This window comes from Streptomyces sp. G5(2025), assembly GCF_049542075.1.
Lineage (GTDB): Bacteria > Actinomycetota > Actinomycetes > Streptomycetales > Streptomycetaceae > Streptomyces.
This window is the reverse complement of sequence record NZ_JBMUZT010000006.1, coordinates 1193852-1424537: the sequence shown is the minus strand read 5'-3', so window position 1 is coordinate 1424537 and position 230686 is coordinate 1193852. Positions and strand designations below refer to the sequence as shown.

Sequence of the window (230686 nt, the reverse complement as noted above, 5' to 3'; positions counted from 1 at the left end):
AGCTGTGGTCGAATCGTGGTCGAGTCCGTGGTCGAGTCCGACGTCGAAGGAGACCGGTCGTGGAGACCCTGCGGGACAAGGGAGTTGTCGTCACCGGCGCCGGGGGCGGGATCGGGGCCGCGCTCGCCCGCCGCTTCGCCGCCGAGGGGGCGCGCGTCGTCGTCAACGACCTGGACGGGGCCAAGGCGCGGGCCGTCGCCGACGAGGTGGGCGGCATCGCCGTCCCCGGCGACGCCTCGCTGATCGTGCCGCAGGCCGCCGAGGCGCTCGGCGGCACGGTCGACGTGTACTGCGCCAACGCCGGGCTCGGCTCCGGCGGCAGCGAGGCCGCGCCCGAGGCGGTCTGGGCCGCGGCCTGGGACGTCAACGTCATGGCGCACGTACGGGCGGCGCACGCGCTGCTGCCCGGCTGGCTGGAGCGCGGCAGCGGACGCTTCGTCTCCACCGTCTCCGCGGCCGGCCTGCTCACCATGATCGGCGCCGCGCCCTACAGCGTGACCAAGCACGGCGCGTACGCCTTCGCCGAATGGCTCTCGCTCACCTACCGCCACCGCGGCCTCAAGGTCCACGCCATCTGCCCGCAGGGCGTGCGCACCGACATGCTCGCCGCCACCGGCAGCGCGGGCGACCTCGTCCTCACGCCCACCGCGATCGAACCGGAGGACGTCGCCGACGCGCTCTTCGCGGGCATGGCCGAGGACCGCTTCCTGATCCTGCCGCACCCGGAGGTCGCCGCGTACTACGAGGCGCGCGCCGCCACCCCCGACAAGTGGCTGACCGGAATGAACCACATCCAGCAGAAGTGGGAGGCGACGCAGCGATGACCGAATCATCCGAGGCCCCCCGGGTCTCTGAGGCTTCCCGGACCCCCGAGGCCCCGAACGGCTCCATCTACGCCGCCAAGCCCTGGCTCGCCCGCCTCAACGACGCCCAGCGCACCGCCGTCACCCCCGCCGCCTCCGTGGTGCACGCCTTCCGCGCCGCCGTCGCCAGAGCCCCGGAACACACCGCCCTCGCCTACTTCGACGGCTGCCTCAGCTACCGCGAGACGGACGCCCTCAGCGACTCCGTCGCAGGCCACCTGGCCGCGCGCGGCGTCGCGCGGGGCGACCGCGTCGCGATCCTCCTCCAGAACACCCCGCACTTCGTGCTCGCCCTCCTCGGCGCCTGGAAGGCGGGCGCGACGGTCGTGCCCGTCAACCCCATGTACAAGTCGGCGGAGGTCGCCCACGTCCTCGCCGACGCCGGCGTGACCGCGCTGATCTGCGCGGACCGCGCCTGGGAGACGTATCTGCGCGACACGGCGGCGGGCTCGTCGGTGCGCGTCGTGCTCACCGCCTGCCAGCTCGGCCTCCAGAGCCGGAACGACACCCGCGTCCTGGACTTCGAGCGCCTGCCGGTCCCGGCCGACGCCGACGACCTGGTGACGGTCGCGCGCCAGGGGCTCCCGCCCCCGCCGACCGCGAACTCGGCCCGTCCGACGTGGCCCTCATCAGCTACACATCCGGCACGAGCGGCACCCCGAAGGGCGCCACGAACACCCACGGCAACATCACCTACAACGCCGAACGCCAGCGCACCGGCTCCGGCATCCCCGAAGGCGCCTGCTACTTCGCGCTGGCGCCGCTCTTCCACATCACCGGCATGGTCGCGCAGCTCGCGGGCTGTATCGCCAACGCGGGGACCCTCGCCCTCACCTACCGCTTCGAGGCCGGGGTCGTCCTCGACGCCTTCGCCGAGCACCGCCCCGCGTACACCGTCGGCCCGTCCACGGCCTTCATGGCGCTCGCCGCCCACCCCTCGGCGACGCGCGCCCACTTCGACTCCTTCGTGCTGATCTCCTCGGGCGGCGCGCCGCTGCCCCCGGCCCTGGTGGAGAAGTTCCGCGCCGCCTTCGGCCCCTACCTCCACAACGGCTACGGCCTCACCGAGTGCACCGCGCCCTGCGCCTCCGTGCCCCCGGGCCAGGAGGCGCCCGTCGACCCGTTCTCCGGCACCCTCGCCGTCGGCGTCCCGGGCCCCGAGACGGTCGTCCGCATCCTGGACGAGGCGGGCCAGGAGGTCCCCTTCGGCGAGCACGGTGAGATCGTCGTACGAGGACCCCAGGTCGTCCCCGGTTACTGGCGCCGCCCCGACGCCACCGCCGAGGCCTTTCCCGGCGGCGAACTGCGCACCGGAGACATCGGATTCATGGACCCGGCCGGCTGGCTCTACGTCGTCGACCGCAAGAAGGACATGATCAACGCGTCCGGCTTCAAGGTCTGGCCCCGCGAGGTCGAGGACGTCCTCTACTCCCACCCGGCCGTGCGCGAGGCGGCCGTCGTCGGCGTGCCCGACAGCTACCGAGGGGAGAGCGTCAAGGCGTACGTCAGCCTCAGCCCGGGCAGCGACACCGGCCCCGAGGAGCTGACGGCGTACTGCAAGGAGCGGCTGGCCGCGTACAAATACCCGCGCGAGGTCGAGATCCTGACGGAACTGCCGAAGACGACAAGTGGGAAGATCCTCCGGCGGGAACTGCGTTCCCTCCCGATGGACAGCCCGATGGACAGTCAGTGACACGAAAGGCAGGTGGCGGCAGTGGCCAGGACGACGGACGGTGACGGCACGCCCGTCCCGCAGCGGCTACTGGCCGCCGCCACCCGGCTCTTCGCCGACCAGGGCTACGACCGCACCTCGGTGCAGGAGATCGTGGAGGCGGCCGGCGTCACCAAGGGCGCGCTCTACCACTACTTCGGCTCCAAGGACGACCTGCTGCACGAGGTCTACGCCCGCATGCTCCGCGTCCAGCAGGAGCGGCTGGACGCCATCGCGGACGCGGACGCCCCCGTCGAGCGGCGGGTCCGCGACGCCGCCGCGGACGTCGTGGTCACCACCATCGACAACCTCGACGACGCCTCGATCTTCTTCCGCTCCATGCACCACCTCGGCCCCGAGAAGAACAAGCAGGTGCGCGCCGAGCGGCGCCGCTACCACGAGCGCTTCCGGGCCCTGATCGAGGAGGGCCAGGAGTCGGGCGTCTTCTCCGCGGCGACCCCGGCGGACCTGGTGGTGGACTACCACTTCGGCTCCGTCCACCACCTGTCCACCTGGTACCGCCCCGAGGGCCCCCTGACGCCGCAACAGGTGGCGGACCACTTGGCGGACCTGCTCCTGCGCGCGCTGCGCCCGTGATGGGCGCCCCGTAGGGGCGCGGGGAACTGCGCGAGCAACCACGACGCGCCCGCAGACGGAACACGCCCCGCACCTCCTACACGTACCGCTTGAGCTCCCGCCGCGCCAGCGACCGCTGATGCACCTCGTCAGGCCCATCGGCCAGTCTCAGCGTCCTCGCCGCGGCCCACAGCTCCGCCAGCGGGAAGTCCTGGCTCACCCCGCCCGCGCCGTGCACCTGCACGGCCCGGTCGAGGATGTCGACCACCGTCCGCGGCGTGGCGATCTTGATGGCCTGGATCTCCGTGTGGGCACCGCGGTTGCCGACCGTGTCCATCAGCCAGGCCGTCTTCAGGACGAGCAGCCGCAGCTGCTCCACGGCGACCCGTGCGTCCGCGATCCACTCCTGTACGACGCCCTGCTGGGCCAGCGGCTTGCCGAACGCGGTACGCGCGACCGCCCGCCGGCACATCAGCTCGATGGCCCGCTCGGCCATGCCGATGAGCCGCATGCAGTGGTGGATGCGGCCGGGCCCGAGCCGCGCCTGCGCGATGGCGAAGCCGCCGCCCTCCTCGCCGATGAGGTTCGCCGCGGGCACCCGGACGCCGTCGAAGACGACTTCCGCGTGGCCCCCGTGGTAGTGGTCCTCGTACCCGTACACCCGCATGGCGCGCCGCACTTCGAGGCCGGGGGTGTCGCGCGGGACCAGCACCATGGACTGCTGGCGGCGTATGTCGGCGCCGTCCGGGTCGGTCTTGCCCATCACGATGAAGATCTCGCAGTCCGGGTTCATCGCCCCGGAGATGTACCACTTGCGGCCCGAGACGACGTACTCGGAGCCGTCCGCCGACCGCTCGATGAGGGTCGTGATGTTCGTGGCGTCCGACGACGCCACCTCCGGCTCGGTCATCGCGAACGCCGAGCGGATCTCCCCGGCGAGCAGCGGCTCCAGCCACCGCTTCTTCTGCTCGGCGGTGCCGAACTGCGCGAGCACCTCCATGTTGCCGGTGTCCGGCGCCGCGCAGTTCAGCGCGGTGGGTGCCAGCTGCGGGGAGCGGCCGGTGATCTCGGCGAGCGGTGCGTACTGGAGGTTGGTGAGCCCCGCGCCGTGTTCCGCGTCGGGAAGGAAGAGATTCCACAGGCCCTGCCTGCGGGCCTCGGCCTTCAGCTCCTCGACCACGGCCGGGGTCTGCCACGGGGAGGCGAGGGCGGCGCGCTGCTCGTCGGCGACGGCCTCGGCCGGGTACACGTGCTCGTCCATGAAGGCGAGCAGCTTCGCGCGCAGCTCTTCGGTGCGGGCGTCGTATGCGAAGTCCATGGCGCTGTCTCAGCCTTCCTGTCCCTGGAGCGTGCGGTGGCCGTGCTCGATGAAGACCGGCACCAGCTCGCCGATCCGGTCGAAGCCCGCGCCGACCGTCTGGCCGAGCGTGTAGCGGTAGTGGATGCCCTCCAGGATCACGGCGAGCTTGAACCACGCGAAGGCGGTGTACCAGGAGACCGCGGAGACGTCGCGCCCCGAGCGCGCGGCGTACCGTTCGATCAGCTCGGCAGGGTCGGGGTGGCCGGGCGCGCCCGCCGTGGTGCTGACGGGGGAGTCGGGCACCTCCAGCCTCGCGCTGTACATCACCAGCAGGCCGAGGTCGGTGAGCGGATCGCCGAGCGTGGACATCTCCCAGTCGAGGATGGCCTTGATCCGGTCGTCCTCGCCGATCAGGACGTTGTCCAGGCGGTAGTCGCCGTGGATGACGGTAGGCGCGGGCGAGGCGGGCAGGGAGCGCCCGAGCGCCGCGTGCAGCTCGTCGACGCCGGGGAGGTCGCGGTTGCGGGACGCGTCCAGCTGCTTGCCCCAGCGGCGCAGCTGACGGTCGAGGAAGCCGTCGGGCCGTCCGAAGTCGCCGAGGCCGACGGCCGCCGGGTCCACGGCGTGCAGGTCGACGAGGGTGTCGACGAGGCCGAGCACCGCGGCGCGGGTGCGCTCGGGGCCGAGGGGCGCGAGCTCCTCGGCGGTGCGGTACGGCGTGCCGTCCACGAACTCCATCACGTAGAAGGGCGCCCCTATGACGGTGTCGTCGTCACAGAGCAGCACGGGGGCGGGCACCGGCACGTTCGTGGGGTGCAGCGCCTCGATCACCCGGTGCTCGCGCCTCATGTCGTGCGCGGTGGCCAGCACGTGGCCGAGCGGGGGCCGCCGCACGACCCAGCGCGAGACGCCGTCGGTCACGGCGTACGTGAGGTTGGACCGGCCGCCCTCGATGAGCCGGGCGGTGAGCGGCCCGCCCACCAGACCCGGCCGCTCGCGGTCGAGGTGGCCGCGCAACTGGTTGAGGTCGAGGCCCGGCGGATGGTCTGCGCTCATCTTCGCTCCTGATCGGCGTGGTGGTGGCGTGCCACCCCATGATGCCGACCAGTCGGTATGCCGTCCAGAGCGAGGGCGCCCCCTCAGGGGCGCGGGGCACCGCGCGACCGGGCGTGGCCGCGCCCGCGGCCGGTCGGCGCGCCGGTGAACCGCTCAGTGATCGTCCCAGTGCCCCTCGTGGGCGGCGTGCCGATGTCCGTCGTGCACATAGTCGACGTGGTCGCCGTGCAGGACGGAGTCGTGGCCGCAGCCGTCGCCGTGCTGATGGTCGTGGCCATGGTGCGCGACGTGGCCGGCCGGCTCGCACTCGTCGTAGTGGTCGCTGTGGCGGCGGTGCAGGTGGCCGTCGTGCGCGTAGTCGACGTGGTCGCCGTGCGGCACCTCGGGGTGGCCGCAGGCCGGGCCGTGGATGTGGTCGTGCACCGGGTGTTCGTGATGGAGCGTGGTCATGACGCGCACCTTCTGTGACTTCCGGGGAGGCTGACCCTCTCAGGCTAGCCCTCGATGCCCCCTTTTATTCCTTTATGTCAGTCTGGCGATGTTTCCCCGACCTCCGCGCAGGTGACCCATGCGGGTGTCCCGTGAAAGCGACCCCACGAAGGTGGCCCCCCATGAAGGCGATCAGCTACAGCGGCTACGGCGGACCCGACGTCCTGGAATACGGCGAGGTGCGCGACCCCAAGGTCGGCCCCGACTCCGTCCTCGTGAAGGTGCGTGCCGCGGCCGTGAATCCCGTCGACTGGAAGTGCCGCGAGGGCTACCTCGACGGCCTCCTCGACCCCGTCTTCCCGGTGATCCCGGGCTGGGACGTCGCCGGAGTGGTGGTCCATCCGGGCGCCTCGGCCCCGGAGTTCGCCGTCGGTGACGAGGTCATCGGATATGTGCGCGAGGACCTCCTCTCCCGCGGCACCTTCGCGGAGTACGTCGCCGCGCCCGTGCGCACCCTCGCCCCCAAGCCGCGCAACCTCAGCTTCGAGGAGGCCGCGGGGCTGCCGCTCGCCGGACTCACCGCGTACCAGGTGATGGTCAAGGCGCTCCAGGTCAAGGACGGCGACACCGTCCTCGTGCACGCGGCGGCCGGCGGCGTCGGCTCCCTCGCGGTGCAGCTCGGGCGGCACGCCGGCGCCCGCGTGATCGGGACGGCCAGTGAACGCAACCACGACTTCCTGCGGGAGCTGGGCGCGGAGCCGGTGACGTACGGGGACGGCCTGGTCGAACGGGTCCGCGCCCTCGCGCCCGACGGTGTCGACGCGGCCTTCGACACGATCGGCGGCGACACCCTCAAGGCGTCCGCCGAACTCCTCGCGAGCGGCGGCCGGCTGGCGTCCATCGCGGACGGCGGGGTGCTGGGTCTCGGCGGCCACTACTGCTTCGTCCGCCCCGACGCGGCGGACCTGCTGCGGCTGACGGAGCTCGCGGAACAGGGCGTGGTGACGGTCCACGTCGACAAGACGTTCCCACTGGAGCGGGCCGCAGACGCCCACCGCCTGAGCGAGGAGGGCCGCACGCGCGGCAAGATCGTCGTGACGGTGGAGCACCAGGACTGACCCGCGGTTCGGGCCGCCCGGGTACCGGTCGCCCTCACACCACCATCGCCGCCGCGCACCCCGCCAGCGCCAAGGTGCACAGCGCCGCCGTCCACGCGCCCCGCACGGTCAGCGTCCGCGGGCGGCGGGCGGTCAGCGCGACCATTCTGTGGTGGGCGACCGTGAGGAAGCCGAGCCAGAGCAGCAGGCACAGGGCGCAGGCCAGGACACCGGTGGCGGTGGGACCGTGGTGCAGCACCGTGCGGGCGGCGAGGACCGCCGCCACCGTGCAGGACAGCGTCGTACGCCGCCACGCGAGCCGCGTCCGCTCCGGCTGGAGCCCGGGGTCGCGCGCCGGCTCGGGGCCGGGCCCGCTCACCCCTCCCACCCGAAGAGCACGACCACCACCATGGCGAGCGCCACCACCGCGACGACCAGGCCCAGCACCGTCGGGAAGCGGCCCGCGGGCAGGTCCTCGCCGCGCCGCATGGCCCGCTCGCACCGCACCCAGTGGTTGACCGCCCGCAGCGAGCACAGGACGCCCGCGGCGAGCAGCGCGAGCGCGAGCCCGATCCGCCAGCCCCAGCGCAGGTCCGGCAGGAACTGGTCCACGGCGAAGCCGCCGCCGATCAGCGCGAGCGCGGTGCGCAGCCAGGCCAGGAAGGTGCGTTCGTTGGCGAGCGAGAAGCGGTAGTCGGGGGTGTCGCCCTCCTCACGGATGCGTTCGGGCGCGAACCACAGCCTCAGACTCCGTACGAAATTGCTCACCGCCGCACCATAAGCCGTGCGGCCCCCAGGGCCGTGGCGATCAGCTCGCGCGGAAGGCCCTCAGGCGGTGGTACGCGTCGAGCCCGTCCGGCACCCACTCCCACTCCTCCAGCCGCCGCTCCAGCTCGTCCTCGGGGAGGAAGGCGTGCCAGGCGACCTCCTCGGCCTGCGGGTTCACCGGCGTCTCGCAGCGCACCTGGTAGAGGTACGCCCACCAGGACTTCCCGGCGCCGTCGTCGAAGAGGAACGTGAAGAGCGGGGTGGGGCGCGGCAGGTCCTGGACCCCCAGTTCCTCTCGCGCCTCGCGCAGGGCCGCGTCGTCGCAGGACTCCCCGGCCCCGACCACGCCGCCCACGAACATGTCGTACAGGGAGGGGAAGACCAGCTTCGTCGCGGTGCGGCGGTGCACGAAGACGCGGCCCTCGGCATCGCGCGCCTGGATGAACACACAGCGGTGGCGCAGCCCTCGCGCGTACACCTCACCGCGCGGGGCCTCGCCGATGACCTCGTCGTTCTCGTCGACGACGGTCAGGATCTCTTCACGGGGGTCGGGCGGCGGCCCGCTCTGTGTCGCCATGCCGGCCATCCAACCTCACTGGCCCATGACGTACTTGACCGTGGGACCGGCCGTCCAGCCGCCGTCGACGGCGAGCTCCGCGCCCGTCACGTACGACGCGGCGTCCGAGAGCAGGAAGACCATGGCGGCCGCGATCTCATGCGGCTCGCCGACCCGGCCCATGGGGGTGTTGGGGTACCTGCCCTCACCCTTCTCGATGCCGACCTCGGCGGTCATCGGGGTGTACGTCATACCGGGGTGGACGGAGTTGACCCGGATCCGGGCGGTGCCGAGCTCCACCGCGCCGATCTTGGTGAGGCCGCGCACGCCCCACTTGGAGGCGCCGTAACCGGCGGTGAGCGCGAGGCCCATCAGGCCGGCCGCGGAGGAGATGTTGACGATCGAGCCGCCGCCCGCCTTCTTCATGGCCGGGACCACGGTCTTCATGCCGATGAAGACGCCGGTGAGGTTGATGTCGAGGACCTTGCGGAAGTGCTCGACGGACTCCGACTCCAGGAACTGGCCGGCCGATATCCCGGCGTTGTTCACCAGGCCGTGCAGGCCGCCGAACTCGGCGACCGCGAGGTCCGCGACGCGCCGCCAGTCCTCCTCGGACGTCACGTCGTGGTGCGCGAAGCGGGCGCGCTCGCCCAGCTCGGCGGCGGTGGCCGCGCCCTCCTCGTCGAGCACGTCGGTCAGGACGACGTTCGCACCCGCGGCGACCGCCTGCCGGGCGGCCTCGGCGCCGAGGCCGCGGGCGGCGCCGGTGATGAGGACGGTCTTGCCGGCGAGGTCGTGGGCCGGGGCGGGGGCAGGCGTGGCGGTCGTGCCGGTCATGAGGTCTCCAAGGGTGGGAGCGGGGCCCGCAGCAGGGCCGCGGTGGTCTCGACGAGGTCCGCGAGGAAGACGTCCTCGCCGGTCAGCGGTGTGGTGCCCGTCAAGTACTGCCGGGCGCGGTCGCCGAGGGCGGCGCCGATCATCGTGAGCGCCAGGTCGAGCCGCTCCAGGCGGACCGGTTCCGGCACCTCGGCGGCGAGGCACTCCTCCAGCCGCCCGATCAGCTGCCAGTAGACGGTGCCGGCGAGGGTGGGATGCGGGGTGCGGGTGCGCACGCCGCTCTCGTGGCTGAGCTGCGCGGAGATCCGCAGGCAGCGCCGCCCGCGCTCGGTGCGCAGCTCGGTGGCCTCCGCGGTGACCAGGGCGGTCAGCAGGCCGTGCAGGCGGCGCGGTCCGGTATCGGCGCCGGTGTCGGCCCCCGTGCGCGCCAGCTCGGCGGCGAGCACCCGCTCGGTGCGCTCCTGGCGGGCGGCCATCACGGCGTCGAGGAGCCCGCCGCGGGAGCCGAAGTGGTACTGGACGGCGGAGGGGTTGCTCTGCCCCGCGAGGCGGACGATGTCCCGCAGTTGGGCGCCGTCGACGCCCTGGGCGGCGAAGACCTCCTCGCCGGCGCGGAGGAGTTTCTCCCGGGTCTCGGGGCCCGATGTCCTGGCCATGCCGTCACTCTAATGCTGGCCATTATTAAAAGCCACCGCCGGCAGCGGGCCCGTCCGGCGCGCCCCGCCGATCAACTTCCCCGGCCCCACCTGTTGACGTGCGCCGGCGTGCTGCCCAGGATCGGACCCAGGGCCTGACCCACCGGTAACTTCGCGGGCCCCTGTCGAGGAGGACGACCCCTATGGCGTACGACGCAGACGTGATCGTGATCGGGGCGGGGCTCGCCGGACTCGCGGCCACCGCGGAGCTCGTCGACGCGGGCCGCCGGGTCGTGCTCGTCGACCAGGAGCCCGAGCAGTCCCTCGGCGGCCAGGCCCACTGGTCCTTCGGCGGGCTGTTCTTCGTGGACTCGCCCGAGCAGCGGCGCCTGCGCATCAAGGACTCCCACGCGCTCGCCCTCCAGGACTGGATGGGCACCGCCGCGTTCGACCGCCCGGAGGACCACTGGCCGCGCAAGTGGGCCGAGGCGTACGTCGACTTCGCGGCCGGCGAGAAGCGGTCGTGGCTGCACGGGCAGGGCGTTCGGTTCTTCCCCGTCGTCGGCTGGGCCGAGCGCGGCGGGTACGACGCGCAGGGGCACGGCAACTCCGTGCCCCGCTTCCACATCACCTGGGGGACCGGCCCGGGGCTGCTCGCGCCGTTCGTACGACGCGTGCGCGCGGGAGTGGCGCGCGGCCTCGTCGAGCTGAGGTTCCGCCACCGCGTCACCGGGCTCGGGCGCAGCGCGGGCACCGTCGACACCGTCACCGGCGAGATCCTCGAACCGTCCGACGTCGAGCGCGGCAAGGCCAGCGGCCGCGAGGTGACGGGCACCTTCGAACTGCGGGCCCAGGCGGTCATCGTGACCTCGGGCGGCATCGGCGGCAACCACGACCTGGTGCGCGCCAACTGGCCGGAGCGGCTCGGCGCCCCGCCCGAGAAGATGATCTCCGGCGTGCCCGCGCACGTGGACGGCAAGATGCTCGGCATCACCGAGGCCGCCGGGGCCCACCTCATCAACCGCGACCGCATGTGGCACTACACCGAGGGCATCGAGAACTGGAACCCCATCTGGGAGCGGCACGGCATCCGCATCCTGCCTGGCCCCTCGTCGCTGTGGCTGGACGCGCGCGGCGACCGCCTGCCCGTGCCCCTCTTCCCCGGCTTCGACACCCTCGGCACGCTGCACCACATCATGGACACCGGCTACGACTACACGTGGTTCGTGCTCAACCAGCGCGTCATCGGCAAGGAGTTCACGCTCAGCGGCTCCGAGCAGAACCCCGACCTGACCGGCAAGTCGGTGCGCGGCGTCATCGGCCGCGCGCGGGCCGACGTGCCCGGCCCCGTCAAGGCGTTCATGGACCACGGCGTCGACTTCGTCGTCGAGAAGGACCTCGGCGCGCTGGTGCGCGGCATGAACGCGCTCACCGAAGAAGCACTCATCGACGAGGCCGCCCTGCGCCGCACCCTCGCCGCACGTGACCGCGAGATCGCCAACCCCTTCACCAAGGACCTCCAGGTCACCGCCATCCGTGGCGCCCGCAAGTTCCTCGGCGACCGCCTCATCCGCGCCGTGCCCCCGCACCGCCTCCTGGATCCCAAGGCCGGCCCGCTCATCGCCGTACGCCTCAACATCCTCACCCGCAAGACACTCGGCGGCCTGGAGACCGACCTCTCCTCGCGCGTCCTGACCGAGGGCGGCGAACCGCTCGCGGGTGTGTACGCGGCCGGGGAGGCCGCCGGTTTCGGCGGCGGGGGAGTGCACGGCTACCGCTCGCTCGAAGGCACCTTCCTCGGCGGCTGCCTCTTCTCGGGCCGCGCGGCGGGCCGCGCCGCCGCCCGCGACGTGAGTTGAGCAGCTCTTTGCCAACGACGAGTAATCGCAGGTGAGAGGCGAAGTGCGCCGATTATGAAACGAGTTGGTGAAGGAGGAAAGGGTAGCCTGGCCTTGACGTGAACTGGTGCCTACCGGTTTGCTGTGCGTGATCATCCGTACGCGAGCCGCGCCGGGGAGGAAGTCCCGCGGTGTCACCACCCCCACCCCCACTGGGCCGTTCCCGCAAGAAGAGGGCCGCGGCACACGCCTTCGACGCCGCACTCGGCGACGCCGAACTCGTGGGCGCCCGGGCCGCGTTGGCCCAGGGACGCTGGATCGAGGCGCGCGCGCTGCTCGCCGCCACCGGCGACGACTGGGACCGCAGGGGCCACCGCTTCGACGTCCTCGCACAGGAACCCACCACCGCCGCCTGGGCCCGCGACTGGCGGCTCGTGGAACCGGAGAGCTACGACGCCGAGGTGCTGCTGGCCTTCGCCGCCGTCCACAAAGCGCTGCGCGGCAAGGAGCGTTCGGACACGGCGCGCGCCCTGTGCCGTGACGCGGCAGGCCGCGTCCCCGTCGACCCGACGCCCTGGCTCGCGCTGCTCCTGCTGGAACGCTCGCTGGGCCGCGAGGAGGACGTCGTACGCCTCTTCGACGAGGTCCGTCACCGCCACCCCGAGCACCACCACGCCCACCACCTGATGGTCGCCCGGCTCGCCGAGCGGCGCCCCGCGGCGGGCCAGGACCCACTGCACGAGGTCTACGACTTCGCCTCCTGGGCGGCCGAACAGGCGTCCCTGGACTCGCCGTTGGCGGTCCTGCCCGTCGTCGCGCACGCCGAGCGCTACCGCGTCCTCGCCACCGCGGGCATGGAACCGGCCGACCCCCTGGCGGGCACGCACTGGGCGGGGCGGCGCGCCCGCGGCGTCATGAAAGCCGCCTTCGACTGGTGGCTGGAGTGGGAGACGCCCGACGCGCCGGCCCACCCGCGCTGCCACATCGACCTCAACTTCCTCGCCCACGCGAAGTCCTGCGAGGGCAGGGCCGCCGAGGCCGCCGCGCTCTTCCACCGCATCGGACGGCACGCGACCCCGGCTCCCTGGTCCTACCCGGACCGCGACCCGCACGAAGCGTTCTCCGTCGCGCGCGCCACCGCGCTCGGCTCCGCCTGAGAGCCGGAACGCACGTCCGACGCAGGGCACACGCCTGAACGCCAGGACACATGCCTGAATATCCGTACCCCCTGAAAGGACGACCGCGCCATGGCGACGGGCAGTTCGAGCACGAGAGGCACCAGATCCCTCAGCGAACCGACGGGTGACAGCGGGATCAGCACGTACAAGGGGCAGGAACGCGCACTGCGCGCGGGTCGCCTCGGCACAGCGGGCCTCCTGCTCTCCGTGCTCGCCGCGACCGGCCCCCTGATGGTCGTCGCCGGCGTCATGCCCACCACCTACGGCGTGATGGGCATCGTCGGGCAGCCCCTGCTCTTCCTCATCCTCGGCGTCGTCCTCGCGCTGTTCAGCTTCGGCTACGCCGAGATGAGCCGCCACGTGCACAACGCCGGCGCCTTCTACGCGTACATATCCCGCGGCCTCGGCGGCACCGCGGGCGCCGGCGCCGCGCTGGTCGCGCTCGTCGCCTACAGCGCGCTCCAGGCCGGCCTGTACGGCATGCTCGGCTTCGAGGTGGCCGGGCTGCTCCAGACGTACTTCGAGGTCGAGGTCGCCTGGTGGCTCCCGGCGCTGGTCGCCGTCGCCGCCGTCGCCGTGCTGGCCTGGCTGAAGATCGACCTGAACGCGCGCGTGCTCGGCGTGCTGCTGCTCATCGAGGTGGCACTCGTCGTCATCTTCGACATCGCGGCCGTCGCGGACCCGGCCAAGGAAGGGCTCTCGCTGGAGGCGTTCCACCTGGACACGCTCTCCGGCGCGGGCGTCGCCACCTCCCTGTGCTTCTGCATCGCCGCCTTCACCGGCTTCGAACAGGCCCCCGTGTACGCCGAGGAGACCAGCCGCCCGCAGGTCGTCGTCGCCCGCGTGATGTTCTTCGCCGTCGGCTTCGTCGCCGTCTTCTTCGCCCTCAGCTCCTGGGCGCTCACGGTCGCCGCGGGGCCCTCGGGGATCGTCCCTGCCGCGCGGGAGCAGAGCGCGGGACTGCTGTTCAACCTCACCGAGTCCCGGCTCGGCGGCACCTTCACCGACGTACTCCACGTGCTCTTCGTGACCGGCATGTTCGCGGCGGTCCTCAGCTTCCACAACGTGGTCGCGCGGTACGCCTTCGCGATGGGCCGCGAGGGGCTGCTGCCCGCCGCGTTCGGCCGTACCAACACCGCGACCGGCGCCCCCGGCACCGGCTCGCTGCTCCAGACCGTCGTCTCCGTCGTGGTCGTCGTGGGCTTCGCCGTCGCCGACGACGGCAAGGCGGGCGACCCGACCGCGCCCGTGCTGCAACTGTTCACGTGGGGCGGCAACATCGGCGCGCTCGGCGTGATCCTGCTGATGGCGACCGCGTCCGTCGCCGTCATCGTCTTCTTCGCCCGCAGGGGCGCAGCCCGCGCCCAGGCCTGGCGGATCGCCGCCTCCGCGCTCGCCGCGGCCGCCCTGCTCGTCATCGCGGCGTACACCGTCAAGGACTTCGACGTTCTCGTGGGCGCGGGCCCGGACTCGGCGCTCAGCTGGGCGCTGCCCGGCATCATCTTCCTGGCGGCGGTCGTCGGCGTGACGTACGGGGCGATCCTGCGCTCGCGGAACCCGGCGGCACACGCGCGGATCGGCCTCGGCAACGAGGCGTTCCAGCTGGAGAAGGCGTCTTCCTCGCCGGGGGCGTGACGGGGGTGCTTGGCTCGGCCCGTCCCCGGCTTAGCCGAGTTCGTCCTCAATCGCCGGACAGGCTCAATGGTTCGTGGCCGCGCTGAGGACTTCAGCGCGGCCATGAGGTTTTCCGCGGGTTTCCCGGGACGGTTACCGGCGGGTTTCCCGGGACGGTTCTGGCGGGTTCCCCGGGACGCTTCTGGCAGGTTCCCCGGGACGGTTCGCCGGCCTGCGGGGCGTTCAGAGGGCTGGGGACAACGCAGCGAGCTCCGGAAATCCAGCCCCTCCGGCGTTTGAGGAGCGGGGTCCGGGGCGGAGCCCCGAGGCGGTACGGGGTTCGCGCCGCTAGATGATCAGGGACAGCAGCAGGACCAGGCCTCCCGCGACCACCGAGATGATCGTCTCCATCACCGACCACGTCTTGATCGTCTGGCCGACGTCAAGGCCGAAGTACTCCTTGACCAGCCAGAACCCGGCATCGTTGACGTGCGAGAAGAACAGCGAACCCGCGCCGATGGCCAGGACCAGCAGCGCCGTGTGCGAGGTCGACATGTCGGCGGCGAGCGGCGCGACGAGACCCGCCGCCGAGATCGTCGCGACCGTCGCCGAGCCTGTCGCGAGCCGGATCGCCACCGCGATCAGCCAGGCGAGCAGCAGCGCGGGGATCGACCAGTCCTCGGAGAAGTCCAGGATCATCTGGCCCACGCCGACGTCGATGAGCGTCTGCTTGAAGCCGCCGCCCGCGCCCACGATCATCAGGACGCCCGCGATCGGGGCGAGCGACTTCTCGACGGTTGTCGACAGGCGCTCCTTGGTGAAGCCCGCCGCGCGGCCCAGCGTGAACATACCGACGATCACCGCGGCGAGCAGCGCGATCAGCGGCGAGCCTATGACGTCGAAGACCCGCTGCACGGTGGTCCCGGGGTCGTCGACCACGATGTCCACCAGCGCCTTGGCCAGCATCAGCACGACCGGCAGCAGCACGGTGGCCACCGTGACGCCGAAGCCCGGACGCTTCTCCAGGTCCTCCGACGGGCGCTGCGGAATCATCTTCTCGGGGGCGGATACGTCGACCCAGCGCGCCGCGTACTTCGAGAACAGCGGCCCCGCGATGATCACCGTAGGGATCGCGACGAGGACGCCGAGCGCCAGCGTGACACCGAGGTTGGCCTCGACCGCGTCGATGGCGACGAGCGGGCCGGGGTGCGGCGGGATGAGCCCGTGCATCACGGAGAGACCGGCCAGCGCCGGGATGCCGATCCGCATCAGCGAATAGTTGCCGCGCTTGGCGACCATCAGGACGACCGGGATCAGCAGCACGATGCCGACCTCGAAGAAGAGCGGCAGACCGATGACGGAGGCGATGAGCACCATCGCCCACGGCATCGCGCGCCCGCCCGCCCTGGCGAGGATCGTGTCGACGATCTGGTCCGCGCCCCCGGAGTCGGCGAGCAGCTTGCCGAGGATCGCACCGAGCGCGATGAGCACCCCGACACCCGCGACCGTGGACCCGAGTCCGGCGGTGAAGCTGGCGATGGCCTTGTCGAGCGGGGCGCCCGCGAAGGCGCCGAGCGCGAGCGACCCGACGGTCAGCGCGAGGAACGCGTGCAGCTTGAACTTGGTGATGAGCAGGACGATGACGGCGATGCCCGCGAGGACGGCGATCCCCAGCTGGGCATGGCCCGCCGAGGTGATCGGCTCGACGGGGTCCGCTGCCAGCATCTCGACGCTGAGACTGGTCACGGTGCTTTCCTTGTACGGGGGTAGGGAAAGCGCCCCCGTAGGGGCGCGGGGAACTGCGCGGCCGGCCGCGGCCGGCCCGCAGGCGAAGACTCTTCCGGCCGAACGCTCAGCCGAGCCGGCTCAGGGCCTCGACGGCCCGTTCGGCGATCTCCTCCGGAGACCCGGCGACATCCACGGCAACCCCCGCCTCATCCGCCCCGAGCGGCTGCAACGTGGCGAACTGCGAGTCCAGCAGCGCCGTAGGCATGAAGTGCCCCCTGCGCTGCCTCATCCGGTCCTCGATGAGCTTCCGGTCACCGGTGAGGTGGACGAAGACGGCCCCCGGCGCGGCGGCCCGCAGCCGGTCCCGGTAACTCCGCTTCAGCGCCGAGCTGCTGACCACACCGCCGCGCCCCTCCCGCCCGTGGGCCCAGGCGCCGATGGCGTCCAGCCAGGGCCACCGGTCGTCATCGGTGAGCGGGGTGCCGGAGGACATCTTCTCGACGTTCTGAGGCGGGTGGAAGTCGTCGCCCTCGGCGTACGGGACGCCGAGCCGGTCCGCGAGCAGGGGGCCGATCGTCGTCTTGCCGGTCCCTGCCACGCCCATGATCACGACGACGTGGGGGGTGTGCTGCTGCCGCATCGTGCTCTCGCTGTCTTCATCGACATCGGTCGGTTCGGTCGGTTCGGTCGGTTCACTCGGTTCGTTCACGTCACTGAAACCCATTAGGTATGACGAATTCAAGAGGCTGTGACATAAAAGTCTGACTTATTGTTCACGGGTCCCTCCTCGTAGGCTTTCGTCATGACCGCACAGGCCCGAGGGCTGCACTCCCGCGTACTGGAAAGCCTCGGGCCCGCCATCACCGCGGGCGAGTACCCGCCGGGCAGCGTTCTGCGCACGGACGAGCTGGCCCAGCGCTTCGAGGTGTCCCGCTCCGTGATGCGGGAGGCGGTCCGGGTCCTGGAGTCCATGCACCTCGTCGCGTCCCGGCGGCGCGTGGGGGTGACCGTACTGCCCGCCGAGGAGTGGAACGTCTACGACCCGCAGGTCATCCGGTGGCGTCTCGCCGGCGCCGACCGGCCGCGGCAGCTGCGCTCCCTCACCGTGCTGCGCTCCGCGATCGAACCCGTCGCCGCCGGACTCGCCGCCCGGCACGCCACGGCCGCGCAGTGCGCGGAGCTGACCGAGTGCGCGCTCGGCATGGTCGCCCACTCCCGCGGCCACCAGCTGGAGGGCTACCTCCAGCACGACGTCGCCTTCCACCGCGTCATCCTCAACGCCTCCGGCAACGAGATGTTCGCCCGCCTCGGCGACGTCGTCGCCGAGGTGCTGACGGGACGCACCGCCCACCAGGTGATGTTCGAGGACCCCGACCCGCCCGCCGTATCCCTGCACGTCCAGGTCGCGGAGGCGGTCAGGGAGGGCGACGCGGCCCGCGCGGAGGCCCTGACGCGCGAGATCGCCCTGGGCGCGCTCGAAGAACTGGACATCCTGGCGCCCTGAGGCCCTGAGGCCCTGGCGCCGGGTGCGCCGACTGGTCGGCGACAATGGACGCCATGTCCCGACGCGCCGCACGCCCCACGTCCTGCCCCTGCGGGCGCCCCCAGCCGTACGAGAAGTGCTGCGGCCGCCTGCACCAGGGCGAGGCCGCCGCCACGCCCGAAGAGCTGATGCGCTCCCGCTACAGTGCCTTCGCGGTGCGGGACGAGGCCTACCTCCTGCGCACCTGGCACCCGGCGACCCGGCCGCCCCGCGTCGAGTTCGACCCGGCGCTGCGCTGGGTGGGCCTGGACATCGAGGAGACCACGGAGGGCACCGCCTTCCACACCACGGGCACGGTCACCTTCCGGGCCCGCTACACCGACGGGGGCCGTCCGGAGGTCCTGCACGAACACAGCCGCTTCGAGCGCCTCGACGGTGCCTGGGTGTACGTGGACGGCAGCTTCATCGCCTAGGGGACGTGGCCGGCCGGGCCGAACCTGCGCCGGTAGTCCGACGGACTCAGCCCCGTCCCGCGGCGCAGCTTGGCCCGCAGATTCGCGGCGGTGCCAAGGCCGCTGCGCCGCGCGACCACGTCCAGACGTTCCTCGCCGCGCTCGATCAGCCGGCAGGCCAGGGCCACGCGTTCCCCGGTGAGCCAGGCCAGCGGGGTGGTGCCGAGCTGGGCACGGAACCGGCGGTGCAGGGTCGCGGGGCTGAGCCCGGCGCGGGCCGCGAGACCGGCCACCGTGAGGGGCTCGTCCAGCCGCTCCTGCGCCCACGCCAGCAAAGGGGCGAGGGACTCGTCCCGTATCTCGGGGACCGGCCGCTCCACGAACTGCCGCTGCCCGCCGTCCCGGTGGGCCGCGAAGACGAGACGCCTGCTCACGGAGTTGGCGACCTCGGCGCCGAAGTCCTTCCGCACGACGTGCAGCGCCAGGTCGAGCGCGGCCGCGCTGCCCGCCGCGGTGAGGATGTCGCCGTCGTCGACGAAGAGCACGTCCGGTTCGAGCCGCACGGCCGGGAACCGCTGTCGGAAGGAGGGCGCCCACTGCCAGTGCGTGGTGGCCGGGCGCCCGTCGAGGATGCCCGACTCGGCGAGCGCGAAGGCGCCGGTGCAGAAGCTCATGATCCGGGCGCCGCGCGCATGGGCCCGCCGGATGGCGTCGAGTACGTCCGGTGCGCGCGGCACGGTGCTGTCCGGCCGCCCCGGCATGATCAGCGTGTCCGCGCTCTCCACGGCGTCGAGTCCGGGCACCCCGGTGAGCGTGAAGAACCCGTGGTTCATCCGGATGCCCGGCGCCGGCGTACACAGAACGATCTCGTACAGGGCGCCGGACAGGCCGAGTTCGGGCCGTGGCAGGCCGAAGACCTCCGTGGCGGCGCCGACTTCGAAGGGGTTGGTCCCCTCGTCGACGACGACCACGACCCGGTGAGGTGACCGCCGCGCGGCCGGTTGCGAGGATCCTTGCGCCATATGCGGTTTCTAGCACTCGTGGTGGCGGCCCGTCACGTCGCAAGATCACTTCATGAACAGCGAAAGCATCGACAACACCCCCGTGAACGGTGACCCCATCGCCCTCGACCAGGCCCTCGCCTCCTTCGACGCCCTGTGGAGCCCCCGCATCGTCACCACCGTCAACGACTACGACGTACGCGTGGCCAAGGTCCAGGGCGAGCACCTCTGGCACGTCCACGACGACACCGACGAGTTTTTCCTCGTGGTCGGCGGCGAACTCCACATCGACCTGCGCGAGCCAGCCGGGGAGCGCAGGGTGACGCTCCCACAGGGCTCCGTCTTCACGGTCCCGCGCGGCACCGAACACAAGCCGTACGCCCCGCAGGGCGCCCACATCCTGCTCTTCGAACCCACCGGCACCTCGACCGTCGGGGACCGCCACGAGGAGATCCCCGACCACGTGGACGCCACGACGGGGCACGCGCTGTCCGGGTGACCCCCGGCGCCCTTGCCCGCCATTCCTACGCGGAAGGCTCCCGACCCCGTCAAGAGCGCCGTCGAGAGCGCCGTCAAGAGCGCGTGAAGACCGGGCCGTCGCGCGCGAAGATCGCGCAAGGGAAGCGCTTCACCGACTGGATCCGGACAGAACCTGAGCGGACCTGTCCGGGCTCCAGAAGGAGTACGCATGTCCGTCCTGACCACCGAGCCGGCGAAGCCCGCCCCCGACGTCGCGGAGCCGCCGGACACCGGCGAACGCCACCGGCTGACGGCGGTCACCGGCCTCGCCGCGCTGTCCCTCGACGCGATGGCCTCCGTCGCCTACGGCCCCGAGGCGATCGTCCTGGTCCTGGCCGCCGCCGGCGGTCACGGCCTCGGCTTCACCCTTCCGGTGACGCTCGCCATCGCCGGTCTGCTCGCCGTCCTCGTCGCCTCCTACCGCCAGGTCATCGCCGCCTTCCCCGACGGCGGCGGCTCCTACGCCGCCGCGAGGACCCACCTGGGCCGCCGGGCCGCCCTGGTGGCCGCCGCCTCCCTGGTCCTCGACTACGTCCTGAACGTCGCCGTCGCCGTCACCGCCGGAGTCGCCGCCCTCACCTCGGCCTTCCCCGGGCTGTACGGCGAGAGGCTGTGGATCTGCCTGGCCGTCCTCGCGCTGATCACCGCGGTCAACCTGCGCGGCATCGCCGACTCCGCCAAGGCCTTCCTCGCGCCGACCGCCGTGTTCGTCCTCGCGATACTCACGCTCATCGCCGTCGGCCTCTTCCGCTCAGCCCCCGTCAGCACCGAGGCCGCACAGGGCCACGCCTCGGTCGTCGCCGACAACGCCACCACCGTCGGCGCCCTGCTCCTGCTGAAGGCCTTCGCCGCCGGCTGCTCCGCGCTCACCGGCGTCGAGGCCATCGCCAACGCCGTGCCGTCCTTCCGCGCCCCTCGCGCCCGGCGGGCCCAGCACGCGGAGATCGCCCTCGGCGCCGTCCTCGGCGTGATGCTGATCGGCCTCGCCGTGCTGATCTCCCGCTTCCACCTCCAGCCCGTCGACGGCGTCACCGTCCTCGCCCAGCTCGCGGACGCCTCACTCGGCCACAACTGGGCTTTCTACGTCGTCCAGTTCGCGACGACGACCCTGCTCGCCCTCTCCGCCAACACGTCCTTCGGCGGTCTCCCCGTCCTCCTGAAACTCCTCGCCCGCGACAACCACCTGCCACACGTCTTCGCCCTCAAGGCCGACCGTCAGGTCCACCGGCACGGCGTCCTCACCCTCGCCGCGGTCTCCGCCGCGCTCCTCGTCCTCTCCGGCGGCGACACCAACACCCTCGTCCCGCTCTTCGCGATCGGCGTCTTCGTCGGTTTCACCCTCGCCCAGACCGGCATGGTCGTCCACTGGCGCCGGGAGCGCGGCCCGCGGTGGCGCGGCAAGGCGGTGCTCAACGGCTTCGGCGCGCTCCTCACCGGCGTCAGCGCGATCGTCGTTGCGGCGACCAAGTTCCACGACGGCGCCTGGCTGATCGTCGTCGCCCTGCCGCTGCTCGTCGCCGCCTTCGAGACGGTCCACCGCGCCTACACCGCGATCGGCGAGCGGATCGGCCTCGGCCGCGTCCCCGACTGCCCGCGCCGCCACCGCTCCCTGGTCGTCGTCCCTGTCTCCTCGCTGTCCCGCCTCACCAGCGAGGCGCTGACCGCCGCCGTGTCACTGGGCGACGAGGTACGCGCGGTGACCGTCTGCCACGCGGACCCCGAGGACCGTGCCGCCGCCGAGGCCCTGGAGCGGGACTGGGCGCTGTGGGACCCCGGCGTGCCCCTGGTCCGCCTGCCCTCCGACCGCCGCACGCTGGGCCGCCCTGTCGCCGCGTACGTACGACAGATCCAGGCCGCCCGCCCCGGCACCCGCGTCACCGTCCTGATCCCCGAGGTCGAACCGGCCCGCGCCTGGCAGCGGCTCCTGCAGAACCAGCGCGGCGCGGTCGTCGCCCACGCGGTCCGCAAGGACACCGACGCCGCCGTCTGCCGCCTGCGCCTGCGGCTCTCGTAAGAGACCCGTCAAGACGACCGGCGACGCCGTATGGAGGGCGTCAACGGTGGCCGAAAACGCCCTGAACAGCGATTACCTCTAACCCGTCGGACCGACTAGTTCACCCATCCACTTCCTTCAGGAGCTCACGATGGCCGATCTGGCCTTCGTCGTCACCACGATCGCGGTCTTCGCGCTGGTGGCCCTCGTCGCCAAGGGGGTGACGAAGCTGTGACCGCCGAGAACGTCGTCGGCCTGATCGTGGCCGTCGCCCTCCTGGGCTATCTCGTCCTCGCCCTCGTCTTTCCGGAGAGGTTCTGAGTACGGATATGAGCCCCGTCCTTGCCGGCGTGCTCCAACTGCTCGCCCTCATAGCGGCACTCGCCCTGGCGTACCGCCCCCTCGGCGACCACATGGCCCGCGTCTACGGCTCGACGAAGCATCTGCGCGTCGAGAAGTGGATGTACAAGGCCATCGGCGCCGACCCCGACGCCGAGATGCGCTGGTCCGCGTACCTGCGCGGCGTCCTCGCCTTCTCCGCGGCCGGTGTCCTCTTCCTCTACCTCCTCCAGCGGCTCCAAGGCTCGCTGCCCGGCTCGCTCGGGTTCCGGTCCATCGACCCGGACCAGGCGTTCAACACCGCCGCCTCCTTCGTGGCGAACACCAACTGGCAGTCGTACAGCGGCGAACAGGCCATGGGCCACGTCGTGCAGACCGCCGGCCTCGCCGTGCAGAACTTCGTCTCGGCGGCGGTGGGGATCGCCGTGGCGGTGGCCCTGGTCCGCGGCTTCGCCCGGTCCCGCACCGGTGAACTCGGCAACTTCTGGGCCGACCTGGTGCGCGGCGTCGTCCGCGTCCTGCTGCCGATCTCCGTGCTCGGCGCGCTCGTCCTGGTCGCCTGCGGCGCCCTCCAGAACTTCTCCGGCATCCACGAGGTCGGCCAGTTCCTCGGTGGTACCCAGCAGTGGAACGGCGGCGCGGTCGCCTCGCAGGAGGTCATCAAGGAGCTGGGCACGAACGGCGGCGGCTACTTCAACGCCAACTCCGCCCACCCCTTCGAGAACCCGGGCCCCTTCTCGAACCTCTTCGAGGTCTTCCTGATCCTCGTCATCCCCTTCTCGCTGACCCGCACCTTCGGCAAGATGGTCGGTTCCGTCCGGCAGGGATACGCGATCCTCGCCACGATGGCGACGATCTGGATCGGCTTCACCGCGCTGATGATGTGGACGGAGTTCCACCACGGCGGCCCGGCGTTCGACCTGGCGGGCGGCGCGATGGAGGGCAAGGAGACCCGCTTCGGGATCGGCGGCTCGTCGATCTTCGCGGTGACCACGACCCTCACCTCCACGGGCGCGGTGAACTCCTTCCACTCCTCCTACACCGGCTTCGGCGGCGGCATCGAACTGCTCGGCATGCAGCTCGGCGAGATCGCGCCCGGCGGAGTGGGCTCCGGCCTCTACGGCATGCTCGTCATGGCGGTCATCGCCGTCTTCATCGCGGGCCTGATGGTCGGTCGTACGCCGGAGTACCTCGGCAAGAAGATCGGCACCCGCGAGATCAAGTTCGCGGCCTGCTACATCCTCATCACCCCGGCGCTCGTCCTCGGCTTCACCGCCGTGTCGATGGCGCTGCCCACGCCCAAGGACTCGATGCTCAACTCCGGTGCGCACGGCTTCTCCGAGGTCCTGTACGCCTTCACGTCCGGCGCCAACAACAACGGCTCGGCCTTCGCGGGCCTCGGCGCGGACACGACCTGGTTCAACACCACGATCGGCCTCGCCATGCTGCTCGGCCGCTTCCTTCCCATGGTGTTCGTCCTCGCGCTCGCGGGTTCGCTGGCCGGGCAGACACCGGTCCCGAAGACGGCGGGCACCCTGCGTACCGAAAAGCCGCTCTTCACCGGGCTGTTGGCCGGCGCCATCATGATCATCACCGGTCTGACCTACTTCCCCGCCCTCGCGCTGGGACCGCTTGCCGAGGGGCTGGCGTCATGAGCACACACACGAAGAAGTACAAGACGCACGAGACGCACGAGCGCGACGCCGGGCCTCTCGCCACCCCCGCCCCGCACCACGACGTGCCCACGGGACACCGCACCGCCGACGAGGGCAAGGTCGGCGCGGGCCTCTTCGACCCCGCCCAACTGCTGAGGTCCCTGCCGGACGCCTTCCGCAAGCTGGACCCGCGGGTCATGGTCAAGTCGCCGGTCATGTTCGTGGTCCTGATCGGCTCGGTGGTCACCACCGTGCTCGCGGTGAAGGACCCGGGGGACTGGTTCGGCTGGGCGATCACCGTCTGGCTCTGGCTGACCACGCTCTTCGCCAACCTCGCGGAGGCGGTGGCCGAGGGCCGCGGCAAGGCGCAGGCGGACACGCTGCGCAAGGCCAAGACGGACACGGTCGCGCGCCGCCTCGCGGGCGACACCGAGGAGAACGTCCCCGGCACCGACCTGCGCGTCGGCGACCTGGTGGTCTGCGAGGCGGGCGACATCATCCCCGGCGACGGTGACGTCGTCGAGGGCGTCGCCTCCGTCGACGAATCCGCGATCACCGGCGAATCGGCCCCCGTCATCCGGGAATCCGGCGGCGACCGCTCCGCCGTCACGGGCGGTACGAAGGTCCTCTCCGACCGCATCGTCATCAAGATCACGACGAAGCCCGGCGAGACGTTCATCGACCGCATGATCAACCTGGTCGAGGGCGCGGCCCGCCAGAAGACACCCAACGAGATCGCCCTCAACATCCTCCTCGCGTCCCTCACCATCGTCTTCCTGCTCGCGGTGGTCACCCTGAAGCCCTTCGCGATCTACGCGGGGGCTGACGACCAGACTTCCCTGATCGTCCTGACAGCGCTGCTCGTCTGCCTCATCCCGACCACCATCGGCGCCCTGCTCTCCGCGATCGGCATCGCCGGCATGGACCGCCTGGTGCAGCGCAACGTCCTCGCCATGTCGGGCCGGGCCGTCGAGGCCGCGGGTGATGTCTCCACCCTGCTCCTCGACAAGACCGGCACCATCACGCTCGGCAACCGCCGGGCCGCGGAGTTCGTCCCGGTACGCGGCACCACCGAGGCCGAGCTGGCGGATGCCGCCCAGCTCTCCTCACTGGCCGACGAGACGCCCGAGGGCCGCTCCGTCGTCGTACTCGCCAAGGAGAAGTACGGCCTGCGCGAGCGGCACCAGGGCGAGCTGACCGGCGCCGAGTGGGTGGCGTTCACGGCGCAGACCCGTATGTCGGGCGTGGACGTGGACGGCCGCAAGGTCCGCAAGGGCGCGACCGGTTCGGTCATCGCCTGGGTCGAGGAGCGCGGGGGAGAGGTCGCCGAGGATGCGCGGGAGCTCAACGACCGGATTTCACAGGCTGGTGGCACGCCGCTGCTGGTGGCTGTGGAAGACGCTGACGGCGCCCGGGTCCTCGGGGTGATCCACCTCAAGGACGTCGTGAAGGAGGGCATGCGCGAACGCTTCGACGAACTGCGCCGCATGGGCATCAAGACCGTCATGATCACCGGCGACAACCCGCTGACCGCCAAGGCGATCGCGGACGAGGCGGGCGTGGACGACTTTCTCGCCGAGGCCACGCCCGAGGACAAGATGGCGCTGATCAAACGCGAGCAGGCCGGCGGCAAGCTGGTGGCGATGACGGGCGACGGCACCAACGACGCCCCCGCGCTCGCCCAGGCGGACGTGGGCGTGGCGATGAACACGGGAACGTCGGCCGCCAAGGAGGCCGGCAACATGGTCGACCTCGACTCGAACCCCACGAAGCTCATCGAGATCGTGGAGATCGGCAAGCAACTCCTCATCACCCGGGGCGCCCTGACGACCTTCTCCATCGCCAACGACGTCGCGAAGTACTTCGCGATCATCCCCGCGATGTTCGCCGTGGCCTACCCGTCGCTGGACAAGCTCAACATCATGAACCTGTCCTCGCCCGAGTCCGCGATCCTCTCCGCGGTGGTCTTCAACGCCCTGATCATCGTGGCACTCGTACCGCTGGCCCTGAAGGGCGTGCGGTACCGCCCGATGAGCGCGGACCGGATGCTGCGGCGCAACCTCGGCGTCTACGGCCTCGGCGGCCTCGTCGCCCCGTTCATCGGCATCAAGATCATCGACGTACTCCTCTCCCTCATCCCCGGAATCGGCTGATCGGCTATGAACAACTCCGTAGGCAACACCACCCGCCTGCTCGGCGCGGGCCTGCGCGCCCTGCTCGTCCTGACCGTGGTCTGCGGCGTCCTCTACCCGCTCGCGGTGACCGGCGTCGCCCAGGCCCTCTTCCACGACAAGGCCAACGGCTCCGAGATCGAGGCGAACGGCAGAGTCGTCGGCTCCGACCTCATCGGCCAGCGCTACGACCTCCCCCTCAAGCAGGGCCGGCAGACCCCCGAGCCCGACCTGAGGTGGTTCCAGCCGCGCCCCTCCAACGGCCTGGGCGAGAACAGCGTCAACACCCGGTACAAACTGCTCCTGTCCGGCGCGACGAACCTGTCGGGCGACAGCAAGGACCTGATCGCACAGGTCAAGAAGGCCAAGGCGGCGATCATCAAGGACAACTCCACCACGACCCACGAGGTCCGCCCCGCCGACGTCCCCGCGGACGCGGTCACCTCCTCGGCCTCGGGCCTGGACCCGCACATCTCCCCGGCCCACGCCGCCCTCCAGGTCCACCGCGTGGCGCAGAAGAACCACGTGAGCGTGGCCAGGGTCCAGACCCTGGTCGACGAGAACACCGAGGGACGAACCCTCGGCTTCATGGGGGAGCCGCGCGTGAACGTCCTGCGCCTGAACATCGCCCTGAAGGAACTGACGGCGCGGGGCAGCGGCTCCTGACCCGCACACGTAAGGCCCCAGTTCGGTGAACTGGGGCCTTCACGAGGTTCGATGGGGGCCGCACCGGCTTGGTCACGCACCGCTCAGAAAAGCAAAAAACCCCAGATCAACTGGGGTCTTGCTGGTGTCCGAGGGGGGACTTGAACCCCCACGCCCGATAAAGGGCACTAGCACCTCAAGCTAGCGCGTCTGCCATTCCGCCACCCGGACCAGGTGTCTGTCTTCGCGGGGTGTTTCCCGCGGCGACACAGAGAACATTACCAGGCTTCCGGGGGCGCTCGATCACCCCTCCACCCACCGTGAACTGCAGATGACGCACCCGCCCGCCCTTGGGCGCGGAGCCGTGGAGAGGGAGGATGAGGGGGACCACCAGCAGCGAATGCGGGAGGAGCCAGCGTGAGCGGGTCCAGCACGGGCAAGGCCGTCACCGGTGAGGACGAGGTCGTCGACCTCTGTCGCGAACTGATCCAGATCGATACGAGCAATTACGGCGACCACTCGGGCCCGGGGGAGCGCAAGGCCGCCGAGTACGTCGCCGAGAAGCTCGCCGAGGTCGGCCTCGAACCGAAGATCTTCGAGTCCCACCCCGGCAGGGCCTCCACGGTGGCGAGGATCGAGGGCGAGGACCCGTCGCGGCCCGCGCTGCTCATCCACGGCCACACCGACGTCGTACCGGCCAACGCGATGGACTGGACGCACCACCCCTTCTCCGGGGAGATCGCGGACGGCTGCGTGTGGGGGCGGGGCGCCGTCGACATGAAGGACATGGACGCGATGACCCTCGCGGTCGTCCGGGAGCGGATGCGCAGCGGCCGCAAGCCCCCGCGCGACATCGTCCTCGCCTTTCTCGCGGACGAGGAGGCGGGCGGCACGTACGGCGCGCGCCACCTCGTCGACAACCACCCCGACCTCTTCGAGGGGTGCACGGAGGCGATCAGCGAGGTCGGCGGTTTCTCGTTCACCGTCAACGAGAACCTGCGGCTCTACCTCGTCGAGACGGCCCAGAAGGGCATGCACTGGATGAAGCTGACCGTGGACGGCACCGCCGGCCACGGCTCGATGATCCACAAGGACAACGCGATCACCGAGCTGTCCGAGGCCGTCGGGCGCCTCGGGCGGCACAAGTTCCCCGTACGGGTCACCAAGACCCTGCGTCACTTCCTCGACGAGCTGGGCGACGCCCTCGGCACCGAGCTCGACCCGGAGAACATGGACGAGACGCTCGCCAAGCTCGGCGGCATCGCCAAGCTCATCGGCGCCTCCCTCCAGAACACCGCCAACCCGACGCAGCTAGGCGCCGGTTACAAGGTGAACGTGATCCCCGGCCAGGCCACCGCGCACGTCGACGGCCGCTACCTGCCGGGGTACGAGGAGGAGTTCCTCGCCGACCTGGACCGGATCCTCGGCCCGAACGTCCGGCGCGAGGACGTGCACGCGGACAAGGCTCTGGAGACGACGTTCGACGGCGCGCTCGTCGACGCCATGCAGACGGCCCTGCGGGCCGAGGACCCGATCGCGCGCGCGGTGCCGTACATGCTCTCCGCCGGCACGGACGCCAAATCCTTCGACGACCTCGGTATCCGGGGCTTCGGCTTCGCGCCGCTGAAGCTGCCGCCGGAGCTGGACTTCGCGGGCATGTTCCACGGTGTCGACGAGCGGGTGCCGGTCGACGGCCTCAAGTTCGGTGTCCGGGTGCTCGACCGGTTCATCGACGCGTCCTGACGGGAACCGGCCGGGAGGGGCTGGAGATCATGTGCTTTTCATGGTGAAACGACACTCCAATAATCGCCAGCGCGTGCGTACTTGACTGAAAAGAGTGAAAGCACTCTTCAGCTCGTAGCCCGCCAACTCCCTCCTCGTTACAGGTGATGCAGTCCGCGGCTGGGACTGCATTGCCAACAAGGAGGAACAATGATCAAGAAGATCGTCGCCGCTGCGGCTGCCACTGGTGGTCTCGTGCTCGCCGGCGCGGGTGTCGCCGCTGCCGACGCCGGTGCCCAGGGTGCCGCCGTCAAGTCTCCCGGTGTTGTCTCGGGCAACGTCATCCAGGCCCCGATCCACATCCCGGTGAACGCCTGCGGCAACACGGTCAACGTGATCGGGCTGCTGAACCCCGCCTTCGGCAACACCTGCATCAACAAGTGACGTTGTTGTGCCTCACCCCTTGAGGGGTGAGTCCGTCGGCCCCGGAGCGCGTGCCATGCGCTCCGGGGCCGACGGGCATTCCAGGTCCGGGCGAGGCCCGGATGTCTTCCGGAAGGTAAAAGGCAGGGAACAGCTATGCGACAGGGCACCCGCAAAGGTCTGATCACCGTGGCGGCCGCGACCGGCGTACTCGCCATGTCCGGTGGCTACGCGCACGCGGACTCGACCGCCAAGGGGGGCGCTTCCGGCTCCCCCGGCGTGCTGTCGGGCAACACCGTCCAGGCGCCCGTTGACGCCCCGGTCAACGTGTGCGGCAACACCGTGAACGTCGTCGGGGTCCTGAACCCCGCGATGGGCAACAAATGCGCCAACACCTCCAAGGGGGGCGGCTCGCACAAGCCCTCCGGCGGGTCCAAGGCCGAGGGACGCAGCAGCGACTCACCGGGCGTCGGTTCCGGCAACACCGTGCAGGTGCCGGTGAACGCGCCGGTGAACGTCTGCGGCAACAGTGTCACCATCGGCGGTCTCGGCAACGCGACCCATGGGAACAACTGCGCCAACAACGGCGGCCCGGGGACCCCGCCGGGCGCCGAGAAGCCCCCGACGGACCCCGAGCACCCGGGACAGCCGGAGGAGCCGGGACAGCCGGAGGAGCCGGGCAAGCCGGGCGATCCGGGCAAGCCGGAGGAGCCGGGGAAGCCGGGCGATCCGGGCAAGCCCGAGCAGCCCGGTAAGCCGGGCGATCCGGGCAAGCCGGGTGAGCCGGGTAAGCCCGAGCAGCCCGGTAAGCCGGGCGATCCGGGCAAGCCGGGTGAGCCGGGTAAGCCCGGCAACCCGGGCAACCCGGGCGAGCCGAACCACCCGGGCACGCAGACCGTCACCCCGCCCGCGGGCACCTCGCAGCTCGCGGAGACCGGCAACTCACTGCCGGTCGGCCTCGCGCTGCCGGTGGGCGCGGGCGTGCTGCTCGCGGGCACCGTGCTGTACCGCAGGGCGCGGGCGTCGGCCTGAGTCAACCCGTGCCCGAGCGGTCACCTGCCGCCCGGGCGCGGACGGAACGGAGCGGGCCCCGCCGTCGCGGGGCCCGCTCCGTTCCGTCCGCGCCGCCTCAGCCGGGCTGGCGCCCGCTCACCAGGTGGCCCGCACCTGGCGGATGATCCGTCGTTTCAGCCGAACCCTGCGGCTTCCGTCGGTGTGCAGACTCAGGCGGTCCAACTCCCAGTGTCCGTACTCTGCGTGGTCCGTCAGCAGACGTGTGGCTTCTTTGCGGGTGACCCCGCGCGGTACATACACGTCGACAAATTCGTATTCCGGCATCGCATCTATTGTGCGGGCACGGGCCCGGTACGGATAGCGTCTGCACTATGTCTGATGCTGCGCAGCCCACCGCTGCCGAGGTACGTGCCGCCGCCGAGGCGGTCAAGACCGCGCTCGACCGCCACCTGGCCGCGGTCGAACGCAGGTCGGGCGAGGACGATCCGGCCGTGTACGAAGCGTTCAACGAACTCGCCGCCGCGGCGGAGGAGTACGACGAACTCCTCTACGACCGCTACGACGAGGTCACGCCCTTCGAGATCCCCGGCACCGACGACGCGTTGCCGCCCTATCAGGGCCCGGAGGAGGCGAACGCGCTGAGCGTGCTGATCCGCCGCGACTACGCCGTGGCGGAACCGCAGCGGCTCCTCGCCCAGGCCCAGCGGGTCGCCGACCTCGACGCGGGCAGGCCGTCGGGGAACGGCCCGGCCGACACGGTGCACGGCGCGCTCGGCGTCCTCTTCGGCGAGTTCGAGCCGGACGAGATCGCCTCCCGGCACAAGGAGTTCGGCCTGGAGGAGGGCGACTCCACGCTGTGGGTCACCGCGGCGGACACCTCTGCCGAGCCGGGGGAGTGGCTCGACGCCCCCTTCGACCAGGCCGACCCGCGCCACGTGGTCTGCCGTTTCGACGTCAGCTCGGTCTTCGACGACGAACTGGACCACGACGGAATCGATGGTCTCGACGGGCTCGACGGGCTCGACGCGGACCCCGACATCGACCCGGACGTGGCCGTGCCCCTCGACGAGATCGAAGAGGTCGACGATGCCGAAGGCGCGGGCGGCCGCGAGGCCGATGAGGCGGACGGCACCGGTGGGACGGGGCCCGGCGCCCGGGGAGCCGGTCGCTGACGCCCTTCGGTGACGTCCCTCGCGTAAACGGTGACGTGACGTGCCTCGCGCGATCCGGTGAGCCGCCGCCCCTCCTGGCCTGGGTCGGCGGGCTCACTCATGGAGCCGGGGCCGGTCGGTGCCGTGCCGACCCGGGCTCAGCGGCTCAGGACGCCGCCGAGGGGACCTGGGGGCGCAGCAGCGTCCGCAGGCGCGTCGTACGGCCCTTCCAGAGGCGCTCCGCCACCGCGCGCGGCAGGGCCTGCTCGACGCCCTGCACGACCGACAGATGCCGCTCGCCCCGGCTGAACGCGGTGTAGACCCACGGCCGGGTCAGCGTCTGCGCCGCGTCGCCGGGCAGCACCACGACCACGGCGGGCCAGCGCAGCCCGGCCGCCTGGTGTGCCGTGAGCGCCCAGGCGTGCCGCACCTCACGGTCCACCCGCTCCCTGCGTACGAGCACGGGGGCACCGTCGCACTCCAGGTGCAGCCCCTCGGCGTCGGCCCGCACCACACGGCCGAGCGTCGTGCGGCCCGGCTCCGGGACGTGGGCGACCCGGTCGCCGGGGTCGAAGCCGCCGAACCGGCCGGGGCCGGGGTTCAGCCGCTCCTTCAGCGCGGCGTTGAGCACGCGGGTGCCGGCGGCGCCGCCGTGGCCCGGGGTGATGACCTGCGTCTGTTCGGCGGGCACACCGATCGCCCTGGGCACCGAGTCCGCGACGAGCTGCACCGTGCGGTGGATCGCCTCGGCGGCGTCGCGCACCGGGACGAGCACGACCTCCTTGCCGGGCGCCTCGACCTGGTTCAGCTCGCCGATGCCGATGCCGGACGTCAGCTCTCCGAGCGGGCCGGGGTCCGGGGTGCGCGAGACGACCTGCGGGCAGCAGCGGGCGGCGACGAGGTCGGCGAAGACCCGTCCGGGGCCCGCCGACCACAGCCCTGCCGGGTCGCCGCTGAGCACCAGGCGGACGCCGTCCGGCAGGGACTCCACGAGCATCGCCGCGGACTCCACGTCCAACTGTGGGGCGTCCAGGACGACCAGGAGGTCGAGGGCGAGGGCGCCGTCGGCGTCACGCCCGGGGCCCTGCGTCCCGGCGAGCAGCCCCGCCACGGTCACGGCCGTCTCTGCCGCCTCGCCTGTCTTGTCGGGGCTCGTCGCCTGCGCGAGGCGGCGCCGTCCGTCGGTGCTGTGGGCGGCGGCGCACACCCGAAGGCCGAGCGCGGCGGCCACGGCCACCAGCGCGGCGGGCTCGGCGCGCGCCGCCTCGCCACCGGAGTGCAGCACGAGACCGTGGCCGCCCACGGCACGGATCAGCTCGGCCGTGGACCCGGGCGCCTGGGCCGCGGCGGCCTCCCAGTCGGCGTCCCGGGGGCCCGGGCCGTCCTCCTTGGGCAGGGAGTTGACGATCCGGGCGAGTCCGTCGGCGAGGCTCTCCTCCGCCAGCGCGTACCGCTCAAGTCCGATCAGGACGCGGACGGGACGCTCCTGTTCTTCATGGCCGCCTTCCGCCTCTTGCTCGTCCTCGTCGTCCGAGCGCTGGACCGGTACCGCCTCGGCCCCTTCGAGGGCGTCCTGGAAGACCAGGGCGTCGCCCTCCGCCAGGGCGCTCTGCACCGCGGCGTCCGGGTCCGGCACAGAGCGCTGCGCCAGGGCCGCGGTCAGCGCGGCGGCGTCCAGCGCCGTGTGTCCCGCGACGGCCGCCTGCTCCAGGAGCCACACGGTGATCGCGCGGCCCCTGCGCTCGTCGTCGGGCCCGCACGCGGGGCCGAGCAGCGCCCGCGCGAACCCGTCGGCCTGCTCGGGGCGCACGCCGCCGACCCGCAGCAACTGCCAGGGGTCCGCGCGCAGCTGGTCGTCCGCGCCCTCGCCGAGCGCGGCCGCCGTCGGCGCGGCGAGGGTCTCCGGCGCGCCTCCTTCGGCGAGCACGGCACGGACCGCGGCGACACTCTCCTCGGCGGGCGCCGCCTGTGCCGAGGGGCGGGGGCGCACGGGCTCCTGCACGGGCACCGGGCCGGCCTGCGCCGTGCGGGCTCCGGCTCCCGGAAGGCGCTGGCGACGGGCTTCTCACCGCTCTCCACGGCGCGCACGGCGGCGAGCAGGTCCGCGGCGGTCCCGCTCAGTTTCGTCCCGGCCGCGATGGGCCCTTCCTTGGACGCCTTGCGCTGCTCGATCCGCTCCCGCAACTCCCGCTGCGCGGCGATCTCCGCCTCGGCCTCGGACAGCTGAGCGGCTTCATCGCTCCCGGCGGTGGCGTCGGCGGCTTCGCTCTCCGCCTTCTCCGCCCCTTCGGAGCCCGCGGGGCCCTCGTCCGGGCCATTGTCTGCCGCCGGTGCGGCAGGCTCTGTCGGAGCTTTGGGGGGCTGGTCGGGCTCGGTCTCGGCCTCGGACGGCTGAGCGGGCTCACCGCTTCCGGCGGTGGCGTCGGCGGTCTCGCTCTCCGCCTTCTCCGCCCCTTCGGAGCCCGCGGGGCCCTCGTCCGGGCCATTGTCTGCCGCCGGTGCGGCAGGCTCTGTCGGAGCTTTGGGGGGCTGGTCGGGCTCGGTCTCGGCCTCGGACGGCTGAGCGGGCTCACCGCTTCCGGCGGTGGCGTCGGCGGTCTCGCTCTCCGCCTTCTCCACCCCCTCAGAGCTTTCCTCCGCGCCCTCCCGGTCCGCCGGCGCGGCAGGCCGCACCGGAGCCTCGGCGTCGGAGGGCGGCGGCGGGGTGGTGTCCTCCGCGCCGGGGGACTCCACTCGCTCCGCGGCAGCGGTCCCGGGGTCCTCCGCGGCAGCGGGTTCCGTACTCACAGCGTGCTCCAGTCGTGATCGGGATAGCGGTGCACGGGCGCCGACACATCGTCGAGCGCCTGGCAGATCTCGTCAGGAAGACTAAGGGTCTCCACTGACAACGCGGCCGTGAGCTGCTGTGCGTTGCGCGCGCCGACGATGGGGGCCGTCACTCCGGGGCGGTCCCGCACCCAGGCCAGCGCGACCTGGAGCGGCGTCGCCGCGAGCCCGTCGGCGGCCGTCGCGACCGCGTCGACGATGTGCCCCGCCGCGTCGTCCAAGTACGGCGCGACGAAGGGCGCCATGTGGTCGGAGCCGCCGCGCGAGTCGGCGGGCGTCGCGTGGCGGTACTTCCCGGTGAGCACCCCCCGGCCGAGCGGCGAGGAGGGCAGGAGCCCCACGCCCAGGTCGATGGCGGCGGGCAGCACCTCGCGCTCGACGCCGCGCTGGAGCAGGGAGTACTCCATCTGCGTACTGGCGATACGGGTGCGTGTGCCCGGCATCGAGAGCTGCCAGGTCGCGGCCTTGGCGAGCTGCCAGCCGCAGAAATTGGACACTCCCGCGTAGCGCGCGCGGCCGCTGCTGACCGCGATGTCGAGGGCCTGCAGGGTCTCGTCCAGGGGAGTGCGGGGGTCGAAGGCGTGCACCTGCCACAGGTCCACGTAATCCGTGCCGAGGCGGGCGAGCGAGGCGTCGAGCGCGGAGAGCAGATGGCCCCGCGAGCCGTCGAAGCGCCGCTCGGGGTCGGGCACGCTGCCCGCCTTGGTGGCGATGACCAGGTCACGCCGGGAGACGAGCCGCTCGATCAGGCGACCGAGCAGATACTCGGACCCGCCGTCGCCGTACACGTCCGCCGTGTCGACGAGGGTGCCGCCCGCCTCCCAGAACACCTTCAACAGCTCGGCGGCGTCGCTCTCCTCGGTATGGCCCCACGTGAGGGTGCCGAGTCCGATGCGGGACACGCGCAGGCCGGTCCGGCCGAGATGCCTCTGCTCCATGGGCGCTGAGATTACTGGCCACGCCCCGGCGGCGGGCGAGCCTGTGGACAAACCCGCGACTGTGGAGAACTCGGCCACCCCTGAGGGGAACCGACCGACCCGACCAGCCCCTGACGGATTCCGCGCCCGCGCGCTACAGTCCCCGGCACAGGAACGTTACTCGTGAGTACAGCGGTTAGGGGATCGGCCATGCAGCTCGGGATCAACCTCGGCTACTGGGGCGCCGGGATGGACGCGGACAATCTCGCGGTCGCCAAGGAGGCCGACCGGCTCGGCTACGCGGTCTGCTGGGCGGCGGAGGCGTACGGCTCGGACGCCGCGACGGTGCTCAGCTGGGTGGCCGCGCAGACCGAACGCATCGACATCGGTTCCGCGATCTTCCAGATCCCGGCCCGGCAGCCCGCGATGACCGCGATGACGGCCGCCACCCTCGACTCGCTCTCCGGCGGCCGGTTCCGCCTCGGCCTCGGTGTCTCGGGCCCGCAGGTCTCCGAGGGCTGGTACGGCGTCAAGTTCGACAAGCCGCTGGCCCGCACGCGTGAGTACGTCGAGATCGTCCGCAAGGCCATGACCCGCGAGCGTCTCTCCTACGAGGGCGAGCACTGGACGCTGCCGCTGCCCGGCGGCCCCGGCAAGCCCATCAAGCTGACGGTCCACCCCCAGCGGGAGCACATCCCGCTCTACATCGCAGCGATCGGCCCGAAGAACCTGGAGCAGACCGGCGAGATCGCCGACGGCGCCCTGCTGATCTTCCCGGCCGCCGAGCACCTGGAGGAGACCGCGCTGCGCCCCCTGCGCGCCGGGCGCGAGAAGGCCGGCAAGACCATGGACGGCTTCGACGTCGTCCCGACGCTGCCGATCGCGGTCGGCGGGGACGACCAGGTGGACACCCTGGCGGACATGTTCCGGCCCTACACCGCGCTGTACGTCGGCGGCATGGGCAGCCGCAAGCAGAACTTCTACAACCAGCTCGCGCGGCGCATGGGGTACGAGAAGGAGGCCGCCGAGATCCAGGACAAGTACCTGGCGGGCGACAAGGACGGCGCGGCCGCGGCCATCCCGCGGCAGCTGATCGACTCGACGACGCTGCTCGGCTCAGTGGACCGGATCGCCGACCGGATGCAGGCCTACGCGGCGGCGGGTGTCACCACGCTCACGCTGTCGCCCGCGGGCTTCACGCTGGAGGACCGGATCGCCGCGCTGCGGGCGGGCACCGAGGCACTGGAACGCGCCGGACTGGCGTAACCGGGGAGAGAGGGATTTCTGCGGCCGTGGTGGGGGCTCGGGGGGTCTTCCCCGCCACGGCCGTCACGGGGAACAACGCGGCACGGGCCCCCTCGGTTACGGCCTCGGACCCGCCACCGGCGTCCCTCGTCCGGCCGAGACGGCCCGCACCCCTGTTGCCCGGCGGCGGACCTCGCACTTGACTGCTTCTTCGCGGAGGTCCGCGTACAGGGGGCCGCGTACGAGGGCCCGCGTACAGGGGCATGGAGGTGCCAGTGATGCTTTCGGCCAGGAGTGTCTTCGAGGAGATCCTCGGCAACGACGAGTCCTTCCGGCTCTTCTGCTCCATCGCCGCCAGCGGCGAGGCACAGGGCGGCTGGGAGAACGGCCGCATCGCCGCGCTCGTCCCCGCGACCGAGCGCGCACTCGCACCCAAGATCACCCGGCACGGCGCCGACGAGGACAAGCACGGCCGGATCTTCCGCGCCCTCCTGAAGAAGCGCGGCCTGCGGCCCGTCGACGTACCGCACGAGACGGACTACACGTTGCTCCTGGAGAAGCACGGCATCGGCCTCGCCCACGAGCAGCTGAAGGCCGACCGGGAACTGACCGTCCGGGACATCCTTGTCTACCTCGCGCACAGCCGCGTCACCGAGCAGCGCGCCTCGGAGCAGCTGCGGCTGCTGCTCAGGTACTTCGCCGACCACCCGGAGATCGGCCGCGCGGTCCGGATGATCTCGAACGACGAGGACAACCACCTCGCGTACTGCCACGAGGAGCTCCTGCGCCTCGCGTCCGCCGGGCACGGCCACACCATCCAGCGCCTCCTGCGCGAGTGCGCGCTCGCCGAGATCCGTCCACCGCGATGTGAGCCTCGCCGTGCTGGACCACATGGGGCGCATCCTGCGCTGGCCGCCCACGAAGCGGAAGGTGCTCGCCACGGGCATCCACGGCGTGTACGCGTACGAGCGGCTCGGCGGCTGGCGACGCATGGTCTCGCTGAAGCGGCCCGAGCGGCGCGACGCCCTGGGCGGGCCCGCGGCCCCCGCCCCCGAGTTCGCCTGAGAGGGCCTGGGGCACCTCTCCGAAGACCTGGGCCACCTCTCGGAAGAGCCGGCCTACAGCCAGCCGCGGTGCTTGAACATGCGGTACAGGAGCACTTCGAGGACGACCATCACGACGATCACGGCGGGGTACGTCCATGTCCAGTGCAGCTCCGGCATGTGGTCGAAGTTCATGCCGTAGATACCCGCGATCATCGTGGGGACCGCGGCCATGGCCGCCCATGCCGAGATCTTCCGCATGTCGTCGTTCTGCCGCACGCTCATCTGCGCCAGATGCGCGGACAGGATGTCCGAGACCAGCCGGTCAAGACCCTCCACGGATTCGTTCACGCGGGTCAGGTGGTCGTTGACGTCCCGGAAGAAGGGCTGCGCCGTCTCGTCGACGAAAGGCACCGGAGGCCCGAAGGGGCCCGCTCCGGAGAGGCGCGCCAGCGGCAGGGACAGCGGCCCGGTCGCCCGGCGGAATTCGAGGATCTGCCGCTTGAAGTTGTAGATCCTGGACGCCGTGTGGCGCGAACCGCCGCCGTCCGGCGAGAAGACCTCCGTCTCCAGAACCTCCAGGTCCTCCTGGAGCTCGTCCGCGACCTCCAGATAGTGGTCCACGGAGGCGTCGGCGATCGAGTACAGGACGGCAGTGGGTCCGTGCCGCAGGACGTCCGGGTCGGCCTCCAGGCGGTCGCGCACGGCCCCGAGGGGGGCGCCCTCGCCGTGCCGGACGGTCACCACGAACGAGTCACCCATGAAAATCATGACCTCGCCGGAGGAGACGTTGTCGGTGTGCGGCTCGTACACGACCGGCTTGAGGACCATGAACAGGGAGTCGTCGTACACCTCCAGCTTGGGCCGCTGGTGGGCCTTCAGGGCGTCCTCCACGGCCAGCGGATGGAGCCCGAACTCCTCGCTGACCTTGTCGAACTCGCTCTCGGTCGGCTCATGCAGGCCGATCCAGACGAACGCCTCACTCGCGGCTCGCGCCTCGTCCAGGGCGTCGGAGAAGTCCTGCGGGCCCTCGCTGCGGCGACCCTCGCGGTAAATGGCACAGTCGACAATCACACTGCACAGGGTTCCCAGTCACCCCGGGGGTATCACTTCCCGGCGCTTAGGCTGGTCCGCATGCCCACGCTGATCCTCGTCCGGCACGGACGTTCCACAGCCAACACCGCGGGTCTGCTCGCCGGGTGGACCCCCGGCGTGGCCCTCGACGAGCGCGGCGCCGAGCAGGCCGCCGCGCTCCCCGCCCGGCTGGCGGGCGTCCCCCTCGCCGAAGTCGTCACGAGCCCCTTGCAGCGCTGCCGGGAGACCGTCGCACCGCTGCTCGCCGCCCGCCCCGGGCTCCCGGCGCACACCGAGGACCGCATCGGCGAGTGCGACTACGGCGACTGGTCGGGCCGCAAGCTCGCCGAGCTGGCCGACGAGCCGCTGATGGAGGTCGTCCAGCGGCACCCGTCCGCGGCCGCCTTCCCCGGCGGCGAGTCCATGCGGGCCATGCAGACACGCGCCGCCGAGGCGGTACGCGAGTGGAACGCGCGCGTGGAGCGCGAGCACGGCGAGGACGCCGTCTACCTGATGTGCTCGCACGGGGACATCATCAAGTCCCTTGTCGCCGAGGCCCTCGGGCTCCACCTCGACCTGTTCCAGCGCATCTCCGTGGAGCCCTGCTCCGTCACCGTCATCCGCTACACCCGGCTGCGCCCCTTCCTCGTACGCCTCGGGGACACCGGCGACTTCGCCTCGCTCGTGCCGAGGGAGGAGCCGCCGGGCGACGACGCGACGGTGGGGGGCGGTGCGGGCGCACCGTGATCGTCGCCCGCAGTAGGGTGAAGCGGTTGAAGCAGCCCCCTTGCAGTCGATCCAATGGAGACAGGACGTGTCCCGTCAGGTGTTCCTCTACGACCCTCCGGAGCGTTTCGTCGCGGGAACGGTCGGGCTGCCAGGACGGCGTACCTTCTTCCTCCAGGCCTCGGCGGGCGTCAGGGTGACCAGCGTCGCCCTGGAGAAGACCCAGGTGGCCGCGCTCGCCGAACGCATGGAGGAACTCCTCGACGAGGTGGTGCGCCGCAGCGGGGGCAACGCCGCCGTGCCGGCCGTCGCGCCCGCCGAGATCACCGACAGCGCGCCGCTCGACTCCCCCGTGGAGGAGGAGTTCCGCGTCGGCACGATGGCGCTCGCCTGGGACGGCGAGGAGGAGCGAATGATCGTCGAGGCACAGGCTCTCGTCGAACTGGACGCCGACTCCGACGACGACCTCGCCGAAGCCGAGGAGAAGCTCCTCCAGGACGAGGAGAACGGCCCGCCGATGCTCCGCGTGCGGCTCACCGGCGCCCAGGCCCGCGCGTTCGCCAAGCGGGCCCTCGATGTCGTGAACGCGGGCCGACCGCCGTGCCCGCTGTGCAGCCTCCCGCTCGACCCGGAAGGACACGTATGCCCGCGTCAGAACGGATACCGGCGGGGAGTGTGACCACCGACCCCGTCACGCTCCTCACGCACGGGGAGCTCACCGTGCGCGGGCAGATCCGCGAGGCCTCCAACGCGGTGCTCTACTGCACGGTCGCGTACGAGGGCGAGGAAGCGGCCTGCGTCTACAAACCGGTCGCCGGGGAGCGCCCCCTGTGGGACTTCCCCGACGGCACGCTCGCCCAGCGCGAGGTCGCCGCCTACGAGGTGTCGCGGGCCACCGGCTGGGGCCTCGTGCCGCCGACCGTGCTGCGGGACGGGCCCTACGGCCAGGGCATGTGCCAGCTGTGGATCGAGCCGTCGGGCGACGAGGCGCTGCTCGCCCTGGTCGACGCCGACGAGCCGGAAGAGGGCTGGAAGGCGGTCGGGCGCGCCCAGGTCGACGAGGACCGCACCGCGCTGCTCGTGCACGCGGACGACGCCCGGCTGCGGCGGCTCGCGGTGCTCGACGCCGTGATCAACAACGGCGACCGCAAGGGCGGCCACCTGCTGGCCGCCGACGGGCGTCTCTACGGCATCGACCACGGCGTCACCTTCAACGCCGAGGACAAGCTGCGCACCCTCCTGTGGGGCTGGGCGGGGGAGCCGCTGACCGAGGAGGCCGTCGAGGTCCTCCAGGCCCTGCGGGACGCCCTCAAGGAGGGAGCCGCCCTCGCCGAGCGGCTCGCCGGGCTCATCACGGCGGCGGAGACCGACGCACTGCGCGCGCGGGTGGACTCCCTGCTGGAATCGGGCCGCCATCCCGAGCCGTCGGGCGAGTGGCCGGCGATCCCCTGGCCGCCGGTCTAGAGCCCCGCACCGGCCCCCGCACACGGCACCGCACAGGCCGGTCGTGACCGCAAGAGGGTCCGTCCGGCCACCGATCGATGATCCCCACTCGTATACGGACGCCCCGTCCGGTTAGGCTCAGGTCATGCATGCCTGGCCCGCTTCTGAGGTCCCCGCCCTTCCCGGCAAGGGCCGCGACCTCCGGATCCACGACACCGCGACCGGTGAGCTCGTCACCCTCGACCCCGGTCCCGTCGCCCGTATCTACGTCTGCGGCATCACTCCGTACGACGCGACCCACATGGGTCACGCGGCGACCTACAACGCGTTCGACCTCGTGCAGCGCGTGTGGCTCGACACCAAGCGGCAGGTTCACTACGTCCAGAACGTGACCGACGTGGACGACCCGCTCCTGGAACGCGCCACCCGCGACGGCAAGGACTGGGTCGAGCTCGCCGAGGGCGAGACCGCTCTGTTCCGCGAGGACATGACCGCGCTGCGGCTCCTGCCGCCGCAGCACTACATCGGGGCCGTCGAGGCGATACCCGGCATCGTGCCGCTCGTCGAACGCCTCCGCGACATGGGCGCCGCCTATGAACTGGAGGGCGACACCTACTTCTCCGTCGAGTCCGACGCCCACTTCGGGGAGGTCTCCGGGCTCGACGCCGCCGCCATGAAGCTGCTCTCCGCCGAGCGCGGCGGCGACCCCGAGCGCCCCGGCAAGAAGAACCCCCTCGACCCGATGCTCTGGATGGCGGCCCGCGAGGGCGAGCCGAGCTGGGACGGCGGCTCTCTGGGCCGCGGCCGGCCCGGCTGGCACATCGAGTGCGTGGCCATCGCCCTGGACCACCTGGGCATGGGCTTCGACGTGCAGGGCGGCGGCTCCGACCTCGCCTTCCCGCACCACGAGATGGGCGCCTCGCATGCCCAGGCACTGACCGGCGAGTACCCCTTCGCCAAGGCGTACGTCCACGCCGGCATGGTCGCCCTGGACGGCGCGAAGATGTCGAAGTCCAAGGGCAACCTCGTCTTCGTGTCGAAGCTGCGGCGCGACGGCGTCGACCCGGCGGCGATTCGCCTCGCCCTCCTCGCGCACCACTACCGCGCGGACTGGGAGTGGACCGACGCCGTCCTCACGGAGGCGATCGAGCGGCTCGGCCGCTGGCGCGCCGCCGTCTCCCGCCCTGACGGACCCTCCGCCGAGGCGCTCGTCGAGGAGATCCGCGAGGCCCTCGCCAACGACCTGGACGCGCCGTCCGCGCTGGCCGCCGTCGACCGCTGGGCCGCCCGCCAGGCCGCCGAGGGCGGTACGGACGAGGGGGCGCCCGGCGTCGTATCGCGGGCGGTGGACGCGCTGCTCGGCGTGGCCCTGTGACACCCGCCTGCCCACACCTTCCCTGAATGGGCCGCTCCACAAATCCAGGAGCGGCCCAGCAAAGTCCATGGCCCCGGCGGGGGTCGACGCGCTAGACCTCCGCCATGAGATCTCCCACGCGCTTCAGATCGGCGGTCGCCGCCGCCCTGCTGGGCCTCCTCGCGGCGTTCGCGGTGCCCGGCGGCGACGCCCCGGCGCAGGCCGCCGACGACGGCGCCACCACCGTCGGGGACGTCACCGGCTTCGACCACGCGGGCGGCGTCTACCGCCTGAGCGCGGGCAAGGCCGTGGCCCGCGTCACCTTCGTCTCCACGGAGACCTTCCGCCTCGAACTCGCCCCCGACGGCACGTTCACCGACCCGGCGGGCAAGGACATCGTCCTGCCGCAGGGCCGGGCCCCGTACACCAAGTGGCGCGAGAAGAGCGACCGTTACGAGTTCAGCACCTCCAAGGTGACGCTGCGCGCCTATAAGTCGCCGCTGCGCTTCGCCCTGCACCGCGCCGACGGCACGCGCCTGTGGGCCGAGACCAAGGGGCTGTCCTGGACGAAGGACACCACCACGCAGAGCCTCGCGCGCGGCACCGACGAGCAGTTCTACGGCGCCGGCATGCAGAACGGCCGCGGCAACACCTCGCACCGCGGCCAGAAGGTCGAGGTCGCCGTCGACTACAACTGGAACGACGGCGGCCACCCCAACTCCGTGCCCTTCTACCTCTCCTCGGCCGGCTACGGAGTCTTCCGCAATACCTACGCCCCCAACACGTACGACTTCGCCGAGCCGGTGACCGCCACCGCGAAGGAACAGCGTTTTGACGCCTACTACTTCGCCGGGCGCGGCACCGACGCGGCCAAGGACGTCATCGGGCAGTACACGAAGCTCACCGGTAAACCCTTCCTGCCGCCCGTCTACGGCATGGAGATAGGCGATGCCGACTGCTACCTCCACAACGCCAACCGCGGCGAGCGGCACACCCTGGACGCCCTGAAGGTCGCCGACGGCTACGTGGAGCACGACATGCCGAACGGCTGGATGCTCGTCAACGACGGCTACGGCTGCGGCTACGAGGACCTCGCCGAGACCTCCAAGGGCCTCGCCGAGCGCAAGATGAAGATGGGCCTGTGGACCGAGGACGGCCTCGAAAAGATCGCCGAGCAGGTCAGGGCGGGCCAGCGCGTCGCCAAGCTGGACGTCGCCTGGGTCGGCGACGGCTACAAGAAGGCGCTGGACGGCTGCAAGGACGCGTACCAGGGCATCGAGGACAACAGCGACGCCCGCGGCTTCACCTGGGCCCCCGAGAGCTGGTCGGGCGCGCAGCGCTGCGGGGTCCAGTGGTCCGGCGACCAGAGCGGCAGCTGGGAGTACATCCGCTGGCAGATCCCGACGTACGCCGGGTCCACCATGTCCGGCCTCGCCTACACGACCGGTGACGTCGACGGCATCTTCGGCGGCAGCCCCAAGACGTACGTACGCGACCTCCAGTGGAAGATGTTCCTGCCGGTCACAATGACGATGGACGGCTGGGCAGCCAGGGACAAGCAGCCCTTCCGGTACGGCAAGCCGTACACCTCCATCAACCGCACGTACCTGAAGTTGCACGAGTCCCTGCTGCCCTACCTCTACTCGTACGCGCACGAGGCGACGGAGACCGGTGTCGGCGCCGTGCGGCCGCTGGCCCTGGAGTACCCCGACGACCCGAAGACGGCCACCGACGCCGCCAAGTACGAGTTCCTGACCGGCGAGGACTTCCTCGTCGCACCCGTCTACAAGGACACCGCCACCCGCGACGGCATCTACCTCCCCAAGGGCACCTGGATCGACTACTGGAGCGGCCGCACCTACCAGGGCCCGACCACGGTCGACAACTACAGCGCGCCCCTCGACACCCTGCCCCTGTTCGTCAGGGGCGGCGCGAGCGTACCGATGTGGCCGGGCGGCATCCGCTCCTACGAGGACCGCACGGCTGACTCACCGCTCGCCTGGGACATCTACCCGCAGGGGAATTCCTCCTTCGAGCTGTACGAGGACGACGGCGTGACCCGGCGGCACCGCGACGGCGAGTACGCCACCCAGCGCGCCGACGTCCGGGCGCCGCGCTCCGGAGCGGGCGACGTGAGCGTGCGGATCGGCGCGAGCAAGGGACGCTTCGACGGGAAGCAGAGCACCCGGCCCTACGCGTTCACACTGCACACCGGGGACGCGCCGAGCCGTGTCGAGCTGGACGGGAGCGGGCTGCCGCGGCTCACGTCGAAGGCCGCGTACGAGAAGGCGGCGCGGGGCTGGTTCTACGACCGGGACGACCGGGGCGGTGTGGTGAACGTCAAGACGACTTCCCTGCGCACCGACCGCGCCTTCGAGCTGACCCTCGACGACACGAGCGCCGTCGGCGGCGCCGTACCCGGGGCTGCCGCCACCGTCGGCGTGCCCGCGGGCCAGGAGCTGGGCGCGGGCACGCCGGGCAAGGTCACCGTCGACGTCACGGCGGGCACGAGGGACACCACCGACGTCGAGGTCACCCTCGACGCGCCCGAGGGCTGGACCGCCGGCACCGCGAAAGCCGACAAGATTGCGGCGGGCACCACGCGCCGCGTCGAGGTGCCCCTCACCCCGGCGAAGGACGCGAAGCCGGGCGAGCAGACGTTGACCGCGCGTGTCCGCCACCGCTCGGCGGGTCAGGAGCGCACCGCCGTCCAGCGGTTCGCGCTCGGCGTGATGCCCGAGGCGCCGGACAAGCACGTCACGTGGGCGAGCGACATGGTGTGGCTGAAGTCCACCAACGGCTACGGGCCGGCCGAACGCGACCGCAGCAACGGCGAGTCGGGCGCCGCCGACGGCCGGACGCTGACCCTCGCGGGCAAGATCTACGAGAAGGGGATCGGGGCGCACGCGGACTCCGTCATCGAGGTCTACCCGGGCGGGCGCTGCACGAAGTTCACCGCCGACGTGGGCATCGACGACGAGATCAACGGCTACGGAGAGGTGGCCTTCTCCGTCGAGGCCGACGGCAAGGTGCTGTGGACCTCGCCGAAGGTGACGGGGGCCTCGGCGACCGTGCCGGTGGACGTCGACGTGCGCGGCGCCCGGCACGTGGAGCTCACGGTGAAGGACACCAACGGCTCCAAGAGCGGGGACCACGGAGACTGGGCGGCGGCCAAGTTCAGTTGCGCGTAGGAAGTGGGTGACAGGGGCGGAGGGAGCAACCCTTCCGCCCCGTGCCGACCGGCGGGAATCTCTCAGTCGTCCGAGGAATCCGAGGAATCCGACGGGCTCTCGCCGCCGCCCTCGCTCTCACCCTCCGCCACTGGTCCCTCCGCCACCGGCCCCTCCGTGTCCTGTCCGGGCCGCTGGGTGGGCTTGGGCTTCGGGGGGCGGGTGCGGTCGCTCGGCGGGGTGTCGCGGGAGAAGGGCCCGCCGCCGTCACCACCGCCGCCACCGTCACGGCGCCGCAGATAGCGCTCGAACTCCCGGGCGATGGCCTCGCCCGAGGCCTCCGGGAGCTCGGCGGTGTCCCGCGCCTCCTCCAGCGACTGGACGTACTCGGCGACCTCGCTGTCCTCGGCGGCCAGCTGGTCCACGCCGAGCTGCCAGGCGCGCGCGTCCTCGGCCAGCTCGCCCAGCGGGATGCGCAGGCCGATCAGGTCTTCCAGACGGTTGAGGAGCGCGAGCGTCGCCTTCGGGTTCGGCGGCTGCGAGACGTAGTGCGGGACGGCCGCCCAGAGGCTGACCGCCGGGACGCCCGCGTGCGTGCACGCCTCCTGGAGGATGCCGACGATGCCCGTCGGGCCCTCGTACTTCGTCTCCTCCAGATCCATGGTGCGCGCCAGGTCCGGGTCGGACGTCACGCCGCTGACCGGGACCGGCCGGGTGTGCGGGGTGTCGCCGAGCAGCGCACCCATGATCACCACCAGCTCGACGCCCAGTTCGTGCGCGAAGCCGAGGATCTCGTTGCAGAACGACCGCCAGCGCATGGACGGTTCGATCCCGCGGACCAGGACGAGGTCACGGGGCTTGTCGCCGCCGACGCGGACCACCGAGAGCCGGGTCGTCGGCCACGTGATCTTGCGTACCCCGTCGTCGAGCCAGACGGTCGGGCGGTTGACCTGGAAGTCGTAGTAGTCCTCGGCGTCCAGCGCCGCGAACACCTCGCCCTTCCACTCCTTGTCGAGGTGCGCGACCGCGGCGGAGGCGGCGTCGCCGGCGTCGTTCCAGCCCTCGAACGCGGCCACCATGACCGGGTCGACCAGCTCGGGAACTCCCTCGAGCTCGATCACCCAGGCCTCCTTCCGATGTTCCCTTGCGTACGCCCCAACCTTACGGCGTCGGAAGGGGCCCTCAGCAGCCCCCTCGCTATGGGGAATGCGTGATCACTGCCCACCTCCGGCGGCGGGAAACAGCGGGGAACGGGGGCGTTCCATGGGCCCGGAGCGCCGTCACAGCGTGGAGCGCAGCCACTGCTCCACGCTCGCGATGTGCACCGTCGCCCACGACCTGGCCGCCTCCGCGTCGCGGTCGCGCAGCGCCGTGAGGATCGCGCGGTGCTCGTGCAGCGTGCGGCTGACGGCGTCCTCCTGGGTCAGGCCGCGCCAGACGCGGGCGCGGGTGGTGGGCCCGGACAGGCCGTCCAGCAGGGAGCACAGGACGGAGTTGCCCGAGGACCGCACGATGCCGCGGTGGAACTCCAGGTCGCAGGCGACCAGCTCCTCCACGGACGGGGCGCCCCCCAGCTCGTCCAACTGCCGCGCCAGCGCGTCCAGTTCCGCCTCGCCGATGTGGGCGCAGGCCATGGCGGTGGCCGCCGGTTCCAGGATGCGGCGTACGGCGAGGAACTCCAGGACCGTGTCGTCGCGGTGGAAGTCGACGACGAAGCTCAGCGCCTCCAGGAGGAGTTGGGGGTCCAGGCTCGTCACGTACGTGCCGTCGCCCTGGCGCACGTCGAGGATGCGGATCAGCGAGAGCGCGCGGACCGCCTCGCGCAGGGAGTTGCGGGACAGGCCGAGGCCGGCGGCGAGTTCGCTCTCCTTGGGCAGCCGGTCGCCGGGGCCCAGCGCGCCGGAGACGATCATTCCCTTGATCTTCTCGATGGCCTCGTCGGTGACAGCCATGGGACCTCGCCTCAGGATTCAAAGAACCAACAGACATCCGATGTGTGTGCTGATTATGTCCCCTGCGCTGCGCGGCTTCAGCCGAAGCGTTCGATCCTGATCCGGTCCACCGGCTGGCCGCCCTCCACCAGCAGCCGCGAGGCATGCTCCGCGAACCCGTTGGAGCCGCAGACGTACGCCTCCCAGCCGCCCTCGGGCCACCCTGACCAGCCGCCCTCGGGCCGCCCCGCCCCGCCGAGGAAGGGCGCCAGGTGGGCCGCGTTCAGCCGGCCTTCGGCGCGGGTCAGCACGACGCTGGTCTCGTCCGCGTACTCGTCGGCGTAGATCAGGTCCTCGGGCGTGCGCGCCGAGACGATGAGCCGCAGCGGCACGGTGAGACCCGCGAGGCGGTGGTGGCGGATCATCGACATCAGCGGCACCACGCCCGACCCGGCCCCGAGCAGCAGCGCGGGACGGTCGCCGGGCCACGCGAAGAAGCCGGACAGCGGCCCGCGCACCTCGACCGTGTCGCCGACCCGGGCCACGGTGTGCAGATGCCCCGACACCTCGCCGCCCGGCACATGGTCGAGGGTCAGCTCGATCTCGCCGCTCGCATCGGGCGCGGAGGCGATGGAGTAGTGCCGCTGGGCGACGTAGCCGTCCGCCGCGGTGAGCCGCAGCATGAGGTGCTGGCCCGGCAGGTGCCCCTGCCAGTCGGGGACCTTGAGCCGGAACGTCGACACGGCCGCCGTCTCCCGGCGGATGTCCGTGATCAGCGCCCGCTGCCACAGGGCGGCGGCGCGGTTGCTGACGGCGATCCGGCCGGGCACGGCGAACCGCGTCGGCGGCACGAAAGCGCCCTCGTGATACGGGGTCTCAGTCACCTGCGTAACGCTCCTCGGCCCACGGGTCGCCCCGGTGGTGGTAGCCGTTCTGCTCCCAGAAGCCCGGCTCGTCGCGGTCCAGCAGGCGCAGCCCCGCGATCCACTTGGCGCTCTTCCAGAAGTAGAGGTGGGGGACGATCAGCCGGGCCGGGCCGCCGTGCTCGGCGGGCAGCGGCTCGTCCCCGTACTCCCAGACGATCCACGCCTTGCCGCCCGTCACGTCCGCGAGCGGCAGGTTGGTGGTGTAGCCGGTGTGGGAGTACGCGACGACGTGCGTGGCCGTGGCCAGCGGCCGGGCGGCGGCCAGGAACGTGTCCAGGCTCACCCCGCCGAACCGCACGCCGAACTTGGACCAGCTGGTCACACAGTGGATGTCACCGCGGTACTCGGAAGGCGGCAGCGCGTGCGCCTCGTCCCAGGTCCAGGTGTGCTCCGCCGCCACCAGGCCGTCCACGCGGAACGTCCAGTCGGCGGCGGCCAGCTGCGGCGTCACCTCGGCGGACAGGACGGGCCAGCCGTCGCGCGCGTCGTACTGGCCGGGCGGCAGGCGCGGGTCGCGGTCGGCCGCGCGGGCGCGGCCGGTGAAGCCGCGGGTGGGCTCGGAGGGCTCCGCCTCGGCGGGCGTCGTGCGCGATGGGGAGGTCATACGGTGCTCGTCACTCCGGGGTCGGTCGCCGCGTCCCGCAGGGCACGCAGGACAGCCGGTTCATCCAGCGTACGCAGGGTGCGCCCGCGCATCAGGACCCGCCCGTCGACCACGGTGTCCCGCACGTCACCGGCCGTGGCGGCGTACGCGAGCGTCGACCAGGGGTCGTGCCGGGGCGCGAGGTGCGGCCGGTCCAGGTCGACGACGACGAGGTCGGCGCGCTTGCCCGCCTCCAGGGAGCCCAGTTGGGCGTCGAGGCCGAGCGCCCGCGCCGACTCGATCGTCGCCATCCGTACGGCCTGCTCGGCGCCGACCGCCGTGGGATCGCCGCCCGCCTTGTGCACCAGCGCGGCCACCTTCACCGCGCCCAGCACATCGAGTGTGTTGGAGCTCACGGCGCCGTCGGTACCGAGGCCCACCGTGACACCCGCTCCGAGCAGCTCGGGCACGCGCGCGATGCCGCAGCCCAGCTTGAGGTTCGACACCGGGCAGTGCGCGACGGCCGTGCCGGTACGGGCCAGCGTCGCGACCTCCGCGTCCGTGAGGTCGACGGCGTGCGCGAGCAGCGTGTCGGGGCCGAGGACGCCGAGCGAGTCGAGCAGCTCCACCGGGCGCATGCCGTGCCGCTCGGTGACCATCGCCACCTCGCCCGCGTTCTCGGAGGCGTGCAGGTGCAGTAGGGCGCCGTGCTCCCGGGCCAGCGCGGATATCTCCGTCAGCTGCGCGGGGTCCAGCGTGTACGCGGAGTGCGCGAAGACGACGGGGCGGGTGCCGGGCGCCGGCGTACGGGACTTCAGGTCGGCCGCCGCCCAGTCGGCCCGCTCCGCGTAGGGGCGGCCGTCCGGCGGGCCCGGCACGTCCATGAACGTCGGCCCGGTCAGCAGCCGCCACCCGGCCTCGCGCGCCACCGCCTCGGCCGCCTCGTGGAACCAGTACATGTCGAGGGCGGTGGTCACCCCGCCCCGCACGGACTCGGCGATCGCGGCGCCGAGGGCGGCCGTCACCGTGGCGGGGGAGAGGATCTCGGCCTCGCGCGGGATCACCCGGGCCAGGAAGCCCTGGAGCGTGACGTCGTCGGCGATGCCCCGCATGAGGTTCATCGCCAGGTGCGTGTGGGTGTTGATGAGCCCCGGCAGCACGAGGCAGCCCCGCGCGTCGATCTCCTCGGCGGCCTCGTACGCGGCGCGCAGCCGCCCGGCGGGGCCCACCTCGACGATCCGGCCGTCCCGGACGGCCACCGCGCCGTCCGCGACGACCGTGCCCGAGGCGTCGACGGTCAGCACGTCCCCGCCGTGCACCAGCAGGTCGAGGGAGCCGCCGCGGGTCTGGGCCGGCAGGTCGGTGGTGTGCATCGGTCGCGTCTCTCCCTGTTCAGTGCTCGGCCGCGGCCAGCAGACGCAGCGCGTCCAAGGCTATCCGGGCGCCCCGGTCGACCCCTTCGGCCACCACGTCGCGGTGCGGGTCGTAGCCGCTCGTCGAGAACGGCGCGTCCTCGGCGACGAGTTCGTCCGCGTTCGCGCCGTCCACGACCAGCGCGCCGCCCGCCGTCAGGCCGTGCGTGGAGGCGAAGACGTACAGCGCGGACAGCTCCATCTCGATGGCGGCGATCCCGGCGGCCGTGTACGCCTCGCCGGGCAGCGGCAGGAAGCCCGGCTGGAACGCGGCCCGCGTCCACACCACGCCCCGGTGGTAGGGGCGCCGGCCGCCCGCGCCGCGCGCTCCAGGGCGATGACCGCCTCCGGGGCGGAGAACGCCGGGTACTCGGCGGGGATCAGCTGCTGGGTCACGCCGTCGTCGCGTACCGCCGCGTCCGCGATGACCAGGTCGCCGTCGCGGATGCCGGGGCGGATGGCGCCCGCCGTGCCGAGCCGCACCATCGTGCGGACGCCCGCCTCGGCGAGCTCCTGGAAGAGCAGGATCGCCCCGGGGGCACCGACGCCGTGCGAGGAGACGACGACCTCCGTGCCCTGCCAGGAGCCGGTGAAGGTGCGGTACTCGCGGTGGTACGACACCTCCTTCGCGTCGGACAGCAGATCGGCGACGGCGGCCGCGCGCCCCGGATCGCCGACCACCACCGCCTGGGCGGGCAGTCCGGTGCGCGGGACGCGGGTGATGGGCAGGGCGTCGGTGAGCGACGTCATGAGGAGACTCCTACCAGGGGCTCGGGGGCCGGGGGCGCCGAGCCCCCGGCCTTGGGCCCCACGGACTTGAGGCGCTTACGCCGCTTGCGGCGCGCCGTGGACAGGAAGAGGGCGATCAGGGTCACCACGTAGGGGGCGGCGTCGGTCGCTTGTTGCGGCAGGCCATGGCCCTGGAGCCGGAAACCGACCGCCTCCGCGACACCGAAGAGCAGCGCGGCGAGCAGCACCCCGAGCGGCAGCGCCCGGCCCAGCATGACCGCGACCACGGCGATCCAGCCGCGCCCCGCCGTCATGTTCTCCGAGAACAACGTGACGTTGCCGAGGGCGAGTTGGGCGCCCGCGAGACCGCACAGGAGGCCGCTGGTGAGGACGGCCGCGTACTGGTACGTGGCCGGGCGCACGCCGAGCGTCGCCGCCGCGTCCGGCGCCTCGCCCACCCCGCGAAGCCGCAGGCCCCAGGGGTGCCGGGCGAGGAACACGGCCGCGACGGCCACGGCCGCCCAGGAGACGTACACGAGCGGGGAGTGGCCGGAAAGGACCGGTCCGACGAAGGGGACGGCGTCAAGGCCCGGCAGGTCGACGCCGCCGAGCCCCGCCAGCCGCGGGTCGGAGAAGGTGCCCTGCACGCCGAAGACCGTACGCAGAAGGAACCCGGTCAGGCCGACCGCCAGGAGGTTCAGCGCGACCCCGAGGACGACGGCGTCACCGCGCAGCGTGATGGTTCCCACGGCGAGGATCATCGCGTACGCCGCCGAGGAGAGGGCACCGAACAGGACACCGAGCCACGCGCTGCCGGTGAACCAGCTGCCCGCGACCGCGCTGAAGCAGCCGATCAGCATCATGCCTTCGAGGCCGATGTTGAACACGCCCGCCCGCTCGCAGACCGCGCCGCCGAGCGCGGCGAGCAGGATCGGCGTGAGGGCGAGCAGCGCCGAGTGGAAGAGTGCGGAGTCGACGGACATCACAGGTCCCCCTTGCGGCGTGTGGCCTTGGCGGCGCGCCGCCAGGTCAGTCGGAGCCGCGCGGCCAGGAAGACGATGACGACGGCCTGGAGCACCTGCGTCAGCTCACGCGGCACCTCCGTGGCCCGCTCCATGGCGAGCCCGCCGACGTCGAGCGCGGCGAAGAACAGCGCGGCGAGCGCCGTGCCGAGCGGTGCGGCCGAGGCGAGCAGCGCGGCGGTGAGCCCGGTCCAGGTGTGCCCGGCGGCCGTCAGCGAACCGTCGATGAAGCGGTACGGGAAGCTGAGCACCCCGATCGCGCCGACCAGCCCCGCGACGGCCCCGGACAGGGCCATCAGGCGCAGTGTCAGGCGCGGCCTGTCGACACCCGCGTACGCCGCGAAGCGCGGATTGAGCCCCGTCATGCGCATCTCGTAACCCGTGGCGGTGCGGGCGTCCGCGAAGGCGAACACCGCGGCGGCGAGCGCGACGAGCACGAGCCCCACGGTGACCGTCGACGAACCGAAGGCAGGCAGCGCGACACCGTCCGGCAGCGGCCTGGTCTGCGGCAGGCTGGAACCGTCCTCCTTGAGCGGGAAACGCGCGAGGTAGGAGGCGAACGACATCGCCGGATAGCCGAGCAGCAGACTGCTCACCAGCAGCGGTACGCCGAACCGGTTCTGGCAGGTGGCGGCGAGCGCGGCGTAGGCCCCGCCCGCCAGCATCCCGGCGAGCAGCGCGGCGGCCACGGCGAGCGGCGCGGGCAGCGGGACGTACAGCCCGGTGGTCGCGGCGGCGATCCCGCCGAGCACCAACTGGCCGTCACCGCCGAGGTTCAGCAGCCCCGCCCGCATCGGAATGGCGAGCGCCACGGCGAGCCCGAGGATGCTGGTGCCGGTCGTCAGGGTGGACCCGATGCCGTCGGGCCCAAGGGCCCCGCTGACGACGGAGCCGTACGCCCCCACGGGGTCGGCGCCGGTGCCGACCAGGAAGAGCGCGCCGACGAGCACGGCGGCGACGACGGAGTGCAGGGCGGAGGAGCGCAACAGCCGCGACACAGCCGCGGACCGCCCCTCGGACAGACTCTGGACGGCCATGTCAGGGGCCTTCCTTGGCGGGGGCGGGGGAAGTGGCGGGGGAGGGGTGCGGGGCCGGCCGGGGCGGTCGGAGCCGTCGGGCCGGTCCGGGCCGTTGGGGCCGCCGGGTTCGTCAGGCGGAGTCGGGGTGTCCGAGCCGCCCGTGGCCTCTGCGGGTGTGGCAGGCCGGGAGTCAGGGGTCTGGTGAGGAGTGGCTTCGGTCAGGAGCGGTGCCTCGGCGGGTGTGCCCGGGTGGGAGCCAGGAACCTGGTGCGGCACGCGCGGCGCTTCGGCGAGGGCCGGTGCCCCGTCGGTCCGGCAGGTCCGGGCGCTCCCCGGGATCTCGGCGCCCGCGCAGGACCCCGCCCCCGCCATCGCCAGCCCGAGCGTCCTCTCGTCCGCCTCCGCGCGCGCGTACTCCGCGACGACCTCGCCCTCGTACATCACGAGGACCCGGTCCGCGAGGCCCCGGATCTCGCTCAGCTCCGCCGAGACCAGCAGGAGCGCGTGGCCCGCGTCGCGGTGGGCGATCAGCTGGTCGTGGATGGTCTGTACGGCGCCGATGTCCACGCCCCGCGTGGGCTGTTCGACGATCAACAGCGGGGATTCGTGGGCCAGTTCGCGGCCGATGACGAGCTTTTGCAGGTTGCCGCCCGACAGGGACCGCGCCGCGTGCCCGGTCGACGCCGCCTTGATGCCGAAGCGGTCGACCAGCGCCCGCGCGTGCGCCCGCAGCCGGGCCGGGCGGAGCAGGCCGTGCCCCCGGTGGTGGCCCATGGCGAGGTTCTCCGCGATCGTCGCGTCCGGCGCCGTGCCGACCGCCGAGCGGTCCTCGGGGACGTACGCGAGACCGGCCGCACGCCGTTCCGCCACCGTCGCGTCCGTGATGTCCCGCCCGGCGAGCGTGACACGCCCCGCCGTCAGCGGCCGCAAGCCGGTGACGGCCTCGATCAGCTCCGACTGGCCGTTGCCCGCGACGCCCGCGACACCGACGATCTCCCCGGACCGGACCGTGAGCGAGACGCCCCGCACCCCGTCCGCCGTCAGCTCCGAGACCGACAGGACCTCGGCGCCCGGCGAGCCCGCCGGATGCGTCCGGTCCAGCTCCACCGCCCGCCCCGTCATGGCCGCCGCGATGCCGTCCGCGCTCGTGTCGGCGGTCCGCATGCGGGCCGCCACCCGACCGTCCCGCAGCACGGTCACCGCGTCACTGCCCTCCATGACCTCGCGCAGCTTGTGCGTGACCAGCAGGACGGTGCGGCCCTCGTCCGCGAGGGAGCGCAGCACGCCGAAGAGCGCGTCCGCCTCGGCGGGCGTCAGCACGGCCGTGGGCTCGTCGAGGATGAGCGTACGGGCGCCCCGGTAGAGGAGTTTGAGGATCTCCACGCGCTGGCGCACACCGACCGGCAGCTCCCCGACCCGCGCCGCCGGATCGACGGCGAGCCCGTGCTCATCGGCGAGCGCCGCGACCCGCCGCAGCGCCTCGGCGCGGTCGACCAGAGCGAACCGGCGCGGCTCGGCGGCGAAGACGACGTTCTCGGCGACCGTGAAGGAGGGAAAGAGCTTGAAGCTCTGGTGCACCATCCCGAGCCCGGCCGCGATCGCCTCGCTCGGGCTCGCGAAGGACACCTCGCGCCCGTCCAGCAGGATCTGCCCCGCGTCCGGCCGCGTCAGGCCGTACAGGACGGACATCAGCGTGGACTTGCCCGCGCCGTTCTCGCCCATCAGCGCGTGGATCTCCCCGCGCCGGACGGTCAGGTCGACCCGGTCGTTGGCGAGCGTGCCGGGGAACTCCTTGGTGATGCCCCGCAGTTCGACGGCGGGCGCGCCGCCGGTCTCCTCAGGCGGCGGGGTCATCGACGGTCAGCTTCCCGGCGACGATCGCATCACGCAGCTCCTCGACGCGCGTCAGCACGTCCTTGTTGGCGGGCTTCGCGATCAGGCACTTGGAGTCGGCCACCCCCGGCTCCAATCCGGTCAGCGACATGCCGCCCTCCTTCAGGCCGTACGACACCGTGGTGCCGCCCTTGCCGCCGAGGATCTGCGCGATGCCCTTCTCCACGGCGACATCGGTCTTCTTCAGTACGTTGTCGACGACCACGCCGGGGCTGCCCAGGCACTGGTTGGCGTCCACGCCGTACGCCTGGAACCCCTTGCCGTTCGCGCCCTTCGCCGCCTGGAAGACGCCCGTGTTGCCGCCGGCCGCGGCCGCCATCACCTGGTCGGCCCCGCCCGAACGCAGCGTCGTCGCCTGGTCCTTGGCGCGCGCCGCGTCGTTGAACGGCGACTGCCCGCCCACGAACAGCGTCCGGGCGCTCACCTTCGGGTTCGCCTTCTTCGCGCCCGCCGCGAACGGCTCGCTGTACCGCCGGAACTGCGGGGTGTCGAGCACGTCGACGGCCCCGACCTTCCGGCTCTTCGTGAGCAGCCCGGCCTCGGCTCCCGCCAGATACACCGCCTCGTGCTCGCGGAAGACGGCGCACGTGACGTTCTCGTACGTCTTCTTCGTGCACGCGTCGACGAGCAGGAACTGCTGTTCGGGGTGCGCCTCGGCCTGCTGCGCCACGATGTCCGCGAACTCGAAGCCGACCAGCGTGACGACGTCGGGCGCGGCGTCCACGGCCGAGGCGACGTTCTGCTGGCGCGAGTCGTTGTCGCCGCTCTGGAAGACCTTCTGCGAGCCGCCGTGCGCCTTCGCCGCGGCCTTCACACCGGTCACGGCGAGCTTCAGGAACTCGTTCTGGGCGACCGGGTCGGGCGTGACGAGCGTGAACGTCCTGCCGCCCCCGTCCTCGCCCGAGTCCCCGCCCTTGGCGGCGGCGTTGCAGCCGGTGGTGAGGAGCGCGGCACAGACGGCACCGGCGGTGAGCCTCAGGGACGTACGCGTACGCAAGAACATCAGGGACACAGGGCGCGCCTTCGTGAAGGTGCCCGGGAGCGGCCCGGGCGGTGGCAGGAGAGTCGTACGTGCGTGAGCGGTGTCGCTCAGCGAGAACAGCGGCGACAGCCACACATGCGGTGGCCGCGGGACACGGCGGGGCAGCGCGGCGCGGCGACTGTCGCGGTCATGGGCTGGCCTCCTCGCACCGTGGATCGGACCGATCTGTCCTGGGTGGCGGTGAGAGTAGCACCGGGTTTCGGACAGTCGCACGAACGTCTCGAAATGTGGTTCGCGCACGTCAGGTACGGTGACTGCACCCCTCAGCCCATGGCCAAAATCGCCCCATTCATTCGGAGTTGAGCCCATGAACAGCCAGGATCTGCGCGCCGTGACCTGGACGGCCGCCACGGGGGACGGCGCCCCGTCCGTGTCCCTGATCGACCAGACGGCCCTCCCGCAGACGCTGGAGCGGCTCGACGTCACGACGGTCGACGCGCTGATCGACGCGATCGTGCGCCTCGTCGTCCGCGGCGCCCCCGCGATCGGCGCGGCGGGCGCGTACGGAGTGGCGCTCGCCATGGCGCAGGGGCGGCGCGAGGGCTGGGACCGCGCCCGCCTGGACGCCGAGATCGCCCGCGTCCGCGCGACCCGGCCCACCGCCGTGAACCTCATGGTGTGCGTGGACCGCGTGGCGGCGCGCGTCGACGAGGGCATCGCCGCGGTGCTCGCGGAGGCGGACGCGGTCGTCCGCGAGGACCTGGACGCCAACCACGCGATGGGCGCGCACGGCGCGGACTGGCTCCTCAAGCGCGTCGCCCCCGAGGGGGACCGCCCCCTGCGCGTCCTCACCCACTGCAACACCGGCGCCCTCGCCACGGCGGGCTGGGGCACCGCCCTCGGCGTCATCCGCGAACTCCACGCCAGGGGCCGCGTCGAGGCGGTGTACGCCGACGAGACCCGCCCCTTGCTCCAGGGCGCGCGGCTGACCGCCTGGGAACTCGTCCAGGAGGGCATCCCGCACTACGTCCAGGCCGACGGCGCCGCGGCCGGCACGATCCTGCGGGGCGAGGTCGACGCGGCGGTCGTCGGGGCGGACCGCATCGCCGCCAACGGCGACACGGCCAACAAGGTCGGTACGGTCGCCGTCGCCCTGGCGTGCGCGCACGCGGGCATCCCGTTCATGGTGGCGGCGCCCACCACGACGGTGGACCTCGGCACGGCCTCGGGCGCCGACATCCCCATCGAACTGCGCGGCGAGGACGAGGTGTTGGAGTGGTCCGGCGTCCGCACCGCCCCGGCGGCCTCGCGCGGCCACAACCCCGCCTTCGACGTGACGCCCGGCTCGCTGGTGACGGCACTGGTGACGGAGCGGGGCGTACTGGAGGTGGCGGCGGGGGAGCTGCCGGGCACCCGTCTCAGGTAACGCCCGAACCTCCCCCGCCCGGTACTCGGTCCGCCCGGTACTCGCGGTCCGCCCGGTACTCGGTCCGCCCGGTACTCAGCCCCGCGCCAGCTCCAGCTCCAGGAGCCACTCCACGACCTCGGCCCGGTGCCGTGCCTCCCGGGGGTCCGCGCCCCACACGTAGATGCCGTGTCCGGCCACGACCACCGCCGGCATCCCCGGCCGCAGGGCGGCCTCCAGGCGGTCGCCCAGCTCGGTCATGTCCTGGCTGTTGGCGATCACCGGCAGAGTCACGGACACCTCGTGCGTCGGATGCCCGAGCCCCTTCAGCATCTCCAGGCCCTCGAAGGGGATACCGCCGGGGGAGCGCTGCCCCATGACCACCGAGGCGACCGTGTGCACATGCACCACGGCGCCCGCGCCGGTGAGCCGCACCACGCGCGCGTGCAGGGCCGCCTCCGCCGAGGGGCGGCCCGGTCCGACGGCCGCACCGCCCCCGTCCGTCACCACCACGTCGGACGGCGTCAGTTCGCCCTTGTCCCGTCCGCTCGCCGTGACCGCGAGCCGCAGCGGCTCCCGCGAGAGCACCAGGGACAGATTCCCGGACGTGCCCCGCATCCAGCCGAACGACGCGAACCGCGCGGCCTCGGCGGCCAGCACGGCGCCGGCCTCCTCCACGTCCAGGGCGGCGGCGGGGGTGGTCTCGGTCATGAACTGCTCCTCGTCATGAACTGCTCCTCGTCATGAACTGCTCCTCGTGAGGAACTGCTCCTCGTCATGAACTGCTCGCGGAAAAGGTGATGTCGGAGAAAGCCGAGGCCTCGGGGTGATCACCGAACTCCGCGGCGGCATACGGCTCCCCGGCCCGGCGCACACCGGCCGCCCGCCAGCCCGCGGCCCGCGCCGCGTCCAGCTCGCCGGGCCGGTCGGAGAGGAAGAGCAGGCGCCCGGGGGCGTCACCGGTGTCCGCGGCGATGGCCCGGTAGGAGTCCGGCTCCTGCTTGGGCCCGGCGTTCACGGTGTCGTACAGCCCGCTGACGAGCCCCAGCAGATCACCCTCGGGCGAGTGCGCGAACCACGCCCGCTGCGCCGCCACCGAGCCCGACGAGTACACGTACAGTCGCAGCCCGTCCGCGTGCCAGCGCCGCAGGACCGGAAGGACATCGGGGTAGAAGTGGGAGACCAGCTCGCCGCGCGCGAAGCCCTCCGCCCAGAGGATGCCCTGGAGCGCCTTGAGGGGCGTGGCCTTGCGGTCCTCGTCGATCCACTCGCCGAGGACGTTCTCGATCCGGCCGGCGTCGGCGTCGGCCTCGCCGATCTCGGCCCGCACCTGGGCGACGGCCCGCGCGACCTCCGGCTCCTCGCCCCGCGCGGCGAGCAGCGCGCCGAACCGCTCGCGCGCGTACGGGTACAGGACGTCCACCACGAACCCGGTGGCGCTCGTGGTGCCCTCGATGTCGAGCACCACGGCGTCCACGTCGAACCGCAGATCCGGGGCATGCGGAACGCTCACGCCGCGTACCCCGCGTGGATCTCGTCGAAGTCGGGGAAGCGGTCCGCGATCGGGCTGCCCGTGAAGTTGCCGATCCAGCCGTCCTCCTCGTGGAAGAAGCGGATCGCGGTGAAGGCGGGGGAGGTGCCCATGTCGAACCAGTGCGTGGTGCCGCGCGGCACGCCGAGCAGGTCGCCCTTCTCGCAGTAGACGGCGTGCACTTCGCCGCTCACGTGGAGGTAGAAGATGCCCGCGCCCGCGACGAAGAAGCGGACCTCGTCATCGTCGTCGTGCGTGTGCTCGGCCAGGAACTTCTGGCGGGCGGCGGCCGCCTTCGCGGGCCACTCAGGAGATCCATCGGGATGCAGCGCCACCACGTCGACCGTCTGGAAGCCCTCTTCGGCGTTGAGCTTGTCGATCTCCGTGCGGTACGCGGCGAAGACCGTGTCGCTGTCCGCGTCGGCCGGCACGTCCTCGCGCACCGGCCACTGTTCGAACCGCACGCCTATCGGTGCGAGGGCGGCGGCGATCTCGGCCGGGTCCGAGGTACGGCGGACGACGGTGTCGGGCCCGGCCTCCGGCCAGGTCGTCAGGAGAGTCATGAGTCACTCCAGGGCAGGTCGGACGGGTGTTTCCGGGATCGTAGCTCCCGGCCCGGACCCGCCACAGGGTGTCCCAGTGCGTGGACGCGTAAGGGGCGGCCTCCATGGAAGCCGCCCCTTACTACGTGACTACGTACTGCCGATGGTCCGTCAGGCCTTCTTGCCCAGCAGATCCTCGACCTTGCCCCGCACCTCGTCCGTGGCCAGGCCGCGGATCGTCAGGGTCGTACGGCGGCGCAGCACGTCGTCCGCCGTCTCGGCCCACTCGTTGTCGCGGGCGTAGACGACCTGCGCCCAGATCTCCGGGGCGTCCGGGTGGACGCGCTCGGCCAGCTCCGGGTTCTCGTTCGCCAGGCGCGCGATGTCGAAGGAGAGCGAACCGTAGTGCGTCGCCAGGTGCTTGGCGGTGTCGGCGGCCATGCGCGGGCCGGGCGCCGGACCGTCCACCAGCAGGCGGTGGGCGACGGCACGCGGGTTGGCGATGCCCGGCAGCGGCAGCTTCTTCGGCAGCTCGGAGATCGGCTCGTAGTCGTCGCCGAGCGGGTGCCCCGGCAGCGACTCCAGCTTCTTCATCACCGTACGGCCGATGTGCCGGAAGGTCGTCCACTTGCCGCCCGCGACCGACAGCATGCCGCCGCGGCCCTCGGTGACGACCGTCTCGCGCTTGGCCTTGGACGTGTCGCCGGGACCACCGGGCAGCACGCGCAGACCCGCGAAGGAGTACGTGATCAGGTCGCGCGACAGCTGCTGGTCGCGGATGGAGAACGCGGCCTCGTCCAGGATCTGCGCGGTGTCCGCCTCGGTCACCTTCACATCCGCCGGGTCGCCCTCGAACTCCTCGTCCGTGGTGCCCAGCAGCAGCATGTCCTCCCAGGGGAGGGCGAACGTGATGCGGTACTTGTCGATCGGGGTCGCCAGCGCGGCCTTCCACGGGGCGGTGCGCTTGAGGACCAGGTGCGCGCCCTTGGAGAGGCGGATGGAGGGCGCCGCGTCCGGGTTCTCCATCTTGCGCAGGTGGTCGACCCACGGGCCGGTGGCGTTCAGCACGAGCCGCGCGTTCACCCCGAACTCGTCTCCGCTCATGCGGTCCTTGAGCTCCGCGCCCGTGACCCGGCCGTTGGTGAAGCGCAGGCCGGTGACCTCGGCGTGGTTGAGGACGGCGGCACCGGCCTCGACGGCCGCGCGGACCGTCATCAGGGCCATGCGGGAGTCGTTCATCTGGTCGTCGCCGTAGACCGCGACGGCCTTGAGGTTGTCCGTGCGCAGCTCCGGCACGTCCTGTGCGGCCTTCGACGGCGACAGCAGGTGGCCGACGCCGTCACCGAACGCGGACAGCGCGCTGTACGCGAAGACGCCCGCGCCCAGCTTGGCGGCGCCGTGCGGGCCGCCCTTGTAGACCGGCAGGTAGAAGGTGAGCGGGTTCGCCAGGTGGGGGGCCACCTGACGGGAGACCGCGCGACGCTCGAAGTGGTTCTCCGCCACCAGCTTCACCGCGCCGGTCTGCAGGTAGCGCAGACCGCCGTGGAGCAGCTTGGAGGAGGCGGAGGAGGTGGCGCCGGCGAAGTCACCGGCGTCCACCAGGGCCACCCGCAGTCCCGACTGCGCGGCATGCCAGGCGGTGGAGATGCCCAGGATTCCGCCGCCGATCACCAGGAGGTCGTACGTCGCCTTGGAAAGCTGCTCCCGGGTCTCGGCGCGGCTCGGGTTGAGGCCGGCAGCCGGATGCGTCCCGAGGGCAGGGACGCTCTGCAGGGTGGTCATTGTCTTACTCCTCGCCACTCTCATCGAGCCAGCCCATCGACCGTTCCACGGCCTTGAGCCAGCTCTTGTACTCACGGTCGCGGGTGCCCGCGTCCATGTTCGGGGTCCATTCGGCGGCCCGCCGCCAGTTGGCGCGCAGCTCGTCGGTCGAGGACCAGAAGCCGACGGCGAGACCGGCGGCGTAGGCGGCACCGAGGCAGGTCGTCTCGGCCACCATCGGGCGCACCACGGGCGCGTCGAGGAAGTCCGAGAGGGTCTGCATCAGCAGGTTGTTGGAGGTCATGCCGCCGTCGACCTTCAGGGCCGCGAGTTCGACGCCGGAGTCCTTCGTCATGGCGTCGGTGATCTCCCGGGTCTGCCAGGCCGTGGCCTCCAGGACGGCGCGCGCGATGTGCGCCTTGGTGACGTACCGGGTCAGGCCGGCGATCACACCGCGGGCGTCGGAGCGCCAGTACGGGGCGAACAGACCGGAGAAGGCCGGTACGAAGTAGGCGCCGCCATTGTCCTCGACCGACGACGCGAGCGTCTCGATCTCGGCGGCGGAGTTGATCAGGCCCATCTGGTCGCGCATCCACTGCACCAGCGAACCGGTGACCGCGATGGAGCCCTCCAGGGCGTAGACCGGCTTCTGGTCGCCGATCTGGTAGCCGACGGTGGTCAGCAGCCCGGAGTAGGAGTTGATGGCCTTGTCACCGGTGTTCATCAGCATGAAGGTGCCGGTGCCGTACGTGGACTTGGCCTCGCCCTCGGCGAAGCAGGTCTGGCCGAAGAGGGCCGCCTGCTGGTCGCCGAGCGCGGAGGCGACGGGGATGCCGCCGAGCAGGTCGCCGAGCTGTCCGCCGGTGACCTCGCCGTAGACCTCGGCGGAGGAGCGGATCTCGGGCAGCATCTGCTTCGGGACGCCGATGGACTCGCAGATGCGCTCGTCCCACTCCATCTTGTGGAGGTTCATCAGCATCGTGCGGGAGGCGTTGGTGACGTCGGTGACGTGCCTGCCGCCGTCGACGCCGCCGGTGAGGTTCCAGATGACCCAGGAGTCCATGGTGCCGAAGAGGATGTCGCCCGCCTCGGCGCGCTCGCGCAGGCCCTCGACGTTGTCGAGCAGCCAGCGGGCCTTCGGCCCGGCGAAGTAGGAGGCCAGCGGCAGGCCGGTCTCGCGGCGGAAGCGGTCCTTGCCGACGTTGCGCGCCAGCTCCCGGCAGAGCGCGTCGGTGCGGGTGTCCTGCCAGACGATGGCGTTGTGCACCGGCTCGCCGGTGTTCTTGTCCCACAGCAGCGTGGTCTCACGCTGGTTGGTGATGCCGATCGCCTTGATGTCGTCGCGGGTGATCCCGGCCTTGGCGACGGCCCCGGCGACGACCTCCTGGACGTTGGTCCAGATCTCGGTGGCGTCGTGCTCGACCCAGCCCGGCTTCGGGAAGATCTGCTCGTGCTCCTTCTGGTCGACGGAGACGATCCGGCCGTCCTTGTCGAAGACGATGCAGCGGCTAGAGGTGGTGCCCTGGTCGATGGCCGCAATGAACGGCCCCGCGTGGGAAGGAGTGCCTGCGGTGTGTGCGTCGGTCACGGTGTGCTCCAGAAGTTCTTTGCTGACGGCTCTCAAGCGTCTGCGGCGGTCATCCGTCTTAAGCGGTCATCGGTCGCTGTCGCGGGTCTACTTGAACGCCCATGCCAACGCCTACTTGAAGGCGACGTTGTAGAGACCGCCGGCGATGGCGCCGCCGATCAGCGGACCGACGATCGGCACCCAGGCGTACGACCAGTCCGAGCTGCCCTTGTTCGGCAGCGGGAGCACCGAGTGGACGATGCGGGGACCGAGGTCACGGACCGGGTTGATGGCGTAGCCCGTGGGGCCGCCGAGCGAGAGGCCGATGCCGACCACGACGAGGGCGGTGATGAGGGCGCCGAGGACACCGAGGCCGTTGCCGCCGTCGTTCAGGCCCTGCGTGAGGATGGCGAGGACCAGGACGACCGTGGCGATGATCTCGGTCAGCACGTTCTGGACGTAGTTCCGGATCTCGGGACCGGTGGAGAAGACGCCGAGCACCGGACCGGCGGCGGGGGCGGCCTTCTGGTCGACCATGCCCTCTTCGGCGGGCTGCGCGGCGAGGATCTCGGGGTCGGTCAGGTGGGCCTTGAACTGGCCCAGGTACGTGACCCACACCAGGACGGCACCGATCATGGCACCGAGGAGCTGCGAGGCCAGGTAGAGCGGAACGTCGCTCCACTTGGTGCCGCCCTCGATGGCGAGGCCGAGCGTGACCGCCGGGTTGAGGTGGGCGCCGGAGACGCCGCCCGCGAGGTAGGCACCGGTCAGTACGGCGAAGCCCCACCCGAAGGTGATCGCGAGCCAGCCGGCGTCCTTGGCCTTTGAGCGCTTGAGCGTGACGGCGGCGCACACGCCGCCACCCAGCAGGATGAGCACGGCGGTACCGATGGTCTCGCCGATGAAGATGTCGGAGCTGGACACCCGCGACTCCTTTGTCCTTCGTCCAGGGGAAGGCGGACCCCGGGTCCCTCCGGTGGTCCGCGACCTCAGGTGAGGTCGTTGCCGGCCCTTGGCCTTGTCACACTCTAGCGCGTAATGCCGGTAGGTGTTCGACAATGCCGACCGATGGACGCGAGTCTCACCCCGGGGTTACTTGCTCGTCAAGAGTTCTGTTATTGAAAACACGATCGTTATTGATCGTTTCGCGTTATCGATGATTCCGCAGCTCGACGGCGGCTCGGCGGCGGCTCGGCGGGGCCGGCAGGAAGGGTTCGTAGGCGCCCTCGGGGCGGCTCAGAAGCGCCCGGCGCCCAGGTCCCGGGAGACGGCGCGCGCGCAGTCCCGTACGGCGGCGATCAGCTCGGGGCGCAGCTCCCCGTCCTTGCAGACGCGCTCCACGGCGCCGGTGACGCCGACCGCGCCGACCGGCATGCGGCGCCGGTCGTGGATGGGCGCGGCGACGGACGCGATGCCCTCCCAGGTCTCCTCGACGTCCGCGGCGTACCCACGCGCGCGCGTGAGGTCAAGGACGCCCTCGAACCCCTCGGGGTCGGTCACGGTGCGCACGGTGAAGGCCTCGCGCTCGACCTCGACGGCTTCGTTGTGCGCGACCGGGTCGTAGGCCGACAGGACCTTGCCGAGGGCCGTGGAGTGCAGTGGCTGCATGGCCCCGACCTCCAGGACCTGGCGGCTGTCGTCGGGCCGGAAGACGTGGTGGACGATGAGCACGCCCCGCTGGTGCAGCACGCCGAGGTGGACGCTCTCGCCGCTGGAGCGGGCCAGGTCGTCGGTCCACACCAGGGCGCGGGCCCGCAGCTCGTGCACGTCCAGGTAGCTGTTGCCGAGGCGCAGCAGTTCGGCGCCCAGCTGGTAGCGGCCCGACGCGGAGTCCTGCTCGACGAAGCCCTCCGCCTGGAGGGTGCGCAGGATGCCGTGGGCCGTACCCTTGGCCAGATCGAGCGCCGAGGCGATCTCCGAGAGGCCGAGCCGTCGCTCGCCGCCCGCGAGCAGCCGCAGCATCGCCGCGGCCCTTTCGAGCGACTGGATGTTGCGTGCCATCGCAGCCCCGACCTCCGTTCCCTCGCACCCTGCACGTTCGACAATGCTGAACACTATCGGTCGTTGTCGACCTCCCGCTAACGCCCGGGGAGCCTGTGTCGCTCCCCTTTCCCCTGTCAAGCACCTGTACGAGCCAGGCCCGGGGAGCACGTCGACTCCCGTCCGCCCCGTGGACGCCTTCCCCACAGGACCTTGGTCCCGGCTACGCTGGCCGAGTGCGCCCTCCAACAGAAGGCGCAAAGCCGACAGCCGTCGCACTCCAGGGAGCTCTTTCATGGCCTCGTCGCCAACCCCGTCCTCGCAGTCCACGACCGTCTCGTCCGAGAGCAGGGCGCGGACCGACGCCTTCCGTGAGGCCCTCGCCACCCGCGTGGTCGTGGCCGACGGCGCGATGGGCACGATGCTCCAGGCGCAGGACCCGACCATGGAGGACTTCCAGAACCTGGAGGGGTGCAACGAAGTCCTGAACGTCACCCGCCCCGACATCGTGCGCTCCGTCCACGAGGAGTACTTCGCGGTCGGCGTCGACTGCGTGGAGACCAACACCTTCGGCGCGAACCTCGCGGCCCTCGGCGAGTACGACATCCCCGAGCGCGTCTTCGAGCTCTCCGAGGCCGGCGCCCGCATCGCCCGCGAGGTCGCCGACGAGTACACCGACAAGACCGGGCAGCAGCGCTGGGTCCTCGGCTCCATGGGCCCCGGCACCAAGCTCCCCACCCTCGGCCACGCCCCCTACACCGCCCTGCGCGACGCCTACCAGCAGAACGCCGAAGGCATGATCGCCGGCGGCGCCGACGCGCTCCTGGTGGAGACCACCCAGGACCTCCTGCAGACCAAGGCCGCCATCCTCGGCGCCCGCCGCGCCCTGGACGCCACCGGCGCGAACCTCCCGGTGATCTGCTCGGTCACCGTCGAGACCACCGGCACCATGCTGCTCGGCTCCGAGATCGGCGCCGCCCTGACGGCCCTGGAGCCGCTCGGCATCGACATGATCGGCCTGAACTGCGCCACCGGCCCCGCCGAGATGAGCGAGCACCTGCGCTATCTGGCCCGCCACTCGCGCGTCCCGATCTCCTGCATGCCCAACGCCGGCCTGCCCGTCCTCGGCAAGAACGGCGCCCACTACCCCCTGTCGGCGCCCGAGCTCGCCGACGCCCAGGAGACCTTCGTACGCGAGTACGGCCTCTCCCTGGTCGGCGGCTGCTGCGGCACCACCCCGGAGCACCTGCGCCAGGTCGTCGAGCGCGTACGCGGCATGCAGACCCCGGCCCGCGACCCGCGGCCCGAGCCGGGCGCCGCGTCGCTGTACCAGACGGTGCCCTTCCGCCAGGACACCGCGTACATGGCGATCGGCGAGCGGACGAACGCCAACGGCTCGAAGAAGTTCCGCGAGGCCATGCTGGAGGGCCGCTGGGACGACTGCGTGGAGATGGCCCGCGACCAGATCCGCGAGGGCGCGCACATGCTCGACCTCTGCGTCGACTACGTGGGCCGCGACGGCGTCAAGGACATGGCGGAGCTGGCCGGCCGCTTCGCCACCGCCTCCACCCTGCCCATCGTCCTGGACTCCACCGAACTCCCCGTCATCCAGGCGGGCCTGGAGAAGCTCGGCGGGCGCGCCGTCATCAACTCCGTCAACTACGAGGACGGTGACGGCCCCGAGTCCCGCTTCGCGAAGGTCACCGCCCTCGCCAAGGAGCACGGCGCCGCGCTGATCGCGCTGACCATCGACGAGGAGGGCCAGGCCCGCACCGTCGAGCACAAGGTCGCCGTCGCCGAGCGCCTCATCGAGGACCTGACCGGCAACTGGGGCATCCACGAGTCGGACATCCTCATCGACACGCTGACCTTCACCATCTGCACCGGTCAGGAGGAGTCCCGCAAGGACGGCGTCCACACCATCGAGGCCATCCGCGAGCTCAAGCGGCGCCACCCCGACGTGCAGACCACGCTCGGCCTGTCCAACATCTCCTTCGGCCTCAACCCCGCCGCCCGCGTCCTGCTGAACTCCGTCTTCCTGGACGAGTGCGTCAAGGCGGGCCTGGACTCCGCGATCGTGCACGCCTCCAAGATCCTGCCGATCGCGCGCTTCGACGACGAGCAGGTCACCACCGCGCTCGACCTCATCTACGACCGCCGCGCCGAGGGCTACGACCCCCTCCAGAAGCTCATGGAGCTCTTCGAGGGCGTCAACATGAAGTCGATGAAGGCCGGCAAGGCCGAGGAACTCCTCGCCCTGCCGCTGGACGAGCGCCTCCAGCGCCGCATCATCGACGGTGAGAAGAACGGCCTGGAGGCCGACCTCGACGAGGCGCTGACGGACACGCCCGCCCTCGACATCGTCAACAACACCCTCCTGGAGGGCATGAAGGTCGTCGGCGAGCTCTTCGGCTCCGGCCAGATGCAGCTGCCCTTCGTGCTCCAGTCCGCCGAGGTCATGAAGACCGCGGTCGCCTACCTGGAGCCGTACATGGAGAAGGTCGAGGGCGAAGAGGAGGGCAAGGGCACCATCGTCCTCGCCACCGTCCGCGGCGACGTGCACGACATCGGCAAGAACCTCGTCGACATCATCCTCTCCAACAACGGCTACAACGTCGTCAACCTCGGCATCAAGCAGCCCGTCGCCGCGATCCTGGACGCCGCCGAGGAGCACAAGGCCGACGTCATCGGCATGTCCGGCCTCCTGGTCAAGTCCACCGTGATCATGAAGGAGAACCTGGAGGAGCTGAACCAGCGCGGCATGTCCGCCGACTACCCGGTCATCCTCGGCGGCGCCGCCCTCACCCGTGCCTACGTCGAGCAGGACCTGCACGAGATCTACGAGGGCGAGGTCCGCTACGCCCGCGACGCCTTCGAGGGCCTGCGCCTGATGGACGCCCTCATCGCGGTCAAGCGCGGCGTGCCCGGCGCGACCCTGCCCGAGCTCAAGCAGCGCCGCGTCCCCACCAAGGCCACCGCCGCGGTCCTGGAGGCCGACGAGGCGGAAGGCCCCGCCCGTTCGGACGTCGCCACCGACAACCCCGTGCCCACCCCGCCGTTCTGGGGCACCCGCGTCGTCAAGGGCATCCAGCTCAAGGAGTACGCCTCCTGGCTCGACGAAGGCGCTCTCTTCAAGGGCCAGTGGGGCCTGAAGCAGGCACGCACCGGCGACGGGCCCTCGTACGAGGAACTCGTCGAGACCGAGGGACGGCCGCGGCTGCGCGGCTGGCTGGACGAGCTGCACACCAAGAACCTGCTGGAGGCGGCCGTCGTGCACGGCTACTTCCCGTGCGTGTCCAAGGGCGACGACCTCATCATCCTGAACGACGACGGCTCGGAGCGCACCCGCTTCACCTTCCCGCGCCAGCGCCGCGGCCGCCGCCTGTGCCTCGCGGACTTCTTCCGCCCCGAGGAGTCCGGCGAGACCGACGTCGTCGGCCTCCAGGTCGTCACCGTCGGCTCGAAGATCGGCGAGGCCACCGCCGAGCTGTTCGCCGCCGACTCCTACCGCGACTACCTCGAACTGCACGGCCTGTCCGTGCAGTTGGCCGAGGCGCTCGCCGAGTACTGGCACGCCCGGGTCCGCGCCGAGCTCGGCTTCGGCGGCGAGGACCCCACCGACGTGACGGACATGTTCGACCTGAAGTACCGCGGCGCCCGCTTCTCGCTCGGCTACGGCGCCTGCCCCGACCTGGAGGACCGCGCCAAGATCGCCGACCTCCTCCAGCCGGAGCGGATCGGCGTCCACCTCTCCGAGGAGTTCCAGCTCCACCCGGAGCAGTCCACGGACGCGATCGTCATCCACCACCCGGAGGCGAAGTACTTCAACGCGCGCTGATCCGAGCTCAGTCGTACACTGGTCGGTCCAGTGCAGGCCGGCTGCCTCGTCGTCACAAGCGGGCAGCCGGCCTTCTCGTCCCTCATGGAAGCCTCATGGAAGGTGTGGTCGCATGACCAGTACGGTTCCGGCGCTCGGCACCCCTCTCCACTCCCTCGGCCCCGCCACCCAGGCACCGGCCCCCCGTGTCGAGGGGGCCACGCTGCAAGGCGTCCTGCTCGACATGGACGGCACGCTCGTGGACACCGAGGGCTTCTGGTGGGACGCGGAGGTCGAGGTCTTCGCACGCCTCGGCCACACCCTCGACGAGGCCTGGCGCGACATCGTCGTCGGCGGTCCGATGACGCGCAGCGCCGGCTTCCTCATCGACTCCACGGGCGCCGACATCACCGTCGACGAGCTGACGGTGCTGCTCAACGACGGCTTCGAGGAGCGCATCTCCCGCTCCCTGCCGCTGATGCCGGGCGCCGCGAGCCTGCTGGCCGAACTCGCCGCGCACGACGTCCCGATGGCCCTGGTCTCCGCCTCGCACCGGCGCATCATCGACCGCGTCCTGGACTCGATCGGCGCCCACCACTTCGAACTCACCATCGCCGGCGACGAGGTGCCCCGCACCAAGCCCCACCCGGACCCCTACCTCCTGGCGGCGGCGGGCATCGGCGCCGAACCCACCCGATGCGCCGTCATCGAGGACACCGCCACCGGGGTCGCCGCCGCGGAGGCCGCCGGCTGCCGCGTGGTCGCCGTGCCGTCGGTCGCGCCCATCCCGCAGGCCGCGGGACGCACCGTCGTCCCCTCCCTCGAACACGTCAACCTTCCTTTCCTGCAAGGGCTCATGACCCTGTGACAGCTCCGGCCGGTGCCCGATCCGGCGTGTGACGTTTCCCACTCCGGCGGGGGTCGACAGTGGGGCCGGTGTGTGCAGTGACCCCTTCCGGGGCCCCTGAGGGCGTGACGTTTGGTCCCGTTTGGTGGGAGCGTGCACGAATCCTTCCGGTGTCGGGTTATCGGTGCGTCCACGCCCGGTTTCACTGTGTGATGAGGGCTCGGCTCCCACCTCAACAACTGGTCAAGTGGTGCGGACTAATGTCGTCGCGAGAACATCGCCCCACCCCCCGTGCCCCCCGTCAACCCACACCCCGCGTTGCGGGACCCACGGGATCCAAGAGCTCTGGAGAACGTCGAGCATGAACCGCAAGACTTTGGTGCTGCCGGCTGTCATAGGTCTGCTCGCCCCCGCTCTCGCCGCTTGCGGTGGTTCGGGCAGCGGAGACGGCGACGACGCGATCACTGTCGGCACCACGGACGCGTTCGCCATCTCCGAGGAGGTCCCGGCACCCTTCGACCCGGCGTACGCCTACGACGCCGGTTCCTGGAACCTGCTGCGGCAGACCGTCCAGACGCTGATGGCGATGCCTCGCGGCGGCGGCGATCCGCAGCCGGAAGCCGCCGAGAGCTGCCGCTTCACCGACACGGGCAACGAGCGCTACGCCTGCACCCTGCGCAAGGGCCTGACGTTCTCCGACGGCAAGCCGCTCACAGCCGCCGACGTGAAGTTCTCCATCGAACGCGTACGCGACATCAAGATCAAGGACCCCAGTGGTTCCGACGCTCTGGTGGCGAACGTCGAGGAGATCGAGACGCAGGGCGACCGCGAGGTCGTCTTCCACCTCAAAACCCCCGACGCGACGTTCCCGTACAAGCTGGCCACACCCACCGCCGGCATCATCAGCAAGGACCACTACAGCAAGAACAAGCTGCGCGAGGGCTTCGAGGTCTCCGGCTCCGGGCCGTACACGGCGGAGCAGGAGGTCAAGGACGACCGCCTGGTCAAGACGGTGTTCACCAAGAACCCCAAGTACAAAGGCCAGTTCGAGCCGCACAGCGACAAGGTGGAGCTGCGCAACTTCGCGGACACCGCGGCCATGGGCAAGGCGCTCAAGGATGGCGACATCGACCTGATGACGCGCACCATGTCGCCCCAGCAGGTCAAGGAGCTCGACAACTCCTCGGACGGGAAGATCGACCTGGTCGAGATGCAGGGTCTGGAGATCCGCTACCTCGCCTTCAACACCGAGGCCCGGACGGTCAAGAACAAGGCCGTGCGCCAGGCGATGGCACAGCTCATCGACCGTGGCGCGCTGGCCTCTTCGGTGTACGGCTCGACGGCCGACCCGCTGTTCTCGCTGGTGCCCTCCACCATCACGGGCCACGCCAACTCGTTCTTCAACAAGTACGGCAACCCGAGCCCGGCCAAGGCCCGTTCGCTGCTCGACAAGGCGAACATCTCCACGCCGGTGAAGCTCACGCTGCACTACACCACCGACCACTACGGTCCGGGCACGAAGAAGGAGTTCGAGCTGCTGAAGAAGCAGCTGAACGACTCCGGCCTCTTCGACGTCTCGATCAAGGGCACGCCCTGGAGCACGTTCCGCGCGGCCGAGCGCGACGGCAAGTACGACGTGTACGGCATGGGCTGGTTCCCCGACTTCCCCGACGCCGACAACTTCCTCGCGCCCTTCCTCGACAAGGACAACTTCCTCGGCTCGCCGTATGTCAACCGCGACATCAACGACCAGCTGATCCCCACCTCGCGCCGCGAGGCCGACCGGCTGGCCGCCTCCAAGAGCATCCGCAGGATCCAGGACATCGTCGCCGAGGATGTCCCGGTGCTCCCGCTGTGGCAGGGCAAGCAGTACATCGCCGCGCGCGACGACATCACGGGCGCGCAGTGGGCCCTCAACTCCTCGTCCAACCTCCAGCTGTGGGAACTGGGCCGCGGCGTGAGCGGCTGACACCGCCCCTCAGCCTCCCCCCACAGGTTCCACCGAACGACCTCGACAACTAAGGCACGTACGTGAAAAGTCGTAACCAGTGGCTGGTCCTCCCTCTCACGGGAGGACTCGCCGCCGCCCTGCTGACCGGCTGCGGAACGGAGTCGGGCGGGGCCGGGGACACGGGCGACGCGGTCGTGATGGGGATGTCAGACGACGTCCTCGCCACCGACCCGGCGTCCGGCTACGACCCCGGGTCGTGGCTCCTGTTCAACAACGTCTTCCAGTCCCTCCTGAGCTTCCCCAAGGGCGCCACGGAGCCGGAGCCGGAGGCCGCCAAGAGCTGCGGCTTCACGGACACGGAGACGAAGGTCTTCAAGTGCGAGCTACGTGACGGCCTGAAGTTCAGCAACGGCAACGACCTCACCTCGAAGGACGTCAAGTTCTCCTTCGACCGCATGCGGAAGATCAACGACGACGCCGGCCCGGCGATCATGTTCCCGATGCTCGACAGCGTCCAGGCCCCGAACGCCAAGACCGTCGTCTTCCGGCTCAAGTACTCCGACGCGACCTTCCCCAGCAAGGTCGCCTCGGGCGCGGGTTCGATCGTGGACCACCGCGAGTACGACATGAACGGGCTGCGCAAGGACGGCAAGGCGGTCGGTTCCGGCCCCTACAAGCTCGACTCGTTCGACAAGGAGCAGGCGACCTTCTCCGTCAACTCCTCCTACAAGGGCACCGCCAAGGTCAAGAACGAGGGCGTCGCACTCAAGTTCTTCCACGGCGACCAGAAGGGCCTGAAGAAGGCGCTCCTGGACCACGACATCGACGTGGCCTACCGAGGTCTCGCCGCCGCCGACATCGCGGACATCGAGCAGGACACCTCCGAAGCCGGCCGGGCCGTCGACATCGTCGAGGGCAGCAGCGCCGAGGTGCAGCACCTGGTCTTCAACATGAAGGACCCGGTCGCGGGCAAGCTCGGCGTGCGCAAGGCCATGGCCTATCTCCTGGACCGGGACGCCCTCGTCCAGGAGGTCTACCAGAACACGGCCACGCCGCTGTACTCGATCGTCCCGGCGGGCATCGGCGGCCACAACACCGCGTTCTTCGACACGTACGGTGCCCGTCCGCAGCGCGCGAAGGCCGCCTCCGCGCTCCGCGGCTCCGGCATCGACGGCAAGGTCAAGCTGACGCTCTGGTCGACCCCCACGCGTTACGGCCCCGCCACGGACCAGGAGCTGGCGGCCATCGCCAAGCAGCTCAACGCGTCCGGCCTCTTCGACGCCGACGTGAAGTCCGTGGAGTTCGAGCAGTACGAGAAGGACATCGCCGCCGGCAAATACGGCGTCTACGTCAAGGGCTGGGTGCCGGACTACCCGGACCCGGACAACTTCACGCAGCCCTTCTTCGGCAAGGGCAACGTCCTCGGCAACCACTTCGAGAACAGCGAGATCACCGGGAAGATCATCCCCGGCACGGCGACCGAGAGCGACCGCACCAAGACCGACAAGCAGTACTCCGCGCTGCAGGACATCGTGGCCGAGCAGGTGCCGGTCCTGCCGGTCTGGCAGGCCAAGCAGTACGCGGTCGTCCGGGACAACGTCTACGGCCTGGAGTCGTGCCTGGACGCGTCCACGGTCTTCCGCTTCTGGGAGATCAGCAAGGGCTGACGGCGCCCGACCGCACTGACGACGGTGGCCGCCCCCTCGGGGACGGCCACCGTCGTCGTTCGTCGTTGAGCGGTTACTTACTGCGCGCCGGGACGCACCAGCCCGCTCTCGTACGCGTACACGGCCGCCTGGACCCGGTCGCGCAGGCCCAACTTCGTGAGCACGTGGCCGACATGGGTCTTCACGGTGGTCTCGCTGACGAAGAGGTCCGCGGCGATCTCCGCGTTCGACAGGCCGCGGGCCACCAGCTTCAGGACCTCGACCTCGCGGTCGGTGAGCGTGTGCAGGGTGTCCGGCACCGGCTCCTCGCCGGACGGCAGGTGCGCGGAGTACTTGTCGAGCAGGCGGCGCGTGATACTCGGCGCGAGCATCGCCTCACCCCCGGCGACCACGCGGATCGCCTGCACCAGTTCGTTCGCCGGGGCGTCCTTGAGGAGGAAGCCGCTGGCGCCGGCGCGCAGCGCCTCCACCACGTACTCATCAAGGTCGAAGGTGGTCAGCACCAGGACCTTGGCCGGGCCGTCACGGCCGGGCCCGGTGATCTGCCGGGTCGCCTCGACGCCGTCCATCCGCGGCATGCGGATGTCCATGAGCACCACATCGGGCTGGAGCGCCCGCACTTGATCGAGAGCCTGCAGGCCGTCTCCGGCCTCGCCGACGACCGCGATGTCCTGCTCGGCCTCCAGAATCATCCGGAACCCGGTGCGCAACAGCGGCTGGTCGTCGACCAGTAGGACGCGGATGGCCACGTAACTCTCCTTAGCTAGCCCGGGCCCATTCTGCCCTGCTCGCCCTCGGCGGACTCCGGCGCCCTGAGAGGAAGCGGATACGGCGGGGGAGTCCCTCCGAATTCAGGACAGACCGCCTGATGGTCGCACCAACCGCACAATTTGGTCGGCCGGGGCCGCCACTCGCCCGTCGCCGTGGCCAGCTCGATCGCCTCCCAGAGCGCGAGCAGCTTCCGCTCGACCCGCTCCAGGTCCGCCACGACCGGGTCGTACGTGATCACGTCACCGCTGCCCAGATACACCAGCTGGAGGCGGCGCGGGACGACGCCCTTCAGCCGCCACACCACCAGGGCGTAGAACTTCATCTGGAAGAGCGCGCCCTCCGCGTACTCCGGACGCGGGGCCTTGCCTGTCTTGTAGTCGACGATGCGGACGTCCCCCGAAGGGGCGACGTCGACGCGGTCGATGATGCCGCGCAGCTTCAGGCCCGACGCCAGCTCGGCCTGCACGAACAGCTCGCGCTCGGCCGGCTCCAGGCGCGTCGGGTCCTCCAGGGTGAACCAGCGCTCGACGAGCTTCTCCGCATCCGACAGCCAGCGCGCCATCCGCTCGCCCTGCGGATCGTCGGCGAACAGCTCGGTCAGCTCGGGCTTCGTCTCGCGCAGCCGGTCCCACTGGCCGGGGATGAGCGACTTGGCGCGCGGCGCCGTGCGCTCGCTCGCGGGGGCGTCGAAGAGCCGCTCCAGGACGGCGTGCACCAGCGTGCCTCTCGTGGCGGCCTCGCTCGGCTTCTCGGGCAGCTTGTCGATCACCCGGAACCGGTAGAGCAAGGGGCACTGCATGAAGTCGCCCGCGCGCGAGGGCGACAGGGATGCCGGGCGCACGGCCGCCGCGGCACCGTCGGTGCTGGTTTCCATGAGGACAGACCCTACGACCCGCCACTGACAATGGCCGCATACCATCGACGACAGACCCTCTCGCCCTGCATGATCGTGCGAGTAATCGCGCCATACCGGGCGAGGGACGCTTCGAACGAGGGGACATCGTGGACGAAAGCGGCGAGAGCGGCAGGCCGCAGTCCGACGGCACCGAGGGGCTGCGCCCGAGCGAGACGGCCGGCCCTTCCGGGCCGCCACGCCCGGACGCCCCTTCCGGGCCGCCACGCCCGGACGCCCCTTCCGGGCCGCCACGCCCGGACGCCCCTTCCGGGCCGCCACGCCCGGACGCCCCTCCCCACCAGACCCCGAGGCCCCCGGCAACCACCCCCGCCGACCCGCCTGCGAACCACGCCCCGGAGCCCCCCACCCCACCGACACCCCGGCCGACCACGCCTGTGACGAAGCGCTCAGAGAACACGCACGCCAGGGCCGAGCGGTCCACGTCCTCGACTGGCAGGGCCGAGCGGTCCACGTCCCCGGCAAGCAGGGCCGAGCGGCCAACGCCCCCGATCGGTACGGCCGAGCGGTCCACGCCCCCGACCGGTACGGCCGAGCGGTCCACGCCCCCGACCGGTACGGCCGAGCGGTCCACGCCCCCGACCGGCCGGGCTGAGTCAACGACGCCTGATGACCGGGCTGAGCGGCCGACGCTTGACGGCCGGGCCGAATCAGCTGCGCCTGGCGGTCGGGTCGAGCGGTCTGTGTCCGGCGGCAGGGCTGAGTCGCCCGCGCCTCGCGGCCGGGCCGAGTCGCCTAAGCCCGACGACCAGGCCGAGTCGCCCACGCCCGACAACCGGGCCCGGCCGACCGCGCCCTCGGAACTCGCCCGGCCGACCGCGCCCTCGGAACTCGCCCGGCCGACCGCGCCCTCGGAACCCGCCCAGCCGACCATGCCCTCGGAACCCGCCCCTCGGCCGGAGACCCCGCAGCAGCCTGCGCCCGCCGCCCCGGTGGTGCAGCCGTCGCAGGGTGGCGAGCAACCGTCGACGGGGGAGCAGCGACCGGTGCCCACGCTCGACGAGGCGGCGCCGGGGTCCGGTCAGCGAGCAGAGGCCAAGGCCCCCGCCGCAGACGCCCCGCAGCAGCCTCCCGCGCGGCCGGGCGTCCCCATGACGAAGCCTCCGCGCGACGGCCAGGACCAGGACACCGCATCCGACGCCCCCCAGCACACCCCTCAGTACCTCCCCAGCGACGACGCCCGACCCGCCGAGCAACTTCCCACGCCACGTCCCGGCGACCCCGGCGCCCCTCAAGCCCACCGCCCCCGGACCGCATACGCCGGCGGTGACGGTGACAGCGACGGCGACGGCAAGGGCGGGGCGGCTCGGGGCAAGGGGCGGAAGAATCCGGGCGGTGGGCTGCTCATGGGCAGGCCCTTCGGCGTGCCCGTCTACGTCGCGCCCAGCTGGTTCCTCGTCGCCGCCCTCATCACCTGGGTCTTCGGCGGCCAGCTCGACCGCGTCCTGCCCGAACTCGGCGGCGCCCGCTACCTCGTGTCGCTCTTCTTCGCCGTCGCCTTCTATGCCTCCGTACTCGTCCACGAACTGGCCCACACCGTCGCGGCCCTCCGCTTCAAACTGCCGGTACGCCGCATCCAGCTCCAGTTCTTCGGCGGTGTCTCCGAGATCGAGAAGGAGTCGGAGACCCCCGGCCGCGAGTTCGTCCTCGCCTTCGTCGGCCCGCTCCTCTCCCTCGTGCTGGCCGGTGTCTTCTACGCCGGCATGCGCGTCGTCGAGCCCGGCACCGTCCCCGGCGTCCTGCTCGCCGGCCTGATGATCTCCAACCTCATCGTCGCCGCCTTCAACCTCCTGCCGGGCCTGCCCCTGGACGGCGGCCGCATGCTGCGCGCCGTCGTCTGGAAGATCACCGGCAAGCCCATGAGCGGAACCATCGCCGCCGCCTGGGTCGGCCGCGCGCTCGCCATCTCCGTACTGATCGGCCTGCCGCTCCTCAACCAGTCCGGCGCCCTCGGCGGCGAACCCCAGGACATCGGCGGCATGAACACCGTCACCGACGCCCTGCTCGCCGCCATCCTCGCCGCGATCATCTGGACCGGCGCCGGGAACAGCCTGCGCATGGCCCGACTGCGCGAACACCTGCCCGAACTCCGCGCCCGCACCCTGACCCGCCGCGCGGTCCCGGTCGAATCCCACACCCCGCTCTCCGAGGCCCTGCGCCGGGCCAACGACGCGGGCGCCCGCGCTCTCGTGGTCGTCGACCCCGACGGCGACCCGATGGCGGTCGTCCGCGAGGCGGCCATCGTCTCCGTCCCCCAGCACCGCCGCCCCTGGGTCGCGGTCAGCGGCCTCGCCCAGGACATCACCGAAGGCATGCGGATCTCCGCCGAGCTCGCGGGGGAGGAACTGCTCGACACCCTGAGGGCCACCCCCGCCACGGAGTACCTGGTCGTCGAGGACTCCGGCGAGATCTACGGAGTACTGTCCGCCGCGGACGTGGAACGCGCCTTCGTCAAGGCGATGGCCAGGCCGTCCTGAAGCACCGCTCTCAGATCATGGAAGGGCCTCAACGGCGTACGCGGCCGTGAGGCCCTCTCGACGGTCGGTGATGCCGCGCTTACCGTGTGTCGAGTTGGATACCGGGGAGTGTGCTGGCCTCTGGGGGCGGGATGCAGCGCAGGGACGGGTTTCGGCGGGTCATCAGTGAGTTCGGTGCAGCGTGCAAGCAGGTATTGCCGCACGGACAGAAGGAAGCCGCGATCCGTCGTGCCGTGGAGACGCTTCTCGTCGACGCGGCGAACATGTTGGGGCTACAGGCTGTCCTGCATGCAGAGGTGGCGATCGCCGCGCACCGAATCCGCCCCGACCTGGCTGTGCGGATCGGGCAGTCATCCCGCGACATCGTCGGCTACGTCGAGCTGAAGAGCCCGGACAAAACCGTGATCCATCCTGGCGGGCTGAACCAACGTGATCGACGGCAGTGGGAGGGTATGGCGAAGCTACCCAACTTGATCTACACCAACGGCCAGACGTGGATCATGTATCGCTCCGGTCGACAACACGGCGACACGATCCACCTCGAAGGCGATCTGCGTACTGCCGGCTCCCGCCTGTGTCTATCGGCGGCCGGCGAAGCCGCCTTCGAATCAATGCTGACAGCGTTCTTCACTTGGCAGCCGCATCCACTGACATCGATGCGGGAAGTTGTCGCTCAGGTAGCCCCGCTGTGCACACTCCTGCGCGACGCCGTCCACGACCGGCTCGACGCCGAGGCCAGTCTCCCGCGCCACCGGCGTCCCTTCACGGACCTGGCCTCCACTCTCGAAGTCGACCTCTTTCCCACCACCGATGACCGGGACAAACGCGCGGCCTTCGCCGACCGCTACGCCCAATCCGTCACCTTCGCGCTCCTGCTCGCCGGCTCGGACACCGCCGACGGCCATGACAGCTCCCTGGCGAAGATGAGCCTGCATGAGGTCGGCCGCCGCCTGGGCGCGGAGCATTCCGTCATGGGGCGCGCCCTGCAGATCCTCACCGACCAGGTTGAGGGTGAATTTCGCGACAGCCTCGACATGCTCGTGCGCGTCATCGACGCCATCGACTGGCGGAGCGCCCTGGCCAGCGAACCCACCTTCCACATCCACCTTTACGAACACTTCCTGCAGGAGTACGACCCCGACCTCCGCAAGGACTCCGGCACCTACTACACCCCGGCGCCGCTGATGGAGGAGATGATCCGCCTTGTTGACGAAGTGCTGATCACCACGCTGGGTTGCCAAGACGGTTTCGCCGACCCCGGTGTGTCCATCATCGACCCGGCCATGGGCACCGGCACCTTCCTCACCGGCATCATCGACCTCGTCGCCCGCAAGCAGTCCGAGGGCGGCAATGAGGGTTTCCGCACCGAATCCGTCCAGGAGCTCGCAGGCCGGCTGATCGGCTTCGAAAAGCAGATGGGCGCTTTCGCCGTTGCGCAGATGCGCGTCGGGCAGATGCTGCGCCGACTCAATGCCCGGGTCCGACTGCGCGACATGCGACTGCACCTGGCCGACACGCTCGCTGACCCCTGGCGGCCCAGCGAACTCTTCGATCGATACGGTGCCTTGTGGGGCCCTTTACGGGATGACGCCGAAGCCGCGAGCACCATCCAGCGCAATGAACGCATCACCGTGGTCATCGGCAACCCTCCCCACCGCGAACAGGCAGAAGGCCAGGGCGGATGGATCGAGAAGGGTTCCCCGGGCCGCGGCGCCCCACCCCTGGACGCATTCCGGCTGCGCGGTGCGGCAGGCGTGTACGAGAACAAGCTGAAGAGCCTGTGCACCTACTTCTGGCGCTGGGCCACCCACAAGGTCTTCGACCAGCACGACGACCACCGTCATGGTGTCGTTTGCTTCGTCAGCACCGGCGGCTTCATCCGCGGCGCGGGCTTCCAGGGAATGCGCTCCTACCTGCGGCGTACCTGCACAGAGGGCTGGGTCGTCGACCTGACGCCCGAGACCAAGAGGCCGCCGGTCAACAGCCGCTTCTTCCCCGGAGTCCAGCAGGAGCTAGCCATAGCGATCTTCGTCCGCCGGCAAGGTGAGCGACAGGACCAACTGGCCCCCGTCCATTACGCGGCCGTTCATGGCACCCGTCAGGACAAGGAAGAACAACTGCACAATTTGCGCATCAACGGTCCTGGCTGGCGCACGTCACGACCCGCCGAGCCCGTGTCCTTCACACCCGCCTCCCAGAGCGGGTGGGACACCTTCCCGGCTCTCACCGACCTCATGCCCTGGCACAAACCTGGCATCAAGCCCAACCGGAACTGGGTCTTCAGCCCCTCGAAAACCCTCCTGCGACGACGCTGGAACCGCCTCACCCAAGAACGTGACCCCGCCACGAAACAAGCGCTCTTCAAGGAGACCGGCGACCGCACCCTGGATAAGGAAGCTCTCCAGATTCCGGGCCACCCCCACCCTCCGATCCTCCTACGCGACGAGCGGAACCCCTGTCCTGCTCCGATACGCATCGCCCGCAGAGCCTTCGACCGTCAGTGGCTCATACCCGACGGACGCGTCATCGACCGCTCGCGTCCAGAGCTGTGGCAAGCCACCGTCGACGATCAGCTCTTCGCCGTCGAACAGCACACACAACGTCTGAGGACCGGCCCAGCGCTGCTCTTTACCGCCCTCATCCCCGACATGCACTACTTCAACGGCAACGGCGGTCGTGTGCTGCCGTTCCTGCACGCCGACCGCACCCCCAACGTCGCCCCCGGCCTGTTGCATCACCTCGCCAACTCCTACGGTCTCCAAGAGGTCATCCCAGAAGATCTGCTGGCCTACATTGCCGCCGTCACCGCCCATCCCACTTTCACCGAGCGTTACGCAGACGACCTCAACTCACTCGGCGTACGCATCCCCTTAACCGCCGCTGGTGACCTCTGGCGCGAGGCCGTCAGGCTGGGACGCCACATTCTCTGGGCCTCCACCTTCGGCACACGGAGCATCAATCCAAGCGACGGCCGCCCCGCAGGCACATCGAATTGGTGGCGACGCCTGCATCCTGAGATCACGTACGCCCGAGAAATCGCACCTGACGCGCTCCCTTCCACGATCACTTACGACTCCGAAAACGAGCACCTGATCATTGAGGGAGGCGTCTTCACCGGCGTCACACCGCGCATGCGTGAGTACGCCGCCGGCGGGCGCAACGTACTGGACAGTTGGCTCGCGTACCGCAGCAACCGCAGCGCCGGCAAGGTGACCAGTGAACTCGACCGCGAGCGCCCAGAGCGCTGGGAGCACGAGTGGAGTCGGGAACTCGTGGAGATGCTCGCTGTACTCAGTCACCTGACGGCCCTGGAACCGCGGCAGGCAGAGTTACTCGATCGCATAGCGACCGCCCCTCTGATAGATGTGGCTGAGCTGAATCGGCGCCGCATCCTCCCGGTATCCGAACGCGCCAAGAACGCTCGTACCGACAAGGACCACGCGTTTCTGCCGGGCCTGGAAACAGTCGATGGCCAATCTCCTGGACCTGTCGAGCCTCTGACGCCCCCGAACGACTCCCCGGCTGACGCGGCACCCGGCCGGCACTCACCTGTGCGGCCCGGCCCTCATACCCGACGGCACCGCGGTCGGGCATGACCTGCGCTCTTGCCCACCACCTCACTGAGCGCTGACCGCCTGAAGGAGGAAGGGGCCGTGAGAAAGCCCTCTCGGAGATCACTCCGAGAGGGCTTTCTCACGCTCTGGGGGACAGGCGGAGAACAGGCGGGGACACGGGGCAGGCCCACCCATCGCCACCCGCTTGAAGTGGTCCTTGGCACTCACCGGGAACAGCGCGTCGGCGATCAGACTCATCTTCGCCTCGCCCCCGACCACGTACCGCGATGACGCGGTCGAGGGCCGGCGACCGCCTGGCACACCGCGGACACGACCGGCTCCCCGCTCGGCAGACCAGTGGCGGATTCCCGCAATGCCGCCTCCGCCACCCGGTACAGCTCGCCGAACAACGTGTGCCCGCTGTCAGCGAGCCTTGCGAGGCCATCGGCGGCCCGGGCCTGGATGGCACTGGCGTATGCGCCCGCCTCCACGACGACCACCCGCACCCCACCGGACCCGGCCCCCCTCCGCAGTACGTCGTTGATGGCGCCCAGCGCCGACTTGCCGGCGCGGTACCACCCCATGCCGGGCGCCGCGACCCGGCCGGCGAGCGAGGAGACGTTGACGATGCGGCCCTGCCCCGCTTGCGCATGGCCGCCCGGACGAGCCGCGCCATGCGGCCGCTCCGACCACCACCGACGGCTACCACTACGCTGCCCCGCATCCCGAAGGCACCGGCATCACTCGCGCCTTCACCGCCGCCCTGGCCGACGCGGGCCTGGACACCCACGACATCGGACACGTCAACGCCCACGGCACCGGCACCCCGATGAACGACCGCATCGAAGGAGCCGCCCCCTCCACGAAGGGGGTGGCCGTGGCCAGCAACCCCTGTGGCTTCGGCGGTCACAACACGGTGTTGATCACGCAGCGGGCATGACCGGGGCCGCCAGTCAGTCGGTCTGCTCCACGCTGCCGTTCTCGACCACCTCGTACCAGGCCCCGGGGCCGACAGGAGCCGGGCGCCGGGCGGCACGGTGAAGGCGACGCGCCAGTTCCTGACGGCTGCCTTGCGGGCCTTGAACGTGATCCGGTACGGGCAACCTCACGTGCCCTTGAACTCCTCGGGCGAGGTGATCGGGTAGAGGTCCTGCTGACGGCCGGGGCCGGGCCGTCAGAGCCCACTTCGGTCTTCACGGAGAAGGCGCCGCGATCCCGTACGCGCTGGAGAACGCCTCGTCGAGCAGAGCCGTCCCCGCCTGTGTCCGCTGAGGCCTGCCTGTGACGACGGCCGGGGCGCGGGTGCCGGCACCGATTCGGTGTGTACGACGTGGCCGACCGGTACGGCGTCGTTGACCGCAGCTGTTTTGTCGCCTCATCGGTTCCGGCTCGGGAAAGCTGGACTCCCGGACGCCGTGATCCAGGAACACGACAATGGCAACACGGTCCAACGTCACCATGGGCTCGCCCACGACATCTCAGGGTGAGCGGGAAAAGGGGGAAGTCGTGAGTGAGACGCAGCGGACCCTGCCGACCCAGCACCCGTCAGGTGTGTCCCGCGGGCTGAATACCGCGGTCGCACACAACGCGCGCGTGTGGAACCACTGGATCGGCGGGAAGGACAACTACGAGGTCGACCAGCAGGTCGGGGACCAGATCGCCACGATGTTCCCGGTGATCAGAGACGTGGCCCGCGCCGACCGCGCCTTCCTCGGCCGCGCGGTCCAGTTCCTGACCGCCGACCGCGGGGTGCGGCAGTTCCTCGACATAGGCACTGGCTTGCCGACCCTGGAGAACACCCACGAGATCGCCCAACGGATCGCACCCGAGTCCCGGATCGTCTACGTCGACAACGATCCCATGGTGCTCGTCCACGCCCGTAGCCTGCTGATCGGCACCCCACAAGGAGCCACCGATTACATCGATGCCGACGTCCACCGACCGGACAGCATCATCGAAGGCGCCTCAGCAACGCTCGACCTCGACCGGCCCGTCGCGGTCATGATGCTGGGCATCCTCAATTTCGTCCTCGACGCGGGCGAGGCACAGGACATCGTGCGCCAGATCATGGCCTCGGTCCCCTCCGGCAGCTATCTCGCCTTGACCCACCCGACCACCGACGCCGATCTCGGCGGCGAGGGCAACGTCGAAGCCATGCGGTTCTGGAACGAGAACGCCACCCCGCCGATCACAGCCCGCAGCCGTGCGGAGATCGGCACCTTCTTCGATGGCCTGGACCTCCTCACTCCTGGCCTTGTGTCGTGCTCGCAATGGCGCGCGGAGTCCGGCTCCGCTGCCGTACTCCCGCACTTCGGCGCGGTCGCCGTGAAACCGTGACCGGACGCTGTCTCGCCCGTCTGCTACCGGGCCTTCCCAGCCGCTGAACGGGGCTCCGGTCGACCCACGGCGCCTCAGGATTCCGGCAGCCCAGAAGCCCTCTTCAGGCGGCGCGTCGCGCGGTGCGGGTCTCCGGGCCACGGCTACGCGCGGTGACCATCGCGCCCCGGCCCGCCCGACCCCCGCCCGACCCGCCGCGCGGCTCCCGGGCGCCCCGAGCCGTGGTCCGAAGCCCCTCCCGCTGCCGGTAGGCTGGTCACATGTCCGAACCGACCGGTGCCGCCCGCCGTCGCGGGCCCTTCAAGGTCGGGGACCAGGTCCAGCTCACCGACCCCAAGGGACGCCACTACACGTTCACGCTCGAAGCCGGGAAGAATTTCCACACCCACAAGGGTTCCTTCCCCCACGACGAGCTGATCGGCGCTCCCGAGGGCAGTGTTGTCCGTACCACGGGAAACGTCGCCTACCTGGCGCTGCGCCCCCTGCTCCCCGACTACGTCCTGTCCATGCCCCGCGGCGCCGCCGTGGTCTACCCCAAGGACGCGGGGCAGATCCTGGCCTTCGCCGACATCTTCCCCGGCGCCCGCGTCGTCGAGGCGGGCGTGGGCTCCGGCTCGCTCAGCAGCTTCCTGCTCCGCGCCATCGGCGACCAGGGAATGCTGCACTCCTACGAGCGCCGCGAGGACTTCGCCGACATCGCCCGGCAGAACGTGGAGCGCTACTTCGGCGGCCCTCACCCCGCCTGGCAGCTCACCGTCGGCGACCTCCAGGACAACCTCAGCGACACCGAGGTCGACCGCGTCATCCTCGACATGCTCGCCCCCTGGGAGTGCCTGGAGGCCGTCTCCAAGGCGCTCGTCCCCGGCGGCATCCTCTGCTGCTACGTGGCGACCACCACCCAGCTCGCCCGGACCGTCGAGTCCATCCGCGAGATCGGCGGCTTCAATGAGCCGACCGCCTGGGAGTCGATGATCCGCAACTGGCACATCGAGGGCCTGGCCGTCCGCCCCGACCACCGCATGATCGGGCACACCGGCTTCCTGCTCACCGCCCGCCGCCTCGCGGACGGCGTCGAGCCCCCCATGCGCCGCCGCCGCCCCGCCAAGGGCGCCTACGGCGAGGACTACTCCGGACCGAACGCCGACGGCGGCACCCCGCGCTGACCCGCGCGGCGAGCCCCGTCCAATGAGCGGGCGCCGCCGCCGAGTTCCCTGACCGACCAGGGAACTCGGCGGCGGCGCCGTTTCGTTGACGGGACCAAGCCGCGTACCAAGCCGCGTACCAAAAGAGCCACGAGTACCCGCGGACCCCGGTGTTCCACCTCACTGTGACGTATGGCACGATGCTGGCCACCCCACCGGCACAGCCCTCACAGGAGACACTTCCTCGTGCAGCACCCCGCCGTCCCGGAACTGGCACACACCATCGCCCGCCCCATCCACTGGCTGGCCACCGCCGCCGCGCTGGCCACCGTCGTCGCGGCCTCCGCCTTCCTGCAGCCCGACCCCGCGACCGCCGCCCAGTCAGGGCCCCAGACGCACACCAGGGCCGCCGCGGGCGCACCCGCACCCGCACCGGCCCCCGCGCCCGACCCCGCCTCCGTGGAGTTCCCCCTCGACTGCGGCCCCGTACAGACCGCCGTGAAGAAGAAGGCCACCGGCGACCTCGACGGGGACGGCAGGGCCGAGACGGTGGCGGTCGTGCACTGCCGGGCCGGCTCGGGCACCCCGCCCGACGGGGTCTACGTGATCACCCGCCCCGAGACGGGCAAGCCACGCGTGGTGGCCACCCTCGTGGACCCGAAGGACCGCCTGAACGTGACCGGCTTCGCCGTGCGTGACGGCGTGATCACCGCGACACTCCTCGGATACTCCTCGCTCGACGTCCCCCGCTGCTGCCCCGACCGCGAGGACGCGGCCAAGTGGCAATGGAAGGGCGGCACGTTCGAGCGGACGACGCCCGCCGGGTCGCGCAGCGTCTGACGCGGCGGCGGCGGACGGCGGCGGCCGGGCGGGCGGCGGCTTACTCCGCGTCGGGTCCGTAGACCTCGACCCTGTCCGAAACGCGACGTACATGGATGCAGTCGCCCGGACACTCCTTCGCGGAGTCGGCGACATCGCGGAGCAGCGGCAGCGGCACGGGTGTTGTGGCCCCAGGGGCCTGGAGCAACTCGTCGTCGCCGCTCTTCACATAGGCCAGACCGTCGATGTCCAGCTCGAAGACCTCGGGCGCGTACTGCGCGCAGATGCCGTCCCCGGTGCAGAGGTTCTGGTCGATCCAGACCTCCAGCAGATCATGGCCCTCACTGCCGGTCTCGGCGTCGTGCCGCACGGTCATCTCTCCTGCCGGTCGCTGCGTCGAGCGGCCCGACCATCGGGTAAGTCGGGCCAGCTCTGACGGGTGTTGAACACTTCGACGATACAACCGCCCGCTTTCCGATGTTGTTGGGTGGGTAATGAGCTGGTGTGAGGGAGAGCGCAAGGGTGAAGATCGGACACACCCCCTCGTCTTTGTGATCTAGGGGTTTCAATCGACACCCACCCAGGTAGGGTCTGGAAGCGTCCAGCTCCCCTTGGAGGAGGTGAGGACCGTGGCAGCCCACGACGACGAAAACAACCGCGGCATCCGGCCGGGACGAGGGTCTGAAGACCCTGCCGGTCAGGTTGCCTATCTTGAGCAGGAAATCGCCGTCCTGCGACGCAAGCTCGCCGACTCTCCGCGTCATACGAGGATTCTCGAAGAGCGGATCGTCGAGCTGCAGACCAACCTGGCCGGCGTGTCCGCACAGAACGAGCGGCTCGCCAACACGCTCCGCGAGGCCCGCGACCAGATCGTGGCCCTCAAGGAGGAAGTCGACCGGCTCGCACAGCCGCCGGCCGGCTTCGGAGTCTTCCTCGTGGCGAACGAGGACGGCACGGCGGACATCTTCACCGGCGGCCGCAAACTCCGGGTGAACGTCAGCCCCAGCGTCGAGCTCGACGAGCTCAAGCGCGGCCAGGAAGTAATGCTCAACGAAGCGCTCAACGTGGTCGAGGCCATGGAGTACGAGAGCGTCGGCGACATCGTCACCCTCAAGGAAATCCTTGAAGGCGGCGATCGAGCCCTGGTGGTCGGACACACCGACGAAGAAAGAGTGGTACGGCTCGCCGAACCCCTCCTCGACGTCACCATCCGCGCCGGCGACGCCCTCCTGCTCGAACCCCGCTCCGGCTACGTCTACGAAGTCGTTCCCAAGAGCGAGGTCGAAGAACTCGTCCTCGAAGAAGTCCCCGACATCAGCTACGAGAAAATCGGCGGTCTCGGCGGCCAGATCGAAATGATCCGGGACGCCGTGGAACTTCCGTACCTCTATCCCGATCTCTTCAAGGAGCACGAACTGCGGCCGCCCAAGGGCGTGCTGCTGTACGGGCCCCCCGGCTGCGGCAAGACGCTGATCGCGAAAGCCGTCGCCAACTCCCTTGCCAAGAAGGTCGCCGAGGTCACCGGCCAGCCCGCGGGGAAGAGCTACTTCCTCAACATCAAGGGCCCCGAGCTCCTCAACAAGTACGTCGGCGAGACCGAGCGCCACATCCGCCTGGTCTTCCAGCGTGCCCGCGAGAAGGCGAGCGAGGGCACCCCCGTCATCGTCTTCTTCGACGAGATGGAATCCCTCTTCCGCACCCGCGGATCCGGTGTCAGCTCGGACGTGGAGAACACCATCGTCCCCCAGCTGCTCGCCGAGATCGACGGCGTGGAAGGGCTGGAGAACGTCATCGTCATCGGCGCCTCCAACCGCGAGGACATGATCGACCCCGCGATCCTGCGGCCCGGACGACTCGACGTCAAGATCAAGATCGAACGCCCGGACGCCGAGGCGGCGAAGGACATCTTCGCCAAGTACCTCACCGAGCGGCTCCCCCTGCACTCCGACGACCTGTCCGAACACGGCGCCGACCGGCACGCCACCGTGCAAGGCATGATCCAGTCCGTCGTCGAGCAGATGTACGCGGAATCCGAGGAGAACCGCTTCCTAGAGGTGACGTACGCCAACGGCGACAAGGAAGTCCTGTACTTCAAGGACTTCAACTCCGGCGCCATGATCGAGAACATCGTGGGCCGCGCCAAGAAGATGGCCATCAAGGCCTTCCTTGAGGCGAACCAGAAGGGCATCAGGGTCGCCCACCTCCTCCAGGCTTGCGTCGACGAGTTCAAGGAGAACGAGGACCTGCCCAACACCACCAACCCCGACGACTGGGCCCGGATCTCCGGAAAGAAGGGCGAGCGGATCGTGTACATCCGCACCCTCGTCACCGGAAAGCAGGGCGCGGACACCGGACGCTCCATCGACACGGTGGCCAACACCGGTCAGTACCTGTAGAACCCAGGGCGGCTGCGGGTGTCCTTCACGGGTACCCGCAGCCGTCTGCTTTTCAATGAAGGCAATGATCTCCCCACCAGCGCAAAGGCGTTCTAGGCTCTTCGGTACCGCCGAGTCGCGCAGTGCGGGGACGGGCACCGCACACGCACCGGAGAACCAGCGGTACTTGAGCGCCGTTCCCGAAGGGGAGCGCCGCCGGGCAAGGAGGGCCGCATGACCGTACGGCGAGTAATGGGCATCGAGACGGAGTACGGCATCTCCGTCCCCGGCCACCCCAACGCCAATGCCATGCTCACCTCGTCCCAGATCGTCAACGCCTACGCCGCGGCGATGCACCGGGCGCGACGCGCCCGCTGGGACTTCGAGGAGGAGAACCCGCTGCGGGACGCGCGGGGTTTCGACCTCGCCCGCGAGGCCGCCGACTCCAGCCAGCTGACCGACGAGGACATCGGCCTCGCCAACGTCATCCTGACGAACGGAGCACGCCTCTACGTAGACCACGCGCACCCCGAATACAGCTCACCGGAGATCACCAACCCCCGGGACGCCGTCCTGTGGGACAAGGCCGGCGAGCGCATCATGGCCGAGGCGGCGGACCGGGCGGCCCAGCTCCCCGGCGCCCAGCCGATCCACCTGTACAAGAACAACACCGACAACAAGGGCGCCTCGTACGGCACGCACGAGAACTACCTGATGAAGCGGGAGACCCCCTTCTCGGACATCGTGCGGCACCTGACGCCCTTCTTCGTCTCCCGCCAGGTCGTCACCGGCGCCGGACGCGTCGGCATCGGCCAGGACGGCCACGAGCACGGCTTCCAGCTCAGCCAGCGCGCGGACTACTTCGAGGTCGAGGTGGGCCTGGAGACCACCCTCAAGCGACCCATCATCAACACCCGGGACGAGCCGCACTCCGACGCCGAGAAATACCGCAGGCTGCACGTCATCATCGGCGACGCGAACCTCTCGGAGATCTCCACCTACCTCAAGCTGGGCACCACCTCGCTCGTCCTCGCCATGATCGAGGACGGCTTCATCGCGGTGGACCTCGCCGTGGACCAGCCGGTGCGCACCCTGCACCAGGTCTCCCACGACCCGACGCTCCAGCACCTCGTCACGCTCCGCAGCGGCCGCTCACTGACCGCTGTGCAGCTTCAGATGGAGTACTTCGAGCTCGCCCGCAAGTACGTCGAGGAGCGCTACGGCTCCGACGCCGACGAGCAGACCAAGGACGTCCTGGCCCGCTGGGAGGACGTGCTCAGCCGCCTGGAGAGCGATCCGATGAGCCTCTCCGGAGAACTCGACTGGGTCGCCAAGCGGGAGCTCATGGAGGGCTACCGCCGCCGCGACAGCCTCGACTGGGACGCCGCGCGGCTGCACCTCGTCGACCTCCAGTACGCCGACGTACGGGCCGAGAAGGGGCTGTACAACCGCCTGGTGGCCCGCGGCAAGATGAAACGGCTCCTGGACGAGGCGGACGTGGAGCGGGCCACCACCAAGCCGCCCGAGGACACCCGCGCGTACTTCCGCGGGCGCTGCCTGGAGCAGTACGCGGACGACGTGGCCGCGGCCTCCTGGGACTCGGTCATCTTCGACCTGCCCGGCCGTGACTCTCTGCAACGAGTACCCACCCTGGAGCCCCTGCGCGGCACCAGGAACCACGTCAAGGAGCTCCTGGACCGCTGCCGCTCGGCAGAGGAACTGGTTCGGGTGCTCTCCGGCGGCTGAAAGGTCACCGGCGGGGGAATCACAGAGGTGGGTCCCGCACGTTGAACGAATGCGGGACCTATGTCGGACCCGGCTTGTAGGGTCTGATCAAGAACGTCTAACCGAGCGAGCGGGGTGAGGTAGATGGCGACCAAGGACACCGGCGGCGGACAGCAGAAGGCGACGCGCTCCACCGAGGAGACCGAGGAGCAGGCGCAGGACGCGCAGGCCTCGGAGGACCTCAAGGAGCGCCAGGAGAAGCTGAGCGATGACGTGGACTCCGTGCTGGACGAAATCGATGATGTCTTGGAAGAGAACGCCGAGGATTTCGTGAGGTCGTTCGTTCAGAAGGGTGGACAGTAATTCAGGGTTGTGAACGCGGTGAACAAGAAGTGCTCGCGGTGTCAGCGGGTTCTGCCGGGGAGCGCGTTCGCGGGGAACAAGTCCATGCGTGACGGTCTGCAAGCGTACTGCCGGGAGTGCTCTGCCGAGTACTACCGGCAGCGCCAGGAGGCCAAGGGGAAAGCGGTGCGCGTCAAAGTGCCCGTCCCGCGCGGGCACAAGCGCTGTCCCCAGTGCTGTGAGGTGAAGCCGCATTCCGATGGGGAGCGGAACAAGTCCTCGTCCGATGGCTGGGCCAGCTACTGCAGGGAGTGCCGGGCGGAGCGCAATCGGGTCAGTTACTTCCAGCGCAAGTACGGCCTGACTCCAGCGGAGTTGGAGAAGCTGATTGCTTCTCAGCATGGTGTGTGCTGCATCTGTCTGGCTGCTCCGGCGGAGCATGTGGATCACTGCCACGAGACGGGTAAAGTCCGAGGCGTATTGTGCTTCAGCTGCAACGCGGCGCTGGGGCAGTTCAAGGATCGGCCGGATGCCATACGGCGTGCGGCCGCATATGTGGAAGGAAACGCGTGGAAGCCAACACTCGTAGCACCGGGCGTCTACCAGCTGCCTTCCTGACGCCTGGCTCGTCGTCCTTCATGGATTTCCTGTCCGAGCACCAGCCCGAGTTCCTGCCCGGCAATCGCCAACTGCCGCCCACCAAGGGCGTCATCGAGGCTCCGCACGGCACCACCATCGTGGCCGTGACGTTCCCCGGCGGTGTGGTCCTCGCCGGTGACCGGCGGGCGACGATGGGGAACGTCATCGCGCAGCGGGACATCGAGAAGGTCTTCCCCGCCGATGAGTACTCGGCGGTGGGCATCGCCGGTACGGCGGGCTTGGCCGTCGAGATGGTGAAGCTCTTCCAGCTGGAGCTGGAGCACTTCGAGAAGGTGGAGGGTGCCACGCTCTCCCTGGAGGGCAAGGCGAACCGTCTCTCCACGATGATCCGCGGCAATCTCGGCATGGCCATGCAGGGCCTCGCCGTGGTGCCGCTCTTCGCGGGCTATGACGTGGACCGCGAGAAGGGTCGCATCTTCTCGTACGACGTCACGGGCGGCCGCTCCGAGGAGCACGGGTTCGCGGCGACCGGCTCCGGGTCGGTCTTCGCGCGGGGTGCGATGAAGAAGCTGTACCACGACGGTCTGACCGAGGAGCAGGCGACGACGCTCGTCGTCCAGGCGCTGTACGACGCCGCCGACGACGACTCGGCGACGGGCGGCCCCGACATGGCGCGTCGGATCTTTCCCCTCGTCACCGTCATCTCCGACGAGGGGTTCCGGCGGCTCACGGACGAGGAGTCGTCGGTGATCGCGCGTTCGATCCTGGAGAGGCGGCTGGAGCAGCCGGACGGCCCGCGTGCCGCGCTGCTCTGATCGCTCCGTATTCGCCACTGACTGAAGTTTTTTGACAGAAAGGGACGGATCCGGTGTCGACGCCGTTCTATGTATCACCCCAGCAGCAGATGGCCGACCGGGCGGAGTACGCCCGCAAGGGCATCGCGCGCGGCCGCAGTCTGGTCGTCCTGCAGTATGCCGATGGCATCGTGTTCGTCGGTGAGAACCCGTCCCGTGCGCTGCACAAGTTCAGCGAGATCTACGACCGCATCGGTTTCGCGGCCGCCGGCAAGTACAACGAGTACGAGAACCTCCGGATCGGCGGCGTCCGTTACGCCGATCTGCGGGGTTACACCTACGACCGCGACGACGTGACGGCGCGCGGCCTGGCGAATGTGTACGCGCAGACGCTGGGCAACATCTTCTCCAGCGCGGCCGAGAAGCCGTACGAGGTGGAGCTGGTGGTCGCGGAGGTGGGTGAGACCCGTGAGGGCGACCAGATCTACCGCCTGCCGCATGACGGTTCGATCGTCGATGAGCATGGTTCGCTGGCCGTCGGTGGCAATGCGGAGCAGATCAGCCAGTACCTCGATCAGCACCACAACGACGGCATGACGCTCGCGGAGGCGCTCAAGCTGGCCGTGCGTGCGCTCTCACGTGACACGAACGGCACGGAGCGGGAGATCCCGGCCGAGCGTCTTGAGGTCGCGGTGCTGGACCGGACGCGTCCGCAGCAGCGCAAGTTCAAGCGGATTGTGGGGCGTCAGCTCTCGCGTCTCCTGGACGAGGGCGGTGCGACGGACGCGGCCGGGGACACGGACGAGGACGCCGGGCCCGCACCTCGGTCCGGCGGCGACGTCGAGTAGTCCACCCACGTATAACGCCCCGTGCCCCGACTGAAAGGTCGGGGCACGGGGCGTTCGTGTCATGCGGGCTGGTGGGCGGGGCCTGTCGAGCCGCGGACGATCAGTTCGACGGGGAGCGGGGTGGCTTCGGGGGTGCGGCCCTCGATGACGGCGACCAGGGATTCCATGCCGCGCTCGCCGAAGTGTTCGGCGGGCAGTCGTACCGTGGTCAGTTCGGGTTCGACGGCGGTGGCGAGGGTCATGTCGTCGAAGCCGGTCACCGAGATGTCCTCGGGGACGCGCAGTCCGAGGCGCCGTGCCGCCTTGCAGACGCCGGCGGCGAGGAAGTCGTCGTCGCAGATGACCGCTGTGGGGCGGCGGCCCGGAGCGGCCAGGGCGGCCTCTGCGGCGGCGCGGGCCGCCTCGACGGTCAGGGGGGCCGCCACGCGTCGTACGGCCGCGTCCGTGCCGTGCAGCGCCGTGGCGAGGGCTTCCGCGCGTACGTCGAAGGTCCAGGAGTCGACGGCCGCCGCGAGGTGCAGGAGATCGCGGTGGCCGAGGGCGAGCAGGTGCTCCGTCACCTGGCGCATGCCCTCGGCGAGGTCGAGGTTGACGGTGGCCGCGCCCAGGCTGTGCGCCGGATCGCTGTCGAGCATGACCAGGGGCAGGTCGTCGCCGCGGATGGTGGCGAGCGCGTCCGAGGCCATGGAGGAGGCGAGCACGCCGTCCAGTGAGGCCCGCGCCGATTCGAAGGGGTCACGGGCGGGGCCGGTGCCCTCAGGGGAGGGGTAGAGGAGGACGCCGAAGCCGTGCCGGGCGGCGACGCGGGCGGCTCCGGTGTAGACGTGCGCGAAGAACTCGTTGGTGAGGGCGGGGACGACGAGCAGTGCCGTCCTGGTCCTGCCCAGGCGAAGGTTCCGGGCGGCGAGGTTGGGGCGGTAGCCGAGCTGCCGGGCGGCGGCGCGCACCCGCTCGGCGGTGGGTTCGGCGACCCGGCCGTGCCATTTGTCGCCGAGCACGAGGGAGACGGTGGCCTGCGAGACACCGGCGGCGCGTGCGACGTCGCGGCTCGTGGGGGGCCTGGTGCTCCCGGTTTCCTGCGGTGGCCCGGCCACTGTCACCTCCTTGTCGTGTCCGCGGTCCGCCGGCGCGGTGGACCGGCGGACAGGGCTCATGGTACGTATGACGCTCGACGTTATACGTAAAACCCCGGCCGTGACGGCGTGGGGGAGGGGCAGGACGGCATGGCTGCGGGATACGCGGAGATCCTCCGGACGCGATACGCCACACGGCTGCTCGCCGGCACGCTGGTGGGCCGGCTGCCCAACGCCACGGCCGCGATCGCGATCGTGCTGTTCATCCGGGCCGAGGGCGGCACCTACAGCCTGGCCGGGGCCCTCGCCGCGGTGTACGGCGTGGCCAACGCGGTGGGGCAGCCGCTGCTCGGGCGCCTGGTCGACCTGCACGGCCAGCCGCGCGTGCAGCTGCCCGCGGCCCTGCTCTCCGCCCTCGGCATGACGGCCTTCGCGTTCACCGGCCCCGACCAGCTGCCCCTCGCCTACGCCGCGGTGGGCGCCGCGGGCCTGTTCACCCCGCCCCTGGAAGGCGGCCTGCGGGCCCTGTGGCCGAGCGTCCTCGGCAAGGAGGAGCAGGTCCACACGGCGTACGCCATGGACGCCATCGCCCAGGAAGTCATGTTCACCGTCGGGCCGTTGCTCGTCACGGGGTGCGTGGCCCTGTGGTCGGAGCAGGCGGCGCTGCTCGTCGTGAACGCCGTGGGTGTGCTCGGTGCCCTCTCCGTGGTGGTGTCCGAACCCTCGCGCGCGTGGCGCTCGGCGCCCCGCGAGGCGCACTGGCTCGGCGCCCTGCGCTCGCCGGGGCTCCTCGTGCTCCTCGGGTCGTTCCTCTTCATCGGGATGGCGCTCGGCTCCATCACCGTGGCCGGCGTGTCGTACGCGGACGGGCACGGCGGCGACGCGGTGTACGGCTGGATGATGGCGGCGCTCGGGCTCGGCGCGCTGGTCGGCGGCTCCGTCTACGGCGCGCGGCAGTGGGCCGGCGTGCCGGAGAGGCGCCTCAGCGTCCTGGTGGCCCTGCTCGCCGTCTGTTACCTGCCTTTGATGCTGGTGCCCGGCGCGCTCGCGATGACCGCGCTGTCCGCTCTCGCGGGGGTCTTCCTGGCGCCGTCGCTGGCCTGTGCCTTCATCATCGTCGACCGGCACGCCCCGCGCGGGACCGTCACCGAGGCGTTCTCCTGGCTCGTGACGACGTTCACCGTCGGGGCCTCGCTCGGAACTGCCGCCGCGGGGCCCGTCGTCGAGTGGGGCGGGACCGCGGGGGGATTCGCCGTGCCGGGGCTGGCGGGAGCGGCCGCCCTGCTGGTTTTGCTGGCCACCACTCGGGTACTGGTTCCGGCCCATGAATCAGGGATCGTTGCGGGTTCATCGGAAAATGATCGAAACGGTGCCGTCGAACCCGGTTTCAGTGCCGGGCATCAGGCGTAATGTTCAGTCATGGACCGCCGCATTTTCGGGCTGGAGAACGAGTACGGCGTCACGTGCACGTTCAGGGGACAGCGCCGCCTGTCGCCTGACGAGGTGGCGCGCTACCTCTTCCGCCGTGTTGTGTCATGGGGCCGCAGCAGCAACGTCTTCCTGCGGAACGGCGCCCGCCTCTATCTTGACGTGGGGTCACATCCGGAATACGCCACACCCGAATGTGACAACGTGACCGAGCTGGTCACCCACGACAAAGCAGGCGAGCGCATTCTCGAAGGCCTGCTCGTCGACGCCGAACGCCGCCTGCACGAGGAGGGAATCGCGGGCGACGTCTACCTCTTCAAGAACAACACCGACTCGGCGGGAAACTCCTACGGCTGCCACGAGAACTATCTGGTGGCCCGTCACGGAGAGTTCTCCCGGCTCGCGGACATCCTCATTCCGTTCCTGGTGACCCGGCAGCTGCTGTGCGGCGCCGGCAAGGTGCTACAGACGCCGCGTGGCGCCGTGTACTGCGTCAGCCAGCGAGCCGAGCACATCTGGGAAGGGGTCTCGTCCGCGACCACCCGCTCCCGACCGATCATCAACACCCGCGACGAACCGCACGCGGACGCCGAGCGCTACCGCAGGCTCCACGTCATCGTCGGCGACTCGAACATGTCCGAGACGACCATGCTCCTCAAGGTCGGCGCCACCGACCTGGTGCTGCGCATGATCGAGGCCGGCACGGTCATGCGCGACCTCACCTTGGAGAACCCCATCAGGGCCATCCGCGAGGTCAGCCACGACATCACGGGCCGCCGCAAGGTGCGCCTGGCCAGCGGCCGCGAGGCGTCCGCCCTCGAAGTGCAGCGCGAGTACTACGAGAAGGCGGTGGACTTCGTCGACCGCCGCGGCATCCGCACCGGCACCGTCGAGCAGGTGCTCGAATTGTGGGGCCGTACGCTGGACGCGATCGAGTCCGAGGACCTCGACCGCATCGGCACCGAGATCGACTGGGTCATGAAGTACAAGCTCATCGAGCGGTACCGCGCCAAGAACAACATGACCATGTCGCATCCGCGGGTCGCCCAGATAGACCTCGCCTACCACGACATCCACCGCCGCCGGGGCCTCTACTACCTCCTGGAGAAGAAGGGCCAAGCCGCCCGGATCTGCAACGACTTGAAGATCTTCGAGGGCAAGTCGGTGCCCCCGCAGACCACCCGGGCACGGCTGCGCGGCGACTTCATCCGGCGGGCCCAGGAGCAGCGCCGGGACTTCACGGTCGACTGGGTGCACCTCAAGCTCAATGACCAGGCACAGCGCACCGTGTTGTGCAAGGACCCCTTCCGGTCGGTGGACGACCGGGTGGAGAAGCTCATCGCCGGGATGTGAGCCGGTGGGCCGGTGAGAGCCGTGTGAGGTGAGCGGCGTTGTGGGAACGCAACGCGGGCGCCGTACGTTCCTCGTACGGCGCCCTTCTCACGCCGTAGAGTTGCGCGCACGCCAACCCACAAGATCGACCGATACGAGGCCCCCACCGTGCGCCGACGCTCACTCCTTCTCGCCGTCCCGGCCGGCCTGCTCACGCTGGCAGGCTGTGGTGACGACAAGGCCGACAAGGCCAAGTCCAAGCCCAGCGACAGCCCGACCAACTCCCCGTCGGCCGCGCCGACGGCGAAGATCGTCGCCGGGCCGCTGCCCGAGATCACCAAGGGCACGAAGTTCGGCCAGAAGCCGACCGTCGCCAAGGGCCCCGGCAAGGCGTCCTCCGACCTCGCGGTCAAGACGCTGATCGAGGGCAAGGGCAAGGAGGTCGCCAAGGGCGACTACTTGCAGGCCGACTACCTCGGCCAGATCTGGGCGACGGCGAAGGTCTTCGACAACTCCTACGACCGGGGCAAGCCCTCGGTCTTCCCGATCGGCGTCGGCCAGGTCATCCCGGGCTGGGACCAGGCCCTGGTCGGCAAGAAGCTCGGCAGCCGCGTGGAGCTCGCCATCCCCCCGAAGATGGGGTATGGCACGGAGGGCAACAAGCAGGCCGGCATCAAGGGCTCGGACACTCTCGTGTTCGTCGTCGATCTGGTGGGCACCTTCAACGGCAAGAGCTCGGTGAAGGGCAAGGAAGTCGCCCAGTCCAACAAGGACCTGCCCAAGGTCGGCACGAACACCGACGGCAAGGCCCCCTCGATCGACGTCCCGAAGACCGACGCGCCCGAGAAGCTCGTCGCGTCGTACATCCTGGAGGGCGACGGCGACGAGCTCAAGGAGACCGACGGCGTCCTGTGCCAGTACCGGGGCGTCCTGTGGGCGGACGGCAAGGAGTTCGACTCCTCGTACAAGAACGGTCAGCCCGTCCAGTTCCAGCTCGCGCAGGTCGTCAAGGGCTGGGCGCAGGGGCTGACCGGCAAGAAGGTCGGCAGCCGCGTCCTCGTCGTGGTCCCGCCGAAGCTGGGCTATGGCGAGAAGCCGCCGGAGGGCACCCCCATCAAGAAGGACTCCACGATGGTCTTCTGCGTGGACATCCTGGCGAAGGCGTGACCCCTTCGGGATGTAAGACTGTCCGCGCTGACTTTCCGTACCAAGCAGGAGCATTCCGTGAGCATTGAGAAGCCCGAGGTCGACTTCCCGGGTGGCGAGCCGCCGACCGAGTTGCAGATCAGGGACATCTGGGAGGGCGAAGGCCCGGTCGCCAAGGCGGGCGACTTCGTCAAGGTCCACTACGTGGGCGTCGCCTTCAGCACGGGCGAGGAGTTCGACGCGAGCTGGAACCGCGGCAACCCGCTGGAGTTCCAGCTGGGCGCCGGCCAGGTCATCTCCGGCTGGGACCAGGGCGTGCAGGGCATGAAGGTGGGTGGCCGGCGCGAGCTGATCATCCCCGCGAACCTCGCGTACGGCGACCGCGGCGCCGGTGGCGGCCGCATCGCCCCGGGCGAGACGCTGATCTTCGTCTGCGACCTGGTCTCCGTCTGAGGACGTCGTTGACCTGATCCTTTCGCCAGGGGTCCATGCCTGACCAGGCATGGACCCTCGGCTTTTGCCCGGACACCCCGGGGCGGTACGGTCATCGGTCGGAAGCACAATCTGAACAGCCGAGAAAGGGCGTCGATGGCCATTGCCAAGGCCGAGCGGCTGATGAACCTTGCGCTGTGCCTGCTCGGGACCCGGCGGCCGCTCAGCAAGCGAGAGCTGCGGGAGTCCATCGAGGCCTACCTGGAAGCAGGGTCGGACGACTCCTTCAACCGGATGTTCGAGCGCGACAAGGACGATCTGCGCGAGCTGGGCCTGGTCATCGAGACCGTGGAGAACCTCGACGGCGAGGTCGGCTACCTCGCCCGGCGCGACAGCAACCGCCTGCCGCCCATCACCATCGACGCCGAGGAGGCCGCCGCCCTCGGCCTCGCCGCCAAGGTCTGGCAGCAGGCGCGCCTGGCCGGAGCCGCCAGCGGCGCCCTGCAGAAGCTGCGCGCCGCCGGCCTGCCCGAGGACGCCGACCCGTACGGCGCGCACAGCGCCCTGGAACCTCGCATCCCCGCGCACGAGGCGGCCTTCGAGCCGTTGATGCTCGCCTGCCGCGACCGCCGCCCCGTCGTCTTCGACTACCGCAAGGCCACCGCCGCCCGCCCCGAGCAGCGCCACGTCGAGCCGTGGGCGCTCGAATGCTGGCGCGGCCACTGGTACCTCGCCGGCTGGGACCGGGACCGGGGCGCCGAGCGCGTCTTCCGCCTCTCACGGATCACCGGCAAGGTGCGCGCCCGCGCGGGCAAGTACACCGCCGACGTCCCGGACGTCGTCACCGTCCGCGAGACCGTCGCGAGCTGGGCCGGGGAGAGCGCCGAGCGCACGGCCCGGATCAGGCTGCGTTCGGGTGCGGGCTACCCGCTGCGCGCCAAGGCCGCGTCGGTGCGGGAACTGGGCGAGGGCTGGGACGAGTTGGAGATTCCGTACGGTCACGGTCTTGACGCCTGGCTGGTGGAGTTCGGGCCCGACGTGGTGGTCCTGGAGCCCGCCGAGCTGCGGGCCGACGTCGTGGACCGGCTGCGCGCCGTGGCCAAGGGCTGAGGGGGACGGAAGACCAATGGCCTCGAACGCCATCGACCAGACGCGGCGGATGCTGTCGCTGGTGACCTATCTGCGCGAGCGGCCCGGCGCCCACGTCGGCGACGTCGCCCGCGCCTTCGGCATCACCCCGGACGAGCTGATCTCCGACCTCGACGTGCTGCCCATGTGCGGGACCAGTTTCCGCGGCGGCGACCTGCTCGACATCGACACCGACGGTGACCGCATCTGGTGGCACAACCCCGACGACGTCGCGGCTCCGCTGCGGCTGGCCGCCGACGAGGCGACCGCGCTGCTCGTGGCCGCCCGCGCCGTGGCCACCCTGCCCGGCCTGCGCGAGAGCGACCGCCTCGCCCTGCTGCGCGCCACCGCGAAGCTGGAGACCGCGGCCGGTGAGGCGGCGGGCGCCAGCTCCCGCCTGTCGGTGACCTTCGAGTCCGAGGGCGGCGTCTTCGCCGACGTCGACCGGGCCATCTCCGAGCGCCGCAGGCTCTGGATCCGCTACTACTCGCCCGCGCGCGACGAGGTCACCGAGCGCGAGATCGACCCGATCCGCCTCGTGAGCGTCGGTCACACCTATGTAGAGGCGTGGTGCCGCCGCTCCGAGGCGCGCCGCACCTTCCGCCTGGACCGCGTCGCCGAGATCAAGATCCTCGACGAGCCGTCCGCGCCGCCCGAGGTCGAGCTGCGCGACCTCTCCGAAGGCCTCGTGCAGCCCGCCGCCGAGGACCCCGAGGTCGTCATCGAGGTCGGCCCCGGCGGCCGCTGGGTCGCCGAGTACTACCCCCACGACAGCGCGGAGGAGCTGCCCGACGGCGGCCTGCGGATCACCCTGCGCACCCCCGAACCCGCCTCCCTGCGCCGCCTCGCGCTGCGCCTCGGCAGGGACGGCCGGATCGTCTCCCCGCCCCAGCTCGCGGACAGCGCCCGCCAGGCGGCCCGCGAGGCCCTTGCGGCCTACGACCAGGCCGGCGGCCGGGTGCGGGTTGGTGGCCAAGCGCAGGTCAGCGGGCAGGCGGAGGCCGGTGGCCAGGCACAGGCCGGCGATCGAACGCAGGCCAGCGGCCAGGCGTCTCACCAGCCGCCGTACGGCCAGGCGCCCGACCGCCCCCCGTACGGCCCGGCGTCCGACCGGCCGCCGCACAAGCAGGGCCAGGCCCATGACCGGCAGGAGCAAGGGCGTTGAGTTCACCGACCATGTCCGGGCTGCCGGGAGTGCCGACGCAGCGGACCGCACCCGTTCTCTTCACGGCCGCCTGCACCGAATGCCGCGCCCGCTTCGAGCTCTCCGCGGGAGCGTTGCGCCTGGTGATGGGCGCCAGTCGCCGTACGACCTTCTACTCCTTCACCTGCCCCGAGTGCGGGGCCGCGGTGCGCAAACCCGCGGGTGAGCGCATCGTCGAACTTCTCACCGGCGGCGGGGTGCGGACTCTGCGTCTGCACTCGACCGTCTAGGCTCGGCGCATGTTCTGGGCGATGCTCGCGATCGCGGCGGGCTTCTTGGGTCTCGCCGTCCTCGGCGTCATGGCGGTCAAGGTCTTCGTGGAAGCGCAGCGCCTCGCGCGTCAAGTGACCGAGACCACACGTCAGATCAACCGGGCGGCCGAGGACCTGGAGAAGGCGGCGGCCACAGTGGCCCGTGCGGGACGAGAGGCTCTTTAGCGTTCGCGGCCTGTCGACGCGCCGAGACGTGCGGGTACGCTGCGAACGCGGCCCGGATCGAGGCGCGGGGCCGCACTCGGAGTACGCGCGGGGATTGCCGAGCGTTTACCCCGGGGGGTTACGATCGCTGACAGCGCGGAGATCGGATGTATGTCCGGTCTGCCAAGCCCCAGACTCCTGTCGCCTCGGTGAAGAAGGTAAACAGCTATGGGTAGGCTCGGCCCCACCGAGATCATCCTCATCCTCGTCGTCATCGTCCTGCTGTTCGGAGCCAAGAAGCTGCCGGACATGGCGCGCTCCCTCGGCAAGTCGGCCCGCATCCTCAAGAGCGAGGCCAAGGCGATGAAGTCCGAGAGCAAGGACGACGCCGCCGCTCCGGCCGACCCGCCGAGCGACCCGGTCGTCCAGCCGCGCACGATCCAGGCGGCCCCCGGCGACGTGACCAGCTCGCGCCCGGTCACCGAGCCGACCGACACGACGAAGCGCTGATCCAAGGCCGGCGACGGCCGGCCTGCCGCACGAGATGAGGACGTGGGTTGCTCAAGTCTGCCCGCAAGAAGGAGAAGGACCCCGAGGGACGGATGCCCCTCGCGGAGCACCTTCGCGAGCTCCGCAACCGGCTCGCCAAGGGGCTCCTCGCCATCACGGTCGTGTCGATCGTGGCGGCTTTCTACAGCCAGGACCTCATGGAGTTCCTGGCTGATCCCGTGCCCCGCTGCAAGCCCGGCATGAAGGTGACCGGCGGCCACTGCGCGAAGGTGACGTTCAACGACCTGCTGTCGCCCTTCACCACCACGGTGAAGGTCAGCCTCATGGTCGGCATCATCGTGTCCAGCCCGGTCTGGCTCTACCAGCTGTGGGCGTTCGTCGCCCCGGGCCTGCACAAGCACGAGCGGAAGTACACCTACTGGTTCGTCGCCGCCGCCGTGCCGCTCTTCTTCGGAGGCGCCTGGCTGGCGTACACGATCCTCCCGGTCAGCATGCGTGTCCTGCTCGGCATCACGCCGGACGGGGCCGAGAACCTCCTTCCGATGGACACGATCCTCGACTTCACCGTCAGGATGGTCCTCATCTTCGGCATCTCGTTCGAGCTCCCGCTGCTCCTGGTGATGCTCAACATGACGGGCATGGTCACCGGCCGCCGCATGGCGACCTGGTGGCGCGGCGTGGTCATGGGCGTCTTCATCTTCGGCGCGGTGGCGACCCCGACCACCGACCCGGTCGGCATGATCGCGCTCGCGGGACCGATCGTCGTCCTCTACTTCATGGCCGTCGGCATCTCCCTCCTGAACGACAAGCGCCGCCGTCGCAACGACCCCGACGCCGAGCTCGACGACGACGAGGCCTCCCACATCGACCTCACCCCCGAGGCCGTCGGCGGGATTGAGCCCGTCGCCTCGGCCAAGGCCCTGCCCGAGCAGGCGGGCACCGGCCGGGCCGACCACCGCGTCAACGGTTTCGACGACGTGACGTGACGTGACCTTGTAGGGTCCCCGCCGTGACAAGCGAGATCACCCTCTTCGTCAATCCCACCGCTGGCCGCGGCCGGGGCGCTCACGCGGCGCAGCCGGCCGCCTCCGCGTTACGGGACCGTGGTTTCTCCGTGCGGACGGTCATCGGTGAGGACGCCCCCGATGCGCTGCGACGGGCCCGTGAGGCCGTCGGCGGCGGTACGGGGGCGCTGATAGCCGTCGGCGGCGACGGCATGGTGAGCCTCGCGCTCCAGGCCGTCGCCGGGACGCGCACCCCGCTCGGGGTGATCGCCGTCGGCACCGGCAACGACTTCGCGCGGGCTCTCAGCCTGCCGGTGCGCGAGCCGGGCGCCGCGGGACGGCTCGTGGCCGAGGCGCTCAAGAAGACCCGCACCCGCGACATCGACCTCGGCAGGGTGGGCGGGACCTGGTTCGGGACCGTGCTCGCGTCCGGCTTCGACTCGCGGGTCAACGACCGGGGCAACCGGATGCGGTGGCCCACGGGCCGCTTCAAGTACGACCTGGCGATGGTCGCCGAACTGGCGGCCTTCACGCCCGTCCCGTACCGGATCACACTGGACGGCGGCGACGTCCACGAGACCGAGGCCACGCTGGTCGCCGTCGGCAACGGCTCCTCGTACGGCGGCGGCATGCGGATCTGCGCCGGGGCCGAGCCGGACGACGGGCTCTTCGACATCACCGTGGTGGGGGCGTGCAGCCGCACGACGCTGCTCAAGGTGTTCCCGCGGATCTACAAGGGCACGCACCTCGACCACCCCGCGGTCACCGTCCACCGGGCCACCACGGTCGAGCTGGCCGCGTCCGGGATCACGGGGTACGCGGACGGGGAGCCCCTGGGGGCGCTGCCGCTGACCGCCGAGTGCATGCCGGGGGCCGTGCGGGTCCTGGTCCCCTGAGCGCCCCTGTCCGGGCCCTTGCGCTTCCGGATAATGATCGTCCGTTGTCAGTGGTGCCCGGTAGTCTCGAAAGCACGATGACAGAGGACCTCTCACCGGCCGAGCGGTACGTGGCGGCGCGCAAGCGCGCTGTCGAGCAGGCCACCGCACTCGCGTCCTTCCGCGAAATGTACGAATTCGGCCTCGACCCCTTCCAGATCGAGGCCTGCCAGGCGCTGGAGGCCGGCAAGGGTGTGCTCGTCGCCGCCCCCACCGGTTCGGGCAAGACGATCGTCGGCGAATTCGCCGTGCACCTCGCCCTGCGCCAGGGCAAGAAGTGCTTCTACACCACCCCCATCAAGGCGCTCTCCAACCAGAAGTACACCGACCTCGCCAAGCGGTACGGCGCGGACAAGGTCGGCCTCCTCACCGGCGACAACAGCGTCAACAGCGACGCCCCGGTGGTCGTGATGACCACCGAGGTCCTGCGGAACATGCTGTATTCGGGCTCGCAGTCGCTGCTGAACCTGGGCTATGTGGTCATGGACGAGGTGCACTACCTCTCCGACCGCTTCCGCGGCGCCGTCTGGGAGGAAGTGATCATCCACCTCCAGGAGTCGGTCACGCTGGTCTCCCTCTCGGCCACGGTGTCGAACGCCGAGGAGTTCGGTGACTGGCTCGACACGGTCCGCGGGGACACCGAGGTGATCGTCTCCGAGCACCGGCCCGTGCCGCTCTTCCAGCACGTGCTCGCCGGGCGCCGGATGTACGACCTCTTCGAGGAGGGCGAGGGCCACAAGAAGGCGGTCAACCCCGACCTCACGCGCATGGCGCGCATGGAGGCCAGCCGCTCCTACAACCCACGCGAGCGCCGCAAGGGCAAGATGGTCCGCGAGGCCGACCGCGAGCGTGAGCGGCGCCAGCGGTCCCGGATCTGGACGCCGGGGCGCCCCGAGGTCATCGAGCGGCTCGACGCGGAAGGCCTGCTGCCCGCGATCACGTTCATCTTCAGCCGCGCCGGCTGTGAGGCGGCCGTACAGCAGTGTCTGTACGCGGGCCTTCGGCTGAACGACGACGAGGCCCGGGCGAGGGTCCGCGAGATCGTCGAGGAGCGCACCGGCTCGATCCCGGACGAGGACCTCCACGTCCTTGGCTACTACGAATGGCTGGAGGGCCTGGAGCGCGGCATCGCCGCGCACCACGCGGGCATGCTGCCCACCTTCAAGGAGGTCGTCGAGGAGCTGTTCGTGCACGGCCTGGTCAAGGCCGTCTTCGCCACCGAGACCCTCGCCCTCGGCATCAACATGCCCGCGCGCAGCGTGGTGTTGGAGAAGCTCGTCAAGTGGAACGGCGAGCAGCACGCCGACATCACCCCCGGTGAGTACACCCAGCTGACCGGCCGCGCGGGCCGGCGCGGCATCGACGTCGAGGGCCACGCGGTGGTGCTCTGGCAGCGCGCCATGAGCCCCGAGCACCTGGCCGGACTCGCGGGCACGCGCACGTACCCACTGCGCTCCAGCTTCAAGCCGTCGTACAACATGGCGGTGAACCTGGTCGAGCAGTTCGGGCGGCACCGCTCGCGCGAACTCCTGGAGACGTCCTTCGCGCAGTTCCAGGCCGACAAGTCGGTCGTCGGGATCTCCCGGCAGGTGCAGAGGAACGAGGAGGGCCTGGAGGGCTACAAGGCCTCCATGACCTGCCACTTGGGCGACTTCGAGGAGTATGCCCGGCTGCGGCGCCGGCTCAAGGACCGCGAGACCGAGCTCGCCAAGCAGGGCGCGGCCCAGCGCAGGGCCGCCGCCGCTGCCGCCCTGGAGAGGCTCAAGGCGGGTGATGTCATCCACGTGCCCACGGGGAAGTACGCGGGCCTGGCGCTCGTCCTCGACCCGGGACTGCCCGCCGGACGGGCCAACGGCCACCGCGGCTTCGACCACGTGGACGGCCCGCGGCCGCTCGTGCTGACCGCCGAGCGGCAGGTCAAGCGGCTCGCGTCGATGGACTTCCCGGTGCCCGTCGAGGCCCTGGAGCGGATGCGCATCCCGAAGTCCTTCAACGCCCGCTCGCCGCAGTCCCGCCGCGACCTGGCGTCCGCGCTGCGCACCAAGGCCGGGCACCTGGTGCCGGACCGGCACCGCAGGGGGCGTGCGGCGGCGGCCGACGACCAGGAGATCGCCCGGCTGCGCGCGGAGCTGCGCGCCCACCCGTGCCACGGCTGCGACGAGCGCGAGGACCACGCGCGCTGGGCCGAGCGCCATGACCGCCTCAAGCGCGACACCGCCCAGCTGGAGCGCCGCATCGAGGGGCGTACGAACACCATCGCCCGCACCTTCGACCGCATCGTCGCGCTCCTCGCCGAGTTGGATTACTTGCGGGGCGACGAGGTCACCGAGCACGGCAAGCGGCTCGCCCGGCTCTACGGCGAGCTGGACCTGCTGGCCAGCGAGTGCCTGCGCGCCGGGGTCTGGGAGGGCCTCGCCCCCGGCGAGCTGGCCGCCTGCGTCTCCGCGTTGGTGTACGAGTCGCGGGTCGGTGACGACGCGCTCGCTCCGAAGCTGCCGTCCGGCGCCGCGAAGGCGGCGCTCGGCGAGATGGTGCGGATCTGGGGCCGTCTTGACGCGCTGGAGGAGGAGTTCCGGATCAACCAGGCCGAGGGCGTCGGCCAGCGCGAGCCCGACCTCGGCTTCGCCTGGGCGGCGTACATGTGGGCGAGCGGCAGGGACCTGGACGAGGTGCTCCGCGAGGCGGAGATGCCGGCCGGTGACTTCGTGCGCTGGTGCAAGCAGGTCATCGACGTCCTCGGCCAGATCGCGGCGGCGGCCCCCCGCGAGGGCAGCACGGTCGCGAAGAACGCCCGCAGGGCGGTCGACCAGCTGTTGCGGGGCGTGGTGGCGTACAGCTCGGTGGGCTGACGCGATCCGGTCGGTGGTGTGCTGCTGAAGGGCGTCGACTCCCGAGCCCCGTAAGGGTGTTGGTGCACCATGGCCCTACTGACGTGCTAGTGCGCAGGGGGTCGCTATGACCACGCGCCGGAGACTGCTGGCCGCCGGAGCGATCGCCGTGGCGGGGGCGGAGTTCCCGCCACGGCGCACGCCGACGACTGCGACCACGCCGACGACTGCGTCCACGACTGCGACTGCGTCCACGCCCACGAATGCGACCAGCTGCTCGGCATCGCCATGGAGGGCTTCCCCTCGCCCTTCCCGGTGCGTTTCCTGCGGCTTGTGATCGAGGGCGAGACCGTGCACACGGCGTACGTGGACCTCGCGCCCCGGGGGAGGCCGTCCGGGCGGACGGTTCTGCTGCTGCACGGCAAGAACTTCGACGGCGGGGCGTGGGAGCCCACCGCACGGGCGTTCGCCGCCGCCGGGCACCGCGTCGTGGTGCCCGACCAGATCGGCTTCGGGCGGTCCTCGAAACCGGCCCTGAAGAACTACAGCTTCGAACTGCTCGCGTCGAACACGGTCGCGCTTCTCGACCGTCTTGGCGTCGAACGGGCCGATGTCGCCGGGCACTCCATGGGGGGCTTGCTCGCCGTCCGCTTCGCTCTGCGGCACCCGGCACGCGCCCCCAAACTCGTCCTCGCCAACCCGGTCGGCCTGGAGGACTACCGCGACCTGGTCCCGGCGCTGCCGACCGAGCGGCTGTTCGCCGACGAACTGGCCAACACCGACCTCGCCGCGATCCGCGCCGTCTGCCGCGCGTATGTGGTGCGTTGGCGCCCGGCGTACGAACGCAACGTCGAGATCCGCCACCGGATCACCCTCGGCGCCGAGTACCCGCGCTGGGCCATGGCCTCCGCCCTCACCTACCCAATGGCGTACCACCAGCCGGTGGTGGCCGACCTGCGGCAGCTGCGGCTTCCCGTGCTGCTCGTCATCGGGCAGCACGACCGTACCGCCATCGGCAAGCCGTACGCGCGTTTCGAGCGGCAAGTGCTGGCTTTCCTGCGCTAGGAGCGGGGAGGCGGCACACCTGGCGGGGGAGGGGGCTCTCCGGGCCGCACGCCGTTCGAAAGCGTCACGCCACGTGTTCGAATGATCGCCAGGCGTGTAAATGGGCGAGTGTATTCCTGTCGACCGGGCCCGTGCAGGGGGTTGCCGAATATGACTCGGCGATGTTTGCGGCGGACTAAGCTCGCCCGGAGCGCGGCGAGTTGAAGTGACTTGCGACGATATTCGCGCGTTTGTTCTCAAATCTTTCGATAGTTCGTTTTTGCTCCCCCCTTCCCCGAGTTCCCCAAGACGACTGTTCAGAGGGCATACATGGTGAGTGTTCAATCGCCTCCCGGTGGCCGAGAAGTCCCTTACACGCGCGTGCTGTTGCTGCCCGCCATGCTCATGGCGGCGGCGACCGGAGCCGCGGTCGCGGCGGTGACGGAGCCGGCCCGGCCCGCGGTCGGCTGGTGCGGCGCCGTCGCGACGCTCCTGGTCATCGTGGTCGGCGCCGAAGCCGTGCGGCGCGGCCGGACCATCAGGGCCCAGCGCGCACAGTACGCGGAGCGGCTCGCCCACCTCGAAGGGCGCATCGCATCCCACGACGCCGAGACGGTCCGGCTGGGCCGGGACATCCTGCCCGACGCGCTGTGGCGGCTGCGGCAGGGCGAAGGGGCCGTGGAGGTGATCCGCAACGTCGTCGACAAGAGCGAGGAGTACCGCGATCTTTCCGGCCCCCAGCGGGTGTTGCTCCGGTCGATCCTCAAAATCCTGGAGGAGGAGGAGACGAGGCGCGACTCCGCGCAGCGCTCCTTCGTGAACATCGCCCGGCGCGTCCAGTCGATCGTCCACCAGCAGGCCGCGGAGCTGCGAGAGATGGAGGAGTTCCACGGCCGCAACCCCGAGGTCTTCGACGACCTGCTGCGCATCGACCACGGCACCGCGCTGATCGGCCGTCTCGCCGACTCCATCACGGTCCTCGGTGGCGCCCGGCCCGGCCGCCAATGGCCCAACCCCGTACCGCTGTTCAGCGTATTGCGCGGCGCGATGTCCCGGATCCTCGACTACCCGCGCGTCAACCTGCACTCGATCGCCGACGTCGCGATCAGGGGCATCTCCGTCGAGCCGCTCATCCACGCCTGTGCCGAGCTCCTCGACAACGCCACCCGCTACTCGCCGCCCCACACCAAGGTGCATGTCACCGCCGTCGAGGTCCAGACCGGCATCGCCGTCGAGATCGAGGACGGCGGCGTCAGCCTCAGCGAGGAGGCCCGGGCCCGTGCCGAGCGCTTGCTGGCGCAGGCCCGGGCGGGCGTCGACCTCAACGACCTCGGGGACACGCCGCGCCTCGGTATGGCCGTCGTCGGCCGCCTCTCGAAGATGTACAACATGCAGATCGCCCTGCGGCAGTCCGCGTACGGCGGCGTCCGCGCGGTGCTCATCGTGCCGCGCGAGATGATGACCACCGGGCCGGCCCCGGCCTCGCCCACGGCATCGGCGCCTCCGCCGTGCCCCGCGTGGACAACGCCGGACGCCTCATCGAGGAGCCCGCCCGCAACATCCGCCGCAAGAAGCCCCGCGTCGTCACCGCGGGACCCCCGCTGCGCTCCCAGCGCGCCGCGGTCATGGGGAACGAGATCCCCGAGGTCACCGAGTGGACCGAGAACGGTCTGCCGCAGCGCCGCAGCCGCGTCACGATGTCCCTCAAGGAGCGGTACGCCCAGGCGGCCGAGGCCGAGCGGATCGCCCAGGCGCACGCCGCCGCGACCGCGCCGCCCCCGGCGCCCAAGAAGCAGACGACCGAACCGGGCCTGTGGGTCGAGGCGTTCATGAAGGGCGTCAAGGGTGACGGCGCGGGTGACGCCGATCCCTCCGCCCCGCAAGGAACCACCCCGTCGCAGGGAACGACGCCCCCGCAGGGAACCACCCCTCCGCAGGGAACCACCAAGAACAACCACGGCAACGCCGACGAGGGGGGCTGGCAGTGATCCAGCAGCGCGCCAATTTCGACTGGATGCTGAAGGAACTCGCCGACGGGGTGCCGCAGACGCGGCAGATCGTGGTGCTCTCCGCCGACGGACTGCGTATCGCGCGCTACGGCGGCGACCCGGACGCCGCCGACCGCATCGCAGCGGCCTGCGCCGGTCTGCAGAGCCTCGCCACCGCCGTGGCCACGGAGATCCCGCACAGCGACGGCGGAATGAAGATGGTCATCATCGAGATCGACGGCGGCTACTTCTACATGATGGCCGCGGGCGCCGGCGCCTATCTGGCGGTGCTCGCCGACGTGACCGTCGACGCGGGCCTCGTCGCCGCCCGGATGCGCGACCTCGTCGTACGCATCGGAGCACATCTGACGAGCCCGCCCCGGCGTGACGGGCAGGCCGTATGACTCCTCCGCAAGGCCCGTCGCCCGGCCCTTCGAACGGGGACCTGCCGTCCCGGCGGGACGCATCCGCCCGGGATGCGCCCGCCCGGGACGCGCCCGACCCCGACGCCCCTCCCCAGCGCGAGCGACGCAGCCCCGACAACCCCGAGCGGCTGTACATCCTGACGGGCGAGGACTCCGAGCGGGCGCCCCTCGACCTCGTCACGCTGATCGTGGCCAACGGCGAGGCGTCGCCCACGGCACAGCCGGAGCACTCGGCGGTGCTCCGGCTGTGCGCGACGCCGCTCTCCGTCGCGGAACTCTCCGCGTACATGGCGCTGCCGTTCAGTGTGGTGACCGTGGTCCTGACCGAGTTGCTCGCGGCCGAACTGGTTCAGGCGCGTGCCCCCATCGTCCGCTCCGCGATCCCCGACCGATCCCTTCTCGAAGCGGTGATGCATGGACTTCAGAAGCTCTAAGAGCACCGACACGATCACCGGCCCCCGCAGCGAGGACGTCCTGCCGCACACGGCCACGGCCGCCGTGAAGGTCGTCATCGTCGGCGGGTTCGGGGTCGGCAAGACGACGATGGTCGGCTCGGTCAGCGAGATCCGTCCGCTGACGACCGAGGAGACGATGACCGAGGCGGGCATCGGCGTCGACGACAACTACGGATCGGAGTCCAAGACGGCCACCACCGTGGCCATGGACTTCGGCCGCATCAGCATCTCCGAGGAACTGGTGCTCTACCTCTTCGGCACCCCCGGCCAGGAGCGCTTCTGGTTCCTGTGGAACGGCCTCTTCGAAGGAGCGCTCGGGGCGGTCGTGCTCATCGACACCCGCCGCCTGGAGGTCAGCTTCGACGTGATCGGGCGCCTTGAGGAGCGCGGCGTGCCGTTCGTCATCGCCGTCAACGACTTTCCCGACGCGCCGCATCACCCGGTCGAGACGCTGCGCAGGGCGCTGGATCTGGAACCCGGAGTGCCGATCCTGGCCTGCGACGCCCGCCGCAGGGAGTCCAGCCGGGACGTCCTGATGACCCTGATGCGCTACCTCCACTCCCTGGCCGTGGCCCGCGCCTGAGCCGCCTGACCCGCCTGGCTGCCCGTCCGATACATCCGGCCCCTTGCGACCTCTGCCCCACCGGAACCCTCCCGTCAACCCGGAGCGACGACCGTGACGACCCCCTCTCCCTCCTGGCCCGGCACCGACGACCCCGCCGCGCCGCCCCCCGGCTGTCCCGCCCATGGCCTCGGCCTCGGCCCCGGCGGACTGCGCCGCCTTTATGGCCCCGAGGCGGACACCGATCTGGCCGGCCTGTACGAGAAGCTGCGCGCCGAGCACGGCCCGGTCGCCCCCGCGCTGCTCCACAACGACGTGCCGATCTGGGCCGTGCTCGGACACAGCGAGAACCTCCACATGGTCCGTACGCCCTCGCAGTTCACGCGGGACTCGCGCATCTGGCGCGCGGTGCGGGACGGCAGCGCCGGGCCCGACCATCCGCTCGCGCCCGTCTTCGGCTGGCAGCCCATGTGCAGCTTCGTCGAGGGCGACGAGCACCAGCGGCTGCGCGAGGCGGTCACCGGCGCCATGTCGACCATCGACCACCGCGGCCTCCGCCGCTACATCAACCGCTACACGAACCAGCTGATCAACGACTTCTGCGAGCGAGGCGAGGCCGACCTGGTCAGCCAGTTCGCCGAGCACCTGCCGATGATGGTGATGTGCCACGTCCTCGGCATGCCCGAGGAGTACAACGAGCGGATGGTGCAGTCGGCCCGCGACATGATCAAGGGCACCGACACGGCCATCGCCAGCAACGCGTACATCATGGAGGTCCTGATGGGCCTCGTGGCGCGGCGCCGTGTCCAGCCCGAGGAGGACTTCACCACCACCCTCATCGCGCACCCGGCGCAGCTCACCGACGACGAGGTCGGCGCGCATCTGCGCCTGGTGCTCATCGCCGCGTACGAGGCCACCGCCAACCTCATCGCGAACGTCCTGCGGACGGTCCTGACCGACCCCCGCTTCCGCGCGCAGCTCAACGGCGGCCAGATGACGGTCCCCGAGGCGGTCGAGCAGTCGCTGTGGGACGAGCCGCCGTTCACCGCCATGATCGGCTACTTCGCCAAGCAGGACACGGAGCTCGGCGGCCGGCAGATCCGCGCGGGCGACGGCCTGATCCTCGGCATCGCGCCGGGCAACGTCGATCCCGTCGTACGCCCGGACCTCGCCGCCAACATGCGGGGCAACCGTTCGCACCTCGCGTTCAGCGGCGGGCCCCACGAATGCCCGGGGCAGGACATCGGCCGCGCCATCGCCGACACCGGCGTCGACGCGCTCCTGATGCGGCTGCCGGACGTCGAACTGGAGGTGGACGAGCGGGAGTTGCGGTGGACGTCGTCGATCCTCTCGCGGCACCTGGTGGAGCTGCCGGTGCGGTTCATGCCGCTTCCCCGCAGGACGTCATGGCCCGGCCGTCGGCGCAGGTGCCTGGGCCCCGCACGGACTGGCAGATCTCCACGCCGCCGCCTCAGCCGCAGCCCGCCGCCGCCCCGGGCCCGCCGCGGCAGGAAGCCCCGGCCGCTGCTCCCGCCCCCGCGCCCGTACCAGCGCCCGCGCCGCAGCCGGTGCAGGCCCAGGGGGCTTGGCGGCGTTTCGTCACCTGGTGGCGCGGCAACTGAGCGCGGGCCGCGGACCGGCTACTGGCCGTACTGGTCCCAGTCGCCGTACGCCGACCACGCGCCCAGCGTCCGCCCGCTCACGAAGCGGTGCCGGGCGCCCGTGACCGGGTCCGTGAACTCCAGGACCCGCGCGAGGAGTTGCAGCGGCCGCCGGAAGTCGCCCGGCTCCGCGGGTCCGGTCACCACCGGGTAGACCGGGTCGCCGAGGATCGGCAGGCCCAACGCGTTCATGTGGACGCGCAGTTGGTGGGTGCGGCCGGTGTGCGGGGTCAGGCGGTAGCGGCCGAGGGCGCCGCGGTGCTCGATGAGCTCGACGCGGCTCTCGCTGTTCGGCTCGGCGCCCTCGACCTTGTACGCCGCGATGACTCCGCGCTCCTTCTCGATGTGGCTGCGGACGGTGCGGGGGAGCGGCACGCGCGGGTCGTAGGGCGCCACCGCCTCGTACTCCTTGTGTACGAGGCGGTCACGGAACAGCGTCTGGTACGCGCCGCGTTCCTCGGGCCGCACGGTGAACAGGAGCAGCCCGGCGGTCAGCCGGTCCAGGCGGTGGGCCGCGCTCAGCGTCGGGATGCCGAGCTGTACGCGCAGCCGGGCGAGGGCGGTCTGCGTGACGTGGCCGCCGCGCGGCATGGTGGCGAGGAAGTGCGGTTTGTCCACCACCACGATGTGCTCGTCGCGGTGGACGACGTCGAGGGCGAACGGCACGGTGACCTCCGCCGGGAGATCCCGGTGGAACCAGACAAAGGCACCCGGCGCGTACGGGGCGTCCGGCGCGACCGGCGTGCCGTCCGCGCCGACGATCTCGCCGCCGCGCAGCATCGCGTCGATGACGCCGGGGCCGGCCGCGAGCCGCTCCACGAGATGGTCGCGGACGGTCGGCCACGCCCCGTCGGGCGGCAACCTGACCCGGACGGCATCGACGCCGTCGCGCTGGGGCAGCGGGGCGGGCGGGATGCGGGGCTTGCGTCTCATCAGGAGGCCAGCGTAGGGGGCACCGCGGGCACGCCGCAGGCCAGGGCGGGCCGCCGGTCGCGGGGGCCCGGAAAACCAGTGCCGTCGCGTGCGCCCCGCTGCCAAGATGAGGTCATGCCCTTCAAGGTCTCCGACGTAGTCGCCCCCGGCGCCCTCGCCCACCAGGAGCAGCCGACGCTCCCCGCCCCCGGAGGCCTGGTCCTGCGCCCCTGGGCGCCCACCGACGCACCCGCCGTGTACGAGGCTTTCCAGGACCCCGTCCTCCAGCGCTGGCACGCCCGGGTGGCCGACTCCGAGAGCGAGGCGCTCGGCTGGATCGAGGACTGGCGGAAGGCCTGGGCCGGTGAACGCGCCGCGCACTGGGCGATCGCCGACACCGCCACGGACCGGCTCGTCGGACGGGTCGCCCTGCGGCAGATCGAACTCCCCGACGGACAGGCCGAAGTCGCCTATTGGACGGTGCCGTCGGCGCGCGGACGCGGCGTCGCCTCACGCGGCGTCGAGACGCTCACGCGCTGGGCCTTCGACGAACTGGGCCTGCACCGCCTGGAACTGACGCACGCGACGGCCAACGAGGCGTCGTGCCGCGTGGCCTCGAAGACCGGCTTCACCGCGGAGGGCACCATGCGCAGCGCGGTGCTGCACGCGGACGGCTGGCACGACATGCATCTGCACGCGCGTATCGCGGGGGACGGCGCAGTGGGGTGACGGGGCCTGACATGGAGGGCCACCTCTCAGCTGCGGGGAGTGAGCGCTCCTGGAAGGGGCGCGGGGAACCGCGCGAGGACGGACCACGGCCGGCCGTCGGCCACGGACATCAGCCCCACGTCCGTTGACCGGCCGACCTCGCGGAGCCAAACGCCGCAAGGCCGACCGGGCCGACGGCAGGCGCGGCGCCTATGCCGCGCTTTCCTGCTCCGCCTCCACCTGCGCGTTCCACTCCCGCTTCGAGGCCTGCCAGCCGTCCTCGTTGTGGCCGAGGCGCCAGTAGCCGGAGATCGACAGGCGCTCGCGCGGGATCTCGCGCTCGACGCGGAGGTGGCGGCGCAGCTCCTTCACGAAGCCCGCCTCGCCGTGGACGAAGGCCTGGACGTCGCCCGGCGGGAACTCCAGGGAGCGCACGGCCTCGACCAAAGCCTGGCCCACCGGGCGGCCCGCGCGGTGCAGCCAGACGACCTGAGCGTCCGTGGCGATTTTCTGCTCCTCCTCGGGGCCCTCGACCTCCACGAGGATCCGGGCGCTCGCACCGGCGGGGAGCGCCTCGGCCGCGGCGGAGATCGCGGGCAGGGCGCTCTCGTCGCCGGCCAGCAGATGCCAGTCGGCGTCCGTGTCCGGGGCGTAGCCGCCGCCGGGGCCGAGGAAGCGGATCGTGGTGCCCGCCTCGGCCTCGCGCGCCCAGGGGCCCGCGAGGCCCTCGTCGCCGTGGATCACGAAGTCGAGGGCCAGCTCGCGGGCCTCGGGGTCCCACCAGCGCACTGTGTACGTCCGGGTGACCGGCCACTGGTCGCGCGGGAACTCCTCGCGGATGCGCTGTATGTCGAAGGGCTCCGGGTAGGTGACACCCTCGGCGTCGAAGAGCAGCTTCACGTAGTGGTCGGTGCACTCGCCCGCGGTGAACTCGGCGAGGCCCTCGCCGCCGAGCACCACGCGCTGCATGTGCGGAGTCAGCCGCTGCGTGCGCACGACTCGCGCGACGTGGGCCTTCGGCGCTTTGCGTGCCGGACGTTCTGCCATCGGCGACGGCCTCCCCTGATCCATAGTTACTTAGGCTTACCTAAGCTAACACTTTCAGCTCTGGAGGGTGGAGAGAAGCCGCTGGAGCGAGCCGCCCAGGTTCCACCGCTCGGCGAGCGCGTCCAGTGCCGCCGGATCGCGCGGTGCGCGGGGCAGCGCCACGTCGACCTCGGGCAGGGGCACGTCGGCGGCGACCCGGACGACCTTCGGGGCGACCGCCACGTACGCCCTCGACTCGTCGAGCCGCCTGCGCTGCGAGGGGGTGAGCTTCGACCTCGGGTCGTCGACCGCGGCCATGACCCCGGCCAGGTCGCCGAAGGCGTCCAGCAGCTTGGCCGCCGTCTTCTCACCGATGCCGGGCACGCCGGGCAGGCCGTCGCTCGGGTCGCCGCGCAGCAGCGCGAGGTCGACGTAGCCGGGGCCGTCGACGCCGTACTTCTCGCGCAGCCAGGCCTCGTCCGTGACCTGGAGGGTGCCGACGCCCTTCAGGGGATAGAGGACGCGGATGCCGCGCCCGTCGTCGACCAGTTGGTACAGGTCGCGGTCGCCGGTGACGATGTCCACCGGGCCCGTGGCGCGCGCCGCGAAGGTGCCGATCACGTCGTCGGCCTCGTACGCCGGCACGCCCACGCGCGCGATGCCGAGCGCGTCCAGGACCTCCTCGATCACCGGGACCTGCGGGGAGAGGGTGTCGGGGATCTCCTCGGCGTCCGGGCCCTGCGCGGTCTCCTCGGCCACGCGGTGCGCCTTGTACGAGGGGATGAGCTCGACGCGCCAGTGCGGGCGCCAGTCCGCGTCCATGCAGGCGACCAGGTCGTCCGGGCGGTGGTCCTGGACGAGGCGGGCGATGAAGTCGAGCAGTCCGCGCACGGCGTTGACCGATGTGCCGTCCGGTGCCTTCACGGAGTCGGGGACCCCGAAGTAGGCCCGGAAGTAGAGGGATGCCGTGTCGAGAAGCATGAGCCGTCGTGTTCGCTGAGTCACGGTGCGCATCATGCCGCACGGCACCGACACCCGGCCCCGACCTGGGGCGACGACATACGGACCGGCGGTGAAGTGAGCTGGGTCACTTCTGTGTTTGGTTCTCGCGAGTCAGGGCAGGCGCGCCGCCGGAGTGCACCCCGTCGAGGATTCAACATTTCGATGGGCAAGTGGGCAGAGGCCACGGCGCTCCACGGCCCGCCGACGGGGGAGGCGGGCCGTCTTGGTTCGACCCGAGAGGTGTATGTGTCCAGGCTGCAGGCCGAGCACTTGTACAAAGTGTTCGGCAGACGACCCGCTGACGCGGTGGAGCGACTCCGCCACGGAGCCGACCGGGGGGAGCTGCGCGCCGACGGCACCACCGCCGCCGTGATCGACGCCTCCTTCGAGGTCGAGCCGGGCCAGATCTTCGTCGTCATGGGTCTCTCCGGATCCGGCAAGTCCACGTTGCTGCGCATGCTCAACGGGCTGTCGGAGCCGACGGCCGGTCACGTCCGCTTCGACGGTCAGGACCTCACCGAGCTGAGCGCGCGCGAGATGCGCCAGGTGCGCTCCAAGAAGATCAGCATGGTCTTCCAGCACTTCGCGCTCTTTCCGCACCGCAGCGTCCTGGAGAACGCCGGTTACGGCCTTGAGGTGCAGGGCGTCCCGCGCGCCGAGCGCGAGCGGCGCGCCACCGAGGCGCTGGAGCTCGCCGGGCTCAAGGGCTGGGAGAAGTCCTGGCCCGACGAGCTGTCCGGTGGCATGCAGCAGCGCGTGGGCCTGGCCCGCGCGCTCGCCACCGACGCCGACCTGCTCCTCATGGACGAGTCGTTCAGCGCGCTCGACCCGCTGATCCGCCGCGACATGCAGGACCAGCTCCTCGAACTCCAGAAGAGGCTGAAGAAGACCATCGTCTTCATCACCCACGACCTGAACGAGGCCATGCGCCTGGGCGACCAGATCGCCGTCATGCGCGACGGCCGCATCGTCCAGATCGGCAACGCCGAGGACATCCTCGTCACCCCGGCCAACGACTATGTCGCCGCGTTCACGCAGGACGTCGACCGCTCCCGGGTGCTCACCGCGGGCGCGATCATGGCCGACCCGGACAGCGACTATGTGCGGGGCGACGCCCCCGCCGCCGTCACCGAGGACACGCCGATCATCGAGCTGTTCACGCCGTGCTCCACCAGCGACGTGCCGGTCGCCGTCACCGACGCGGCCGGCGAGCTCGTCGGCGTCGTACCGCGGACGCGGCTGCTCGCGGTGCTCGGCGAGCCGATGACCTCCGAGGGCGAGCCGCGGGACGCCGCCGCTTCCGTCGCGCGAGACAACGGCGGACAGGCCGTGGGCAAGGTGGTCAGCGGTGCCTAGGATTCCGTTCGGTGAGTGGGTCAACGACACCGTCGACTGGCTGCTCAGCCACATGTCATGGCTGTTCGACTTCTTCAAAACCGTCTTCCAGGGCGCCTACGACGGCATAGCCGACGTGCTCCAGGCGCCCGAGCCGCTGCTCCTCGCGGGCATCTTCGCCGTCATCGCCTTCTGGCTGCGCGGTGTGGTCGCCGGTGTGCTGACCTTCGCGGGCTTCGCGTTCATCGTCTCGCTGGAACTGTGGGACCACGCGATGATGACGCTGGCCCTGGTGCTCGTCTCGACGATCATCGCGCTGGTCATCTCCGTGCCCGTGGGCATCTGGGCGGCGCGGTCCAGCACGGTCAGCGGCATCGTCCGCCCGGTGCTCGACTTCATGCAGACGCTGCCGGCGATGATCTACCTCATCCCCGCCATCCTCTTCTTCGGGATGGGCGCCCCCGCGGGCATCGTGGCCACCCTGATCTTCGCCCTGGCCCCCGGCGTCCGCATGACGGAGCTGGGCATCCGCCAGGTCGACAAGGAACTGGTCGAGGCCGCGGACGCGTTCGGCACCACGCCGCGGAACATCCTGCTCCGCATCCAGCTGCCCCTCGCCCTTCCCACGATCATGGCCGGTGTCAACCAGGTCATCATGCTGGGCCTGTCCATGGCCGCCATCGCGGGCATGGTCGGCACCGAGGGCCTGGGCGCCGACGTCAACGAGGCCATCGGCCAGCTCAACGTGGGCCTCGGCTCCGAGGCGGGCGTGGCCATCGTCATCCTGGCGATCTATCTGGACCGGATGACCGGCTCGCTGGGCACCCAGGTCTCGCCGCTGGGCCGCCGCGCCGCCGCCAAGCTGCGCGCCGCGCGGGGCCTGAACATCTGGACCTACCGTCCGCAGGCCGCCGTCGCGGTCGTCGGCGTGGTCGTCCTCGCGCTCGTCGCGGGCGGCATGGGCGTCTTCGGCGGCTCGAAGTCCGAGGAAACCGCCTCGGACGCGAAGAACGTCGGCCAGGGCAAGCAGATCAACATCGGCTACATCCCCTGGGACGAGGGCGTCGCCTCCACCTTCCTCTGGAAGGAGATCCTGGAGCAGCGCGGCTTCAAGCCGCAGACCAAGCAGCTGGAGGCGGGCCCGCTCTACACCTCGCTGGCACAGGGCAGCGTCGACTTCCAGACCGACGCCTGGCTGCCGACGACGCACGCCTCGTACTGGAAGAAGTACGGCGACAAGCTGGAGGACCTCGGCCCGTGGTTCGGCCCGACCTCGCTGGAGCTGTCCGTGCCCTCGTACGTGAAGGGCGTCGACTCCCTTGAGGACCTCAAGGGCAAGAGCGGCACCTTCAAGGGCAAGATCGTCGGCATCGAGTCGAGCGCCGGGATGATGGGCCTGCTCAAGGACAAGGTGCTCGGGGAGTACGGCCTCGACAAGGAGTACAAGGTCGTCGACGGCTCCACGCCCGCGATGCTGGCCGAGCTCAAGCGCGCGTACGCCAAGAAGGAACCGATCGTCACCACGCTCTGGTCGCCGCACTGGGCGTACAGCGACTTCGACCTGAAGAAGCTCAAGGACCCCAAGGGCGCCTGGGGCAAGGGCGACGGCGTGCACACCCTGGCGCGCGAGGGCTTCTCCGACGAGAACCCGCGGGTCGCCAAGTGGCTGAAGGACTTCAAGATGAGCGAGAAGCAGCTCACGGGTCTTGAGGCGGAGATCAACAAGGCGGGCAAGGGCAAGCAGCAGGAAGCCGTCCGTGCCTGGCTGAAGAAGAACCCGGGTCTCGTGGACAAGCTGGCCCCGCTGCCCGACACGTCCGCGCCCGCCGAGGCGAAGCGTCCGCTGAACGCCGCGTACTTCGCGTGGGACGAGAACATCGCCGTCACCAACCTCTGGAAGCGTGTCCTGGAGAAGCGCGGCTACAAGATGAAGCTGACGCCGTCCGACGTCGGCCCGGTCTACACCGCGCTCGCCCAGGGCGACCTCGACCTGGACCTCGACGCCTGGCTGCCCACGGCCCAGAAGCAGTACTGGGAGAAGAACAAGGCCAACCTCAAGGACCTCGGTTCCTGGTACAGCCCGACGTCGCTGGAGATCGCCGTTCCGTCCTACGTCAAGGACGTGAAGTCGCTGGCGGACCTCAAGGGCAAGGGCGACACGTTCAAGGGCAAGATCATCGGCATCGAGCCCGGCACGGGCGTGATGACGGCGCTCAAGGACAAGGTCCTGCCCGGCTACGGCCTCGACAAGGAGTACAAGATCGTCTCCGGTTCGACGCCCGCGATGCTCTCCGAGCTGAAGTCGGCGTACGCCAAGAAGGAGCCGGTCGCGGTCCTGCTCTGGTCGCCGCACTGGGCGTACAACGAGTACGACCTGACCAAGCTGAAGGACCCCAAGGTCGCCTTCGGCAAGGGCGACACGATCCGCACGATCTCCAGCAAGGACTTCCCGAAGCAGTACCCGAAGCTCACGAAGTGGCTCAAGGACTTCAAGATGAGCGAGGAGCAGCTGGCCAGTCTGGAGAACGAGATCAACAAGGCGGGCAAGGGCAACGAGCCCGAGGCCGTCGACGCCTGGCTGAAGAAGAACCCGGGCTTCGAGGAGAAGATGACCTCCGCGAAGTAGTACCGGGCAGTAGCACCGGCCGGACGGTGTCTCCCGAGGGGTGGGCTCGCCTTGTCGCGCCTTGTGGCGCCTTGTGGCAAAGCCCACTCCTTCCGGCGTTCTCGTGGTGGCACTCGACTCCCTAACCTCGACCGGGCATCTTCTCGGACAGCTGAACGTGAGACCCCACCCGTGACCGCAAGGCAGCCCAGGACGGCGCTCTTCACCGTCGCCGCCGTCCTCGCCCTGGCCGCGGCCCTGCTCCTCGCGCAGCTGGCCCGGGCCGACGCCGCCCCCGCCTCCGCCGGCACCGCGCGCCTGGCCGCGCTCGCCGAGGACGTCACGGCCGCCGACGGCCACCGCTACGACGCGCGGGACCACACCGGCCGCACCATGGACGCCGCGCAGATCGAACAGGCCCCGGACGGCACCTACCTCGCCGTCTACCACACGCTGCTCACCGACGGCCGCTTCCACGCCGCCGTCGCCACGTCCGCCGATCTGCGGCACTGGCAGCGCCGCCACGACTTCGGGCCCGGCACCCACCAGGCCTCGCTCGCGCACGACGGCCGCGGCGGCTATGTCCTCGCGTACGAGAAGGATCCGCGCAACCACATCGCGGTCCGGGCGTACGAGGATCTGGCCGCGCTGCTCGACGGGCGTGCCCACCGGGCCTTCGACGCGCCGCGCACCTTGTCCCGCTGTGCCGAGGGCACGCCCGGCATCACCGCCGTGCGCGGCGCGACCATCCACCTCACCGGGCACTACCGCGCGGGCTGCGACACCGACCGCCAGCTGCGCGCCACCCTCACCGGCTTCCGGCACTGGCACGCGGAGCCCGACCGGCGGCTCGATCGCGCCGTGCACGCCTGGGGCAACGGCGGCAACATCGGCGACCGGGCGCCCATAGAGCTCGGCGGACAGCGCGTGGTGATAATCGAGGGACAGAGGAGGCGAGGTGACTTCGGCAGCTGGGGCACCTACGCGTACGACCCCGCCGGCGGGCGGGCGGACCGCCTCCACATCCGTACGCACGGCGGCAGCCGCGCCTTCGCCAACCCCTCCGCGACCCTGCTGACCGATCCGCGGGGCCGGCCCGCGCTGCTCGTCAGTCTGTTCGTCCCGAGTGAGGGTTCCGCCTCCGGCGAGGCCGGACAGCTGCTGTACTGGCACCGGCTGTAGCAACGACCACCACCGGCTGTAGCAGCGGGGACCGGCACCGGCTGTAGCAACAGGGCGGAACCGTTTGGCGAACATGCGTAGGGTGCAGAAAACCCGTCAGGGTTGAGAGTGGACCGACGCGCTGAAGGGAGCCGAGGCGATGGACGAGCACAAGGAGACCCTCCGGGTGGGCTCGGCCGTGCGGCGGCGGCGCCGCCAGCTGGAGCTCACCCTCGCCGTCGTCGCCGAGCGCAGCGGCCTGTCGGTGCCCTTCCTCAGCCAGATCGAGAACGAACGTGCCCGGCCCAGCAGACGCTCCTTGCAGCGCGTCGCGGACGCCCTGTGCACCACGGACGTGGAGCTCCTCGCCGCCGCCGACCCGGCCCGCACCGTCGAGGTGGTGCGCGCCGACGACGACACGGACCTGACCGGCTCGACACCCGAGGCGCGGGTGCGGGAACTGACCCGCGGCCATCACCAGCTGCACGTCCTGGAATTCATCGGGGACCACGACGAGGGCCGCGAGTTCCAGCACCGCAACGACGAGTTGATGTACGTCGTCGAGGGCGCCGTCGAGATGGAGGCCGAGGGCCGCGCCTACCGCCTCGGGCGCGGCGACAGCCTGTTCCTCACAGGAGGGGTCCGCCACCGCTGGCGGGCCACGGTCGCGGACACGCGGGTCCTGGTGGTCGCCGTGGGGGACCACATCGAGGCGGTGGACGACGGGGGGCGCTGAGATGCCGCTCGCCAGGCCTCTGCCCCGGACTCCGCCGCGGGTCGTCTCGCTGGTGCCCTCGCTGACCGAGGCGGTCGCCGTGACCGTGCCGGGCGCGCTGGTCGGCGCCACCGACTGGTGCAGCCATCCGGTGGACCTCGACGTCACGCGGGTGGGCGGCACCAAGAACCCCGACGTGCCCCGGATCACCGCCCTCGCGCCCGACCTGGTGATCGCCAACGAGGAGGAGAACCGCGCCCCCGACCTGGCCGCGCTGCGGGCGGCGGGCATCGAGGTCCTCGTCACCGAGGTGCGGACACTGGACCAGGCCTTCCGGGAGCTGAGCCGGGTCCTCACCGCGTGCGGGGCGGGGCAGCCGCGCTGGCTGGAGCAGGCGCAGGCCGCGTGGGGCGACCCGCCCCGCACGGCGGCCCGGCTGCGGGCGGCGGTCCCCATCTGGCGGCGGCCATGGATGGTCCTTGGCCGCGACACGTTCGCGGGCGACGTGCTCGCGCGTCTGGGCGTCGACAACGCCTACGCCGAGCACGCCGAGCGCTACCCCCGCGTCCCCGTCGAGGACCTGCGTTCGGCCGGCCTCGACCTGGTGGTGCTGCCCGACGAGCCGTACCGCTTCACGCGCGACGACGGCCCCGAGGCGTTCCCGCCGGGTACGCCGGTGGCGCTGGTCAGCGGCCGTCACCTCACCTGGTACGGCCCGTCCCTGACCCGGGCCCCGGCGGTCCTGGACGCGGCGCTGCGAGCAGCCTGCCGGTGACGGTGCCGCGCAGGGTGTGGGCCAGGGCCGCCGCCCAGGTGACCACCAGGAGAACGTAGAGGCCGGTCGCCAGCCAGTCGAAGGCAGGGAGGCCCGTGTGGGCGCCGAGGCCCTCGGCCCCCGTCACGCAGGTGCCGACCGGGAAGGTGAACGCCCACCAGGTCATCGCGAAGCCCATGCCGTCCCGCCGAGCGCGCCGCACCATGGCGGCCGCGAGCGCCAGCCACAGCAGCGCGAAGCCCGTCACGGGCACGCCGTAGAGCACGGCGAAGGCCAGGAAAGCCTGGTCGAGCGGGGCGGGCACGACACCTGGCGCGACGTCCGCGAACTTGTTGGCGGCCGTCGTCGACTGGCCCAGCGGGCCGAGGACAAGGAAGAGCGTGGGGGTGAGCGCCGTGGGCAGCGGGCCCGCGGTCACCAGGCGGGCGAAGATCACCGGCAGCGTCATCAGCGTCGCGAGCAGGCTCAGGCCGAACATCGCGCCGCAGGCGTACAGCATCGTCTGCTGGGCCTGGCCCGGGGGCAGGTGCGGCAGGAGCAGCGGGCCCACGGCCGCCGACACCATCGGGGCCACCACGGGAAGCAGCCACACGGGCGAGGCCTGGTCGGCGGTGATGCGGTGGCGGACCACCATCAGGTACGGGATGGTGACGGCTCCGGCGAGCCCGATGGCGGTGCCGGCGGTGAACAGTACGGCGTCGATCGCCACGGCGGCGCCGGTGCCCACCCAGTCCTTGCCCACGATCAGCGTGCCGGCGCCGACCGCGAGCAGGGCCATCGACAGACAGCCGTAGAAGGGCGCCACCGCCGGGTCGAGGAGGTGCGCGCGGGCCTGGTCGCGGTGGTGGATCCAGTGCGCGGCGCGGGCGGCGAGCAGCACGGCGAGCAGCAGGAAGGAGAGCGCCCATACGGCGGCGCAGGCCGTACGCGACCCCGTGAACTGGTAGGGGAGCGTGGCGCCGGCGTTGGCGACGATGGCGGTGCCCATGACGGAGGCGTACCAGTTCGGGCCGAGGTGGCGGACCGCCGGGAGGCGGGTGCGGGGGGCGGTGGTGGCGGTGGCCAGGGGAGCGGGGCGGACGGCGGTGACCATGCGTCCACGGTCGTACGGGGACGGGGCGGCCACCAGGGAGTACTTACCTATGAGGGCATAAGCTGCCTTTATGAGCCGCCACCCCGCATCCTCCGTTTCCCGGTCCGTACCGGCAGCGGTGCTGGTGCCGGTGCCGGTGTCGCTCGCGCACCGTGTCCCCGACCTCGGGGCGCTCCAGCTGCTGCTGGCCGTGGCCCGGCTGGGCAGCCTCGGGCGGGCCGCGCGGGAGCTGGGCATCACCCAGCCCGCGGCGAGCAGCCGGGTACGCGCCATGGAGCGGCAGCTCGGCGTCGCGCTCGTCGACCGGTCGCCGCGCGGCTCGCGCCTCACGGACGCCGGGGCCCTGGTCACCGACTGGGCCGGGCGGATCGTGGAGGCGGCGGAGGCCTTCGACGCGGGGGCGCAGGCGCTGCGCGACCGGCGGGACTCACGGCTGCGGGTCGCGGCGAGCATGACGATCGCCGAGTATCTGCTGCCGGGCTGGCTGATCGCCCTGCGGACCCAGCGGCCGGACACGGCGGTCTCGCTGCTGGCCGGCAACTCCGCGGCCGTGGCGGCCCGGCTGCTCGCCGGGGAGGCGGACCTCGGCTTCGTCGAGGGGCTCACCGTGCCCGGCGGCCTCGACGACGTGGTCATCGCCCACGACCGCCTGGTCGTCGTGACGGCGCCGGGGCACCCCTGGGCGCGGCGCGGGAAACCGCTCGGCGCGGCGGAGCTGGCCGCGACGCCGCTGATCCTGCGCGAGGAGGGGTCGGGCACCCGGCAGGTCCTCGACGCGGCGCTCGGCGGCCTCGCCCGCCCGCTGATCGAACTGTCGTCCACGACGGCGGTCAAGGCGTCGGCCGTCAGCGGCGCGGGCCCCTCGGTCCTGAGCGAACTCGCGGTGGGGGAGGAGCTGGCAGCGCGGCGCCTGGTGGAGATCCCCCTGAAGGACGTCCGCCTCCGCCGGGAGCTACGAGCCGTCTGGCCGACAGGCCACCGTCCGGCGGGGCCGGGCAGGGACCTGCTGACGCTTACGCGGGGCGGGAAGGGCCAGGGCAAGCCCTGAGGCAGGCGGACCTGCCGCCGTCGCTGCCGGTCGTCGTCGGCGCGCCGCTCGGTGATGCGCATGAGCGAGGCGTAGTCGCGCTGGGCCTGAGCTGCGTCGGGGCGTGGGGCGTGCAGGGGGCGGCAGGCTGCCACGGCCTGCCCTCGGCCCCGCACGAAGCGGTCCGGCTGGTGGCGTTCCCGCTCAGCGGCGCCGCGAGGCCGGTCGAGGGCGAGCGGGAGGCCGATCACGCCGACATCACGGCGGCTCCCAGCCTACTGCCGCCGGCCCACGGCGAGATGGACGGGCTGGGGACCGGGCTGCTCCAGATGGCGCGGGGGCGCGGCATGACCTGGCCGGAGATCGCCTTCGGCCTCGGCCTCGGGTCCCCGCGGGCGGCCCGGCAGCGCTACGAGCGGCCGGCCTTCCCGTACGGCGACTGGCGACGAGGAACGCGCGGCGGAGAGCTGACCCTGGCCACCCCCGGAAGAACCGGAAAATTCCTCGCGGTACGCGCCAAGGCCGCGGGTGTCCGGAACGCCCTGGAGGAGTAGCTCGGCGCGGCGGGTTCTCGCCCGGCGTCGGGGCCGGGCACTCCGCCGCGCTGCCGGAGTCCGTCTCCCCGGGCGGCCCCGGCCCCGAGGGTGTCTTCACCGCCCGGCCGCCCCCGCCGGCTCAGGAGGCGGCGGCCCGGACCAGCGCCGTCATGACGCGGGTGTCCGTACCCATCTCCGGGTGCCACTGCACGCCCAACGCCCAGGTGGGCCGCGGGAGTTCGATGGCCTCCGGGGTGCCGTCCTCCGCGTAGGCCGATGCCGTGAGGCCCTTGCCGAGGCGGTCCACGGCCTGGTGGTGGTAGGTCGGCACGTCCGTGGAGGCGTCCGGGACGATCGACTCGTACAGCGTGCCCGGCACCGGCTTCACTGTGTGCGTGCCGAAGACGCCCGGTGCCACCGTGTGCCCGTCCATGTGCTGGACCAGTGTCCCGCCGAGCGCCACGTTCAGCAGCTGCATGCCCCGGCAGATGCCGAGCAGCGGGGTGCTCGACGCCAACGCGGCCTCGATCAGGGCCAGTTCCCAGGCGTCCCGCTCCCGCGCGGGCGGCCCCGTGTGCTCCTCGCGCTCCGCGCCGTACCGCACGGGCTCGACGTCGGGCCCGCCCGAGATGACGACGCCGTCGAGACGGGCGACGACGGACGCCGCGTACGAAGGATCGTCCGGCGGCAGCAGCGTGGCGATGCCGCCCGCCCGCTGCACCAGGCGCGGATACCCGGCCGGCAGCAGGACCGAGGGCAGCTCCCACACGCGCCAGGTCGCCTTCTCCTCCAGGTAGGTACTGATACCGATCAGTGGCCTGCCGCTCACCGCGTTCTCCCTCACTGTGCTCTTGTCCGTGGTCATCAGTCGCGTGCCAACTCCGCCTCGGCGGCGGCCAGCGCCGCGAACTCCTCCTCCGGCGCACGCGCCACCAGATGCTTGCGGCTGTACATCCCGAAGTACGCGATCGCGACCACGTACACCGCGAGCGCGATGAGCGCCGCCGTCACGTCCACCAGGAACGTCGCGACCAGCGCGGCGCAGGCGAGGACCAGCGCGACCGACGAGGTGAGGATGCCGCCGGGCGTACGGTACGGCCGCTCCAGGCCCGGCTCGCGGCGGCGCAGCACGATGTGCGAGAGCGACATCAGGGCGTACGAGATGGTGGCGCCGAACACCGCGACGTTCAGCATGCGCGCCCCGTCCCCGGTCGCCGCGGCGAGCCCGAAGCCGATCGCGCCGGGCACGAGCAGCCCGAGGTAAGGGGCTTTGCGGCGGCTGGTCAGGGAGAGGAAGCGGGGGAGGTAGCCGGCGCGGGAGAGCGCGAAGAGCTGGCGCGAGCCCGCGTAGATGAGCGAGAAGAAGGACGCCACCAGGCCGGCCAGGCCCGCGTAGTTGACGACGCGGCTGAGCGCCGTCGCCTCGCCGTCCGGTTGCAGCGCCTCCACCAGCGGGTTGCCCGCGTCCTGGAGCGCGTTCGCGCCGCGCGCGCCCGCCGAGGCGAAGAACGTGAGGAGCGCGAGCACGACGAGGATGGCCATCGACCAGCGGATCGCCCGCGGCAGTGTGCGCGCCGGGTCCTTGGTCTCCTCGGCGGCCAGCGGCACGCCCTCGACGCCGAGGAAGAACCACATGCCGAACGGGAACGCCGCCCAGACCCCCAACAGCCCCATCGGCAGCCAGGAGTTGGCGCCGAACGCGTCCGCCTCCACCGGGATGTCGTTCAGCTTCGAGGCGTCGAAGTCCATGAACGCGCCGACCGCGAAGACCAGCAGCGCCGCCACCGCGATGCCGGTCACGACGAAGCTGAAGCGCAGTGCCTCGCCGACGCCCCACAGGTGGATGCCGATGAAGAGGACGAAGCAGGCCAGATAGACCGGCCAGCCCGAGGTCAGGCCGAACAGGCCGAGCGACTCGACGTAGTCACCGATGAAGATCGAGATGGCGGCGGGCGCGAGGACGTACTCGATGAGGATGGCGGTTCCGGTGAGGAAGCCGCCCCACGGGCCGAGCGCCCGGCGCGCGAAGCCGTAGCCGCCGCCGGCGGTCGGCAGGACGGAGGAGAGTTCGGCGAGCGAGAAGACCATGCACGCGTACATCACGCCCATGAGTCCCATGGCGATGCCGAGGCCGCCGAAGCCACCCTCCGCCAGGCCGAAGTTCCACCCCGAGTAGTCGCCGGAGACGACGTAGGCGACGCCGAGTCCGGTGAGCAGCAGCCAGCCCGCGCTGCCCCGGCGGAGCGTTCTGCGCTCCAGATAGTCGTCGGGCGGTTCGGCTGGGCTCGGCTTGCTGGACTCCACGGTCATGGCACGGCTCCCCTACGACGCTACGACGGCACTGCGGCGGGTGACTCAATGGAACGGATCCATACCTTTGCCGTCCGGGGTACGAGAAAGCAAGACCCCTGCGTTACGCGATGGTTAACCGCTCCTCACGGGCGCCCCCCGAGCTCCTCAGGTCAAGAATCCCCGCAGCAGCGCCGCCGTACCCGCGCAGTGCTCCCGCATCATCTCCCGCGCCCCGTCCGCGTCCCCGTCGAGCACCGCCTCGACGAGCGCGGTGTGCTGGCGCTGCGAGTGCTCCAAGTTGCGTACGAGCAGCGGGATGCAGTCCAGGAGGTCGTTGACGGTCGCGCGGACCGCCGCGTACTGCGCGGTCAGCGTCGGCGAGCCGCACAGCTCGGCGAGGGTGAGGTGCAGCAGCGTGTCCTGGCGGCGGTACTCCGACAGCGGCGCGTCATGCGTCTGCGCGAGCGCCCCCCGCAGCCGCTCCGCCTGCTCGCCGGTGAGGCCGTGCGCCGCGCAGAGCCCGGCCGCGCCCACCTCAAGGACCTCGCGGAAGCGCAGCGCGTCCTCCACGTCGACGTCCTTGATCCGGCGCCGCAGCTCGTCCTCGCCCGGCGCCTCGGGGCGCGGGCGCACGAACGTACCGCCGTAGCGGCCGCGCCGCGACTCGACCAGGCCCTGGTCCGTCAGGACCTTCAGGACCTCGCGCAGCGTGACCCGGCTGATGCCGAGGCGGTCGGCCAACTCCCGTTCCGCCGGCAGGCGTTCACCGCCGGGCACCAGGCCGAGGCGGACCACCTGGAGGATCTGCTCCAGGGCCTCCTCGAAGCCGTTGCCCGCCCGCACCGGGCGCAGCACCGGAGTCAGCCGGTCGTCGTCCTGCGCCGCGGGCCACCCGCCCTGCGTCGTGCCCTCTTCCGGGTGCGACATGTCCGTACCCCCTTCCCAAGCAAAGGTTCTCCGCAATACCTTATGGCTCCCGGCTGACCCAAGGAGGCTTTTCCCGTGGCAGACCGCACACCCCCGCTCGCCGTCCAGGAGCTGACGGCCCTGGTCGCGAGCGGCGAGATCGACACTGTCGTCCTGGCCTTCCCCGATATGCAGGGGCGGCTCCAGGGCAAGCGGTTCGCCGCCCGCTTCTTCCTCGACGAGGTCCTCGAACACGGCACGGAGGGCTGCAACTACCTCCTGGCCGTCGACCCGGAGATGAACACCGTCGACGGATACGCGATGTCCTCCTGGGACCGCGGCTATGGCGACTTCGCCATGCACGCCGACCTGAGCACCCTGCGCCGCGTCCCCTGGAACGAGGGCACCGCGATGCTGATCGCGGACCTCGCCTGGAGCGACGGCTCACCCGTGGTCGCCGCGCCCCGGCAGATCCTGCGCCGCCAGCTGGAGCGCCTCGCCGCGCTGGGCTACACCGCCCACGTCGGCACCGAGCTGGAGTTCATCGTCTTCAAGGACACCTACGAACAGGCCTGGGACGCCGGTTACAAGAACCTCACCCCGGCCAACCAGTACAACATCGACTACTCCGTCCTCGGCACCGGCCGCATCGAGCCGCTCCTGCGCCGCATCCGCAACGACATGACCACCGCCGGGCTCGTCGTCGAGTCCGCCAAGGGCGAGTGCAACCCCGGCCAGCACGAGATCGTGTTCCGCTACGACGAGGCCCTCGTCACCTGCGACCAGCACGCCGTCTACAAGACCGGCGCCAAGGAGATCGCGGCCCAGGAAGGCGTCTCGCTCACCTTCATGGCCAAGTTCAACGAGCGCGAGGGCAACTCCTGCCACATCCACCTCTCGCTCCAGGACGCCGACGGCAACAACGCCATGCGGGGCTCCCAGGACGACCCGGGCGGCATGTCGCCCGTCATGCGGCACTTCCTGGCCGGACAGCTCGCCGCGCTGCGCGAGTTCTCCCTCCTCTACGCGCCCCACATCAACTCCTACAAGCGGTTCGTGCCCGGCTCCTTCGCGCCGACCGCCGCCGCGTGGGGCTACGACAACCGCACCTGCGCCCTGCGCGTCGTCGGCCACGGCCGCTCCCTGCGCTTCGAGAACCGGCTGCCCGGCGGCGACGTGAACCCGCACCTCGCCGTCGCGGGGCTGGTCGCCGCCGGCCTGTACGGCATAGAGCAGAAGCTCGAACTGCCGGACGAGTGCACCGGCAACGCCTACACCGGCGACTACGAACACGTCCCCACCACCCTGCGCGAGGCCGCCGAGCTGTGGGAGAACAGCGCCATCGCTAAGGCCGCCTTCGGCGACGAGGTGGTCGCGCACTACCGCAACATGGCGCGGGTCGAGCTGGACGCCTTCGACTCCGCGGTGACCGACTGGGAGCTCCGCCGCTCCTTCGAACGCATGTGAGGCACCTTTGCTTGAGGTCCAGAAACTCGACGTGCTGAACCCGGCGACGGAAGAGGTCGTCGCGACCGTCCCCGCCGCCACCGCGCAGGACGTCGACGCCGCTGTCACCCGCGCCGCGCGGGCCCAGGAACAGTGGGCGGCCACCGCCCCCGCCGACCGCGCCCGGCTGCTGCGCCGCTTCGCCGCCCAGGTCGACGACCACCTGGAGGAACTGGCGCGGCTTGAGGTCCGCGAGGCCGGTCACCTCATCGGCAACGCCCGCTGGGAAGCGGGCAACGTCCGCGACCTGCTCGACTTCTCCGCCGGGGGAGTCGAACGGCTGAGCGGCCGGCAGATCCCCGTACCCGGCGGCCTGAACGTCACCCTCCTGGAACCCCTCGGAGTCGTCGGCGTCATCGCCCCATGGAACTTCCCCATGCCGATCGCCGCCTGGGGCACGGCGCCCGCGCTCGCCGCGGGCAACGCCGTGATCCTCAAGCCGGCCGAGACGACACCGCTCACCGCGCTCCGCCTCGCAGAACTCGCCCTGGCGGCAGGCCTGCCCGAAGGCCTCTTCCAGGTCCTGCCCGGCGAGGGCGCCATCGCGGGCAACGCGCTCGTCGAGCACCCCGGCGTCGCCAAGATCGTGTTCACCGGCTCCACCCGCGTCGGCAAGCAGATCATGGCCACGTGCGCCGACCGGGTGAAGCGGCTCACCCTCGAACTCGGCGGCAAGAGCCCGAACATCGTCTTCGCCGACGCCGACGTGGAGGCGGCCGCCCTGGCCACCCCCATGTCGTACCTGGACAACTCCGGCCAGGATTGCTGCGCCCGCACCCGCGTCCTCGTCCAGCGTTCGGTGTACGACCGCTTCCTGGAGATCGTGGCGCCCGCGATCGAGTCGGTCGTCGTGGGCGACCCGGCCGACGAGAAGACCCAGATGGGCCCGCTGATCTCCAGGGCCCAGCTGGACCGCGTCCGCTCCTACGTCACCCCGGGCGACGGCATCCACGGGACGGCCCCCGAGGGCCCCGGCTTCTGGTTCCCGCCGACGCTGCTCACCGACGTCGACCCGGACGCGCCGGTGGCCGCCGAGGAGGTCTTCGGACCCGTCGCCGTCGTCATCCCCTTCGAGGACGAGGCCGACGCGGTGCGGCTCGCCAACGCCACCGAGTACGGCCTGTCCGGCTCCATCTGGACCCGTGACGTGGGCCGCGCCCTACGCGTCTCCCAGGCGGTCAGGGCCGGGAACCTGTCCGTCAACTCGCACTCCAGCGTCCGCTACTGGACCCCCTTCGGCGGCTACAAACAGTCCGGACTCGGACGCGAACTCGGCCCCGACGCCCTGCACGCCTTCACGGAAACCAAGAACGTCTTCATCAGCACGGAAGGTCCCGCACAGTGACTGAGCAGAACATCTGCCGCCGCCTCGTCGGCCGCACCGCCGTCATCACCGGCGCCGGCAGCGGCATCGGCCTCGCCACCGCGCGCCGCCTCGCCTCCGAGGGCGCCAACGTCGTCTGCGGCGACATCGACGAGCAGGCGGGAAAGCAGGCCGCCGAGGAGGTCGGCGGGACCTTCGTGAAGGTCGACGTCACCGACGCCGAGGAGGTCGAGGCGCTCTTCAAGACGGCCTTCGACACCTACGGCTCCGTCGACATCGCCTTCAACAACGCGGGCATCTCACCGCCCGACGACGACTCCATCCTGGACACCGGCCTGGAGGCCTGGAAGCGCGTCCAGGAGGTCAACCTCACCTCCGTCTACCTGTGCTGCAAGGCCGCCATCCCCTACATGCGCCGCCAGGGCAAGGGCTCGATCATCAACACCGCCTCGTTCGTGGCGCGGATGGGCGCCGCGACCTCGCAGATCTCCTACACCGCGTCCAAGGGCGGCGTCCTCGCCATGTCCCGCGAGCTGGGCGTCCAGTTCGCCCGCGAGGGCATCCGCGTCAACGCGCTGTGCCCCGGCCCGGTCAACACCCCGCTCCTCCAGGAACTGTTCGCCAAGGACCCCGAGCGCGCCGCCCGCCGCCTCGTGCACATCCCCGTCGGCCGCTTCGCCGAGGCCGACGAGATGGCCGCCGCCGTGGCGTTCCTCGCCAGCGACGACTCCTCGTTCGTGAACGCGACGGACTTCCTCGTCGACGGCGGCATCTCCGGGGCGTACGTCACTCCGGTGTAGGCCCGGTCACACCCCACCCGCAGTTCACCCAGCAGCCACCCTCAGGTCAGCCGGGCGTCGCACGGCGCCCGGCTGACCTGCGTAGACACGGGAGTGTGTTCGTGAACTTCAAGCGCCGCGCCGTCGCGGCCGCAGCCGTACTCGCCGTCGCCTCCGCCGGTCTCGCCGCCGTCCAGGCCACCGCCGAAGCCACCCAGCCCGAACCCCAGGCGCGGCCCGCGGCCTGCCCCGACCTCACCGTCTCGCGCGGCTGGTACGGCGAGAACAAGGCGCGGCTCCAGCACATGATCGACACGTACGGCCACTGCGGCCCCGGGCAGCACCGAAGCGGCGACGCCAAGCCTGTCGCTGTCTTCGACTGGGACAACACCGTCATCAAGAACGACGTCGGCGACGCCACCATGTTCTGGCTGCTGCGCCACGGCAAGATACGTACGCCCGAGGGCGGCGACTGGCACACCACCAGCCGCTATCTCACCGGCCCGGCGGCGAAGGCCCTGGCCGAGGCGTGTCCGGCCACCGGCGCCACGCTGCCGACGCACCGGAACACGGCCCGTGGCGCCGCCTGCGCCGACGAGATCCACTCCGTCTACGGCGAGGGCACCACGACCTCCGGCAAGGCCGCCTTCACCGGGTTCGACCACCGCCGCATGGAACCGCAGTACGCCTGGCTCGCCCAGCTCACCCGCGGCTGGTCCACCCCCCAGGTCAAGTGGTTCGCGGCCGCCGCCCGCACGGAGAACCTCGCCGCGCCCATCGGCACGGAACAGCGGGTCGGCACCGGCAAGGCCACCGGCTGGGTCCGCTACTACGACCAGCAGCGCGACCTGATCCGCACCCTGAAGAAGGCCGGTTTCGACGTGTACGTCGTCTCCGCGTCACCCGAGCCTGTCGCCGAGGTCTGGTCCCGGAGCGTCGGCGTCGACGCCCGGCACACCATCGGCATCCGCAACGTCACCGCGCACGGCCGCCACACCGCCCACCTCAAGGGCTGCGGCACCGTGAGGGACGGCGACGACTCGATGATCACGTACATCGACGGCAAGCGCTGCTGGATCAACCAGGAGATCTACGGCGTGCGCGGCGCCGCCGCCGAGAAGGTCCGACCGGCGGCGAAGCGGCAGGTGTTCGCCGCGGGCGACTCCGACACCGACATCTCCTTCCTGCGCGACGCCACCGGCCTGCGGCTCGTCCTGAACCGCAACAAGAACGAACTGATGTGCCGCGCCTACGACAACGGCGACCGCCGCTGGCTGATCAACCCCATGTTCATCGAGCCCAAGGGCGCGAAGAGCGGCCCGTACCCGTGTGCCACCACCGGCTACACCGAACGGAACGGCCACGCCGGGCCGGTGCGCCGCGCCGACGGCTCCGTGATCCCCGACCAGAAGGACACGGTCCACGCGGCCACGCGGACTCCCTGATCTCACCGGCACCGCGGTCCTGCGACCTCGCGGGCGTCGTCAGACCTTCAGAAAGAATGTACGGTCCACTCACATGCGTAACAGAAACATCTTGGCGCTGACCCTGGCCGCGGCCGCCACCCTGGCGGCCGTGCCGGCAGCTCTCCCCGCGGCCGCCGCCACGCCCGCGAACTCCCCTGCCACCGACAGGCATTGCCCCCAGCTGTCGAAGAAGCTCAGCTGGCACGGCGACAACCGCGCCAAACTCCAGCGGATGATCGACGAGCGCGGCCGCTGCTCGAACCCCCACCTCGGACACGGCCAGAAGCGCCCCGTCGCCGCCTTCGACTGGGACAACACCGTCGCCAAGAACGACGTGACCGACGCGACCATCGCCTGGTCCCTGCGGCACGACAAGATCCTGCGCCCCAAGAGCTGGAAGTCCACCAGCAAGTGGATGACGGATGAGGCGGACCGCGCCCTCACCGAGGCCTGCGGCACCGACGTGCCCGTCGGCAAGCCCCTGCCGACCTCAACGGACACCGCCTGCGCGGACGAGATCTTCGAGGTCCGCGAGGACGGGAAGACCATGAGCGGCGCCGCCGCCTTCGCGGGCCAGTGGGACCACCGCCACACCGTCCCGCAGTACGCCTGGGTCCCGCAGCTCTTCGCCGGGCACACCGTCCCCGAACTGGAGTCGTACGCCGCGAAGGCCCGCAAGGAGGCGCTCGCCGCCCCGGTCGGCGCCACGCAGACCGTCGGCACCCACGAGATCCCCGGTTACGTCCGCTACTACGACCAGCAGCGCGACCTGATCCGCACCTTGAAGAAGGCCGGCTTCGACGTCTACATCGTCTCGGCGGGCTCCGAGCCGGTCGCCGAGGTGTGGTCCAAGAGCGTCGGCATCGACCGCGCGCACACCATCGCCATCCGCTCCGTCCTGGACCGCAAGGGCCGTATCACCACCTGGAACCAGGGCTGCGGCGACGTCCCCGTCAACAAGGGCGAGGCCATCCCGTACATCGACGGCAAGCGCTGCTTCATCAACCAGGAGATCTTCAAGATCAAGGGCAAGTCGGCCTGGGAGAAGCAGGACTGGGGCCACCGCATCGCGCTCGGCAGTGGTGACGCCGACACCGACGTGACGTTCGTCGGTGACGCGACCGGCGCGCACCTCGTGCTGAACCGCAACAAGAGCGAGTTCATGTGCCGCGCGTACGACAACGCCGACGGCCGCTGGGTCGTGAACCCGATGTTCATCGAGCCGATGCCGCAGAAGAGCGGCACGTACCCGTGTTCGACCGCCGCGTACAACGAACACGACGGCCGTAAGGGCCCGGTGCTGCGCGAGGACGGCTCGGTCGTGCCCGACCAGCGGGACTCGGTGTACTGACCTTCGGGTCACGTCCTAGAGTGCCGGGATGAGCATGACACCTCCGCCCGGCTGGTACCCGGACCCGAACCAGCCCTCCGTCGAGCGCTGGTGGGAGGGGACCGCGTGGACCGAGCATCGGCGCACCCCCGGGAACGCCCAAGTGGCGCCGGTGCGGCAGGGCTTCGGCCCGGCACCGGACCCGGCGGCGACCGCGGTCATCGCGCCGGCGGCCCCGTCCGGCGGTGGCCGAGCGAAGATCATCGCGCTCGCCGCCGCCGGAGCCGTCCTCGTCGCGTCGATCGTCACCGGTGTGGTCGTGCTCGGCAAGGACGACGGCGACCCGCGGGGCGGCGGCCCCGCGCCGAGTCGGTCGGCCACCACCGCCCCGACGCCGACCGCCACGGAGTCCAAGTCGGCCTCGCCGACGGCCGACCCGAACGTCCTCGTCGACGACCTCAACGGCATCACGATCCCCGTCATCGACGGCTGGGAGAAGGCCGAGGGCGCCATCAACGACGAACCGACCCTCCAGACGCCGGACACCTTCGACTGCCCGGGCGACCCGGGCAGCTGCCGCTACGGCGAGGTCACCTCGCACACGGTGACCGCCACCGACGAGACGTCACCCAAGGCGCTGGCCCGAGGCGACATCAAGGACGCGACCGACAGCGTCTACGGCAAGGACGTCCTCGACAACGAGCACTACGGCGGCGTGACCGGACACCAGAAGGTCAAGGAAGGGACGGTCGCCGTCGCGGGCCGCAGCGGCTACTACGTCCGCTGGAAGGTACGGACCGGCAAAGGCGCCGGAGGCCACGTGCAGTCGGTGGCCTTCAAGTCCAGCATCGGCTCCGAACCGATGGTCATCGTCCGCCTCTCCATCGATGTCGCCGAGGAGGCCCCGCCCCTCTCCGACATGGACCGCATCGTCAAGGGCATCCGGTCGGCCGAGGACAGCGCCACGGGCGGCGGCGTCGGCGAGGACGTCGGCGCGACGCCGGGCTCATAAAGGGGGGCGGGCGAGGTCACAAGAAAGTGCGGCCCTCGCCCCGGTACGTCGGAACGCTCCCCGTCACCCGGTCGCCCTCCACCAGATACAGCGCGTCGAACCGCTCGCACAGCTCCCCGGCCTTCGCGTGCCGGAACCACACCTTGTCGCCGATCCGCAGATCGTCCGCCGGGGACCCGTGCAGCGGCGTCTGCACCTCGCCCGCGCCCTCCTGCGGGTCGTACCGCAGCCCCTCCGGGAGATACGGCACCGGTGAGCGGTCGGGGCCCGCGACCCCCGACGCGGGGTAGCCGCCGCCCAGCACCGTCACGGTGCCCGGGCCGGGCCTGCGCACCACGGGCTGCGCGAAGAGCGCGGCCGGACGCCCGTTGAACGACGTGTAGTGGTCGAAGAGCCGCGGCACGAACAGCCCCGACCCCGCGGCGATCTCCGTCACGGCGCGCTCGGCCGCGGTGTGCTGCACGCTGCCCGTCCCGCCGCCGTTCACGAACTCCAGGTCCGGCGCGACCGCCCGCACCGCGTCGATGGCCCGCGCCCGGCGCTCCACCAGCTCCTTGCGGGCCGCGGCCTGCATCAGCCGGATCGCCCGCGAGCGCGCCGCGTGCCCCTCGACCGCGTCACCCACCCCCGCGACATGCCCTTCGTACGCCATGACGCCCACGAGACGGAAACCGGGCCGCCGGGTGATCGCCCGGGCGAGGGCGGCGACCTGCGCGGGGGAGTGCAGGGGCGAGCGCAGCGCGCCGATCCGCACCTTGCCGCGCAGCGGCCGGAAGGAGGTGTCCAACTCCAGGCAGACCCGCACCTCTTCGCTGCCGCCGTCCCTCGCCTCGTCGATCAGCCGCAGCTGCGCCGGGTCGTCGACCATCACGGTCACGGCCGCGGCGAGCTTCGGGGCGGCGGTCAGTTCGGCGAAACCGGCGCGGTCGGCGGAGGGGTAGGCGAGCAGGACGTCGTCGAAGCCGGAGCGGGCGAGCCACAGCGATTCGGCCAGCGTGAACGACATGACCCCGGCGAAGCCCTCGCGGGCCAGGACCCGTTCGAGCAGGGCCCGGCAGCGCACGGACTTGCTGGCGACGCGGATCGGCTTGCCCCCGGCCCGGCGTACGAGATCGTCGGCGTTGGCGTCAAAAGCCGTCAGGTCGACGATGGCGAGGGGCGCGTCGAGGTGTGCGGTGGCCCGGTCGTAACGGGCCCGGTCTGCGGCACGGGCAGTCATGGCCGAAGCCTGCCAGACACGATTACCCGAGGGTAGGGGGATGATCCGGGCAGATCGCCCGGGGCCGCGGACCGAGTTCCCGTACGACCTGCGTCTGCCCGTAGAGTGACGCGCACGGAGCCTCGCCGGGCCGAGCGTTCCGGCAGCCGGAGTGCGAGGAGACGGGGGAGCATGACCACGGAGGCGGGACGCACCCCGATCCCCCCGCGCCCCACCGTGCCGCCCCGCCCCACCACCCCACCGGACGAGCCGCCTCCGCCCCCCTCCGCCCGCTTCCCCGACGTCCGCCCACCGGTCGACCAGGACTGGCTCCTGGACGCGCCGAGCCGGGCGGAGAGGCCGGACACGGACGGGAACGCGGGGCCGCGCGACACCGACGCCGACGACCTCGACCAGGCGTCCCGCGTGGCAGACCTCCTGGCCCCGTTCACCGAGGCCACCCGCGACAGGGCCCCCGCCCCGACACCCGGGGACGCGGCGTCCGCCGAGCGGGACGACTCCCCGCCGCCCCCGCCAGCCGCCTCCGCCCGGCTCCCCGACGCCCCGCCCGCCACCACGGGCTCCCCGCGCGTCCTCGACGCCGCGGGCGACGCGCCGAAGCGGCGCGCCGGGGACGCGACCGTGCCCCCGCAGCCCGCCGGGCCTCCGGCTCCGGAGCTGCCGTACGAGGAGGCCGCCGTGGTGCCCGCGCAGCCCGCCGGGCCTCCGGCTTCGGAGCTGCCGTGTGTGGAGGCGGCCGTGGTGCCCGCGCAGCCCGCGCGGCCCTCGGCTCTGGAGCTGCCGTGTGTGGAGGCGGCCGTGGTTCCCCCGGCACCCGTCGGGCCTCCGGCTCCCGAGCTGGCGTGTGTGGAGGCCGTCGTGGTGTCCCCGCCGCCCATCCGGCCCCCGGCTCCGGAGCCGCCCCGCGAGGACACCGCCGTGGTTCCCTCGCAGCCCGCCGGGCCTCCGGCTCCCGAGCTGCCGTGTGTGGAGGCGGCCGTGGTTCCCCCGGCACCCGTCGGGCCTCCGGCTTCGGAGCTGGCGTGTGTGGAGGCCGTCGTGGTGTCCCCGCAGCCCATCCGGCCCCCGGCTCCGGAGCCGCCCCGCGAGGACCCCGCCGTAGCGCCCCCGCGACCCCCCGGCCCTCCGGCCTCGGACCTGGCGGCCGAGGCGGCCGCCGCCCGGTCGCAGGCCCTCGCCGACGGTAAGGGCGTTGCCGGTCGCCGTCCCTTCGTGTCCTTCGCGCGGCCCGCCCTGTATGACGACACCGCCCCTTGGTCGCGCCCTCTCCGCGTCCGCCCCCGCGCGGTCGCCGCCGTGGCCTGTGCCGTCCTCGGGCTCGGTCTCATCGGCGGTGCGGTGACCGGCAGTTGGCTCACCGGTGAGTCGTCGGCCACCGGCTCCACCCGCAGCGCGTACGCGGTCACCGGCGAGCTCTGGCACAGCCTCCCCGTCGACCGGCTCTTCCCACCCACCCTCAAGGGCGAGGGCGCGGGCCCCGGCGGCGCCGACCGCTCCTGGACCCGCGTCGCCGTCGCCCCGGACAGCACCTGCGAGGCCGCCTTCGACCCGCTGCTGAGCAAGGCCCTCGCGCCCGTCGGCTGCCTGCGGCTGCTCCGCGCCACGTACACCGACGCGACCCGCAGCCATGTCACCACCGTGGGACTGCTGTTCACCAAGGCGGACGCCGACGGCATGCGGGCCCTGCGGAACCGTTTCACGGAGGAGGGCCTGGACCGGCGCTCCGACCTGATGCCCCGGTCGTACCCGGCCAAGGACACCGTCGCCGAGGGCTTCGGGGACGCCCAGCGCGCCTCCTGGACCTTGTCCGTACTGCCGGACGCGCCCGTCGTCGCGTACGCCGTCTCCGGGTTCGCCGACGGCCGCACCGTCACGGACCCCGAGCCCGCCACCGAGGCCATGGGCAGCAACACCGCCTCGGCGCCCGCGCAGTCGGGCCTCGGCCACGAGGCGAAGGGCATCGCCGACCGCGTCGAGCGAGGCCTGCGCAAGAGCATCGCCCGAGCGGAGGAGGTCTGATGAGGGCCCACCGCGCCCGCCGGCCCTCGTCGCCGCCACCCTCGCCGCCGCGCTGGCCCTCACCCCCGCCGCCACGGCGTACGCCGACGACGGTATCCGCGCCCAGCAGTGGGCCCTGGACACCATGCGCACCGGCGAGGCCTGGCAGACCACCAAGGGCGCGGGCATCACCGTCGCCGTCCTGGACACCGGCATCGACGCCCAGCACCCGGACCTCGCCGGGAGCGTCCTCGAAGGCAAGGACATGGTCGGCTTCGGTGCCCGCCGCGGCGACCGCCCCTGGGCCCGGCACGGCACCGCCATGGCCGGCATCATCGCGGGCCACGGACACGGCGAGGGCAACGGCGACGGCGTACTCGGCATAGCCCCCGAGGCACGGATCCTGCCGGTCCGCGTGATCCTCGAAGACGGCGACCCCGCCCGCAAGAAGGCCCGCAACACCCGGGGCAACGCCCTCGCCGAAGGCATCCGCTGGGCCGTCGACCACGGTGCCGACGTCATCAACCTCTCCCTCGGCGACGACTCCAAGTCCGCCCACCCCGAACCCGCGGAGGACGCCGCCGTCCAGTACGCCCTGAAGAAGGGCGTCGCCGTCGTCGCCTCCGCGGGCAACGGCGGCGAGCGCGGCGACCACATCTCGTACCCGGCCGCCTACCCCGGCGTCATCGCCGCGACAGCCGTCGACGAGAACGGCGGCCGCGCCCCCTTCTCCACCCGCCGCTGGTACGCCACCGTCGCCGCGCCCGGCGACGACATCGTCATCGCCGACCCCGACCGCAAGTACTACGAGGGCTGGGGCACCAGCGCCGCGTCCGCCTTCGTCTCCGGCGCCGTCGCCCTGATCCGCGCCGCCCACCCCCGCCTCACCCCCGCGCAGATCAAGCAGCTTCTGGAGGACACCGCCCGCGATGCCCCGCCCGGCGGACGCGACGACTCCCGCGGCTTCGGCCTCATCGACCCGGCCGCCGCCCTCGACCGTGCCGGCAGGCTCACGCGGGACAAACCCGCGGCGGCGGTGTACGGCGAGAAGTACTTCGGGCGGGGCCCCGACGCGCGCCAGGGCGACGACGGCCCCGCGGGCTGGATCGGCCCGGCGGCGGGCGGCCTCGGCGTCGTCCTGCTCGGGGCGGCGGTCTCGCTCTGGCGCGGCAGGCGCATCCCGCCGGAAGGACGCGGCGCGGAGCCTCTGTAGGGTCGGACAGTGGTGAACATGGTGAACAAGAACATTCCCGACCCCGGCTTCTCCGACGACGACGGCACCGCCGACCCCCGGCTGGCCGCGGCGCTCACCGCCTGGTCACAGGAGCGCACGGCCCACGGCCCCGTCCTGGAAGCCCTGGCCGGAGCCCGGCTCCTCGTCCCCGTCGTCGCCGTGCTCGGCGAGGTGGAAGAGGACGAGAACGGGCTGCGCCGGGAGAAGACCAGCGACATGGCCGTCCCCACCCTGAAGGCCGGTGACCGCAAGGCGCTGCCCGCGTTCACCTCCATCGAGGCCCTCGCCCTGTGGGACCCGGCCGCCCGGCCCGTCGCCGTCCCCCTGCGCCAGGCGCTCCAGGCCGCCGCCCACGAGCAGGCCGACACGATCGTCCTGGACCTCGCGGGACCCGTCCCCTACGAACTGGGCCGGGCCGCGTTGATCGCCCTCGCGGAGGGCCGCGCCAGCGCCGACCCCCTCGCCGACCCCGCCGTCACCGGCGCGGTGCGCGCGGCCGTCGCCGCCGAGCCCGCCGTGCTCCGCGCCCACCTCGGCCCCGGGAGCTCCGACGGCACCCTCGCCCTGGTCCTCGACCCGTCCGCCGACCCGTCCGAGGCCGCGCGGCGGGTGGCCCGCCGCATCGCCGCCGACGAAACACTGAGGGCCCGCCTGGTGCGCGGCCTCGACCTGGCATTCCTGCCGGCCGAGGCCACGCCACCGGGCGAGCCCCTTTACGTACGTATGCCGTGACGTACGTACGTACCCACGAGGTGAAGGCTCAGCCGAAGACCGGGCCCGTGTACTTCTCGCCCGGGCCCTGACCCGGCTCGTCCGGCACGAGGGACGCCTCGCGGAACGCCAGCTGCAAGGACTTCAGGCCGTCCCGCAGCGGCGCCGCGTGGAACGAGCTGATCTCCGTGGCGCTCGCGTCCATCAGGCCGGCCAGCGAGTGGATCAGCTTCCGGGCCTCGTCCAGGTCCTTGTGACCCTCGCCGCCCTCGGCGAGACCGAGGTTCACGGCCGCGGCGCTCATCAGGTGGACCGCCACCGTGGTGATCACCTCGACCGCAGGGACGTCCGCGATGTCACGGGTCAAGGTGTCGAAGTCGGGGGAGTCGGGCCCGGGGGCCGGGGACTCGGGGGTGGGGGTCGCGTCGCTCATGTCCCACACGATAAGCCGAGAGCGTCGGCCGCCGACCTCCGGGAGCCGCCGCGCGCACCGGTTCGCCCCACCCCGGGGGAGCTGCTAACCTTGTGTAACGACCGGCCGGAGATCCGCGTGGCAACGCAAGGACCCGGCCCACAAGTGGAGGCTCCGATCTCCCACCTGACCGCTCCCCGGAGCGGCGGGTCACCGGTCAGGCGGCCGAAGTCCCCGAGGCTTCGGGTCGCCCGATGTGCGCCCCGCGATCACCGCGGAGGTGCTCCGGTTGGTTTCTGGAGCCCCTTCTGTGATCGGTCGGGGCATTTTTTGTGGCCTCGCTCGGTTGGTCCAGTCAACAGACGTAACGCGGCTGTCCGCCAGACGGTCGCGTGGTGCTACCGAGGAGGATCCATCAGCGCCGAGCCCCGCATCAACGACCGGATTCGCGTTCCCGAGGTGCGACTTGTCGGCCCCAGCGGCGAGCAGGTCGGGATTGTTCCGCTTGCCAAGGCCCTGGAGCTTGCGCAGGAGTACGACCTCGACTTGGTCGAGGTCGCGGCGAACGCCCGTCCGCCCGTGTGCAAGCTCATGGACTACGGGAAGTTCAAGTACGAGTCGGCCATGAAGGCCCGTGAGGCGCGCAAGAACCAGGCGCACACGGTCATCAAGGAGATGAAGCTCCGGCCGAAGATCGACCCGCACGACTATGACACCAAGAAGGGTCACGTCGTCCGGTTCCTCAAGCAGGGCGACAAGGTCAAGATCACGATCATGTTCCGTGGTCGCGAGCAGTCCCGCCCCGAGCTGGGCTTCCGGCTGTTGCAGCGGCTCGCTTCGGACGTCGAGGACCTCGGGTTCATCGAGTCGAACCCGAAGCAGGACGGCCGAAACATGATCATGGTTCTCGGTCCGCACAAGAAGAAGACCGAGGCGATGGCCGAGGCCCGTGAGGCCCAGGCGGCCCGCAAGGCGGACGCGAAGGCCAACCCGGGCCGCTCGCAGAACTCCGCCGAGGGGGAGGAGCCTTCCGAGGCTCCCGCCGAGGCCCCGGCCGAGGCCAACGCCGAGGCCTGATCCTCCCGGACGCACGTCCAGGGGATCGCCACCTGACACATATGGCTCCCGGATGCCCGGTTTCACGACCGGGCATCGGAGTGCCACTGACGAGGAGAGAACGGCGCTATGCCGAAGAACAAGTCGCACAGCGGTGCCAGCAAGCGCTTCAAGGTCACCGGCTCCGGCAAGGTGCTCCGTGAGCGCGCCGGCAAGCGCCACCTGCTCGAGCACAAGTCGTCCCGTCTGACGCGTCGCCTCACCGGCAACGCCGAGATGGCCCCGGGCGACGCCAAGAAGATCAAGAAGCTTCTCGGCAAGTGAGCCGGGGCGCGCACCGCGCGCCTGAGCTCTGACCGGGACCCAATCGATATCGGGTCGTGTGAGTCCAACCACGGCCCCGCTACAAGGAGTTAACAAGTGGCACGCGTCAAGCGGGCAGTCAACGCCCACAAGAAGCGTCGGGCGATCCTCGAAGCGGCCAGCGGCTACCGCGGCCAGCGGTCGCGCCTGTACCGCAAGGCCAAGGAGCAGGTCACCCACTCCCTGGTCTACAACTACAACGACCGCAAGAAGCGCAAGGGCGACTTCCGTCAGCTGTGGATCCAGCGCATCAACGCCGCTGCCCGCGCCAACGGCATCACCTACAACCGCTTCATCCAGGGTCTGAAGGCCGCCAACATCGAGGTGGACCGCAAGATCCTCGCGGAGCTGGCCGTCAACGACCAGAACGCGTTCGCCGCGCTGGTCGAGGTCGCGCAGAAGGCGCTGCCGAGCGACGTGAACGCGCCCAAGGCTGCGTGACGCCGCGCTCAGCTGAGCGTTGTTCCGGACCCGCAGGCCGTTGGCCTGCGGGTCCGTTGCTGTTCGGCGCTCGTCTGCCCTCTGCTGTCTGCTGCCGTCCGCGGGTTGTTCTCGGCTGGTCGCGCCCACGCGGCGGAGCCGCATATCGATACAGCCCCGCGCCCCTTGCAGGGGCGCTGTTCCCGAGGTGAGTTTTATGGTTGCCGCTGAGTTGATCTCCCCCAAGTCGCCGCGTGTCAGCGCCGCCCGGCGGCTTGCCAAGCGGAATTTCCGGGGGAAGGAGCGGCTGTTCCTCGCCGAGGGGCCGCAGGCCGTGCGGGAGGCCGCGGGGCACGCAGGGACCCTTGTCGAGCTGTTCGCCACCGTCGACGCGGCCGAGCGCTACGCCGACATCGTGGGGGAGGCCCGTGCCGCCGGGGCCCGGGTGCACCTCGCCGACGAGGACGTCATCGCCGACATCTCGACGACCGTCACGCCGCAGGGGCTCGTCGGGGTCTGCCGGTTCCTCGACACCCCCTTCGAGGAGATCCTCGCCGCGCGGCCCAAGCTCGTCGCCGTCCTCGCCCACGTACGCGACCCCGGCAACGCCGGGACGGTGCTGCGCTGCGCCGACGCCGCGGGCGCCGAGGCCGTGGTGCTCACCGACGCCTCCGTGGACCTCTACAACCCCAAGGCCGTGCGCGCCTCGGTCGGGTCGCTGTTCCATCTGCCGGTGGCTGTCGGGGTGCCCGTGGAGACGGCCGTACGAGGGCTGAAGGACGCCGGTGTGCGTATCCTCGCCGCCGACGGAGCGGGCGAGGACGACCTCGACACGGAACTCGACAAGGGCACCATGGGCACCCCCACCGCCTGGGTCTTCGGCAACGAGGCCTGGGGGCTGCCGGAGGAGACCCGCGCACTCGCCGACGCCGTGGTGCGCGTTCCGATCCACGGCAGAGCCGAGAGCCTCAACCTCGCGACGGCCGCGGCAGTGTGCCTCTACGCCTCCGCTCGTGCACAGCGCGCCGCCGGAGGGTGCCGCTCCGTCACATCGAGCTAGTAGTGTGACGGGCTCGGGGGCCCTCCCCCAAGCTCACACCTTTGCTCGAGCAGGGAGGCAACCCCCACCGCCAGTCCGAGAGGTGGGGTACGGGGAATGAGTGTCGGCACCAGCAGAGCACCGGGAGTACAGGACATCGTCCGTGCTCGCGCGGACCGCCGCGGCCCCGGTGATCTCGGCGACCTCGGACTCGACCCCGACGAACTGCCCGACGGGCTCGTCGTCGCGGACGAGACGGGCCAGGTCATCTGCTTCAACGCGGCGGCCGCCCGGATCACCGCCGTCCCCGCCGCCGACGCCCTCGGCACGCCCCTGGAGCACGCCCTCCCATTAGAGGACCTCGAAGGCCGCCGCTGGTGGCAGCTGACGAACCCCTACGGAGGCCTCGCCATCCGCGTCGGCCAGCCCGAGCGCAATCTGCTGCTTCCGGGCGGCCGCGAGGTCCTGGTCTCCGCCCGCTATCTGCGGACCACCCGCACCGGGCCCGTGCGCCGCGTCATCGTCTGTCTGCGGGACACCGAGGCCCGCCGCCGCACCGAGCGCAGCCACGCCGAGCTGATCGCCACCGTCGCCCACGAGCTCCGCTCGCCGCTCACCTCGGTCAAGGGCTTCACGGCGACGCTGCTCGCCAAGTGGGAGCGGTTCACGGACGACCAGAAGAAACTGATGCTGGAGACCGTCGACGCCGACGCCAACCGCGTCACCCGGCTGATCGCCGAGCTCCTCGACATCTCCCGCATCGACTCCGGGCGGCTCGAACTGCGCCGTCAGCCCGTCGACATAGGCGCCGCCGTCGGCCGGCACATCCAGGCGCACGTCGCCTCCGGCCAGGACGCCGCCCGCTTCCTGCTCCGCCTCCAGCAGCCGCTGCCCGACCTGTGGGCCGACCCCGACAAGATCGACCAGGTGCTGAGCAACCTCCTGGAAAATGCGGTGCGGCACGGCGAGGGAACCGTCACCATCGACGTGGCGCCCTCCTCGTCCCCGCGGGAGCGAGGCGGCGCCGAGACCGCCGTGACCGTCAGCGACGAGGGTCCCGGCATTCCGGAGGAGTCGATGGGCCGCGTCTTCACCCGCTTCTGGCGGGGCAGCAAGCGCGGCGGGACGGGACTGGGGCTGTACATCGTGAAGGGCATCGTGGAGACACACGGCGGGACGATCACCGTCGGCCGCGCCCCGGGCGGCGGCGCCCAGTTCCGATTTACGTTGCCCGTGGGGGCTCCCGCGTACCTCCAGTGAGTCCACGACGGACTCCGGCCAGGACGTTCCGAGCAGCCCGCGGGCGCATTCGATCATCACACCCCCGTTAGACTCGGTCGTTGGCACTTTGCGTCCCCAACCTTGGGACACTCCGTCTCCGATTCGTCGACGGGGACCATCCGCCAGCCAACCGGAAGCACGGGAAGAGATGTCGGCACCGAACAAGTCGTACGACCCTGTCGAGGTCGAGGCACTGAAACCTGAAGAGATCGAGCGCATGCGGGACGAGGCGCTCGCCGCCTTCGCGGCCGCGGACTCCCTCGACGCGCTCCAGGAGGCCAAGGTCGCGCACACCGGCGGCACCTCGCCGCTGGCCCTCGCCAACCGCGAGATCGGCGCGCTGCCCCCGCAGGCCAAGGCCGAGGCGGGCAAGCGCGTCGGCATGGCGCGCGGCGCCGTCAGCAAGGCGCTGGCCGCCCGCCAGGCCGAGCTGGAGGCCGAGCGCGACGCCCGCGTGCTGGTCGAGGAGGCGGTGGACGTCACGCTGCCGTACGACCGCACCGCCGCCGGCGCCCGGCACCCGCTGACCACGCTCATGGAGCGCGTCGCGGACGTCTTCGTCGCCATGGGCTACGAGGTCGCCGAGGGCCCCGAGGTCGAGGCGGAGTGGTTCAACTTCGACGCCCTCAACTTCACGCCCGACCACCCGGCACGGCAGATGCAGGACACGTTCTTCGTCGCAGGCCCGCAGAGCGGCAAGGGCGCGGCGGGCGACGAGTCCGGTGTCGTGCTGCGGACGCACACCTCGCCCGTGCAGGCCCGCGCGCTCCTCGAACGCCGTGAGCCGCCCGTCTACATCGTCTGCCCCGGCCGCGTGTACCGCACGGACGAGCTGGACGCGACGCACACCCCGGTCTTCCACCAGATCGAGCTGCTCGCCGTCGACGAGGGCCTGACCATGGCCGACCTGAAGGGCACCCTCGACCACATGGTCCAGGCGCTCTTCGGCCCGGACATGAAGACGCGGCTGCGGCCGAACTACTTCCCGTTCACCGAGCCGTCCGCCGAGATGGACATGGTGTGCTACGTCTGCCGCGGCGAGTCCGTCGGCAACCCCGACCGCCCCTGCCGCACCTGCGGCAGCGAGGGCTGGATCGAGCTCGGCGGCTGCGGCATGGTCAACCCCAAGGTGCTGACCGCCTGCGGCGTCGACCCCCAGAAGTACAGCGGATTCGCCTTCGGGTTCGGCATCGAGCGGATGCTGATGTTCCGCCACAACGTCGAAGACATGCGAGACATGGTCGAGGGTGACATCCGGTTCACCCGGCCGTTCGGGATGGAGATCTGATGCGGGTCCCGCTTTCCTGGCTGCGGGAGTACGTCGACCTCCCCGCCACCGAGACCGGCCGTGACGTGCAGGCCAAGCTGATCGAGGTCGGCCTTGAGGTCGAGACCGTCGAACAGCTCGGCGGCGGCCTCAAGGGCCCGCTCGTCGTGGGCAAGGTCCTGACCATCGAGGAGCTGGAGGGCTTCAAGAAGCCCATCCGCTTCTGCACCGTCGACGTCGGCACCGCCAACGGCACGGGTGAGCCGCAGGAGATCGTCTGCGGCGCCCGCAACTTCGCCGTCGGCGACAAGGTCGTCGTGGTCCTGCCCGGCGCCGTCCTGCCCGGCGACTTCGCGATCGCCGCGCGCAAGACGTACGGCAAGACCTCGCACGGCATGATCTGCTCCGGCGACGAGCTCGGCATGGGCGACGACGGTTCAGGGGGCATTATCGTGCTGCCGCCCGAGCACGAGGTCGGCACCGACGCCATCGAGCTGCTCGAACTGGTCGACGAGGTCCTGGACATCGCCGTCACGCCCGACCGCGGCTACGCCCTGTCGATGCGCGGCGTCGCCCGCGAGACGGCCATCGCCTACGGCCTGCCGCTGCGCGACCCGGCGCTCCTGGACGTGCCCGCGCCGAACTCCTTCGGCTACCCCGTCAAGATCAGCGACCCGCTCGGCTGCGACCGCTTCACCGCGCGCACCGTCACCGGCCTCCAGCCCGAGGCCCGCTCGCCGATCTGGCTCAAGCGGCGCCTCCAGAAGGCCGGGATGCGCCCCGTCTCGCTCACCGTCGACGTCGCGAACTACGTGATGCTGGAGCTGGGCCAGCCCCTGCACACGTACGACCGCTCCCGCATCCAGGGGACGATCGGCGTGCGCCGGGCCGAGCAGGGCGAGAAGTTCACGACGCTCGACGGCGTCAAGCGCGTCCTCGACGCCGAGGACCTCGTCATCACCGACGAGCGCGGGCCCATCGGCCTCGCGGGCGTCATGGGCGGCGCCAACACCGAGATCGCCGACCACGAGAGCGAAGCAGGCACCACGGACGTGGTGATCGAGGCCGCGCACTTCGACGCGCTCTCGATCGCCCGCACCGCGCGCCGCCACAAGCTGGCCTCCGAGGCCGCCAAGCGCTACGAGCGCGGCGTCGACCCGCAGGCCGCGTCGGCCGCCGCCCAGCGGACCGTCGACCTCCTCGTGCTGCTCGCGGGCGGCACCGCCGAGGCCGGCGTCACGGAGATCATCGCCCCCACCGCGCCGCGCACGATCACCATGCCCGCCGACCACCCCGACAAGGTCGCCGGTGTCACCTACGGCCGCGAGACCGTCGTACGCCGCCTCCAGCAGGTCGGCTGCGACGTGTACGGCCAGGACGACCTGACGGTCACCGTGCCGTCGTGGCGCCCCGACCTCGCGGAGCCGAACGACCTCGCCGAAGAGGTCATCCGCCTTGAGGGGTACGAGAACCTCCCCTCGACCCTGCCGAAGCCCCCCGCGGGCCGTGGCCTCACCGAGCGGCAGCGCCTGCACCGCCGCGTCGGGCGCGCGCTGGCCGGTGCCGGGTACGTCGAGACGCTGAGCTACCCCTTCATCGGCGAGAACGTCTTCGACCAGCTCGGCCTGGAGGCGGACGACCCGAACCGCCGCGTGGTCAAGCTCGTCAACCCGCTCTCGGACGAGGAGCCCGCCCTCCGTACGACGTTGCTGCCGGGGCTGCTCTCCGCGCTGCGCCGCAACGACGGGCGGGGCAGCCACGACCTGGCGCTCTTCGAGACGGGCCTCGTGTTCCACCCGCGCGAGGAGCTGAAGGTCGCGGTGCGGCTGCCCGTCGACCGGCGGCCCACCGACGAGGAGATCGCGTCCCTCACCGACGCGCTGCCCGTCCAGCCCCGGCACGCCGCCGTCGTCCTCGCGGGCGCCCGCGAGCAGGCCGGCTGGTCGGGCAAGGGCCGCCCGGCGGACTGGGCGGACGCCGTCGAGGCGGCGCGCACCCTCGCCCGCGAGGCCGGCGCCGAGCTCATCGTCGACCAGGGGCAGTACGGCCCCTGGCATCCGGGCCGCTGCGCGGAGCTCAAGGTCGTCATCGACGGCGACATCGTCTCCGTCGGCCACGCCGGTGAGCTGCACCCGCGCGTCGTCAAGGCGCTCGGCCTGCCCGCCCGCACCTGCGCGATGGAGGTCGACCTGGACCGCCTGGAGCAGGCCGGCGAGGGCGCGCTGCGCGCGCCGCGCATCTCCACCTTCCCGGTGGCCACGCAGGACGTCGCGTTGATCGTCGACAAGGAGGTGCCGGCCGCCGTGGTCGAGTACTACCTGACCGGCGGCGCGGGCGACCTGCTGGAGTCCATCCGGCTGTTCGACGTCTTCGAGGGCGAACAGATCGGCGAGGGCAAGAAGTCCCTGGCGTACGCGCTGCGCTTCCGAGCGCCCGATCGCACGCTGACGGTCGACGAGGCGTCGGCGGCCCGTGACGCGGCCGTCGCCCTGGCGGCCGAGCGCACGGGCGCGGTGCTCCGCGGAGCGTAGTCACCGCCGGTAGGCGACATCAGCGCACCACGGGGCGCGAAGAGGGGCTCATCCGGATCGCCGGGTGAGCCCCTCACTCGTTGGGGTGATAAAGGGCTTCACTCTGGCCCGTCCGGGTCACTCGGTCGACAGAATCATTCCGGCCGTAGGGGTCGGTCTGCGCGCCGCACGGGGCTGAGGGGGGCCGACAGCATGATCCGTATCAAGGCTGGGGCTCCCCGCGGAAGGCTGTCGCGGGCGAGAGCCGGGGCCAGGGGAGCGCGAGAGCGTGGTAAAGGCCCGCGTGGCCTTGAGAGCGGTCCCCGGCTGCCCTGCGTGGGCGGCCGTCGTCGCTTCCGGCGGGTCCTCGCACTGGGCCTGCCGACGGTGTGGGGCGCCGTCGCCATCACGTACAAACTGGCCTGTCCGCTGGCGCAGCAGGACGGCATGGGGGCGCGGGTCGTGAGCAGCGCGGTCTTCTTCGCCGTCGGGACCGGGCTCATGGTGCACGTCCACCGGACGCTGCTGCGGGAGCTGAGACAGGTCCGCGAGGTCGCGGGCGCCGCGCAGAACGTGCTGCTGAGGCCGCTGCCGCCTGTCGTGGAAGGGCTCGCTCTCGCCGCCGGACGGGTCTCGGCGTCATGGGGCGCCTGTGTCGGCGGCGATCTGTACGAGGTCGCCGCCACAGACCACGGCGTGCGCGTCGTCATGGGTGACGTCCGGGGGCATGGCCTCGGCGCCATCGGGACCGTCGCCGCCGTCCTCGGGAGCTTCCGCGAGGCCGCCCACGACGAACCCGAACTGCCGGTGGTGATGCGCCGGTTGGAGCGGGCGCTCGGGCGGCACCTGCGGGAGCGCGCGCACGCCGAGCAGCCCGCGAGCGGCAGAGCGGCGCAGGACGGTGCGCTGGCCGAGGAGTTCGTCACCGTACTGCTCCTGGAGATCGGCGAGGACGGCGAGCTCCTGGCCGTCAACTGCGGTCACCCGTGGCCGTATCTGCTCAAGCAGCGGGCCCGGCCGCTGGCGGACGCCGAACCGCTGCCGCCGCTCGGCCTCTTCCCGCTCCCCGAGGTGCTGCCCGTGCTGCGCTGCGGGCGGCTGCTGCCGGGCGAGACGCTCGTCCTGCACACGGACGGCATGGAGGACGCCCGCGACGCGGCGGGCGAGTTCTTCCCGCTCCAGGCCGCGCTGACCGAGGCGGCGCGGGTCCCGTCGACCTCCCCGCAGGACCTCATCGACGCGGTCTACGCCGACCTCCTGCGCCACGCGGGGCGGTCGCCGTCCGACGACGCGGCGCTGCTCGTCCTGCGCAACGACCGCAAGAACGACCGCGAGGAGGCCCCTCTCCCGCAGCAGGAGCCGGGACGGCGCATCACCCGCCCCGTGAGCTGAGCTCCCCGATGGCTGGAAACGAGCCGCGTGCCGTCCGCCCCGCCATGGAGTTGTCGGGCAGACGGCGGGACGGACGGCGCCGGGCAGGGCCGCCGCACTGTATTGAGGGGGGAGCCGGCGACCCACCGGCCTCATCGACTGATGAGGCACCTCAGTCAAGCGACCCCACACGGGACGCGGCAGAGCGCACACCCCCCGGATCCGGGCACTCCGTTCACACCCCGTGTGAAGGCGACTCCACTACCCTGAACAGCACCGAGCCACCGGAGGGCATCCATGCAGCCCAACACCTTGCTCGACGCGATCCTCGACGAAGCGGGCATCTCGCACGCGGGACTCGCCGCCCATGTGAACCAGGCCGGGAAGTCCAGAGGTCTCGCGCTGCGCTACGAACACACGGCCGTCTCCCGCTGGTTGAAGGGCCAGCGCCCGCGCGGCCAGGTCCCCGACCTGATCTGCGAGGTGCTCGCCGCCCGGCTCCAGCGGCCCGTCACCCTCGACGACATCGGCCTCGGAGTGCCGGGTGTGCCCGCCGCCCACGTCGGGTCGGCGACGTCCACGCTCTCCGGCTTCGTGGAGCGCGCCACCGCCCTGTGGCGCTCGGACGAACAGCAGCGCCCCCATCTGCTCGGCGCGCCCGCGGTCACCGGCACCCCCGCGGTGATGCCGGTCTGGGAGTGGGAGAACCCGCCCGAGGACGTCGACGTGTCTCGCGGCGGACGCCACCCCGTCAGCACGGCCGACATCGAGATGATGCGCGCGGCCCGCGCCCACTACGAGCAGATGTACCGCAAGACCGGTGGCGTCGCGACCCGCACCCGCATCGTCGGCTTCCTCAACGCGGAGGCGGCGCCCCTGCTGCGGGGCAGCTACACCGACGAGATGGGCCGTCAACTGCACCGCTCCACCGGCGGGTTGGTGGCCATAGCCGGCATCTGCGCCTACGACTCCGACGCGCACGGCCTCGCCCAGCGCTACTTCCACCAGGCCCTGCGGTTGGCCAAGGCCAGTGGGGACAGGGGACTCGGGGCGTACGTCATCGCGTTGCTGGTCAACCAGTCGCTGTTCATGCGCGATTACCGCCAGGCCGTGGCGTTCGCCGAGGCGGCGCTGCGGGCCGCGGGCCGCGACCTCACCCCGGCGCTGGCGTCCGATCTGTACGCGATGCAGGCCAAGGCGTACGCACACCTGGGCGACGGCAGGAGCGCGCTGTCGTGCATCCGGCGTGCGGAGGCCGCGGCCGACCGGATCCTGCGGGGCCGTGAGCCGGACGAGACGGGCTATGTCCAGCCGGGACTGGTCAACGTACAAGTGGCGGAGGCCCTGCTCAGCCTCGGCGATCTGGTGAGCGCCCGCGAGCACGCCGCCGCGGCCGTCGACACGCCGGCGCACGACCGGGGCCGGGTCCACCGCCTCGCGATGCTCAGCCAGATCGAACTGCGCCAGGGCAACACCGACGAGGCGGTGGCCACAGCGGTGGAAATGGCGCAGCAGGCACGGGGGATGGAGTCCCAGAGGCTGCGGGACCGGCTGCGCGCGGTGCGCGAGCACCTGGTGCGCAGCGACTGCGCGGGCACGGCCGAGGCGGCCGAACTCATCGACGGGGCGTTGCGCGTGCCGCTGTGACCCCTTGCCGCCCCGCCGTGCACTCTGCTCAGAGGTCGCCTCCTGCTGCGATATTGCCACCTACTCCGCGAAAGGTGGCAGAACCGTGCAGTGGACGAAACAGAGCGAACAAACTGTGTATGGAAACCGGTGGTTCACGGTCAATCTCGCAGATGTCGAGCTGCCCGACGGCCGGCATCTGGACCACTTCCTCATACGGATGCGGCCCGTGGCCGCGGCCACCGTCGTCAACGACGCCAACGAAGTGCTGCTGCTGTGGCGGCACCGCTTCATCACCGACAGCTGGGGCTGGGAGCTCGCGGCGGGCGTCGTCGAGGACGGCGAGGACATCGCGTACGCGGCGGCCCGCGAGATGGAGGAGGAGACCGGCTGGCGGCCGGGCCCGCTGCGGCACCTGATGAGCGTCGAGCCCTCGAACGGGCTCACCGACGCCCGGCACCACATCTACTGGTCCGACGAAGGGACCTACGTCGGCCATCCCGAGGACGACTTCGAGTCGGACCGCCGTGAGTGGGTCCCTCTCAAGCTCGTCCCCGACATGGTGGCCCGCGGTGAGGTCCCGGCCGCCAACATGGCCGCGGCGCTGCTCCTCCTGCACCATCTGCGCCTCGGCCAGGACGCGCGCTAGCCGGCCGGCCTAGTGGCCGAGGGCCTGCCAGACCGCCACGGCGAGCGCCGCGACCGCCGCGAGAGCGACGATCGTGGGGAGCGGCCAGCGCGTGTGTTCCAGGGCGGTGACCCGGGACTGCAGGGCCTCCACGTTCTTGGCGGTCTGCTGGTCGTGCTGCGTCAGCAACGCCAGCCGTCCGTCGACGCGGGCCAGGCCCACGTCCAGGCTACGGCGTAACTCCGCGAGTTCTTCCGGGACCACGGCACTCTCGCCATCGGTGGTCACGAGTCCACTCCTCTCTGTAGTGGCGCGTCCCCCCTTCATCCGCACCGGAAGTCAACTCGCGTGGCGGACAGGGCGGGAGAGTGTGCGATGGGCATATGCGAGCCCACCGCGCACACGGTGTGTGAACGCCGCGGGCCCGGCACTCGAAGGAGTGCCGGGCCCGTCGTACGGAGCGGTTCGTACGGGCGAAATCCCGTCAGGCGTACCGTCAGGCGCGCGTTCAGGCGTACGTGTAGAAGCCCGAGCCGGTCTTCCGGCCGAGGCGGCCCGCGTCGACCATCCGCTGGAGCAGCGGGGGAGCGGCGTACAGCGGCTCCTTGTACTCGGCGTACATGGAGTCGGCGACCGAGGCGACCGTGTCCAGGCCGATGAGGTCGGCGAGCTTGAGCGGGCCCATCGGGTGGGCGCAGCCCATCTCCATGCCGTTGTCGATGTCCTCGCGGCTCGCGATCCCCGACTCGAACATCCGGATAGCGGAGAGCAGGTACGGGATGAGGAGCGCGTTGACCACGAAGCCCGAGCGGTCCTGGGCGCGGATCGCGTGCTTGCCGAGCACCTTCTCGACCATGACCTGCGCCCGGCTGATGGTGCCCTCGGACGTGGTCAGCGCCGGGATCAGCTCGACGAGCTGCTGCACCGGCGCCGGGTTGAAGAAGTGGATGCCGATGACCTGGTCGGGCCGCGAGGTCGCGACGGCCAGCTTCACCAGCGGGATGGAGGAGGTGTTGGAGGCGAGAATCGCGTCCTGGCGGGTCACCACCTGGTCCAGTACCTGGAAGATCTCGGTCTTGACCTGCTCGTTCTCCACGACGGCCTCGATGACCAGGTCACGGTCGCTGAACTCGCCGAGGTCGGTCGTGAAGCTGAGCCGGGCCAGGGTCGCGTCCCGCTCCTCCTCGGAGATCTTGCCGCGCTCGGCGGCCTTGGAGAGGGAGTTGTACAGCCGGGTGCGGCCGATCTCCAGGGCCTCGCCGGTGGTCTCCGCGACCTTCACATCCAGTCCGGAGCGGGCGCAGACCTCTGCGATTCCGGCGCCCATCTGGCCACAGCCCACCACTCCGACGCGTGCGATATCGGTCATGGAGTCGGTCACCTCGTGCCTTTCGCTGATCAACGGGGCCGGCAGGGTCCCCCGTATGGATGCGGTCCCTGCCTCGGCCGTGAACGTTACTCCGCAACTGGGGGTCCATGGCGTGCCGGGTCGGGCATGCTGGCCGCAACCCGGCGAAAGGTGCCGGACACAGCGAGCTCAGGGGCGTACAGATGAGGCGTATGTCACGTCGGGGTTTCTCGGTGGTGGCCGCGGCGACGATCGCGGGCCTGGCGACGGCGGGGGACGCGGTGGCGGCCCCCGACCGGCGTCGGAAGAAGGAGCGCGAACTGCGGGCCATGTGGCTGGCGACCGTCGTCAACCGCGACTGGCCCTCCAAGCCGGGCCTGACCGCGCAGCAGCAGCGGAGCGAGCTGCTTGCGTTTCTCGACTCGGCGGTGAACCGCAGACTGAACGCGGTGGTCTTCCAGGTGCGGCCCACCGCCGACGCCCTGTGGCCCTCGCCGCACGAGCCGTGGTCGCAGTACCTCACCGGCACGCAGGGCAAGGACCCGGGCTGGGACCCGCTGGGCACCGCGGTGAAGGAGGCGCACCGCAGGGGCCTGGAGCTGCACGCGTGGTTCAACCCCTTCCGCATCGCCAACCACACCGACCCGTCACGGCTGGTGGCCACGCACCCCGCGCGCGTGCACCCCGACTGGGTGGTGCCCTACGGCGGGAAGCTCTACTACAACCCGGGCCTGCCCGAGGTGCGGCGCTTCGTGCAGGACGCGATGCTCGACGCGGTCCGCCGCTATCCGCTGGACGCGGTGCACTGGGACGACTACTTCTACCCGTACCCCGTCGCGGGCCAGACCTTCGACGACGACGAGGCCTTCGCCCGTCACGGCGGCGGCTTCCCGGACCGCGCCTCCTGGCGCCGGGACAACATCGACCGGCTGGTGCGCGAGATGTCCGGCCGGATCAAGAAGACCCGGCCGCGCACCCAATTCGGCATCAGCCCCTTCGCGGTCTGGCGCAACATCGCCACCGACCCGACGGGCTCGGACACCCGGGCGGGCGTGCAGACGTACGACGACCTGTACGCGGACACGCGCGGCTGGGTGAAGAAGGGCTGGCTCGACTACATCGTCCCGCAGGTGTACTGGAACATCGGCTTCCCCGCCGCGGACTACGCCAAGTTGGTCCCGTGGTGGAACGACGTCGTACGCGGCACGGGCGTGCGCCTGTACATCGGCGAGGCCCTCTACAAGGCGGGCGACCCGGCGCAGCCCGCCGCCTGGCAGGACCCGGCGGAGCTGTCCGCCACCTCACGTACGCCGAGGGCTTCCGCGAGGTGCGCGGGCACATCTACTTCTCGGCCAAGGAGGTCGGCGTCGACCGGAACGGCGCCATGGCGCGGGTGGTCGCCGACCACTACCAGGAGCCGGCGAAGCCGCCGCGCTGACGCTCCGGTCCTGTCTCGCGCCCTAGCTCGCCGGGTCCTCGTGCCGTACGACGGTGTCGGGGCCCGGCGACATCAGGGTCTCGTGGCCGTCCTCGAAGCGGACGCGGTACGGCGGCGTGCCGTCCGCGCCGAGCACCTCGACGACCTCCGCGACCCGGTCGTGCTGCCCGACGATCCTGCCGTGCACCACCAGCCTGTCACCTACGGTTGCGCGCATGTGGAGTACTCCCTCGTCCCGCTCTGCGGTCGCGATCCGTGGCCTTCAGTCTATGACGGGGTGCGGGAGTTGGCGCCTGGCCGGACGCCGGACGGGTCAGCCTCAGGTCAGCCGCGGGCCCGTTGGGTGACCGCGATGCAGACGAGTACGGCGGCCGCCGTGAGGGGCGCGGCGACGGGCAGGTGCTCACCGAGCAGGAACACCGACCAGACGAGTGTCAGCAGCGGCTGGGCGAGCTGGAGCTGGCTGGCCTTGGGGACGCCGATGGCCGCCATGCCCCGGTACCAGACGACCAGGCCGAGGAACTGCGAGCCGATCGCGGAGTAGAGCAGGCCCGCCGTGCTGTGCCCGGTGAGCTGGAAGGACTCGTGCTGGAGGGCGATGGCCGCGCCGACGAGGTTGAGCGGCAGGCAGAGCATCAGCCCCCAGCCGATGACCTGCCAGCCGGGCATCTCGCGGGCCAGGCGGCCGCCCTCGGTGTAGCCTGGCCGCGCAGATCAGGAGCGCGCCGAAGAGGTAGAGGTCGGCGGCGGACAGCGCGCCGCCGCTCTGCTGCACGGTGAACGCGATGACTGCGGCGGCCCCGGCGAGCGCCGCGGCCCAGAACGTGCGGGAGGGGCGCGCCCCGGTGCGCAGCGCCGAGAGGACGGCGGTCGTCAACGGAAGCAGACCGACGACCACGGCCGCGTGCGCGGTGGTGGAGGTCTGCAGGGCGAGCGTGGTCAGCAGCGGGAAACCGACGACGACTCCGGCGCCGACCACCGCGAGCCCCGCCCAGTGGCGGCGGTGCGGGACCGGGACGCGCAGGGCGAGCAGACAGCCGCCCGCGACGAGGGCGCTGAGCACGCCGCGCAGGGTGACCAGGCTCCAGGGGCCGATGCCTTCGAGGCCCCAGGCGGTGGAGGGGAAGGTGAGCGAGAAGGCGGTGACGCCGAGGGCGGCCATCACGGTGCCGGCGCGGCGGGGGCCGTGGGGGGCGGGGGCGGCGGCTGCGGGGCCGGCGTACTGGTGGCGGCTTCGGTGACCGCTATCCGCTGCGGGCGAGTAGCGCTATCCTGTGCTGTCATGCAAGACAGTAGCAGTGTGGGCGAACTGGCGAAACAGCTGCGGGCCGAACTGGACCGCTACTCACCTGGAGGAAAGCTGCCGTCGAGCCGGTCGCTCGTCGAACGGTTCCGGGTGAGCCCCGTGACCGTGTCGCGGGCCCTCGCGCAGCTCGCCGCCGAAGGGCTCGTCGTCACCCGGCCCGGCGCCGGTGTCTTCCGCGCCGAGCCGTCCGCGCCCGCCGTGCCCGCCGGGGACACCTCGTGGCAGGAGGTGTCCCTGAGCGCCGACGCCACGGCCGAGCTGGTGCCGCGGGCGGTCGACGCGTCCGGGGTGCTCGCCACCCTCGCCGCCCCGCCGCCGGGCGTCATCGAGTTCAACGGCGGCTACCTCGACGCCTCCCTCCAGCCCGAGCGCGCGATGGCCGCGGCGCTCGCGCGGGCGGGACGACGGCCCGGGGCGTGGGGACGGCCGCCGGTCGACGGCCTGCCGGAGCTGCGGGAGTGGTTCGCGCGGGGTATCGGCGGGGCCGTCACGGGCGCCGAGGTGCTGATCACGGCGGGCGGGCAGAGCGCGCTGACCACGGCGCTGCGCGCGCTCGCCCCGCCGGGGGCGCCGGTGCTCGTCGAGTCGCCCACCTACCCGGGCATGCTGGCCATCGCCCGCGCGGCGGGCATGCGTCCCGTGCCGGTGCCCGTCGACACGGACGGGGTGCGCCCGCAGCTCCTGGAGGCCGCCTTCCGCGCCACGGGCGCCCGGGTCTTCGTCTGCCAGCCGCTGTTCCAGAACCCGGCGGGGGCCGTACTCGCCGCCGAGCGCCGCCCCGAGGTCCTGCGGATCGCCCGCGAGGCGGGGGCGTTCGTCATCGAGGACGACTTCGTGCGCCGCCTCGTCCACGAGGACGCGGGGCCGCTGCCGCCGCCGCTCTCCGCCGACGACAGGGACGGCGTCGTCGTGCACGTCTGTTCGCTCACCAAGGCCACCTCGCCGAGCTTCCGGGTGAGCGCGCTCGCCGCGCGCGGACCGGTCCTGGAGCGGCTGCGCGCCATCCAGGTCGTGGACCACTTCTTCGTGCCGCGCCCGCTTCAGGAGGCGGCCCTCGAACTGGTCGGCTCCCCGGCCTGGCCGCGCCATCTGCGGGCGGTGTCAGGGGAGTTGAGGGTGCGCAGGGAGGCGATGGCCGCGGCGCTGCGGCTGCGCCTGCCCGAGGCCGCGATGCCGCACATCCCCGCGGGCGGCTACAACCTGTGGGTACGGCTGCCGGACGGCACCGACGAGACGGCGCTGGCCTCGGCCGCCCTGCGCGCGGGCGTGGCCGTGGCCCCCGGCCGCCCCTACTTCGCGGCGGAGCCTCCGGCGGCGTACGTCCGGCTGAGCTTCGCGGCGGTCGCGGGGGTGGGGGAGATCGGCGAGGGGGTGCGCAGGCTGCGGGTGGCCTGCGACGAGGTGCGGGGGTAGCCGCCGGGCGGAAAGCGGTCGACGGGAGGCACGGCGTGCTGCGAGGGTCGGGGCATGAACGACAGTGTCACGCTCCACGGTACGTACGACATATCCGCCGACCCCGCCCGCATCGACGCGGCCCGCGTCCACCAGTGGCTCTCCACGGACGCGTACTGGGCCCTCGGCCGCAGCCGCGCCAAGCAGGACGCGGCGATCGCCGGATCGTTGAACTTCGGCGCTTATGACGGGAGTTCGGGGGAGCAGGTCGCGTACGCCCGCGTGGTGACCGACCGGGCCACCTTCGCCTGGCTCTGCGACGTGTATGTCGCCCCGGTCGCGCGCGGCGGAGGGCTCGGCACCGCTCTCGTGGACGCGGTCCGCGCGCACCTGGAGCCGTTCGGCCTGCGCCGCGTGCTTCTGGCCACGGCCGACGCGCACGGTGTCTACGAGAAGGTCGGGTTCAAGCCTCTGGAGGACCCGGGGAATTGGATGGCGCTGGGCAGTCAGTGACCGCCGGGCCCTGGGTGGCCCGTACGTACTCCGTGACGAGCCGCAGGTCTTTGGCGGGGCCGCCGACACGCCACCGGGTGCGCCAGCGGTCCGCGTCGTACACCTCGAACTCACCCCGGTAGAGGTCCGCCGCGCACGGGTGGTCCGTCTCGTGGCGGCCGGTGCGCAGGTCCAGGTCGTGGAAGAAGCGGCCGTCGGCGAACTCGACGCGGGCCGTGCCCGGGGTGGCGCCCGGCAGGAAGCGCAGGGTGCGTTCGGCGGGGCGCGCGGCGCCGTGCCAGGTGAAGACGCCCGACTCGTGGTGGAGGAGCCCGCCCTCGTCCGGGGCGGGCAGCGGTGACGTCAGCGGTGACGTCAGCGGCGAGAAGAGCGTCGTACCGGTGAAGCGGCCCTCCGAACCGTCGGCGAGGTCGCGGACCGAGCGGGTCACGCGCCACTCGCCGACGAGATGCGCGAGGGCATCGGGGACGGGGCGGAGGGAGGACGTACCGGCACGCATACCAGCAGGTTAACCGCTACTTGTCGACCACCGACATGCTGCGCTCGTCGTACCGCGTGCCCGCGACCTTGTCAGCGGGGGCCGCCGCGTCGATGGCCGCGAGGTCCTCGGCGGACAGCTCGATCGTGGCGGCCGCGACGTTCTCCTCCAGGTACTTCTCGCGGCGCGTGCCCGGGATCGGCACGACGTCGCCGCCGCGGTGCTGCACCCAGGCGAGCGCGAGCTGCCCGGCGGTGACGCCCTTCTCGGCGGCGAGCGCGTTCAGGGCGTCCACGATGGCGAGGTTCTGCTCCAGGTTGCCGTCGGCGAAGCGGGGCTGGGTGCGCCGCAGGTCGTCCTCGGGGAGCGCGTCGAGCGAGGTGTAGCGGCCGGTGAGGAAGCCGCGGCCGAGCGGCGAGAACGGCACGAGACCGATGCCGAGCTCCCGGCAGACCGGCGCGATCTCCGCCTCCAGGTCCCTGGTCCACAGCGACCACTCGCTCTGCAGCGCGGCGATCGGATGCACGGCGTGCGCGCGGCGGATCGTGTCCGCGCTCGCCTCGGAGAGCCCGAGGTGGCGCACCTTGCCCGCCTCGACCAGCTCGGCGAGCGCGCCGACGGTCTCCTCGATCGGCACGGTCTTGTCGACCCGGTGCGCGTAGTACAGGTCGATGTGGTCGACGCCGAGGCGCCGCAGCGAGGCGTCGCAGGCCTCGCGGACGTACGCGGCGTCGCCGCGGATGCGCGTCGGCTCACCGAGGCGGTTGGCGAAGCCGAACTTCGTCGCGAGGACCGCCTGTTCACGGCGCGGACCGGCCAGGGCGCGGCCTATGAGCTGCTCGTTGTGGCCGCTGCCGTAGAAGTCGGAGGTGTCGAGCAGGGTGACGCCGAGGTCCAGGGCACGGTGGATCGTCGCGATCGACCGGTCATCATCCGACGCGCCGTAACCGTGGCTCATTCCCATGCATCCGAGCCCCTGGGCCGAGACCGTCAGCGCGCCGAGCCGGCGGGTGGGAAGAGTGGTCATGGTGGTACCTCCTGGTTGCTGCTTGGTGGTCGGCTCCGACCCTAGGAGTTGGAGCGGACTCCAGGTCAAGGCGGCGGCCGCGGGGGAACCGGAGCGTTGGTACGGGGGTTGTCCCCAGGGGAGTTCGGCCCGGTGGCCCGATGGTGGCGGGCCGCGCGCGTTCCTAGCGTGGTGATCGTCTCCGGCCGGGTGGGCCGGAGCGGACACCGACGGACCAAGGAGCACGATGCGCGTCGCCTCGACCATCACCGCGGGCTTAGGGCTGGCCGGCCTCCTCACGGGGGCGGTGGCCGCCCCGGCCCTGCCGGACATGCCCAAGAAGCCACGCCCCGCGCTCAGTTGGGGCCACTGCTCCGCCGACCAGAAGGAGCTGAACGAAGCGGGCGCGCAGTGCGCGAAGGTCACCGTTCCCCTCGACTACGCCGACCCCGGCGGCCGTACGATCCAGCTCACGATCTCCCGCATCAAGGCGAAGTCGCCGGAGCGGCGCGGCATCCTGCTCTCCAATCCCGGCGGCCCGGGCGGCACCGGGCTCGCCAGCACCCTCGCTCTGCGTCCCGCGTTGAAGGACGTCGCCGACCACTACGACCTGATCGGCTTCGACCCCCGCTTCCTCGGTGAGAGCACCCCGCTCACCTGCGGCCCCGCTCCGCGCCCGGCCCCGCCCACGCCGACGACCACGCCGCGCGCGGACTTCGAGGCGTCGGTGCGCGCCGCACGGGACACCGCACGCCGCTGCCAGGAACACGGCGACAACGCCGCGCTGCTCCCGCACGCCTCGACCCGCAACGTCGCCCGCGACATGGACGCGATCCGCGCCGCCCTCGGCGAACGCGAGCTGTCGTACTACGGCGTCTCGTACGGCGCGGACCTGGGCGCCGTCTACACCCAGCTGTTCCCGCGCCGCGCCGACCGCGTCGTCCTGGACTCCTCGACCGACCCGGCGGCCACGCAGTACGAGCTGTTCCAGCGCTCGGGAGCGCCCGCGGAGGCGGCGCTGGGCAGCGGGGTGCGGGCGGACATACGCGCGCTGCTGGAGCGGGCCGAACGCCGCCCCGTCCCCGTCAAGGGGCAGCGCCTCAACGCGCCACTGCTGCGCATGATCTTCAAGCAGCTCGTCCAGCACGAGGAGTACGACCCCCAACTGGCGGAAGTCGTCGGCGACTTGAGGAAGGCCGCGGCGGGCGAGGACATCGAGCCGGGCCCCGCGCTCACCGGACTCCTCGCACTCCTCTCCTCGCCGGAGCTGGAGAGCAGCATGGTCGGCGGCGCGATCTTCATGTGCGGCGACGGAGGGTGGCCCGCAGGCGGCTGGCCGAAGAACCCGGAGACGTACTGGAAGAACATGCGGCGCAGCCGCGCCACGCAGCCGGTCTTCGGCCCGTACGTCAACGGCATGATCGCGCCGTGCGCGTTCTGGGGGAGCGAGCCCCGCGAACCCGGCACGAAGATCGGCAACGACGTGCCCGTCCTGCTGCTCCAGGCCCGCCACGACAACAACGTGCCCTACGAAGGCGCCCTCGCCCTGCACCGCAGGCTCACCGGATCGCGCCTCCTGACGGCGGACATCCGCGCGCACGGCGTCTACGGCCGGGGGAACGACGGCCTGACCCCTGTCCCCTGCGCCGACCGCGCGGTCAACACCTACTTGCGCGACGGCAAGCTGCCCGCCGCGGACCTCACCTGCCGGAAACCGGAGGAGGCCTCATGACAGACATGGCAGGCATGACAGGCGTGACAGGCATGACGGCCATCAGCAGGCGCACGGGGCTCGCGGTGGCCACCGCGGCGCTGCTCACCGGGGCGGCGGCTCCCGCCTCGGCGGCGGCGCCCCGGCGGGAGCGGGCCCTGCAACGCCACGTGGACGCCATCGTCGCCACCGGCGTGAGCGGTGTCCTCGCCGAGGTGCGGGGCCCGCGCGGCCGGTGGGCGGCCGCCCGCGCGGGCGTCGCCGACCTCGCTGCGAAGGCTCCGGTGCCCTGGAACGCGTACTACCGGATCGGCAGCGACACCAAGACGTTCACGGCCGTCGTCGTCCTCCAACTCGTCGGCGAAGGACGGCTGAAGCTCACCGACACCGTCGAGCGGTGGCTGCCCGGCGCGATCCGGGGCCACGGCAACGACGGCCGCCGGATCACCGTCACCAACCTGCTGCGGCAGACCAGCGGCCTGAACGACTACTTCGCGGTCGGAGCGGACCCCGCCGACCTCACCCCGGAGGCCTACCGGCGCAACCGCTTCCGCCCGCAGAGCCCCGAGGAGCAGCTGAAGGCCGCCCTGAGCAGGCCACCGCTGTGGCTGCCCGACGCCGACGACCCGGCGGGGGAGCGGCGATGGGGTTACTCCAACACGAACTATGTCGTCGCCGGGCTGCTCATCGAGGCGGTCACGGGCCACCCCTGGGCCCAGGAACTCCACGAGCGGATCATCGAGCCGCTCGGCCTCCGGGATACGTTCACCCCCGGCACGTCGTCGTACGTGCCGCGGCCCACGGCCACCGGCTACACGTACTTCCCGAACGGCACCCGGCCCGTCGACACCACCCTCGGCTTCGGCGGCGGCGCGGACGGCTGCCTCATCTCAACACCCCGCGACCACGGCGTCTTCCTGCGCGCCCTGCTCGGCGGCCGCGTGCTGCGCCCCGCTCAGCTGGCGGCGATGCGACAGACCGTGCCCGTGCAGGACTGGATCCCCGCCGAGGGTGTCCGCTACGGCCTCGGCATCGCCTGGCGGCCGGTCGCCGGCCGCCGCGACGGCATCTGGTTCCACGGCGGAACCAGCCTCGGCTGCGTCTCGGAATGCGGAGTCACCCCTGACGGCACCACGGCCGTGACCAGCGCGGCCTTCACCCTGCGCCTGGACAGCCCCGAGCAGAACGAGAGGCAGGCGCGGGCTACCTTGCGGATGGTGGATGCGGTGCTGGGGGGAGGCGCGGGGGCGGCCGCTAGCCTCGGCGGCCGGGACCTGGGTGGCGAGGCGCCTGGTGGCCGGCTTCCGGCGTCCTGGCCCCCGGCTTTTGCCGTGCGGCCTGGGAGGCTGGTGGCTGTCGGTGCCGTGCGGAGTGGTTGATGTGGTGGTTGGGGGCTGATGCCGGAGGCGGTCGCCGGCCTTGGCCGGAGGGGGCCTCGGTGGGCGGGGTGCCCGGCGTCCTGGGTCTGGGCCTTTGCCGCTCGGCCCGGCGGCCGATCCCGGGATCTGCCGCTAGCCCCGGCCGGAGGGCGCCTCGGTGGCCGGGAGCTTCGTGGCCTCGTCACCGGTTTGCGCCGCTCGGCCCGGCAGCCTCGTCGCCGCCACCGCGCCGAGTACCGCCACGGCCGCCAGCGCTGCCAGGGTCGGGCCCATCGCGGTGAGGAACGCGCCGTCCCTCCAATAGGGCTCCGCACCGGGGGCGTGGCCCGTGAGGGTGGTCATCAGCGTCGTCGCCGCGGCGATGCCCAGCGTCGGGCCCACGTTCATCGCGGTTTGCTGGAGGCCGCCCGCGACGCCCGCGTCGGCCACCGGGGCGTGCCGTACGACGACGGCCGTCGCGGCGACCATCACCGTGCCGAAGCCGGCGCCGACCAGCAGGAATCCGCTGCCAGCTGCCATGGCTCCCGACGCCTGGTCCAGACGGGACAGGGCGAGGACGCCGAGAGCCAGCACCGCCATGGCGGCCGTGATCGTTTGCCGGGGCCCGTACCGGCGCAGCAGCACCGCCGCGTACGGCGCGCTCACGATCATCATGATCGCGAGCGGCAGCGCCCTCACCGCGCTGTGCAGCGGATCGAGCTCCAGCACGTCCTGAAGGAAGTACGTCCCCACGAACAACGCCCCGAACATCGCCGAGGAAGCCGCCACCAGGACGCCGAGGGCGGGCCCGACCGCGGCCGAGCCGATCAGGCGGGGCGGTATGAGCGGGCTCGCGGCGCGGCGTTCGTGCCGGATGAACGCGGTCGCGCCGAGCGCCGCCCCGCACACCCCGAGCGCGGTGGCCGCAGGCCGGCCGCTCTCCGCGACGCCGACCAAGGCGTGCACGAGGCAGGCCAGGGTCACCGCGAGCAGTCCGGCACCGGGCAGGTCGAGTCCGGGCGCGGGCCCCCGGCGAGGTGAGGCGGGAACGCGGACCACCAGTGCCAGTACCCCGATCACCAGTGCGGGCACGACGCTCAGGAAAAACACCGAGCGCCACCCCAGTTCCGTCGCGAGTGCCCCGCCGAGCACCGGCCCGGCCGCAGCCGCGAGCCCGATCGCGCTGGTCCGCACCGCGATCGGCATCCCGAGTCTGTCCGGTGGGTACGCGGCCCGCAGCATCCCGAGAGTGGCGGGCTGGAGCAGCGCGCCGAACACTCCCTGGACGACCCGCAGCGCGATCACCGGGCCGACGCCGGGCGCGAGACCGATCCCCGCCGAGGCGAGCGCGAAGCCGAGTGTCCCGACCGCGAAGATCCGCCGGTGGCCGTAGCGGTCACCGAGCCGCCCCGCGAAGACCAGCAGGCTCGCCACGGCGATCAGATACCCGGTGCTGGTCCACTGCACCTGCGTGAACGACGCGTTCAGATCGCGCTGGAGGGCGGGCTGTACGACGGTCAGTACGGTGCCGTCCAGCGCGACGATCATGGCACCGATGACACTGCAAGCGAGAGTCAGCCTCCGCCGCACCCCCGGAGCGGATGCCGACCGCGGCTCCGGAGCGGACGCCGACCGCGCCTCCGGGGCAGAGGTCTGCCGTGCCTGTGAAGCGGACGCCGACCGCGGCTCCGGGGCAGAGGTCTGCCGTGCCTGTGAAGCGGACGTTGACCGCGCCTCCGGGGCGGGCGTCTGCCGTGTCTCCGAAGCGGGTGCCGATCGCGTCTCCAGAGTGGAGGACAGCCGCACCCCCAAAGCGGACGCCCACCGGACCCTCAAACCCGACGCCCACCGCTCCCCCGAAGCGGACGTCGGCCGCGCCTCGGCAGCGGACGCTGACCGCACCCCCAAGCCCGACGCCCACCGCACCCCCGGGCGGCCGGCCGTCACCGTCCCTCCGGACCGACGTGCGCGTCCAGCGCCGCCTCTATCAGGGGCTCCACGCCCGCCGCCCCCGACGCGAGCCGCAGGCTGCCCCACCCCCACAGCTGCGCGATGCCATGCAGGTTCGCCCACAGCGCCCCCGCGGCGACCCGCGCCCCGGCGCCGGACGCGGGGCGCGCCTCGGCGACCAGGCCGACCAGTACGTCGAAGAGCGGCAGGCTGGTCTCCCGCAGACCGAGCTCGTTGCTCTCCAGGAGGTCGTGGCGGAACATCAGCTCGAACATGCCGCGGTGGTCCGCCGCGAAGCCGAGATAGGCACGGCTCAGCGCCCTCAGCCGCGTACGCGCGTCCCCTTCGGCCGCTGCCCGCGCCACCTCGGCCGCCAGCTCGGCGAATCCCCGCCGCGCGATGGCGGAGAGCAGGGCCACGTGCGTGGGGAAGTGGCGCCGGGGAGCGCCGTGCGAGACCCCGGCCCTGCGGGCGATCTCCCGCAGGGTCAGCGCCTGTACGCCCTCGGCCGCCAGGAGTTCCACGCCCACGTCCACCAGCCGGGCCCGCAGCCCGGCCTCCTGTGCGCTCTGATCGCTGACGTTCCGTTCGTGCACCCGTTCACTCATCCGTTCGCCCATCCGTTCGCCCATAGACACTGTCTACTACGGCGCGTAGACACTGTCTACCGGGACGCATGGGCGGTGTCTACCGCGAATCGCCCCGAAATTCGCACCCAAGAGGACCCCGAGGGCCCTGTCCACCCCGGGGGAGGTACGAGGTATCTTGATGTCGAGAAATGTTGCAGACGCGGAGCGGAGCACCCGGTGACTGACTCGACCATCATCTACACCCACACTGACGAGGCCCCGGCCCTGGCGACCCATTCCTTCTTGCCGGTGGTCCAGGCCTACGCCTCCACCGCGGGCGTCAGCGTGGAGACCCGTGACATCTCGCTCGCGGGGCGGATCATCGCGAGCTTCCCCGAGCGCCTGGAGGAGGGCCAGCGCATCAACGACGCCCTCGCCGAGCTGGGCGAGCTGGCCAAGACGCCCGGGGCGAACATCATCAAGCTGCCCAACATCTCGGCCTCGATCCCGCAGCTGAAGGCCGCGATCGCCGAGCTGCAGGGCCAGGGCTACGCGCTCCCCGACTACCCGGACGACCCGAAGACCGACGAGGAGCGCGACATCCGCGCCCGCTACGACAAGGTCAAGGGCAGCGCCGTCAACCCGGTCCTGCGCGAGGGCAACTCCGACCGCCGCGCCCCCGCGTCGGTCAAGAACTACGCCAAGGCCCACCCGCACCGCATGGGCGCCTGGACGTCCGAGTCGAAGACGAACGTCGCCACCATGGGCGAGAACGACTTCCGCTCCACCGAGAAGTCCGCGGTGATCACCGAAGCCGGCGCGCTGCGCATCGAGCTCGTCGGTGACGACGGCTCCACCACCGTCCTGCGGGAGTCCGTACCGGTTCTCGCGGCCGAGGTCGTCGATGCCTCCGTCATGCGCGTCGCCGCCCTGCGCGAGTTCCTCAAGCAGCAGGTCGCCCGCGCCAAGTCCCAGGGCGTGCTCTTCTCCGTGCACCTCAAGGCCACGATGATGAAGGTCTCCGACCCGATCGTCTTCGGCCACGTGGTCCGCGCCTTCTTCCCGAAGACCTTCGCCGCGCACGGCGAGACCCTCGCCGCCGCCGGCCTGACCCCGAACGACGGCCTGGGCGGCATCTTCAAGGGCCTGGACTCGCTCCCCGAGGGCGACAAGATCAAGGCGTCCTTCGAGGCCGAGCTCGCCGAGGGCCCGGAGCTGGCCATGGTCGACTCCGACAAGGGCATCACCAACCTGCACGTCCCGAGCGACGTCATCGTCGACGCCTCCATGCCGGCCATGATCCGCACCTCCGGCCACATGTGGGGCCCGGACGGCGAGGAGCACGACACGCTGGCCGTCCTGCCGGACAGCAGCTACGCGGGCATCTACCAGGTCGTCATCGACGACTGCCGCGTCAACGGCGCCTTCGACCCGGCGACGATGGGCTCCGTCCCGAACGTCGGCCTGATGGCGCAGAAGGCCGAGGAGTACGGCAGCCACGACAAGACCTTCGAGATCCAGACCACCGGCACCGTCCGGGTTCTGGACGGCGCGGGCAAGGTCGTCCTGGAGCAGGCCGTCGCCGCCGGTGACATCTTCCGCATGTGCCAGACCAAGGACGCGCCGATCCAGGACTGGGTCAAGCTCGCCGTCACGCGCGCCCGCGCCACCGGCAGCCCGGCCGTGTTCTGGCTGGACGAGACCCGCGCCCACGACGCCGTGCTCATCGGCAAGGTCAAGCAGTACCTCGCCGACCACGACACCGCGGGCCTGGACATCCGCATCATGTCGCCGGTCGAGGCCACCGCGTTCTCCCTGGAGCGCATCCGCCGCGGCGAGGACACCATCTCCGTCACCGGCAACGTCCTGCGCGACTACCTCACCGACCTCTTCCCCATCCTGGAGCTGGGCACCAGCGCCAAGATGCTGTCGGTCGTCCCGCTGATGAACGGCGGCGGCCTCTTCGAGACCGGCGCCGGCGGCTCCGCCCCGAAGCACGTCCAGCAGCTGGTCAAGGAGAACTACCTGCGCTGGGACAGCCTCGGTGAGTTCCTCGCCCTCGCGGTGAGCTTCGAGCACCTCGCCACCACCACGGGCAACGCCCGCGCGCAGATCCTCGCCGACACCCTGGACCGCGCCACGGCCACGTTCCTGGAGAACGACAAGTCGCCGAGCCGCCGCCTCGGGGGCATCGACAACCGCGGCAGCCACTTCTACCTCGCCCTGTACTGGGCGCAGGAGCTGGCCAAGCAGACCGAGGACACGCAGCTCGCGGAGGCGTTCGCGGCCCTGGCCAAGGCGCTGACCGAGCAGGAGCAGACCATCGTCGACGAACTGATCGCGGTGCAGGGCTCCCCGGCCGACATCGGCGGCTACTACCAGCCGGACGTCACCAAGGCCACCGCGGTCATGCGTCCGTCCGCGACGCTCAACCAGGCGCTGTCGATCCTGGGCTGACGCTTCGCCACGCAGTCGTGAAGAGGGCCTCCCGCCGCTCGGCGGGAGGCCCTGTTCACGTGTGTACGCGGCCTACGACCGCCGCCGCGGCTTACCGCGCTTGGCGGCCTTGGGGCGGGACACCGGTTTCTTCTTCGGTTGCGCCGCGGCCTTGGACCTGGCCTTGGGCTGCGGTTTCGCCCGCGGCTTCTCCTTCACCGCCGGAGACTGCGCGCGCCCCCGCGAGCTGTTGACCGTACGGCCCCGGACGATGCCGATGAAGTCCTCGACCAGGTCGGTGGTCGCGTCCTCCGGCCACGACAGGGCCACCCGCGACTCGGGGGCGTCCGTGACGGGGCGGTAGGTGAGGTCCTTGCGGTGGTGCAGACGTGCGAGGGACTGCGGGACGAGGAGTACGCCCACGCCCGCGGCGACCAGTTCGACCGCGTCGGCCGTCGTCGCCGGGCGCTCGGCGGCTGGCCGCCCCGGGCGCCGCTCCCATTCAAGCGTCTCGTCCAGCGGGTGGAACACGATCTCGTCGGCGAGGTCCTCGGGGGACACCTCGTCGACCGCGGCGACGACGTGGTCCTTGGGGATCACGACGACCGTGGTCTCGGTGTAGAGGGGGATCGCGCTGAGATCCGTACGGTCGATCGGCAAGCGTACGAACCCGGCGTCGGCGCCGCCCGCGCGCAGCACGTCAGGTGCCTCGCCGGGGGAGACCTGGAGAAGGGTCAGGGGGACGTCGGGCAGCCGCTCGTTCCAGATACGCACCCACTTGGTGGGCGTCACCCCCGGGACGTAGGCGAGCCGGAACGAAGGGGTTACTTCCGAGCCTGTCACCTCGCCAGGCTACCGGTCGTGGTCAGAGGTAGCGCACATGCTCGATACCCTTGACACCATGACGTCGCACCAGAACACCCAGACCATGAAGCCCGCGACCGCGGCGAAGAAGCTGGGTGTGCTCCTCCAGGCCACGCCCGCCGAGTTCCAGGAGGGTGTCGTCTCCCGCAGCGAGCTGAACGCGCTCCAGACCGACCCGCCCCAGTGGCTCCAGGACCTGCGGCGCACCGGCCCCCACCCCCGCCCCGTCGTCGCCGCGAAGCTGGGCGTCTCCATCGCGGGCCTCGCCCGCGGCGGGGTCACGGAGCCGCTCACCACGGAGCAGATCGACGCCCTGAAGGACGAGATGCCCGGCTGGCTGCGCCAGGAGCGCGCCACCCAGGCCGAGGTCCGCAAGGAAGCGGTGCGGATCAAGGAGAAGCAGGCCGAGCAGGCCCAGAAGCGCGCGGCCCGCACCGACGAGGACGCCCGCTCCTGACCCCTGGCAGCAGCTGACCAAGGGGCCCGCGCGTACACCGGGCCCCTTGGCCGCGCATTCCCTTGGCTCGTGGAGGGGCCGCACGCCCCCTCGGCTCGTGCAGCCGCGCACTCCCTCGGCTCGTCGGGTGGCCGTGCCCCCCTCAGCCCGTCGAGTCGCCCGGAGCCCGGCCGGAGCCCGCCCGGAGCCCCTCGGCCCGTCGAGTGGGCGCGGACCCCTTGGCCCGGCGAGCGGCGCCGAGCCCCTCGGCCCCTCAGTCCGTCGAGCGCAGGCTCACCACCAGCTCGCGCGGCAGGCCATGGGCGTCGTGCAGATACCGGAAGTCCTCCTCGCCCAACGGTCCCCGGGAACGGGGCCGGGCCAGCACCCGCCGCCCGCGCTCCAGGATCCGCCGGAAGCGGCGCTCCTCCTCGGTCAGCACCCGGTGCACGGCACCCGGATCGGCGTCCTGCCGGAAGCGGTCCAGAGTGTGCCGCACCAGCTCGTCCGGGAGGTCGCCGAGCGTGCGCGAGGCGTCGTCCCGCCACAGCACGGCGAGCACGCGCCGTACCAGCCTGCGCAGCACATAACCGCGTCCGGAGGCGGCCGGGCGCACGCCGTCGCCGGTCACCACGACGGCGGAGCGCAGGTGGTCGCAGACCAGCCGCAGCGACGGCTCGTCCAGCGGCCACAGGCCCGGCACGAGCCGGCGCCACGGGTCGAAGACATCGCACTCGAACACCGACCGGCGGCCCTGGAGCAGCGAGGCCAGCCGTTCCAGGCCGAGGCCGGTGTCGATGTTGCGCTGGATCAGCGGGACGAGCGAGCCGTCGTCGAGGCGGCGATGACGCATCATCACGTGGTTCCAGACTTCCACCCAGCGCTCGTCGCGCGTGGGCGTCGACTCAGGCGGCCCGTCCCCGGTCCACAGGAAGATCTCCGAGTCGGGCCCGCACGGCCCGGCCGAACCGCTGGGCCACCAGTTGTCCTCGACGGTCGGCTCCACCGGCACCCCGCGCTCCTGCCACAGCTCCAGGGAGGCGGTGTCGGGCCCGGTCCGGTCGTCACCGCCGAAGACCGTGGCGTGCAGCAGCCCCGGATCGACCCCGAGCCCCTCGGTGAGCAGCCCGTATCCCCAGTCGAGGCTCTGCGGGCCCTCGTAGTCGCCGAGGGACCAGGTGCCGAGCATCTCGAACACGGTCAGGTGGGTGGGGTCGCCGACCTCCTCCAGGTCCGTGGTGCGCAGACACCGCTGTACGTTGACCAGCCGGCTGCCCAGCGGATGCGGCCGCCCCTCCAGGTACGGGATGAGCGGATGCATGCCCGAGGTGGTGAAGAGCACCGGGTCGCCGGGCGGCGGCAGCAGGGTCGAGCCGGTGATCCGGCGGTGCCCGCGCTCCTCGTAGTACTCGACGAACGTACGGACGATCTGTTCGGCGCTCGGTCCGGTGCTCGGCCGGGTGCTCGGTGGGGTCTTCATGGGAGTGGCTCCTTCGCGTCGCGGCGGGGAGGCACCGGAAGACGGCCGTGCGATCACCGGAACCGGGACGAGAGGACCACGGAACCACCGGCGGGCCGTGTCCGGGCGCCGGTGGAGAGTTCAGGACGTGCGTACGTCAGGCGGCGGCGACCGGCGAGCGGGGCGCTCGCGCGGTGGCGGTGAGGCTGAGGCCGATGACGTTCATACGGCCGACGGTAGCGCGGCCAGGACATGGGCGGCACGCGATGTACGGGCCGTCGTCCCCTTCCTCGCGCCTTCCTCGCGCCGCGTCGAGGGTAACTAAGGGTACCCTTGCCTAAGTCTCTGGCCCGGCCGTCGCGGTTGGCCCACTCCCTTGGCGCCCATTGCATAAAAGTGCGGTTGTGCGTATAGTCATGCCATCCAGAAGGAGGGTTCCATGGCGGTACGCGCAGCAGTGGCAGGGGCGAGTGGGTACGCGGGCGGCGAGTTGCTGCGTCTGCTCCTCGCCCACCCCGAGGTGGAGATCGGCGCTCTCACGGCGCACTCGAACGCGGGCGAGCGCCTCGGCGCGCTGCAACCGCAGCTGCTCCCGCTCGCCGACCGTGTCCTGGAGCCGACCACCGCCGAGGTGCTGGCCGGGCAGGGCCGCCCGCACGACGTCGTGTTCCTCGCGCTGCCCCACGGCCAGTCCGCCGCCGTCGCCGAGCAGCTCGGCCCCGACGTCCTCGTCGTGGACATGGGCGCCGACTTCCGGCTGAAGGACGCGGGGGACTGGGAGAAGTTCTACGGCAGCCCGCACGCCGGCACCTGGCCCTACGGCCTCCCCGAACTGCCCGGCGCCCGCGCCGCGTTGGCGGGCGTCAAGCGCATCGCGGTGCCCGGCTGTTATCCGACCGCCGTCTCCCTCGCGCTCTTCCCCGCGTACGCGGCGGACCTCGTCGAGCCCGAAGCGGTGATCGTCGCCGCGTCCGGCACCTCCGGCGCGGGCAAGGCCGCCAAGCCGCACCTCCTCGGCTCGGAGGTCATGGGGAGCATGTCCCCGTACGGGGTCGGGGGCGCCCACCGGCACACCCCCGAGATGATCCAGAACCTCAGCGCCGCCGCGGGCACCCCCGTCACCGTCTCCTTCACGCCGACCCTGGCCCCGATGCCCCGCGGCATCCTCGCCACGTGCAGCGCGAAGGCCAAGGCGGGCGTCACCGCCGGGTCCGTGCGGGAGGCGTATGCCAAGGCCTTCGCCGACGAGCCGTTCGTCCACCTGCTCCCCGAGGGGCAGTGGCCCGCGACCGCCGCCGTGTACGGCTCGAACGCCGTACAGCTCCAGGTCGCGTACGACGAGGCGGCCGGCCGTGTGATCGTGATCAGCGCCATCGACAACCTCGCCAAGGGCACCGCGGGCGGCGCCCTCCAGAGCATGAACATCGCCCTCGGCCTCGACGAGGCCACCGGGCTCTCTACGATCGGAGTCGCGCCGTGAGTGTGACGGCAGCCAAGGGATTCACGGCGGCGGGCATCGCCGCCGGCATCAAGGAGAACGGCAACCCGGACCTGGCCCTCGTGGTCAACACCGGGCCCCGACTGGCCGCCGCGGGCGTCTTCACCTCCAACCGCGTCAAGGCCGCCCCCGTCCTCTGGTCGGAGCAGGTCCTCAAGGGCGGCCTCGTCTCCGCCGTCATCCTCAACTCCGGTGGCGCCAACGCCTGTACGGGACCCAAGGGCTTCCAGGACACGCACGCCACCGCCGAGAAGGTGGCCGAGGCCCTGTCCCTGAACGCGGGCGAGGTCGCCGTCGCCTCGACCGGGCTCATCGGTGTCACGCTGCCGATGGACAAGCTGCTGCCGGGCGTCGAGAAGGCCGCCGGTGAACTCTCCGCGCACGGCGGCGAGAAGGCCGCCATCGCCATCAAGACCACCGACAGCGTCCACAAGACGTCGGTGGTGACCAGGGACGGCTGGACCGTCGGCGGCATGGCCAAGGGCGCCGGCATGCTCGCGCCCGGCCTCGCCACGATGTTGGTCGTACTCACCACCGACGCCGACCTCGAAGCCGGCGTCCTGGACAAGGCGCTGCGGGACGCCACCCGCGTCACCTTCGACCGGGTCGACTCCGACGGCTGCATGTCCACCAACGACACCGTGCTGCTCCTCGCCTCCGGCGCGGCCGAAGCCACCCCGGAGTACGCCGAGTTCGCCGAGGCCGTCCGCGAGGTCTGCGACGACCTCGGCCGGCAGCTCATCGGCGACGCCGAGGGCGCCAGCAAGGACATCAAGGTCGAGGTGGTCAACGCGGCCACCGAGGCCGACGCCGTAGAAGTCGGCCGGTCCATCGCCCGCAACAACCTCCTCAAGTGCGCCCTGCACGGCGAGGACCCCAACTGGGGCCGGGTGCTCTCCGCGATCGGCACCACGTCGGCCGCCTTCGACCCGAACCAGCTCAACGTCGCCATCAACGGCGTCTGGGTCTGCAAGAACGGCTCCGTGGGCGAGGACCGCGACCTGGTCGACATGCGCTACCGCGAGGTCGTCATCACCGCCGACCTGGCGGCGGGCGATCAGACCGCGACCATCTGGACGAACGACCTCACCGCGGACTACGTCCACGAGAACAGCGCCTACTCCTCATGAGCAAGGACCCCGGCAGTCAGCCCACCGCCCGCAAACACACCGCGCTGCCCAAGGCGCAGACCCTCATCGAGGCGCTGCCCTGGCTCACCCGGCACCGCGGCAAGACCGTCGTCATCAAATTCGGCGGCAACGCCATGGTCGACGAGGAGCTGAAGGCCGCCTTCGCCCAGGACGTCGTCTTCCTGCACCACGCGGGCCTCAAGCCCGTCGTGGTGCACGGCGGCGGACCGCAGATCAGCAAGGCGCTCGAACGGCACGGCATCGTCAGCGAGTTCAAGGCGGGCCTGAGGGTCACCACCGAGGACGCCATGGACGTCGTGCGCATGGTGCTCGCCGGTCAGGTGCAGCGCGAGCTGGTCGGCCTGCTCAACCGGCACGGGCCGATCGCCGTCGGCCTCACCGGCGAGGACGCGCACACCATCACCGCCACCAAGCACCGGCCCCGCATCGAGGGCGAACTGGTCGACATCGGCCGGGTCGGCGAGATCACCGAGATCGACACGGGCGCCATCGAGGCGCTTCTCGCCGACGGCCGTATCCCGGTCGTGTCCTCGATCGCCCGTTCCCAGGACGATCACCATGTCTACAACGTCAATGCTGATACGGCGGCTGCGGCACTCGCTGCGGCGCTTGATGCCGAGACCCTGATGGTGCTGACCGACGTCGAGGGCCTGTACGAGGACTGGCCGAACTCCGACGAGGTCATCAGCAGGCTCACCGCCACCGAGCTGGAGAAGCTCCTGCCCGAGCTGGCCAGCGGCATGGTCCCGAAGATGGAGGGCTGCCTGCACGCCGTACGCAACGGCGTGGAGACCGCCCGCGTCATCGACGGCCGCGTCCAGCACTCGATCCTGCTGGAGATCTTCACCGACGAGGGCATCGGCACGATGGTCGTGCCGGACGGCACCGACGCACAGCACGACACCGAGGGGGAGTCATGAGCAACCAGGAGCTGACCGCGCGCTGGCAGGGCGCGCTCATGGACAACTACGGCACGCCGCGGCTGCCCCTCGTGCGCGGCGCGGGCAGCACGCTGTGGGACGCCGACGGCAAGGAGTACGTCGACTTCGTCGGCGGCATCGCCGTCAACGCGCTCGGCCACGCCCACCCGGCGGTCGTCGAGGCGGTCAGCGCCCAGATCGGCGCGCTCGGCCACGTCTCGAACCTCTTCGTCGCCGAGCCGCCCGTCCGGCTGGCCGAACGGCTCCTGGAGCTCTTCGGGCGCGAGGGCCGCGTGTACTTCTGCAACTCCGGGGCCGAGGCCAACGAAGGCGTCTTCAAGATCGGCCGGCTGACCGGCCGCCCGCACATGGTCGCCACCGACGGCGGCTTCCACGGCCGGACCATGGGCGCGCTCGCCCTCACCGGCCAGCCCGGCAAGCAGGAGCCGTTCCTGCCGCTGCCCGGCGACGTCACGCACGTCCCGTACGGCGACGTCGAGGCCCTGCGCGCCGCCGTCACCACCGAGACCGCCTTCGTGATCATCGAGCCGATCCAGGGCGAGATCGGCGTCGTCGTGCCACCCGCGGGCTACCTCAAGGCGGCCAGGGAGATCACCCGCGCCACCGGGACCCTCCTCGTCCTCGACGAGGTGCAGACCGGGATCGGCCGCACCGGCCACTGGTTCGAGCACTTCGCGCACGAGGGCGTCGAGCCCGATATCGTCACACTCGCGAAGGGTCTGGGCGGTGGTCTGCCGCTCGGCGCGACCGTCGCGTTCGGCGCCGCCGCGGAGCTGTTCAAGCCCGGTCACCACGGCACGACGTTCGGCGGGAACCCCGTCGCGTGCGCCGCGGGGCTCGCGGTCGTCGACACCATCGCCACCGAGGGGCTCCTGGAGAACACCAAGCGGGCGGGTGAGAAGCTGCGGAGCGGGGTCGAGTCACTCGGACACCGGCTCGTCGGACATGTCAGGGGCGCGGGCCTGCTCCTGGGTATCGTGCTCACCGAGCCGCTCGCGCCGCAGGTCCAGCAGGCGGCTCAGGACGCCGGCTTCCTGGTGAACGCCCCCGCCCCCGATGTCGTACGGCTGATGCCGCCGCTGAACGTGCGCGACGACGAGGTGGACGCGTTCCTGCGGGTACTGCCCGGCGTACTGGACAAGGCCGCCGAGGCCGACGGGGACGGACGATCCGGAGAATGAGACGACGATGAGCCAGGCGCAAGGCAACGAGCACGGCGATCACGCGGGTCCCGCCGTGCCGCAGACCCGCACCGCACGCCACCGCCGGATCGTGGACATCCTCAACCGGCAGCCGGTGCGCTCCCAGAGCCAGCTCGCGAAGCTGCTCGCCGACGACGGTCTGACCGTCACTCAGGCGACGCTCTCGCGGGACCTGGACGAGCTGAACGCCGTGAAGATCCGCAACGCCGAGGGCGACCTCATCTACGCGGTGCCGAGCGAGGGCGGTTTCCGCACCCCGCGCGCGCCGCTCGGGGAGTCGGCCAAGGAGGAGCGGATGCGGCGTCTCTCCGCGGAGCTGCTGATCTCCGCGGAGGCCTCGGCCAACCTCGTGGTGCTGCGGACGCCGCCGGGCGCGGCCCAGTTCCTGGCGTCCGCCATCGACCAGGCCGAACTGCACGACATCCTCGGCACGATCGCGGGCGACGACACGCTGATGCTGATCAGCAGGGAGCCGGCGGGAGGCCAGGCGCTCGCGGACCACTTGCTGCGGCTGGCCTCCAACGAGTGACCCCGGGGCGCGCCCGGCTGGTCCTCAGCTGCCGGAGGGGCGTGCGCTCCTGCGCGCCATCCACGCCGCCACCAGCGCCCCCGACACGTTGTGCCACACCGAGAACACCGCCGAGGGAAGCGCGGCCAGCGGGCTGAAGTGGGCCGTGGCCAGGGACGCCGCGAGGCCGGAGTTCTGCATGCCGACCTCGAAGGCCATGGCGCGGGAGGCGGGCGGGCCGAGGCGGGCCAGCTTGCCCGCGCCGTAACCGAGCGCGAGGCCGAGGCCGTTGTGCAGGAACACGGCGAGGAACACCAGTGCCGCGGCCGACTTGATGGCCGCGGCACTGCCCGCGACCACGATCGCCACGATCGCGGCGATGGTCAGCGCCGACAGCCACGGCAGCGCGCCGATGACCCGGTCGACGTACCGCCCGAAGAGCAGCCGCACGACCAGGCCCGCGAGCACCGGCAGCAGCACGGTCTTGAGGATGTCCGTGACCATCGAGCCCGCGTCTACGGGCAGGTACTCGCCCGCGAGCAGCAGCGTCAGCGGCGGCGTGACCAGCGGCGCGAGGACGGTCGAGACGGTGGCGACCGACACGGACAGCGCCACGTCGCCGCGCGCCAGATACGTCACGACGTTGGACGCGGTGCCGCTCGGGGCGCAGCCCACCAGGATCACCCCGGCCGCCAACTGAGGGGAGAGGCCGAGCGCGTGGGCGATCAGCCAGCCGAGACCGGGCATGATCACATAGTGAGCGACGAGCCCGAGCGCCACCGCCCAGGGCCGCTTGACCACGCCCTGGAAGTCGAGCGGGGTCATGGTCAGCCCCATGCAGAACATCACCACGCCCAACAGGTACGGGACGTTCGTGCCCCACCCTTCGAACGTCCCCGGCACGGCGAGACCGACGGCGCCGGCGGCCAGGACGAGGACGGGGAAGACGGTCACGGCACGGCGGGCGGCCTTGTCGGCGCCGCTCGTGTCGTCGGCGGGGTGAGGGATCGTCTGTTCGGGTCGCACGGCGCGATGCAACGCTCCGGCCCCGCGCACGTGCAACCCCGTCTCGATATGTGGTCGCTACACGCAGAGCCGAACCGTCGGCCTCAGTACCGCGCGAGGGCGGCGAGCGGGGGGTCGGCGGCGCGGGCGACGGCTCCCGGACGCATGGCTCAGACGCTGGAGGGCGGCAGCGGAAGCGGCAGCCCGGGAAGGCCGTCGATGCTCTGTGCGATGTACTCCTTCTTGCCGAAGTACGCGCTCAGCGAGGCGTCGTCCTCCCGCGCGAAGCGCTTGCTGTGCAGGTCGCGGTCCTCGTCGTACGTCATGAAGGGCACCGCGTAGCCGCAGGTGTCCCGGACGAGATCGGCCCGCACGAGGATGATGGCGCGCAGGCCGTGCGGCGTGGGGTCGATGTCGGGGAAGTGGCCGAGCAGATCCTTGAAGCGCGGGTCGTCACGGAAGACGGGTTCGCCGCGGCCGTGCACCCGCACGATGTTGGGCGGTCCCTGGAAGGCGCACCACATGAGCGTGATGCGGCCGTTCTCGCGCAGGTGCGCGATGGTCTCGGCGTTGCTGCCCGCGAAGTCCAGGTAGGCGACGGTCAGTTCGTCGACGATCGCGAAGGAGCCCTTGAGGCCTTTGGGGGAGAGGTTGATCGTGCCGTCACCGGAGAGAGGAGCGGTCGCCGTGAAGAACATCGGCTGTTCTTCGATGAAGGTGCGCAGCCGGCCGTCTATGCGTTCGTAGGTCTTTCCCATGGTGCCGAACTTATCGACAGAATCATTCGGCTGTCTAATTACTTAGAGAAACCGTCCCGGAGGGGTGATTGACGAATCATGCAGCGTTCTGCATACTCATGCATAGTGCGCAATGCGTATCGCGTATCGCGTATCGGTGAACCTGCAAGCGACAGCCCTGAGGAGCACGTGCAGTGAGCAGCAACAACGGCGGTGACGTTCGGCTCTGGGGCGGACGGTTCGCCGACGGGCCCGCCGAGGCCCTGGCCAAGCTGTCCGCGTCGGTCCACTTCGACTGGCGCCTCGCGCCGTACGACATCGCCGGCTCCGCGCCCACGCGCGCGTGCTGCACAAGGCGGGCCTGCTCACCGAGGGTGAACTGACCCGCATGCTGGCCGGGCTCGACCGTCTCGAAGCCGATGTGGCCGACGGCTCGTTCGTCGGCACCATCGCCGACGAGGACGTCCACACCGCCCTGGAGCGAGGTCTCCTGGAGCGGCTCGGCCCCGACCTCGGGGGCAAGCTGCGGGCCGGGCGTTCGCGCAACGACCAGGTGGCCACGCTCTTCCGGATGTACCTGCGCGACCACGCGCGAATCATCGGCGGCCTGATCGCCGACCTCCAGGGCGCGCTCGTCGGCCTCGCCGAGGCGCACCCGGACGTCGCCATGCCGGGCCGCACGCACCTCCAGCACGCCCAGCCGGTGCTCTTCGCCCACCACGTCCTCGCGCACGTCCAGTCCCTCTCCCGGGACGCGGAGCGGCTGCGGCAGTGGGACGCGCGGACGGCCGTCTCGCCGTACGGCTCGGGGGCGCTGGCGGGTTCCTCGCTCGGCCTCGACCCCGAGGCGGTCGCCGCGGACCTCGGCTTCGAGCACGGCAGCGCGGCCAACTCCATCGACGGCACGGCCTCCCGTGACTTCGTCGCGGAGTTCGCCTTCATCACCGCGATGATCGGCGTGAACCTCTCGCGGATCGCCGAGGAGATCATCATCTGGAACACGAAGGAGTTCTCCTTCGTCACCCTCCACGACGCCTTCTCGACCGGCTCGTCGATCATGCCGCAGAAGAAGAACCCGGACATCGCCGAGCTGGCGCGGGGCAAGTCGGGCCGCCTGATCGGCAACCTCACGGGGCTCCTCGCCACCCTGAAGGCCCTGCCGCTCGCCTACAACCGCGACCTTCAGGAGGACAAGGAGCCGGTCTTCGACTCCTGCGACCAGCTGGAGGTCCTGCTGCCCGCCTTCACCGGCATGATGGCGACGCTCACCGTCCACCGCGAGCGCATGGAGGAGCTGGCCCCGGCCGGTTTCTCGCTCGCCACCGACATCGCCGAGTGGCTGGTCAGGCAGGGCGTGCCGTTCCGCGTCGCGCACGAGGTCGCGGGGGAGTGCGTCAAGGTCGCCGAAGCCGAGGGCAAGGAGCTGGACGGCCTCACCGACGAGCAGTTCGCCGCGATCTCCGAGCACCTCACCCCCGAGGTCCGCACGGTCCTGAACGTGCCGGGCGCCCTCGCCTCCCGCGACGGCCGCGGCGGCACCGCCCCGTCCGCCGTCGCGGTCCAGCTCGCCGAGGTCAAGGCGGACCTGGCGGCGCAGCGGGAGTGGGCGGCGGCGCGGAAGTGACGGCCGTGCGGGGGTGACGGAGGGCCGCGCGGGTTACGTTGGCGACGGGAAGATCCGTCACGACCACGAGGAGCCCGCGATGCCCTTCGCCCGGCTGGCCGCAGCCACGACCCCGACCGCGCACATAGGCATCGGCCTCGCCGCCGTCGGCAGGCCCGGCTACATCACGCTGGGCCGCGAGAGCGACCTGCCGCCGTCCCGCAGCGTCGAGGCCCTGCGCGAGCGCACCTTCGAACTCCTCGACGCCGCGTACGCGTCGGGAGTCCGCTATGTCGACGTGGCGCGTTCGTACGGCCGTTCCGAGGAATTCCTCGCCGACTGGCTGCACGCGAGGCCCGACAACCGCGATGTCGTCGTCGGCAGCAAGTGGGGCTATACGTATACGGCCGACTGGCGTACCGACGTCGACGGCCCGCACGAGGTCAAGGACCACAGCGCCGCCGCCTACGACCGGCAGCGCGCCGAGAGTGCCGATCTGCTCGGCGACCGGCTCGACCTCTACCAGGTCCACTCCGTCACCCCCGAGAGCCCGGTGCTCACCGACAAGGAACTCCACGCGCGCCTCGCCGCGCTGGCCGACGAGGGCGTGACCGTCGGCCTCTCCGTGAGCGGTCCCGAACAGGCGGCGGCGATCCGCGCCGCCCTTGAGGTCACCGTGGACGGGGAGCCGCTCTTCCGTACCGTCCAGGCCACGTACAACCTCCTGGAGACCTCGGCGGGGCCCGCGCTCGCCGAGGCGCACGAGGCGGGTCTCACCGTCATCGTCAAGGAGGGCATGGCCAACGGCCGCCTCGCCGCCCCGCACGCCCCCGCACCGCTGCGCGAGGTCGCCGAGGAGACGGGGCTCGGGTGCGACGCGGTGGCGCTCGCCGCCCCGCTCCGCGAACCGTGGGCGGGGGTCGTCCTGTCCGGGGCGGCGACCGCGGTCCAGCTCGTCTCCAACCTGCACGCGGCCGCCGTCGACCTGGACGCGGGCCGCCTGGAGCGGCTCGCGGGCCTGGTGGAGGAGCCGCGGGAGTACTGGACGCGCCGGGCCAGCCTTCCCTGGCACTGACCACGCGGCGGTGAGGCCTGATGCCTGACCCATCCTGAGACGTAACTGTCTCAAAGGGCTTATGGTTGTCTCATGTCTGTCGATCGCGACCAGGTCCTGCGCAGCGCCGCGGCCCTGCTCACCCGCAAATCCACCTCCACCATGGACGAGGTCGCCCGCGCCGCCGGGATCAGCCGGGCGACCCTCCACCGCCACTTCGCGGGCCGCGACGCCCTCGTACGCGCCCTGGAGGACCTGGGGCTCCAGGAGTGCGAGGCGGCGCTGGACCGGGCCGGACTCGGGGACGGCAGCGCACAGGAGGCCCTGCGGCGCCTGGTGCAGGAGATCGAGCCCGCCGCCGGACTCCTCGCGTTCCTCTACACCGAGAACCAGCTCTTCGAGGGCGAGACGCAGAACGAGGGCTGGTCCCGCATCGACGCCCGTCTCGCCGCGCTCTTCCGGCGCGGCCAGGAGAGCGGGGAGTTCCGCATCGACCTGACCCCCGCCTGGCTCACCGAGGCGCTCTACGGGCTCATCGGGTCGGGCGCCTGGGCCGTGCAGGACGGCCGGGTGGCGGCCAAGGACGTCTCGTACATGATCTCCGAGCTGCTGATCGGCGGCGCACGGCGGAGAGTGGAGTCATGACCAGCACCCACCATCGGGCCGCCGGGGCGGACGTGGAGCGCGGCCCCGGCCGCTGGCTCGCGCTCGCCGTCCTCGTCCTCGCCGTACTCCTGGTCGCCGTCGACGCGACCGTGCTCGGCCTGGCGACGCCGTACATCAGCGAGGACCTCAAGCCCTCCGGCACCCAGCTGCTGTGGATCGGCGACGTCTACTCCTTCGTCATCGCCGGCCTGCTGGTCTCCATGGGCAGCCTCGGCGACCGTATCGGCCGCAAGAAACTGCTGCTCACCGGCGCCGTCGCCTTCGGCGCGGTCTCCGTCCTCAACGCCTACGCCACGAGCCCGGAGCTACTGATCCTGGCCCGCGCGCTGCTCGGCGTCGCGGGCGCGACCCTGATGCCGTCGACGCTGGCGCTGATCCGCAACATCTTCCACGACCCGCGCGAGCGCAGCCTCGCGGTCGGCATCTGGGGCGCCATGGCGTCCGCGGGCGCCGCCGTGGGACCCGTCATCGGCGGCTTCCTGCTCGAACACTACTGGTGGGGTTCGGTCTTCCTCATCAACCTGCCGGTGATGGCGGTACTCGTCATCGTCGGCATCAAGCTGCTGCCCGAGTCGAAGAACCCGGCGCCGGGCCCCTGGGACCTGATCAGCGTCGTGCTCTCGCTCATCGGCATGATCGCCGTGGTGTACGCCATCAAGGAGGCGGCCGCGAACGGTCTGCGCTGGGACGTCGTGGTGGCCGCGGTCGTCGGCGCGGCGGCGCTCACCTGGTTCGTACGCCGCCAACTGACCCTCCCGGCGCCGCTCCTGGACATGCGGCTCTTCCGCAACCGGGGCTTCTCCGGGGCGGTGCTCGCCGACCTGCTGACCGTCCTAGGCCTCTCCGGCCTGGTCTTCTTCCTCTCCCAGTTCCTGCAACTGGTACAGGGCAGGCGGCCGTTCGAGGCGGGCCTCGCCGAACTGCCGGCCGCGGTGGGCGCGGTGGGGGCGGGCCTGATCGCGGGCGTGGTCGCGCGGCGCTTCTCCGTCCGCGTCGTGGTCGCGGGCGGCCTCGCGGCGGTGGGCCTCGCGCTCGCCGCGCTCACCGGCCTGAGCCAGCACACCGGCTACCCGCTGCTGGGTGCCTCGCTCCTGGTCGTCGGCATCGGCGCGGGCTTCTCGTTCACGGTGACCGCCGACGTCATCCTCTCCAGCGTCCCCAAGGAGCAGGCGGGCGCGGCCTCCGCGGTCTCTGAGACGGCGTACGAACTGGGCGCGGCGCTCGGCATCGCCCTCCTCGGCTCCATCGTCACCGGCGTCTACCGCGACTTCAGGGCGCCCGCCGGGACCCCACCGGAAGTGGCATCAGCCGCGCATGAATCGCTGGGCGGCGCGGTGGAATCGGTGACGGCCCTGCCGCCCCACGAGGCGGACGCGATCCTGGCAGCGGCCCAGACGGCCTTCGTGGACGGCCTGAGACTGGCGGCGACGGCCGGCGCGGTGGTCCTCCTGGCGACGGCGGTAGCGGCATGGTTCCTCCTGAAGGGCCAGAAACTGGAAGAAAGCCCATCCCCCGACTGAGGCCCTCCCCGTAAGGGGCGCGGGGAACGGCGCGAGCAACCACAACCAGCCCGCGGACGAACCACCCCGCCCCGCCCCCCTGCAACGCCCACCCCCCAAAACCACAGAACGCCCGCCCCGGCCCGGAGGGCAAAGCCCCCCACACCGACGCGGGCGCACCAACAAACCGCCCAAGCCCCGCAGGACTACGCCGCTTTGGCCTTAGTGGCGTACATGTCCACATACTCCTGCCCGGACAGCCGCATGACCTCCGTCATCACAGAGTCCGTCACCGCCCGCAGCACATACCGGTCCCGGTCCATCCCGTCGTACCGCGAGAACTCCATCGCCTCACCGAACCGCACCCTCACCTTCCCCGGCCGCGGCAGCCCCTTGCCGCCGGGCTGAAGCTTGTCCGTGCCGATCATGGCGAACGGCACGACCGGCGCACCGGTCATCAGCGTCAGCCGCGCGATGCCCGTACGGCCCCGGTACAGCCGTCCGTCGGGCGACCGCGTGCCCTCGGGGTAGATGCCGAAGACCTTGCCGTCGTCGAGAACGCGCCGCCCGGTCATCAGCGCCGCGACCCCGCCGCGCCCACCGTCCCGGTCCACCGGGATCATGCCGACGCCCGTGAAGAACCACGCCATCAGGCGGCCCTTGAGGCCCTTGCCGGTGACGTACTCGTCCTTGCCGATGAAGAACACCGGACGGTTGGTCACGAGCGGCAGGATCATCGAGTCGATGAACGTCAGGTGGTTTCCGGCCAGAATGACGGGCCCGGTCCCGGGAATGTTCTCGGCGCCTTCTACCCGTGGGCGGAACATCAGGCGCAAGATCGGTCCGAGCACTGCCTTGATGAGCGCTAGACGGGACAACAGGCCCTCCGGTGTCAACGGGTCGACGACGAGCAGGTGACGAGTAAGTGCAGGTAAGTGCAGGTGAGGACGATACTCGCGGGTCACCGCCGTTTGCACATCGGGTTCACGCACCCGATACGCAGTGTTGACACGGCTCTGCGCCACGTCGCTCCGGGTCGTGGCCCCTGCGACGACCGTATCCCCGTGGGACCGGTGTGGCCCGAAGTAGTGGTGCTTGTCACCCACACACTTCTCTGTGCGTAGCGGCCGTTCCGCACGGGCCGCAGCCTCCACGGTGCGCCCACTCGCCATGCCGCGTCACCCCGCCGTTCGGCCCAGGGTCTCCCATACGTCACTCGCGGCCACCTACGATCAGTCCCGCTTTGTCAGGTGCAAGGCGGATGCACAGCGGGAGGAGCGCCCATGGCGACGCAGGAATCGGGTCAGCAGGAATCGGGTCAGCAGGGGTCGGGTCAGCAGCCGGGAACGAGCCGGGGGCGTCGAGCGGTACTGGGAGCGGCGCTCCTCGGCGCGGGCACCGCCGCGGTCGGCCTGCCGGGAGTGGCGAGAGCCGACGAGCGCCGCGGCCCTGGACACGGCCACGGCCACGACAACGGCCACGGCGGGTACGAGAGCCTGCCGAAGCCGACCGTCGTCGCGCACCGAGGGGCCAGCGGCTACCGGCCCGAGCACACGCTCGGCTCGTACCAGCTCGCCCTGGACATGGGCGCCCACGTCATCGAGCAGGACATCGTGCCCACCAAGGACGGTCATCTCGTATGCCGTCACGAGAACGACATCACCGGGACGACGGACGTCGCCGCGCGCCCCGAGTTCGCCTCCCGCAAGACCACCAAGTCCGTGGACGGCGCCAAGCTCACCGGCTGGTTCACCGAGGACTTCACGCTCGCCGAGCTGAAGACGCTGCGCGCCAAGGAGCGCATCCCGGGCACCCGCCGGCACAACACCCTCTACGACGGCCGCTGGGACATCCCCACCCTCGAAGAGGTCTTCGAGTGGGCCGAGCAGCAGGGCCGCAAGCGCCGCAAGCCGGTCTGGCTGCACATCGAGACCAAGCACCCCACCTACTTCCGCGAGCTGGGTCTCGGCCTCGAAGAGCCGCTCGCCAAGCTCCTGCGCCGCTACGGCCGCCACAAGAAGAACTCCCCGAACTTCCTCCAGTCCTTCGAGCCCGGCAGCATCCAGCGCCTGGCCAAGCTCGTCGCCGCGCCCCGCGTCGTGCTCCTGTCGAGCGCGAACTCCCGGCCGTGGGACTTCGTCGAGGCGGGCGACCCGCGTACCGTCGCCGACCTGATCAAGCCCGAGGGCTTGGAGTGGATGGCGCGCTTCGCGCAGGGCATCGGTCCGACGCTCGACCTGATCATCCCGAAGAAGGCCGACGGCAGCCTCGGCACGCCGACCACGCTCGTCGAGGACGCGCACGCGGCGGACCTCATCCTGCACCCGTACACGATGCGCAACGAGAACACCTTCCTGCCCGCGAACTTCAGGAAGGGCACCGACCCGGCCGCCTACGGAGATGCCTTCGGCGCCTTCAAGACCTACTTCGAGACGGGCATCGACGGCATCTTCTCCGACAACCCGGACACCGCGCTGCTGGCCGCCGCGGACTTCAACAGGGACTGAACGACACGGCTCCCCGCTCGTCAACGGCGAAGGGCCCGCCCCCGGTTGGGGTGAGAGACGGCCGCTCCGGAAACCTTCCGCCGGAGCGGCCGCGTCCCGCCGTGCATGACGTACGAGCCCATCCCCACGCTCAGCCCCGAGCTCAGCCCCCAGCTCAGCCCTACGCTCATCCCCACCCTCCGTCCGCTGCTCGCCGCCGAGGCCTCCGCGGAGGCACTCGACTCCGGCGCCGACGCGGGCGACCTGGAACAGGCCGTCTGGCTGCGCCTGTTGGAGCGGTTGCAGTCCGAGGGCCCGCCCACCGACCCGGCGCTGTGGCTGCGCGGCGCCGTCCGGTCCGAGGCGCGCCGCTGCCGCCGCGCCAGCCGGCACGAGGTGGCGTACGCGGCCGAGCCCGCCGACGACGCCGACCGCGGCCCCGAGCAGCGCGCCCTGACCGCCGACCGGCACCGCACCCTGCACGCCGCGGTGCGCAGGCTGCCCGGCCGCTGCCCCCGCCTCCTGGCGGCGCTGCTGTCCCCCAAGGACCTCACCTACCGGGAGATCGCAGGGGAGTTGGGAATGTCACAGGGCAGCCTGGGGCCGGAACGTTCCCGATGCCTCGGATGCCTGCGCAGAATGCTGGCGGCGGAGGTTGCAGCTCCTGAACCGCGGGGAAAGGAGCGTTAGACAACCGGTGGAGCAGGTGAGCGGGAGGCATGCACACATGGGCATGAGCGTGACCATCTCGGAGGCGGTGTCCGAAGCGGACGCCGAGCAGATCCTGAAACTGCAGTACCTCTGCTACCAGAGCGAGGCCGAGCTCTACGGCGACTACTCGATCGAGCCGCTGACCCAGTCCCTCGACTCCGTCAAGGCCGAAGTCGCCTCCGACACCGTCTTGGTGGCCCGGCTCGGCGACGAGGTGGTGGCCTCCGTGCGTGGCACCGTCGACACCGACGGCACGGCGCGGATCGGCAAGCTCATCGTCCACCCCCGCATGCAGCGGCACGGCCTCGGCGGCCGGCTCCTGAACGCGATCGAGCGGCAGCTCGGCGCGGACAGCACGACCAAGAGCTTCCAGCTCTTCACCGGCCACCGCAACGAACAGAACCTCCAGCTCTACCGCAAGCACGGCTACGCCCCCGTGAAGACCCAGCGGGTCAACGACCGGCTCACCGTCGTGACCCTCGCCAAGGACTCCGACACGCGCGCGTACGCGGCGAGCGCCTAGCGAAGCCGTCGGCCCCCCGACGCCGGCCGGCCGACGCGAACACCCCTCCGACCGAGGGGCCTTCGCGTCGCCCGGCCGTCAGGTCACCGTCGGCGCCCCGCCCGCCGCGCCCTCACCAGCCAGAAGATCGCTGTCACCGGCAGGATCACCGGGATGAACAGATAGCCCATCCCGAAGTCCGACCACACCGTGGCGTCCGGGAAGGCGGACGGTTCCGCCAGCGTCCAGGTGCCCACGGCCAGCACGCCCACCAGTTCGGCGGCGCAGCACACCAGCGCCGCCTTGCGGGCCGTGTCCCCGCCGCGCACCAGCGAGTACGTGATGAAGCCGTAGACGACGCCCGCGAGCGCGGACAGCGAGTACGCGAGGGGGGCCTTGTCGAAGTCGGTCGAGATCTGTACCGCCGAGCGCGACACCGCGCCGACGACCATCACTCCGTACAGCCACAGCAGCAGGATGCCCGGCCCCGTGATCAGCTTCTGGCGGCCGTCGGCCTGCGCGCTTCCCTTGGTGCCCGCCACCTCAGCCACCCCAGATGTCGTAGAGCCGTACCTGGAGCACGGCGAGGACCACGCCGCCCGCGGCGACCGTCACCGAGCCCCAGCGCGTGCGCTCGGCCAGCGACATGAAGCCCGCCGCCGGGACGCACGCGAGGGAGCCGAGCAGATACGCCACGAAGATCGTCGTGCCCTGTTCCGGGTCCTCGCCGCGCGCGAGCCGGACGATGCCGACGATCAGCTGGACCAGCGCGAGGAGGGTCACCACGCCCATGCCGATGAAGTGCCAGTCCTTGGTCGGCTGGTCGCGGTAGGCGGCGAAACCGCACCAGGCGGCGAGGGCGAGCGCGGCCACGGCGGTCGCGATCGTCAGGGGAACAAGCATGCCCGTGACTTTATTACGGGCCCTTTGACCCGATGCGCCTGCCCCCGGGGCGCCCCGTACGCTCGGACACCATGAAGATCCAGGCTGAAGCGCTCCTGTTCGACAACGACGGCACCCTCGTCTCCTCCCTGGAGTCGGTGTACCGCTGCTGGACACAGTGGGCGCGGGAGTACGGGATCACCGCCGAGGAATTCGCCCGCGTCGAACTGCACGGCCGCCCCGCCGCCGAGATAGCCGCCGACCTGCTGCCCCCGGAGAAGGTCCCCGGGGCCGTCGCCCGCATCGAGGAGCTGGAGGTCTCGGACGTGGCCGACGGCGTCGTGCTGCTGCCCGGCACCCGCGAGCTCCTGGAGTCGCTGCCGATGGACCGCTGGGCCGTGGTCACCTCCGCGACCCGCGTCCTGGCCGAGGCCCGGCTCGCCGAGGTCGGCATCCGGCCCGGCCTGCTGATCGCCGCCGACGACATCACGCGCGGCAAGCCCGACCCCGAGCCCTTCCTGCTCGCCGCGGACAAACTGGGCGCCGACCCGGCGCGTTGCGTGGTCTTCGAGGACGCCCCGGCAGGCCTTCAGGCCGGACGGGCCGCGGGCATGACCACCGTGGCCTTGGCCACAACCCACGACGCCTCCGAGCTGTCCGCGGACGTCCTGGTCAAGGACCTTTCCGCCGTGTCCGCGCAGGCCACGGCCGGTGTCGTGGAGATCACCGTCGCCGGCTGAGCGTCCCGCCCGCACCGCCTGTCCCCGTCCCACCGCTGTCCGCTATACGGACAGCGGTGGCGGACGGCGACCTCACGCGTGTTTTACTTGGGCCCATGACCACGACGAGCAGCCGCACCCTTGCGACCGAGGCGACGATGACGCCCGGTGCTCGTTGTATGTGTCGAATGTGCGCCTTCTGAGGGCCCCCGCACCACGAAGAGCCTCGCGCCCCGAAGCGAAGCCGCTGTGCCCCGCCCCTGCACGACGTACGCGACGAAGAGCCGTACTGACGTAGGAAGCGAGCCTGCCCCGCGCACACGTCCTCCGGTTCCTTTCGCCACCGCGAGAACCGTGCCGCGTTCCGAACGAATGCCCCGTGCCCGGCGACACCCGCGCCGCGCACTCGACAGTGACGGAAACCCCTGTGATCACCACTTCCGGCCTCACCAAGGTCTACCGCTCACGCGGTCGTGAAGTAACCGCCCTCGACGGAGTCGACCTGCACGTCCGCGAGGGCGAGGTGTACGGCGTCATCGGCCAGTCCGGCGCCGGCAAGTCCTCCCTCATCCGCTGCGTCAACCTCCTGGAGCGCCCCACCTCCGGCACCGTGACCGTCGCCGGTCAGGACCTCACCGCCCTGGCCGGACGCGGTCCGCGCGCGGGCAAGGAGCTGCGCCGGGCCCGCAGCCGCATCGGCATGGTCTTCCAGCACTTCAACCTGCTGTCCTCGCGCACCGTGCAGGACAACGTCGAACTGCCGCTCGAAATCCTCGGCCTCTCCGGTCAGGAGCGCTCCCGCAAGGCCCTCGAACTCCTCGACCTCGTCGGCCTCGCCGACAAGGCCAGGTCCTACCCGGCGCAGCTCTCCGGTGGCCAGAAGCAGCGCGTCGGCATCGCCCGCGCGCTCGCCGGCGACCCGAAGGTGCTGCTCTCCGACGAGGCGACCAGCGCCCTGGACCCGGAGACCACCCGCTCCATCCTCCAGCTCCTGCGCGACCTCAACCGGCAGCTCGGCCTGACCGTCCTGCTCATCACGCACGAGATGGACGTCGTCAAGAGCGTCTGCGACTCCGCCGCCCTCATGGAGCGCGGCCAGATCGTCGAGTCGGGCACCGTCAGCGAACTCCTCGCGACGCCCGGCTCCGAACTCGCCGCCGCGCTCTTCCCCGTCAGCGGCGACGCCACCGGCGAGAACCGCACGGTCGTCGACGTGACGTTCCACGGCGAGGCCGCGACCCAGCCCGTGATCTCGCAGTTGTCGCGCACGTACAACATCGACATCTCGATCCTCGGCGCCGCGATGGACACCGTCGCGGGCAAGCAGGTCGGCCGCATGCGCATCGAACTGCCGGGCCGCTTCGAGGAGAACGTCGTCCCGATCGGGTTCCTGCGCGAGCAGGGCCTCCAGGTCGAGCTCGCGGGCGAGGACCCCGTGCCCGCGCCCCGCAACGAGACGCTGCTGGTCAAGGAAGGTGCCAAGTGACCTGGTCGGAGATGCGGCCCCTGCTGGAGCAGGCCTGTTGGGACACCCTCTACATGGTGGGCTGGTCGACGCTGATCGCCGTCGTCGCCGGACTGCCGCTCGGCATCCTGCTCGTCCTCACCGAGCGCGGCGCGCTGTTGCAGAACGCCGTGCTGAACAAGGTCATCGGGCAGGTCGTGAACATCGCCCGCTCGATGCCCTTCATCATCCTGATGGTCGCCCTGATGGGCTTCACACGCTGGATCACCGGCACCACGATCGGCCGCGAGGCCGCCCTCGTGCCGCTCGCCGTCGGCGCCATCCCGTTCTTCGCGCGCCTGGTCGAGACCTCGATCCGTGAGGTCGACGGCGGGCTCGTGGAGGCCGTGCAGTCGATGGGCGGCTCCACCTGGACCGTCGTACGCAAGGTCCTCGTCCCCGAGTCGCTGCCCTCGCTGATCTCCGGCGCCACCACCACGATCGTCGCGCTCATCGGCTACTCAGCGATGGCGGGCACGGTCGGCGGCGGCGGCCTCGGCGACCTCGCGCTGCGCTACGGCTACCAGCGCTTCGAGACCGAGCTGATGTGGATCACCGTGGCGATCCTCGCCGTGGTCATCTCGATCATCCAGTTCGCGGGCGACTACGCGGCCCGCAGGCTCCACAAGCGCGGCGGCGGCTCCGGTCCGCTGCTGCTGTTCCGGCCGCTGCGCGGCGTCCTGCCCGGCACCGTCGCCGCCGAGTCGACCACCAAGACCGGCTGACTGGGGGCCCCGCAGACCTCCCTGCCAACCCACGCGGGGCCGCACCACCAGCACCACCAGCACCATCTACGGAGAAAGGCACTTTTCGTGCGTAACACCGCCAAGATCACCACCGCTGTCCTCGCCGCCGGAGCCCTCACCCTCGGGCTGACCGCCTGTGGCTCCGACAAGGGCTCCGCGGGCGACAAGGACGGCCCGCTCGTCGTCGCCGCCACCCCGACGCCGCAGGGCGAGATCCTGGACTACGTCCAGAAGAACCTCGCCAAGAAGGCCGGCCTTCGACCTGGAGGTCCGCGAGTTCACCGACTACGTCACGCCGAACACCGCCGTCCAGCAGGGCGAGGTCTTCGCGAACTACTTCCAGCACAAGCCGTACCTGGACGACTTCAACAAGAAGAACGGCACGGACGTCGTGCCCGTCCCGAACGGCACCGTGCACCTGGAGCCGCTCGGCGTGTACTCGAAGAAGATCAAGAAGCTTGGCGAGCTGAAGGCCGGCGCCACCGTCGCCGTCCCGAACGACACCACGAACGAGGCCCGCGCCCTCAAGCTCCTCGCCGACAACGGCCTCATCGAGCTCAAGAAGGGCGTCGGTTACGACGCGACCCCCAAGGACGTCGCGAAGAACCCGAAGAACCTCAAGTTCAAGGAGCTGGAGGCCGCCCAGCTGCCCCGCTCCCTGAGCGACGTCGACGCCGCGGTGATCAACGGCAACTACGCCCTTGAGGCCCAGCTCAGTCCCGCCAAGGACGCCCTCGTCGCCGAGAAGGCCAAGGGCAACCCCTACGGCAACTTCCTCGCCGTGAAGAAGGGCGACGAGAACGACCCGCGCGTGAAGAAGCTGGCCAAGCTCCTCACCTCGCCCGAGGTCAAGAAGTTCATCGCCGACAAGTACGACGGCGCCGTCGTCGCGGCTTTCTGATCATGCGTACGTCCGTCATCGCCGCCGCGGCGGGCACCTTGGCCCTCGGCCTGGGGCTCACCGCGTGCGGCGCGGACTCGGGCAACGGCTCCGACGGCGACCGGCTCGTCGTCGGGGCCACCCCGACCCCGGCCGGCGAGGTCCTCACGTACATCCAGGAGAACCTCGCGCGGAAGGCGGGGCTCGACCTGGAGATCACGGAGTTCACGGACTACGTCACGCCGAACACCGCGCTCCAGGAAGGCTCGCTCGACGCCAACCTGTACCAGCACACCCCGTACCTCAAGGACTTCAACGCGTCCAAGAAGATGGACCTGGTCCCGGTCGCCGAGGCCTACCTGCCGCCCATGGGCGTGTACGCGAAGAAGGGCACCCGCGACATCGCGAAGCTGAGGGCGGGCGCGACCGTCGCCGTCCCCAACGACACGACCAACGAGGGCCGGGCGCTCCAGCTCCTCGCCTCCAAGGGCCTCATCGGGCTCAAGAAGGGCGCCGGCACCACCGCGACGCCCGAGGACATCACGTCCAACCCGAAGAAGCTCACCATCAAGCCGCTCGACCCGGCGCAGCTGCCACGCTCGCTCGACGACCTCGACGCGGCCGTCATCAACAACAACTACGCCCTCGACGCCGGCCTCAGCCCCAAGAAGGACGCCATCCTCCTGGAGTCGCCGAAGGACAACCCGTACAACAACGTCCTCGTCGTCAAGAAGGGCGACGAGGACGACCCGCGGGTGAGGAAACTGGCGAAGCTGCTCACCTCGCCCGAGGTGAAGCGGTTCATCGAGGACAAGTACAAGGGCTCCGTCCTGCCCGTCGACGGAACGCCCGCCGAAGGGAACTGACGCACAGTCCGTTCCCGCCCGCACCACGGGGTCCCCTCCTGATGAAGGAGCGGACCCCGTGGTGCGTCCGCGCGCCGACATGCTGCATGCTGGGCACTTCAGCAGGCCCGAGGGTTCCAGGTTACGGAGCGGCGCATGACAACCACCTTCCCCGACATCTCCATCAGCACGGAGCGGTTGGTACTGCGCCCGTTCGAGGACGCCGACGTCCCCGCGTACGCGGAGATGATGAACGACGAGATGGTCACCGCCTGGACCTCCGTCCCGCAGCCCTACACCGAGGCCGACGCCCGCGACTGGATCACCCGCCTCGCCCCCGCCGAGCGCACCGAGGGCCGCGGAATCGCCCTCGCCGTCACGGAGTTCCTCACCCAGCGCCTGGTCGGCGTGGTACACCTGCGCAACACCGACTGGCGGGTGCGCGCCAGCGAACTCAGCTACGTCGTCGCCCCCTGGGCCCGCGGCGAGGGCTATGCCTCCGAGGCCGCGCTCGCCACCGCCCAGTGGCTCTTCAAGGACCAGGCGTTCGAGCGCATCGAGCTGCGCACCGCCGCCGACAACACCGCCGCCCAGCAGGTCGCCCAGAAGATCGGCTGCATCAGCGAGGGCGTCCTGCGCGGCGCCTGGATAGCGCGGATGAGAAACGGCGGCGACCCGTTCGGCGGCTGGCTGGAGGTCCGCACCGACCTCATCGTGTGGAGCCTGCTCCCCGAGGACCTCGAAGGCGTCAGCGACAGCCTCGCCGACAGCGGTTTCTCCGCCTTCTCCGACTGGAACTGAACTCCGCGCCCGCCCGGCGCCCGGCACACCCCCGCGGACCCGGACACCCCGGAGCCCCACCAGGTACGCTCGCCCCTGGCCGCGTGCGCGGTCGCTTCCGCAGCCACCGCCGCCCCGCACTGAAGACCCGCGAGAAACCAGGAGACAGACGACGATGGCCGACCGGGTCACGGTGATCGGCTGGGACGGTACGCCGCTGACCGCCGCGGCACGCTCCGCGCTCAGCGCCGCCACGCTCGTGGCGGGCGCCGCCCATCACCTGGCACTCGACGAACTTCCCGCCCGCGCCGAGCGGATCCGCCTCGGCAGCGTGAGCCTCGCCGCCCGCCGCATCGCCGCCCACCGCGGTACCGCCGTGGTCCTCGCCGACGGCGACCCCGGCTTCTTCGGCGTCGTACGCACCCTGCGCGCCCCCGAATTCGGCCTGGAGGTCGAAGTGGTGCCCGCCGTCTCCTCCGTCGCCCAGGCGTTCGCCCGCGCGGGCATGCCCTGGGACGACGCCGAGGTCGTCGTCGCCCACCGCCGCACCCTGCGCCGCGCCGTGAACGTCTGCCGCGCCCACACCAAGGTCGCCGTCCTCACCTCGCCCGGCGCGGGACCCGCCGAGCTGAGCCTGCTGCTCCAGGGCGTCCACCGCACCTTCGTCATCTGCGAGGAGCTCGGCACCGACCGCGAGCGGGTCACCGTCGTCACCTCCGACAAGGCCGCCGACCACACCTGGCGCGACCCGAACGTCGTCATCGTCATCGGCGGATCCCGCACCGCGCCCTCCTCCGACACCGGCTGGATCGCCGGGCGCGAACCGGCCACGTCGCCGCGCGGCTGGGCGCTGCCCGCCGCCGAGTACGGCGGGGACATCTGGCTCGGCGAGGGGGAGAACGACCGGCTGCGGGCCGCCCAACTCGCCCGCCTCGGGCCGCGCGTGGGAGACCTCGTCTGGGACATCGGCTGCGGCAGTGGCGCCTTCACCGCGGAGGCGGCCCGCTTCGGGGCCGCCGTGATCGCCGTCGACCGCGACGCCGACGCCCTCGGCCGGACCACCGCCGCCGTGCGCCGCTTCGGAGTCCAGGCGCAGACCGTGCACGGCGTCGCCCCGCACATCCTCGAAGACCTGCCCGAACCGGATGTCGTACGCGTCGCGGGCGGGGGAGCCGCGGTCGTCTCCGCGGTCGCCGACCGGCGCCCGGAGCGCATCGTGACGCACGCCGCGACACGCGACGCCGCCGAACTCATCGGCAGGGATCTGTCCGAGCACGGATACTCCGTCGAGTGCGCCCTCCTCCAGTCCGTGGAGCTCGACACCCGCGCCTGGCGGGAGGAGAAGCGGACCGTGGCATTCCTGCTCTCCGGGCGCCTCCCCGACCGTTCCCCGTGACCCTGGCGCGGCAGGGCGCGAGGTAGGCTGGCCGATCGTTGTACCGCACCCGGGTGCCCGGCAATTCGTTGGTCAAGGTCCGGAAAGTCCACCCGTTTTGGGGGACCTGTGTGGTACGGCAAGACCGGAGGACGCGCAACGTGGCGCAGTCCACAGCGGGCCGTGGCCGATCAAGCTGCCGTGGCGGCGGGCCGACCGGGACAATACCTGTGTCCGGTAAGCGGTTCGTGCCGCCCGGCGCGCACGCTCGTTGAGGATGACGGGCGGTTGGTGCGCCGCTCCGGTCAATGGGGCCTCCCCGGCCGAAGGCTGAGGGGCGGTCGAAGAAGCACTAACCGATGGGCGAGGGGTTACGCATGACCGACACCGGCCAGGTCCCGGGCGAGGGGCTGCCGGAGGGCGCAGGCAACAGTGTGCCTTCCGGGCCCGTGCAGGACATGGGGGCACAGCAGCCGGGCGTCCCCGCTCCGGGTGCGTATACCTTCGTGGACCCCGTTGCCCCCGCTGACGCCTCCGATCCGTCGCTGAACCCCGCCGATGACGACGACCTGTTGCTGATGCCGAGTGCCCAGGGGGCGTGGAGCGAGGCCCAGGCCGCCGCGCACGGCGCGCACCAGGGCCAGGCCGCTCACCAGCCGGGCCCGCACGAGACGGCAGGCCGGGACAGCGGCTCGGTCGACCTCAACGGCGTCCGTATGCCCGGCGCCGCCCCGGCCGCGTCCCACGCGGGCTCCTCCCGCAGACCGCTGCACCACGGCCCCTCGGGCCCCGCGGTGCCCGACAGCTCCGGCAGCCCGGTGCGCTCGCTCGCCGACCGCGGCCCCGCCGGAGCGGTGACGCCGCCGGCGCCGCAGCAGGCCGCGCCCGCCCGGCACGCCGGGCCGCCGACCGCCGGGCCCGAGTACTTCGACACCCCGCGCGACGACGCCGCCCTGCCGGGACCGCAGCTCGGCGAGATCCCGCCGCAGGGCGGTGCGCCGTGGACGCAGCAGCAGCAGCCACAGCCACAGCCGCAGCAGGCGGCCTACGCCGCGCCAGCAGAAACGGTCGTCCCAGAGGGCACGGTTGTCCCAGAGGGCGCGGCTGACACGAATGTCTCTGGCGTCGCGGACGTCACAGCCGCCCCGGACGTCCCGGAAGCGGCTGACGCCGCCGTGGCAGCGGACGTTTCGGCGGTCGTTCCGGCAGCCGTTCCGGCGGCCGTCGCACCGCCCGTGGCGCACGCCCCGCAGGCCATGGCACAGGAGCCGCAGGACCCCGAGGTCGCCCGGTTCCCGCAGGACAAGCGGCTTCCCGGAGCGCAGTCGATGGCGGAAGCCGCGCAGCCCGCCCCCGAAGCCGCGCAGCCCGCTGCCGAAGCCCCGCAGCTCGCTGCCGCATACCCGCAGGGCACAGAGGCTCCGCAGGCACCGGAAGCCGCTCCCACGGAACTCGCTCCCACGGAACTCCCCGCCGAACTGCCCACCGAGCTGCCGGAGCAGGGCGTCCAGGCGGCCCCCGAGGCCGCCGCCTTCCCGCACGCCGCCGAGGCCGGACAGGTCCCGGCGGGGGAGCAGCCCGCCTTCGCCGAGGCCGGGCCCGCCGGTGTGGGGCAGCCCCCGTTCGCCGTCGCCTCCGCACAGCCGTGGGGCGCCAGCGCCCCGGCTCCGCACACCGACGAGGCCGCGCAGCCCGGCTTCGCCCCCGACACCGCCCAGGACGCGTACGCCGCTGCCGTCGGCGCCCACTCCGGCCGCGCTCCGGACGGCGGCCACCCGGCCGATGCCCGGCACGCCGCGCCCGCCCCGCAGGGCGCCGGCGCCCCGGAGTACGCGTCGCTCCCCGGAGAGCTCGGCGAGGCCCAGGCGCCCATGCCCATCGGCCAGTTCGTGCCGGTCGAGGGCTCGGTGCCGACCACGCCCCACCTGGCGCCGGTGCCCCCGCGCCACGTCGGCGTGCCGCAGGACGAGCCGACCGCCGAGGCCGGGCCCACCCCGGACGCCACCGAGGCCACCGAGCCCGCCCCGGACGCCGAGCAGCTCACGGCCCAGCAGGCGCCTGCCGCACCGGCCGAGCCCGCGGAGCCCGGCGTCGCCCCCGTCCCCGTACAGCCGACCGAGGCGATGGTCAGCGAGCCCGCGCCAGTCGAGGCCCCGGCCGCCGACGAGAGCCCCGAGGCCGCGCAGCCCGCCGCCACCGTGCCCGCTCCGCGCGACGGAACCGAGTCCGCGGCGACGGTCGCCGAAGCGGCTGCCGAAGCGGCGCCCGCGCCGGACACCGCGCTGCCGCAGGACGAGGCGAGCGAGGCGACGGCAGAAGCGGCCCAGCTCCTCCAGGAGACGCCGGTTCCGGACGCGCCCCCGGCGGAAACCTCGGCTGTCGCTGATCCCCCTGTTTCCCCGGTGGTGGCCCCGGACGAGTTCCCGGCCGCCCCCGAGACGGCCGACCCGGCCGACGAGTTGGACGAGGCCGACGAAGTCATCTCGTTCGAGCCCATCGAAGCGAACGAAGTGACCGAAGTGGCCGAAGCACCTGAGATGGCCGAAGCGCCTGAAGCACCCGAGACGCCGGAGGAGGCGCTGCCCGCCGCCGAAGCCCCCGGACTCCTCGTCATCGAGGACGACGAGGACGACGAGGCCGTCGAGCACGATGAGCACGGCCAGACCGGCCAGGCCGCACCGCACGGCCAGAGCGCCCCGCACGGCGAGCCCGGTGAGACCGGGGAGCCTGGTGAGACCGGCGAGGCCGAGGCCGCCGAGCCCGTGACCTCCCCCGGCCCCGCCGCCCCCGGCTACGACGACGCCGAGCGCGAAGCCGTTCTGCGTGTCATGCGTGAACGCCGTGACATCCGCAACGGCTTCCGCTCCGACCCGATCCCCCACGAGGTGCTGCTCCGCGTCCTGGAGGCGGCCCACACGGCGCCCTCCGTGGGCCACTCGCAGCCCTGGGACTTCGTCGTCATCAAGTCCGCGGAGACCCGGCGCACCATGCACGAACTGGCCGCGCGCCAGCGCGACGCGTACGCCAAGTCCCTGCCCAAGGGCCGCGCGAAGCAGTTCAAGGAACTGAAGATCGAGGCCATCCTCGACACCCCGGTGAACATCGTGGTCACCGCCGACCCCACCCGCGGCGGCCGCCACACCCTCGGCCGGCACACCCAGCCGCAGATGGCCCCGTACTCCTCGGCGCTCGCTGTCGAGAACCTCTGGCTCGCCGCCCGCGCCGAAGGCCTCGGCGTCGGCTGGGTCAGCTTCTTCGACGAACGCGAGATGGTCCGTGCCCTCGGTCTGCCCGAGCACCTCGAAGTCGTCGCCTACCTCTGCGTGGGATACGTCGACGAGTTCCCGGACGAGCCCGAGCTGATGCAGGCGGGTTGGTCCAAGCGCCGCCCGCTGTCCTGGGTCGTCCACGAGGAGACGTACGGCCGTCGCGCCCTGCCCGGCGAGGACCCGCACGATCTGCTCGCCGAGACCATCACCAACATCCGCCCGCTGGACGCGAAGGCGCTCGGCGAGGCATGGGAACGCCAGAAGCGGATGACCAAGCCGCCGGGCGCCCTCGGCATGCTGGAGATCATCTCCGCGCAGCTGTCGGGCCTGTCCCGGATGTGCCCGCCGCCGATCCCGGAACCCGCGGCCGTCGCGATCTTCGCGGGCGACCACGGCGTGCACGCCCAGGGCGTCACCGCCTGGCCCCAGGAGGTGACCGCGCAGATGGTGGCCAACTTCCTCGGCGGCGGCGCGGTCTGCAACGCCTTCGCCAACCAGGTGGGCGCCGAGGTCTGCGTCATCGACGTCGGCGTGGCGGGCGAGCTGCCCGCCACGCCGGGCCTGCTGCCCCGCAAGGTGCGCGCGGGCACGGCCGACATGACGATCGGCCCCGCCCTGACCCGCGAAGAGGTCAAGGCCGCCCTCGAAGTCGGCATCGAGACGGCCCGCGACCTGGTGGCGGCGGGCAACAAGGCCCTCCTCACCGGCGAGATGGGCATCGCGAACACCACCGCGTCCGCGGCCCTGATCTCCGTCTACACGGAGACGGACCCCTCCGAGGTCACCGGCCGCGGCACCGGCATCAACGACGAGATGCACGCCCGCAAGGTCGACGTGGTCCGCCGCGCCCTGGACCTGCACCAGCCCGACCCGGCGGACCCGATCGGCGTCCTCGCGGCGGTCGGCGGCCTGGAGCACGCGGCCATGGTCGGCCTCCTCCTCGGCGGCGCGTCCCTGCGTACGCCGGTGATTCTGGACGGCGTGAGCGCAGGCGCGGCAGCCCTGGTGGCCCGCGCCATCGCCCCCGAGGTCCTCGCGGCCTGCATCGCGGGCCACCGCAGCGCCGAGCCGGGCCATGTGGCGGCCCTGAACAAGCTGGGCCTGCGGCCCCTGGTCGACCTGGACCTGCGCCTCGGCGAGGGAACGGGCGCGCTGCTCGCCCTGCCGATCGTCCAGAGCGCGGCCCGCGCGATGCACGAGGTGGCCACGTTCGACTCGGCGGGCGTCACCGAGAAGTAACCGCCGCGGGGCGAAGCCCCACTGCTCGGCAAGGGGCGGGGCTGGGGAGAACCCCGGCCCCGCCCCCGCCATACTGAACCCGCACATCACAGCAGCCGCCCCACCGTCTCAGCAGCCGCCCCACCGTCGCAGCGGCCCCCGCACAGCCCGCACGAGGAGCCCCCAGCCATGGCCATGGCCGAACACCCCGCCTATCCCGTAGGCCTCCGCCTCGACGGCCGCCGCGTCGTCGTCCTCGGCGGCGGCCAGGTGGCCCAGCGCCGCCTCCCCGCCCTGATCAAGGCGGGCGCCGACATCCTCCTCGTGTCCCCCTCGGCGACCCCTTCCGTGGAGGCGATGGCCGACGCCGGCGAGATCACCTGGACCAGGCGCCGGTACGAGCACGGTGACCTCCAGGACGCCTGGTACGCCCTGATCGCCACCAGCGACGCCGAGGCGAACACCCGTGCCTCGGCGGAGGCGGAGGCCGGCCGCGTCTGGTGCGTACGTTCGGACGACGCGGAGGCGGCCACCGCCTGGACCCCGGCGACAGGCCGCTCCGAGGGCGTCACCGTGGCGGTGCTCAGCAGTGACGTGCACGACCGCGACCCGCGGCGCACGGCCGCCATCCGCGACGCGGTCGTCGAAGGCCTGCGCGACGGCAGCCTCGTCGCCCCCCACCTGCGGACGCGTACTCCTGGCGTCGCCCTGGTCGGCGGCGGGCCCGGCGACCCCGACCTGATCACGGTCCGCGGCCGCCGCCTGCTCGCCGCCGCGGACGTCGTCATCGCCGACCGGCTCGGCCCCCGCGACCTCCTCGACGAACTGCCGCCGCACGTCGAGGTCATCGACGCCGCGAAGATCCCCTACGGCCGCTTCATGGCCCAGGAGGCCATCAACAACGCCCTGATCGAGCACGCCAAGCAGGGCAAGGCCGTCGTACGCCTCAAGGGTGGCGACCCCTACGTCTTCGGCCGCGGCATGGAGGAGGCCCAGGCGCTCGCCGAGGCGGGCATCGCCTGCACGGTCGTCCCCGGCATCTCCAGCTCGATCTCCGTCCCCTCGGCCGCCGGCATCCCGGTCACCCACCGCGGCGTCGCCCACGAGTTCACCGTGGTCAGCGGCCACGTGGCGCCGGACGACGAGCGCTCCCTCGTCGACTGGGAGTCCCTCGCCAAGCTGCGCGGCACCCTCGTGATCCTGATGGGCGTCGACAAGATCGGCAAGATCGCGGCGGCCCTGATCGCCCACGGAAAGGCGTCCGACACCCCGCTCGCCCTGATCCAGGAGGGCACGACGGCCGCCCAGCGCCGCGTCGACGCGACGCTCGGCACCGTCGCCGAGGCGGTCCGCACCCACGAGGTGAAGCCCCCGGCGGTCATCGTCATCGGCGACGTCGTGAAGGTCGGCCCCGAGGCCCTCGCCCGGCCGACGCCCTAGTCAACGGCCGACGCCCTAGTCAACGGCCGACCCGGGAACCACCCGAGTAACCAGCGGTAACGGAACACGCCCCCGGCCGTTGGCACCACACCCAGGACAAGGCAGTATCACCCTGTGGCTGATCTCATCACCGTCGACGACCCCGACGACCCCCGCCTGCGCGACTACACGGGCCTGACCGACGTCGAGCTGCGCCGCAGGCGCGAACCGGCCGAGGGCCTGTTCATCGCGGAGGGCGAGAAGGTCATCAGACGGGCCAGGGACGCCGGTTACGAGATGCGGTCCATGCTGCTCTCGGCCAAGTGGGTCGACGTCATGCGCGACGTCATCGACGAGCTCCCGGCCCCCGTGTACGCGGTCAGCCCCGACCTCGCCGAGCGGGTCACCGGCTACCACGTGCACCGCGGCGCCCTCGCCTCGATGCAGCGCAAGCCGCTGCCGACGGCCGACGAACTCCTCGCGACCACCCGCCGGGTGGCCGTCATGGAGGCGGTGAACGACCACACGAACATCGGTGCGATCTTCCGCTCGGCGGCGGCACTCGGCATGGACGCGGTCCTGCTCTCCCCGGACTGCGCCGATCCGCTCTACCGCCGCTCGGTGAAGGTCTCGATGGGCGCGGTCTTCTCGGTCCCGTACGCCCGGCTGGAGTCCTGGCCCAAGGGCCTGGAGGGCGTGCGCGAGGCGGGGTTCAACCTCCTCGCCCTCACCCCCGACGAGAAGGCGAAATCCCTGGACGCGGTGGCTCCGCACCGCATGGACCGCGTCGCGCTGATGCTCGGCGCGGAGGGTGACGGCCTCTCCACGCAGGCGCTGGTCGCGGCCGACGAATGGGTGCGCATCCCGATGGCCCACGGCGTGGACTCGCTCAACGTCGGCGCGGCGGCGGCGGTCGCGTTCTACGCGGTGGCCACGGGCCGCCCGCACGCCTGACGCCGCGGCTCAGCTCCGGGGTGCCTGCCCCGGAGCGACCGAACCGCTCTGCGTCCACTGCTGTACATCCATGTCGCCGAGGCTCTTCGCGGGCCCCTGGCAGCCCTGCGCCGCCGCGATCCCGAGCGCCACGAGCAGCGTGACGACCACGAACACGAAGAGGCGCTGCCGCAGCAGCCGCGGATTGGCGGGCATCCGCCTGCCCGTCCCCGTGGCGCGCGGCCCCTGGCGCCCCGTGCCGCCCCGCGGGGCGGTCCTGCCGCCGGAGCGCGTGGCCTCGCGGGGCGGACCGGGCCGGGGCCCGGTCCGCCCCGCGCCGGCCCTCGACGAACCAGTCCGCGACGACCCCGTCCGCGACGCACCGGTCCTTGACCCCCCGGTCCTGGACGATCCCGTCCCGGATGACCCGGCCCCGGCCGGTCCCGTCCTGGCCGGACCGCTCCTGGGCGCGCCGGGGCGGGGCGGGGGAGTGGCGCCGGGGGCGGGCCGCCGCTGGGTGCGCTGATCGGCGTAGCTCTCGGCGAGCCGTCCGGTCGGCCGGTCGTGGTCCTGGCGCGGTGCGGGCGGCCGCACCGCGCCGAGGCCCTGGGCCTCGCGCGCGGCGATCTCCTTGAGCCGGAGCGACAGCTGTAGCGTGCTGGGCCGCTCCTCCGGGTCCTTGGCGAGGCAGGCCCGGATCAGCGGGGCCAGGGCGTCCGGGACGCCGTGCAGCTGCGCCTCCTCGTGGACGACCCGGTAGAGCATGACCTCCGAACTGCCCTGCCCGAAGGGCGAGTCCGCCATGCCCGCGTACGCGAGCGTCGCACCGAGCGCGAAGACGTCGGTGGCGGGCGTGACGGCCGCACCGCGCACTTGTTCGGGCGCGAGGAATCCGGGTGACCCGACGGCCGTACCGACGTGGGTGAGCGTCGAGGCACCGGTGGCCCAGGCGATGCCGAAGTCGATGATCCGCGGCCCCTTCGGGGACAGCAGGATGTTCGACGGCTTCAGGTCACGGTGTACGACACCGGCCTCGTGCACGGCCACGAGCCCCTCGGCCAGCGCCGAACCGACCACGGCCACGTCGGCCGCGGAGAGCGGCCCCTCCGCGGCGACCTTGTCGTGCAGCGAGGGGCCGGGAACGTACTGGGTCGCGAACCACGGCCGGTCCGCCTCAAGATCGGCGGCGACGAGCCGGGCCGTACATCCGCCGCGAATGCGCCGGGCGGCCGAGACCTCCCGCGCGAACCGTGACCGGAACTCCTGATCCTCCGCCAGATCGGGCCGGATCACCTTCAGGGCGACGCGCTGCCCTCTCCGGTCCGACCCCAGATAGACGACCCCCATGCCGCCGGCGCCCAGGCGCCTGTGCAGCCTGAACGAGCCGACGACACGCGGGTCCTCGCGCCGGAGCCGCATCATCGCCATGTCCATCCCCGCTACCCGGTCCGTTTGACGAGCCCCAGCTTACGTTTCCACGGGCGGGCACGTGCAGAGGCCGCGCCCTCGCGAGGCGACCGATTGTCAGTGCCGGGTGAGAAAATCGAAGAGTGGTCAGGGGGCGGGGGAGCAGGGGCCGTTGGCGCCTGCCCGAGCCCCAACCGTCCATCGCTGAAGGGGGATTGATCCCGTGAAGGGTGATCGCGTGGAGATAGTCGTGGATGCCGGGGACACGACGAGGACGTACGAGGTGGTGGCGAGCCGGGCGGGGCGCCGCGTGGAGACGGCCGTGCGCAGAGGAGTGGTGGAAGTGAGCGAAGTCACCCGTACCGGCACAGTGGTGCGCACGGCCCGGTTCATGGCGACCCGTGTCCTGGCCCTGGTGGAACAGCCGGTCCCGAGGGAGGACGCCTCCGAGGCCACGAGCCGCCCCCTCCGGGAAGACCCTGAGTCCTAGGCCCCCGTCTCCACCCACGGGAGTACGCGCGCGGGGGACGCTCATCCTCCGGGAGGCCAGCCAATCGGTACGAAGGCATGACGCCAGGGGCTGCCCGCGCACCTAGATTTGAGGTCAAGCGGCGGGTGCAGCACTCGTCCCCCGAGGTCAGACACCCGCCGCTGCCAACACCACAACAAGATCGGTCAGGAGAGGAACCATGGCGGACATGGCACCGCGGACCCTGGTCCGCACGCAAGGGCGCAGATTCTCCGCGTTCGGCGTCCGCCCGTCCGGTACGCGCCATCCCTTGGTGGCGACGGCCATGGTCCTCCCCCTGGCAGCCCTGCTCGTGGTCGTCTTCGGCGGCTGGGAAGCAGTGGTCACACAAGCGTCGTCCGTGGGCGTGATGCTGGGGCGCTGAGCGGCGCCCCAGGCCCGGAAGAGCGGTCCGGGCGGGGACATCCGGCCAGGAAACCCCGTGGGGACGGGGGTGCGGCGGACGGCACAGATGCCCGCGCGGCTGGGGAGCTGCGCGGGCATTGCCGTGCCGCGCCCCCACCTGTGCGCGGTCAGCCGTCCCGCCCGTCATGGGCAGGCGTTCCGCACGGCGGAACGGGCGGGCACACGCACGCCCGCGGTCCGCAGACGGACGAACGGCCCGGAGGCGAAGCCCCCGAACCACGCTGCGTAGGCTTCCCCGGTACGCCCACCACTCACCCCGGGGGACCCGTGACCGCCCTCCTCCCCGCGCTCACCGCCAAGGCCAGACACGCGGCACACCGCCCCCCGGGCTCCTGCCCCTGCGGCGAAGGCGACGTCGCAGCCGAGGGCGGCGGCACCGGCACCGTCCTCGCGGACCGCCCCGACGCCACGGTCGTACGCCACGGCGACGTTGTCGCGAAGGCCCACGCCCAGGACACCGACCCGGCGGCCCTGGCGGTACGCCTCACCGCGGCCGCCCGCCTCCCCGACACCCTCCTCCCGCCCCTGCACACCACCCCCATCCCCCTCCACGGCCGCCTCGTCACCTTCTGGCCCCACGGCACGCCCGTGGACCGCGACGACCCGGACGCGGCCCCCTGGGAGGCGGCCGCCCGCCTGCTGGCCCGCCTGCACCGCACCGACCCGGCGAGCCTCCCGCACCCCCTCCCCGCCATGCGCGGCCCGGCCAAGGCGGCCCGCGCCGTCACCCGCCTGCACGCGGCAGGCCCGCACCCCGCCGCACCTCCGGTCCTGCGGGCCTGGCGGGCCCTTGCGCCCTGGGCCCGCGCCGAGGCACCCGCACCCGGCCGGCCCCGCTTGTGCCACGGCGACCTCCACCTGGGCCAGCTCGTCCGCGCCCCGGACGGCACCTGGCTGCTGATCGACGTGGACGACCTCGGCGCGGGCGACCCCGCCTGGGACCTGGCCCGCCCCGCCGCCTGGTACGCCTGCGGTCTGCTCCCCCCGAGGAGTGGACCCGCTTCCTCGACGCCTACCGCGGCGCCGGTGGCCCGGCCCTCCCGGCGGACGGTGCCGACCCCTGGCCGGCCCTCGACGTCCCGGCCCGCGCCCTGACCGTGCAGACGGCCGCCCTGGCGATCGCCAAGGCCGTCGCCGCCGACCGCCCCCTGGACGAGATCGAGCAGACCTTGATCGACGCCTGCGACCGGATGAGCCGGACCCCCGCGCGGGGCTGAGCCGAGTGGGCACCGTCCCGCCCGAGTTGACCAGAGACGCGACGAAGTAGGGTGCAACGCACCGAAGCCGGGCAGAGATCCGGCGAAGCAGTTACCACCGGCGAGGAGTTGAGCCGTCCATGCAGTGCCCCAAGTGTCACGCACCGATGCACACGTACAACCGCAATGGCGTCCAGATCGAGCAGTGCAGCGGCTGCCGCGGCATATTCCTGGACTACGGCGAGCTGGAGTCCCTGACCCGCCTGGAGGCCCAGTGGGGCGGCCAGCAGGTTCCGCCGCCGCCCGCGCCCCCGGCCCCCCAGGCCTACCCCGCGGCTCCCGCCCCCGCCTGGGGCGCCCCGCAGCACCACGGCGGCCACAGTGGTCACTACGGTCACGGCAAGCGCCACAAGAGCTTCGGGCACATGCTCTTCTCCTCCTGAGCGCCCACGGGAACGACGAAGCCCCCGGCCGTGGGAACGGCCGGGGGCTCCGGTGTGTGGTGCGCGATACTGGGATTGAACCAGTGACCTCTTCCGTGTCAGGGAAGCGCTCTCCCGCTGAGCTAATCGCGCAGGTCAACCTGTGTGTGGTGCGTACTGCGTGCGCGATACTGGGATTGAACCAGTGACCTCTTCCGTGTCAGGGAAGCGCTCTCCCGCTGAGCTAATCGCGCGGGTTCGACCCTCATGAAGCACACCGTCGAAACGGCGCTCGTGAAGATCAGTGGACGATACTGGGATTGAACCAGTGACCTCTTCCGTGTCAGGGAAGCGCTCTCCCGCTGAGCTAATCGTCCTTGGAGGTGGAGACGGGATTTGAACCCGTGTAGACGGCTTTGCAGGCCGTTGCCTCGCCTCTCGGCCACTCCACCAGGAGTGCAGGGGTTCGGGAAGATCCCCCACGTTCCTGCGAGCGGACGACCAGGTTCGAACTGGCGACCTCAACCTTGGCAAGGTTGCGCTCTACCAACTGAGCTACGTCCGCTTGTCTTTCCCGGTCCGCTTGCGCGTCCCGGCGACGTGTTGAACTCTAGCGGATTCCTGGGCCAGTACAAAAACGCGTTTGCGCAGCGTGCTGCGCTGTCGTCGGCCCGGGGCGCCGCCGGGACGCCGGTCATAGACTCGCAGCCGTGCACAACCCCCCTCAGACGTCGTCTCCGGCGCTCCCTCCCATGGCACGCTTCGGCGGCCTTGTCGCCACCGGCCTGCGCGACGTGACCAGCGACCCCGCGGCCCTGGACTCCACCGGCTTCTGGGCGGTGTCCGCCGACTTCGAGGGGGGTCTGGTCTGCGCCCGCTTCGACGACGTACACGAAGAGCCCGTGCCCGCTCCCGTGCCGGGCCGGTGGCAGGGGCCCGCCGCCGATGACTGGACGTCGTCCCTGGACCGCGCCGCGTACACGGAAGGCGTACGGCGGATACGCGCGTACATCGCGGCCGGCGAGGTCTACCAGGCGAACCTGTGCCGCGTCCTGTCCGCGCCCGTCCCGCCCGGCGCCGACGTGGACGCCCTGACGGCCCTGCTCGCGCGCGGGAACCCCGCACCATACGCAGGAACGATCCGCCTGCCCGCGCACGGCGTGGAAATAGCCACCGCCTCCCCCGAGCTCTACCTGCGGCGCGCGGGCCGCGACGTGGAGTCGGGCCCCATCAAGGGCACCGGCCGGACGGAGGCGGACCTCCTGGAGAAGGACTACGCCGAGAACGTCATGATCGTGGACCTCGTCCGCAACGACCTCGGACGCGTCTGCGCGACCGGCTCGGTCACCGTCCCCGACCTCTGCGTGGTGGAGAAGCACCCCGGCCTCGTCCACCTCGTCTCCACCGTCCACGGCGAGCTGCGCCCCGGTGCGGGCTGGCCCGAGCTGTTCGAGGCGACCTTCCCGCCCGGCTCCGTCACCGGCGCCCCCAAGTCCAGCGCCCTGCGGATCATCGACGAGCTGGAGACCGCCCCGCGAGGCCCGTACTGCGGCGGCATCGGCTGGGTCGACGCCGACCGGGGTACCGGAGAGCTGGCCGTCGGCATCCGCACCTTCTGGATGGACCGTGCCGAGGGCGTGCTGCGCTTCGGCACCGGAGCGGGCATCACCTGGGGCTCGGACCCCGAGGGGGAGTGGCGGGAGACCGAGCTGAAGGCCGCGCGACTGCTGGCGGTAGCGTCAGGGACGTACGAAGCGAGCGGAGGAACCCCAACGTGAAGATCTGGCTCAACGGCGGGCTGCGGGATGTCGACTCCGCCCACGTCTCCGTGTTCGACCACGGGCTGACGGTGGGCGACGGCATCTTCGAGACGGTGAAGTCGGTCGAGGGCCGGCCCTTCGCCCTCACCCGGCACCTGGCCCGGCTCACCCGGTCGGCGCATGGCCTCGGGCTGCCCGAGCCGGACCTCGACGAGGTGCGCCGCGCCTGCGCCGCCGTCCTGGGGGCCAACCCGCTCCCGCTGGGGCGGCTGCGGATCACCTACACCGGGGGCCTTTCACCGCTCGGATCCGACCGCGGCGACCAGGGCACCACCCTCATCGTGGCTCTCGGCGAGGCCGCGCGGCGCCCCGACTCCACGGCCGTGATCACGGTGCCGTGGACCCGTAACGAACGGGGCGCGCTGACCGGCCTGAAGACCACCTCGTACGCGGAGAACGTCGTGGCCCTCGCCCGCGCCCGCGAGCAGAGTGCCTCGGAGGCCCTCTTCGCGAACACCGTCGGGCAGCTCTGCGAAGGCACCGGCTCCAACGTCTTCGTCGTACTGGACGGAGAGATCCTCACCCCGCCGGTCGCCTCCGGGTGCCTCGACGGCATCACCCGCGCGCTGGCCGTCGAGTGGACGGGCGCCCGCGAGACCGACCTGCCCCTGGACGTCCTGGACCGCGCCGACGAGATCTTCCTGACGTCGACGCTGCGCGACATCCAGGGCGTGCACCGCGTGGACGGACGCCAACTGACCGGCGCGCCGGGCCCGATGACGGCCAAGGCGATGCGGACGTTCGACGAGCGGGCGGCCGACGACCTGGATCCCTGAGTCCCGCGGCCCGCGAAAACCCTGGTGACGCGGTGGGGCGGGGGTGGGTAGAACACCTGTGATGACCACGACCCTGCGGCCGACCGGGCCGCTCCAGCAGAGCGCCGACGGCGCCAAGGCGCGCACGTACGACGTGTGCGTGAACAGCCGCCCCGTGGGTTCCGTCGACCTCGCCACCCATGAGGTCTTCGGGCCGGAGGTCTGCCAGGTGCGCGCCCTGCGGATAGCGGAGCCGGACCGCAGGCGTGGCCGCGGCACGGTCGCGGCGCTGGCCGCCGAGGAGGTGGCGCGCGGCTGGGGCTGCAAGCGCATCGAGGTGACCGTCCCCGCCGAGGCCCCGGGGGCCCTGCCGCTGGCGACGGCGCTCGGCTATGTGGAGCGCAACCGCCGGATGGCGAAGCCGGTGCCGGCCGAGCCCGCCGCGCTGCCGCCGGGCGTCGAGGGGCGGCCGATGACCGAGGGCGAGTACGAGCCGTGGCTGGCGCGGGCCAAGCGGAGCTACGCGCGCAACTGGATCGACCGGGGCGTGCCCGAGGCGCAGGCGCACGCCAAGTCCGAGGCCGACTACGCCGAACTCCTGCCCCGGGGTCCGGCCACCCCCGGCACCGTGCTGAGCGTGCTCACCCAGGGGGGCGCGGGGGTCGGCACCCTGTGGCTCAAGCTCCGCGACGACGACGGGTTCGTCTACGGCGTCGTGGTCCACGAGGACCGCCGCGGGCGCGGCCACGGCCGTTCCCTGATGCTCCTGGCCGAGGCGCAGACCCGCGCGGCGGGCCGCGACCGCATTGGACTCAACGTCTTCGCGGGCAACGCACCGGCCCTGTGCCTGTACGACTCGCTCGGCTACGAACCCGTCTCGTACTTCCTCTACAAGCCGCTGTTCTGACGGCCAGGAGCTATCAGCCGCTGCTCCCAGGGACTAGGAGACCTCGGCCGCCAGCAGCCGGTCGGTGATCTCCTCGACGCGTTCGCGCAGCCCTTCCTGGCTCTTGCCGCCGTCGAGGCGTTCGCCGTCGATGACGTACGTCGGCGTACCGGTGACCCCGAGCGCCTTGCCCTCGGCGTGGTCGGCGTCGACGATCAGGATGTGCCGGCCGTCGATGAGGGCCGTGTCGAACTCCTCCGCGTCCAGGCCGAGTTCCCGGGCGGTGTCCACCAGGAAGGGCTCGCCCCGGCGGTCCAGTTCCTCGACCCCGGCGAGCACCGCCTCGACGTACGGCCAGCCCTTGCCCTGCTCGAAGGCCTCCTCGGCGGCCTGCGCGGCGGCGAAGGAGTGCTTGTGCTTCTCCAGGGGGAAGTGCCGCAGCCGCAGCTCGACGCGGTCGCCGTACCGGGCGCGCAGGGCACGCACGTCGTCCAGGGCGGTACGGCAGTCGGGGCACTGCAGCTCGCACCAGACGTCGAGGACGACGGGGCGGGCGGGGTGTTCAGGAGAGGAGTCGCTCATGGGTCCAGTCTCCCAGCCCCCGGTCCCGCCACCCAACCGGGACCGGGGCGCGGACCGGCACCTGGGGAGGAGCCCGGACCCCGAGACGACCCGGATATGTCCCTGAGGTCCTGCCCCAAGCGTGGCCTCACGGCACCCGCGCGGTGCAGGATGGAAGGGACCACCGCGTCACGCACGACGTACGCCTGTATGCCTGGAGGGCCGGATGATTGCCGAGACCGTGTGTTCCGCCGTATCCGCGGCCGGGCTCGGCATCGCCGCGGTCTCGGCCTACCGCAAGCGTTTCCTGACCGCGGCCCGCCTCGCCGCGTACTCCCTGGTGCCCATCGGGCTCGTCCTGACGGGCGTCGTCGGCTGGGCCGCCGACACCGCCTTCAGCCTGAAGGCGTGGGTCGGCTTCGGCGTCCTCGGCGCGGCCTGGCTGATCTTCCTCGGTGCGCGCGCGGTGGAGCGCCGCAGGGGCGGCACCCGCAAGGAGCGCAAGGCCGCGAAGGCCGACCGGCGCGAGGCGGTGGCCCCCACGGCCTCGGCGCCCTCGCTCGGCGGGAGTGCTCCTGCGCCCGCCGCACGGCCCGCGGCCAGTCCGAAGGCCGCCGCGCCCGCGGAGGACTTCAGCGACATCGAGGCCATCCTGAAGAAGCACGGCATCTGACACCGAGTGTTGCGGCTCCCTCGTTCGAGTGCGGACGGGGCCGCCGAGTGTCACGGGCGTGAACGGCCGGGGCATGGACGGAACGCCTCGGGCGCTGGACTTTTCCCTGTTCACGGAATCCGGCGAACTGCCCCCTCATCCGGGCGTGTTGGTCAACGGGGACCCGCCGCCTGCGTCATCATCAGCGCGAGATGCTGGACACCACCCCACAGGGCGATGCGGCCGCGCCGGACGACGGACGGCACACGGCACCGGCCCAAGAGCTGCGACCTGCCGACGAAGAGCGGCATCCCACCGACGAAGAGCGGCAAGCCGCCGACGAAGAACCACGGGGCTGCCTCTTCGCCCTCTCCCAGCCACCGCTGATGATCTTCCTGACGGTGGTCGGCATGCTGATCCTGCTGGCGTCCCTCCACGACCTGCTGCTTCTCTAGCTAGCGGCCTCGCTGGCCCGCGGCTTCCTTGCGGCGGGCCCGGTACGCGGCGACGTGCAGGCGGTTGCCGCAGGTACGGCTGTCGCAGTAGCGGCGGGAGCGGTTGCGGGAGAGGTCGACGAAGGCCCGTCGGCAGTCCGGTGCCTCGCAGCGCCGCAGCCGTTCCTGCTCCCCGGCGACCACGAAGAAGGCCAGCGCCATGCCGCAGTCGGCCGCCAGATGGTCCGCGACGGACGCCCCTGGCGCGAAGTAGTGGATGTGCCAGTCGTAGCCGTCGTGGTCGGTGAGGCGCGGCGTGGTGCCCGCCGCCGCGATCAGCTCGTTGATGATCGTGGAGGCGGCCCGGGGCTCGGGGTTGGCGAAGACCTCGGCGAAGCGGCCGCGGACCCGGCGCACATCGGTGAGGTCACGCTCCGCGAGCACCCCGACCTCGCTCACTTCGTGTCTTCGTACGAAGTCACGGAGCGCCGTCAGGTCCGCGAGTCCGTCGGCGCCGCCCTCCTCGGGGGCGGTGTTCACCAGATCGACCACGGCGTCGAGAGAACACCGGTTGTCGTGGGTGATCAGCACGATGCGCTCCCTGGCCTGAGGAACGGGCCGGTGCCCGCCGATGCTGGCCGATGCTAGCGGCTTCCCCGAAGACACACCGGCGCCGTCGCCGCGGGGGTCCCGCGGCGACGGCGCCGGTGACTGCTTTCTGTTCGCCTTGTCTCGGCTTGTCTCGCCTTTGTGTCGTGACTGCCTGCGCCGTCGCCCCGAGTCGGACGGCGTGAGGGGGATCTCGACGCTCCCGCGCCGTTAGCTTTCGGCCAGGATGTGTGACAGCTCCGTGTCGAGATCGAAGTGGCGGTGCTCCGTGCCGGGCGGCACGGCCGCGTCTGTTCGCTTCAGGAAGGACTCCAGGGCCCGCGCCGGGGCCTCGAGCAGAGCCTCGCCCTCCGGCGAGCTCAGGGCGATGCAGACAACGCCCTGACCGTGGCTCCGGGACGGCCAGACTCGGACGTCGCCGGTTCCGGTGGGCCGGTGCAGGCCCTCGGCGAGGAGGTCGCGGGCGAACACCCACTCGACCGTCTCCTCGGCTCCGGTGTGGAAGGTGGCGTGCACGGCATAGGGATCGGCCGTGTCATACCGCAGTCCTGCGGGTACAGGCAGTGAGGACTCGCTCGACACAACGAGGCGCAGGTGCAGCTCGCAGCTGACCGTGGTGTTCATAAGCGCCAGGGCCTTTCGCTCAGTGTGCGCTCGGGGATTCGCACGTCGGCGAAATCGACATGCCACCTACGGTGCCGTTGTAAACCCCTCTGAGGGTTTTGCGTGTCTTTAGGTAGCTCGACTGGCGGGTTCTCTCTTCTGTTCGTGCACCCATTCCGGTGACGGGTTTCCGTCCGGTAGGGTTTGGCCGTATGAATACGGGGAGTAAGGGGCGTAGCGAGCCCATGGACGTCGCGGAACCGGCCGGCGGGGCGCAGGCCGAGCCGCCGCTCGGGTCGCGGGCGCCGCAGTACATCCAATCCCGCAGGGTGCTGCACCTGTCGTGGCAGGTCGGCGTGTTCATCGTCGGCCTCGCGGTGGTCGTGGCGGGCATCATCATGCTTCCGCTGCCCGGCCCCGGCTGGCTGGTGATCTTCGGCGGCATGGCGATCTGGGCGACCGAGTTCGTCTGGGCCCAGCTGGTGCTGCGCTGGACAAAGCGCAAGGTCACCGAGGCCGCACAGCGCGCGCTCGACCCGAAGGTCCGCCGCCGGAACATCATCCTGACGACCATCGGGCTGGTGATCGTCGCGGTGCTGGTCGCGATCTACGTGTGGAAGTTCGGCATCACGATGCCGTGGAAGATCAAGGAGTGACCGAGGGGTGACTCCGAGGCGGTCGGAAGCACCCGCTGACATGCGGTAATGTTCTCTGTGCGCCCGGGCGATTAGCTCAGTGGGAGAGCGCTTCGTTCACACCGAAGAGGTCACTGGTTCGAACCCAGTATCGCCCACCCCGGATTGCGGCCCGGAGGCTTTGAGCCTCCGGGCCGTTCTCGTATTCCCTTTGCCTTTCAAGGGAATTGACGGGTCCACATATGTCGGCGGGGAGCGCGGTGGGCCGTATTTCAGTGCATTCGGCCGAGCGCATTCCGCAACCGCCGTGCGTCGCGCAGTCGTTGCTCGTATGTCGCCCCGGCGCCCAGGAGCAGCAGCCCCGCGAGGGCGGGTGGCAGCCAGCGGGGCAGGGTGCCCGCCACCTGCACGAGATACGGGGCCAGTTCGTGCAGCGCGTCCAGGGCGAGCACCGTGCCGCCGAGGACCAACGGGGCGCGCAGCCGGTACCGGGCGCCGATCAGCGTCACGGTGAGCGCCGCGGCACCGAGCAGCAGCGGGCGCTGCCAGTGCGGGTCACCCAAGGCGGCGGCGAGGCTCGGCAGCAGTGTCAGGGCGAGGCCGGGACCGTAGGCCACCCAGGAGGAGACCTCGGGGTCGCGGCGGCGTCGCAGCACGCCGAGGAGCAGCGCGGGGACGGTGGCCGGCAGCGTGTACGCCTCCGGTGTCACCACCTCCCAGGCGGCCAGGCGCACCCAGCTCGCCAGGAGGAACAGCACCCCGGCCGCGTATCCCACCCGGCGGCGGTCGGGACGCAGCGCCGTGGCCGCCGCGATGAGCCCGCAGAGGGCCAGCGCCAGCGCGAGCGTCGGGGCGTGCCCCGAGGCGAGGGTCAGGGCGAGGCCGCCGGACCCGGCCGCCATGACCTCGACCGGCAGGGTCAGCGGGTGCGGCCCCAGGCGGGCGGCGGCGAACGCGGCGAGGGCCGGGACGGTCAGGGCGGCCAGGCCGATGTGCTCCAGGCGCAGCCCCGTAGCGGCGCCGGCGGCGCAGACGAGCGCGGCGGCGTACGCGAGGGCCGCGCAGGCGGCGAGGGCGGCCGCGCCGGGCTCACGGGGCACGGGAACGGTATCCGTCGCTTCGCCCCGGGCCGACGGTGCCCGGCGGCTCATCCAGACGCAGGCGGCCAGGAGCAGGGCCGCGAGCGCGCCCAGGGTGCCGAGGGTCGCCGCCTCGGTGGACAGGGCAAGGAACGCGACGCTCACCGAGGACACCAACGCCAGGGCCGAAGCTGTGAGGGCGAAGGCGGTGGATGTGGCACGGGCGGCCATGATCAGTAGGACCGCGGCCACCGCCAGCTGGGCCGCCAGTCCGGCGGCGTACGGCAGGCGCAGCGCGGACGGCAGCGCGACACCGGCGGCCCAGGCGAGCGTCGGTGCGGCGTAGCGGGCGACGCGGTGGAAGGTGGTGTTGTTCCTGAAGAGCGAGCCGAGCGGAGCGGCCCCCCTGCTGAGCGACCCGGAGGCCAGGAGCAGGACCGCTGCGGTCGTCGTGAGGACCAGCGGGGCCAGGAGCGGATGCGGCAGCGGCAGCTCGACGAGGAGGGCGGCCCGGGCGTCCGGCGGGGTGCCCGTCCACGCCCGCGTGGCCCAGCCGAGCGGGCCGAGCAGCGCCACGGCGGTGACGGGGAGCGCCCACAGCACCGCGAGGCCCTGGACCACGGCCGACGCGCCTGCCGCGCCGAGCCGCACGGGCCGGGGCAAGGCCGTGCGGACGGCGGCCGACAGCGCGAGGCCGCACACCAGATAGGCGGGGACGGTCCACTCCGGGGGCAGGGCGGTGCGCAGCACTCCACCGCACGCGGCCACCGCGAGCAGGCCGCCCGCGCCCGCCGCACCCGTGGCCGTCTGCGGCTCCTTCGCCCGCCACGCCACCACCAGGACGATCAACGCGGCGAAGAGCAGCAGCACCCCCGCGCGTGCCGCCTCCGTCGGGTCCACGGCCCGCGCGGACAGCAGGCCCGCGCCCGCCGCGCCCCACAGGCCGAGCGTGCAGCCGCCGACGGCCGCGACGATTCGTACGGACCTGACGGTCGCCCACAGCGCGAGCGCGGTGTCGAACGCCGCCGTCATGAGCAGCGCGGCCGTCACGGCGTGATCACCCGCCTCCGCGGCGCCCGCCCAGAGGATCAGGGGCAGTTGGGCCGTCGCCACCGCTGTCGGCAGCGGCAGGCGCAGCTCGCCGAGGAGCAGGCCGTACCCCGCCCACAGTGCCGCGAGGACGGCCGAGGTGCCCGCCGCGTAAGCGAGCGTTCCCGTCTCGGGGAGGGCGAGGTAGCGCAGCGCGTACGAGTCCAGGACGGTCAGCGCGAGCCCCAGACCCGCCACCGCCTCCGCCGTCGAGCGCAGTGAACGCCGCAGCAGCACCGCGGGGGCGCCGAGCGCCGCCAGGGTCACAAGGCCGAGGACCGCGCCGCGCCCGGCGATGCCGAGGTGCCCCCAGCTCACCACCGTGAAGGCGATCGCCGCGATGGTCAGCAGCACGCCGCCCAGCGCCAGCAGGACGTTCTGCACGCTCGGGGGAGCGGTCTCGGGGGCGGGCCGGCCGGGCGAGGGGGCGGCCCGGCCGGGCCCGCCGCGCGCAGGACACCGAGCAGCCAGGCCCGGCGGTGCAGCAACTGCGCCTTGCGCGCCTCCAGTTGGCGCAGCTCCCAGTCGAGGAGACGCAGCTCCTCGGCGGGTGGCGGAATGTTCGTCATGGCTGAGGAGTGTGGTCCGTGCCCCGCGCGGCGGCATCGGCGCGGATACTCAGGACATACTCAAATGCGGTGCCCACCCGTCTCACCGGGCAGGATCCCTCCATGAACTGGTCGCACTACCGCTTCCGCAGCCTCTGGGACCTGCCCGGCACGCCCGCCGAGGCCTACGCAGCCCTGGAGCGGGTGGAGGACTACCCCCTGTGGTGGCCGCAGGTGCGCGAGGTGACCTCGGTCGACGGCCACAGCGGCGTCTTCCGCTTCCGGTCCTTCCTCCCGTACGACCTCGTCGTCACCGCGCGAGAGCGGCGGCGCGAACCCGAAGCCGGGGTCCTGGAGATCACCATGGCCGGGGACCTGGAGGGCTGGGCGCGCTGGACGGTGGCCGGCGGGGCCGGGGGGACGCGGGCCCGCTACGACCAGGAGGTCGAGGTGCGGCGGCCGCTGATGCGGCGCCTCGCGGTCCCCGGCAGGCCCGTGTTCCTGCTCAACCACGCCCTCATGATGCGGGCGGGCCGCGGAGGTCTCACGGCGCATCTGGCAGCGGTTTGAAGGAACGGCGCCCCGACCTGTATTGTTCAGTGCGTTCCCGGGCGATTAGCTCAGTGGGAGAGCGCTTCGTTCACACCGAAGAGGTCACTGGTTCGAACCCAGTATCGCCCACCCGGAGAATGCCGGTCCGTCAGCAGACGGACCGGTTTTTCTTGCCCGCGCGTCTTTCCCGCCCAGGCGGTGTCGTGCCGCGAGTGCGCGCGCCGCCGACGCTCAGGCCGCCGCGCGGAGTTCGGGACGCAGCGGCCACGCCGGGTCCACCGCCTCCGGTGAACCGCTCTTGGCGAACCACGCCTGGAGACCGCGCGCCTGCGCCGCGTGCCAGACCGCCTGGAGCGTGTGCAGCTCGGCCGGGGAGAGCCGCTCCAGACGGGCCGCGAACCGGCGCCCCACCGCTCGTACGACATCGAGCGCGGCCTGCGCGTCCGCCGCCGCGTCGTGCGCCTCGGCCAGCTCCACCTCGTAGTGCGCGCACAAGTCGGTCAGCGTGCGGCGGCCCTTGCGGTAGCGGTCCAGATGCTTGTCCAGGACCCGCGGGTCGATCACACACAGGGGCGAGCCCTCCATGTAGCGGCTCAGCGACGAGGCGCGGTGCCGGCGCAGCTCCCGGTCCAGGATGGTCAGGTCGAACGGCGCGTTCATCACCACGATCGGCCGTCCCGCCGCGCCCTGCTCCGCCAGATCGCGCGCTATCTCCTCCATCACCGGCGCGGGCCAGCGGCCGTTGCGCTGCAGGTGATCCTCCGTCAGTCCGTGTACGGCGGTGGACTCCTCGGGCACCGGAACGCCCGGGTTCACCAGCCAGCGGGTGATGCGCGGACGGGTCCCCGCGCCCTGCTGGACGACGACGGCGGCCGACACGATCCGGTCGGTCTCGACGTCGACGCCCGTGGTCTCCGTGTCGAATGCGGCCAAGGGCCCCTCGTACCAGCACGTCATGGTGACGCAACTCCTCGGTCAGTCCCGGCAGATGACGTCGGTCCCCTGCCCACGCTGGTGATACCCGGGCCGTTTGCGCTGTACGCGGCCCGGAGACAACAGAGGTACCGGGCCTTGACATTGACGGCCCGAGCGGGGAAGTACCGTCGGGGAAAGGCCAGTTGGACATGGCGCTCGCGCGGCCCGAACAGGGTGGGCTGCTGCCCGAGCGGATCGCACCGCCGCGCGGCACACTCGCCACCACCGCCTGTATGGAGACCCTCCAGGTGGGCTATCTGCACGCCGTCGCGGCGGCCGCGGGATGCTCGCTCTCCCAGCCCTTCCCCGACAACGGCATCGACTGGCACGTCAGCCACAGCGCCCCCGGCCACACGGTCGACGACGAGGCCACCATCAAGGTCCAGCTGAAGTGCACGTACCAGACGGCACCGGACCCGGACAGGCCCGCCTTCTCCTTCACGCTCGACAACCCGCACCTGGAGAAGCTCGCCCGTACCCCGGTCTCGGTCCACAGGATCCTCGTCGTGATGCTCGTGCCCCGGTCGCGCGACGACTGGTTGCGCGCCGGGCACGACCGGCTCGACCTGCGGCACTGCTGCTACTGGACCAACCTCGCCGGGCACCCCGTGACCGGCCGGCGCAGGACCACCGTGCGCATACCGACCTCGCGGATCTTCGACGACCGCGCGCTCTGCGAGATCATGAGCCGGGTCGGGACGGGAGGAAGACCCTGATGCACCGCCCCCACGACACACCGGAACCCGGCGCGGTCGACCCCGCGGTCCTCGCCGCGCTGCTCGCCCGCCACGGCTGGCAGCGACGCGGTGGAGCCCCCGGCCGCTACGCCCGGTGGACGCCGCCGGGACCCGGCGGCAGGGGCACCAGCCTCCTGGTGCCCGAGAGCCGGGCTTTCCCCGACTGCGAGGACCTCATCGGCGAGGCCCTCGTCGCGCTCTCCCGCAGCGCCTCGCCGGCCGCCCGTGACGTGCTCGTCGGGCTTACCGTGCCCAGCGACGAGATCCGCTGGTGGCGCGATGTGCCGCCGGGGCCCGCCGGGGCCGCGCCCTGGCCGGTGGAGGAGCAGCTGCGCTCCGCGGCCCGGCGGATGCTGCTCGCCGGGGCTCTCGCCGCGCGCGGCCGGGCGGGGTACTACGGCGCCCGCTACCGCAGGCCGGCCACCGCCGCGCTGGAGAACGTCCTGGTGGGGCCCGCGCCCGGCGGGCGGCACCTCACCGCCTTCGTGCCCGTGCTCACCGGGCGGCCGCTGGCGGTCCGGCTGCACCAGGCGCTGTACGCCGCGCGCGAGGCCGTCGACTATCAGCGCGCCACCGGCGGCATGGACGCCTTCGACGGGGCGGTCGAGGCCGGCGTGAGCCATGAGCTGACCGAGGCGATCGTAGCCCTGGTCCGGGGCACGGAAGGAGCGCGTATCGCCGTGGAGTGGGCGCCCGGCGCGCAGGTGCCCGAGGGGTGCGCCGCGCACGCCGAGCCCGTCGAGTTCTCGCCCGGCGACCTGACCGTGCTGCGCGAGGCGGGCGCCCGCTATCTGCGCGAGGAGCCGTCGGTGCCGGTGCGGATCACCGGGACCGTGGTGCGGATGCGGCGCTCCTCGCCGTGCGGGGAGGGCACGGTGCGGCTGCGGGTGATCGGCGGGGCGGAGATCCCGCAGGTGCGGATGACCCTGGACGAGGAGTCGTACCGCGTCGCGGGCCACGCGCACCTGGTCGGGCTGCCGATCCGGGTGCACGGGCGGCTGGAGAGCCGGGGCGGGTTCCGCCGGCTGACGGGGGCGACCGGGGTGGCGCCGGTGCAGGTGGACGAGGGGGACCGGGATCGGCTCATGAAGTCGCTCCAGGAGAACCTCGACTTCTTCGAGGAGGCGTGCGGCGGCGACTGAGCGCACCGGACCGGAGGCCGGGCTTCCGGGGGCCCGGGGACAACCGTTTCGCGGCGGGCGCCCCCGGCTCGGTACGATCCTCAGTGCGCGCGCATCAGAGAGAGCGCCGCAGCCCCCTTCTGCAAGGAGAGACCGGTGTCTGACGTCCGTGTGATCATCCAACGCGATTCCGAGCGGGAAGAGCGCGTGGTGACGACGGGCACTACGGCCGCCGACCTCTTCCCCGGTGAGCGCACCGTCGTCGCCGCCCGCGTGGCCGGCGAACTGAAGGACCTGGCGCACGCCGTGGCCGACGGCGACGAGATCGAGCCCGTCGAGATCTCCTCCGAGGACGGCCTGAACATCCTGCGCCACTCCACCGCGCACGTCATGGCGCAGGCCGTGCAGGAGCTCTTCCCCGAGGCCAAGCTCGGCATCGGCCCGCCCATCCGGGACGGCTTCTACTACGACTTCGACGTCAAGGAGCCGTTCACCCCCGAGGACCTCAAGCGCATCGAGAAGAAGATGCAGGAGATCCAGAAGCGGGGCCAGCGCTTCTCGCGCCGCGTCACCAACGACGACGACGCCCGCGTGGAGCTGGCCGACGAGCCGTACAAGCTGGAGCTGATCGGCCTCAAGGGCAACGCCGCGAACGCCGCCGACGGCGCGGACGCCGAGGTCGGCGCCGGCGAGCTGACCATCTACGACAACCTCGACGCGAAGACCGGCGAGCTGTGCTGGAAGGACCTCTGCCGGGGTCCGCACCTGCCCACCACCCGGAACATCCCCGCGTTCAAGCTGATGCGCTCCGCCGCCGCCTACTGGCGCGGCAGCGAGAAGAACCCGCAGCTCCAGCGCATCTACGGCACCGCCTGGCCGTCGAAGGACGAGCTGAAGGCGCACCTGGAGTTCCTCGCCGAGGCCGAGAAGCGCGACCACCGCAAGCTCGGCTCCGAGCTGGACCTCTTCTCCTTCCCGGAGGAGCTGGGCCCGGGCCTCGCGGTCTTCCACCCCAAGGGCGGCGTGATCCGCAAGGAGATGGAGACGTACTCCCGCAAGCGGCACGAGGACACGGGCTACGAGTTCGTGAACACCCCGCACATCTCCAAGGAGCGCCTCTTCGAGATCTCGGGTCACCTGCCGAACTACTCGGACGGCATGTTCCCGGCCATCGAGTTCGACGAGCAGAACTACCGCCTCAAGGCGATGAACTGCCCGATGCACAACCTCATCTTCAAGGCGCGCGGCCGCTCCTACCGCGAACTGCCCCTGCGGCTCTTCGAGTTCGGCACGGTCTACCGCTACGAGAAGTCCGGCGTGGTGCACGGCCTGACCCGCTCGCGCGGCTTCACCCAGGACGACTCGCACATCTACTGCACCAAGGAGCAGATGGCGGACGAGCTGGACTCGCTCCTCACCTTCGTCCTGGACCTGCTGCGCGACTACGGCCTGAACGAGTTCGAGCTGGAGCTGTCCACCCGCGACCCCGAGTCGGACAAGTTCATCGGCGAGGACGCGGAGTGGGAGGAGGCCACCGAGGCGCTGCGCCAGGCGGCCGCCAAGCAGGACCTCCCGCTCGTCCCGGACCCGGGCGGCGCCGCGTACTACGGCCCGAAGATCTCCGTGCAGGCCAAGGACGCCATCGGCCGGTCCTGGCAGATGTCGACCATCCAGGTCGACTTCCAGCAGCCGAAGCGCTTCGGCCTGGAGTACACCGCCTCCGACGGCACCAAGCAGCAGCCCGTCATGATCCACCGGGCGCTCTTCGGCTCCATCGAGCGGTTCTTCGCGGTGCTCCTGGAGCACTACGCGGGCGCCTTCCCGGTGTGGCTGGCCCCCGTGCAGGCGACCGGCATCCCGATCGGTGACGCGCACGTGCCCTACCTCCAGGAGTTCGCCGAGGAGGCGCGCAAGCGCGGGCTGCGGGTCGAGGTCGACGCCTCGTCGGACCGTATGCAGAAGAAGATCCGCAACGCCCAGCGCAGCAAGGTGCCGTTCATGGTCATCGTCGGTGACGACGACATGAACGCCGGGACGGTGTCCTTCCGCTACCGGGACGGGTCGCAGGAGAACGGGATTCCCCGTGACGAGGCGATCGCGAAGCTCGTCGACGTGGTGGAGCGTCGCGTACAGGTGTGATGTGGCCCCCCGCACGCGTGGGGCCGCAGGGGCGGTCCCGCTCGGGGCCGCCCCTCGCCGCGTACCCGCCCCTCGCCACACACCCGCCGAGGAATATGCTGACCACCATGACGAGTGAGCCGGAGCAGCAGATCGGAGTGGGTACGCAGGACGCGTTCCAGCGCCTGTGGACGCCCCACCGGATGGCGTACATCCAGGGCGAGAACAAGCCCACGGGCCCGGGGGCCGACGACGGCTGTCCCTTCTGCTCCATCCCGGCCAAGTCCGACGAGGACGGCCTGGTGATCGCGCGCGGCGAGCATGTGTACGCGGTGCTGAACCTCTACCCGTACAACGGCGGTCACTTGATGGTCGTGCCCTACCGCCACGTCGCCGACTACACCGACCTGACCGGCCCGGAGACGGCCGAGCTGGGCGAGCTGACCAAGCAGGCGATGACGGCCCTGCGCACCGCGTCCGGCGCGCACGGCTTCAACATCGGCATGAACCAGGGGGCCGTGGCGGGCGCCGGTATCGCCGCGCACCTGCACCAGCACGTCGTCCCGCGCTGGGGCGGCGACACCAACTTCATGCCGGTCGTGGGGCACACGAAGGTGCTGCCGCAGCTGCTCGCCGACACCCGCAAGATGCTCGCGGACGCCTGGCCCGCGGCTCTGTAGCGCCGCGGGGCCGTGGGCCGACCGCCCTCACGCGTCGTACACGTCCGCCTTCCTCGGCATCGGGTCCTGGATCGCCCCGCTGAGGAAGCCGGAGCGGGCGCCGAACTTCTCCGTGTCCACGCCGTTCTCCGCGAGGACCTTGATCGCCGCCGAGTGCACCACGCGCAGCACGGGCGTGGCGGCGCGCAGCGCGTCGTCGGCCATGAAGCGGTGCCGCCACGGCTTGTCGGCCCAGGCGTGCCGCAGGCCGAAGGGCTCGGGCAGGACCAGCTTGCCGCCGAGGTGGTCCAGGAGCGGTGGGTACCAGGTGAAGGGGGCGCGCACGGCGAGACGTACGACCTCGTCGGCGTCGACCAGCGGCAGGTGGCGGTCGACGGTCTCCCAGAACTTGATGGCCTTGGAGACCGTCTTCGTCTTGGGCTCGGGCTTGGTGGTGAACAGGGAGTTCACCGGTCCCAGCGCGTGCCCGGTGACCTCGATGCGCAGCGTCTCGTGCAGCACGGTCACCGTGATGAGCATCGTGATGACCAGCTGGCCGTCCCAGAGCGTGAACTGGACGCCCAGATAGTGACGGTCACCGCTGCCGAACTGCTGTTCGTTGCAGATGCGCTGTATTTCGTGGCCACGGATCTGGAAGGCCTCGACGTCCGTGCCGGTGGGGCGGGCCACCGACCCGGCGTTCTCCCCGATGGGGGAGACGATCCAGTGGTTTATCGACGGGGTCGGGAAGCCACCGGTGTGCAGCGGACCGCGCTCCAGCATGCGGAGCTGGTCGTGCACCGCTCGTATGACGTCCCAGCTGCGGAAGGGGTGGATGTCCTTGCCGGCCTCGGCGGGGACCAGCTCCTCGGCCAGCTGCCAGCTGCCCCAGCGCGTGCCCATGCCCAATATGCCCTTGGGGCCGGCGTAGAACACGGAGTTGCTCTGCTGTTCGGCGGAGAGCCTGGCGAGGCTCTGGCGCAGCCGCTCGGCGGCCGTCTCACCGGGGCTGCCCGGCACCGCCTCGGGGATCTTGGCGCCGATGCCGCCGCCCGAGAGCAGGGCGCCCCAGCGCTCGCGCATGTCCCTGGCCGTGCGCTCGGCGATCTGCTTGGCCCAGAACCAGCCCACCACCGGCAGGACGATCGACGCCCGCAGATACCACGCCCAGAAGCCGTCGAAGGGCAGCTTGAGCAGGGCGAGCACGGCCAGCACGCCCATGGCGACCAGGACCGCCGAGGCGAGCGCGCCCGCCCGCTTGTTCTCGCTCTTGGCGACCTGGCGCCTGATGGTGAAGACGAGCAGCCAGACGAACAGGCCCGGCAGGAACAGCAGGCCGCACAGGACCATCACCGCCGTGAGCCAGCTGTCGCGCTCCTTGCGGATGCGGTTCGCCGCGAGGCAGTGCTCCACCACCACCTGCGGCTCGATCCCGAAGGACTGGATGAGCGGCTTGCGGCCGCCGCCGAGCATCCGCACCTGCACGGTCCGCGCGAACGCCTCGCCGAGGCTCGGCTTGAACAGGGACCAGAGCCCCGGCTTCACCACGGACTTGTGCCACTCGCTGTTGGCCTTCAGGATCTCGTCGGCGTCTCCGTCCCGGTACGCCGCCGAGGCCAGGGCATGGGTCGCCGCGGTCTGTCCCGCGGCGCCCGAGAGCGGGACCTGTGCCCCGGGCCTGAAGTCGAATACATCGTCCGCCACTGCCGCCCCCTCGCCGCGACGCCTTCGCTCCTGCGGCTCTTCCCGACTTCCCTGTCCGGCACACCTGTTGCCGTCCGGCACATCCGTTGATCAGGTCATCAGCGTATCGGGGAGCACCGACATCCGTCAGGGCGCACCGGAGCCGCCGGGGAGCGCGGAAGGCGGCCCGCCCGGGAGGGACGGGGGCGGGTGGCCCCGTTCGCCGGCCGGCTCCGGCCGGGCTCAACTAGGCGGCGCCGCCCGCCCGTTGGCGTATCCGCTCCGACAGCTGAGGGGGCATCGGCTCATGGCGGGCGTAGGTGCGGCTGAACCGGCCGGTGCCCTGCGAGAGGGAGCGCAGATCCACCGCGTACCGGCCGATCTCGATCTCGGGGACCTCGGCCCGTACGAGTGTGCGGCCGCCCGGTGCCTGCTCGGTGCCGACCACCCGGCCGCGGCGGCCCGACAGATCGCTCATCACCGCGCCGACGTGGTCGTCACCGACCAACACCTGCACCTCGGCCACCGGTTCGAGCAGATGGATCCTGGCCTCGGCGGCCGCCTCCCGCAGCGCGAGCGCGCCCGCCGTCTGGAACGCGGCGTCGGAGGAGTCCACCGAGTGCGCCTTGCCGTCCAGCAGCGTGACGCGTACGTCGATGAGCGCGTACCCGGCCGCGACGCCCCTCGCCGCCTGCGCGCGCACGCCCTTCTCGACGGACGGAATGAACTGCCGCGGGACCGCGCCGCCGACGACCTTGTCGACGAACTCGATGCCGCTGCCGCCGGGCAGCGGCTCCACCTCGATCTCGCAGATCGCGTACTGGCCGTGTCCGCCGGACTGCTTCACATGCCGGCCGCGCCCCGTCGACCGGTCCGCGAACGTCTCCCGTAGGGAGACCTTGTGCGCTACGACGTCGACCTGCACGCCGTACCGGCTGCGCAACCGCTCCAGGGCCACGTCGGCGTGTGCCTCGCCCAGGCACCACAGGACCACCTGGTGGGTGTCCTGGTTGTGCTCAAGGCGCATCGTCGGGTCCTCGGCGACCAGGCGCGAGAGCCCCTGCGAGAGCTTGTCCTCGTCCGCCTTGCTGTGCGCCTGGATGGCGAGCGGCAGCAGCGGGTCCGGCATGTCCCAGGGCTCCATCAGGAGCGGGTCGTCCTTGTCCGAGAGCGTGTCGCCCGTCTCCGCGCGGTGCAGCTTGGCCACGCACGCCAGGTCGCCCGCCACGCACCGCGTGAGGGTGCGCTGGTGTTTGCCGAAGGGGGAGGAGAGCGCGCCGACGCGCTCGTCGACATCGTGGTCCTCGTGGCCCCGGTCCGCGAGGCCGTGGCCGGAGACGTGCACCGTCTCGTCGGGGCGCAGGGTGCCGGAGAAGACGCGTACGAGCGAGATCCGGCCGACATACGGGTCGGAGGCGGTCTTGACCACCTCGGCCACCAGGGGCCCTTCCGGGTCGCAGGTGAGCGCGGGCCGGGCCTTGCCGTCCGGTGTGGTCACGGCCGACGCGGAGTGCTCCAGCGGCGTGGGGAAGCCGCCGGTGATCAGCTCCAGGAGTTCGACCGTGCCGATGCCCTGGCGGGCGCCCTGCGCGGCGGGTCCGGCGGCGAGCACGGGATGGAAGACGCCGCGCGCGACGGCGCGTTCCAGGTCGTCCACGAGTGTCTTGTAGTCGATGTCCTCGCCGCCGAGGTAGCGGTCCATGAGGGACTCGTCCTCGCTCTCGGCGATGATCCCCTCGATGAGTGTGCCGCGGGCCTCCTCGATCACCGGCAGCTGTTCCCCGCCCGGCTCGGACTCCTTGCGCTCCCCGGAGGAGTAGTCGAAGACCCGCTGCGAGAGCAGCCCGATCAGCCCCGTCAGCGGCGCGTGCCCGTCGGGGCCCTGCTCGCCGTGGAGCGGCAGGTACAGCGGCAGTACGGCGTCCGGGTCGTCGGCGCCGAACGCCTCGGCGCAGCAGCGCGTGATGTCGGTGAAGTCCGTGCGGGCCGACTCCAGGTGCGTGACCACGATGGCCCGCGGCATGCCGACCGCCGCGCACTCCTCCCACACCATGCGGGTCGCGCCGGTGATGCCCTCCGTGCCCTCCGCCGCCGAGACGACGAAGAGGGCCGCGTCCGCGGCGCGCAGGCCGGCCCTCAGCTCGCCGACGAAGTCGGCGTACCCGGGGGTGTCCAACAGATTGATCTTGATGCCGTCCCATTCGAGGGGCACCAGGGAGAGCTGCACCGAGCGCTGCTGCCGGTGCTCGATCTCGTCGTGGTCGGAGACGGCCGTGCCGTCCTCGACCCGGCCCGCCCGGTTCACCGCCCCCGCGGTCAGCGCGAGGGCCTCCACCAGGGTCGTCTTGCCCGATCCGCTGTGGCCGACCAGCACCACGTTCCGTACGGAAGCGGGGTGGTCGGCCGTCACTGCCCTGCCGGCGGCTCCGGGGTGTGCGTTCGCCTTGTCGCCCATGCCTTGCCTCCCGGTCACGTGCGCGGTGAGGAGGCACAGCCCCCTCGGGGATGCTGGCTGCTGCGGACGCGCTGGGGCCCGGTGCGGGGCGGCTCCGACGGCGCCCGTGGTGCTTTCGAGCTTTCCACTCGCCTCCCGGTGCGTCCATACGTCGTACGCCATCGTGAGGGGGCGAGCCGGGCCCTCAGGGGCGTGACTACGATGGGTCGGCCGGTGGCCAACGGGGCCACGCGGCGCACCGACCCCTCGGGAAGGCCATGCTGAACAAGTACGCGCGTGCATTCTTCACGCGTGTCCTCACACCGTTCGCCGCGTTTCTCATCCGCCGCGGGGTCAGCCCCGACGCGGTCACCTTCATCGGCACGGCCGGTGTGGTGGCGGGAGCGCTGGTCTTCTTCCCTCGTGGCGAGTTCTTCTGGGGCACGATCGTCATCACGCTGTTCGTGTTCTCGGACCTCGTCGACGGCAACATGGCCCGCCAGCTCGGCCGCTCCAGCCGCTGGGGCGCCTTCCTCGACTCGACGCTCGACCGGGTGGCCGACGGTGCGATCTTCGGTGGCCTCGCCCTCTGGTACGCCGGATCGGGCGACGACAACATTCTCTGCGCCGTCTCCATCTTCTGCCTGGCGAGCGGCCAGGTGGTCTCGTACACGAAGGCGCGCGGCGAGGCCATCGGCCTGCCCGTCGCCGTCAACGGCCTGGTGGAGCGCGCCGAGCGCCTGGTGATCTCGCTGGTCGCAGCGGGCCTCGCGGGCCTCCACAAGTTCGGCGTCCCCGGCATCGAGATCCTGCTGCCCATCGCCCTGTGGATCGTCGCGGGGGGCAGCATGGTCACCCTCGTCCAGCGGGTCGTGACCGTGCGCCGCGAGTCCGCGGAGGCGGACACCGCCACGAGCCTGGAGGGTGGGAGCGCGCAGTGAAGGACCGCCTCACCGACGCGCTGTACGGTCTCGGCTGGAGCACCGTCAAGAAGCTCCCGGAGCCGGTCGCCGAGCGGCTCGGCAGGACCATCGCCGACACGGCCTGGAAGCGCCGCGGCAAGGGTGTGCTGCGCCTGGAGTCCAACCTCGCGCGCGTGGTGCCCGACGCCGGTCCGGAGCGGCTCGCCGAGCTCTCCAGGGCGGGCATGCGGTCGTACCTGCGCTACTGGATGGAGTCGTTCCGGCTGCCCTCCTGGAGCCGCGAGCGCATCAAGGAGGGCCTCGACGTCAAGGACGTCCACCACCTCACCGACGGCCTCGCCGCCGGCAAGGGCGCCATCGTCGCCCTGCCGCACCTGGGCAACTGGGACCTCGCGGGCGCCTGGGTCACCACACAGCTTGAGACGCCCTTCACGACCGTCGCCGAGCGGCTCAAGCCCGAGACGCTCTACGACCGCTTCGTCGCCTACCGCGAGAGCCTCGGCATGGAGGTCCTGCCGCACACCGGCGGCTCGGCCTTCGGCACGCTGGCCCGGCGGCTGCGCGCGGGCGGTCTCGTCTGCCTCGTCGCGGACCGCGACCTGTCGGCCTCCGGCGTCGAGGTGAAGTTCTTCGGGGAGAGCGCCCGGATGCCCGGGGGACCCGCCATGCTGGCCCAGCAGACCGGCGCGCTGCTCCTGCCCGTGACGCTCTGGTACGACGGTCCCGTCATGAAGGGCCGGATCCACCCGCCCGTGGACGTCCCCGAGACAGGTACGCGCGCCGAGAAGACGTCTGTCATGACGCAGGCGCTGGCCGACGCCTTCGCCACCGGTATCGCCGACCACCCGGAGGACTGGCACATGCTCCAGCGACTGTGGCTCGCCGACCTGGAACCCCGCACCGAAGGGTCCGCGGCGGGGGAGCCCTCGTGAAGATCGGCATCGTCTGCCCGTACTCGTGGGACGTGCCGGGCGGCGTCCAGTTCCACATCCGCGACCTGGCGGAGCACCTCATCCGGCTCGGCCACGAGGTGTCCGTCCTGGCCCCGGCCGACGACGAGACCCCGCTGCCGCCGTACGTCGTCTCGGCGGGCCGCGCCGTCCCCGTGCCGTACAACGGCTCGGTCGCACGGCTCAACTTCGGGTTCCTGTCGGCCGCGCGGGTGCGGCGCTGGCTGCACGACGGCACGTTCGACGTCATCCACATCCACGAGCCGACCTCGCCGTCGCTGGGGCTGCTCACCTGCTGGGCCGCGCAGGGCCCGATCGTCGCGACGTTCCACACGTCCAACCCGCGCTCCCGGGCCATGATCGCCGCGTATCCGATCCTTCAGCCCGCTCTGGAGAAGATCAGCGCCCGCATCGCCGTGAGCGAGTACGCACGCCGCACTCTCGTCGAACACCTGGGCGGCGACGCGGTCGTCATCCCGAACGGCGTCGACGTCGACTTCTTCGCCGAGGCCGAACCCAAGCCCGAGTGGCAGGGGGAGACCATCGGCTTCATCGGCCGCATCGACGAGCCCCGCAAGGGCCTGCCGGTCCTGATGAAGGCGCTGCCGCAGATCATCGCCGAGCGGCCGAACGCGCGCCTGCTGGTCGCCGGGCGCGGCGACGAGGACGAGGCGGTGGCCTCGCTCCCCGCCGAGCTGCGCCCCCGCGTGGAGTTCCTCGGCATGGTCAGCGACGAGGACAAGGCGCGGCTGCTGCGCAGCGTCGACCTGTACGTCGCCCCGAACACCGGCGGCGAGAGCTTCGGGATCATCCTGGTCGAGGCGATGTCCGCCGGCGCGCCGGTGCTCGCCAGCGACCTGGACGCCTTCGCCCAGGTCCTCGACCAGGGCGGGGCGGGCGACCTCTTCGGCAACGAGGACGCGGAGTCCCTCGCCAAGGCGGCGGTGCGCCTCCTCGCCGACCCCGAGCGCCGTGCGGGCCTGCGCGAGCGCGGCAGCGCGCACGTGCGGCGCTTCGACTGGTCGACCGTCGGCGCGGACATCCTCGCGGTGTACGAGACGGTGACGGACGGCGCGGCCTCGGTCGCCGAAGACGAACGATCGAGCCTGCGGGCCCGCTTCGGGCTGGCCCGGGGCTGACCTTCTGGTCCGCGGGGGCGGTCCTGCTGGCCTCCGGGGGTGGGCCTTCTGGCCCGCAGCGGTGGGCCTGTTGGCTTGGCGGGGGCGGCGTGTGCGGGGGTGGGGTTGGTGGCCTGGGGGGGGCAGGCGTGGTTGGCCTGGTGGGCAGGCCGGTGTTGGGTGGCCTGGTGGCCTGGTGGCCTGGTGGCTGGTGGCCCGGTGGCCCGGTGGGAGAGACGCCTTGACTCTGCCCGGCTGTGAACTGCGTCGGGAGTGGGCCTGGGGGGGCAGGCGTCTTGGCTTGGCGGGGCTGGCCTCTGTGCTGGGACGGCCTCTTGGTCCGGCGGGGCGGACTTCCTGGCCCGGCAGGACTGATCTCCGCTGGTGCGGTATGTGGGCCCGGCGGGGCAGGCGACTTGGCCCGGCGGGGCTGGCCTGTGCCGGGACGGCCTCCTGGCCCGGGCAAGGCAGACCTCCTCGCCCCGGCAGGGCTGGCCTTCGTCGGGTCGCCTCGTGGTCGGACAGGGCCGGGCTTCTCACCCGCTGGGGCTGACCTCCCGGCTTGCCGGATGCCTGGCGTGACCGCTCGGGGCGCTCGGCCTGGCCCCTGGGGGCGCCCGGCGGCGAGCCGGGCATCCCGGGGGGACTAGCCTTTGGGCTCGTGACCTCCACACTGATCTGGATCGCGGTAGTCCTCTTCGCGATCGGCCTCTACCTGAGCTGGACCGCCGGCCGGCTCGACCGGCTGCACGCGCGCATCGACGCGGCCCGCGCCGCCCTCGACGCACAACTGCTGCGCCGCGCCTCGGTCGCCCAGGAGCTGGCCACCTCCGGAGTCCTCGACCCCGCTGCCTCGATCGTGCTCTACGAGGCGGCGCACGCGGCCCGGCAGGCGGAGGAGGAACAGCGCGAGGTCGCCGAGAGCGAGCTGAGCCAGGCGCTGCGGGCCATCTTCGGCGAGGGCCAGCAGGTCGAGGCGGTGCGCGAGGCCCCCGGCGGGGACGAGGCGGCCACCGAACTGGCCGCCGCCGTACGCCGGGTGCCGATGGCCCGCCGCTTCCACAACGACTCCGTACGCGCCGCCCGCGCCCTGCGCAGGCACCGCAAGGTCCGGTGGTTCCGCCTCGCGGGCCACGCGCCCTTCCCGATGGCGTTCGAGATGGACGACGAGCCGCCGGTGGCCCTGGCCGACCGGGCCACGACGTAGATCTGACGGCGCTGACCAGGCACGTATCGAAAAAATGAGCCACCGGTCGCTCATTGGCCCTTGCTGTGGCCTGGGGGCCGGGAGTTTCCTCGGAACTGCAGAACCGTCTTCAACGAGTCTTCAGCGAGTGAGGTCAACTCCGTGTCCAGCATCGCCAGCAACAACCCGTCCCCCGAGACCGGCACCGCCCGTGTGAAGCGCGGCATGGCCGAGCAGCTCAAGGGCGGCGTGATCATGGACGTCGTCAACGCCGAGCAGGCGAAGATCGCCGAGGACGCCGGCGCCGTCGCCGTCATGGCGCTGGAGCGGGTGCCCGCCGACATCCGCAAGGACGGCGGCGTGGCCCGGATGTCCGACCCGAACATGATCGAAGAGATCATCGAGGCCGTCTCCATCCCGGTCATGGCCAAGTCCCGCATCGGCCACTTCGTCGAGGCCCAGGTCCTGCAGTCCCTCGGCGTCGACTACATCGACGAGTCCGAGGTCCTCACCCCGGCCGACGAGGTCAACCACAGCGACAAGTTCGCCTTCACGACGCCGTTCGTGTGCGGCGCCACCAACCTGGGCGAGGCCCTGCGCCGCATCGCCGAGGGCGCGGCCATGATCCGCTCCAAGGGCGAGGCCGGCACCGGCAACGTCGTCGAGGCCGTCCGCCACCTGCGCCAGATCAAGAACGAGATAGCCAAGCTGCGCGGCTACGACAACAACGAGCTGTACGCCGCCGCCAAGGAGCTGCGCGCCCCCTACGAGCTCGTCAAGGAGACCGCCGAGCTCGGCAAGCTGCCGGTCGTGCTCTTCTCCGCCGGTGGCGTCGCCACCCCCGCCGACGCGGCCCTGATGCGCCAGCTCGGCGCCGAGGGTGTCTTCGTCGGCTCCGGCATCTTCAAGTCCGGCGACCCGGCCAAGCGCGCCGCGGCCATCGTGAAGGCCACCACCTTCTACGACGACCCGAAGATCATCGCGGACGCCTCCCGCAACCTCGGCGAGGCCATGGTCGGCATCAACTGCGACACCCTGCCCGAGACCGAGCGCTACGCGAACCGAGGCTGGTGATGACCACTCCCGTAGTGGGCGTCCTCGCCCTCCAGGGGGACGTACGGGAGCACCTGATCGCCCTGGCCTCGGCGGACGCCCTGGCCAGGCCGGTCCGGCGCCCCGAGGAGCTCGCCGAGGTCGACGGCCTGGTCATCCCCGGCGGCGAGTCCACCACCATCTCCAAGCTGGCCACCCTCTTCGGCGTCATGGAGCCCCTCCGCGCGCGCGTGCGCGAAGGCATGCCGGTCTACGGCACCTGCGCGGGCATGATCATGCTCGCCGACAAGATCCTCGACCCGCGCTCGGGCCAGGAGACGGTCGGCGGCATCGACATGATCGTGCGGCGCAACGCCTTCGGACGGCAGAACGAGTCGTTCGAGGCGGCCGTCGACGTCAAGGGTGTCCAGGGTGCCCCTGTGGAGGGCGTCTTCATCCGCGCGCCCTGGGTGGAGTCGGTCGGTGCCGAGGTGGAGGTGCTCGCCGAGCACGAGGGCCACATCGTCGCCGTGCGCCAGGGCAACGCCCTCGCCACGTCCTTCCATCCCGAGCTGACGGGCGACCACCGGGTCCACGCTCTGTTCGTGGAGATGGCGCGGGGTAACCCGCGCGCGGGTTCCTTGTAGGATCTCCCGGGGTATCTCCCGGGCCCGCACGGCCCGGGAGTTCGTACAGGTTGGGTAACGCGAAGGAGACAGGCAGATGTCCGGCCACTCTAAATGGGCTACGACGAAGCACAAGAAGGCCGTGATCGACGCCAAGCGCGGCAAGCTCTTCGCGAAGATGATCAAGAACATCGAGGTCGCCGCCCGTACGGGCGGCGCCGACCCGGCCGGTAACCCGACCCTGTTCGACGCCATCCAGAAGGCCAAGAAGAGCTCGGTCCCGAACAAGAACATCGACTCCGCGGTCAAGCGCGGCGCCGGCCTCGAAGCCGGTGGCGCCGACTACGAGACGATCATGTACGAGGGTTACGGCCCGAACGGCGTCGCGGTGCTCATCGAGTGCCTCACCGACAACCGCAACCGCGCCGCGTCCGACGTCCGCGTCGCCATGACGCGCAACGGTGGCTCGATGGCCGACCCGGGCTCCGTCTCGTACCTCTTCAACCGCAAGGGCGTCGTGATCGTCCCCAAGGGTGAGGCCGGGCTGTCCGAGGACGACGTGCTCGGTGCCGTCCTGGACGCCGGTGCCGAAGAGGTCAACGACCTCGGCGAGACCTTCGAGGTGCTCAGCGAGGCCACCGACCTGGTCGCGGTCCGCACCGCGCTCCAGGAGGCCGGCATCGACTACGACTCGGCCGACGCCAACTTCGTCCCGACCATGCAGGTCGAGCTGGACGAGGACGGCGCCCGGAAGATCTTCAAGCTGATCGACGCCCTGGAGGACAGCGACGACGTGCAGAACGTCTTCGCCAACTTCGACGTCTCGGACGAGGTCATGGCGCAGGTCGACGCGTAAGCGCTCCGCCGGGTCTCCGGATCCGATGGCTGCCGGGCCGTCCGTGATTGCTCGCGCAGTTCCCCGCGCCTATGGGGCGTTCGAACGGGCCGACGGGACACACCCCGTCGGCCCGTCGCGTTGTCGGCGTTGTCAGCGGGAGCCTATAGCCTGCACGGACAGGCAATGGGGAGGGGTTACGTGCGCGTGCTGGGAGTCGACCCGGGGCTCACCCGGTGTGGTGTCGGCGTCGTCGAAGGCGTGGCCGGGCGCCCCCTGACCATGCGCGGCGTCGGAGTCGTACGCACCCCGGCGGACGCGGAGTTGGGCCACCGCCTCGTCGCCATCGAGCGGGGCATCGAGCAGTGGCTCGACGAGCACAGCCCCGAAGTCCTCGCCGTGGAGCGGGTGTTCAGCCAGCACAATGTGCGTACGGTCATGGGCACCGCCCAGGCCAGCGCCGTCGCCATGCTCTGCGCCTCGCGCCGCGGCATCCCCGTCGCCCTGCACACCCCCAGCGAGGTCAAGGCCGCCGTCACCGGCAGCGGCCGCGCCGACAAGGCCCAGGTGGGCGCCATGGTGACGAGGCTGCTGCGGCTCGACGCACCGCCGAAGCCCGCCGACGCCGCGGACGCCCTGGCCCTCGCCATCTGCCACATCTGGCGCGCCCCCGCGCAGAA

At 71.6% G+C, this 230686-nt stretch carries 195 protein-coding genes, 8 tRNA genes and 16 pseudogenes (1 of these 219 only partly in view); 143 read left to right on the top strand and 76 right to left on the bottom strand.

What is annotated here, in order from left to right; translation table 11 throughout:
* The first annotated feature begins 68 nt into the window (after positions 1-68).
* From ACOBQB_RS17285 to ACOBQB_RS17275, 3 genes and pseudogenes are all read left to right on the top strand, one after another.
* Entirely contained in the window at positions 69-824 is a 756-nt protein-coding gene (locus ACOBQB_RS17285) for an SDR family oxidoreductase (RefSeq protein ID WP_423598542.1), read from the top strand.
* Positions 821-2556 (top strand): annotated as a pseudogene (locus tag ACOBQB_RS17280) (class I adenylate-forming enzyme family protein). The gene ACOBQB_RS17285 and the pseudogene ACOBQB_RS17280 overlap by 4 nt, the downstream one beginning before the upstream one ends.
* 21 nt (positions 2557-2577) lie before the next feature.
* Positions 2578-3171, top strand: coding sequence for a TetR/AcrR family transcriptional regulator (locus ACOBQB_RS17275; protein WP_423592754.1), 594 nt, complete (start codon positions 2578-2580; stop codon positions 3169-3171).
* Between the two features lie 76 nt (positions 3172-3247).
* Here the strand turns inward: ACOBQB_RS17275 and ACOBQB_RS17270 are convergent, their stop codons facing one another.
* From ACOBQB_RS17270 to ACOBQB_RS17260, 3 genes are all read right to left on the bottom strand, one after another.
* The gene (locus tag ACOBQB_RS17270; RefSeq protein WP_423592752.1) at positions 3248-4468 is read right to left on the bottom strand and encodes an acyl-CoA dehydrogenase family protein; all 1221 of its coding nucleotides are present in this window, start codon (positions 4466-4468) and stop codon (positions 3248-3250) included.
* Positions 4469-4477: 9 nt separating this feature from the next.
* Positions 4478-5506 carry a phosphotransferase family protein gene (locus ACOBQB_RS17265; RefSeq protein ID WP_423592751.1) on the bottom strand — a complete coding sequence of 343 codons (1029 nt, stop codon included), beginning with the start codon at positions 5504-5506 and terminating at the stop codon, positions 4478-4480.
* A 153-nt stretch (positions 5507-5659) separates the two neighbouring features.
* A complete protein-coding gene (locus ACOBQB_RS17260; RefSeq protein ID WP_423592749.1) occupies positions 5660-5956 on the bottom strand; it encodes a hypothetical protein in 297 nt (98 codons plus the stop codon).
* A 161-nt stretch (positions 5957-6117) separates the two neighbouring features.
* On the opposite strand from ACOBQB_RS17260, the gene ACOBQB_RS17255 reads away from it, so the two are divergent.
* Positions 6118-7053 carry an NADP-dependent oxidoreductase gene (locus ACOBQB_RS17255; RefSeq protein WP_423592748.1) on the top strand — a complete coding sequence of 312 codons (936 nt, stop codon included), beginning with the start codon at positions 6118-6120 and terminating at the stop codon, positions 7051-7053.
* Positions 7054-7087: 34 nt separating this feature from the next.
* Here the strand turns inward: ACOBQB_RS17255 and ACOBQB_RS17250 are convergent, their stop codons facing one another.
* Genes ACOBQB_RS17250 through ACOBQB_RS17230 form a run of 5 tightly spaced genes read right to left on the bottom strand, consistent with a single transcriptional unit; the run spans position 7088 to position 9849 of the window.
* Positions 7088-7420, bottom strand: coding sequence for a DUF202 domain-containing protein (locus tag ACOBQB_RS17250; RefSeq protein ID WP_423592747.1), 333 nt, complete (start codon positions 7418-7420; stop codon positions 7088-7090).
* Positions 7408-7800 carry a YidH family protein gene (locus tag ACOBQB_RS17245; RefSeq protein ID WP_423592745.1) on the bottom strand — a complete coding sequence of 131 codons (393 nt, stop codon included), beginning with the start codon at positions 7798-7800 and terminating at the stop codon, positions 7408-7410. Before ACOBQB_RS17245 ends, ACOBQB_RS17250 begins: the two co-directional genes overlap by 13 nt.
* A 40-nt stretch (positions 7801-7840) precedes the next feature.
* A complete protein-coding gene (locus ACOBQB_RS17240) occupies positions 7841-8377 on the bottom strand; it encodes an NUDIX hydrolase (RefSeq protein ID WP_423592744.1) in 537 nt (178 codons plus the stop codon).
* A gap of 15 nt (positions 8378-8392) precedes the next feature.
* Complete coding sequence (locus tag ACOBQB_RS17235; RefSeq protein ID WP_423592743.1) at positions 8393-9193, bottom strand: glucose 1-dehydrogenase; 801 nt, start codon at positions 9191-9193, stop codon at positions 8393-8395.
* Positions 9190-9849 (bottom strand): TetR/AcrR family transcriptional regulator, encoded by a 660-nt coding sequence (locus tag ACOBQB_RS17230; RefSeq protein ID WP_423592742.1) that lies wholly within the window; start codon positions 9847-9849, stop codon positions 9190-9192. The genes ACOBQB_RS17235 and ACOBQB_RS17230 overlap by 4 nt, the downstream gene beginning before the upstream one ends.
* Positions 9850-10031: 182 nt before the next feature.
* Between ACOBQB_RS17230 and ACOBQB_RS17225 the strand changes: the two genes are divergently transcribed.
* The 3 genes from ACOBQB_RS17225 (at position 10032) to ACOBQB_RS17215 (ending at position 14479) form a co-directional block, all read left to right on the top strand.
* Positions 10032-11687 (top strand): FAD-binding dehydrogenase, encoded by a 1656-nt coding sequence (locus ACOBQB_RS17225; protein ID WP_423592740.1) that lies wholly within the window; start codon positions 10032-10034, stop codon positions 11685-11687.
* 170 nt (positions 11688-11857) lie between these two features.
* On the top strand, positions 11858-12823 hold the full coding sequence (locus ACOBQB_RS17220) for a hypothetical protein (protein ID WP_423592739.1): 966 nt from the start codon (positions 11858-11860) through the stop codon (positions 12821-12823).
* Positions 12824-12913: 90 nt separating this feature from the next.
* On the top strand, positions 12914-14479 hold the full coding sequence (locus ACOBQB_RS17215; protein WP_423592738.1) for an APC family permease: 1566 nt from the start codon (positions 12914-12916) through the stop codon (positions 14477-14479).
* 327 nt (positions 14480-14806) lie between these two features.
* On the opposite strand, the gene ACOBQB_RS17210 is transcribed toward ACOBQB_RS17215, so the two are convergent.
* Both ACOBQB_RS17210 and ACOBQB_RS17205 read right to left on the bottom strand, forming a co-directional pair.
* Positions 14807-16204 carry a gluconate:H+ symporter gene (locus ACOBQB_RS17210; RefSeq protein ID WP_423592737.1) on the bottom strand — a complete coding sequence of 466 codons (1398 nt, stop codon included), beginning with the start codon at positions 16202-16204 and terminating at the stop codon, positions 14807-14809.
* A gap of 106 nt (positions 16205-16310) precedes the next feature.
* Positions 16311-16826, bottom strand: coding sequence for a gluconokinase (locus tag ACOBQB_RS17205; protein WP_423598540.1), 516 nt, complete (start codon positions 16824-16826; stop codon positions 16311-16313).
* 162 nt (positions 16827-16988) lie between these two features.
* Here ACOBQB_RS17205 and ACOBQB_RS17200 point away from each other — a divergent pair, with 162 nt between their 5' ends.
* Together ACOBQB_RS17200 and ACOBQB_RS17195 are read left to right on the top strand one after the other, a co-directional pair.
* Positions 16989-17690: a FadR/GntR family transcriptional regulator gene (locus ACOBQB_RS17200; RefSeq protein WP_423592735.1), complete on the top strand. Its 702-nt coding sequence runs from the start codon at positions 16989-16991 to the stop codon at positions 17688-17690.
* Between the two features lie 53 nt (positions 17691-17743).
* Positions 17744-18142, top strand: a complete 399-nt coding sequence (locus ACOBQB_RS17195; RefSeq protein ID WP_423592734.1) for a YchJ family protein — start codon at positions 17744-17746, stop codon at positions 18140-18142.
* Here ACOBQB_RS17195 and ACOBQB_RS17190 read toward each other — a convergent pair.
* Entirely contained in the window at positions 18139-19143 is a 1005-nt protein-coding gene (locus tag ACOBQB_RS17190) for a GlxA family transcriptional regulator (RefSeq protein ID WP_423592733.1), read from the bottom strand. The two genes, ACOBQB_RS17195 and ACOBQB_RS17190, sit on opposite strands and share 4 nt — an antisense overlap.
* A gap of 52 nt (positions 19144-19195) precedes the next feature.
* Here ACOBQB_RS17190 and ACOBQB_RS17185 point away from each other — a divergent pair, with 52 nt between their 5' ends.
* From ACOBQB_RS17185 to ACOBQB_RS17160, 6 genes are all read left to right on the top strand, one after another.
* Positions 19196-19621, top strand: a complete 426-nt coding sequence (locus ACOBQB_RS17185) for a cupin domain-containing protein (protein ID WP_423592731.1) — start codon at positions 19196-19198, stop codon at positions 19619-19621.
* A gap of 189 nt (positions 19622-19810) precedes the next feature.
* On the top strand, positions 19811-21655 hold the full coding sequence (locus tag ACOBQB_RS17180; RefSeq protein ID WP_423592730.1) for an APC family permease: 1845 nt from the start codon (positions 19811-19813) through the stop codon (positions 21653-21655).
* 210 nt (positions 21656-21865) lie between these two features.
* Complete coding sequence (kdpF, locus tag ACOBQB_RS17175) at positions 21866-21955, top strand: K(+)-transporting ATPase subunit F (RefSeq protein ID WP_037896654.1); 90 nt, start codon at positions 21866-21868, stop codon at positions 21953-21955.
* 8 nt (positions 21956-21963) lie between these two features.
* On the top strand, positions 21964-23628 hold the full coding sequence (gene kdpA / locus ACOBQB_RS17170; protein ID WP_423592728.1) for a potassium-transporting ATPase subunit KdpA: 1665 nt from the start codon (positions 21964-21966) through the stop codon (positions 23626-23628).
* Positions 23625-25781, top strand: coding sequence for a potassium-transporting ATPase subunit KdpB (gene kdpB, locus ACOBQB_RS17165; protein ID WP_423592726.1), 2157 nt, complete (start codon positions 23625-23627; stop codon positions 25779-25781). The genes kdpA and kdpB overlap by 4 nt, the downstream gene beginning before the upstream one ends.
* A gap of 6 nt (positions 25782-25787) precedes the next feature.
* Complete coding sequence (locus tag ACOBQB_RS17160) at positions 25788-26465, top strand: potassium-transporting ATPase subunit C (protein WP_423592724.1); 678 nt, start codon at positions 25788-25790, stop codon at positions 26463-26465.
* A 122-nt stretch (positions 26466-26587) separates the two neighbouring features.
* On the opposite strand, the gene ACOBQB_RS17155 is transcribed toward ACOBQB_RS17160, so the two are convergent.
* A tRNA-Leu gene (locus ACOBQB_RS17155) sits at positions 26588-26675 on the bottom strand.
* A gap of 186 nt (positions 26676-26861) precedes the next feature.
* Between ACOBQB_RS17155 and ACOBQB_RS17150 the strand changes: the two genes are divergently transcribed.
* The 3 genes from ACOBQB_RS17150 to ACOBQB_RS17140 all read left to right on the top strand — a co-directional run bounded on the left by ACOBQB_RS17150 (position 26862) and on the right by ACOBQB_RS17140 (position 29621).
* Positions 26862-28187, top strand: a complete 1326-nt coding sequence (locus ACOBQB_RS17150; protein ID WP_423592723.1) for a M20/M25/M40 family metallo-hydrolase — start codon at positions 26862-26864, stop codon at positions 28185-28187.
* 189 nt (positions 28188-28376) lie between these two features.
* Positions 28377-28610 carry a chaplin gene (locus tag ACOBQB_RS17145; RefSeq protein WP_423592722.1) on the top strand — a complete coding sequence of 78 codons (234 nt, stop codon included), beginning with the start codon at positions 28377-28379 and terminating at the stop codon, positions 28608-28610.
* A 135-nt stretch (positions 28611-28745) separates the two neighbouring features.
* A complete protein-coding gene (locus ACOBQB_RS17140) occupies positions 28746-29621 on the top strand; it encodes a chaplin family protein (protein ID WP_423592720.1) in 876 nt (291 codons plus the stop codon).
* 117 nt (positions 29622-29738) lie between these two features.
* On the opposite strand, the gene ACOBQB_RS17135 is transcribed toward ACOBQB_RS17140, so the two are convergent.
* Entirely contained in the window at positions 29739-29927 is a 189-nt protein-coding gene (locus ACOBQB_RS17135; protein ID WP_423592719.1) for a DUF5703 family protein, read from the bottom strand.
* A 47-nt stretch (positions 29928-29974) separates the two neighbouring features.
* Here ACOBQB_RS17135 and ACOBQB_RS17130 point away from each other — a divergent pair, with 47 nt between their 5' ends.
* Entirely contained in the window at positions 29975-30775 is an 801-nt protein-coding gene (locus ACOBQB_RS17130; protein ID WP_423592717.1) for a hypothetical protein, read from the top strand.
* A 145-nt stretch (positions 30776-30920) separates the two neighbouring features.
* On the opposite strand, the pseudogene ACOBQB_RS17125 reads toward ACOBQB_RS17130, so the two are convergent.
* Both ACOBQB_RS17125 and ACOBQB_RS17120 read right to left on the bottom strand, forming a co-directional pair.
* Positions 30921-33373: pseudogene (locus ACOBQB_RS17125) on the bottom strand (ATP-binding domain-containing protein).
* A gap of 164 nt (positions 33374-33537) precedes the next feature.
* Positions 33538-34518, bottom strand: a complete 981-nt coding sequence (locus ACOBQB_RS17120; protein ID WP_423592715.1) for an aldo/keto reductase — start codon at positions 34516-34518, stop codon at positions 33538-33540.
* 189 nt (positions 34519-34707) lie between these two features.
* Here ACOBQB_RS17120 and ACOBQB_RS17115 point away from each other — a divergent pair, with 189 nt between their 5' ends.
* Complete coding sequence (locus ACOBQB_RS17115) at positions 34708-35763, top strand: LLM class F420-dependent oxidoreductase (RefSeq protein ID WP_423592713.1); 1056 nt, start codon at positions 34708-34710, stop codon at positions 35761-35763.
* A gap of 257 nt (positions 35764-36020) precedes the next feature.
* Positions 36021-36807, top strand: a pseudogene (locus ACOBQB_RS17110) (ferritin-like domain-containing protein).
* A gap of 53 nt (positions 36808-36860) precedes the next feature.
* On the opposite strand, the gene corA reads toward ACOBQB_RS17110, so the two are convergent.
* A complete protein-coding gene (gene corA, locus ACOBQB_RS17105; RefSeq protein ID WP_423592712.1) occupies positions 36861-37859 on the bottom strand; it encodes a magnesium/cobalt transporter CorA in 999 nt (332 codons plus the stop codon).
* Positions 37860-37919: 60 nt separating this feature from the next.
* On the opposite strand from corA, the gene ACOBQB_RS17100 reads away from it, so the two are divergent.
* From ACOBQB_RS17100 to ACOBQB_RS17080, 5 genes are all read left to right on the top strand, one after another.
* Positions 37920-38606: a histidine phosphatase family protein gene (locus tag ACOBQB_RS17100; RefSeq protein WP_230899884.1), complete on the top strand. Its 687-nt coding sequence runs from the start codon at positions 37920-37922 to the stop codon at positions 38604-38606.
* Between the two features lie 67 nt (positions 38607-38673).
* Complete coding sequence (locus ACOBQB_RS17095; protein WP_399923242.1) at positions 38674-39264, top strand: DUF3090 domain-containing protein; 591 nt, start codon at positions 38674-38676, stop codon at positions 39262-39264.
* On the top strand, positions 39228-40049 hold the full coding sequence (locus ACOBQB_RS17090; protein ID WP_423592711.1) for an SCO1664 family protein: 822 nt from the start codon (positions 39228-39230) through the stop codon (positions 40047-40049). Before ACOBQB_RS17095 ends, ACOBQB_RS17090 begins: the two co-directional genes overlap by 37 nt.
* A 124-nt stretch (positions 40050-40173) precedes the next feature.
* Positions 40174-41403 carry a cysteine--1-D-myo-inosityl 2-amino-2-deoxy-alpha-D-glucopyranoside ligase gene (gene mshC / locus ACOBQB_RS17085; RefSeq protein ID WP_423592709.1) on the top strand — a complete coding sequence of 410 codons (1230 nt, stop codon included), beginning with the start codon at positions 40174-40176 and terminating at the stop codon, positions 41401-41403.
* A gap of 104 nt (positions 41404-41507) precedes the next feature.
* The gene (locus ACOBQB_RS17080) at positions 41508-44573 is read left to right on the top strand and encodes an NPCBM/NEW2 domain-containing protein (protein WP_423592707.1); all 3066 of its coding nucleotides are present in this window, start codon (positions 41508-41510) and stop codon (positions 44571-44573) included.
* A 62-nt stretch (positions 44574-44635) separates the two neighbouring features.
* Here the strand turns inward: ACOBQB_RS17080 and ACOBQB_RS17075 are convergent, their stop codons facing one another.
* The 10 genes and pseudogenes from ACOBQB_RS17075 to ACOBQB_RS17030 all read right to left on the bottom strand — a co-directional run bounded on the left by ACOBQB_RS17075 (position 44636) and on the right by ACOBQB_RS17030 (position 55070).
* Complete coding sequence (locus ACOBQB_RS17075) at positions 44636-45673, bottom strand: PAC2 family protein (protein WP_423592705.1); 1038 nt, start codon at positions 45671-45673, stop codon at positions 44636-44638.
* A gap of 159 nt (positions 45674-45832) precedes the next feature.
* Positions 45833-46504 (bottom strand): FadR/GntR family transcriptional regulator, encoded by a 672-nt coding sequence (locus ACOBQB_RS17070; RefSeq protein ID WP_423592703.1) that lies wholly within the window; start codon positions 46502-46504, stop codon positions 45833-45835.
* Between the two features lie 77 nt (positions 46505-46581).
* Positions 46582-47367 carry a ferredoxin reductase gene (locus ACOBQB_RS17065; protein WP_423592702.1) on the bottom strand — a complete coding sequence of 262 codons (786 nt, stop codon included), beginning with the start codon at positions 47365-47367 and terminating at the stop codon, positions 46582-46584.
* Positions 47360-48013, bottom strand: a complete 654-nt coding sequence (locus ACOBQB_RS17060) for a sulfite oxidase-like oxidoreductase (RefSeq protein ID WP_423592701.1) — start codon at positions 48011-48013, stop codon at positions 47360-47362. The genes ACOBQB_RS17065 and ACOBQB_RS17060 overlap by 8 nt, the downstream gene beginning before the upstream one ends.
* On the bottom strand, positions 48010-49365 hold the full coding sequence (locus ACOBQB_RS17055; RefSeq protein WP_423592700.1) for an amidohydrolase: 1356 nt from the start codon (positions 49363-49365) through the stop codon (positions 48010-48012). Before ACOBQB_RS17055 ends, ACOBQB_RS17060 begins: the two co-directional genes overlap by 4 nt.
* A gap of 19 nt (positions 49366-49384) precedes the next feature.
* Positions 49385-50154 (bottom strand): annotated as a pseudogene (locus ACOBQB_RS17050) (purine-nucleoside phosphorylase).
* Complete coding sequence (locus tag ACOBQB_RS17045; protein ID WP_423592699.1) at positions 50151-51116, bottom strand: ABC transporter permease; 966 nt, start codon at positions 51114-51116, stop codon at positions 50151-50153. Before ACOBQB_RS17045 ends, ACOBQB_RS17050 begins: the two are co-directional and overlap by 4 nt.
* Positions 51116-51994 (bottom strand): annotated as a pseudogene (locus tag ACOBQB_RS17040) (ABC transporter permease subunit); the annotation flags it as partial. The gene ACOBQB_RS17045 and the pseudogene ACOBQB_RS17040, both read right to left, overlap by 1 nt.
* A gap of 528 nt (positions 51995-52522) precedes the next feature.
* A pseudogene (locus ACOBQB_RS17035) lies at positions 52523-54028 on the bottom strand (ABC transporter ATP-binding protein); the annotation flags it as partial.
* A complete protein-coding gene (locus ACOBQB_RS17030; RefSeq protein WP_423598538.1) occupies positions 54012-55070 on the bottom strand; it encodes a BMP family ABC transporter substrate-binding protein in 1059 nt (352 codons plus the stop codon). The pseudogene ACOBQB_RS17035 and the gene ACOBQB_RS17030, both read right to left, overlap by 17 nt.
* 346 nt (positions 55071-55416) lie before the next feature.
* Here ACOBQB_RS17030 and mtnA point away from each other — a divergent pair, with 346 nt between their 5' ends.
* On the top strand, positions 55417-56475 hold the full coding sequence (mtnA, locus tag ACOBQB_RS17025) for an S-methyl-5-thioribose-1-phosphate isomerase (protein WP_423592698.1): 1059 nt from the start codon (positions 55417-55419) through the stop codon (positions 56473-56475).
* Between the two features lie 75 nt (positions 56476-56550).
* Here mtnA and mtnB read toward each other — a convergent pair whose 3' ends face one another.
* From mtnB to ACOBQB_RS16990, 7 genes are all read right to left on the bottom strand, one after another.
* On the bottom strand, positions 56551-57165 hold the full coding sequence (gene mtnB / locus ACOBQB_RS17020) for a methylthioribulose 1-phosphate dehydratase (RefSeq protein WP_423592697.1): 615 nt from the start codon (positions 57163-57165) through the stop codon (positions 56551-56553).
* A gap of 64 nt (positions 57166-57229) precedes the next feature.
* Positions 57230-57967 (bottom strand): acireductone synthase, encoded by a 738-nt coding sequence (gene mtnC, locus ACOBQB_RS17015; RefSeq protein WP_423592696.1) that lies wholly within the window; start codon positions 57965-57967, stop codon positions 57230-57232.
* Positions 57964-58548: a 1,2-dihydroxy-3-keto-5-methylthiopentene dioxygenase gene (locus ACOBQB_RS17010; RefSeq protein WP_423592695.1), complete on the bottom strand. Its 585-nt coding sequence runs from the start codon at positions 58546-58548 to the stop codon at positions 57964-57966. The genes mtnC and ACOBQB_RS17010 overlap by 4 nt, the downstream gene beginning before the upstream one ends.
* 150 nt (positions 58549-58698) lie before the next feature.
* Positions 58699-60309 carry an FAD-dependent oxidoreductase gene (locus ACOBQB_RS17005; protein ID WP_423592693.1) on the bottom strand — a complete coding sequence of 537 codons (1611 nt, stop codon included), beginning with the start codon at positions 60307-60309 and terminating at the stop codon, positions 58699-58701.
* A 4-nt stretch (positions 60310-60313) separates the two neighbouring features.
* A complete protein-coding gene (gene glpK, locus ACOBQB_RS17000) occupies positions 60314-61876 on the bottom strand; it encodes a glycerol kinase GlpK (protein ID WP_423592691.1) in 1563 nt (520 codons plus the stop codon).
* Positions 61877-61987: 111 nt separating this feature from the next.
* Entirely contained in the window at positions 61988-62779 is a 792-nt protein-coding gene (locus tag ACOBQB_RS16995) for an MIP/aquaporin family protein (protein WP_423592689.1), read from the bottom strand.
* A 312-nt stretch (positions 62780-63091) separates the two neighbouring features.
* Complete coding sequence (locus ACOBQB_RS16990; RefSeq protein ID WP_423592687.1) at positions 63092-63856, bottom strand: IclR family transcriptional regulator; 765 nt, start codon at positions 63854-63856, stop codon at positions 63092-63094.
* A 274-nt stretch (positions 63857-64130) separates the two neighbouring features.
* On the opposite strand from ACOBQB_RS16990, the gene metH reads away from it, so the two are divergent.
* The 4 genes from metH (at position 64131) to ACOBQB_RS16970 (ending at position 72117) form a co-directional block, all read left to right on the top strand.
* A complete protein-coding gene (metH, locus tag ACOBQB_RS16985) occupies positions 64131-67673 on the top strand; it encodes a methionine synthase (protein ID WP_423592685.1) in 3543 nt (1180 codons plus the stop codon).
* 112 nt (positions 67674-67785) lie between these two features.
* On the top strand, positions 67786-68520 hold the full coding sequence (locus ACOBQB_RS16980; RefSeq protein ID WP_423592684.1) for an HAD family hydrolase: 735 nt from the start codon (positions 67786-67788) through the stop codon (positions 68518-68520).
* A 340-nt stretch (positions 68521-68860) separates the two neighbouring features.
* Positions 68861-70468, top strand: coding sequence for an ABC transporter substrate-binding protein (locus ACOBQB_RS16975; RefSeq protein ID WP_423592682.1), 1608 nt, complete (start codon positions 68861-68863; stop codon positions 70466-70468).
* A gap of 62 nt (positions 70469-70530) precedes the next feature.
* On the top strand, positions 70531-72117 hold the full coding sequence (locus tag ACOBQB_RS16970) for an ABC transporter substrate-binding protein (RefSeq protein WP_423592680.1): 1587 nt from the start codon (positions 70531-70533) through the stop codon (positions 72115-72117).
* A gap of 77 nt (positions 72118-72194) precedes the next feature.
* Here ACOBQB_RS16970 and ACOBQB_RS16965 read toward each other — a convergent pair whose 3' ends face one another.
* Together ACOBQB_RS16965 and ACOBQB_RS16960 are read right to left on the bottom strand one after the other, a co-directional pair.
* Positions 72195-72866 (bottom strand): response regulator, encoded by a 672-nt coding sequence (locus ACOBQB_RS16965; protein ID WP_127912309.1) that lies wholly within the window; start codon positions 72864-72866, stop codon positions 72195-72197.
* Positions 72867-72880: 14 nt separating this feature from the next.
* Complete coding sequence (locus tag ACOBQB_RS16960; protein WP_423592677.1) at positions 72881-73762, bottom strand: RecB family exonuclease; 882 nt, start codon at positions 73760-73762, stop codon at positions 72881-72883.
* A gap of 911 nt (positions 73763-74673) precedes the next feature.
* Between ACOBQB_RS16960 and ACOBQB_RS16955 the strand changes: the two genes are divergently transcribed.
* Both ACOBQB_RS16955 and ACOBQB_RS16950 read left to right on the top strand, forming a co-directional pair.
* Complete coding sequence (locus tag ACOBQB_RS16955) at positions 74674-76278, top strand: site-2 protease family protein (RefSeq protein WP_423592676.1); 1605 nt, start codon at positions 74674-74676, stop codon at positions 76276-76278.
* A 131-nt stretch (positions 76279-76409) separates the two neighbouring features.
* Entirely contained in the window at positions 76410-79874 is a 3465-nt protein-coding gene (locus tag ACOBQB_RS16950) for a type ISP restriction/modification enzyme (RefSeq protein WP_423592674.1), read from the top strand.
* Positions 79875-80086: 212 nt separating this feature from the next.
* Here ACOBQB_RS16950 and ACOBQB_RS16945 read toward each other — a convergent pair.
* Positions 80087-80482, bottom strand: a pseudogene (locus ACOBQB_RS16945) (SDR family NAD(P)-dependent oxidoreductase); the annotation flags it as partial.
* A 50-nt stretch (positions 80483-80532) separates the two neighbouring features.
* On the opposite strand from ACOBQB_RS16945, the pseudogene ACOBQB_RS16940 reads away from it, so the two are divergent.
* The 4 genes and pseudogenes from ACOBQB_RS16940 to ACOBQB_RS16925 form a co-directional block, all read left to right on the top strand.
* Positions 80533-80772: pseudogene (locus ACOBQB_RS16940) on the top strand (3-oxoacyl-ACP synthase); the annotation flags it as partial.
* A gap of 566 nt (positions 80773-81338) precedes the next feature.
* The gene (locus ACOBQB_RS16935; protein ID WP_423592672.1) at positions 81339-82169 is read left to right on the top strand and encodes an SAM-dependent methyltransferase; all 831 of its coding nucleotides are present in this window, start codon (positions 81339-81341) and stop codon (positions 82167-82169) included.
* A gap of 260 nt (positions 82170-82429) precedes the next feature.
* Positions 82430-83332, top strand: coding sequence for a tRNA (adenine-N1)-methyltransferase (locus tag ACOBQB_RS16930; protein ID WP_205034774.1), 903 nt, complete (start codon positions 82430-82432; stop codon positions 83330-83332).
* Between the two features lie 225 nt (positions 83333-83557).
* Positions 83558-84151, top strand: coding sequence for a hypothetical protein (locus ACOBQB_RS16925; RefSeq protein WP_423592670.1), 594 nt, complete (start codon positions 83558-83560; stop codon positions 84149-84151).
* Between the two features lie 40 nt (positions 84152-84191).
* Here ACOBQB_RS16925 and ACOBQB_RS16920 read toward each other — a convergent pair whose 3' ends face one another.
* Positions 84192-84506 (bottom strand): ferredoxin, encoded by a 315-nt coding sequence (locus tag ACOBQB_RS16920; RefSeq protein WP_423592668.1) that lies wholly within the window; start codon positions 84504-84506, stop codon positions 84192-84194.
* 253 nt (positions 84507-84759) lie between these two features.
* Here ACOBQB_RS16920 and arc point away from each other — a divergent pair, with 253 nt between their 5' ends.
* The 6 genes from arc to prcA all read left to right on the top strand — a co-directional run bounded on the left by arc (position 84760) and on the right by prcA (position 90814).
* A complete protein-coding gene (gene arc, locus ACOBQB_RS16915; protein ID WP_423592667.1) occupies positions 84760-86526 on the top strand; it encodes a proteasome ATPase in 1767 nt (588 codons plus the stop codon).
* 213 nt (positions 86527-86739) lie between these two features.
* On the top strand, positions 86740-88251 hold the full coding sequence (gene dop / locus ACOBQB_RS16910) for a depupylase/deamidase Dop (protein WP_423592665.1): 1512 nt from the start codon (positions 86740-86742) through the stop codon (positions 88249-88251).
* Positions 88252-88374: 123 nt separating this feature from the next.
* On the top strand, positions 88375-88593 hold the full coding sequence (locus tag ACOBQB_RS16905; protein ID WP_030782898.1) for a ubiquitin-like protein Pup: 219 nt from the start codon (positions 88375-88377) through the stop codon (positions 88591-88593).
* An 84-nt stretch (positions 88594-88677) separates the two neighbouring features.
* Positions 88678-89190: an endonuclease VII domain-containing protein gene (locus ACOBQB_RS16900; RefSeq protein WP_423592663.1), complete on the top strand. Its 513-nt coding sequence runs from the start codon at positions 88678-88680 to the stop codon at positions 89188-89190.
* The gene (prcB, locus tag ACOBQB_RS16895) at positions 89142-89987 is read left to right on the top strand and encodes a proteasome subunit beta (RefSeq protein WP_423592661.1); all 846 of its coding nucleotides are present in this window, start codon (positions 89142-89144) and stop codon (positions 89985-89987) included. The genes ACOBQB_RS16900 and prcB overlap by 49 nt, the downstream gene beginning before the upstream one ends.
* A 53-nt stretch (positions 89988-90040) precedes the next feature.
* Positions 90041-90814, top strand: a complete 774-nt coding sequence (prcA, locus tag ACOBQB_RS16890) for a proteasome subunit alpha (RefSeq protein ID WP_423592660.1) — start codon at positions 90041-90043, stop codon at positions 90812-90814.
* Between the two features lie 59 nt (positions 90815-90873).
* Here the strand turns inward: prcA and ACOBQB_RS16885 are convergent, their stop codons facing one another.
* Entirely contained in the window at positions 90874-91968 is a 1095-nt protein-coding gene (locus tag ACOBQB_RS16885) for a LacI family DNA-binding transcriptional regulator (protein ID WP_423592659.1), read from the bottom strand.
* A 69-nt stretch (positions 91969-92037) separates the two neighbouring features.
* Between ACOBQB_RS16885 and ACOBQB_RS16880 the strand changes: the two genes are divergently transcribed.
* From ACOBQB_RS16880 to ACOBQB_RS16790, 19 genes and pseudogenes are all read left to right on the top strand, one after another.
* Positions 92038-93297, top strand: a complete 1260-nt coding sequence (locus tag ACOBQB_RS16880; protein ID WP_423592658.1) for an MFS transporter — start codon at positions 92038-92040, stop codon at positions 93295-93297.
* Positions 93298-93306: 9 nt separating this feature from the next.
* The gene (gene pafA, locus ACOBQB_RS16875; protein ID WP_055567245.1) at positions 93307-94668 is read left to right on the top strand and encodes a Pup--protein ligase; all 1362 of its coding nucleotides are present in this window, start codon (positions 93307-93309) and stop codon (positions 94666-94668) included.
* A gap of 147 nt (positions 94669-94815) precedes the next feature.
* Positions 94816-95814, top strand: coding sequence for an FKBP-type peptidyl-prolyl cis-trans isomerase (locus ACOBQB_RS16870; protein WP_423592657.1), 999 nt, complete (start codon positions 94816-94818; stop codon positions 95812-95814).
* Positions 95815-95871: 57 nt separating this feature from the next.
* On the top strand, positions 95872-96246 hold the full coding sequence (locus tag ACOBQB_RS16865) for an FKBP-type peptidyl-prolyl cis-trans isomerase (protein ID WP_423592655.1): 375 nt from the start codon (positions 95872-95874) through the stop codon (positions 96244-96246).
* Positions 96247-96381: 135 nt separating this feature from the next.
* Positions 96382-97335 carry a helix-turn-helix transcriptional regulator gene (locus ACOBQB_RS16860; protein WP_423592653.1) on the top strand — a complete coding sequence of 318 codons (954 nt, stop codon included), beginning with the start codon at positions 96382-96384 and terminating at the stop codon, positions 97333-97335.
* Positions 97336-97351: 16 nt separating this feature from the next.
* On the top strand, positions 97352-98518 hold the full coding sequence (locus ACOBQB_RS16855; RefSeq protein ID WP_423592651.1) for a WYL domain-containing protein: 1167 nt from the start codon (positions 97352-97354) through the stop codon (positions 98516-98518).
* An 11-nt stretch (positions 98519-98529) separates the two neighbouring features.
* Entirely contained in the window at positions 98530-98787 is a 258-nt protein-coding gene (locus tag ACOBQB_RS16850) for a hypothetical protein (RefSeq protein ID WP_423598536.1), read from the top strand.
* A gap of 9 nt (positions 98788-98796) precedes the next feature.
* Positions 98797-98994 (top strand): hypothetical protein, encoded by a 198-nt coding sequence (locus ACOBQB_RS16845; RefSeq protein ID WP_423592649.1) that lies wholly within the window; start codon positions 98797-98799, stop codon positions 98992-98994.
* Positions 98995-99201: 207 nt separating this feature from the next.
* Positions 99202-99483 carry a Sec-independent protein translocase subunit TatA gene (gene tatA, locus ACOBQB_RS16840; RefSeq protein WP_423592648.1) on the top strand — a complete coding sequence of 94 codons (282 nt, stop codon included), beginning with the start codon at positions 99202-99204 and terminating at the stop codon, positions 99481-99483.
* Positions 99484-99575: 92 nt separating this feature from the next.
* On the top strand, positions 99576-100469 hold the full coding sequence (gene tatC / locus ACOBQB_RS16835; protein ID WP_423598534.1) for a twin-arginine translocase subunit TatC: 894 nt from the start codon (positions 99576-99578) through the stop codon (positions 100467-100469).
* A 23-nt stretch (positions 100470-100492) separates the two neighbouring features.
* Positions 100493-101383, top strand: coding sequence for a diacylglycerol kinase (locus tag ACOBQB_RS16830; protein ID WP_423592647.1), 891 nt, complete (start codon positions 100493-100495; stop codon positions 101381-101383).
* Between the two features lie 77 nt (positions 101384-101460).
* Positions 101461-104271 (top strand): DEAD/DEAH box helicase, encoded by a 2811-nt coding sequence (locus ACOBQB_RS16825; RefSeq protein ID WP_423592646.1) that lies wholly within the window; start codon positions 101461-101463, stop codon positions 104269-104271.
* 267 nt (positions 104272-104538) lie between these two features.
* On the top strand, positions 104539-105315 hold the full coding sequence (locus ACOBQB_RS16820) for an alpha/beta fold hydrolase (RefSeq protein ID WP_423592645.1): 777 nt from the start codon (positions 104539-104541) through the stop codon (positions 105313-105315).
* A 309-nt stretch (positions 105316-105624) separates the two neighbouring features.
* Positions 105625-106803 (top strand): annotated as a pseudogene (locus tag ACOBQB_RS16815) (ATP-binding protein); the annotation flags it as partial.
* Positions 106804-107123: 320 nt separating this feature from the next.
* Positions 107124-107282: a hypothetical protein gene (locus tag ACOBQB_RS16810; protein WP_423599012.1), complete on the top strand. Its 159-nt coding sequence runs from the start codon at positions 107124-107126 to the stop codon at positions 107280-107282.
* The gene (locus ACOBQB_RS16805; RefSeq protein ID WP_230899840.1) at positions 107279-107686 is read left to right on the top strand and encodes a roadblock/LC7 domain-containing protein; all 408 of its coding nucleotides are present in this window, start codon (positions 107279-107281) and stop codon (positions 107684-107686) included. The genes ACOBQB_RS16810 and ACOBQB_RS16805 overlap by 4 nt, the downstream gene beginning before the upstream one ends.
* Positions 107683-108141: a DUF742 domain-containing protein gene (locus ACOBQB_RS16800; protein WP_423592643.1), complete on the top strand. Its 459-nt coding sequence runs from the start codon at positions 107683-107685 to the stop codon at positions 108139-108141. Before ACOBQB_RS16805 ends, ACOBQB_RS16800 begins: the two co-directional genes overlap by 4 nt.
* Positions 108122-108745, top strand: coding sequence for a GTP-binding protein (locus ACOBQB_RS16795; RefSeq protein WP_423592642.1), 624 nt, complete (start codon positions 108122-108124; stop codon positions 108743-108745). The genes ACOBQB_RS16800 and ACOBQB_RS16795 overlap by 20 nt, the downstream gene beginning before the upstream one ends.
* A gap of 93 nt (positions 108746-108838) precedes the next feature.
* Positions 108839-110346: pseudogene (locus tag ACOBQB_RS16790) on the top strand (cytochrome P450).
* An 18-nt stretch (positions 110347-110364) separates the two neighbouring features.
* Here ACOBQB_RS16790 and ACOBQB_RS16785 read toward each other — a convergent pair.
* A complete protein-coding gene (locus ACOBQB_RS16785; protein WP_423592641.1) occupies positions 110365-111318 on the bottom strand; it encodes an RluA family pseudouridine synthase in 954 nt (317 codons plus the stop codon).
* 114 nt (positions 111319-111432) lie between these two features.
* On the opposite strand from ACOBQB_RS16785, the gene ACOBQB_RS16780 reads away from it, so the two are divergent.
* Positions 111433-112026, top strand: a complete 594-nt coding sequence (locus ACOBQB_RS16780) for a GNAT family N-acetyltransferase (protein WP_423592640.1) — start codon at positions 111433-111435, stop codon at positions 112024-112026.
* A 189-nt stretch (positions 112027-112215) separates the two neighbouring features.
* On the opposite strand, the gene ACOBQB_RS16775 is transcribed toward ACOBQB_RS16780, so the two are convergent.
* Together ACOBQB_RS16775 and ACOBQB_RS16770 are read right to left on the bottom strand one after the other, a co-directional pair.
* On the bottom strand, positions 112216-113052 hold the full coding sequence (locus tag ACOBQB_RS16775; protein WP_423592638.1) for a siderophore-interacting protein: 837 nt from the start codon (positions 113050-113052) through the stop codon (positions 112216-112218).
* A gap of 54 nt (positions 113053-113106) precedes the next feature.
* The gene (locus ACOBQB_RS16770; RefSeq protein ID WP_423592637.1) at positions 113107-114045 is read right to left on the bottom strand and encodes a 5'-3' exonuclease; all 939 of its coding nucleotides are present in this window, start codon (positions 114043-114045) and stop codon (positions 113107-113109) included.
* A gap of 234 nt (positions 114046-114279) precedes the next feature.
* Here ACOBQB_RS16770 and ACOBQB_RS16765 point away from each other — a divergent pair, with 234 nt between their 5' ends.
* The 5 genes from ACOBQB_RS16765 to ACOBQB_RS16745 all read left to right on the top strand — a co-directional run bounded on the left by ACOBQB_RS16765 (position 114280) and on the right by ACOBQB_RS16745 (position 120624).
* Positions 114280-115389, top strand: a complete 1110-nt coding sequence (locus ACOBQB_RS16765) for a quaternary amine ABC transporter ATP-binding protein (RefSeq protein WP_423592635.1) — start codon at positions 114280-114282, stop codon at positions 115387-115389.
* A complete protein-coding gene (locus tag ACOBQB_RS16760) occupies positions 115382-117994 on the top strand; it encodes an ABC transporter permease/substrate binding protein (RefSeq protein WP_423592634.1) in 2613 nt (870 codons plus the stop codon). The genes ACOBQB_RS16765 and ACOBQB_RS16760 overlap by 8 nt, the downstream gene beginning before the upstream one ends.
* A 171-nt stretch (positions 117995-118165) precedes the next feature.
* Positions 118166-119155: a hypothetical protein gene (locus tag ACOBQB_RS16755; RefSeq protein WP_423592632.1), complete on the top strand. Its 990-nt coding sequence runs from the start codon at positions 118166-118168 to the stop codon at positions 119153-119155.
* A 139-nt stretch (positions 119156-119294) separates the two neighbouring features.
* Positions 119295-119870: a helix-turn-helix domain-containing protein gene (locus ACOBQB_RS16750; protein ID WP_423592630.1), complete on the top strand. Its 576-nt coding sequence runs from the start codon at positions 119295-119297 to the stop codon at positions 119868-119870.
* Between the two features lies 1 nt (position 119871).
* Entirely contained in the window at positions 119872-120624 is a 753-nt protein-coding gene (locus tag ACOBQB_RS16745) for a helical backbone metal receptor (protein WP_423592628.1), read from the top strand.
* On the opposite strand, the gene ACOBQB_RS16740 is transcribed toward ACOBQB_RS16745, so the two are convergent.
* Positions 120551-121717 (bottom strand): TDT family transporter, encoded by a 1167-nt coding sequence (locus ACOBQB_RS16740; protein ID WP_423592627.1) that lies wholly within the window; start codon positions 121715-121717, stop codon positions 120551-120553. The genes ACOBQB_RS16745 and ACOBQB_RS16740 overlap by 74 nt on opposite strands.
* Positions 121718-121787: 70 nt before the next feature.
* Here ACOBQB_RS16740 and ACOBQB_RS16735 point away from each other — a divergent pair, with 70 nt between their 5' ends.
* Together ACOBQB_RS16735 and ACOBQB_RS16730 are read left to right on the top strand one after the other, a co-directional pair.
* Positions 121788-122765: a LysR family transcriptional regulator gene (locus ACOBQB_RS16735; protein ID WP_423592625.1), complete on the top strand. Its 978-nt coding sequence runs from the start codon at positions 121788-121790 to the stop codon at positions 122763-122765.
* Between the two features lie 110 nt (positions 122766-122875).
* Entirely contained in the window at positions 122876-123298 is a 423-nt protein-coding gene (locus tag ACOBQB_RS16730; RefSeq protein WP_423592624.1) for a hypothetical protein, read from the top strand.
* A gap of 121 nt (positions 123299-123419) precedes the next feature.
* On the opposite strand, the gene ACOBQB_RS16725 is transcribed toward ACOBQB_RS16730, so the two are convergent.
* The 3 genes from ACOBQB_RS16725 to ACOBQB_RS16715 form a co-directional block, all read right to left on the bottom strand.
* Positions 123420-124109 (bottom strand): gamma-glutamyl-gamma-aminobutyrate hydrolase family protein, encoded by a 690-nt coding sequence (locus tag ACOBQB_RS16725; RefSeq protein ID WP_423592622.1) that lies wholly within the window; start codon positions 124107-124109, stop codon positions 123420-123422.
* A 35-nt stretch (positions 124110-124144) separates the two neighbouring features.
* On the bottom strand, positions 124145-125590 hold the full coding sequence (gene eat, locus ACOBQB_RS16720) for an ethanolamine permease (protein ID WP_423592620.1): 1446 nt from the start codon (positions 125588-125590) through the stop codon (positions 124145-124147).
* Between the two features lie 147 nt (positions 125591-125737).
* Positions 125738-126499: a FadR/GntR family transcriptional regulator gene (locus ACOBQB_RS16715; RefSeq protein WP_423592618.1), complete on the bottom strand. Its 762-nt coding sequence runs from the start codon at positions 126497-126499 to the stop codon at positions 125738-125740.
* Positions 126500-126574: 75 nt separating this feature from the next.
* Between ACOBQB_RS16715 and ACOBQB_RS16710 the strand changes: the two genes are divergently transcribed.
* From ACOBQB_RS16710 to ACOBQB_RS16685, 6 genes are all read left to right on the top strand, one after another.
* Positions 126575-127945 carry a glutamine synthetase family protein gene (locus tag ACOBQB_RS16710; RefSeq protein ID WP_423592616.1) on the top strand — a complete coding sequence of 457 codons (1371 nt, stop codon included), beginning with the start codon at positions 126575-126577 and terminating at the stop codon, positions 127943-127945.
* Between the two features lie 7 nt (positions 127946-127952).
* Positions 127953-129329, top strand: coding sequence for an aldehyde dehydrogenase family protein (locus ACOBQB_RS16705; protein ID WP_423592614.1), 1377 nt, complete (start codon positions 127953-127955; stop codon positions 129327-129329).
* The gene (locus ACOBQB_RS16700; RefSeq protein WP_423592612.1) at positions 129326-130108 is read left to right on the top strand and encodes a 3-oxoacyl-ACP reductase; all 783 of its coding nucleotides are present in this window, start codon (positions 129326-129328) and stop codon (positions 130106-130108) included. Before ACOBQB_RS16705 ends, ACOBQB_RS16700 begins: the two co-directional genes overlap by 4 nt.
* Before the next feature lie 101 nt (positions 130109-130209).
* Positions 130210-131532, top strand: coding sequence for a haloacid dehalogenase-like hydrolase (locus ACOBQB_RS16695; protein ID WP_423592611.1), 1323 nt, complete (start codon positions 130210-130212; stop codon positions 131530-131532).
* Positions 131533-131605: 73 nt separating this feature from the next.
* The gene (locus tag ACOBQB_RS16690; protein WP_423592609.1) at positions 131606-132904 is read left to right on the top strand and encodes a haloacid dehalogenase-like hydrolase; all 1299 of its coding nucleotides are present in this window, start codon (positions 131606-131608) and stop codon (positions 132902-132904) included.
* Between the two features lie 28 nt (positions 132905-132932).
* Positions 132933-133895, top strand: a complete 963-nt coding sequence (locus ACOBQB_RS16685; protein ID WP_423592608.1) for a DUF2510 domain-containing protein — start codon at positions 132933-132935, stop codon at positions 133893-133895.
* Positions 133896-133911: 16 nt separating this feature from the next.
* Here the strand turns inward: ACOBQB_RS16685 and ACOBQB_RS16680 are convergent, their stop codons facing one another.
* Positions 133912-135114, bottom strand: a complete 1203-nt coding sequence (locus ACOBQB_RS16680; protein WP_423592607.1) for an amino acid deaminase/aldolase — start codon at positions 135112-135114, stop codon at positions 133912-133914.
* A 171-nt stretch (positions 135115-135285) separates the two neighbouring features.
* Here ACOBQB_RS16680 and ACOBQB_RS16675 point away from each other — a divergent pair, with 171 nt between their 5' ends.
* From ACOBQB_RS16675 to ACOBQB_RS16665, 3 genes are all read left to right on the top strand, one after another.
* Entirely contained in the window at positions 135286-137133 is a 1848-nt protein-coding gene (locus ACOBQB_RS16675) for a hypothetical protein (RefSeq protein ID WP_423592605.1), read from the top strand.
* Between the two features lie 124 nt (positions 137134-137257).
* Positions 137258-138325, top strand: coding sequence for a type VII secretion-associated serine protease mycosin (mycP, locus tag ACOBQB_RS16670; protein WP_423592604.1), 1068 nt, complete (start codon positions 137258-137260; stop codon positions 138323-138325).
* An 18-nt stretch (positions 138326-138343) separates the two neighbouring features.
* On the top strand, positions 138344-139078 hold the full coding sequence (locus tag ACOBQB_RS16665) for an SseB family protein (protein ID WP_423592602.1): 735 nt from the start codon (positions 138344-138346) through the stop codon (positions 139076-139078).
* Between the two features lie 28 nt (positions 139079-139106).
* Here the strand turns inward: ACOBQB_RS16665 and ACOBQB_RS16660 are convergent, their stop codons facing one another.
* Positions 139107-139490 carry a DUF1844 domain-containing protein gene (locus ACOBQB_RS16660; RefSeq protein ID WP_423592601.1) on the bottom strand — a complete coding sequence of 128 codons (384 nt, stop codon included), beginning with the start codon at positions 139488-139490 and terminating at the stop codon, positions 139107-139109.
* 393 nt (positions 139491-139883) lie between these two features.
* On the opposite strand from ACOBQB_RS16660, the gene infC reads away from it, so the two are divergent.
* The 10 genes from infC (at position 139884) to ACOBQB_RS16610 (ending at position 151051) form a co-directional block, all read left to right on the top strand.
* The gene (gene infC, locus ACOBQB_RS16655; RefSeq protein WP_423598532.1) at positions 139884-140546 is read left to right on the top strand and encodes a translation initiation factor IF-3; all 663 of its coding nucleotides are present in this window, start codon (positions 139884-139886) and stop codon (positions 140544-140546) included.
* 108 nt (positions 140547-140654) lie between these two features.
* Complete coding sequence (gene rpmI, locus ACOBQB_RS16650) at positions 140655-140849, top strand: 50S ribosomal protein L35 (protein WP_007829094.1); 195 nt, start codon at positions 140655-140657, stop codon at positions 140847-140849.
* Between the two features lie 96 nt (positions 140850-140945).
* A complete protein-coding gene (rplT, locus tag ACOBQB_RS16645) occupies positions 140946-141329 on the top strand; it encodes a 50S ribosomal protein L20 (protein WP_030783035.1) in 384 nt (127 codons plus the stop codon).
* 196 nt (positions 141330-141525) lie between these two features.
* Positions 141526-142368, top strand: coding sequence for a TrmH family RNA methyltransferase (locus tag ACOBQB_RS16640; RefSeq protein WP_423592598.1), 843 nt, complete (start codon positions 141526-141528; stop codon positions 142366-142368).
* Positions 142369-142464: 96 nt separating this feature from the next.
* Complete coding sequence (locus ACOBQB_RS16635; RefSeq protein WP_423592596.1) at positions 142465-143607, top strand: ATP-binding protein; 1143 nt, start codon at positions 142465-142467, stop codon at positions 143605-143607.
* Positions 143608-143776: 169 nt separating this feature from the next.
* Entirely contained in the window at positions 143777-144916 is a 1140-nt protein-coding gene (gene pheS / locus ACOBQB_RS16630; RefSeq protein ID WP_423592595.1) for a phenylalanine--tRNA ligase subunit alpha, read from the top strand.
* Complete coding sequence (pheT, locus tag ACOBQB_RS16625; protein ID WP_423592594.1) at positions 144916-147426, top strand: phenylalanine--tRNA ligase subunit beta; 2511 nt, start codon at positions 144916-144918, stop codon at positions 147424-147426. Before pheS ends, pheT begins: the two co-directional genes overlap by 1 nt.
* A gap of 366 nt (positions 147427-147792) precedes the next feature.
* Positions 147793-148797 (top strand): PP2C family protein-serine/threonine phosphatase, encoded by a 1005-nt coding sequence (locus ACOBQB_RS16620; protein ID WP_423598530.1) that lies wholly within the window; start codon positions 147793-147795, stop codon positions 148795-148797.
* Positions 148798-149073: 276 nt separating this feature from the next.
* Complete coding sequence (locus ACOBQB_RS16615) at positions 149074-150423, top strand: transcriptional regulator (protein WP_423592592.1); 1350 nt, start codon at positions 149074-149076, stop codon at positions 150421-150423.
* 85 nt (positions 150424-150508) lie between these two features.
* Complete coding sequence (locus tag ACOBQB_RS16610) at positions 150509-151051, top strand: NUDIX hydrolase (RefSeq protein ID WP_423592590.1); 543 nt, start codon at positions 150509-150511, stop codon at positions 151049-151051.
* A gap of 9 nt (positions 151052-151060) precedes the next feature.
* Here ACOBQB_RS16610 and ACOBQB_RS16605 read toward each other — a convergent pair whose 3' ends face one another.
* Both ACOBQB_RS16605 and ACOBQB_RS16600 read right to left on the bottom strand, forming a co-directional pair.
* Positions 151061-151318 carry a hypothetical protein gene (locus tag ACOBQB_RS16605; protein ID WP_423592588.1) on the bottom strand — a complete coding sequence of 86 codons (258 nt, stop codon included), beginning with the start codon at positions 151316-151318 and terminating at the stop codon, positions 151061-151063.
* A 220-nt stretch (positions 151319-151538) separates the two neighbouring features.
* Complete coding sequence (locus ACOBQB_RS16600) at positions 151539-152399, bottom strand: 3-hydroxybutyryl-CoA dehydrogenase (protein ID WP_223773629.1); 861 nt, start codon at positions 152397-152399, stop codon at positions 151539-151541.
* 182 nt (positions 152400-152581) lie between these two features.
* Here ACOBQB_RS16600 and ACOBQB_RS16595 point away from each other — a divergent pair.
* Positions 152582-153816: pseudogene (locus ACOBQB_RS16595) on the top strand (glycoside hydrolase family 10 protein).
* A gap of 22 nt (positions 153817-153838) precedes the next feature.
* Here the strand turns inward: ACOBQB_RS16595 and ACOBQB_RS16590 are convergent.
* Together ACOBQB_RS16590 and ACOBQB_RS16585 are read right to left on the bottom strand one after the other, a co-directional pair.
* On the bottom strand, positions 153839-154033 hold the full coding sequence (locus ACOBQB_RS16590; RefSeq protein WP_423592586.1) for a DUF1918 domain-containing protein: 195 nt from the start codon (positions 154031-154033) through the stop codon (positions 153839-153841).
* A 107-nt stretch (positions 154034-154140) separates the two neighbouring features.
* Positions 154141-155100, bottom strand: a pseudogene (locus ACOBQB_RS16585) (DMT family transporter).
* On the opposite strand from ACOBQB_RS16585, the gene ACOBQB_RS16580 reads away from it, so the two are divergent.
* Both ACOBQB_RS16580 and ACOBQB_RS16575 read left to right on the top strand, forming a co-directional pair.
* Positions 155099-156535: a PLP-dependent aminotransferase family protein gene (locus ACOBQB_RS16580; RefSeq protein ID WP_423592584.1), complete on the top strand. Its 1437-nt coding sequence runs from the start codon at positions 155099-155101 to the stop codon at positions 156533-156535. The pseudogene ACOBQB_RS16585 and the gene ACOBQB_RS16580 sit on opposite strands and share 2 nt — an antisense overlap.
* A gap of 54 nt (positions 156536-156589) precedes the next feature.
* Positions 156590-157027, top strand: a complete 438-nt coding sequence (locus ACOBQB_RS16575; protein WP_423592582.1) for a GNAT family N-acetyltransferase — start codon at positions 156590-156592, stop codon at positions 157025-157027.
* Here ACOBQB_RS16575 and ACOBQB_RS16570 read toward each other — a convergent pair.
* Complete coding sequence (locus tag ACOBQB_RS16570) at positions 156978-157526, bottom strand: DUF6314 family protein (protein WP_423592581.1); 549 nt, start codon at positions 157524-157526, stop codon at positions 156978-156980. The genes ACOBQB_RS16575 and ACOBQB_RS16570 overlap by 50 nt on opposite strands.
* A gap of 16 nt (positions 157527-157542) precedes the next feature.
* A complete protein-coding gene (locus ACOBQB_RS16565) occupies positions 157543-158532 on the bottom strand; it encodes an aldo/keto reductase (RefSeq protein ID WP_423592580.1) in 990 nt (329 codons plus the stop codon).
* Between the two features lie 226 nt (positions 158533-158758).
* On the opposite strand from ACOBQB_RS16565, the gene ACOBQB_RS16560 reads away from it, so the two are divergent.
* Positions 158759-160243 (top strand): alpha/beta hydrolase, encoded by a 1485-nt coding sequence (locus ACOBQB_RS16560; RefSeq protein ID WP_423592578.1) that lies wholly within the window; start codon positions 158759-158761, stop codon positions 160241-160243.
* Positions 160244-160248: 5 nt separating this feature from the next.
* The gene (locus ACOBQB_RS16555) at positions 160249-161601 is read left to right on the top strand and encodes a serine hydrolase domain-containing protein (RefSeq protein ID WP_423598528.1); all 1353 of its coding nucleotides are present in this window, start codon (positions 160249-160251) and stop codon (positions 161599-161601) included.
* Between the two features lie 132 nt (positions 161602-161733).
* Here the strand turns inward: ACOBQB_RS16555 and ACOBQB_RS16550 are convergent, their stop codons facing one another.
* On the bottom strand, positions 161734-163128 hold the full coding sequence (locus ACOBQB_RS16550; RefSeq protein WP_423592576.1) for an MFS transporter: 1395 nt from the start codon (positions 163126-163128) through the stop codon (positions 161734-161736).
* A gap of 395 nt (positions 163129-163523) precedes the next feature.
* Positions 163524-164138, bottom strand: a complete 615-nt coding sequence (locus tag ACOBQB_RS16545) for a TetR/AcrR family transcriptional regulator (RefSeq protein ID WP_423598526.1) — start codon at positions 164136-164138, stop codon at positions 163524-163526.
* A gap of 198 nt (positions 164139-164336) precedes the next feature.
* On the opposite strand from ACOBQB_RS16545, the gene ACOBQB_RS16540 reads away from it, so the two are divergent.
* Positions 164337-166556, top strand: a complete 2220-nt coding sequence (locus ACOBQB_RS16540) for an NADP-dependent isocitrate dehydrogenase (RefSeq protein ID WP_423592574.1) — start codon at positions 164337-164339, stop codon at positions 166554-166556.
* Between the two features lie 72 nt (positions 166557-166628).
* Here the strand turns inward: ACOBQB_RS16540 and ACOBQB_RS16535 are convergent, their stop codons facing one another.
* Complete coding sequence (locus tag ACOBQB_RS16535; protein ID WP_423592572.1) at positions 166629-167378, bottom strand: LysR family substrate-binding domain-containing protein; 750 nt, start codon at positions 167376-167378, stop codon at positions 166629-166631.
* Positions 167379-167436: 58 nt separating this feature from the next.
* On the opposite strand from ACOBQB_RS16535, the gene ACOBQB_RS16530 reads away from it, so the two are divergent.
* The gene (locus tag ACOBQB_RS16530; RefSeq protein WP_423592571.1) at positions 167437-167856 is read left to right on the top strand and encodes a DUF5997 family protein; all 420 of its coding nucleotides are present in this window, start codon (positions 167437-167439) and stop codon (positions 167854-167856) included.
* A 253-nt stretch (positions 167857-168109) separates the two neighbouring features.
* Here the strand turns inward: ACOBQB_RS16530 and ACOBQB_RS16525 are convergent, their stop codons facing one another.
* The gene (locus tag ACOBQB_RS16525) at positions 168110-169315 is read right to left on the bottom strand and encodes an alanine--tRNA ligase-related protein (protein WP_423592570.1); all 1206 of its coding nucleotides are present in this window, start codon (positions 169313-169315) and stop codon (positions 168110-168112) included.
* Between the two features lie 418 nt (positions 169316-169733).
* Here ACOBQB_RS16525 and argC point away from each other — a divergent pair, with 418 nt between their 5' ends.
* The 5 genes from argC to ACOBQB_RS16500 are packed head-to-tail and all read left to right on the top strand — an operon-like array spanning position 169734 to position 174615.
* A complete protein-coding gene (gene argC / locus ACOBQB_RS16520) occupies positions 169734-170774 on the top strand; it encodes an N-acetyl-gamma-glutamyl-phosphate reductase (RefSeq protein WP_423592569.1) in 1041 nt (346 codons plus the stop codon).
* Entirely contained in the window at positions 170771-171922 is a 1152-nt protein-coding gene (gene argJ, locus ACOBQB_RS16515; RefSeq protein ID WP_423592568.1) for a bifunctional glutamate N-acetyltransferase/amino-acid acetyltransferase ArgJ, read from the top strand. Before argC ends, argJ begins: the two co-directional genes overlap by 4 nt.
* Positions 171919-172863 carry an acetylglutamate kinase gene (argB, locus tag ACOBQB_RS16510; protein WP_423592567.1) on the top strand — a complete coding sequence of 315 codons (945 nt, stop codon included), beginning with the start codon at positions 171919-171921 and terminating at the stop codon, positions 172861-172863. Before argJ ends, argB begins: the two co-directional genes overlap by 4 nt.
* On the top strand, positions 172860-174065 hold the full coding sequence (locus tag ACOBQB_RS16505; protein ID WP_423592566.1) for an acetylornithine transaminase: 1206 nt from the start codon (positions 172860-172862) through the stop codon (positions 174063-174065). The genes argB and ACOBQB_RS16505 overlap by 4 nt, the downstream gene beginning before the upstream one ends.
* A gap of 7 nt (positions 174066-174072) precedes the next feature.
* Complete coding sequence (locus ACOBQB_RS16500) at positions 174073-174615, top strand: arginine repressor (RefSeq protein ID WP_423592565.1); 543 nt, start codon at positions 174073-174075, stop codon at positions 174613-174615.
* Positions 174616-174639: 24 nt separating this feature from the next.
* Here the strand turns inward: ACOBQB_RS16500 and ACOBQB_RS16495 are convergent, their stop codons facing one another.
* Both ACOBQB_RS16495 and ACOBQB_RS16490 read right to left on the bottom strand, forming a co-directional pair.
* Positions 174640-175620, bottom strand: a complete 981-nt coding sequence (locus ACOBQB_RS16495) for a bile acid:sodium symporter family protein (protein ID WP_423592564.1) — start codon at positions 175618-175620, stop codon at positions 174640-174642.
* Between the two features lie 149 nt (positions 175621-175769).
* Complete coding sequence (locus ACOBQB_RS16490; protein ID WP_423592563.1) at positions 175770-176357, bottom strand: pyridoxamine 5'-phosphate oxidase family protein; 588 nt, start codon at positions 176355-176357, stop codon at positions 175770-175772.
* Positions 176358-176530: 173 nt separating this feature from the next.
* On the opposite strand from ACOBQB_RS16490, the pseudogene argH reads away from it, so the two are divergent.
* The 4 genes and pseudogenes from argH (at position 176531) to ACOBQB_RS16470 (ending at position 181179) form a co-directional block, all read left to right on the top strand.
* A pseudogene (gene argH / locus ACOBQB_RS16485) lies at positions 176531-177960 on the top strand (argininosuccinate lyase).
* A 79-nt stretch (positions 177961-178039) separates the two neighbouring features.
* Complete coding sequence (locus ACOBQB_RS16480; protein ID WP_423592561.1) at positions 178040-179014, top strand: aldo/keto reductase; 975 nt, start codon at positions 178040-178042, stop codon at positions 179012-179014.
* A gap of 72 nt (positions 179015-179086) precedes the next feature.
* Positions 179087-179638: a TetR/AcrR family transcriptional regulator gene (locus tag ACOBQB_RS16475; RefSeq protein ID WP_423592559.1), complete on the top strand. Its 552-nt coding sequence runs from the start codon at positions 179087-179089 to the stop codon at positions 179636-179638.
* Positions 179635-181179 (top strand): MFS transporter, encoded by a 1545-nt coding sequence (locus ACOBQB_RS16470; RefSeq protein WP_423592557.1) that lies wholly within the window; start codon positions 179635-179637, stop codon positions 181177-181179. The genes ACOBQB_RS16475 and ACOBQB_RS16470 overlap by 4 nt, the downstream gene beginning before the upstream one ends.
* Before the next feature lie 185 nt (positions 181180-181364).
* Here ACOBQB_RS16470 and ACOBQB_RS16465 read toward each other — a convergent pair whose 3' ends face one another.
* Positions 181365-182099, bottom strand: a complete 735-nt coding sequence (locus ACOBQB_RS16465; RefSeq protein WP_423598524.1) for a lysophospholipid acyltransferase family protein — start codon at positions 182097-182099, stop codon at positions 181365-181367.
* A 342-nt stretch (positions 182100-182441) separates the two neighbouring features.
* Here ACOBQB_RS16465 and ACOBQB_RS16460 point away from each other — a divergent pair, with 342 nt between their 5' ends.
* From ACOBQB_RS16460 to ACOBQB_RS16450, 3 genes are all read left to right on the top strand, one after another.
* A complete protein-coding gene (locus ACOBQB_RS16460; RefSeq protein WP_423592555.1) occupies positions 182442-183665 on the top strand; it encodes a glycerophosphodiester phosphodiesterase in 1224 nt (407 codons plus the stop codon).
* A 105-nt stretch (positions 183666-183770) separates the two neighbouring features.
* Entirely contained in the window at positions 183771-184334 is a 564-nt protein-coding gene (locus ACOBQB_RS16455; protein ID WP_423592554.1) for a sigma-70 family RNA polymerase sigma factor, read from the top strand.
* Between the two features lie 37 nt (positions 184335-184371).
* Positions 184372-184878, top strand: coding sequence for a GNAT family N-acetyltransferase (locus ACOBQB_RS16450; protein WP_423592552.1), 507 nt, complete (start codon positions 184372-184374; stop codon positions 184876-184878).
* 83 nt (positions 184879-184961) lie between these two features.
* Here the strand turns inward: ACOBQB_RS16450 and ACOBQB_RS16445 are convergent, their stop codons facing one another.
* Positions 184962-185408, bottom strand: coding sequence for a hypothetical protein (locus tag ACOBQB_RS16445; protein WP_423592550.1), 447 nt, complete (start codon positions 185406-185408; stop codon positions 184962-184964).
* Positions 185401-185760 carry a hypothetical protein gene (locus ACOBQB_RS16440; protein ID WP_423592549.1) on the bottom strand — a complete coding sequence of 120 codons (360 nt, stop codon included), beginning with the start codon at positions 185758-185760 and terminating at the stop codon, positions 185401-185403. Before ACOBQB_RS16440 ends, ACOBQB_RS16445 begins: the two co-directional genes overlap by 8 nt.
* Positions 185761-185831: 71 nt before the next feature.
* Here ACOBQB_RS16440 and ACOBQB_RS16435 point away from each other — a divergent pair, with 71 nt between their 5' ends.
* The 10 genes and pseudogenes from ACOBQB_RS16435 (at position 185832) to ACOBQB_RS16390 (ending at position 199448) form a co-directional block, all read left to right on the top strand.
* Complete coding sequence (locus ACOBQB_RS16435) at positions 185832-186479, top strand: HAD family hydrolase (RefSeq protein WP_423592547.1); 648 nt, start codon at positions 185832-185834, stop codon at positions 186477-186479.
* A gap of 406 nt (positions 186480-186885) precedes the next feature.
* Positions 186886-187944 (top strand): methionine ABC transporter ATP-binding protein, encoded by a 1059-nt coding sequence (locus ACOBQB_RS16430; RefSeq protein WP_423592546.1) that lies wholly within the window; start codon positions 186886-186888, stop codon positions 187942-187944.
* A complete protein-coding gene (locus ACOBQB_RS16425; protein ID WP_423592544.1) occupies positions 187941-188687 on the top strand; it encodes a methionine ABC transporter permease in 747 nt (248 codons plus the stop codon). The genes ACOBQB_RS16430 and ACOBQB_RS16425 overlap by 4 nt, the downstream gene beginning before the upstream one ends.
* Positions 188688-188774: 87 nt before the next feature.
* A pseudogene (locus tag ACOBQB_RS16420) lies at positions 188775-189609 on the top strand (MetQ/NlpA family ABC transporter substrate-binding protein).
* Positions 189610-189611: 2 nt separating this feature from the next.
* Positions 189612-190454 (top strand): MetQ/NlpA family ABC transporter substrate-binding protein, encoded by an 843-nt coding sequence (locus tag ACOBQB_RS16415; protein ID WP_423592542.1) that lies wholly within the window; start codon positions 189612-189614, stop codon positions 190452-190454.
* A 135-nt stretch (positions 190455-190589) separates the two neighbouring features.
* Positions 190590-191234, top strand: coding sequence for a GNAT family N-acetyltransferase (locus ACOBQB_RS16410; RefSeq protein WP_205034848.1), 645 nt, complete (start codon positions 190590-190592; stop codon positions 191232-191234).
* Between the two features lie 154 nt (positions 191235-191388).
* The gene (gene cbiE, locus ACOBQB_RS16405) at positions 191389-192609 is read left to right on the top strand and encodes a precorrin-6y C5,15-methyltransferase (decarboxylating) subunit CbiE (RefSeq protein ID WP_423592540.1); all 1221 of its coding nucleotides are present in this window, start codon (positions 191389-191391) and stop codon (positions 192607-192609) included.
* 356 nt (positions 192610-192965) lie between these two features.
* Entirely contained in the window at positions 192966-197096 is a 4131-nt protein-coding gene (cobT, locus tag ACOBQB_RS16400; RefSeq protein ID WP_423592538.1) for a nicotinate-nucleotide--dimethylbenzimidazole phosphoribosyltransferase, read from the top strand.
* A 174-nt stretch (positions 197097-197270) separates the two neighbouring features.
* A complete protein-coding gene (gene cobA, locus ACOBQB_RS16395; protein WP_423598522.1) occupies positions 197271-198515 on the top strand; it encodes a uroporphyrinogen-III C-methyltransferase in 1245 nt (414 codons plus the stop codon).
* Between the two features lie 114 nt (positions 198516-198629).
* Positions 198630-199448, top strand: a complete 819-nt coding sequence (locus ACOBQB_RS16390) for a TrmH family RNA methyltransferase (RefSeq protein WP_423592536.1) — start codon at positions 198630-198632, stop codon at positions 199446-199448.
* A 9-nt stretch (positions 199449-199457) separates the two neighbouring features.
* Here ACOBQB_RS16390 and ACOBQB_RS16385 read toward each other — a convergent pair whose 3' ends face one another.
* Positions 199458-200861, bottom strand: a complete 1404-nt coding sequence (locus ACOBQB_RS16385; RefSeq protein ID WP_423592534.1) for a protein kinase domain-containing protein — start codon at positions 200859-200861, stop codon at positions 199458-199460.
* Positions 200862-201057: 196 nt separating this feature from the next.
* On the opposite strand from ACOBQB_RS16385, the gene ACOBQB_RS16380 reads away from it, so the two are divergent.
* The 4 genes and pseudogenes from ACOBQB_RS16380 to ACOBQB_RS16365 all read left to right on the top strand — a co-directional run bounded on the left by ACOBQB_RS16380 (position 201058) and on the right by ACOBQB_RS16365 (position 203407).
* Entirely contained in the window at positions 201058-201324 is a 267-nt protein-coding gene (locus ACOBQB_RS16380) for a hypothetical protein (RefSeq protein WP_423592533.1), read from the top strand.
* 199 nt (positions 201325-201523) lie between these two features.
* Complete coding sequence (locus tag ACOBQB_RS16375) at positions 201524-201727, top strand: hypothetical protein (protein WP_423592531.1); 204 nt, start codon at positions 201524-201526, stop codon at positions 201725-201727.
* Positions 201728-202035: 308 nt separating this feature from the next.
* A pseudogene (locus ACOBQB_RS16370) lies at positions 202036-202985 on the top strand (phosphotransferase family protein).
* 119 nt (positions 202986-203104) lie between these two features.
* A complete protein-coding gene (locus ACOBQB_RS16365) occupies positions 203105-203407 on the top strand; it encodes a zf-TFIIB domain-containing protein (protein WP_423592529.1) in 303 nt (100 codons plus the stop codon).
* A 57-nt stretch (positions 203408-203464) separates the two neighbouring features.
* On the opposite strand, the gene ACOBQB_RS16360 is transcribed toward ACOBQB_RS16365, so the two are convergent.
* The 5 genes from ACOBQB_RS16360 to ACOBQB_RS16340 all read right to left on the bottom strand — a co-directional run bounded on the left by ACOBQB_RS16360 (position 203465) and on the right by ACOBQB_RS16340 (position 203951).
* Positions 203465-203539 (bottom strand) — tRNA-Val (locus tag ACOBQB_RS16360).
* A 29-nt stretch (positions 203540-203568) separates the two neighbouring features.
* Positions 203569-203640, bottom strand: a tRNA-Val gene (locus ACOBQB_RS16355).
* Positions 203641-203691: 51 nt separating this feature from the next.
* Positions 203692-203763, bottom strand: a tRNA-Val gene (locus ACOBQB_RS16350).
* 1 nt (position 203764) lies between these two features.
* A tRNA-Cys gene (locus ACOBQB_RS16345) sits at positions 203765-203838 on the bottom strand.
* 40 nt (positions 203839-203878) lie between these two features.
* Positions 203879-203951, bottom strand: a tRNA-Gly gene (locus tag ACOBQB_RS16340).
* 187 nt (positions 203952-204138) lie between these two features.
* On the opposite strand from ACOBQB_RS16340, the gene ACOBQB_RS16335 reads away from it, so the two are divergent.
* The 3 genes from ACOBQB_RS16335 to ACOBQB_RS16325 all read left to right on the top strand — a co-directional run bounded on the left by ACOBQB_RS16335 (position 204139) and on the right by ACOBQB_RS16325 (position 206868).
* Positions 204139-205164 carry a chorismate-binding protein gene (locus tag ACOBQB_RS16335; RefSeq protein ID WP_423592528.1) on the top strand — a complete coding sequence of 342 codons (1026 nt, stop codon included), beginning with the start codon at positions 204139-204141 and terminating at the stop codon, positions 205162-205164.
* A complete protein-coding gene (locus ACOBQB_RS16330; RefSeq protein ID WP_423592526.1) occupies positions 205161-205982 on the top strand; it encodes an aminotransferase class IV in 822 nt (273 codons plus the stop codon). The genes ACOBQB_RS16335 and ACOBQB_RS16330 overlap by 4 nt, the downstream gene beginning before the upstream one ends.
* A 61-nt stretch (positions 205983-206043) precedes the next feature.
* Complete coding sequence (locus ACOBQB_RS16325) at positions 206044-206868, top strand: GNAT family N-acetyltransferase (RefSeq protein ID WP_423592524.1); 825 nt, start codon at positions 206044-206046, stop codon at positions 206866-206868.
* Between the two features lie 33 nt (positions 206869-206901).
* Here the strand turns inward: ACOBQB_RS16325 and ACOBQB_RS16320 are convergent, their stop codons facing one another.
* Complete coding sequence (locus ACOBQB_RS16320) at positions 206902-207429, bottom strand: DsbA family protein (protein ID WP_423592522.1); 528 nt, start codon at positions 207427-207429, stop codon at positions 206902-206904.
* 205 nt (positions 207430-207634) lie between these two features.
* Between ACOBQB_RS16320 and ACOBQB_RS16315 the strand changes: the two genes are divergently transcribed.
* Together ACOBQB_RS16315 and ACOBQB_RS16310 are read left to right on the top strand one after the other, a co-directional pair.
* Complete coding sequence (locus ACOBQB_RS16315; protein ID WP_423592520.1) at positions 207635-208081, top strand: hypothetical protein; 447 nt, start codon at positions 207635-207637, stop codon at positions 208079-208081.
* Between the two features lie 191 nt (positions 208082-208272).
* A complete protein-coding gene (locus ACOBQB_RS16310) occupies positions 208273-208515 on the top strand; it encodes a hypothetical protein (RefSeq protein ID WP_423599010.1) in 243 nt (80 codons plus the stop codon).
* Here ACOBQB_RS16310 and ACOBQB_RS16305 read toward each other — a convergent pair whose 3' ends face one another.
* On the bottom strand, positions 208516-209085 hold the full coding sequence (locus tag ACOBQB_RS16305) for a CGNR zinc finger domain-containing protein (protein ID WP_423592518.1): 570 nt from the start codon (positions 209083-209085) through the stop codon (positions 208516-208518).
* Positions 209086-209313: 228 nt separating this feature from the next.
* The gene (locus ACOBQB_RS16300) at positions 209314-209727 is read right to left on the bottom strand and encodes an SsgA family sporulation/cell division regulator (protein WP_003959770.1); all 414 of its coding nucleotides are present in this window, start codon (positions 209725-209727) and stop codon (positions 209314-209316) included.
* A 191-nt stretch (positions 209728-209918) separates the two neighbouring features.
* Here ACOBQB_RS16300 and ACOBQB_RS16295 point away from each other — a divergent pair, with 191 nt between their 5' ends.
* Positions 209919-210362 carry a TIGR02611 family protein gene (locus tag ACOBQB_RS16295; protein ID WP_423592516.1) on the top strand — a complete coding sequence of 148 codons (444 nt, stop codon included), beginning with the start codon at positions 209919-209921 and terminating at the stop codon, positions 210360-210362.
* A gap of 65 nt (positions 210363-210427) precedes the next feature.
* A tRNA-Val gene (locus tag ACOBQB_RS16290) sits at positions 210428-210499 on the top strand.
* Between the two features lie 114 nt (positions 210500-210613).
* Here the strand turns inward: ACOBQB_RS16290 and ACOBQB_RS16285 are convergent.
* A complete protein-coding gene (locus ACOBQB_RS16285; RefSeq protein ID WP_423592514.1) occupies positions 210614-212893 on the bottom strand; it encodes an SCO7613 C-terminal domain-containing membrane protein in 2280 nt (759 codons plus the stop codon).
* Positions 212854-213078 carry a hypothetical protein gene (locus ACOBQB_RS16280; RefSeq protein ID WP_423592513.1) on the bottom strand — a complete coding sequence of 75 codons (225 nt, stop codon included), beginning with the start codon at positions 213076-213078 and terminating at the stop codon, positions 212854-212856. The genes ACOBQB_RS16285 and ACOBQB_RS16280 overlap by 40 nt, the downstream gene beginning before the upstream one ends.
* Positions 213079-213180: 102 nt before the next feature.
* Here ACOBQB_RS16280 and ACOBQB_RS16275 point away from each other — a divergent pair, with 102 nt between their 5' ends.
* Positions 213181-213627 (top strand): SRPBCC family protein, encoded by a 447-nt coding sequence (locus tag ACOBQB_RS16275; protein ID WP_423598520.1) that lies wholly within the window; start codon positions 213181-213183, stop codon positions 213625-213627.
* A 39-nt stretch (positions 213628-213666) separates the two neighbouring features.
* A tRNA-Val gene (locus ACOBQB_RS16270) sits at positions 213667-213738 on the top strand.
* 102 nt (positions 213739-213840) lie between these two features.
* On the opposite strand, the gene ACOBQB_RS16265 is transcribed toward ACOBQB_RS16270, so the two are convergent.
* A complete protein-coding gene (locus ACOBQB_RS16265) occupies positions 213841-214566 on the bottom strand; it encodes a 3'-5' exonuclease (protein WP_423592511.1) in 726 nt (241 codons plus the stop codon).
* A 167-nt stretch (positions 214567-214733) separates the two neighbouring features.
* Here ACOBQB_RS16265 and ACOBQB_RS16260 point away from each other — a divergent pair, with 167 nt between their 5' ends.
* From ACOBQB_RS16260 to ACOBQB_RS16245, 4 genes are all read left to right on the top strand, one after another.
* A complete protein-coding gene (locus ACOBQB_RS16260) occupies positions 214734-215300 on the top strand; it encodes a DUF4365 domain-containing protein (protein WP_423592510.1) in 567 nt (188 codons plus the stop codon).
* A complete protein-coding gene (locus ACOBQB_RS16255; RefSeq protein ID WP_423592509.1) occupies positions 215300-216463 on the top strand; it encodes a hypothetical protein in 1164 nt (387 codons plus the stop codon). The genes ACOBQB_RS16260 and ACOBQB_RS16255 overlap by 1 nt, the downstream gene beginning before the upstream one ends.
* A gap of 135 nt (positions 216464-216598) precedes the next feature.
* Positions 216599-218581, top strand: a complete 1983-nt coding sequence (gene thrS, locus ACOBQB_RS16250; protein ID WP_423592507.1) for a threonine--tRNA ligase — start codon at positions 216599-216601, stop codon at positions 218579-218581.
* A gap of 95 nt (positions 218582-218676) precedes the next feature.
* Positions 218677-219240 (top strand): HIT family protein, encoded by a 564-nt coding sequence (locus ACOBQB_RS16245; protein WP_423592505.1) that lies wholly within the window; start codon positions 218677-218679, stop codon positions 219238-219240.
* Positions 219241-219267: 27 nt separating this feature from the next.
* On the opposite strand, the gene ACOBQB_RS16240 is transcribed toward ACOBQB_RS16245, so the two are convergent.
* Positions 219268-220923, bottom strand: a complete 1656-nt coding sequence (locus ACOBQB_RS16240) for a hypothetical protein (RefSeq protein WP_423592503.1) — start codon at positions 220921-220923, stop codon at positions 219268-219270.
* A 226-nt stretch (positions 220924-221149) separates the two neighbouring features.
* Positions 221150-223357 carry an elongation factor G-like protein EF-G2 gene (locus ACOBQB_RS16235; protein WP_423592502.1) on the bottom strand — a complete coding sequence of 736 codons (2208 nt, stop codon included), beginning with the start codon at positions 223355-223357 and terminating at the stop codon, positions 221150-221152.
* A gap of 201 nt (positions 223358-223558) precedes the next feature.
* Here ACOBQB_RS16235 and pgsA point away from each other — a divergent pair.
* From pgsA to ruvC, 8 genes and pseudogenes are all read left to right on the top strand, one after another.
* Positions 223559-224277 (top strand): annotated as a pseudogene (gene pgsA, locus ACOBQB_RS16230) (phosphatidylinositol phosphate synthase).
* A complete protein-coding gene (locus ACOBQB_RS16225) occupies positions 224274-225191 on the top strand; it encodes a phosphatidylinositol mannoside acyltransferase (protein WP_423592501.1) in 918 nt (305 codons plus the stop codon). Before pgsA ends, ACOBQB_RS16225 begins: the two are co-directional and overlap by 4 nt.
* Positions 225188-226348 carry a glycosyltransferase family 4 protein gene (locus tag ACOBQB_RS16220; RefSeq protein WP_423592500.1) on the top strand — a complete coding sequence of 387 codons (1161 nt, stop codon included), beginning with the start codon at positions 225188-225190 and terminating at the stop codon, positions 226346-226348. The genes ACOBQB_RS16225 and ACOBQB_RS16220 overlap by 4 nt, the downstream gene beginning before the upstream one ends.
* 640 nt (positions 226349-226988) lie before the next feature.
* The gene (locus ACOBQB_RS16215; RefSeq protein WP_423592499.1) at positions 226989-227534 is read left to right on the top strand and encodes a hypothetical protein; all 546 of its coding nucleotides are present in this window, start codon (positions 226989-226991) and stop codon (positions 227532-227534) included.
* Between the two features lie 141 nt (positions 227535-227675).
* Positions 227676-228587: a pyridoxal 5'-phosphate synthase lyase subunit PdxS gene (gene pdxS / locus ACOBQB_RS16210; protein WP_423592497.1), complete on the top strand. Its 912-nt coding sequence runs from the start codon at positions 227676-227678 to the stop codon at positions 228585-228587.
* A complete protein-coding gene (gene pdxT / locus ACOBQB_RS16205) occupies positions 228584-229192 on the top strand; it encodes a pyridoxal 5'-phosphate synthase glutaminase subunit PdxT (RefSeq protein ID WP_423592495.1) in 609 nt (202 codons plus the stop codon). The genes pdxS and pdxT overlap by 4 nt, the downstream gene beginning before the upstream one ends.
* A gap of 76 nt (positions 229193-229268) precedes the next feature.
* Complete coding sequence (locus tag ACOBQB_RS16200; RefSeq protein WP_423592493.1) at positions 229269-230027, top strand: YebC/PmpR family DNA-binding transcriptional regulator; 759 nt, start codon at positions 229269-229271, stop codon at positions 230025-230027.
* A gap of 180 nt (positions 230028-230207) precedes the next feature.
* Positions 230208-230686, top strand: partial view of a crossover junction endodeoxyribonuclease RuvC gene (gene ruvC / locus ACOBQB_RS16195; protein ID WP_423592492.1) — the 5' portion only. Its footprint extends 157 nt past the window's final position; 479 of the gene's 636 nt are visible here — the first part of the coding sequence; its start codon is at positions 230208-230210; its stop codon lies beyond the right edge, outside the window.

Coding starts and splice junctions, on each gene's coding strand:
- ACOBQB_RS17270 (WP_423592752.1), bottom strand. CDS start 4,468: ATGGACTTCGCATACGACGCCCGCACCGAAGAGCTGCGCGCGAAGCTG.
- ACOBQB_RS17265 (WP_423592751.1), bottom strand. CDS start 5,506: ATGAGCGCAGACCATCCGCCGGGCCTCGACCTCAACCAGTTGCGCGGC.
- ACOBQB_RS17260 (WP_423592749.1), bottom strand. CDS start 5,956: ATGACCACGCTCCATCACGAACACCCGGTGCACGACCACATCCACGGC.
- ACOBQB_RS17255 (WP_423592748.1), top strand. CDS start 6,118: ATGAAGGCGATCAGCTACAGCGGCTACGGCGGACCCGACGTCCTGGAA.
- ACOBQB_RS17240 (WP_423592744.1), bottom strand. CDS start 8,377: ATGGCGACACAGAGCGGGCCGCCGCCCGACCCCCGTGAAGAGATCCTG.
- ACOBQB_RS17235 (WP_423592743.1), bottom strand. CDS start 9,193: ATGACCGGCACGACCGCCACGCCTGCCCCCGCCCCGGCCCACGACCTC.
- ACOBQB_RS17230 (WP_423592742.1), bottom strand. CDS start 9,849: ATGGCCAGGACATCGGGCCCCGAGACCCGGGAGAAACTCCTCCGCGCC.
- ACOBQB_RS17225 (WP_423592740.1), top strand. CDS start 10,032: ATGGCGTACGACGCAGACGTGATCGTGATCGGGGCGGGGCTCGCCGGA.
- ACOBQB_RS17215 (WP_423592738.1), top strand. CDS start 12,914: ATGGCGACGGGCAGTTCGAGCACGAGAGGCACCAGATCCCTCAGCGAA.
- ACOBQB_RS17205 (WP_423598540.1), bottom strand. CDS start 16,826: ATGCGGCAGCAGCACACCCCCCACGTCGTCGTGATCATGGGCGTGGCA.
- ACOBQB_RS17200 (WP_423592735.1), top strand. CDS start 16,989: ATGACCGCACAGGCCCGAGGGCTGCACTCCCGCGTACTGGAAAGCCTC.
- ACOBQB_RS17195 (WP_423592734.1), top strand. CDS start 17,744: ATGTCCCGACGCGCCGCACGCCCCACGTCCTGCCCCTGCGGGCGCCCC.
- ACOBQB_RS17190 (WP_423592733.1), bottom strand. CDS start 19,143: ATGGCGCAAGGATCCTCGCAACCGGCCGCGCGGCGGTCACCTCACCGG.
- ACOBQB_RS17185 (WP_423592731.1), top strand. CDS start 19,196: ATGAACAGCGAAAGCATCGACAACACCCCCGTGAACGGTGACCCCATC.
- ACOBQB_RS17180 (WP_423592730.1), top strand. CDS start 19,811: ATGTCCGTCCTGACCACCGAGCCGGCGAAGCCCGCCCCCGACGTCGCG.
- kdpA (WP_423592728.1), top strand. CDS start 21,964: ATGAGCCCCGTCCTTGCCGGCGTGCTCCAACTGCTCGCCCTCATAGCG.
- kdpB (WP_423592726.1), top strand. CDS start 23,625: ATGAGCACACACACGAAGAAGTACAAGACGCACGAGACGCACGAGCGC.
- ACOBQB_RS17160 (WP_423592724.1), top strand. CDS start 25,788: ATGAACAACTCCGTAGGCAACACCACCCGCCTGCTCGGCGCGGGCCTG.
- ACOBQB_RS17145 (WP_423592722.1), top strand. CDS start 28,377: ATGATCAAGAAGATCGTCGCCGCTGCGGCTGCCACTGGTGGTCTCGTG.
- ACOBQB_RS17140 (WP_423592720.1), top strand. CDS start 28,746: ATGCGACAGGGCACCCGCAAAGGTCTGATCACCGTGGCGGCCGCGACC.
- ACOBQB_RS17135 (WP_423592719.1), bottom strand. CDS start 29,927: ATGCCGGAATACGAATTTGTCGACGTGTATGTACCGCGCGGGGTCACC.
- ACOBQB_RS17130 (WP_423592717.1), top strand. CDS start 29,975: ATGTCTGATGCTGCGCAGCCCACCGCTGCCGAGGTACGTGCCGCCGCC.
- ACOBQB_RS17120 (WP_423592715.1), bottom strand. CDS start 34,518: ATGGAGCAGAGGCATCTCGGCCGGACCGGCCTGCGCGTGTCCCGCATC.
- ACOBQB_RS17115 (WP_423592713.1), top strand. CDS start 34,708: ATGCAGCTCGGGATCAACCTCGGCTACTGGGGCGCCGGGATGGACGCG.
- ACOBQB_RS17100 (WP_230899884.1), top strand. CDS start 37,920: ATGCCCACGCTGATCCTCGTCCGGCACGGACGTTCCACAGCCAACACC.
- ACOBQB_RS17090 (WP_423592711.1), top strand. CDS start 39,228: ATGCCCGCGTCAGAACGGATACCGGCGGGGAGTGTGACCACCGACCCC.
- mshC (WP_423592709.1), top strand. CDS start 40,174: ATGCATGCCTGGCCCGCTTCTGAGGTCCCCGCCCTTCCCGGCAAGGGC.
- ACOBQB_RS17080 (WP_423592707.1), top strand. CDS start 41,508: ATGAGATCTCCCACGCGCTTCAGATCGGCGGTCGCCGCCGCCCTGCTG.
- ACOBQB_RS17070 (WP_423592703.1), bottom strand. CDS start 46,504: ATGGCTGTCACCGACGAGGCCATCGAGAAGATCAAGGGAATGATCGTC.
- ACOBQB_RS17060 (WP_423592701.1), bottom strand. CDS start 48,013: ATGACCTCCCCATCGCGCACGACGCCCGCCGAGGCGGAGCCCTCCGAG.
- ACOBQB_RS17055 (WP_423592700.1), bottom strand. CDS start 49,365: ATGCACACCACCGACCTGCCGGCCCAGACCCGCGGCGGCTCCCTCGAC.
- ACOBQB_RS17045 (WP_423592699.1), bottom strand. CDS start 51,116: ATGTCCGTCGACTCCGCACTCTTCCACTCGGCGCTGCTCGCCCTCACG.
- ACOBQB_RS17030 (WP_423598538.1), bottom strand. CDS start 55,070: ATGTTCTTGCGTACGCGTACGTCCCTGAGGCTCACCGCCGGTGCCGTC.
- mtnA (WP_423592698.1), top strand. CDS start 55,417: ATGAACAGCCAGGATCTGCGCGCCGTGACCTGGACGGCCGCCACGGGG.
- mtnB (WP_423592697.1), bottom strand. CDS start 57,165: ATGACCGAGACCACCCCCGCCGCCGCCCTGGACGTGGAGGAGGCCGGC.
- ACOBQB_RS17010 (WP_423592695.1), bottom strand. CDS start 58,548: ATGACTCTCCTGACGACCTGGCCGGAGGCCGGGCCCGACACCGTCGTC.
- ACOBQB_RS17005 (WP_423592693.1), bottom strand. CDS start 60,309: ATGACCACCCTGCAGAGCGTCCCTGCCCTCGGGACGCATCCGGCTGCC.
- ACOBQB_RS16990 (WP_423592687.1), bottom strand. CDS start 63,856: ATGGCACGCAACATCCAGTCGCTCGAAAGGGCCGCGGCGATGCTGCGG.
- metH (WP_423592685.1), top strand. CDS start 64,131: ATGGCCTCGTCGCCAACCCCGTCCTCGCAGTCCACGACCGTCTCGTCC.
- ACOBQB_RS16980 (WP_423592684.1), top strand. CDS start 67,786: ATGACCAGTACGGTTCCGGCGCTCGGCACCCCTCTCCACTCCCTCGGC.
- ACOBQB_RS16975 (WP_423592682.1), top strand. CDS start 68,861: ATGAACCGCAAGACTTTGGTGCTGCCGGCTGTCATAGGTCTGCTCGCC.
- ACOBQB_RS16960 (WP_423592677.1), bottom strand. CDS start 73,762: ATGGAAACCAGCACCGACGGTGCCGCGGCGGCCGTGCGCCCGGCATCC.
- ACOBQB_RS16955 (WP_423592676.1), top strand. CDS start 74,674: ATGCCCTCGGAACCCGCCCCTCGGCCGGAGACCCCGCAGCAGCCTGCG.
- ACOBQB_RS16950 (WP_423592674.1), top strand. CDS start 76,410: ATGCAGCGCAGGGACGGGTTTCGGCGGGTCATCAGTGAGTTCGGTGCA.
- ACOBQB_RS16930 (WP_205034774.1), top strand. CDS start 82,430: ATGTCCGAACCGACCGGTGCCGCCCGCCGTCGCGGGCCCTTCAAGGTC.
- ACOBQB_RS16920 (WP_423592668.1), bottom strand. CDS start 84,506: ATGACCGTGCGGCACGACGCCGAGACCGGCAGTGAGGGCCATGATCTG.
- dop (WP_423592665.1), top strand. CDS start 86,740: ATGACCGTACGGCGAGTAATGGGCATCGAGACGGAGTACGGCATCTCC.
- ACOBQB_RS16905 (WP_030782898.1), top strand. CDS start 88,375: ATGGCGACCAAGGACACCGGCGGCGGACAGCAGAAGGCGACGCGCTCC.
- ACOBQB_RS16900 (WP_423592663.1), top strand. CDS start 88,678: ATGCGTGACGGTCTGCAAGCGTACTGCCGGGAGTGCTCTGCCGAGTAC.
- ACOBQB_RS16885 (WP_423592659.1), bottom strand. CDS start 91,968: ATGAGCCCTGTCCGCCGGTCCACCGCGCCGGCGGACCGCGGACACGAC.
- ACOBQB_RS16880 (WP_423592658.1), top strand. CDS start 92,038: ATGGCTGCGGGATACGCGGAGATCCTCCGGACGCGATACGCCACACGG.
- pafA (WP_055567245.1), top strand. CDS start 93,307: ATGGACCGCCGCATTTTCGGGCTGGAGAACGAGTACGGCGTCACGTGC.
- ACOBQB_RS16860 (WP_423592653.1), top strand. CDS start 96,382: ATGGCCATTGCCAAGGCCGAGCGGCTGATGAACCTTGCGCTGTGCCTG.
- ACOBQB_RS16855 (WP_423592651.1), top strand. CDS start 97,352: ATGGCCTCGAACGCCATCGACCAGACGCGGCGGATGCTGTCGCTGGTG.
- ACOBQB_RS16850 (WP_423598536.1), top strand. CDS start 98,530: ATGTCCGGGCTGCCGGGAGTGCCGACGCAGCGGACCGCACCCGTTCTC.
- ACOBQB_RS16845 (WP_423592649.1), top strand. CDS start 98,797: ATGTTCTGGGCGATGCTCGCGATCGCGGCGGGCTTCTTGGGTCTCGCC.
- tatA (WP_423592648.1), top strand. CDS start 99,202: ATGGGTAGGCTCGGCCCCACCGAGATCATCCTCATCCTCGTCGTCATC.
- tatC (WP_423598534.1), top strand. CDS start 99,576: ATGCCCCTCGCGGAGCACCTTCGCGAGCTCCGCAACCGGCTCGCCAAG.
- ACOBQB_RS16825 (WP_423592646.1), top strand. CDS start 101,461: ATGACAGAGGACCTCTCACCGGCCGAGCGGTACGTGGCGGCGCGCAAG.
- ACOBQB_RS16820 (WP_423592645.1), top strand. CDS start 104,539: ATGGAGGGCTTCCCCTCGCCCTTCCCGGTGCGTTTCCTGCGGCTTGTG.
- ACOBQB_RS16810 (WP_423599012.1), top strand. CDS start 107,124: ATGAAGGGCGTCAAGGGTGACGGCGCGGGTGACGCCGATCCCTCCGCC.
- ACOBQB_RS16800 (WP_423592643.1), top strand. CDS start 107,683: ATGACTCCTCCGCAAGGCCCGTCGCCCGGCCCTTCGAACGGGGACCTG.
- ACOBQB_RS16795 (WP_423592642.1), top strand. CDS start 108,122: ATGGACTTCAGAAGCTCTAAGAGCACCGACACGATCACCGGCCCCCGC.
- ACOBQB_RS16785 (WP_423592641.1), bottom strand. CDS start 111,318: ATGAGACGCAAGCCCCGCATCCCGCCCGCCCCGCTGCCCCAGCGCGAC.
- ACOBQB_RS16780 (WP_423592640.1), top strand. CDS start 111,433: ATGCCCTTCAAGGTCTCCGACGTAGTCGCCCCCGGCGCCCTCGCCCAC.
- ACOBQB_RS16775 (WP_423592638.1), bottom strand. CDS start 113,052: ATGGCAGAACGTCCGGCACGCAAAGCGCCGAAGGCCCACGTCGCGCGA.
- ACOBQB_RS16770 (WP_423592637.1), bottom strand. CDS start 114,045: ATGCGCACCGTGACTCAGCGAACACGACGGCTCATGCTTCTCGACACG.
- ACOBQB_RS16750 (WP_423592630.1), top strand. CDS start 119,295: ATGGACGAGCACAAGGAGACCCTCCGGGTGGGCTCGGCCGTGCGGCGG.
- ACOBQB_RS16745 (WP_423592628.1), top strand. CDS start 119,872: ATGCCGCTCGCCAGGCCTCTGCCCCGGACTCCGCCGCGGGTCGTCTCG.
- ACOBQB_RS16740 (WP_423592627.1), bottom strand. CDS start 121,717: ATGGTCACCGCCGTCCGCCCCGCTCCCCTGGCCACCGCCACCACCGCC.
- ACOBQB_RS16735 (WP_423592625.1), top strand. CDS start 121,788: ATGAGCCGCCACCCCGCATCCTCCGTTTCCCGGTCCGTACCGGCAGCG.
- eat (WP_423592620.1), bottom strand. CDS start 125,590: ATGACCGTGGAGTCCAGCAAGCCGAGCCCAGCCGAACCGCCCGACGAC.
- ACOBQB_RS16715 (WP_423592618.1), bottom strand. CDS start 126,499: ATGTCGCACCCGGAAGAGGGCACGACGCAGGGCGGGTGGCCCGCGGCG.
- ACOBQB_RS16690 (WP_423592609.1), top strand. CDS start 131,606: ATGCGTAACAGAAACATCTTGGCGCTGACCCTGGCCGCGGCCGCCACC.
- ACOBQB_RS16685 (WP_423592608.1), top strand. CDS start 132,933: ATGAGCATGACACCTCCGCCCGGCTGGTACCCGGACCCGAACCAGCCC.
- ACOBQB_RS16680 (WP_423592607.1), bottom strand. CDS start 135,114: ATGACTGCCCGTGCCGCAGACCGGGCCCGTTACGACCGGGCCACCGCA.
- ACOBQB_RS16675 (WP_423592605.1), top strand. CDS start 135,286: ATGACCACGGAGGCGGGACGCACCCCGATCCCCCCGCGCCCCACCGTG.
- mycP (WP_423592604.1), top strand. CDS start 137,258: ATGCGCACCGGCGAGGCCTGGCAGACCACCAAGGGCGCGGGCATCACC.
- ACOBQB_RS16665 (WP_423592602.1), top strand. CDS start 138,344: ATGGTGAACAAGAACATTCCCGACCCCGGCTTCTCCGACGACGACGGC.
- ACOBQB_RS16660 (WP_423592601.1), bottom strand. CDS start 139,490: ATGAGCGACGCGACCCCCACCCCCGAGTCCCCGGCCCCCGGGCCCGAC.
- rpmI (WP_007829094.1), top strand. CDS start 140,655: ATGCCGAAGAACAAGTCGCACAGCGGTGCCAGCAAGCGCTTCAAGGTC.
- ACOBQB_RS16640 (WP_423592598.1), top strand. CDS start 141,526: ATGGTTGCCGCTGAGTTGATCTCCCCCAAGTCGCCGCGTGTCAGCGCC.
- ACOBQB_RS16635 (WP_423592596.1), top strand. CDS start 142,465: ATGAGTGTCGGCACCAGCAGAGCACCGGGAGTACAGGACATCGTCCGT.
- pheS (WP_423592595.1), top strand. CDS start 143,777: ATGTCGGCACCGAACAAGTCGTACGACCCTGTCGAGGTCGAGGCACTG.
- pheT (WP_423592594.1), top strand. CDS start 144,916: ATGCGGGTCCCGCTTTCCTGGCTGCGGGAGTACGTCGACCTCCCCGCC.
- ACOBQB_RS16615 (WP_423592592.1), top strand. CDS start 149,074: ATGCAGCCCAACACCTTGCTCGACGCGATCCTCGACGAAGCGGGCATC.
- ACOBQB_RS16600 (WP_223773629.1), bottom strand. CDS start 152,399: ATGACCGATATCGCACGCGTCGGAGTGGTGGGCTGTGGCCAGATGGGC.
- ACOBQB_RS16590 (WP_423592586.1), bottom strand. CDS start 154,033: ATGCGCGCAACCGTAGGTGACAGGCTGGTGGTGCACGGCAGGATCGTC.
- ACOBQB_RS16580 (WP_423592584.1), top strand. CDS start 155,099: ATGCAAGACAGTAGCAGTGTGGGCGAACTGGCGAAACAGCTGCGGGCC.
- ACOBQB_RS16575 (WP_423592582.1), top strand. CDS start 156,590: ATGAACGACAGTGTCACGCTCCACGGTACGTACGACATATCCGCCGAC.
- ACOBQB_RS16570 (WP_423592581.1), bottom strand. CDS start 157,526: ATGCGTGCCGGTACGTCCTCCCTCCGCCCCGTCCCCGATGCCCTCGCG.
- ACOBQB_RS16565 (WP_423592580.1), bottom strand. CDS start 158,532: ATGACCACTCTTCCCACCCGCCGGCTCGGCGCGCTGACGGTCTCGGCC.
- ACOBQB_RS16560 (WP_423592578.1), top strand. CDS start 158,759: ATGCGCGTCGCCTCGACCATCACCGCGGGCTTAGGGCTGGCCGGCCTC.
- ACOBQB_RS16555 (WP_423598528.1), top strand. CDS start 160,249: ATGGCAGGCATGACAGGCGTGACAGGCATGACGGCCATCAGCAGGCGC.
- ACOBQB_RS16550 (WP_423592576.1), bottom strand. CDS start 163,128: ATGATCGTCGCGCTGGACGGCACCGTACTGACCGTCGTACAGCCCGCC.
- ACOBQB_RS16545 (WP_423598526.1), bottom strand. CDS start 164,138: ATGAGTGAACGGGTGCACGAACGGAACGTCAGCGATCAGAGCGCACAG.
- ACOBQB_RS16530 (WP_423592571.1), top strand. CDS start 167,437: ATGACGTCGCACCAGAACACCCAGACCATGAAGCCCGCGACCGCGGCG.
- ACOBQB_RS16525 (WP_423592570.1), bottom strand. CDS start 169,315: ATGAAGACCCCACCGAGCACCCGGCCGAGCACCGGACCGAGCGCCGAA.
- argC (WP_423592569.1), top strand. CDS start 169,734: ATGGCGGTACGCGCAGCAGTGGCAGGGGCGAGTGGGTACGCGGGCGGC.
- argB (WP_423592567.1), top strand. CDS start 171,919: ATGAGCAAGGACCCCGGCAGTCAGCCCACCGCCCGCAAACACACCGCG.
- ACOBQB_RS16505 (WP_423592566.1), top strand. CDS start 172,860: ATGAGCAACCAGGAGCTGACCGCGCGCTGGCAGGGCGCGCTCATGGAC.
- ACOBQB_RS16500 (WP_423592565.1), top strand. CDS start 174,073: ATGAGCCAGGCGCAAGGCAACGAGCACGGCGATCACGCGGGTCCCGCC.
- ACOBQB_RS16490 (WP_423592563.1), bottom strand. CDS start 176,357: ATGGGAAAGACCTACGAACGCATAGACGGCCGGCTGCGCACCTTCATC.
- ACOBQB_RS16480 (WP_423592561.1), top strand. CDS start 178,040: ATGCCCTTCGCCCGGCTGGCCGCAGCCACGACCCCGACCGCGCACATA.
- ACOBQB_RS16475 (WP_423592559.1), top strand. CDS start 179,087: ATGTCTGTCGATCGCGACCAGGTCCTGCGCAGCGCCGCGGCCCTGCTC.
- ACOBQB_RS16470 (WP_423592557.1), top strand. CDS start 179,635: ATGACCAGCACCCACCATCGGGCCGCCGGGGCGGACGTGGAGCGCGGC.
- ACOBQB_RS16460 (WP_423592555.1), top strand. CDS start 182,442: ATGGCGACGCAGGAATCGGGTCAGCAGGAATCGGGTCAGCAGGGGTCG.
- ACOBQB_RS16455 (WP_423592554.1), top strand. CDS start 183,771: ATGACGTACGAGCCCATCCCCACGCTCAGCCCCGAGCTCAGCCCCCAG.
- ACOBQB_RS16450 (WP_423592552.1), top strand. CDS start 184,372: ATGGGCATGAGCGTGACCATCTCGGAGGCGGTGTCCGAAGCGGACGCC.
- ACOBQB_RS16440 (WP_423592549.1), bottom strand. CDS start 185,760: ATGCTTGTTCCCCTGACGATCGCGACCGCCGTGGCCGCGCTCGCCCTC.
- ACOBQB_RS16435 (WP_423592547.1), top strand. CDS start 185,832: ATGAAGATCCAGGCTGAAGCGCTCCTGTTCGACAACGACGGCACCCTC.
- ACOBQB_RS16415 (WP_423592542.1), top strand. CDS start 189,612: ATGCGTACGTCCGTCATCGCCGCCGCGGCGGGCACCTTGGCCCTCGGC.
- ACOBQB_RS16410 (WP_205034848.1), top strand. CDS start 190,590: ATGACAACCACCTTCCCCGACATCTCCATCAGCACGGAGCGGTTGGTA.
- cbiE (WP_423592540.1), top strand. CDS start 191,389: ATGGCCGACCGGGTCACGGTGATCGGCTGGGACGGTACGCCGCTGACC.
- cobT (WP_423592538.1), top strand. CDS start 192,966: ATGACCGACACCGGCCAGGTCCCGGGCGAGGGGCTGCCGGAGGGCGCA.
- cobA (WP_423598522.1), top strand. CDS start 197,271: ATGGCCGAACACCCCGCCTATCCCGTAGGCCTCCGCCTCGACGGCCGC.
- ACOBQB_RS16385 (WP_423592534.1), bottom strand. CDS start 200,861: ATGGACATGGCGATGATGCGGCTCCGGCGCGAGGACCCGCGTGTCGTC.
- ACOBQB_RS16375 (WP_423592531.1), top strand. CDS start 201,524: ATGGCGGACATGGCACCGCGGACCCTGGTCCGCACGCAAGGGCGCAGA.
- ACOBQB_RS16365 (WP_423592529.1), top strand. CDS start 203,105: ATGCAGTGCCCCAAGTGTCACGCACCGATGCACACGTACAACCGCAAT.
- ACOBQB_RS16335 (WP_423592528.1), top strand. CDS start 204,139: ATGGCACGCTTCGGCGGCCTTGTCGCCACCGGCCTGCGCGACGTGACC.
- ACOBQB_RS16325 (WP_423592524.1), top strand. CDS start 206,044: ATGACCACGACCCTGCGGCCGACCGGGCCGCTCCAGCAGAGCGCCGAC.
- ACOBQB_RS16320 (WP_423592522.1), bottom strand. CDS start 207,429: ATGAGCGACTCCTCTCCTGAACACCCCGCCCGCCCCGTCGTCCTCGAC.
- ACOBQB_RS16315 (WP_423592520.1), top strand. CDS start 207,635: ATGATTGCCGAGACCGTGTGTTCCGCCGTATCCGCGGCCGGGCTCGGC.
- ACOBQB_RS16310 (WP_423599010.1), top strand. CDS start 208,273: ATGCTGGACACCACCCCACAGGGCGATGCGGCCGCGCCGGACGACGGA.
- ACOBQB_RS16300 (WP_003959770.1), bottom strand. CDS start 209,727: ATGAACACCACGGTCAGCTGCGAGCTGCACCTGCGCCTCGTTGTGTCG.
- ACOBQB_RS16295 (WP_423592516.1), top strand. CDS start 209,919: ATGAATACGGGGAGTAAGGGGCGTAGCGAGCCCATGGACGTCGCGGAA.
- ACOBQB_RS16280 (WP_423592513.1), bottom strand. CDS start 213,078: ATGACGAACATTCCGCCACCCGCCGAGGAGCTGCGTCTCCTCGACTGG.
- ACOBQB_RS16275 (WP_423598520.1), top strand. CDS start 213,181: ATGAACTGGTCGCACTACCGCTTCCGCAGCCTCTGGGACCTGCCCGGC.
- ACOBQB_RS16265 (WP_423592511.1), bottom strand. CDS start 214,566: ATGACGTGCTGGTACGAGGGGCCCTTGGCCGCATTCGACACGGAGACC.
- ACOBQB_RS16260 (WP_423592510.1), top strand. CDS start 214,734: ATGGCGCTCGCGCGGCCCGAACAGGGTGGGCTGCTGCCCGAGCGGATC.
- ACOBQB_RS16255 (WP_423592509.1), top strand. CDS start 215,300: ATGCACCGCCCCCACGACACACCGGAACCCGGCGCGGTCGACCCCGCG.
- ACOBQB_RS16245 (WP_423592505.1), top strand. CDS start 218,677: ATGCTGACCACCATGACGAGTGAGCCGGAGCAGCAGATCGGAGTGGGT.
- ACOBQB_RS16235 (WP_423592502.1), bottom strand. CDS start 223,357: ATGGGCGACAAGGCGAACGCACACCCCGGAGCCGCCGGCAGGGCAGTG.
- ACOBQB_RS16200 (WP_423592493.1), top strand. CDS start 229,269: ATGTCCGGCCACTCTAAATGGGCTACGACGAAGCACAAGAAGGCCGTG.